Origin of the sequence: Streptomyces polygonati, assembly GCF_042650325.1 — a bacterium.
Lineage (GTDB): Bacteria > Actinomycetota > Actinomycetes > Streptomycetales > Streptomycetaceae > Actinacidiphila > Actinacidiphila polygonati.
The window spans coordinates 35,023-262,952 of record NZ_JBHSBB010000027.1 but is presented as its reverse complement, the minus strand read 5'-3'; the positions used below and the strand labels follow the sequence as shown (position 1 = coordinate 262,952).

171 protein-coding genes, 7 tRNA genes and 2 pseudogenes are annotated in these 227,930 nt (G+C 71.8%); 70 read left to right on the top strand and 110 right to left on the bottom strand.

The features are described 5' to 3' along the window. Window positions 1-127 precede the first annotated feature (127 nt). The gene (locus ACFO3J_RS29595) at window positions 128-2,665 is read right to left on the bottom strand and encodes a beta-glucosidase family protein (RefSeq protein ID WP_386435786.1); all 2,538 of its coding nucleotides are present in this window, start codon (window positions 2,663-2,665) and stop codon (window positions 128-130) included. 185 nt (window positions 2,666-2,850) lie between these two features. Here ACFO3J_RS29595 and ACFO3J_RS29590 point away from each other — a divergent pair, with 185 nt between their 5' ends. Continuing rightward, window positions 2,851-3,456, top strand: a complete 606-nt coding sequence (locus tag ACFO3J_RS29590) for a TetR/AcrR family transcriptional regulator (protein WP_386435783.1) — start codon at window positions 2,851-2,853, stop codon at window positions 3,454-3,456. Between the two features lie 57 nt (window positions 3,457-3,513). On the opposite strand, the gene ACFO3J_RS29585 is transcribed toward ACFO3J_RS29590, so the two are convergent. Both ACFO3J_RS29585 and ACFO3J_RS29580 read right to left on the bottom strand, forming a co-directional pair. Further along, window positions 3,514-3,942 (bottom strand): organic hydroperoxide resistance protein, encoded by a 429-nt coding sequence (locus ACFO3J_RS29585; protein WP_386435780.1) that lies wholly within the window; start codon window positions 3,940-3,942, stop codon window positions 3,514-3,516. A 79-nt stretch (window positions 3,943-4,021) separates the two neighbouring features. After that, window positions 4,022-5,029: an NADP-dependent oxidoreductase gene (locus ACFO3J_RS29580; RefSeq protein WP_386435778.1), complete on the bottom strand. Its 1,008-nt coding sequence runs from the start codon at window positions 5,027-5,029 to the stop codon at window positions 4,022-4,024. A 109-nt stretch (window positions 5,030-5,138) separates the two neighbouring features. Here ACFO3J_RS29580 and ACFO3J_RS29575 point away from each other — a divergent pair, with 109 nt between their 5' ends. Next, the gene (locus ACFO3J_RS29575) at window positions 5,139-5,570 is read left to right on the top strand and encodes a MarR family winged helix-turn-helix transcriptional regulator (RefSeq protein ID WP_386435775.1); all 432 of its coding nucleotides are present in this window, start codon (window positions 5,139-5,141) and stop codon (window positions 5,568-5,570) included. Between the two features lie 27 nt (window positions 5,571-5,597). On the opposite strand, the gene ACFO3J_RS29570 is transcribed toward ACFO3J_RS29575, so the two are convergent. Next, window positions 5,598-6,311 (bottom strand): SCO2400 family protein, encoded by a 714-nt coding sequence (locus tag ACFO3J_RS29570; protein WP_386435772.1) that lies wholly within the window; start codon window positions 6,309-6,311, stop codon window positions 5,598-5,600. A 226-nt stretch (window positions 6,312-6,537) separates the two neighbouring features. On the opposite strand from ACFO3J_RS29570, the gene efeU reads away from it, so the two are divergent. The 4 genes from efeU to ACFO3J_RS29550 all read left to right on the top strand — a co-directional run bounded on the left by efeU (window position 6,538) and on the right by ACFO3J_RS29550 (window position 11,388). Then, window positions 6,538-7,410: an iron uptake transporter permease EfeU gene (gene efeU, locus ACFO3J_RS29565; protein ID WP_386435770.1), complete on the top strand. Its 873-nt coding sequence runs from the start codon at window positions 6,538-6,540 to the stop codon at window positions 7,408-7,410. 72 nt (window positions 7,411-7,482) lie between these two features. After that, window positions 7,483-8,703, top strand: coding sequence for an iron uptake system protein EfeO (gene efeO / locus ACFO3J_RS29560; protein ID WP_386435767.1), 1,221 nt, complete (start codon window positions 7,483-7,485; stop codon window positions 8,701-8,703). 86 nt (window positions 8,704-8,789) lie between these two features. Then, window positions 8,790-10,091, top strand: a complete 1,302-nt coding sequence (efeB, locus tag ACFO3J_RS29555; RefSeq protein WP_386435764.1) for an iron uptake transporter deferrochelatase/peroxidase subunit — start codon at window positions 8,790-8,792, stop codon at window positions 10,089-10,091. Window positions 10,092-10,218: 127 nt separating this feature from the next. Next, complete coding sequence (locus ACFO3J_RS29550) at window positions 10,219-11,388, top strand: sialidase family protein (protein WP_386435762.1); 1,170 nt, start codon at window positions 10,219-10,221, stop codon at window positions 11,386-11,388. Window positions 11,389-11,450: 62 nt separating this feature from the next. On the opposite strand, the gene ACFO3J_RS29545 is transcribed toward ACFO3J_RS29550, so the two are convergent. The 4 genes from ACFO3J_RS29545 to ACFO3J_RS29530 form a co-directional block, all read right to left on the bottom strand. After that, window positions 11,451-11,624, bottom strand: a complete 174-nt coding sequence (locus ACFO3J_RS29545) for a hypothetical protein (RefSeq protein ID WP_386435759.1) — start codon at window positions 11,622-11,624, stop codon at window positions 11,451-11,453. A 213-nt stretch (window positions 11,625-11,837) separates the two neighbouring features. Further along, a tRNA-Ile gene (locus ACFO3J_RS29540) sits at window positions 11,838-11,911 on the bottom strand. A gap of 154 nt (window positions 11,912-12,065) precedes the next feature. Further along, window positions 12,066-12,138, bottom strand: a tRNA-Asn gene (locus ACFO3J_RS29535). 5 nt (window positions 12,139-12,143) lie between these two features. Then, a tRNA-Asn gene (locus ACFO3J_RS29530) sits at window positions 12,144-12,216 on the bottom strand. A gap of 177 nt (window positions 12,217-12,393) precedes the next feature. Between ACFO3J_RS29530 and ACFO3J_RS29525 the strand changes: the two genes are divergently transcribed. The 5 genes from ACFO3J_RS29525 (at window position 12,394) to ACFO3J_RS29505 (ending at window position 19,238) form a co-directional block, all read left to right on the top strand. Beyond that, window positions 12,394-12,687: a YtxH domain-containing protein gene (locus ACFO3J_RS29525; protein WP_386435757.1), complete on the top strand. Its 294-nt coding sequence runs from the start codon at window positions 12,394-12,396 to the stop codon at window positions 12,685-12,687. A gap of 125 nt (window positions 12,688-12,812) precedes the next feature. Then, window positions 12,813-14,258: an FGGY family carbohydrate kinase gene (locus tag ACFO3J_RS29520; RefSeq protein ID WP_386435754.1), complete on the top strand. Its 1,446-nt coding sequence runs from the start codon at window positions 12,813-12,815 to the stop codon at window positions 14,256-14,258. A gap of 201 nt (window positions 14,259-14,459) precedes the next feature. After that, a complete protein-coding gene (locus ACFO3J_RS29515) occupies window positions 14,460-16,196 on the top strand; it encodes an ABC transporter ATP-binding protein (RefSeq protein WP_386435751.1) in 1,737 nt (578 codons plus the stop codon). Between the two features lie 47 nt (window positions 16,197-16,243). Then, window positions 16,244-18,160: an ABC transporter ATP-binding protein gene (locus tag ACFO3J_RS29510; protein ID WP_386435817.1), complete on the top strand. Its 1,917-nt coding sequence runs from the start codon at window positions 16,244-16,246 to the stop codon at window positions 18,158-18,160. 130 nt (window positions 18,161-18,290) lie between these two features. Next, window positions 18,291-19,238, top strand: a complete 948-nt coding sequence (locus ACFO3J_RS29505; protein ID WP_386435748.1) for a DUF3048 domain-containing protein — start codon at window positions 18,291-18,293, stop codon at window positions 19,236-19,238. Window positions 19,239-19,273: 35 nt separating this feature from the next. Here the strand turns inward: ACFO3J_RS29505 and ACFO3J_RS29500 are convergent, their stop codons facing one another. Then, window positions 19,274-20,491, bottom strand: coding sequence for an RNA polymerase sigma factor (locus tag ACFO3J_RS29500; RefSeq protein WP_386435745.1), 1,218 nt, complete (start codon window positions 20,489-20,491; stop codon window positions 19,274-19,276). 239 nt (window positions 20,492-20,730) lie between these two features. Continuing rightward, window positions 20,731-22,653 (bottom strand): DNA primase, encoded by a 1,923-nt coding sequence (gene dnaG / locus ACFO3J_RS29495; RefSeq protein ID WP_386435742.1) that lies wholly within the window; start codon window positions 22,651-22,653, stop codon window positions 20,731-20,733. Between the two features lie 175 nt (window positions 22,654-22,828). Between dnaG and ACFO3J_RS29490 the strand changes: the two genes are divergently transcribed. Beyond that, complete coding sequence (locus ACFO3J_RS29490; RefSeq protein WP_386435739.1) at window positions 22,829-24,748, top strand: glycoside hydrolase family 9 protein; 1,920 nt, start codon at window positions 22,829-22,831, stop codon at window positions 24,746-24,748. A gap of 70 nt (window positions 24,749-24,818) precedes the next feature. On the opposite strand, the gene ACFO3J_RS29485 is transcribed toward ACFO3J_RS29490, so the two are convergent. From ACFO3J_RS29485 to ACFO3J_RS29475, 3 genes are all read right to left on the bottom strand, one after another. Then, complete coding sequence (locus ACFO3J_RS29485; protein ID WP_386435737.1) at window positions 24,819-25,289, bottom strand: GNAT family N-acetyltransferase; 471 nt, start codon at window positions 25,287-25,289, stop codon at window positions 24,819-24,821. A gap of 35 nt (window positions 25,290-25,324) precedes the next feature. Further along, window positions 25,325-26,581: an NAD(P)/FAD-dependent oxidoreductase gene (locus ACFO3J_RS29480; RefSeq protein WP_386435734.1), complete on the bottom strand. Its 1,257-nt coding sequence runs from the start codon at window positions 26,579-26,581 to the stop codon at window positions 25,325-25,327. Window positions 26,582-26,859: 278 nt separating this feature from the next. Further along, window positions 26,860-28,221, bottom strand: coding sequence for a deoxyguanosinetriphosphate triphosphohydrolase (locus tag ACFO3J_RS29475; protein ID WP_386435731.1), 1,362 nt, complete (start codon window positions 28,219-28,221; stop codon window positions 26,860-26,862). Window positions 28,222-29,162: 941 nt separating this feature from the next. Here ACFO3J_RS29475 and ACFO3J_RS29470 point away from each other — a divergent pair. The 4 genes from ACFO3J_RS29470 to ACFO3J_RS29455 all read left to right on the top strand — a co-directional run bounded on the left by ACFO3J_RS29470 (window position 29,163) and on the right by ACFO3J_RS29455 (window position 32,010). Next, on the top strand, window positions 29,163-29,882 hold the full coding sequence (locus ACFO3J_RS29470) for a SanA/YdcF family protein (protein WP_386435814.1): 720 nt from the start codon (window positions 29,163-29,165) through the stop codon (window positions 29,880-29,882). 84 nt (window positions 29,883-29,966) lie between these two features. Then, window positions 29,967-30,614 carry a GntR family transcriptional regulator gene (locus tag ACFO3J_RS29465; RefSeq protein ID WP_386435728.1) on the top strand — a complete coding sequence of 216 codons (648 nt, stop codon included), beginning with the start codon at window positions 29,967-29,969 and terminating at the stop codon, window positions 30,612-30,614. A gap of 3 nt (window positions 30,615-30,617) precedes the next feature. Further along, complete coding sequence (locus ACFO3J_RS29460) at window positions 30,618-31,100, top strand: OsmC family protein (RefSeq protein ID WP_386435725.1); 483 nt, start codon at window positions 30,618-30,620, stop codon at window positions 31,098-31,100. Window positions 31,101-31,287: 187 nt separating this feature from the next. Continuing rightward, complete coding sequence (locus ACFO3J_RS29455) at window positions 31,288-32,010, top strand: DUF4230 domain-containing protein (RefSeq protein ID WP_386435722.1); 723 nt, start codon at window positions 31,288-31,290, stop codon at window positions 32,008-32,010. Between the two features lie 146 nt (window positions 32,011-32,156). Here the strand turns inward: ACFO3J_RS29455 and ppdK are convergent, their stop codons facing one another. Together ppdK and dusB are read right to left on the bottom strand one after the other, a co-directional pair. Further along, window positions 32,157-34,865: a pyruvate, phosphate dikinase gene (ppdK, locus tag ACFO3J_RS29450; RefSeq protein ID WP_386435719.1), complete on the bottom strand. Its 2,709-nt coding sequence runs from the start codon at window positions 34,863-34,865 to the stop codon at window positions 32,157-32,159. Between the two features lie 526 nt (window positions 34,866-35,391). Next, entirely contained in the window at window positions 35,392-36,558 is a 1,167-nt protein-coding gene (gene dusB / locus ACFO3J_RS29445) for a tRNA dihydrouridine synthase DusB (protein WP_386435716.1), read from the bottom strand. A 241-nt stretch (window positions 36,559-36,799) separates the two neighbouring features. Here dusB and ACFO3J_RS29440 point away from each other — a divergent pair, with 241 nt between their 5' ends. After that, window positions 36,800-38,218, top strand: a complete 1,419-nt coding sequence (locus tag ACFO3J_RS29440; protein ID WP_386435713.1) for a DHA2 family efflux MFS transporter permease subunit — start codon at window positions 36,800-36,802, stop codon at window positions 38,216-38,218. After that, window positions 38,215-38,694: a MarR family winged helix-turn-helix transcriptional regulator gene (locus tag ACFO3J_RS29435; RefSeq protein WP_386435710.1), complete on the top strand. Its 480-nt coding sequence runs from the start codon at window positions 38,215-38,217 to the stop codon at window positions 38,692-38,694. The genes ACFO3J_RS29440 and ACFO3J_RS29435 overlap by 4 nt, the downstream gene beginning before the upstream one ends. 40 nt (window positions 38,695-38,734) lie before the next feature. Here the strand turns inward: ACFO3J_RS29435 and ACFO3J_RS29430 are convergent, their stop codons facing one another. Continuing rightward, complete coding sequence (locus ACFO3J_RS29430; protein ID WP_386435707.1) at window positions 38,735-39,685, bottom strand: helix-turn-helix transcriptional regulator; 951 nt, start codon at window positions 39,683-39,685, stop codon at window positions 38,735-38,737. 113 nt (window positions 39,686-39,798) lie between these two features. Between ACFO3J_RS29430 and ACFO3J_RS29425 the strand changes: the two genes are divergently transcribed. From ACFO3J_RS29425 to ACFO3J_RS29410, 4 genes are all read left to right on the top strand, one after another. Further along, complete coding sequence (locus tag ACFO3J_RS29425) at window positions 39,799-41,313, top strand: MFS transporter (protein ID WP_386435811.1); 1,515 nt, start codon at window positions 39,799-39,801, stop codon at window positions 41,311-41,313. 156 nt (window positions 41,314-41,469) lie between these two features. After that, window positions 41,470-42,471 carry an aldo/keto reductase gene (locus ACFO3J_RS29420; protein WP_386435704.1) on the top strand — a complete coding sequence of 334 codons (1,002 nt, stop codon included), beginning with the start codon at window positions 41,470-41,472 and terminating at the stop codon, window positions 42,469-42,471. 240 nt (window positions 42,472-42,711) lie between these two features. Further along, complete coding sequence (locus ACFO3J_RS29415; RefSeq protein WP_386435701.1) at window positions 42,712-43,389, top strand: TetR/AcrR family transcriptional regulator; 678 nt, start codon at window positions 42,712-42,714, stop codon at window positions 43,387-43,389. Window positions 43,390-43,531: 142 nt separating this feature from the next. Then, window positions 43,532-44,113 carry a hypothetical protein gene (locus tag ACFO3J_RS29410; protein ID WP_386435698.1) on the top strand — a complete coding sequence of 194 codons (582 nt, stop codon included), beginning with the start codon at window positions 43,532-43,534 and terminating at the stop codon, window positions 44,111-44,113. A gap of 17 nt (window positions 44,114-44,130) precedes the next feature. Here the strand turns inward: ACFO3J_RS29410 and ACFO3J_RS29405 are convergent, their stop codons facing one another. Then, entirely contained in the window at window positions 44,131-45,513 is a 1,383-nt protein-coding gene (locus ACFO3J_RS29405; RefSeq protein WP_386435695.1) for a glycine--tRNA ligase, read from the bottom strand. A 300-nt stretch (window positions 45,514-45,813) separates the two neighbouring features. On the opposite strand from ACFO3J_RS29405, the gene ACFO3J_RS29400 reads away from it, so the two are divergent. Continuing rightward, on the top strand, window positions 45,814-46,281 hold the full coding sequence (locus ACFO3J_RS29400; RefSeq protein ID WP_386435692.1) for a Fur family transcriptional regulator: 468 nt from the start codon (window positions 45,814-45,816) through the stop codon (window positions 46,279-46,281). Here ACFO3J_RS29400 and ACFO3J_RS29395 read toward each other — a convergent pair. The 4 genes and pseudogenes from ACFO3J_RS29395 to leuA form a co-directional block, all read right to left on the bottom strand. Next, window positions 46,271-47,092 carry an isoprenyl transferase gene (locus tag ACFO3J_RS29395; RefSeq protein ID WP_386435689.1) on the bottom strand — a complete coding sequence of 274 codons (822 nt, stop codon included), beginning with the start codon at window positions 47,090-47,092 and terminating at the stop codon, window positions 46,271-46,273. The two genes, ACFO3J_RS29400 and ACFO3J_RS29395, sit on opposite strands and share 11 nt — an antisense overlap. A gap of 219 nt (window positions 47,093-47,311) precedes the next feature. Beyond that, window positions 47,312-48,055, bottom strand: a pseudogene (gene recO, locus ACFO3J_RS29390) (DNA repair protein RecO); the annotation flags it as partial. A gap of 99 nt (window positions 48,056-48,154) precedes the next feature. Continuing rightward, complete coding sequence (locus ACFO3J_RS29385) at window positions 48,155-48,862, bottom strand: TerB family tellurite resistance protein (protein ID WP_386435686.1); 708 nt, start codon at window positions 48,860-48,862, stop codon at window positions 48,155-48,157. A 422-nt stretch (window positions 48,863-49,284) separates the two neighbouring features. Further along, a complete protein-coding gene (gene leuA / locus ACFO3J_RS29380) occupies window positions 49,285-51,048 on the bottom strand; it encodes a 2-isopropylmalate synthase (RefSeq protein WP_386435683.1) in 1,764 nt (587 codons plus the stop codon). Window positions 51,049-51,354: 306 nt separating this feature from the next. Here leuA and ACFO3J_RS29375 point away from each other — a divergent pair, with 306 nt between their 5' ends. Both ACFO3J_RS29375 and ACFO3J_RS29370 read left to right on the top strand, forming a co-directional pair. Continuing rightward, a complete protein-coding gene (locus ACFO3J_RS29375; RefSeq protein WP_386435680.1) occupies window positions 51,355-52,467 on the top strand; it encodes a M4 family metallopeptidase in 1,113 nt (370 codons plus the stop codon). Between the two features lie 34 nt (window positions 52,468-52,501). After that, window positions 52,502-52,765: a protealysin inhibitor emfourin gene (locus tag ACFO3J_RS29370; RefSeq protein WP_386435677.1), complete on the top strand. Its 264-nt coding sequence runs from the start codon at window positions 52,502-52,504 to the stop codon at window positions 52,763-52,765. Between the two features lie 27 nt (window positions 52,766-52,792). On the opposite strand, the gene ACFO3J_RS29365 is transcribed toward ACFO3J_RS29370, so the two are convergent. From ACFO3J_RS29365 to ACFO3J_RS29350, 4 genes are read right to left on the bottom strand one after another with little or no spacing between them, the layout of a single operon-like run. Then, window positions 52,793-54,922: a DEAD/DEAH box helicase gene (locus ACFO3J_RS29365; protein ID WP_386435674.1), complete on the bottom strand. Its 2,130-nt coding sequence runs from the start codon at window positions 54,920-54,922 to the stop codon at window positions 52,793-52,795. Beyond that, window positions 54,919-56,250, bottom strand: a complete 1,332-nt coding sequence (gene brxD / locus ACFO3J_RS29360) for a BREX system ATP-binding protein BrxD (RefSeq protein ID WP_386435671.1) — start codon at window positions 56,248-56,250, stop codon at window positions 54,919-54,921. Before brxD ends, ACFO3J_RS29365 begins: the two co-directional genes overlap by 4 nt. Then, window positions 56,247-58,973, bottom strand: a complete 2,727-nt coding sequence (gene pglZ / locus ACFO3J_RS29355) for a BREX-2 system phosphatase PglZ (protein WP_386435668.1) — start codon at window positions 58,971-58,973, stop codon at window positions 56,247-56,249. The genes brxD and pglZ overlap by 4 nt, the downstream gene beginning before the upstream one ends. After that, window positions 58,973-62,929: a PglY protein gene (locus ACFO3J_RS29350; RefSeq protein WP_386435665.1), complete on the bottom strand. Its 3,957-nt coding sequence runs from the start codon at window positions 62,927-62,929 to the stop codon at window positions 58,973-58,975. The genes pglZ and ACFO3J_RS29350 overlap by 1 nt, the downstream gene beginning before the upstream one ends. A gap of 238 nt (window positions 62,930-63,167) precedes the next feature. Between ACFO3J_RS29350 and ACFO3J_RS29345 the strand changes: the two genes are divergently transcribed. The 4 genes from ACFO3J_RS29345 to ACFO3J_RS29330 all read left to right on the top strand — a co-directional run bounded on the left by ACFO3J_RS29345 (window position 63,168) and on the right by ACFO3J_RS29330 (window position 67,788). Beyond that, entirely contained in the window at window positions 63,168-63,437 is a 270-nt protein-coding gene (locus ACFO3J_RS29345; protein WP_386435662.1) for a hypothetical protein, read from the top strand. Then, window positions 63,430-64,062 (top strand): DUF6879 family protein, encoded by a 633-nt coding sequence (locus ACFO3J_RS29340; RefSeq protein WP_386435659.1) that lies wholly within the window; start codon window positions 63,430-63,432, stop codon window positions 64,060-64,062. Before ACFO3J_RS29345 ends, ACFO3J_RS29340 begins: the two co-directional genes overlap by 8 nt. A gap of 94 nt (window positions 64,063-64,156) precedes the next feature. Continuing rightward, complete coding sequence (locus tag ACFO3J_RS29335) at window positions 64,157-66,487, top strand: ATP-binding protein (RefSeq protein ID WP_386435656.1); 2,331 nt, start codon at window positions 64,157-64,159, stop codon at window positions 66,485-66,487. Between the two features lie 113 nt (window positions 66,488-66,600). Next, the gene (locus ACFO3J_RS29330; RefSeq protein WP_386435653.1) at window positions 66,601-67,788 is read left to right on the top strand and encodes a 4-hydroxybenzoate 3-monooxygenase; all 1,188 of its coding nucleotides are present in this window, start codon (window positions 66,601-66,603) and stop codon (window positions 67,786-67,788) included. A gap of 45 nt (window positions 67,789-67,833) precedes the next feature. On the opposite strand, the pseudogene ACFO3J_RS29325 reads toward ACFO3J_RS29330, so the two are convergent. Continuing rightward, window positions 67,834-68,097, bottom strand: a pseudogene (locus ACFO3J_RS29325) (ATP-binding protein); the annotation flags it as partial. 289 nt (window positions 68,098-68,386) lie between these two features. Between ACFO3J_RS29325 and ACFO3J_RS29320 the strand changes: the two are divergent. Together ACFO3J_RS29320 and ACFO3J_RS29315 are read left to right on the top strand one after the other, a co-directional pair. After that, the gene (locus ACFO3J_RS29320) at window positions 68,387-69,241 is read left to right on the top strand and encodes a helix-turn-helix domain-containing protein (protein ID WP_386435650.1); all 855 of its coding nucleotides are present in this window, start codon (window positions 68,387-68,389) and stop codon (window positions 69,239-69,241) included. Beyond that, window positions 69,238-69,447 (top strand): DUF397 domain-containing protein, encoded by a 210-nt coding sequence (locus tag ACFO3J_RS29315; protein ID WP_386435648.1) that lies wholly within the window; start codon window positions 69,238-69,240, stop codon window positions 69,445-69,447. Before ACFO3J_RS29320 ends, ACFO3J_RS29315 begins: the two co-directional genes overlap by 4 nt. A gap of 48 nt (window positions 69,448-69,495) precedes the next feature. Here the strand turns inward: ACFO3J_RS29315 and pglX are convergent, their stop codons facing one another. Together pglX and ACFO3J_RS29305 are read right to left on the bottom strand one after the other, a co-directional pair. Beyond that, window positions 69,496-73,203 carry a BREX-2 system adenine-specific DNA-methyltransferase PglX gene (gene pglX, locus ACFO3J_RS29310; RefSeq protein WP_386435645.1) on the bottom strand — a complete coding sequence of 1,236 codons (3,708 nt, stop codon included), beginning with the start codon at window positions 73,201-73,203 and terminating at the stop codon, window positions 69,496-69,498. A 166-nt stretch (window positions 73,204-73,369) separates the two neighbouring features. Further along, a complete protein-coding gene (locus tag ACFO3J_RS29305; protein WP_386435642.1) occupies window positions 73,370-74,275 on the bottom strand; it encodes an AraC family transcriptional regulator in 906 nt (301 codons plus the stop codon). A gap of 155 nt (window positions 74,276-74,430) precedes the next feature. Between ACFO3J_RS29305 and ACFO3J_RS29300 the strand changes: the two genes are divergently transcribed. Both ACFO3J_RS29300 and ACFO3J_RS29295 read left to right on the top strand, forming a co-directional pair. Next, window positions 74,431-74,736, top strand: coding sequence for a putative quinol monooxygenase (locus ACFO3J_RS29300; RefSeq protein ID WP_386435639.1), 306 nt, complete (start codon window positions 74,431-74,433; stop codon window positions 74,734-74,736). A 65-nt stretch (window positions 74,737-74,801) separates the two neighbouring features. Next, on the top strand, window positions 74,802-75,824 hold the full coding sequence (locus tag ACFO3J_RS29295) for an alpha/beta hydrolase (RefSeq protein WP_386435637.1): 1,023 nt from the start codon (window positions 74,802-74,804) through the stop codon (window positions 75,822-75,824). A 96-nt stretch (window positions 75,825-75,920) separates the two neighbouring features. Here the strand turns inward: ACFO3J_RS29295 and pglW are convergent, their stop codons facing one another. Then, on the bottom strand, window positions 75,921-80,327 hold the full coding sequence (gene pglW / locus ACFO3J_RS29290) for a BREX system serine/threonine kinase PglW (RefSeq protein ID WP_386435633.1): 4,407 nt from the start codon (window positions 80,325-80,327) through the stop codon (window positions 75,921-75,923). Between the two features lie 406 nt (window positions 80,328-80,733). Between pglW and ACFO3J_RS29285 the strand changes: the two genes are divergently transcribed. Further along, window positions 80,734-80,994: a hypothetical protein gene (locus ACFO3J_RS29285; protein WP_386435630.1), complete on the top strand. Its 261-nt coding sequence runs from the start codon at window positions 80,734-80,736 to the stop codon at window positions 80,992-80,994. A gap of 232 nt (window positions 80,995-81,226) precedes the next feature. Then, window positions 81,227-83,095, top strand: coding sequence for a DNA/RNA helicase domain-containing protein (locus tag ACFO3J_RS29280; RefSeq protein ID WP_386435627.1), 1,869 nt, complete (start codon window positions 81,227-81,229; stop codon window positions 83,093-83,095). A gap of 85 nt (window positions 83,096-83,180) precedes the next feature. On the opposite strand, the gene ACFO3J_RS29275 is transcribed toward ACFO3J_RS29280, so the two are convergent. Beyond that, on the bottom strand, window positions 83,181-84,638 hold the full coding sequence (locus ACFO3J_RS29275) for an MFS transporter (RefSeq protein WP_386435624.1): 1,458 nt from the start codon (window positions 84,636-84,638) through the stop codon (window positions 83,181-83,183). 207 nt (window positions 84,639-84,845) lie between these two features. Between ACFO3J_RS29275 and ACFO3J_RS29270 the strand changes: the two genes are divergently transcribed. Continuing rightward, window positions 84,846-85,916 carry an Lrp/AsnC family transcriptional regulator gene (locus tag ACFO3J_RS29270; protein ID WP_386435621.1) on the top strand — a complete coding sequence of 357 codons (1,071 nt, stop codon included), beginning with the start codon at window positions 84,846-84,848 and terminating at the stop codon, window positions 85,914-85,916. Between the two features lie 144 nt (window positions 85,917-86,060). On the opposite strand, the gene ACFO3J_RS29265 is transcribed toward ACFO3J_RS29270, so the two are convergent. The 3 genes from ACFO3J_RS29265 to era form a co-directional block, all read right to left on the bottom strand. After that, the gene (locus ACFO3J_RS29265; RefSeq protein WP_386435618.1) at window positions 86,061-87,650 is read right to left on the bottom strand and encodes a phospholipase C; all 1,590 of its coding nucleotides are present in this window, start codon (window positions 87,648-87,650) and stop codon (window positions 86,061-86,063) included. A gap of 28 nt (window positions 87,651-87,678) precedes the next feature. Continuing rightward, window positions 87,679-90,882: an NHL domain-containing protein gene (locus tag ACFO3J_RS29260; RefSeq protein ID WP_386435615.1), complete on the bottom strand. Its 3,204-nt coding sequence runs from the start codon at window positions 90,880-90,882 to the stop codon at window positions 87,679-87,681. 107 nt (window positions 90,883-90,989) lie between these two features. After that, window positions 90,990-91,961: a GTPase Era gene (gene era, locus ACFO3J_RS29255; protein WP_386435612.1), complete on the bottom strand. Its 972-nt coding sequence runs from the start codon at window positions 91,959-91,961 to the stop codon at window positions 90,990-90,992. Between the two features lie 242 nt (window positions 91,962-92,203). Between era and ACFO3J_RS29250 the strand changes: the two genes are divergently transcribed. Both ACFO3J_RS29250 and ACFO3J_RS29245 read left to right on the top strand, forming a co-directional pair. Further along, window positions 92,204-93,598: an ammonium transporter gene (locus ACFO3J_RS29250; protein WP_386435610.1), complete on the top strand. Its 1,395-nt coding sequence runs from the start codon at window positions 92,204-92,206 to the stop codon at window positions 93,596-93,598. Further along, window positions 93,595-93,933 (top strand): P-II family nitrogen regulator, encoded by a 339-nt coding sequence (locus ACFO3J_RS29245; protein WP_386435607.1) that lies wholly within the window; start codon window positions 93,595-93,597, stop codon window positions 93,931-93,933. Before ACFO3J_RS29250 ends, ACFO3J_RS29245 begins: the two co-directional genes overlap by 4 nt. Before the next feature lie 30 nt (window positions 93,934-93,963). Here the strand turns inward: ACFO3J_RS29245 and ACFO3J_RS29240 are convergent, their stop codons facing one another. The 5 genes from ACFO3J_RS29240 to ACFO3J_RS29220 all read right to left on the bottom strand — a co-directional run bounded on the left by ACFO3J_RS29240 (window position 93,964) and on the right by ACFO3J_RS29220 (window position 98,684). Further along, complete coding sequence (locus ACFO3J_RS29240; protein ID WP_386435604.1) at window positions 93,964-94,350, bottom strand: cytidine deaminase; 387 nt, start codon at window positions 94,348-94,350, stop codon at window positions 93,964-93,966. Between the two features lie 114 nt (window positions 94,351-94,464). Further along, a complete protein-coding gene (locus ACFO3J_RS29235; RefSeq protein WP_386435601.1) occupies window positions 94,465-95,751 on the bottom strand; it encodes a hemolysin family protein in 1,287 nt (428 codons plus the stop codon). Between the two features lie 21 nt (window positions 95,752-95,772). Next, the gene (ybeY, locus tag ACFO3J_RS29230; RefSeq protein WP_386435598.1) at window positions 95,773-96,267 is read right to left on the bottom strand and encodes an rRNA maturation RNase YbeY; all 495 of its coding nucleotides are present in this window, start codon (window positions 96,265-96,267) and stop codon (window positions 95,773-95,775) included. 14 nt (window positions 96,268-96,281) lie between these two features. Further along, window positions 96,282-97,355, bottom strand: coding sequence for a PhoH family protein (locus ACFO3J_RS29225; protein WP_386435595.1), 1,074 nt, complete (start codon window positions 97,353-97,355; stop codon window positions 96,282-96,284). Window positions 97,356-97,577: 222 nt separating this feature from the next. After that, window positions 97,578-98,684: a carbohydrate kinase family protein gene (locus ACFO3J_RS29220; RefSeq protein WP_386435592.1), complete on the bottom strand. Its 1,107-nt coding sequence runs from the start codon at window positions 98,682-98,684 to the stop codon at window positions 97,578-97,580. A 153-nt stretch (window positions 98,685-98,837) separates the two neighbouring features. Here ACFO3J_RS29220 and ACFO3J_RS29215 point away from each other — a divergent pair, with 153 nt between their 5' ends. After that, window positions 98,838-100,196, top strand: coding sequence for a family 4 glycosyl hydrolase (locus ACFO3J_RS29215; RefSeq protein ID WP_386435590.1), 1,359 nt, complete (start codon window positions 98,838-98,840; stop codon window positions 100,194-100,196). 141 nt (window positions 100,197-100,337) lie between these two features. Beyond that, on the top strand, window positions 100,338-101,153 hold the full coding sequence (locus tag ACFO3J_RS29210; protein ID WP_386435587.1) for an HAD family acid phosphatase: 816 nt from the start codon (window positions 100,338-100,340) through the stop codon (window positions 101,151-101,153). 17 nt (window positions 101,154-101,170) lie between these two features. Here the strand turns inward: ACFO3J_RS29210 and ACFO3J_RS29205 are convergent, their stop codons facing one another. The 3 genes from ACFO3J_RS29205 to ACFO3J_RS29195 form a co-directional block, all read right to left on the bottom strand. Beyond that, window positions 101,171-102,073 (bottom strand): ribonuclease Z, encoded by a 903-nt coding sequence (locus ACFO3J_RS29205; protein ID WP_386435584.1) that lies wholly within the window; start codon window positions 102,071-102,073, stop codon window positions 101,171-101,173. A gap of 57 nt (window positions 102,074-102,130) precedes the next feature. After that, on the bottom strand, window positions 102,131-102,490 hold the full coding sequence (locus tag ACFO3J_RS29200) for a histidine triad nucleotide-binding protein (RefSeq protein WP_386435581.1): 360 nt from the start codon (window positions 102,488-102,490) through the stop codon (window positions 102,131-102,133). A gap of 484 nt (window positions 102,491-102,974) precedes the next feature. Further along, window positions 102,975-106,277, bottom strand: a complete 3,303-nt coding sequence (locus tag ACFO3J_RS29195; protein WP_386435808.1) for a S41 family peptidase — start codon at window positions 106,275-106,277, stop codon at window positions 102,975-102,977. A gap of 527 nt (window positions 106,278-106,804) precedes the next feature. On the opposite strand from ACFO3J_RS29195, the gene ACFO3J_RS29190 reads away from it, so the two are divergent. Beyond that, complete coding sequence (locus ACFO3J_RS29190) at window positions 106,805-107,740, top strand: GNAT family N-acetyltransferase (RefSeq protein ID WP_386435578.1); 936 nt, start codon at window positions 106,805-106,807, stop codon at window positions 107,738-107,740. A gap of 29 nt (window positions 107,741-107,769) precedes the next feature. On the opposite strand, the gene ACFO3J_RS29185 is transcribed toward ACFO3J_RS29190, so the two are convergent. Beyond that, window positions 107,770-108,360 (bottom strand): pyridoxamine 5'-phosphate oxidase family protein, encoded by a 591-nt coding sequence (locus ACFO3J_RS29185; RefSeq protein ID WP_386435575.1) that lies wholly within the window; start codon window positions 108,358-108,360, stop codon window positions 107,770-107,772. A 200-nt stretch (window positions 108,361-108,560) separates the two neighbouring features. Beyond that, complete coding sequence (locus tag ACFO3J_RS29180) at window positions 108,561-109,658, bottom strand: DUF1996 domain-containing protein (RefSeq protein WP_386435572.1); 1,098 nt, start codon at window positions 109,656-109,658, stop codon at window positions 108,561-108,563. Window positions 109,659-109,968: 310 nt separating this feature from the next. On the opposite strand from ACFO3J_RS29180, the gene ACFO3J_RS29175 reads away from it, so the two are divergent. The 4 genes from ACFO3J_RS29175 to ACFO3J_RS29160 all read left to right on the top strand — a co-directional run bounded on the left by ACFO3J_RS29175 (window position 109,969) and on the right by ACFO3J_RS29160 (window position 114,029). Next, complete coding sequence (locus tag ACFO3J_RS29175) at window positions 109,969-111,498, top strand: hypothetical protein (RefSeq protein WP_386435569.1); 1,530 nt, start codon at window positions 109,969-109,971, stop codon at window positions 111,496-111,498. Between the two features lie 138 nt (window positions 111,499-111,636). Next, window positions 111,637-112,635 (top strand): DUF1996 domain-containing protein, encoded by a 999-nt coding sequence (locus ACFO3J_RS29170; RefSeq protein WP_386435806.1) that lies wholly within the window; start codon window positions 111,637-111,639, stop codon window positions 112,633-112,635. Window positions 112,636-112,719: 84 nt separating this feature from the next. Further along, complete coding sequence (locus ACFO3J_RS29165; protein WP_386435566.1) at window positions 112,720-113,301, top strand: sigma-70 family RNA polymerase sigma factor; 582 nt, start codon at window positions 112,720-112,722, stop codon at window positions 113,299-113,301. Next, a complete protein-coding gene (locus ACFO3J_RS29160; protein WP_386435563.1) occupies window positions 113,298-114,029 on the top strand; it encodes an anti-sigma factor family protein in 732 nt (243 codons plus the stop codon). Before ACFO3J_RS29165 ends, ACFO3J_RS29160 begins: the two co-directional genes overlap by 4 nt. A gap of 137 nt (window positions 114,030-114,166) precedes the next feature. On the opposite strand, the gene ACFO3J_RS29155 is transcribed toward ACFO3J_RS29160, so the two are convergent. The 4 genes from ACFO3J_RS29155 to hrcA all read right to left on the bottom strand — a co-directional run bounded on the left by ACFO3J_RS29155 (window position 114,167) and on the right by hrcA (window position 118,262). Next, window positions 114,167-114,910 carry a 16S rRNA (uracil(1498)-N(3))-methyltransferase gene (locus ACFO3J_RS29155; protein ID WP_386435560.1) on the bottom strand — a complete coding sequence of 248 codons (744 nt, stop codon included), beginning with the start codon at window positions 114,908-114,910 and terminating at the stop codon, window positions 114,167-114,169. After that, window positions 114,907-115,971, bottom strand: a complete 1,065-nt coding sequence (locus ACFO3J_RS29150; RefSeq protein ID WP_386435557.1) for a nitronate monooxygenase — start codon at window positions 115,969-115,971, stop codon at window positions 114,907-114,909. The genes ACFO3J_RS29155 and ACFO3J_RS29150 overlap by 4 nt, the downstream gene beginning before the upstream one ends. Before the next feature lie 137 nt (window positions 115,972-116,108). Beyond that, window positions 116,109-117,245 carry a molecular chaperone DnaJ gene (dnaJ, locus tag ACFO3J_RS29145; RefSeq protein ID WP_386435554.1) on the bottom strand — a complete coding sequence of 379 codons (1,137 nt, stop codon included), beginning with the start codon at window positions 117,243-117,245 and terminating at the stop codon, window positions 116,109-116,111. After that, a complete protein-coding gene (hrcA, locus tag ACFO3J_RS29140; protein ID WP_386435551.1) occupies window positions 117,246-118,262 on the bottom strand; it encodes a heat-inducible transcriptional repressor HrcA in 1,017 nt (338 codons plus the stop codon). Window positions 118,263-118,582: 320 nt separating this feature from the next. On the opposite strand from hrcA, the gene ACFO3J_RS29135 reads away from it, so the two are divergent. After that, the gene (locus tag ACFO3J_RS29135) at window positions 118,583-119,368 is read left to right on the top strand and encodes an MBL fold metallo-hydrolase (protein WP_386435548.1); all 786 of its coding nucleotides are present in this window, start codon (window positions 118,583-118,585) and stop codon (window positions 119,366-119,368) included. A 28-nt stretch (window positions 119,369-119,396) separates the two neighbouring features. On the opposite strand, the gene ACFO3J_RS29130 is transcribed toward ACFO3J_RS29135, so the two are convergent. Then, window positions 119,397-120,539 carry a PP2C family protein-serine/threonine phosphatase gene (locus ACFO3J_RS29130; protein WP_386435545.1) on the bottom strand — a complete coding sequence of 381 codons (1,143 nt, stop codon included), beginning with the start codon at window positions 120,537-120,539 and terminating at the stop codon, window positions 119,397-119,399. Window positions 120,540-120,724: 185 nt separating this feature from the next. Between ACFO3J_RS29130 and ACFO3J_RS29125 the strand changes: the two genes are divergently transcribed. Further along, window positions 120,725-121,552 carry a DUF3097 domain-containing protein gene (locus tag ACFO3J_RS29125; protein WP_386435542.1) on the top strand — a complete coding sequence of 276 codons (828 nt, stop codon included), beginning with the start codon at window positions 120,725-120,727 and terminating at the stop codon, window positions 121,550-121,552. A 618-nt stretch (window positions 121,553-122,170) separates the two neighbouring features. Here the strand turns inward: ACFO3J_RS29125 and hemW are convergent. The 4 genes from hemW to lepA all read right to left on the bottom strand — a co-directional run bounded on the left by hemW (window position 122,171) and on the right by lepA (window position 129,436). Further along, window positions 122,171-123,403, bottom strand: a complete 1,233-nt coding sequence (gene hemW / locus ACFO3J_RS29120) for a radical SAM family heme chaperone HemW (protein ID WP_386435539.1) — start codon at window positions 123,401-123,403, stop codon at window positions 122,171-122,173. A 66-nt stretch (window positions 123,404-123,469) separates the two neighbouring features. Continuing rightward, entirely contained in the window at window positions 123,470-125,263 is a 1,794-nt protein-coding gene (locus tag ACFO3J_RS29115) for a SpoIIE family protein phosphatase (protein ID WP_386435537.1), read from the bottom strand. A gap of 204 nt (window positions 125,264-125,467) precedes the next feature. Beyond that, window positions 125,468-127,348: an AMP-dependent synthetase/ligase gene (locus ACFO3J_RS29110; RefSeq protein ID WP_386435534.1), complete on the bottom strand. Its 1,881-nt coding sequence runs from the start codon at window positions 127,346-127,348 to the stop codon at window positions 125,468-125,470. Between the two features lie 216 nt (window positions 127,349-127,564). After that, window positions 127,565-129,436 (bottom strand): translation elongation factor 4, encoded by a 1,872-nt coding sequence (lepA, locus tag ACFO3J_RS29105; protein WP_386435532.1) that lies wholly within the window; start codon window positions 129,434-129,436, stop codon window positions 127,565-127,567. A gap of 224 nt (window positions 129,437-129,660) precedes the next feature. On the opposite strand from lepA, the gene rpsT reads away from it, so the two are divergent. Next, window positions 129,661-129,927 carry a 30S ribosomal protein S20 gene (rpsT, locus tag ACFO3J_RS29100; protein WP_093737168.1) on the top strand — a complete coding sequence of 89 codons (267 nt, stop codon included), beginning with the start codon at window positions 129,661-129,663 and terminating at the stop codon, window positions 129,925-129,927. Window positions 129,928-130,201: 274 nt separating this feature from the next. Here rpsT and holA read toward each other — a convergent pair whose 3' ends face one another. Next, window positions 130,202-131,188, bottom strand: coding sequence for a DNA polymerase III subunit delta (gene holA / locus ACFO3J_RS29095; RefSeq protein WP_386435529.1), 987 nt, complete (start codon window positions 131,186-131,188; stop codon window positions 130,202-130,204). Between the two features lie 82 nt (window positions 131,189-131,270). Between holA and ACFO3J_RS29090 the strand changes: the two genes are divergently transcribed. Then, window positions 131,271-131,513, top strand: a complete 243-nt coding sequence (locus tag ACFO3J_RS29090) for a hypothetical protein (RefSeq protein WP_386435526.1) — start codon at window positions 131,271-131,273, stop codon at window positions 131,511-131,513. A 1-nt stretch (window position 131,514) separates the two neighbouring features. On the opposite strand, the gene ACFO3J_RS29085 is transcribed toward ACFO3J_RS29090, so the two are convergent. The 9 genes from ACFO3J_RS29085 to ACFO3J_RS29045 all read right to left on the bottom strand — a co-directional run bounded on the left by ACFO3J_RS29085 (window position 131,515) and on the right by ACFO3J_RS29045 (window position 144,994). After that, window positions 131,515-132,828 carry an MFS transporter gene (locus ACFO3J_RS29085; RefSeq protein ID WP_386435523.1) on the bottom strand — a complete coding sequence of 438 codons (1,314 nt, stop codon included), beginning with the start codon at window positions 132,826-132,828 and terminating at the stop codon, window positions 131,515-131,517. After that, the gene (locus ACFO3J_RS29080; protein ID WP_386435521.1) at window positions 132,825-133,475 is read right to left on the bottom strand and encodes a helix-turn-helix domain-containing protein; all 651 of its coding nucleotides are present in this window, start codon (window positions 133,473-133,475) and stop codon (window positions 132,825-132,827) included. Before ACFO3J_RS29080 ends, ACFO3J_RS29085 begins: the two co-directional genes overlap by 4 nt. Window positions 133,476-133,533: 58 nt before the next feature. Then, window positions 133,534-136,017 (bottom strand): ComEC/Rec2 family competence protein, encoded by a 2,484-nt coding sequence (locus ACFO3J_RS29075; RefSeq protein WP_386435518.1) that lies wholly within the window; start codon window positions 136,015-136,017, stop codon window positions 133,534-133,536. Further along, a complete protein-coding gene (locus tag ACFO3J_RS29070; RefSeq protein ID WP_386435515.1) occupies window positions 136,014-136,988 on the bottom strand; it encodes a helix-hairpin-helix domain-containing protein in 975 nt (324 codons plus the stop codon). The genes ACFO3J_RS29075 and ACFO3J_RS29070 overlap by 4 nt, the downstream gene beginning before the upstream one ends. A 175-nt stretch (window positions 136,989-137,163) precedes the next feature. Beyond that, complete coding sequence (locus tag ACFO3J_RS29065) at window positions 137,164-138,009, bottom strand: DegV family protein (RefSeq protein WP_386435513.1); 846 nt, start codon at window positions 138,007-138,009, stop codon at window positions 137,164-137,166. An 83-nt stretch (window positions 138,010-138,092) separates the two neighbouring features. Beyond that, window positions 138,093-138,695, bottom strand: coding sequence for a hypothetical protein (locus tag ACFO3J_RS29060; RefSeq protein WP_386435511.1), 603 nt, complete (start codon window positions 138,693-138,695; stop codon window positions 138,093-138,095). A gap of 170 nt (window positions 138,696-138,865) precedes the next feature. Then, window positions 138,866-141,757 carry a leucine--tRNA ligase gene (leuS, locus tag ACFO3J_RS29055; RefSeq protein ID WP_386435510.1) on the bottom strand — a complete coding sequence of 964 codons (2,892 nt, stop codon included), beginning with the start codon at window positions 141,755-141,757 and terminating at the stop codon, window positions 138,866-138,868. A 362-nt stretch (window positions 141,758-142,119) separates the two neighbouring features. Next, window positions 142,120-144,063, bottom strand: coding sequence for a S53 family peptidase (locus ACFO3J_RS29050; protein WP_386435507.1), 1,944 nt, complete (start codon window positions 144,061-144,063; stop codon window positions 142,120-142,122). Window positions 144,064-144,346: 283 nt separating this feature from the next. Beyond that, window positions 144,347-144,994, bottom strand: coding sequence for an FMN-dependent NADH-azoreductase (locus tag ACFO3J_RS29045; protein ID WP_386435504.1), 648 nt, complete (start codon window positions 144,992-144,994; stop codon window positions 144,347-144,349). Between the two features lie 86 nt (window positions 144,995-145,080). On the opposite strand from ACFO3J_RS29045, the gene ACFO3J_RS29040 reads away from it, so the two are divergent. The 3 genes from ACFO3J_RS29040 to ACFO3J_RS29030 all read left to right on the top strand — a co-directional run bounded on the left by ACFO3J_RS29040 (window position 145,081) and on the right by ACFO3J_RS29030 (window position 146,790). Next, on the top strand, window positions 145,081-145,551 hold the full coding sequence (locus tag ACFO3J_RS29040) for a MarR family winged helix-turn-helix transcriptional regulator (RefSeq protein ID WP_386435501.1): 471 nt from the start codon (window positions 145,081-145,083) through the stop codon (window positions 145,549-145,551). Window positions 145,552-145,746: 195 nt separating this feature from the next. Next, on the top strand, window positions 145,747-145,893 hold the full coding sequence (locus ACFO3J_RS29035) for a hypothetical protein (RefSeq protein WP_386435498.1): 147 nt from the start codon (window positions 145,747-145,749) through the stop codon (window positions 145,891-145,893). A 57-nt stretch (window positions 145,894-145,950) separates the two neighbouring features. Further along, the gene (locus ACFO3J_RS29030) at window positions 145,951-146,790 is read left to right on the top strand and encodes an alpha/beta hydrolase (RefSeq protein WP_386435495.1); all 840 of its coding nucleotides are present in this window, start codon (window positions 145,951-145,953) and stop codon (window positions 146,788-146,790) included. Here ACFO3J_RS29030 and ACFO3J_RS29025 read toward each other — a convergent pair. Next, window positions 146,776-148,377: an XRE family transcriptional regulator gene (locus tag ACFO3J_RS29025; RefSeq protein WP_386435493.1), complete on the bottom strand. Its 1,602-nt coding sequence runs from the start codon at window positions 148,375-148,377 to the stop codon at window positions 146,776-146,778. The two genes, ACFO3J_RS29030 and ACFO3J_RS29025, sit on opposite strands and share 15 nt — an antisense overlap. A 180-nt stretch (window positions 148,378-148,557) precedes the next feature. On the opposite strand from ACFO3J_RS29025, the gene ACFO3J_RS29020 reads away from it, so the two are divergent. Continuing rightward, a complete protein-coding gene (locus ACFO3J_RS29020; RefSeq protein WP_386435490.1) occupies window positions 148,558-148,914 on the top strand; it encodes a hypothetical protein in 357 nt (118 codons plus the stop codon). Next, complete coding sequence (locus tag ACFO3J_RS29015; RefSeq protein ID WP_386435487.1) at window positions 148,904-149,311, top strand: ATP-binding protein; 408 nt, start codon at window positions 148,904-148,906, stop codon at window positions 149,309-149,311. The genes ACFO3J_RS29020 and ACFO3J_RS29015 overlap by 11 nt, the downstream gene beginning before the upstream one ends. A gap of 300 nt (window positions 149,312-149,611) precedes the next feature. Here the strand turns inward: ACFO3J_RS29015 and ACFO3J_RS29010 are convergent. Beyond that, window positions 149,612-149,684, bottom strand: a tRNA-Ala gene (locus ACFO3J_RS29010). 229 nt (window positions 149,685-149,913) lie between these two features. Here ACFO3J_RS29010 and ACFO3J_RS29005 point away from each other — a divergent pair. Beyond that, on the top strand, window positions 149,914-150,984 hold the full coding sequence (locus ACFO3J_RS29005) for an alkene reductase (protein ID WP_386435484.1): 1,071 nt from the start codon (window positions 149,914-149,916) through the stop codon (window positions 150,982-150,984). A 54-nt stretch (window positions 150,985-151,038) separates the two neighbouring features. On the opposite strand, the gene ACFO3J_RS29000 is transcribed toward ACFO3J_RS29005, so the two are convergent. Continuing rightward, complete coding sequence (locus ACFO3J_RS29000; RefSeq protein ID WP_386435481.1) at window positions 151,039-152,568, bottom strand: MFS transporter; 1,530 nt, start codon at window positions 152,566-152,568, stop codon at window positions 151,039-151,041. Between the two features lie 101 nt (window positions 152,569-152,669). On the opposite strand from ACFO3J_RS29000, the gene ACFO3J_RS28995 reads away from it, so the two are divergent. Then, window positions 152,670-153,584, top strand: a complete 915-nt coding sequence (locus tag ACFO3J_RS28995) for a helix-turn-helix transcriptional regulator (RefSeq protein ID WP_386435478.1) — start codon at window positions 152,670-152,672, stop codon at window positions 153,582-153,584. Window positions 153,585-153,994: 410 nt separating this feature from the next. On the opposite strand, the gene ACFO3J_RS28990 is transcribed toward ACFO3J_RS28995, so the two are convergent. The 6 genes from ACFO3J_RS28990 to ACFO3J_RS28965 all read right to left on the bottom strand — a co-directional run bounded on the left by ACFO3J_RS28990 (window position 153,995) and on the right by ACFO3J_RS28965 (window position 158,059). Next, window positions 153,995-154,067, bottom strand: a tRNA-Ala gene (locus ACFO3J_RS28990). A gap of 147 nt (window positions 154,068-154,214) precedes the next feature. After that, the gene (locus ACFO3J_RS28985) at window positions 154,215-154,868 is read right to left on the bottom strand and encodes a histidine phosphatase family protein (protein ID WP_386435803.1); all 654 of its coding nucleotides are present in this window, start codon (window positions 154,866-154,868) and stop codon (window positions 154,215-154,217) included. Between the two features lies 1 nt (window position 154,869). Continuing rightward, entirely contained in the window at window positions 154,870-155,301 is a 432-nt protein-coding gene (gene rsfS / locus ACFO3J_RS28980) for a ribosome silencing factor (protein ID WP_386435475.1), read from the bottom strand. 98 nt (window positions 155,302-155,399) lie between these two features. Continuing rightward, a complete protein-coding gene (locus tag ACFO3J_RS28975) occupies window positions 155,400-157,277 on the bottom strand; it encodes an LCP family protein (RefSeq protein WP_386435472.1) in 1,878 nt (625 codons plus the stop codon). Window positions 157,278-157,305: 28 nt separating this feature from the next. After that, window positions 157,306-157,908, bottom strand: a complete 603-nt coding sequence (gene nadD, locus ACFO3J_RS28970; RefSeq protein ID WP_386435469.1) for a nicotinate-nucleotide adenylyltransferase — start codon at window positions 157,906-157,908, stop codon at window positions 157,306-157,308. A 1-nt stretch (window position 157,909) separates the two neighbouring features. Further along, entirely contained in the window at window positions 157,910-158,059 is a 150-nt protein-coding gene (locus ACFO3J_RS28965) for a hypothetical protein (protein WP_386435467.1), read from the bottom strand. A gap of 149 nt (window positions 158,060-158,208) precedes the next feature. Here ACFO3J_RS28965 and ACFO3J_RS28960 point away from each other — a divergent pair, with 149 nt between their 5' ends. Beyond that, window positions 158,209-159,426, top strand: coding sequence for a M48 family metallopeptidase (locus ACFO3J_RS28960; RefSeq protein WP_386435464.1), 1,218 nt, complete (start codon window positions 158,209-158,211; stop codon window positions 159,424-159,426). Here ACFO3J_RS28960 and ACFO3J_RS28955 read toward each other — a convergent pair. From ACFO3J_RS28955 to proB, 5 genes are all read right to left on the bottom strand, one after another. Beyond that, on the bottom strand, window positions 159,338-160,456 hold the full coding sequence (locus tag ACFO3J_RS28955) for an SCO2583 family membrane protein (RefSeq protein ID WP_386435461.1): 1,119 nt from the start codon (window positions 160,454-160,456) through the stop codon (window positions 159,338-159,340). The two genes, ACFO3J_RS28960 and ACFO3J_RS28955, sit on opposite strands and share 89 nt — an antisense overlap. Window positions 160,457-160,520: 64 nt before the next feature. Next, a complete protein-coding gene (locus tag ACFO3J_RS28950; RefSeq protein WP_386435458.1) occupies window positions 160,521-160,931 on the bottom strand; it encodes an SCO2583/SCO2584 N-terminal domain-containing protein in 411 nt (136 codons plus the stop codon). Between the two features lie 96 nt (window positions 160,932-161,027). After that, window positions 161,028-162,314, bottom strand: a complete 1,287-nt coding sequence (locus ACFO3J_RS28945; RefSeq protein WP_386435456.1) for a glutamate-5-semialdehyde dehydrogenase — start codon at window positions 162,312-162,314, stop codon at window positions 161,028-161,030. Between the two features lie 117 nt (window positions 162,315-162,431). Further along, a complete protein-coding gene (locus tag ACFO3J_RS28940) occupies window positions 162,432-162,848 on the bottom strand; it encodes a hypothetical protein (protein WP_386435801.1) in 417 nt (138 codons plus the stop codon). Window positions 162,849-163,088: 240 nt separating this feature from the next. Beyond that, window positions 163,089-164,189, bottom strand: coding sequence for a glutamate 5-kinase (gene proB / locus ACFO3J_RS28935; protein WP_386435798.1), 1,101 nt, complete (start codon window positions 164,187-164,189; stop codon window positions 163,089-163,091). A 676-nt stretch (window positions 164,190-164,865) separates the two neighbouring features. Here proB and galU point away from each other — a divergent pair. Next, window positions 164,866-165,774, top strand: coding sequence for a UTP--glucose-1-phosphate uridylyltransferase GalU (galU, locus tag ACFO3J_RS28930; protein WP_386435453.1), 909 nt, complete (start codon window positions 164,866-164,868; stop codon window positions 165,772-165,774). Between the two features lie 45 nt (window positions 165,775-165,819). Here galU and galE read toward each other — a convergent pair whose 3' ends face one another. Further along, on the bottom strand, window positions 165,820-166,785 hold the full coding sequence (gene galE, locus ACFO3J_RS28925; protein ID WP_386435450.1) for a UDP-glucose 4-epimerase GalE: 966 nt from the start codon (window positions 166,783-166,785) through the stop codon (window positions 165,820-165,822). Window positions 166,786-166,955: 170 nt separating this feature from the next. On the opposite strand from galE, the gene ACFO3J_RS28920 reads away from it, so the two are divergent. Both ACFO3J_RS28920 and ACFO3J_RS28915 read left to right on the top strand, forming a co-directional pair. Then, window positions 166,956-169,853: a bifunctional glycosyltransferase/CDP-glycerol:glycerophosphate glycerophosphotransferase gene (locus ACFO3J_RS28920; protein WP_386435447.1), complete on the top strand. Its 2,898-nt coding sequence runs from the start codon at window positions 166,956-166,958 to the stop codon at window positions 169,851-169,853. Then, window positions 169,850-171,016 (top strand): glycosyltransferase family 4 protein, encoded by a 1,167-nt coding sequence (locus tag ACFO3J_RS28915; RefSeq protein WP_386435444.1) that lies wholly within the window; start codon window positions 169,850-169,852, stop codon window positions 171,014-171,016. The genes ACFO3J_RS28920 and ACFO3J_RS28915 overlap by 4 nt, the downstream gene beginning before the upstream one ends. A 39-nt stretch (window positions 171,017-171,055) precedes the next feature. Here ACFO3J_RS28915 and ACFO3J_RS28910 read toward each other — a convergent pair whose 3' ends face one another. From ACFO3J_RS28910 to ACFO3J_RS28870, 9 genes are all read right to left on the bottom strand, one after another. After that, entirely contained in the window at window positions 171,056-172,237 is a 1,182-nt protein-coding gene (locus ACFO3J_RS28910; protein ID WP_386435441.1) for an acyltransferase family protein, read from the bottom strand. A gap of 244 nt (window positions 172,238-172,481) precedes the next feature. Beyond that, the gene (locus tag ACFO3J_RS28905) at window positions 172,482-174,065 is read right to left on the bottom strand and encodes a glycosyltransferase (RefSeq protein WP_386435439.1); all 1,584 of its coding nucleotides are present in this window, start codon (window positions 174,063-174,065) and stop codon (window positions 172,482-172,484) included. A gap of 417 nt (window positions 174,066-174,482) precedes the next feature. Further along, a complete protein-coding gene (gene obgE / locus ACFO3J_RS28900; protein ID WP_386435437.1) occupies window positions 174,483-175,925 on the bottom strand; it encodes a GTPase ObgE in 1,443 nt (480 codons plus the stop codon). Between the two features lie 155 nt (window positions 175,926-176,080). Further along, entirely contained in the window at window positions 176,081-176,335 is a 255-nt protein-coding gene (gene rpmA / locus ACFO3J_RS28895; protein ID WP_093742750.1) for a 50S ribosomal protein L27, read from the bottom strand. 14 nt (window positions 176,336-176,349) lie between these two features. Continuing rightward, window positions 176,350-176,673, bottom strand: coding sequence for a 50S ribosomal protein L21 (gene rplU / locus ACFO3J_RS28890; protein WP_386435434.1), 324 nt, complete (start codon window positions 176,671-176,673; stop codon window positions 176,350-176,352). A gap of 268 nt (window positions 176,674-176,941) precedes the next feature. Beyond that, complete coding sequence (locus ACFO3J_RS28885) at window positions 176,942-181,639, bottom strand: Rne/Rng family ribonuclease (protein WP_386435431.1); 4,698 nt, start codon at window positions 181,637-181,639, stop codon at window positions 176,942-176,944. Between the two features lie 216 nt (window positions 181,640-181,855). Beyond that, the gene (locus ACFO3J_RS28880) at window positions 181,856-182,692 is read right to left on the bottom strand and encodes a TIGR03936 family radical SAM-associated protein (RefSeq protein WP_386435429.1); all 837 of its coding nucleotides are present in this window, start codon (window positions 182,690-182,692) and stop codon (window positions 181,856-181,858) included. Window positions 182,693-183,183: 491 nt separating this feature from the next. Next, window positions 183,184-183,726, bottom strand: coding sequence for a GNAT family N-acetyltransferase (locus ACFO3J_RS28875; protein ID WP_386435426.1), 543 nt, complete (start codon window positions 183,724-183,726; stop codon window positions 183,184-183,186). Window positions 183,727-183,799: 73 nt separating this feature from the next. Further along, window positions 183,800-185,254 (bottom strand): APC family permease, encoded by a 1,455-nt coding sequence (locus ACFO3J_RS28870; RefSeq protein ID WP_386435423.1) that lies wholly within the window; start codon window positions 185,252-185,254, stop codon window positions 183,800-183,802. A gap of 184 nt (window positions 185,255-185,438) precedes the next feature. Between ACFO3J_RS28870 and ACFO3J_RS28865 the strand changes: the two genes are divergently transcribed. Further along, a complete protein-coding gene (locus ACFO3J_RS28865; RefSeq protein ID WP_386435420.1) occupies window positions 185,439-186,638 on the top strand; it encodes an ROK family protein in 1,200 nt (399 codons plus the stop codon). 40 nt (window positions 186,639-186,678) lie between these two features. On the opposite strand, the gene ACFO3J_RS28860 is transcribed toward ACFO3J_RS28865, so the two are convergent. From ACFO3J_RS28860 to ACFO3J_RS28780, 17 genes are all read right to left on the bottom strand, one after another. Next, window positions 186,679-188,868 (bottom strand): acyltransferase family protein, encoded by a 2,190-nt coding sequence (locus ACFO3J_RS28860; protein WP_386435418.1) that lies wholly within the window; start codon window positions 188,866-188,868, stop codon window positions 186,679-186,681. A gap of 119 nt (window positions 188,869-188,987) precedes the next feature. After that, window positions 188,988-190,934: a TIGR03960 family B12-binding radical SAM protein gene (locus tag ACFO3J_RS28855; RefSeq protein ID WP_386435795.1), complete on the bottom strand. Its 1,947-nt coding sequence runs from the start codon at window positions 190,932-190,934 to the stop codon at window positions 188,988-188,990. A 129-nt stretch (window positions 190,935-191,063) separates the two neighbouring features. Further along, window positions 191,064-192,635 carry a CYTH and CHAD domain-containing protein gene (locus ACFO3J_RS28850; RefSeq protein WP_386435415.1) on the bottom strand — a complete coding sequence of 524 codons (1,572 nt, stop codon included), beginning with the start codon at window positions 192,633-192,635 and terminating at the stop codon, window positions 191,064-191,066. Between the two features lie 326 nt (window positions 192,636-192,961). Then, window positions 192,962-194,158 (bottom strand): rod shape-determining protein RodA, encoded by a 1,197-nt coding sequence (rodA, locus tag ACFO3J_RS28845; protein ID WP_386435412.1) that lies wholly within the window; start codon window positions 194,156-194,158, stop codon window positions 192,962-192,964. Continuing rightward, complete coding sequence (mrdA, locus tag ACFO3J_RS28840) at window positions 194,155-196,404, bottom strand: penicillin-binding protein 2 (protein ID WP_386435410.1); 2,250 nt, start codon at window positions 196,402-196,404, stop codon at window positions 194,155-194,157. The genes rodA and mrdA overlap by 4 nt, the downstream gene beginning before the upstream one ends. Further along, complete coding sequence (mreD, locus tag ACFO3J_RS28835) at window positions 196,401-197,066, bottom strand: rod shape-determining protein MreD (protein WP_386435407.1); 666 nt, start codon at window positions 197,064-197,066, stop codon at window positions 196,401-196,403. Before mreD ends, mrdA begins: the two co-directional genes overlap by 4 nt. A 3-nt stretch (window positions 197,067-197,069) precedes the next feature. Continuing rightward, on the bottom strand, window positions 197,070-198,164 hold the full coding sequence (mreC, locus tag ACFO3J_RS28830) for a rod shape-determining protein MreC (RefSeq protein ID WP_386435404.1): 1,095 nt from the start codon (window positions 198,162-198,164) through the stop codon (window positions 197,070-197,072). A gap of 293 nt (window positions 198,165-198,457) precedes the next feature. Further along, on the bottom strand, window positions 198,458-199,483 hold the full coding sequence (locus tag ACFO3J_RS28825; protein ID WP_386435792.1) for a rod shape-determining protein: 1,026 nt from the start codon (window positions 199,481-199,483) through the stop codon (window positions 198,458-198,460). A 215-nt stretch (window positions 199,484-199,698) separates the two neighbouring features. Beyond that, window positions 199,699-200,112, bottom strand: coding sequence for a nucleoside-diphosphate kinase (ndk, locus tag ACFO3J_RS28820; protein WP_386435402.1), 414 nt, complete (start codon window positions 200,110-200,112; stop codon window positions 199,699-199,701). 53 nt (window positions 200,113-200,165) lie between these two features. Next, window positions 200,166-200,501: a DUF4233 domain-containing protein gene (locus ACFO3J_RS28815; protein WP_386435399.1), complete on the bottom strand. Its 336-nt coding sequence runs from the start codon at window positions 200,499-200,501 to the stop codon at window positions 200,166-200,168. A gap of 13 nt (window positions 200,502-200,514) precedes the next feature. Next, complete coding sequence (folC, locus tag ACFO3J_RS28810; RefSeq protein ID WP_386435397.1) at window positions 200,515-202,116, bottom strand: bifunctional tetrahydrofolate synthase/dihydrofolate synthase; 1,602 nt, start codon at window positions 202,114-202,116, stop codon at window positions 200,515-200,517. Between the two features lie 63 nt (window positions 202,117-202,179). Continuing rightward, window positions 202,180-204,807, bottom strand: a complete 2,628-nt coding sequence (locus tag ACFO3J_RS28805; protein WP_386435394.1) for a valine--tRNA ligase — start codon at window positions 204,805-204,807, stop codon at window positions 202,180-202,182. Window positions 204,808-204,949: 142 nt separating this feature from the next. Then, window positions 204,950-206,233, bottom strand: a complete 1,284-nt coding sequence (gene clpX, locus ACFO3J_RS28800; RefSeq protein WP_093742311.1) for an ATP-dependent Clp protease ATP-binding subunit ClpX — start codon at window positions 206,231-206,233, stop codon at window positions 204,950-204,952. A 199-nt stretch (window positions 206,234-206,432) separates the two neighbouring features. Beyond that, window positions 206,433-207,116, bottom strand: a complete 684-nt coding sequence (locus tag ACFO3J_RS28795) for an ATP-dependent Clp protease proteolytic subunit (RefSeq protein WP_386435391.1) — start codon at window positions 207,114-207,116, stop codon at window positions 206,433-206,435. Between the two features lie 117 nt (window positions 207,117-207,233). Further along, a complete protein-coding gene (locus tag ACFO3J_RS28790; protein ID WP_386435388.1) occupies window positions 207,234-207,863 on the bottom strand; it encodes an ATP-dependent Clp protease proteolytic subunit in 630 nt (209 codons plus the stop codon). A gap of 422 nt (window positions 207,864-208,285) precedes the next feature. After that, on the bottom strand, window positions 208,286-209,707 hold the full coding sequence (tig, locus tag ACFO3J_RS28785) for a trigger factor (RefSeq protein WP_386435385.1): 1,422 nt from the start codon (window positions 209,705-209,707) through the stop codon (window positions 208,286-208,288). A gap of 175 nt (window positions 209,708-209,882) precedes the next feature. After that, a tRNA-Pro gene (locus ACFO3J_RS28780) sits at window positions 209,883-209,959 on the bottom strand. A gap of 110 nt (window positions 209,960-210,069) precedes the next feature. Here ACFO3J_RS28780 and ACFO3J_RS28775 point away from each other — a divergent pair. Continuing rightward, a tRNA-Gly gene (locus ACFO3J_RS28775) sits at window positions 210,070-210,140 on the top strand. A gap of 157 nt (window positions 210,141-210,297) precedes the next feature. Beyond that, window positions 210,298-210,510, top strand: coding sequence for a hypothetical protein (locus ACFO3J_RS28770; protein ID WP_386435383.1), 213 nt, complete (start codon window positions 210,298-210,300; stop codon window positions 210,508-210,510). A 34-nt stretch (window positions 210,511-210,544) separates the two neighbouring features. Here the strand turns inward: ACFO3J_RS28770 and ACFO3J_RS28765 are convergent, their stop codons facing one another. After that, window positions 210,545-210,997 (bottom strand): Lrp/AsnC family transcriptional regulator, encoded by a 453-nt coding sequence (locus ACFO3J_RS28765; RefSeq protein ID WP_386435380.1) that lies wholly within the window; start codon window positions 210,995-210,997, stop codon window positions 210,545-210,547. Window positions 210,998-211,121: 124 nt separating this feature from the next. On the opposite strand from ACFO3J_RS28765, the gene ACFO3J_RS28760 reads away from it, so the two are divergent. After that, entirely contained in the window at window positions 211,122-212,153 is a 1,032-nt protein-coding gene (locus ACFO3J_RS28760) for an asparaginase (RefSeq protein WP_386435377.1), read from the top strand. Here the strand turns inward: ACFO3J_RS28760 and ACFO3J_RS28755 are convergent. Further along, window positions 212,118-212,312 (bottom strand): hypothetical protein, encoded by a 195-nt coding sequence (locus tag ACFO3J_RS28755; protein WP_386435374.1) that lies wholly within the window; start codon window positions 212,310-212,312, stop codon window positions 212,118-212,120. The genes ACFO3J_RS28760 and ACFO3J_RS28755 overlap by 36 nt on opposite strands. A gap of 154 nt (window positions 212,313-212,466) precedes the next feature. Then, on the bottom strand, window positions 212,467-213,609 hold the full coding sequence (locus ACFO3J_RS28750) for a PP2C family protein-serine/threonine phosphatase (protein WP_386435371.1): 1,143 nt from the start codon (window positions 213,607-213,609) through the stop codon (window positions 212,467-212,469). A gap of 129 nt (window positions 213,610-213,738) precedes the next feature. Here ACFO3J_RS28750 and ACFO3J_RS28745 point away from each other — a divergent pair, with 129 nt between their 5' ends. Then, a complete protein-coding gene (locus ACFO3J_RS28745) occupies window positions 213,739-214,968 on the top strand; it encodes a GNAT family N-acetyltransferase (RefSeq protein WP_386435368.1) in 1,230 nt (409 codons plus the stop codon). A gap of 77 nt (window positions 214,969-215,045) precedes the next feature. Here the strand turns inward: ACFO3J_RS28745 and ACFO3J_RS28740 are convergent, their stop codons facing one another. From ACFO3J_RS28740 to ACFO3J_RS28725, 4 genes are all read right to left on the bottom strand, one after another. Beyond that, on the bottom strand, window positions 215,046-215,876 hold the full coding sequence (locus ACFO3J_RS28740) for an Fpg/Nei family DNA glycosylase (RefSeq protein ID WP_386435366.1): 831 nt from the start codon (window positions 215,874-215,876) through the stop codon (window positions 215,046-215,048). A gap of 8 nt (window positions 215,877-215,884) precedes the next feature. Then, entirely contained in the window at window positions 215,885-216,373 is a 489-nt protein-coding gene (locus ACFO3J_RS28735; RefSeq protein ID WP_386435364.1) for a ribose-5-phosphate isomerase, read from the bottom strand. A 187-nt stretch (window positions 216,374-216,560) separates the two neighbouring features. Further along, window positions 216,561-216,947 carry a VOC family protein gene (locus tag ACFO3J_RS28730; protein WP_386435361.1) on the bottom strand — a complete coding sequence of 129 codons (387 nt, stop codon included), beginning with the start codon at window positions 216,945-216,947 and terminating at the stop codon, window positions 216,561-216,563. Between the two features lie 14 nt (window positions 216,948-216,961). Then, complete coding sequence (locus ACFO3J_RS28725) at window positions 216,962-217,621, bottom strand: mycothiol-dependent nitroreductase Rv2466c family protein (RefSeq protein ID WP_386435358.1); 660 nt, start codon at window positions 217,619-217,621, stop codon at window positions 216,962-216,964. Between the two features lie 219 nt (window positions 217,622-217,840). Between ACFO3J_RS28725 and pepN the strand changes: the two genes are divergently transcribed. From pepN to ACFO3J_RS28700, 5 genes are all read left to right on the top strand, one after another. Further along, on the top strand, window positions 217,841-220,435 hold the full coding sequence (pepN, locus tag ACFO3J_RS28720; protein WP_386435355.1) for an aminopeptidase N: 2,595 nt from the start codon (window positions 217,841-217,843) through the stop codon (window positions 220,433-220,435). Window positions 220,436-220,659: 224 nt separating this feature from the next. Then, window positions 220,660-221,676: a hypothetical protein gene (locus ACFO3J_RS28715; protein ID WP_386435352.1), complete on the top strand. Its 1,017-nt coding sequence runs from the start codon at window positions 220,660-220,662 to the stop codon at window positions 221,674-221,676. A gap of 217 nt (window positions 221,677-221,893) precedes the next feature. After that, window positions 221,894-225,217 (top strand): S8 family serine peptidase, encoded by a 3,324-nt coding sequence (locus tag ACFO3J_RS28710; protein WP_386435349.1) that lies wholly within the window; start codon window positions 221,894-221,896, stop codon window positions 225,215-225,217. 208 nt (window positions 225,218-225,425) lie between these two features. Beyond that, window positions 225,426-227,486, top strand: coding sequence for a 4-alpha-glucanotransferase (malQ, locus tag ACFO3J_RS28705; RefSeq protein ID WP_386435346.1), 2,061 nt, complete (start codon window positions 225,426-225,428; stop codon window positions 227,484-227,486). A gap of 80 nt (window positions 227,487-227,566) precedes the next feature. After that, window positions 227,567-227,812, top strand: a complete 246-nt coding sequence (locus ACFO3J_RS28700) for a hypothetical protein (protein ID WP_386435344.1) — start codon at window positions 227,567-227,569, stop codon at window positions 227,810-227,812. Window positions 227,813-227,930 lie beyond the last annotated feature (118 nt).

The window sequence follows — 227,930 nt, the reverse complement described above, 5'->3', positions numbered from 1 at the left end:
CCAGGGGCGCGAGGAACCGCGCGACCAACCCACGACCACCCGCACCCCACCACCGCACAGCACCCCCCCAGGGGCGCGAGGAACTGCGCAGGAACCCGGAGGCAGCAGCCGGGCGGGGGAAGGGGCCTTACGGAACCAGCGGAGCGGAAATGCGGGGGTCGGCCGAAGAGTGTCCCGCCGTCAAGGTGAAAGGGCCCGGGAGGAGGTGCCAGGAGGAGGTCGCGGGGTCCCAGGCCTCCGCCACCCTGCGGGGGATGGGGATGACGACCTCGCGGCGGCCGCCGGGCGGCGCGGTGACGGCGCCGAAGGCCGCGAGCCAGCGGGCCGGGCGCTCAGCAGCCGAGGCGCCGGCGGAGGCGGAGGCGGAGGCAGAGCCAGAGGCCGAGGCCGAGGCATCAGCGAGGTAGAGCTGGACCACCTCGCGGCCCGGGCGCGAGCCCGCGTTGCGGAGGATGACGCGGGCCGTCGCGAGGATGCCCTCCTCCGCGTCGACGGGGTCGCCGTGGTCGACGGACAGCCCCTCGTACTCCCAGCGCGTATAACCGAGCCCGTGCCCGAAGGGATAGGCGGGCGCCGGGCCCGGGCGCCGGTCCCACCCGCGGTAGCCGATGAACAGGCCCTCGTCGTAGGCGAGTACCCCCTCCGTCGGGGTGACCCGGCTGACCGGCGCGTCCGCGAGCAGGGCCGGCCAGGTGGTGGGGAGGCGACCGCCGGGTTCCGCCGCGCCGAGCAGCACGTCGGCGAGCGCCGCGCCCGCCTCCTGCCCGGGGAACCACGCCAGCAGGACCGCCGCCACCTCCTCCCGCCAGGGCAGCTCCACCGGGGACCCGGCGTTGACGACGACCACCGTTCGCGGGTTGACCGCGGCGACCCGGGCGACGAGTTCGTCCTGGCGGCCCGGCAGCCGCAGATCCGTACGGTCGAAGCCCTCGGACTCGACGCGCTCGGTGGTGGCCACCACCACGATCGCGGTGTGCGCGCCGCGCGCCGCCTCGACCGCCTCCGCCAGCAACTCCTCCGGGTCCCGCTCGGGTTCGCCGTGCAGCAGCGAGAACCCGACGGCCTCCACGGGGAGTTCGGCGGCCTTGGGCGGCACGCTGAGCAGGCTCACCTCGACCTGCTGCCCGGCGATCAGCTCCACCGTGCCGCGTTCGAGCGGCCGGCCGAAGAACTCCTCGAAGGGATCGCTGTGTTCGTCGTGCTGCGGGCCCTCGTAGAGCACCCGTCCGGCCACGGTCAGCCGGAAGACGCCGGTCCCGCGCGTGCCGAAGCGGTGCGCGCCGCTCACCCGGGGGGTGAACGTCCCCCGGATCTCCACCGTGTGCAGCCGGTCGTAGCTGACGCCGGGCGGCAGGTCGCCCAGCCACTGCACCCGCCCATTGGGCATGAACTCACCGCCCAGTTCACCCCCTTCGACATCCCGGGCGACCGCCCGCAGGGCGAACCCGGCACCCGCCGGCGCGAGTTCCGCACCGGGGTCGGCGCCGGGCGCGTACCGCAGCGGCGCCCCGGCGGGCAGCGCCCTGCGCAGACCGTCGAGCGGCGAGACCACATGGTCGGGGAAGACCTCCGCCGAACCGCCGCCGAGGATCCGGGCGTCCCGGGCCGCCGCGCCGATCAGCGCGATCCCGCCCGCGCGGGCCGCGGCGTCCAGCGGCAGCACCGGCCCCTCGTTGCGGAGCAGCACACACCCGCGCACCGCGATCTCCCGCGCCAGCGCGTCGCCGTCCACCCCGGGCGGCCGGTCGGCGACCGCGACCGCGGCGGGGGCGCCGGAGAGCAGCCCGGCGCGGGCGGCGAGCCGCAGCACACGCCGCACCGCCTCGTCCACCAGGCTCTCCGCCACCTCCCCCGACCGGACCGCGTCCGCGAGCGCCGTGCCGTAGACCGTCCGCGGTCCCGGCATGGCGATGTCGAGGCCGCCGCGGATCGCCGCGCCGGTGGAGCGGGCGGCCAGCCAGTCGGAGACCACGACCCCGTCGAAGCCCCATTCGCCGCGCAGCACGCCGTTGATCAGCGCGTCGTGCTCGGTCATCGGGACGCCGTTGACCGTGTTGTAGGCGGCCATCACGCCCCATGGGCGGGCGCCGGTGACGATGGCCTCGAAGGGGGCCAGGTACAGCTCGCGCAGGGCGCGTTCACCGATGCGGTTGTCGACGGTGAAGCGCTCGGTCTCCGCGTCGTTGCCCACGAAGTGCTTGACGGTGACGCCGACCCCGCCGTCCTGCACCCCGAGGACGTACGCGGTGCCGATCACACCGGTGAGATACGGGTCCTCGCTGTACGCCTCGAAGTGCCGGCCGCCGAGCGGGCCCCGGTGCAGATTGACGGTCGGGGCGAGCAGGACGTGCACGCCTTTGCTGTTGGCCTCCTGGGCCAATAACCGGCCTGCCCGGCGGGCGAGTCCGGGGTCCCAGGAGGCGGCCAGCGCGGTGGGGCTCGGCAGGGCGACAGACGGGTCGTCGGCGGTCCAGCGCCGGCCGCGTACCCCTATCGGGCCGTCGGACATCACCAGCGAGCCCAGCCCGATCCTGCCGAGCGCGGGCAGCGTCCACATGTCCTGCCCGGCCAGCAGCCGTGTCTTGGCGGTCAGATCGAGCTTGCCGAGCGCGCTCTCGACGGTCCGCTCCCGCTCGGCGTCGGCGCCCTTCGCGTACGGCGTCATGTCCTGTCCCCTCGTGACCCCTCGTGACCCGTCCGGTGTGATCCTTCCGGGCTGCCATCCTGCTGGCGGCGGCACCCGCCCGCTTGTCCTCCAGTAGGCATAGTTACCATTCCGCAATCTTGTAGGCTCGGGCCGGAGGCCGGCGCTCACCACTGCCGCCTCGGAGCGGGAAAGGGGGCGGGGGCATGCCAAGGACACGAGCCGACCGCGGGGAACGGCGCGCCGAGATCATCCAGGCCGCGACGGAGGTGATCGCCGAACGCGGCTACCGGGGCGCGACATTGGCCGGGGTCGCGGAGCGGGTGGGACTGACCCAACAGGGTCTCATGCATCATTTCCCCACCAAGGAGGCCCTGCTGGTGGCCGTCCTGGAAGCCCGCGACCAGTGGGACATGGCGTCCGCCGCGCTGCACGGACACGCCTGGCCGCTGGAGATCATCGCCAACCTCGTGGAGTACAACGCCACTCGGCCCGGCATCGTCCAGGCGTTCACCGTGCTGGTCGGCGACAGTGTGACCGAGGACCACCCGGCCCAGGAGTACTTCCGCGCCCGCTACGCCTACGTCCGCGACGGCGGCGCCGAGGCGCTCCGCGCGGAGTACGGCGACCGCCTGCCGGGCGGCCTCACCGCGGAGCGCGCCGCGACGCTGCTGGCGGCCGTCATGGACGGTCTCCAGGTGCAGTGGCTGCTGGACCCCGAAGCGGTGGACATGCCGGCCGCCTTCCGCGACTTCCTCGCCCTGCTGGCCCCGATGCCCTGCCAGGAAAAGGCAGTCGCGGCGGACGAGTGAGGGGGCGCGGCCCGGCACCCGCCGGCCCGCGCCCTCTCCACCGCTGGGAACGGGCGCTCAGACGACGGTGAGCTGCACCGCGATGTTGCCCCGGGTGGCGTTCGAGTAGGGGCAGACCTCGTGCGCCTTCTCCGCCAGCTCCTTGGCCGTCGCGTCGTCCACGTTCGGTATGGAGACCGCGAGCTCGACGGTGAGGCCGAAGCCGCCGGCCTCCGTCTTGCCGAGGCCGACCTTCGCGGTCACCCGCGACCCGGAGACATCCGCCTTGGCCTGCCGGGCCACCACGCCGAGCGCGCTCTGGAAACACGCGCTGTAGCCCGCCGCGAACAGCTGCTCGGGGTTGGTGCCGGCCCCGCTGCCGCCCATCTCCTTCGGCGGGTTGACCACCACGTCGAGCTTGCCGTCGTCACTGGAGACCCGGCCGTCCCGGCCGTTCTCCGCGGTGGCGACAGCGGTGTACATCACGTCTACGGACTGGATGGTCATGAGCGGCTCTCCTGATCGTTCGAGCAGTACATCTGGTGCTTCGGGTCATACGGCCATACGGCCATACGCCGCGCTTCGCTCACTCCGGGAGGGCGACGAGCATCTTCCCGGTATTGGCACCGCGCAGCAGTCCGAGAAACGCGTCGGCGGTGTTCTCGATTCCCGTCACCACCGTCTCGCGGTGCCCCAGCTTCCCCTCGGCCAGCCAGCCGCCCACCTCGCGGACGAACTCCGGCCTGAGGTCCTGGTGGTCGCCGACCAGGAAACCGCGCAGGCTGAGCCGCTTGCCGACGAGCAGTCCCAGATTGCGCGGCCCCGGCTCCGGGCCGGTCGCGTTGTAGCCGGCTATCGACCCGCACGCCGCGACCCGGCCGTGCACCCGCAGGGACGCGATCGCGGCCTCCAGATGGTCACCGCCCACGTTGTCGAAGTAGACGTCGATGCCGTCCGGGGCCGCTTCCCGCAGTTGCTCGGCCACCGGCGCCTTCTTGTAGTTGAAGGCGGCGTCGAAGCCGTACTCCTCCGTCAGCAGCGCCACCTTCTCGTCCGTGCCGGCGCTGCCGATCACCCTCGCGGCGCCCTTGAGCCTGGCCGTCTGCCCGGCCAGGCTGCCGACCGCGCCGGCCGCGCCGGAGACGAAGACCGTGTCGCCCGCGCTGAATTCGGCTATCCGCAGCAGGCCGACGTACGCGGTCAGCCCCGGCATGCCGAGCGCGCCCAGATACAGCGACAGCGGCGCCGCGTCCGGGTCGACCTTGACGCTCTGGGCGGCCTCCACCAGCGCGTACTCCCGCCAGCCGAGCATGTGCAGCACATGGTCGCCGACCTCGAACCCCTCGGCGCCGGAGGCCACCACCCGGCCGACGGCGCCGCCGGTCATCGCTTCGTTCAGCACGAAGGGCGGGCTGTACGACTTCACGTCGTTCATCCGGCCGCGCATGTACGGGTCGACCGAGACGAATAAGTTGCGGACCAGGATCTGTCCCGGGCCGGGATCGGCGATCTCGGTCTCGACCAGGGCGAAGTCCTCGGGGACCGGCCACCCCTGCGGGCGGGCCACCAGGTGCCATTCGCGGCTCTTCGGCATACGGGCGCGCTCCTTCCGCCACAGCTTGACCATGGCAAAGGTTCAGATGATGAATTAACCATGGCCTTTGATGTTTCATGTTGTCAAGCAACCAGGTAGCCTGAGGCGTATGAACAGCCGCATGGACCCTCTGACCGCCGAGGTCGTCGACCTGATCGGCACCGTGGTGGCGCGCTACTACCAGGAGTACGACGCCGCGGCCGCCGTCCACCGGCTGACCGGCGCGCAGGCCCGGGTGCTCGCGCTGCTGTCCACCGGGCCGATGCCGATGCGGCAGATCGCCCATCGGCTCAAGTGCGAGCCGTCGAATGTGACCGGGATCGTGGACCGGCTGGAGGCCCAGGGTCTCGCCGAGCGCCTCGCCGACCCGGCCGACCGGCGCGTCAAACTCGGCGCGGCCACCGCGGCGGGCCGCGAGACGGCGGCCGATCTGCGCGACTCGCTGGATTTCGCCCGCGAACCGCTCGCCGGACTGTCGGTCGTGGAGCGCACGATGCTGCGGGATCTGCTCCAGCGGATGCTGGGGCCGGAGGAGGACTGAAGCCCCCGCCAGGGGGTCAACTGGGCCTTACGAGCAGAACCACAGCACCTTTTTGCAGGTCGGCGAGGCCGAGGGCTGCACGGTGGGCGACGTGGTCTGCGTCGGGGTCGGGGTGGTCGGCCGCCGGGTGGGCGTGTGCGTCGGCTCGGCGGTGGTCGGTTCGACGGTCGCCGCGGTGGTGCGCGGCGGCGCCACGGGGGTGGTGGGGGCCGGCGCCGAGGGTGAGGCCGGCTCGGAGGTGGACGCCGACGGGGAGGCGGACGTGGAGTGGCCCTTGCCGTCCGGGGTGGCCGGGAAGAGGCCGGCGTCGTCCGTCGCGGGCGTGCCGGACGTCGAGCTGGGCGGCGGCGGCAGGTCGCGCACCCCGGAGCCGGGGTTCGGGCCGGCGCCGGAGCCCCCGCCGAGCGCGGCCAGCGAGAACATCGTGAGCGCCCCGATGACGGCCACCGCGCCGACACCGTAGACCGCGGCCCGCTGCCGTCCGCCGCGCCGCGACCGCCCCTGGGGCGGCGGCTCCGACCCGGGCCCGGACTCGGGCCACCCGGACCCGGCTTCCTCCCCGGACGCCTCCTCGACGGACGCCACCAGGGGCAGTTCCGCGGTGTCGGCGGCCGAGGGAGTGTTTCCGGCCGCGGCGTCGCCGACGACCGGGGACGTCGCGGTCCGGTCCGCGACCGTCCCGCAACCGGGGCAGGAATATGCGCCGTTGAGGTGGCGCCGGCACGTGTGGCAGTAATCCATGGCGGATGGACCCTATGGGACCGCTGAGGCGCGAGGGAACCCTCGTCAGCCGCCCAAGGTAAAGAGATCGTCAAATCCGCAGGACTTTCGGTACTTTGCCACCCTCTTCGTCCGGTTTGTACGCGCAGGCGGCTTGACGCGCCACCGGGCTCCGCGACTTTAATAAGGGTGACCTAACCAAGGACAGGCTCAGCTAATCTGCCGATCCGGTACCAGAAGGGCCCTCATGCTTCCCACGTTCGTCATCGGGCTCCGCGAGGGTCTGGAGGCAGCCCTGATCGTCGGCATCATCGCCTCCTTCCTCGGTCAGCAGGGCCGCCGGGACGCGCTGAAGAAGGTCTGGCTCGGGGTCGGCCTCGCGGTCGCGATCTGCGTCGTCGTCGCCGTCGCGCTGCAGGTCTACTCCAGCGACCTGCCGCAGCGGCAGCAGGAGCAGCTGGAGACGGTCGTCGGCGCGATCGCCGTGGTGATGGTCAGCTACATGGTGCTGTGGATGCGCCGCCACTCCCGCGACCTGCGCAAGGACCTGGAGGGCATGGCAGGCCGCGCGCTGTCCGACGGCTCGGCCTCGGCGCTGGTGATGATGGCCTTCCTGGCGGTGCTGCGCGAGGGCTTCGAGACCTCGGTCTTCCTGCTGGCCACCTTCAACGAGAGCAGCAACCCGGCCTACGGCGGCACCGGCGCCGCGCTGGGCATCCTGCTCGCGGCCGGCATCGGCTACGGCATCTACCGCGGCGGCGTCCGGCTCAATCTGTCCCGCTTCTTCCGGATCACCGGCGTCGTCCTGGTCCTGGTCGCGGCCGGGCTGGTGGCCACCGCGTTCATGACCGCGGTCGAGGGCGGCTGGCTGAATCAGGGCTCGCAGGCGTTCGACCTGTCCTGGCTGGTCCGCCCTGGCACCCCGACCTCCTCGGTGGTCACCGGGGTGCTCGGCATCCAGCCGTATCCGACCTGGCTGATGGTCTGGGGCTGGCTGGTGTACGCCGTCCCGATGACGGCCGTCGTGCTGTGGCCGGCCCGGCGCCGTACCCCTCCGAAGGCCGCGCCCGCACCGGGCACCGCGCCGGACACCGGGGCGAACGCCGCCCAGGCGGGCTGACCGCCCCCGCCGTAAGGACGTCCGCCGGGCCCGCCCCTCCCCTCCCCTTTTCTCCCCTTTTTCCCGCCCCCCGTGGCCACCGCCCCGGGACTCACCCAGGAGCTGACCGTGAACCCGCTTGCCCACCACCGCCGTGTCCTGGCCTGCGCCGCCACCGTGCTGTCCGCGGGCCTGCTCCTGAGCGCCTGCGGCGGCGGCAAGGGCGGCGACTCCAAGGACTCCGCCGCGGCGACCGCCAAGAACGCGGACGCCAAGTCCTCGACCGTCACCATCACCATCACCGACAAGGACTGCGCGCCGAGCCCGGCCACCGTCCCGGCCGGCGCGGTGAAGTTCGTCGTCACCAACAAGGACTCCTCCAAGGTCACCGAGGCGGAGCTGCTCGACGGCGGCAAGATGCTCGGCGAGAAGGAGAACCTCACCCCGGGCCTGTCCGGTGACTTCTCGCTGACCCTGGGCGCGGGCAAGTTCCAGGTCTACTGCCCGGGCGCGGACACCGACAAGACGGCCTTCACCGTCACCGGTTCCACCGCGCACAGCTGGAAGGACGACCCGGCGCTGGTCGCCGCCACCAAGAGCTACGCCGCCTGGATCGACAGCGAGGTCAAGCAGGAGGTCACCGCCACCGACGCGTTCACCGCGGCGGTCAAGGCCGGCCAGACCGACCAAGCGAAGCTGCTCTACGGCAAGGCCCGGGTCTACTACGAGCGCATCGAGCCCACCGCCGAGATCTGGGGCGACCTGGACGGCCGGATCGACGGCCGCGCCGACGACGCGCCCAGCCCGGACCAGTTCACCGGCTTCCACCGCATCGAGCAGGCGCTGTGGCAGACCAAGTCGCTGACCGGCATGGACAAGATCGCCGACCAGCTCAGCACGGACACCCACGACCTCTACAGCAAGGTCCAGACCGTCGAGTACCAGCCCGCCGAGATCGCCAACGGCGCCACCGACCTGGTCAACGAGATCCAGTCCTCCAAGATCACCGGCGAGGAGGAGCGCTACTCGCACATCGACCTGCTGGACTTCGAGGGCAATCTGGCCGGCGCCAACGAGGCGGTCACCGTGCTGCTGCCGGTCCTGAAGCAGAAGGACCCGGCCCTGGTCGCCACCCTCGCCGAGCGCTACCAGCAGACGGCCGCGGCGCTGGCCGCGTACGTCTCCAAGCCGGGCTACGAGCAGACGGGTTACGTGGACTACAGCAAGGTCACCGACACCCAGCGCCGGGCCCTGTCGCAGACGGTGAACGCCTACGCCGAGGCCGTCTCCAAGATCGCCGCCCAGATCGCCTGAGCGTCCCGGGCGACCGCGTTCCCCGCGATCCCGGCGCCCGCCTCCCCGGCGGCCGTGTACCCCACCCCGAGAGAGATCCCCCGACCGTGAATGAGACTCCGGACATCACCCCCGAGCCCCGCGACCCCGAGCCCGCGCCGGCCGTCAGCCGCCGCCGGCTCCTCGGTGCGGTGGGCGCCGGAGCAGCCGTGGCCGGCGCCGCCCTCGGGGCGGGCGGCGCCGTACTGGCCACCCGGGACGACAACGGCGGCGGCGCCGCCGCCAACCCGGCGGCCACCACCGTCCCCTTCCGCGCGGCGCACCAGGCGGGCATCGCCACCCCGTCCCAGGACCGGCTGTGCTTCGCGACCTTCGACGTCGCCTCGACGGCGAGCCGCGCCGACCTGGCGGAGCTGCTGAAGACCTGGACGGCGGCGGCCGAGGCGATGACCGCCGGAAAGCCGGTCCCCGGGGACGTGGGCGACCTCAACGCGCCGCCCGACGACACCGGTGAGGCGGTGGGCCTGGCCCCCGGCCGGCTGACCATCACCATCGGCTACGGCCCCTCGCTCTTCGACGACCGCTTCGGGCTGGCCGCCCGCCGCCCCTCCCTGCTCAAGCGGCTCCCCCAGCTGCCCGGCGAGGACCTGGACCCGGCGAACTCCGACGGCGACCTGTGCGTCCAGGCCTGCGCGGACGACCCCCAGGTGGCCTTCCACGCGATCCGCAACCTGCGGCGGCTCGGCTTCGGCACCGTCCTGCCGCGCTGGATGGAGCTGGGCTTCGGCCGTACGTCCTCCACCACCCCGCAGCAGGCCACCCCGCGCAACCTGATGGGTTTCAAGGACGGCACCCGCAACATCGACGCCACCGACGGCTCCATGATGGGCGAGCACGTCTGGATCGGCGACGACGAGCCGCAGCGCTGGGCGCGCGGCGGCTCGTACCTGGTCAGCCGCAAGATCCAGATGCGGCTCGAACAGTGGGACCGCGACCGGCTCGGCGACCAGCAGGACGTCTTCGGCCGCCTCAAGTCCAGCGGCGCCCCGATGACCGGTCAGCGGGAGTTCGACACCCCGGACTTCGGCGCGAAGGACAGCGCCGGGCAGTACGTCATCCCGGCCACCGCGCACATCCGGCTGGCCGCCCCCGAGAACAACAACGGACTGCGCATCCTGCGCCGCGGCTACTCCTACACCGACGGCATCAATCCGGAGACCGGCGACCTGATGGGCGGCCTGTTCTTCGTCGCGTTCATGAAGAGCCCGGACCGCTTCATCACCCTGCAGCGGGTGCTGGGGCAGCACGACGCCCTCAAGGAGTACATCCAGCACATCGCCAGCGGCCTGTTCGTGGCCCCGCCGGGGCTGTCCGCCGGGCAGGACTGGGGGGGCCAGCTCTTCGGCTGAGCCCTTCGATCAGGCCCTTCGGTCAGGCTCTTCCGTTGGGCCGAACACCCGGGCGCCCGATCACTCGATCCGGTCCGGTTCGCACGGTCCGCGCGTGGCGTCGCCCCGGTGAAGGCATCGCTTGGGAATGCCACCACGTATCGGTATCGCCCTGCTCGCCGCCGTCTGCCTGCTCAGCACAGCGCCCTTCGCCGCCGCCCGGTCGGCCGCCGCGCCGGCCGCCTGCGCGACCACGCTGTGGACCTCCGGTACGGACGGCTTCCGGTCGTACCGGATCCCGGCCGTCGTCACGGTGCGCGGCACCCTGGTGGCCTTCGCGGAAGCGCGCAAAAACGGTTCAGCGGACAACGGCGACATCTCGGTGGTAGAGCGCCGCTCGACCGACGGCGGCTGCACCTGGACGCCCCAGCGGGTGGTGGCCGCCGACGGGCAGGAGACCGTCGGCAATCCCACACCGGTGGTCGCCGCGGACGGCACGCTGGTGCTGCTGACCAACCGGCAGGCCGGTCGGTTCGACCTGGGACAGATCGAGGACGGCGAGGTCTCAGCGGCCGACGGCCGCCGCGCGTTCGTCCAGATCTCCGCCGACGCCGGGGCCACCTGGTCCGCGCGGCGGGAGATCACCGCCTCGGTCAAGAGACCGGGCTGGCTGTGGTTCGCCACCGGTCCCGGCCACGGCCTGACCCTCACCCGGGGCCGGGCCGCGGGACGCCTGGTGGTGGCCGCCAATCACTCTGAGCCGGGACGGCGTTCTGGCGTGGACCTGCTGCTGTCCGACGACGACGGCCGCAGCTGGCGGATCGGCGCCTCGGAGGACTACAACGACGACCTCGTCAAGCCCAGCGAGGCCAGCGCCGCCCAACTGCCCGACGGCCGCATCTTCCTGTCCGCCCGCAACAACGGCGGCTCCACCGGCCTGAACCGCGTCTACGCCTACTCCTCGACCGACGGCCGCGGCTACGACGGTCTGCCGCGCCCGCTGGCCGACCTCACCGGCCCCTCCGTCGAGGGCAGCGTCCTCCAGGACCCGGGCATCCCCGCCGGCGTCAGCTGCGCCCCGCTCCTCTACACCGGCCCGCAGGACCCGACCGCCCGCCGCCACCTCGCCCTCCGCCGCTCCGACGACGGCGGCCTCTCCTGGCACCCCGTCACCGACCTCACCTCCCCGACCGCGCCCGCCGCCTACTCCGACCTGACCAAGATCACCCGCACCAGCCTCGGCGTCGCCTACGAAACCGGCACGTCCAGCCCCTACGAACGCATCGACTGGCGCACCGTCCCCCTCACCTGCCCCTGACCCGGGTCGAGGGTGCTGGGCTCCGTGGCCGGACACCGTCACCCACGACGGCCGGCGGAGGTTCAGCGCCTGGAGCGCCGGCCGGAGCCGAAGCGGCGGAGGGCCAGGTAGACCATGTCCGCGACGAACACCACGATGCCGATGATCAGCAGATAGAACAGCCCGTGGGCGATGATGCCGATGAGGAAGAGCGCGAGCGCGACGAGGACGACCAGCATCAGAAGATAAAGGATCATGGCGCGGATGCCTCCTCGGGACGGACAGCCATCGCCCGGCAAGCAGGTGGCCCGTCTGCTCTCCAGCGTCCGCCCAACCACGGACCTCTGCCACTTTTCGGCAGCGCGGGGCGCGGCCGGCAGATGATCACTCGAAAGAGTCGGCAGCACCAGGTTTGGGCGGCCACGCCACCCGCGCGCTGCGGAGCGCGGCGGTCCCGCGTCGGGACAGGGTGGGGCGGGTGGGACTCGAACCCACGACCGACGGATTATGAGTCCGCTGCTCTAACCGGCTGAGCTACCGCCCCGTACGGCGCGCCGTGCGCTCCGTCTGCCGCAGCATAGCCGCTCATACGATCTGTCGCCCTCGCGGGTTACAGAGACGTGATCAGGTGGACGGGCGGGGGCGGGCGCGGTTCGTGGGGGCATGAAAAAGGACCCCGGCGGGGTCCTGATCCTGCGCTCCCCCGACTGGACTCGAACCAGTAACCTGCCGGTTAACAGCCGGCTGCTCTGCCAATTGAGCTACAGGGGATCGAGCTCCCCCGACTGGACTCGAACCAGTAACCTGCCGGTTAACAGCCGGCTGCTCTGCCAATTGAGCTACAGGGGATCGCTCTGCTTGCACCGAATGCACCCGCCGAAGTCTCCCCGGCAGGCGCGTGCCCGGTGCGACACATACATTAGCGCAAGTGGAGGGGTGCTCCGCCAACCACTTGTGCGGGGTTGCCGCCCGGACGCACGGGGTAGGCGCCGAAGCAGTCCGACAGGGACGAAGAAGGGTGGAGCCATGGTCCGGCTGACGTTCATCACAGGAGCCCTCGTCGGGTACGTGCTCGGCGCACGGGCCGGGCGCGAGCGGTACGAGCAGTTGCTCAAGGGCGCGCAGCGGATCGCGCAGAACCCCGCCGTGCGCAACACCGCGGAGAGCGCCATGCACCAGGGCCGCAGCGCCGCCGCCAAGGCCGCGGACTCGGTGACGGCGAAGTTCGGCGACCGGATGCCGGACGCGCTGGCCGGCCGGGTCCGGGCGATGGGGAACGGAAACGCGCCGGACGAGAACTGGGGCACCTCCAACACCTGACCGCTGGTCCGCGAGCGCCGACCCGAGGGCTCCAGCCGCGCGACCGCAGGCCGGACGCCCTCGTCGCCGTGACTGAGATCGATCTGTGAGGCACAAGGCGCCCGAGGTGCGGCATCATCAGCGGCATGGGCAAAGTGGCCGGCATAGACAGTTCCACCGCAGGCACCACGGTCGTCGTCTGCGACAGCGACACCGGGGAGGTGCTCCGCGAAGGGCACGCACCGCATCCGATCGGGGAAGGCGAGAAGCCGACCGAGATCGACCCGCAGGCGTGGCTGCTGTCGCTGGGTGAGGCCGCCAAGAACGGTCTGCTGGAAGGCGTGCAGGCGATCGGGATCTCCGGGCAGCAGCACGGGCTGCTGGCGCTGGACGCCGGCGGGGTGACCGTACGCCCGGCCCTGCTGCGCGGTGACAAGCGGGCGCAGGCACAGGCCGCGGACCTGGCGGACGAGCTGGGCGGGGCCGGCGGCTGGATGGAGGCGGTCGGCTCGGTGCCGCAGGCCTCCTACCCGGTGGCGAAGCTGCGCTGGCTGGCCCAGCACGAGCCGGCCACCGCCAAGCGGACCGCCGAGGTGCTGCTCCCGCACGACTGGCTGGTCTGGCAGCTGCTGGGCCGGCCGGCCCGCCGGACCACCGACCGGGGCGACGCCTCGGGCACCGGCTACTGGTCGGCGGCCACCGGCGAGTACCGCACCGACCTGGTCGAGCGGGCCTTCGGCCACCCGGTCGCGCTGCCCGACGTCCTGGCCCCGGCCGAGCCCGCCGGGCAGACCCCGGAGGGCCTGCTGATCTCGGCCGGCACCGGTGACACCATGGCCGCCGCCCTGGGCCTGGGTCTCGGCCCGGGGGACGCGGTGGTCTCGCTGGGCGCCGGCGGCACCGTGTTCGCGGTGCACCAGGAGGCGCTGAAGGACCCCACCGGTACGGTGATCGCCTTCGCCGACGCCACTGGCCGCCATCTGCCGCTGATGCACGTACGCAACGCCGTACGCACCCTGCGCGCCACCGCCGAGCTGCTCGGCACCGACCTGGCCGGGCTGTCCGAGCTGGCACTGCGCTCCACCCCGGGTGCGTACGGGCTGGTGCTGCTGCCCTATCTGGAGGGCGAGCGGACCCCGGACCTGCCGCACACCGCCGGCACCCTGTCCGGGCTGCGGCGGGACTCGATGAAGCCGGAGCACCTGGCGCGGGCCGCCTTCGAGGGCATGCTGTGCGGGCTGGCCGACGCGGTGGACGTGCTGCGCGACAAGGGCGTGCCGGTGCACCGGGTGTTCCTGCTGGGCGCCGCCGCCGAGCTGCCGGCCGTACAGGCGATCGCCCCGGCGCTGCTGGGCGCGCTGGTGGTCGTACCGCCGGCCGCCGAGTACGCGGCGATCGGCGCCGCCCGGCAGGCGGCGTGGTCGCTGGGGGCGGTGCTGGGCTCGCAGTCGCAGAGCGAGCCGCCGCAGTGGACGCGGGACGGCGCCCGGCTGCTGGACCCGGGCGACGACGCGGCGGTCGGCTCGGCGGTGCGGCAGCAGTTCACCGCCGTGCGCGAGCACACCCACCCGGGAGCCTTCGCCTCGCTCTGACGGCTCGATTATTCCCATGCGTCCGCCGTTCGTCGGAAGATAGGGTTGCCCGCCGGTGTCCTGGACGGGCCGGCCCGCCGCTCCCACCCGTCGGGTCGGCGCGGCGCGTCAACCTTCGGCGCCCCGCGGGCGTCCTGTCCGTCAAAAAGCAAGATGCGACCTCATGAACAGCCGTCCCGAGGTATCCCGAGGTATTGAGTTGTGCTGATCCGACTCCTGCGGTCCCACCTGGGGCCGTACAAGCGCCCCATCGGGCTCCTGGTGCTGCTCCAGCTGGTGCAGACCATAGCCACCCTCTACCTGCCGACCCTCAACGCGGACATCATCGACAACGGCGTCGTCAAGGGTGATACCGGCTACATCGTGAGCCTGGGCGGCGTCATGCTCGGGGTGACCGTCGTGCAGGTGTGCTGCGCGATCGGCGCGGTCTTCTTCGGCGCCAGGACGGCCATGGCGGTCGGCCGGGACATCCGCGCCTCCGTCTTCGACCGGGTGCAGACCTTCTCCGCCCGTGAGGTCGGCCAGTTCGGGGCGCCCTCACTGATCACCCGTACCACCAACGACGTCCAGCAGGTCCAGATGCTGGTGCTGATGACCTTCACGCTGATGGTCTCGGCGCCGATCATGTGCGTCGGCGGCATCGTGCTGGCGCTCGGCCAGGATGTGCCGCTGTCCTCGCTGCTGCTGGTGGTGGTGCCGGTGCTGGGCATCGCGGTGAGCCTGATCATCCGCAAGATGCGCCCGCTGTTCCGCAGCATGCAGACCCGGGTGGACACGGTGAACCGGGTGCTGCGCGAGCAGATCACCGGCATCCGGGTGATCCGGGCCTTCGTCAAGGACGACTACGAGCAGCGCCGCTTCGGCGCGGCCAACGACGAGCTGACCGCCGTGTCGCTGGCCACCGGCCGGCTGATGGCGCTGATGTTCCCGGTCGTGATGGCGATCGTGAACCTCTCCAGCGTGGCGGTGCTGTGGTTCGGCGCGCACCGGATCAACAGCGGCGGGATGCAGATCGGCGCGCTGACCGCGTTCCTCAGCTATCTGATGCAGATCCTGATGTCGGTCATGATGGCCACCTTCATGTTCATGATGGTGCCCCGGGCCGAGGTCAGCGCCGAGCGCATCGAGGAGGTGCTCGGCACCGAATCCAGCGTGGTGCTCCCGGCCAACCCGATCACGGTGCTGCGGCAGCACGGCGAGCTGGAGCTCTTCGACGTCGAGTTCGCGTATCCGGGCGCCGAGGTCGCGGTGCTGCGCGGTATCGACATGGTGGCGCACCCCGGCCAGATCACCGCGGTGATCGGCTCCACCGGCAGCGGCAAGTCCACGCTGCTGGGACTGATCCCCCGGCTGTACGACGCCACCGGCGGGCGGGTGCTGGTGGACGGCGAGGACGTGGCCGAGCTGGACGCGAAGCTGCTGTCCGAGACGGTGGGCCTGGTGCCGCAGAAGCCCTACCTCTTCTCCGGCACGGTCGCCACCAATCTCCGCTACGGCAAGCCGGACGCGACCGACGAGGAGCTCTGGCACGCGCTGGAGGTGGCGCAGGCCAAGGACTTCGTGACGAAGCTGGAGGGCGGTCTGGAGGCACCGGTCGCCCAGGGCGGCACCAATCTGTCCGGCGGCCAGCGGCAGCGGCTCGCCATCGCCCGGGTGCTGGTACGGCGGCCGGAGATCTATCTGTTCGACGACTCCTTCTCCGCGCTGGACTACGCCACCGACGCGGCGCTGCGCCGGGCGCTGGCGGCCGAGACCTCGGACGCCACGGTGGTGATCGTCGCCCAGCGGGTGTCCACCATCCGTGAGGCGGACCGGATCATCGTGCTGGACGAGGGCCAGGTGGTCGGCACCGGCACCCACGGGGAACTGATGGAGAGCAACGAGACCTACCGGGAGATCGTGTTGTCCCAGCTGACGGAGCAGGAGGCCGCGGCGTGAGCGACGACGGCGCGCAGAAACCGGAGGTGCGGCGCCCGCCGCGGCCGATGGGCGGCCCGGCCCGCTTCATGAGCGCGGGGCCGGTCGAGCGGTCGATGGACTTCCAGGGGTCGCTGAAGCGGCTGGTCCGCATGATGCGCCCGGACCGCGGCTGGCTGTGGGTGATGCTGGCGCTGGGCACGACGAGCGTCGCGCTCGCGGTGACCGGGCCGCGCATCCTGGGCCACGCCACCGACCTGATCTTCGCCGGGGTGATCGGCCGGCAGACCAGGGGCGGCACCAAGGCGCAGGCCCTGGAGACGCTGCGGGCGCACGGCCAGGGCAAGGTCGCCGACGTGCTGTCCGGTATCGACTTCACGCCCGGCAAGGGCATGGACTTCCACGCGATCGGCGCGGTGCTGCTGCTGGCGCTGGGGGTGTATCTGGTCGCGGCGGTGCTGAGCGTGCTCCAGATGCGCACCGCCACCAAGGTCATCAACCGGGCGGTGTACCGGCTGCGGGCCGACGTGGAGCAGAAGCTGTCCCGGCTGCCGCTGTCGTACTTCGACCAGCAGCCGCGCGGCGAGGTGCTCAGCCGGGCCACCAACGACATCGACAACGTCGGCCAGACGATGCAGCAGACGATGGGCCAGCTGATCAACTCGCTGCTGACCATCGTCGGCGTGCTGGCGATGATGTTCTGGATCTCCTGGCTGCTGGCGCTGGTCGCCCTGGTGACCGTGCCGGTGACGATGCTGGTGGCCACCCGGGTCGGCAAGCGCGCCCAGCCGGAGTTCGTGCGGCAGTGGAAGACCACCGGGAAGCTCAACGCGCACATCGAGGAGATGTACACCGGCCACGCGCTGGTGAAGGTCTTCGGCCGGGCGAAGGAGTCCGCGGAGATCTTCGAGCGGGAGAACGAGGCGCTGTTCGCGTCCGGTTTCCGGGCGCAGTTCATCTCCGGCACCATCCAGCCGATGATGATGTTCATCGGCAATCTGAACTACGTGCTGGTGGCGGTGATCGGCGGTCTGCGGGTGGCGTCGGGCACGCTGTCCATCGGCGATGTGCAGGCCTTCGTGCAGTACTCGCGGCAGTTCAGCCAGCCGCTCACCCAGGTGGCGAGCATGGCGAACCTGATCCAGTCGGGTGTCGCCTCGGCCGAGCGGGTCTTCGAACTCCTCGACGCCGAGGAGCAGTCGGACGAGCCGCTCACCCCTGCCCGCCCGGCCGAGCTGCACGGCAGGGTCGCGCTGGAGGAGGTGGCCTTCCGCTACGTCGCCGACCGGCCGCTCATCGAGAACCTGTCGCTGAAGGTCGAGCCCGGCCACACGGTGGCCATCGTCGGCCCGACCGGCGCCGGCAAGACCACGCTGGTCAATCTGCTGATGCGGTTCTACGAGGTCTCCGGCGGGCGGATCACCCTGGACGGCACGGACGTCTCGTCGATGTCCCGGGAGGAGCTGCGGTCCTCGATCGGCATGGTGCTCCAGGACACCTGGCTGTTCGGCGGCAGCATCGCGGAGAACATCGGGTACGGCAGCGAGGGCGCCACCCGCGAGCAGATCGAGGCGGCGGCCCGGGCGGCGCACGCGGACCGCTTCATCCGCACCCTGCCCGAGGGCTACGACACGGTGATCGACGACGAGGGCTCCGGGGTCAGCGCGGGCGAGAAGCAGCTGATCACCATCGCCCGGGCGTTCCTGTCCGACCCGGTGATACTCGTGCTGGACGAGGCGACCAGCTCGGTCGACACCCGTACCGAGGTGCTGATCCAGCGGGCGATGGCCAAGCTCAGCCACGGCCGGACCAGCTTCGTCATCGCGCACCGGCTGTCCACCATCCGCGACGCCGACGTCATCCTGGTGATGGAGTCCGGGTCGATCGTGGAGCAGGGCACCCATGACGAGCTGCTCGCGGCGCGGGGGGCGTACGCCCGTCTGTACGCGGCGCAGTTCGCGCAGGCGGTGGCGGAGGTGGACTGACCGGCGGCGCGACACCGGCGCTTCGGTCCTGACCCGCACGCTCCTCGGCGGAGGACATCCCGCCCGGGCGGGTTCACCATGGGGTGAGGGCGAACGACACGCCGACGCGCCCAGGACCCGGGGAGCAGCGATGAGGACACGGCACGCGGTGGGTGCGGGGATCGCGGGGGCGCTCGCCGTGGGTCTGACCGCCGGGTGCGGCGGTGGCGGCGGCCCGGCCGGCACCGCCACACCGAGGCCCACCCCGAGCGCCGCCAGCTCCGGCTCGTCCCGCTCCCTGCTCACCGGCGAGCCGGGGACGGCCGGGCGGGTGATCGCGGTGAAGATCGACAATGTGCAGGCGGCCCGTCCGCAGACCGGCCTCAACGACGCTGACCTCGTCTACGGCATCGAGGTCGAAGGCGGACTGTCCCGGCTGATGGCCATCCTGGACAGCGACCACCTGCCGCCCGTCATCGGGCCGGTCCGCAGCGCCCGCGAAACGGATCTCCAGCTACTGGCCGACTACAACCGGCCGGTACTCGCCTTCTCCGGCGCCCAGAGCGAGTTGCTGCCGGTGCTCAAGAAGAGCACGGGCCTCGTCGCCAGGACCGGGACCAAGGACTTCTTCCGCAACCCGGACCGGCCCGCCCCGCACAACGAGTATCTGCGCCCCAAGGGCCTGGCCGGGTCCGGCGGGGTGGCCAAGGACATCGGGCTGCGCTTCGCCGCGAAGACCCCGGCGGGCGGCACCCCGGCGACCACCACCTCGGCGTCGATGCCCGCCGCCCGCTTCACCTTCCGCTGGAACGGTTCGCGGTACACGATCGCCATGGACGGCACGCGGTCGCCCTGGACAGCCGACAATGTGATCATCCAGCGGGTCACCGTCAAGGAGTCCCGCTTCCACAGCCGTACCGGCTTCGTGCCCTTCTCCGCGACCGTCGGCCAGGGTTCGGCCGTGGTGCTCCGCGACGGCCGCTCCTACGCGGTGCGGTGGAGCCGCCCCAGCGAGACCTCCGGGACGACCTACCGGCTGGGCGGCGCGACGCTGCCGCTGCGTCCGGGCCGGACCTGGATCATCCTGGAGCCCGCCTGAGCCGCCCGGACCCCGCTGAACCCCGCCGACCCGCTTCAGTCGAGGTAGCCGCGCAGCTGGTCGGCGAAGGCGTGGTCGCGCAGTTTGCCCAGCGTCTTGGACTCGATCTGCCGGATGCGTTCCCGGGTGACGCCGAAGATCTGCCCGATCTCCTCCAGCGTGCGCGGACGGCCGTCGGCGAGTCCGTAGCGCAGCTGGACCACCTTGCGTTCGCGCTCGCCGAGGGTGGACAGCACCGCCTCCAGGTGTTCGCGCAGCAGCAGGAAGGCGGCGGACTCCACGGGTGAGGCGGCGTCGCCGTCCTCGATGAGGTCGCCGAGCGCGACGTCGTCCTCCTCCCCGACGGGGGCGTGCAGCGACACCGGCTCCTGGGCCAGCCGCAGCACCTCGCTGACCCGTTCCCCGGTCAGGCCCAGCTGGACGGCGACCTCTTCGGTGCTGGGCTCGTAACCGCGCTCCTGGAGCAGCCGGCGCTGCACCCGCACCACCCGGTTGATCAGCTCGACCACGTGGACCGGGACGCGGATCGTACGGGCCTGGTCGGCCAGCGCGCGGGACATCGCCTGGCGGATCCACCAGGTCGCATAGGTGGAGAACTTGTAGCCGCGGGCGTAGTCGAACTTCTCGACCGCGCGGATCAGGCCGAGATTGCCCTCCTGCACCAGGTCGAGCATCGTCAGGCCACGGCCCACGTAGCGCTTGCCCACCGACACGACCAGCCGGAGATTCGCCTCGATCAGCCGCCGCTTGGCCATCCGGCCGAGCACCACCAGGCGGTCGAGGTCGACCGCGAGCTGGGAGTCCAGGTCCGGGAAGGCGGCGAGCTTCTCCTCGGCGAACAGCCCGGCCTCGACCCGGCAGGCCAGCTCGACCTCCTCCTCGGCGCTGAGCAGCGGGATCCGCCCGATCTCCCGCAGATACTGGCGGAACAGGTCGGCGGAGGGGCCGGCCGTATCGGCGCGCAGCGGTCTGACGCGGGGGGCGGGGACGAGGATGCCGGGCACGACGGGCTCGTCGTCCACGGGCGGCGGCTGAGGCGAGGGCTCCATGGCGACCACCTCGGTTACGGCGGGCAACGGCGGGAATTCAACCTGGAGCTGGATCTGGCTACGGGTCTGCACGGATGCGACCTCCGCGGTGAGCGCGTCGTTGGGCTCGGAGACGGGCTGGGGCCGGGCCGTTCTCGTGCTTCCGGCGTTCTTTCCGGTGCGGCCGGGCCCCCGGACGCCGTCACCCAGTGTGGCGCACGACACACCTCCGCTACGAGGGTCGTGCGTACCCTTTTTCACGCCACGTCACCACGCGCGTCCGTGCGGTGACGCCGCCGGCCGATGTACGCGCCCGGCATGGGGGCGCACGGTGGCGGCGGACGGGGCAGTGGGGGCCCACCGGGTCACACGCGCCCGCGCGGAAGCGAACAGGGCGCGAACACCACCGCGGACACGACCGCGAACGCGCCGCGTCACCGCCCTGCCGGGTGGGCCCTACCGCCTCACAGGCCGGCCGCGCCCTGGAGCCGCAGCCGCTGACCGTACTGCTGGAGGGCCCACAGCTCGTCGCGTACGGCGATCGCCTCGGGGGCGTCCGCGCGTACGTCCTGGGCCGCCAACCGGGCCAGGGCGGCCTGCATTTCGGCGGCGCGGCGCTCCACCGCGTTCATCCGGACCCGGACCAGCACCTCGCCGGCGTAGATCTCCGGCACCTTGTGCATCACCGGCTCCACCGCCAGCTCCGTCACCATCATCCGCACGGTGTCGTCCGGGGCGGTGTCCCTGACCCGGACCAGATAGTCGTCACCGGCCTGCTCCACCCCGCCGGCCTCGGCGATCACCCGGCGCACCGCGGCATAGGGCGCCCCGGTGAACTCGTCCTCGCCGTAGGCGTCGAAGGCCGGGGAGACCAGCTGCGGATACTGCAGCGCCAGCTTCAGCAGTTCGCGCTCCACCCGGTGGGCGGGGCTGCGCAGATCGAGCCGGGGGCCGCGCGGGCCGGCCGGGGCGGCGGCGCGGGCGTCGGGCGGCGGGCCGTAGCCGGGGCGGACCGGGCGGCCCTGGTCGGGGGCCTGGCCGGCCGCGCGGGCCCGGGACATCGCCCGCACCCGGCGGATGATCGACTGCTCCTCGGCCTGGGTGCCGATGCCCGCCATACCGATCAGCCGGATCGCGTAACGGTCCCGCAGGGACTGGTTCTTGATCGCGGCCACCACCGGGACCGCCGCGTCCACCGCCGCCACCCGGCCCTCGTCGGTGTCCAGGTTGTAGCGCGCGACGATCGAGCGCAGCGCGAAGGCGAACAGCGGGGTCCGCCCGTCGATCAGCCGCTGCACCGCCGCGTCGCCGTCCGCCAGCCGCAGCTCGCAGGGGTCCATGCCGCCCGGGGTGATGGCGATCGACGTCTCGGCGGCGAACTTCTGGTCGTCCTCGAAAGCGCGCAGCGCCGCTTTCTGGCCCGCCTCGTCACCGTCGAAGGTGAAGACCACCTCGGCCAGCGCGTTGTCCATCAGCAGCCGCCGCAGGATCTTGATGTGGTCGCCGCCGAACGCCGTGCCGCAGGTGGCGATCGCGGTCGTCACGCCGGCCAGATGGCAGGCCATCACATCGGTGTAGCCCTCCACGACCACCGCCCGGCCGGTCCTGGCGATCTCCTTCTTCGCCAGGTCGATCCCGTACAGCACCTGGGACTTGCGGTAGAGCGGTGTGTCCGGGGTGTTCAGATACTTCGGGCCCTGGTCGTCGTCGCGCAGCTTGCGCGCGCCGAAGCCGATCACCTCGCCGGTGATGTCGCGGATCGGCCAGATCAGCCGCCCCCGGAAGCGGTCGATCGCCCCGCCGCGGCGGCTCTCCGAGGCCAGCCCGGACACGATCAGCTCCTTGTCCGAAAAGCCCTTCCCGCGCAGCAGCCGGACCAGGTGGTCCCAGCCGGCCGGCGCGTATCCCACCCCGAAGTGCTCGGCCGCCGCCTGGTCGAAGCCGCGCTCGGCCAGGAACCTCCGCCCGATCTCCGCCTCGGGCGAGCCCAGTTGCTCCACGTAGAACAGCGCCGCCGCCCGGTGCGCCTCGACCAGCCGGATCCGCTCGCCCTGCTGCTGGCGCCCGGGGCCGTGGCCGCCCTCCTCGTAGCGCAGCGTGATCCCGGCCTGTCCGGCCAGCCGCTCCACCGCTTCGGCGAAGGTCAGATGATCGACCTTCATCACGAAGGCGAGGGTGTCGCCGCCTTCGCCGCAGCCGAAGCAGTGGTACAGGCCCTTGGAGGGACTGACCTGGAAGGAGGGGGACTTCTCGTCGTGGAAGGGGCACAGCCCCTTGAGATTGCCGCCGCCGGCCGGTTTGAGCTGGAGGTACTCGGAGACGATCCCGTCGATGGGGACGGCGTCGCGTACCGCCTTCACGTCGTCGTCTCTGATCCGGCCGGCCACGTGCGAAGTCTACGGCCCTGGTGGGACAGCCCGGCTCGGGCCGGAGCCGGCGTGGGCCGGGTTCGGTCCCGGCCAGGTCGGGACGGACGGACGCATTGACGGTGGGGCGGGCTGGGGGCTAGCTTCGCGATTCGTTAGGAACCTTTCCTAATTTTGGGGCGAGGAGACGCAGCGCATGCCGTTCCGTCGTGGGCACAGGACCAGAGCCGCCGTGACCGGGCTGACCGCCGCCGCTCTGCTGGCGGCGCTGTCGCTGACCGGCGGGGCGGAAGCCGCGCAGGCCGCCACCGGTGGGCTGGTGCGGGTCAATCAGGTCGGATACGCGGCCGGCGGGGCCAAGGAGGCGTTCCTGCTGGCGAAGTCGGCCGTCTCCGGGGCGAAGTGGCGGCTGGTGGACAGCAAGGGCAGGGCCGTCGCGTCCGGGCGGACGAAGGCGAGCCTGGGGCCGTGGAACGACGCCTACCCGGCGGTCTATCTGATCGACTTCAGCTCGGTGCGGGCCGGCGGCCGCTATCACCTGGTGGTCGACGGCGCCGCCGACAGTGCCTCGCCCGCCTTCACCATCGGCGCCGCCTCCGCCGTCTTCAAGGCGCCGGCCGCCGACGCCACCGCCTTCTTCCAGGCGCAGCGCGACGGCGCCGACACCATCCCGGGACAGCTGAAGCGCGGACCCTCGCACCTGAACGACGCCGAGGCCTCGGTCTACGCCTGGCCGGCCTTCACCGACCCCGACAGCGACACCGTCAAGGCCGCGCCCAAGAAGATCGGCGGCCCGGTGGATGTCTCCGGCGGCTGGTTCGACGCGGGCGACTATCTGAAGTTCACCGAGACCACCTCCTACGCCGTGGCGGCCCTCCAGATCGCCGCGCTGCGGACCGGCGCGGGCCCGAAATCCGCGCTGGGCGCCGAGGCGCAGCACGGTCTGGACTGGCTGGACAAGATGTGGGACGGCAGGACCAGGACGCTCTACATCCAGGTGGGTCTGGGCTCGGGCACGTCCAGCGGCAGCGTGGTCGGCGACCACGACGTATGGCGGCTGCCGGAGCAGGACGACAGCGACCCGGCGGACCCCTTCCTGAAGAACCGCCCGGTCTTCCGGGCCGCCGCCCCCGGCTCCCTGATCAGCCCCAACCAGGCCGGCCGCCTCGCCGCCGACTTCGCGCTCGCCGCCCAGCGCTATGCCGCCACCGGCCGCCCCGCCGACCGCACCAGGGCCCGCGGCTATCTGGCGACGGCCGCGCAGATCTACGGCCTGGCCGACACCCACCCCGGCCAGTTGGTGACCACCGTCCCGTACGGCTACTACCCGGAGACCAGCTGGCAGGACGACCTCGCCCTCGGCGGCGCCGAACTCGCGCTGGCCGCCCAGCAGTTGCACGACCCCCGCGGCTCGGCCTGGCTGCGGCAGGCCGCCGTCTGGGCGAAGGGCCACCAGAGCGAGGCGGACGCGGACACCCTCAACATGTACGACACCAGCGCGCTCGCCGACCTCGATCTGGCCCGCGCGGAGCAGGCGGCCGGCCGGCCGAAGGGCCTGGCCGCGACGTACGGCCAGTTGGTCGGCTATGTGAAGGGCCAGCTCAGCACCGGGCAGGCGCGGGCGGCGGCCGACCCCTTCCACGCGGGCGGGGTCTACGACGACTTCGACGCGGACTCGCACACCCTCGGGCTCGCGGCGACCGTGCGGCTGTACCGGTCGGTGACCGGCGACACCTCCTACGACCGGTTCGCTTCGCAGCAACTCGGCTGGCTGCTCGGCGCGAACGCCTGGGGCACGTCCTTCATGGTCGGCGAGGGCTCGACCTTCCCGGAGTGCACCGCGGGTGAACTCGGCAATCTGGCGGGCAGCCTGAACGGCGCCCGGCCGCTGGAGGTGGGCGCGATCGTCAACGGCCCCAACGGCTCGGAGCAGTTCGAGGACGGCCTCGGCGACTACCTGGACGGTATGCGCCCGTGCCCGGCCGCCGGTGACCCGTTCAGCGCCTTCACCGGGCACGGCAGTACGTACACCGACGACGTACGGTCCTGGCAGAGCTCGGAGCCCGCGCTGGACATGGACGCGTCGGGACTGCTGGCGTTCTCGCTGTCGCGGTAGCGGGCGGGGCCACCGGTGGGGGGAGCGGGCCCGTGCTTCGGGGGGCGGGCCCGCTCCTGATCGACAGGCCTTAGCGGTCGAGGTCCTTGGTGACGAAGATGTAGTGCGGCCCGCTCGGCTGGATGGTGAACTCCTCACCGATCGCGGTGAAGCCCAGGTGCTCGTAGAAGCCGGTCGCGGACGTGCGGCCGTTGCACCAGCCGAGTTCGGCGCCCCGGGCGGCCGCCTCGCGCAGGCCGGCGTTCAGCGCGGCGGCGCCGTAGCCCTGGCCGCGGACCTCGGGCGCGCTGCCCATGCCGCGGAAGCGGTAGGCGGGGGCGGTCTCGCCCGGCAGCGGGTCGGGGAAGAAGGTCACACAGCCCTTGACGAGCGGACCGTCGCCGGAGCCGTCGGCGGCACCCGAGTCGTCGTACACCGCTATGTGGAAGACGTCGGGGTGCGAGTCCTCCGGATAGACGGCGGTCTCGCGCGGCATCCCGGTCCGGAGCACCGCCCAGCGCAGGGCGAAGATCTCCTCGACGGGTACGACAGCGGTACGCATGACGGGTGTCCTTCCTGGTCAGTCCAGGCGAAAGGCTACCCGAGCGTGCTGAGCGGGACCGCGGGGTCGGCCAGTGCGTCGGGGTCCACCGGGCGGCCGGACCGGATCAGGTGCTGGATGGCCTCGGTGACGTCCCACACATTGACGTTCATCCCGGCCAGCACCCGGCCCTCGCGCAGCCAGAAGGCGATGAACTGCCGCTTGCCGACATCGCCGCGGCACACCACCTGGTCGTAGCTGCCGGGGGCGGCGTGCCCGGAGAACTCCAGGCCCAGGTCGTACTGGTCGGAGAAGAAGTACGGGATCCGGTCGTACGACACCTCCCGGCCGAGCATGGCGCGGGCGGCGGCCGGGCCGCCGTTCAGCGCGTTCGCCCAGTGCTCGACCCGGAGCCGCTGCCCGAGCAGCGGGTGATCGGCGGCGGCCACGTCACCGGCCGCGAAGATGTCGGGGTCGGAGGTGCGCAGCGAGGCGTCCACCGCGATGCCGCCCAGCGGCGGGTCGGCCATGGTGAGGCCGGAGGACTCGGCGAGCGCGGTGCGCGGGGCGGCGCCGATCGCGGCGAGCACGTCGTGGGCCGGGTGCTCCTCGCCGTCGTCGGTGATCGCGGCCAGCACCATGCCGTCCTGGCCGGTGATCTCGGTGAGCCGGCGGCCGAACTGGAAGCGGACGCCGTGCTCGGCGTGCAGATCGGTGAAGACGGCGCCGAGTTCGGGACCGAGCACGGAGTGCAGCGGGGTCGGCGCGGGTTCGATGATGGTCACCTCGGCGCCGTAACCGCGGGCCGCGGCGGCCACCTCCAGGCCGATCCAGCCGGCGCCGGCGATCACCAGGTGGCCGTTCTCCCGGCCGAGGCTGGCCAGGACGTTCTTCAGCCGGTCGGCGTGCGCCAGGCGGCGCAGGTGGTGCACGCCGGCCAGGTCGGTGCCGGGGATGTCGAGGCGGCGCGGCTCGGAACCGGTGGTGAGCAGCAGCTTGTCGTAGTGCAGATTGGTGCCGTCGCCGAGCGTCACCGTGCGGTCGGCGCGGTGCAGCCCCACCACCGGCTGGCCCAGGTGCAGCTCGATGTCGTGCTCGGCGTACCAGGGGGCCTGCTGCACGAAGGCGGAGTCGCGGTCCGCGCCGCCGGTCAGATACCCCTTGGACAGGGGTGGGCGTTCATAGGGGTGGTCGCGCTCGTCGCCGATCAGTATCACCCGGCCGGTGAATCCCTCGGAACGGAGCGTCTCCGCGGCCTTCGCCCCGGCTAGCCCCGCTCCGACGATCACGAAGGTCTGGTGTGCGTCCACCACTGTGCGCCTCCCCTGCCCGTCATGTGCCCGGTCGTTCCTCATACGCGAGCGTCCCGCACGTCAGGGCCGTCCGGAAGAGTGCCGCGCCGGTCCGTTCCCGCGCCGTTCATATGCCGCCCGCGCGCCCGCCACTTCGGCGGGCCCGTCCGGCGGCCGGCCCGGACCCCGGCAATGATCATCGCACTCCCGGCTGTGCGCCGCCTACCGGAACGACAGGGCCGGGGGGACGGGGCATCCCGGGGCGTCCGGAACCGCCGGTTTCGCCGGGTCCGCGCTGATCAGCCGCTGGTCGCGGGGCGGGTCAGGCGGGCGTGCAGGGCGGTGGCGGCCGCGTCCGTCAGCGAGGCGATCTGGTCTACGACGGCGCGGCGGCGGCCGCGGTCGTCGGGCGCGGCCTCGAACAGCGCGCGGAACTGCGGGTCGAGTCCCTCCGGTCCGCGCGCCAGCAGAGTGTGGGCCAGCTCACCGATGACGACACGCTGCTCGGCGCGGCGCCGGGCCTGGGCGGGGCGCTGCATCACGTACCGGTCGGCCACCGCCTTGAGCACCGCGCACTCGAGCCGCTGCTCGCGCGGTACGACCAGCTCGGCGCCGTAGCGGGTGAGCCGGGCGGTGCCGTGGCGCTCGCGGGTGGCGCCCTCGGCGGCCAGGCAGAAGCGGCCGATGAGTTGTGAGGCCGCGTCCTTGAGCCGCGCCTGGTCGAGCGCGCTGCCGTCGTAGCGCCGCGGCCACCACGGCTGGGCCAGCAGCCGGTCGAGCGCCTCGGCCAGCTCGGCCGGATCGGTGCCGGCCGGGGCGTAGCGGTCGGCGGCGCAGCCGAAAACCTCGGCGCGCTCGGGCGGGGACAGCAGGGCCCGCGCTTCGATGTGGCCCGCTTGCAGGCCGTCCTCCACGTCGTGCGCCGAGTAGGCGACGTCGTCGGCCCAGTCCATGACCTGTGCCTCGAAGCAGCGCCGCCCGTCGGGCGCGCCCTGCCGCAGCCAGGCGAAGACCGGCAGGTCGTCCTCGTAGACCCCGAACTTGGGGCTGCCGGGCGTGGTGGGGTGACCGCCGCGCGGCCAGGGGTACTTGGTGGCCGCGTCCAGGGCGGCCCGGGTCAGATTCAGCCCGACGCTGACCAGGCCCGCCTCGCCCGCTCCCCCGTCGGGCGAGGCCACGAACTTCTTGGGCTCGATCCGGGTCAGCAGCCGCAGGCTCTGCGCGTTGCCCTCGAACCCGCCGCAGTCGGCGGCGAATTCGGCCAGCACCAGCTCGCCGTTGTGGCCGAAGGGCGGGTGGCCGAGGTCGTGCGCCAGGCACGCGGTCTCCACCAGGTCCGGATCGCAGCCGAGCGCCGCGCCGAGCTCGCGGCCGACCTGGGCGCACTCCAGCGAGTGCGTCAGCCGGGTGCGCGGGCTGGTGTCGGTGGCCGCCGCGCCGCTCCCTCCCGGGTCGACGACCTGCGTCTTCCCGGCGAGCCTGCGCAGCGCCGCCGAGTGCAGCACCCGGGCCCGGTCGCGCTGGAAGGCGGTACGGCCGGGCCGCTTGTCCGGTTCGGGGACGTAGCGCTCCAGATCCGCCGCGCCGTACGGGCCGTAGCGCTCGTACGGGCCGGGGTGCGCGGTGGCCGGAGCGCCGGGGGGACGGTCGTTCACTTCCATGGCTTGACGGTAACCGGCGGCGGGGGGGCGGGTGGCGACGCGTGGGGGCGGGGCGGCCTTGTAGCGGGAGAACGCGCAGGTGAGCGGGGGTCTGGCGGCTGGCGGCGGGGCGTTGTCAGTGGTGTCTTCTAGTGTGATCCACATCGCAAACAGAACGCACGAGCGAATGCGTGCGTGCGTTCGGGCTGCGGTGGCGTCGGCGGAGGGCCGGCGCGGGGTCGGGAGGGGCGGGTCATGGGCTGGATCGAGCCGACTGACGGAACGGACGGATGGCACGGGTCGAACGGATCGGACGGATACGCCTGGGTGCGAAGGGAGACGCGGGTGGCCGGGCGGGCGCCGGCGGAGCGGCCGGGCGGGCGGCGGGGCGGCTCGGGAGTGCGGCGGCCGACCGGGGCGGGCGGAAAGGCGCCGTCGGCGACGCAGCGGTGCGAGGGGGCGCCGAGCGGCTTCTCCGACAACTGGATGCCGAAGGTCCGCCCTTGGGCGCCGGCCGCCGTGTTCGGGGCCGCCTTCCGGGGAGGCCGGACGCCGACCGGGGCGGGCGGTCGGCGTCCAAGGCGGCCGTACGCGGCGGGCGGGCGCCGCATACCGGCCCGGGCGGGTGCGGGCGGACGGGGTTCGGAGGGCTCCTTCCGGCGCTGCCGCTGACCGCGGGCGTCACTTGGGCCGGGTGACCCACGCCGAGCGGGGGGAACGGACGGGGGCGTCCGGGCGGATCGGGCCCCTCGACCTGCTGCCGGGGCCGGCAAGGGCGCGCGCCGCGGAGGGGGCGGCGCGCGCCCGCACGGCCCCGGCGGCAGGTCAAGGGGGCGCTTGATGCCAGGGCGTTGGGGAGGTCCGGCGCCGGGCCCGACCGGCGCCGCTGGAACCGCCGGGCGGCGATTCCGCGTCGAGCAAGGCGAACCATGATCGGGGACATGATCAGGGAGGGGAACGCCATGCGCTTGCTCGACCGGGCCGCCCGGGTGCGCCGCCATGTCGGACGGCTCCGGCTGCCCAGGACCCGGCGTGGCCGGCGGCGCCTGGTGCAAGCGGCCGTCGCCGTCTGCGTGGTCGCGCTGCTGCCGGCGACCTGGCTGCGGCTCAGCGTGGACGACCGGGTGCGGTCGGAGGCGGACGTACCGGGTGAGCCGGTGGCGGTGGTGTTCGGGGCCGGGCTGTGGAACGGGCAGCCCTCGCCGTATCTGGCGCACCGGCTGGACGCCGCGGCCCGGCTCTACGCCGCGGGCAAGGTCCGGGTGGTGCTGGTGACCGGTGACAACAGCCGGGTGTCGTACGACGAGCCGGGCGCCATGCGCACCTATCTGGCCGCCCACGGGGTGCCGCGGGCCAAGGTGGTGCTGGACTACGCCGGGTTCGACACCTGGGACTCGTGCGACCGGGCGAAGCGGGTGTTCGGCGTGGACCGGGCGGTGCTGGTCAGCCAGGACTTCCACATCCGGCGGGCGCTGGCGCTGTGCGCCGCCGCGGGCATCGACGCGTACGGCGTCGGTGTGGACGAGCCGCACGACGCGACCTGGCTGGCGGGCGGCGCACGGGAGTTGCTGGCGGCGGACAAGGCCGCGCTGGACGCGCTGGTCAAGCCGAACCCGCACTTCCTCGGCCCGCACGAGGACGGTGTGGCCCGCGCGCTCGGCCGGCCGCCGACGGTCCACTGACCGGCCGCTGACCGGTCGCGACCGCACGGCTCCGGCCTTTGTATGCAGTGCATCCACTGCATACAAAGATGCTAATCTACCCGGATGCAGCAGACCGACTCGGCCCGTACGCGCCTGCGGGACCTGATACTCGACGGCGCCTACGCCCCGGGTGAGCGCCTCACCGAGACCGAGGTGGCGGAGTCGCTGACGATGAGCCGCACCCCGGTACGCGAGGCGTTCCGCTCGCTGGCCGCCGACGGTCTGGTGCGGTCGTCCGGGCGCGGGGTGCAGGTGGTGGCCCTGGACGGCGCCGCGCTGCGGCATGCCTACGAGGTGCGGGGCGCGCTGGAGGCGCTCACCGCCGAACTCGCCGCCCGGCGCCAGGCCGAGGGCCGGATCGCGCCCGCCGAACTGGCCGCGCTGGCCGAGGAGGCGGACCGTACGGAGGCGGCCACCCTGGCCGGTCGCTTCGCCGAGGCGGTCGGCCACAACCGGCGGTTCCACCGGCGGATCGCCGAACTGGCCGCCAATCCGGTGGCGCTGGCGACGCTGGACCGGCTCTGGGACCAGATCGTGGTGTCCACCCGGGCCTCGCTCGACCCGCCGCACCGGCCCGCGCGGGTGAACGCCCAGCACCGGGAGTTGCTGACCGCGATCACCGAAGGGCGCCCGGCCCGGGCCGCGTCGGCGGCCCGGCTGCATGTGGCGGACACCTGCGGCGACCTTCCCCCCGCTCCGGAAAGGATCTGAGCCATGCCGTCAGCCCGGCAGCACGCCTACGAGACCGAGGTCGTCTGGACCGGCAACCTCGGTACGGGCACGAGTTCCTACCGCTCCTACGGCCGCGACCACACGGCGTCGGCGGCCGGGCTGCCGACGATCCTCGGGTCGGCCGACCGCACCTTCCACGGCGACCCCCGGCGGTGGAATCCCGAGCTGCTGCTGCTGGCGGCGCTCTCGCAGTGCCACCTGCTCTCGTATCTGCATGTGTGCGCGGTCAACGGCGTCGTGGTGACCGGCTACACCGACCGGGCGGCCGGCACGATGCGGGAGACCGGCGACGGCGGCGGCCGCTTCACCGAGGTCGTACTGCGGCCCCGGGTGGAGGTGGCGTCGGCGGAGATGGCCGAAAAGGCGCGCTCCCTGCACGGCGAGGCGAACCGGCTGTGCTTCATCGCCGGCTCGGTCAACTTCCCGGTCCGGCACGAGCCGACGGTGACCGTCGCCGGCTCCTGAGGACGATCTCCGTGCCACTCCCATGACGCCGCACCGACCCTTGGGCGGCGACTCGGCTACGGGCGGGTCACATCTGTCACCCGCAGGTCACGGGCACCCAACTGATCTGCTACATCATGTCTCCTGGGGCGGGTTATGGCCATGACATCGCCCTCGATGGGTAGTTGAGCTGGCAAGGAGGTGTGTCATGGAGACGCAGCAGATCGCGGTGACCCGTACACCGTGGTGGGCGAAGATCGTCATCGGAGTGGTGGTCGTAGGAGTGCTGTTCTTTCTGCTCGGCAGGGCCAATCTGCTGCCGGGCATCCCCAATCCGTTCGCCGAGAAGACCACGGACCGCAGTGGGCCGGTGCTGCTGAAGTCCATCCAGGACATGAACCGCTTCGAGGGCGCCAGCGGCAACTTCGAGGTGGTGGTGGACGTGGACAAGGACGCCAAGTTCCTGCCGGACGTGGTGCGCGGCAAGCGCACCCTGTACGTCGGGGCGGGCAGCGTCAACGCGTATGTCGACCTCGGTTCGATCGGTGACAACGCGGTGACCGTCTCGGACGACCGCAAGACCGCGGCGATACGGCTGCCGCACGCGGCCCTGGAGCGGACTTCGCTCGACCCCAGTCATTCCTATGTCGTCTCGCAGCAGCGCGGCCTCTTCGACCGGATCGGTGACTTCTTCGGCAGCAACCCCGGCAATATGCAGCAGATGAACATCCTGGCCGCCCAGAAGATCCAGACCGCGGCCCAGCAGACCGAGCTGACCACCCGGGCGGAGACCAACACCCGGTCCATGCTCCAGCAGATGCTGACCTCGCTGGGCTTCACCAAGGTCACCGTCACCTTCGGCTCCCCGTCGACGGCCACCCCGACCCCGTCGGCCACCGCCACCCCCTCCTCCTCCCCCACGGCGTCGTAACGCCAGCAGGAAAGAACCGGGGGCGGCGCCTCCGCACGAAGCGCCGCCCCCGGCGGGTGGGACGGGTCCGGGGGCCGGGCGGTGAGGGTTGGGCCCCCAGGGCAGGGGCCGCCGCCGGCCGGGCCGGACCCGGCCCGGTCAGGGGGTCATCGGGCCGCCGCCGCCCGGCCCGCTTCGAGGCGGGCGACCGGGATCCGGAACGGCGAGCAGGACACGTAGTCCAGGCCCGCCGCGTGGAAGAAGTGCACGGATTCGGGGTCGCCGCCGTGCTCACCGCAGACACCGACCTTGAGGCCGGGCCGGGTGGCCCGGCCGGCCTCGGTGGCGGAGCGGACCAGCGCGCCGACGCCGTCGCGGTCGATGGTCTCGAACGGGGAGACGCCGAAGATGCCCTTCTCCAGATAGGCGGTGAAGAAGGAGGCCTCCACGTCGTCACGGGAGAAGCCCCACACCGTCTGGGTCAGGTCGTTCGTGCCGAAGGAGAAGAACTCCGCGCACTCGGCGATCTGACCGGCGGTCAGGGCGGCCCGGGGCAGCTCGATCATGGTGCCGATGGCCAGCTTCAGGGACGTACCCGTGGCCTCCTCGACCTCGGCGATCACCCGGTCCGCCTCCTCGCGGACGATCTCCAGCTCCTGGACGGTGCCGACCAGCGGGATCATGATCTCGGGCCGCGGGTCGCCCTTCACCGAACGGCGGTGGGCCGCGGCCTCGGCGATCGCCCGTACCTGCATGGCGAACAGCCCCGGGATGACCAGCCCGAGCCGCACGCCGCGCAGCCCCAGCATCGGGTTGGACTCGTGCAGCTTGTGCACCGCCTGGAGCAGCCGCAGATCGTTCTCGTTGGCGTCCTTGCGGGCTTCGGCCAGCGCCACCCGGACCGACAGCTCGGTGATGTCCGGCAGGAATTCGTGCAGCGGCGGGTCCAGCAGCCGTACGGTGACCGGCAGTCCGTCCATCGCTTCGAACAGCTCGATGAAGTCGGCCTTCTGCAGCGGCAGCAGCGCCCCGAGGGCCCCGTCCCGCTCGGCGTCGGTGTCCGCGAGGATCAGCCGCTCGACCAGCTCCCGCCGCTCGCCGAGGAACATGTGCTCGGTCCGGCACAGTCCGATGCCCTGGGCCCCGAACCGCCGGGCCCGCGAGGCGTCCTGGGCGTTGTCGGCGTTGGCCCGCACCCGCAGCCGGCGCACCCGGTCGGCGTACGCCATGACCCGGTGCACCGCCCGGACCAGCTCGTCGGCCTCCTCGGCGCCGGCGTGCAGCCGGCCCTCGAAGTACTCGACCACCGGGGACGGTACGACCGGCACCTCGCCGAGGTAGACCTTGCCGGTGGAGCCGTCGATCGAGATCAGGTCGCCCTCCTCTATCACCACGCCCCCGGGCGCGGTCAGACAGCGCCGCTTGGTGTCGACCTCCAGTTCCTCCGCCCCGCACACGCAGGTCTTGCCCATACCGCGGGCCACGACCGCCGCGTGCGAGGTCTTGCCGCCGCGGGAGGTCAGGATGCCCTGGGCGGCGATCATGCCGTCGAGGTCGTCGGGGTTGGTCTCGCGGCGGATCAGGATGACCTTTTCGCCGGAGCGCGACCACTTGACCGCGGTGTACGAGTCGAAGACCGCCTTGCCCACCGCCGCGCCCGGTGACGCCGCGATGCCCCAGCCGATCCGCCGCACCTGCGGGCTGTCCGCGACCGAGCTCTCGAACTGCGGGAACATCAGCTGGGCGAGCTGGGCGCCGTTGACCCGCCGGAGGGCTTCGGCCTCGTCGATCAGCCCCTGGTCGACGAGCTGGGTGGCGATCCGGAAGGCCGCCGCCGCGGTCCTCTTGCCGACCCGGGTCTGGAGCATCCACAGGTGCCCGCGCTCGATGGTGAACTCGATGTCGCACAGGTCCTTGTAGTGCGTCTCCAGCGTCTCCATGATCGTCATCAGCCGGTCGTACGACGTCTTGTCGATCGTCTCCAGCTCGGCCAGCGGGACGGTGTTGCGGATGCCGGCCACCACGTCCTCGCCCTGGGCGTTCTGCAAGTAGTCGCCGTAGACGCCCTGGTGGCCGCTGGCCGGGTCGCGGGTGAAGGCGACACCGGTGCCGGAGTCGGGGCCGAGGTTGCCGAAAACCATCGAGCAGACGCTGACGGCGGTGCCGAGGTCGCCGGGGATACGCTCCTGGCGGCGGTAGAGCTTGGCGCGGTCGGTGTTCCAGGACTCGAAGACCGCCCGGACGGCGAGATCCATCTGCTCGCGCGGCTCCTGCGGGAACTCCCGCCCGGCCTCCTTGATCACGATCGATTTGAAGTCATCGACGAGTCGCCGCAGGTCGGCGGCTTCCAGACCGAGGTCACTGTCGGCGCCCTTGGCCCGCTTGGCCTCGTCCAGCGCCTGCTCGAACAGCTCGCCGTCCACGCCCAGTACGGTCTTGCCGAACATCTGCAGCAGGCGGCGGTAGGAGTCCCAGGCGAACCGCTCGTCGCCGAGCTGGGCGGCCAGGCCGGCCACCGAGGCGTCGGACAGACCGATGTTGAGGACGGTGTCCATCATGCCGGGCATGGAGAACTTGGCGCCCGAACGGACCGACACCAGCAGCGGGTTGTCGGGCTGGCCGAGCTTCTTGCCCATCCGCTCCTCCAGCGCGTCGAGGTGCGCACTCACCTCGTCGCGCAGCCCGGCGGGCTCGGTGCCGGACTCCAGATAGACCCGGCAGGCCTCGGTGGTGATGGTGAAGCCCGGCGGGACGGGCAGCCCGAGGTTGGTCATCTCGGCGAGGTTCGCACCTTTCCCGCCGAGCAGGTCCTTGAGGTCTTTGTTGCCCTCAGTGAAGTCGTAGACGAACTTCGGTTGTTTCTCTGCTGCCGACACGTAGTCCTCGACTCCTCGCGATCGTCACGGCCGGGTTGCGGCCGGCATGCCCTGACGGCGGGGAGCGTACCCATCTCGAAGGCGCTGAAGTGCGTCCATCACCCCGACACACGGGTGTTACCGCCCGTCTGCCGACAGATCGAATGCGCATGCCCAGCCACCGCTGGTTCGCCTTTCGTTCATGACTCGAACGGACGACCCCGGAGAGCGAAGCGCGGCGCGAGGTTCGTACACGGAGGGTGATGATCGGGGTGGCGGGGTGGAGACAAGGGACTGGCACTGAGTGCCGTTCATTCGAGAGGTGCCGCGCTCTTCTGTGCGCTCAGTTGAGCGCGACAAGCATCAAACGTGGCGTGAATCACGCGGGCCGGGGAGAGTGCGGCTCCTGCTCCTGGCGTAGTCCGTCTACGTCAGTACGGCCGGCGACCGGCTCGCCGTAGGGCCCCGCGGGGGGCACGGAGCCGGTCCCGCGTGCGGCTCAACCACCGGAAGGCTCAACCACCGGAAGGCCCGCCCACCGGAGGGCTCAACCGCCGGAGGTGTCCGTCTCCGCGTCCTCGCTCAGCGCGGCGCAGTCGTACGGGTCGTCGAGCCAGCCGTCCGGGAGGACCACCCGCTTGCCCGGCGCGGTACGGCCGCGCGGGCCGTCGGCGTGCGCGGGCCAGGACTGGTCGTGGTCCAAAGCCCCCAGATGCTCGTCCAGCTCGGCCAGCGAGGAGGCGGTGGCCAGGGCGCGGCGCAGCTCGGAGCCGACCGAGAAGCCCTTGGTGTACCACGGGACATGCTTGCGGAAGTCGATCACGCCGCGCGCCTCGTCGCCGATCCAGCGGCCGAGCAGCTCGGCGTGCCGCCGCATCACGACCGCGACCTGCCCGAAGTCCGGGGCGGCCGGGGTCCGGTCGCCGCCGGGCTCGAAGGCCGCCACCAGATCGCCGAACAGCCACGGCCGGCCCAGGCAGCCGCGCCCGACCACCACCCCGTCGCAGCCGGTCTCCCGCATCATCCGCAGCGCGTCCTCGGCGCACCAGATGTCGCCGTTGCCCAGCACCGGGATCTCCGGGACGTGCTCCTTCAGCCGGGCGATGGCATCCCAGTCGGCGGTGCCGCCGTAGTGCTGGGCGGCGGTGCGGCCGTGCAGCGCCACCGCCGCGACGCCCTCCTCGACCGCGATCCGGCCGGCGTCGAGATACGTCAGATGATCGTCGTCGATGCCCTTGCGCATCTTGATGGTGACCGGGAGGTCACCGGCGTTCCCGACCGCCTCGCGCAGGATGGCGCGCAGCAGATTGCGCTTGAAGGGCAGCGCGGAGCCGCCCCCCTTGCGGGTCACCTTCGGCACCGGACACCCGAAGTTGAGGTCGATGTGGTCGGCCAGATCCTCGTCCACGATCATCCGGACCGCCTTGCCGACGGTGACCGGATCGACGCCGTAGAGCTGGATCGAGCGGGGGGTCTCGGTGGCGTCGAAGTGGATGAGCTGCATGGTCTTCTCATTGCGCTCGACCAGTGCCCGGGTGGTGATCATCTCGCTGACGAACAGGCCCTTGCCGCCGCTGAACTCCCGGCACAGGGTGCGGAAGGGCGCGTTGGTGATGCCCGCCATCGGGGCGAGCACGACCGGCGGCCACACGGTGTGCGGGCCGATCGAAAGGGCGCCCGGCGCGGGCGGGGCCAAAGTGGCGTCAGCGGTCATGGGCCCCATTGTCCCGCACACCGGGAGCGGCCCGCCGAGCGGTGGCGGCGACCCTGTGGACAACCCGGGGACGACCCGGCTGACGACCCGGCGGACGACCGCCCGACGACCCGCTGCACAGCCCGCACCGCCGGCTCCAGGGAGAGTTCACGCCGGGGCAATCCCGCCCCCACCGAGGGTCCGAGAAATTACTTGTACGATAAAAACGATTTCACTCGTACAACCATGGGAGCCACCACGTATGCCTGAGCTGACGCGTCGACGTCGCCTGCTCATCCTGGCAATCTGCTGCATGAGCCTGCTGATCGTCAGCCTGGACAACACCATCCTGAACGTGGCGCTCCCCTCCATGCAGAAGGACTTCCACGCGAGCGTCTCCGGCCTCCAGTGGACGATCGACGCGTATCTGCTGGTCCTGGCCTCGCTGCTGCTGCTCTCCGGCTCCACCGCGGACCGGATCGGGCGCAAGCGGATCTTCCAGACCGGGCTGGCGCTGTTCACCGCCGGGTCCGTGCTGTGCAGCCTGGCGCCGAGCCTCGGCTGGCTGATCGTCTTCCGGATGGTGCAGGCCGTCGGCGGTTCGATGCTCAACCCGGTGGCGATGTCGATCATCACCAACACCTTCTCCGAGCCCCGTGAGCGCGCCCGCGCGATCGGCGTCTGGGGCGGGGTCATCGGCATCAGCATGGCGGCCGGGCCGATCGTCGGCGGCGCGCTGGTGCAATCGGTCGGCTGGCGGTCGATCTTCTGGATCAATCTGCCGGTGGGCCTGGTCGCGCTGGTGCTCACCGCCCGCTTCGTCCCCGAATCCCGGGCCCAGCGCGCCCGTCGGGTCGATCCGGTGGGGCAGTCGCTGGTGATGGTCCTGCTCGGCACCCTCACCTACGGGATCATCGAGGGGTCGGACGCCGGCTGGGCGTCCCCGCTGATCATCGGCTGCTTCACGGTGGCGGCGCTGTCGGTGGCGGGCCTGGCCGCGTACGAGAAGCGGCGGGCCGACCCGCTGATCGACACCCGGTTCTTCCGCAGCGCGCCCTTCAGCGGGGCGACCGTGATAGCGGTCAGCGCCTTCGCCGCGCTCGGCGGCTTCCTCTTCCTCAACACCCTCTACCTCCAGGAGCAGCGGGGCATGTCGGCGCTGGACGCCGGGCTCCACATGCTGCCGATGGCGCTGATGACACTGGTCTTCGCGCCGGTGTCCGGCCGGCTGGTCGCCAACCGCGGGGCGCGTATCCCGCTGGTGATCGCCGGCACCGGGATGACCGCCGCCGGCATCCTCTTCGCGGCCTTCGACGCCCAGACCTCGGACACCCGGCTCTTCATCACCTATGTGATCTTCGGGATCGGCTTCGGCTTCGTCAACGCGCCCATCACCAACACGGCGGTGTCCGGCATGCCGCGCGCCCAGGCAGGAGTGGCCGCGGCTGTGGCCTCCACCAGCCGCCAGGTCGGCCAGTCCCTCGGCGTCGCGGTGCTCGGCGCCGCCCTCGCGGCCGGCCTGCACGCCGGCGCCTGGTGGATCATCGCGGGCTGCGGCGCGTCCGTCCTGGTCTTCGGCCTCCTCACCACCGGCCGCTGGGCCCGCGGCACCGCCGAACGCACGGCCGGCCTGCTGACCCCCGAGGTCGAGGACGCCCGGATCGCGGTGAGCACATCATGACGGCGGGAGCGGCGGGCTCGGCGGATACGACAGACACGGCGGCGGACGCCGCCGCGGCCGAGCGGGTCTGGCGGAATCTGCGGGAGCTGGTCCTGGACCGCAACGAGCGCCGCAAGGAGACCGCCGAGGCGCTCGGCATGAGCTTCTTCCGGGTGAAGGCGCTGCGCAGGATCGCGGCGGCCCCGGCCCGGCTGAGCGAACTGGCGGCCGAACTGGGGTCCGACCGCCCCTATCTGACCCTGGTGGTGGACGATCTGGAGCGGCGCGGGCTGGCCGAGCGCCGCCAGCACCCCACCGACCGGCGCTGCAAGATCGTCTCGGTCACCCCGGAAGGGCTGGCGGCGGCCACCCGGGCCGACGCCATCCTCGGCACCCCGCCGAGCGCCCTGCTGGACCTGCCGGCCGCCGACCTGGCGGCCCTCGACCGGATCACGGCGGCGCTCTCGGCGCTGTCCCCGCCCTCGGCGCTGAGCTGACGTGAGGTGAGGCGCGGCCGGCTCCCGGACCCTCGGCCCCTCAGACCGCGACCGGCGCCTGCTCCGCGAGGATGCGCGCGTGGAGCCGGTGCAGCCGCTCGCGGGTGGCGGCGTCGGCCGGCGTGTAGGTGGTGACCCGCGGGCCCGCCTGCGGGCCGAGCCAGAGATGGGTGAAGTCGAAGGTGAGCGGGCCGACATCGGGGTTGAGGAAGCGCTTGACATGGCCCTCGGGCTGGAGGACCTCATGCCGCTCCCAGACCTCGCAGAACTCCGGGGAAGCCTGCTGGAGCCGCTTGAGCAGGGCCTTCCAGGGGGCCTCGCCGATGTGCTGGCCCATCGAGACGCGGAACTTCGCGGCCATCAGCCGGACGTTCAGCTCGCGGTCCAACATCCGCTCCTTCCAGCACGGGTCGGTGAAGCACAGCCACATGAGGTTGCGGTTCTCGACCGGCATCGCGTCGAGGTCGCTGACCAGCCGGCCGTACGTACGGTTGTAGGCGACGATGTCGTACCGGCTGTTGAAGACCGCGGCGGGCAGCGGCTCCAGCTGGTCGATCATGACGCGCACCGCGGGCGACATCCCGGGGCAGTCCAGCAGCGGGTGCGGATCGGGCGCGCCCGCCAGGGTGAAGAGGTGGCGGCGCTCCTCCCGGTCCAGCATCAGCGCGCGGGCGATGGCGTCGGCCACCTGCCCGGAGACCTGGATCTCCCGGGCCTGCTCCAGCCACGTGTACCAGGTCACACCCACCGCGGCGAGCTGCGCGACCTCCTCGCGGCGCAGTCCGGGGGTACGCCGCCGGCGGCCCGGCGGCATCCCGACCTGCTCGGGCGAGATGCGTTCGCGGCGGTTGCGCAGGAAGGACGCCAGCTCGCGGCGGCGGCTCTCGGACGCGTCCCCGGCGCCGGGGTCCGGACGGGGGGCGCTGATCCCGGCGGTCCCGGGAGTCCCGGAGGTCCCGGCATGCCCGGCGGTGGAGAGCGAGGTGTCCATATTCCCAGAGTGCCCTATCCGGCAACCGGTTGCCAGGTGCTCCGTATACCTGGATAAACGCTCTCTGGTACCCCCTTGAGATGGGGTACATGGTTGACCCCGTGACCGACCGAATGGAACACACCCTGCCTTCCCGGGCCGAAGTGCTGCCGCGCGTGACCCGCATCGGCGCACCGGGCCCGACCGAACCGTCCCCCGCCACCTCCTCCGGCCCGGCCGGGGCGTCCTCCGGGTCCAAGGCCTCCGCTCCGGCTCTCAGCACGCTCGGTCTGCTCACCGTGCTGCTCGGCGCGGCCCTGCCGATGGTGGACTTCTTCATCGTCAACGTCGCCCTGCCCACCATCGACCGCGATCTGGACGCCGGCCCCGCGGTGCTGGAGATGGTGGTCGCGGGCTACGGCGTCGCGTACGCCGTCCTGCTCGTCCTCGGTGGCCGCCTCGGCGACATGTTCGGCCGCCGCAATCTCTTCCTGTGGGGTCTGGCGGCCTTCGCCGTCACCTCGCTGGCCTGCGGCATCGCCCCCAGCGCCTGGACGCTGGTCGGCGCCCGGGTGGCCCAGGGCGCGGCCTCCGCGCTGCTGCTCCCGCAGGTGCTGGCCACCATCCAGTCCGCCACCTCCGGCAGCAGCCGGGGCAAGGCGCTCAGCTACTACGGCGCCACGGCCGGCATATCGAGCGTGGTCGGCCAGGTGCTGGGCGGCGTACTGGTCTCCGCGAACATCGCGGGCAGCGGCTGGCGTGCCATCTTCCTGGTGAACGTGCCGATCGCCGCGCTCGCCTTGGTGCTGGCGCTGCGTTCGGTCCCGGAGACCCGCTCGCCGCGTCCCGCCAGGATCGACCGGTCCGGCACGGTGCTGCTCGGTGTGACGCTGATCGCGCTGCTGCTGCCGCTGACCGAGGGCCGGGCGGCCGGCTGGCCGCTGTGGTCGTGGGTGCTGCTGGCGCTGTCGCCGTTCGGCGCCGCCGCCTTCATCGCGGTGGAGCGGCACGGCGAGCGCACCGGCGGCTCCCCGCTGCTGCCACCGTCCCTGGTCCGCATCCACAGCGTCCGCAGCGGACTGCTGCTGATCCTGCCCTTCTGCATGGGCTTCGGCGGCTTCATGTTCGTGCTGGCGGTGGCCATGCAGGACGGGCTGCACTTCGGCCCGCTGGCGGCCGGCGGCGCGCTGGTCCCGCTGTGCGCGGCGTTCTTCATCGCCTCGCTGCTGGGCCCGCGGGCGGTGGCCCGCTACGGCCGCAGGACGGTGACCTGGGGTTCGCTGATCCAGGGTGCCGGCCTGCTGGTGCTCGCCGGGACCTTCGGGTGGGGCTGGCCGCACATCGGCATCTGGGCGCTGGCGCCGAGCATGGCGCTGGCCGGTTTCGGGCAGGGCTTCGTGCTGCCGGTGGTCTTCCGGATCGTGCTCAGCGAGGTGCCCCCGGCGCAGGCCGGGGTGGGCGGCGGCGCGATGGCCACCACCCAGCAGGCCAGCCTGGCGCTGGGCGTGGCCACGCTCGGCACGCTCTTCCTGACGCTGTCCACATCGGTGGGCATCCGCGACGCCCTGGTCTGGACGCTGCTCGCCCAGCTGGTGACGGTGGCGGCCACGGTGGCGCTGAGCGTACGACTGCCGCGGGCGCTGGTCTGACGGCCGGCCCGAGCGGCCCGGTGCCGCCGTCGGTGGCGGTCACCTGACATACATGGACTGACAGATATTGAAATCTGTCAGTCCATGTGGCACGTTGGGACCACCGACCCGGGGGCGACCGCCCGCGGGTCCACCGCGATCCGAGGAGACACCCTCTTGCGCACCCGTACTCTCGGCAGCACCGGTCCCGCCGTCTCGTCCATCGGCCTCGGCTGCATGGGCATGTCCGCGCTCTACGGAACGACCGACGACGCCGAGTCCACCGCCACGATCCACGCCGCCCTCGACGCGGGCGTCAACCTGCTGGACACCGGCGACTACTACGCCATGGGCCTGAACGAACTGCTGATCCGCGACGCGCTGCGCGCCCGCCCCGGCAGCCGCGAACAGGCCGTGATCAGCGTCAAGTTCGGCGCCCTGCGGGACGCCGCCGGGGGCTGGGCCGGCTACGACGGCCGTCCGGCCGCGGTGAAGAACTTCCTCGCCTACTCGCTCAACCGGCTCGGCACCGACCATGTCGACATATACCGGCTCGGCCGCGTCGACCCGGCGGTGCCGATCGAGGAGACCGTCGGCGCGATCGCCGAGGAGGTCCAGGCCGGCCGGGTACGGCACATCGGTCTGTCCGAGGTCGGCGCGGACACCCTGCGGCGGGCCGCCTCGGTGGCGCCCATCTGCGACCTGCAGATCGAGTACAGCCTGTTCTCACGCGGCATAGAGGACGAGATCCTGCCCACCGCCCGCGAGCTGGGCATCGGCGTGACCGCGTACGGGGTACTGTCCCGCGGCCTGCTCAGCGGTCACTGGACCAGGGACCGCACCCCGGAGGCCGGCGACTTCCGCAGCCTCGCGCCGCGCTTCGGCGCCGGCAACCTCGACCGTAATCTCGACCTGGTCGACGCGCTGCGCGAGGTCGCCACGAGCAAGGGCGTCACGGTCGCGCAGGCCGCCATCGCCTGGGTGCTGTCGCGCGGCGAGGACATCGTGCCGCTGGTCGGCGCCCGCACCCGGGAGCGGCTGGCGGAGTCGCTGGGCGCCGGGGAGCTGGCACTGGAGGCGGCCGACCTGGTCGCGATCGAGCAGGCCGTACCCGCCAAGGCGGTGGCGGGCGAGCGCTATGCCGCCCGCCAGATGCTCGACCTCGACAGCGAGCGCTGACCGCGCTCCCGACCGCGGGTGCGTCGTGGCCGATCGCGCAGTTCCCCGCGCCCCTTCGGGGCCCGGCCAAGTCCCGTCGGGGGCACGGTTCTTCTCCCGGGCGGAGGACGTCCGGCCAGGGGCGCGGGGAACTGCGCGACCCGGGCCCGTAGAGTCCTGCCGTCCGCCCCACCCGTACCGCCCATACCGCTCGGACCGCTCAGACCGGTCAGCCCGCTCACACCGAGAGGCCGCACCCCCATGGCGCCGGAGATCCTCACCCCCGAACGCATCCTCGAAGCCACCGAGGACGTCCTGCGACGCTACGGCCCGGCGAAGGCGACCGTGGTGGACGTGGCCCGGGCGCTCGGGGTCAGCCACGGCAGCGTCTACCGGCACTTCCCGACCAAGGTGGCGCTGCGCGAGGCGGTGACACAGCGCTGGCTGGAGCGGGCGCACGCCGACCTCGAGCGGATCGCGGCCGCCCCGGGCCCCGCGCCGCTGCGGCTAGTCGCCTGGCTGGACGGGCTGGTCGCCGCCAAGCGCGGCAAAGCCGGCCGGGACCCGGAGCTGTTCGCCACCTATACGGTGCTGGCCGGCGAGAACAGCGGGCTGGTCGCGCGGCACATCGAGGAGATGGTCGGGCACATCGCCCGGATCATCGCGGACGGGGTGGCCAGCGCCGAGTTCGTCCTCCCGGGCGGGGCGCCCGCCGACACCCCCGCCGGCCACCCGGCGAACGACCCGGCCGGCGACCCCGGCGACCTCCCCGCCGCCGTCCGCACCGCCGCCCGCGCGGTGTGGGACGCCACCTGCCGCTTCCACGACCCGGTGTACGCCCCCGAATGGGCCGGCCCGCACAGCGATACGGCCTACACGGCGGTCCGCGCCCTGCTGCTGGCCGGTCTGACCGGTCCGACCGGCCAGCAGGGCGGCTGACCGCCGTGCGGCCGACGGCGGTTCCCGGCCGGTTCCTCGTTCCCGACCTTGCCGGGGCACCCCGTGGGCAGGCTTACGGAAGGGTTTCGGGGTTTCCCGGCGTTGTGCCTGACGCGGGGGCCGAGCGGAGGGAGACACAGCGATGTCCGTGAGCGAGCGGTCGGTGGCCGGTGCGCAGGTCACCGGGCTGCCCACGCCCCGCGCGACGCCCTCCGACGTCCCGGACGCCGCGGCCGCCGGAAGCCCGGCCCGCTCGGCGGCCCCTCCGCTGTCCGCCGGCCCGGCGCGCGCCCCTCGGCAGTGGCCCGGTTACGCGCTGATCGGCTGCGGAGTCGCGCTCATCCCCTGGCTGATCGTGCTGGCCACCGGCCTTCATCCGATCGAGAGGGTGCCGCACTGGACGACCGCGTGGGTCGGCCTCGACACGATGGAGTCCCTCGGCCTGATGGCCACCGGGCTGCTCACCGTGCGCCGCAGTCCGCTGCGGTCGGCCGCCGCCGGGGCCACGGGCATGCTGCTCGTCGTCGACGCCTGGTTCGATGTCACGACCGCTTCGGGCCCCGACTTCCGTACCGCCCTGCTGATGGCCATCGCGGCGGAACTGCCGCTCGCCGTGGTCTGCGCCACCCTCGCGATCAGGAGCTTCCCGGCCGCGGCGCGGGCGGGACTGCTGGACGCCGACCGGTCGCCCCGTCCTCAGCCGCCGGACGGCTCCGGCGGCTGAGGACGGGAGACGGCAGGTCAGCAGCCGAGCAGGCGACCGCCGAGATACGCCTCGACCTGGTCCAGCGACACGCGCTCCTGCTTCATCGTGTCCCGCTCGCGTACCGTCACCGCGTTGTCCTCCAGCGTGTCGAAGTCGACCGTGACGCAGAAGGGCGTACCGATCTCGTCCTGGCGGCGGTAGCGGCGGCCGATCGCGCCCGCGTCGTCGAACTCGATGTTCCAGTTCTTGCGCAGGGCGGTGGCCAGGCCCTTCGCCTTCGGGGACAGCTCGGGGTTGCGGGACAGCGGCAGCACGGCGACCTTGACCGGGGCCAGCCGCGGGTCGAGCCGCATGACCGTGCGCTTCTCCATCGCGCCCTTGGCGTTGGGCGCCTCGTCCTCGTTGTACGCGTCGAGCATGAAGGCGAGCATGGCGCGGTTGACGCCGGCGGCCGGCTCGATCACGTACGGGAACCAGCGCTCACCCGCCTCCTGGTCGAAGTACGACAGGTCCTGGCCGGACGCCTTGGCGTGCGAGGACAGGTCGAAGTCGGTGCGGTTGGCGACACCCTCCAGCTCGCTGAACTCCTGGCCGCCGAAGTTGAAGCGGTACTCGATGTCGGCGGTGCGCTTGGAGTAGTGGGAGAGCTTCTCCTTCGGGTGGTCGAACCAGCGGATGTTCTCCTCCCGCAGGCCCAGGCCGGTGTACCAGTTCCAGCGCTCCTGCATCCAGTACTCGTGCCACTTCTCGTCCTCGCCCGGCTTGACGAAGAACTCCATCTCCATCTGCTCGAACTCACGCGTACGGAAGATGAAGTTACCGGGCGTGATCTCGTTGCGGAACGACTTGCCCATCTGGGCGATGCCGAACGGCGGCTTCTTCCGCGAAGTGGTCTGCACCTGGGCAAAGTTCACAAAAATACCCTGCGCGGTCTCGGGCCGCAGATACGCCACCGAGCCGGCATCCTGGGTCGGGCCGAGGTGCGTCTGGAGCATGCCGGAGAACTGCTTGGGCTCGGTGAAGGCGCCCTTGGTGCCGCAGTGCGGGCAATTGATGTCGGCCAGGCCGTTGGCCGGCGGCTTGCCGTGCTTCGCCTCGTAGGCCTCCTCCAGGTGGTCGGCGCGGTAGCGCTTGTGGCAGGAGGTGCACTCGGTCAGCGGGTCGGAGAAGGTGGCGACGTGACCGGAGGCGACCCACACCTCGGGGGCGAGGATCACGGACGAGTCGATTCCCACCACGTCGTCACGCGAAATCACCATGGCGCGCCACCACTGGCGCTTGATGTTCTCCTTGAGCTCCACGCCCAGCGGTCCGTAGTCCCAGGCGGCCTTGGAGCCGCCGTAAATCTCACTGCTGGGGAATACGAAGCCACGGCGCTTGCTCAGGCTGACGATGGTGTCGATCTTGTCGGCGGCCACGGTGCTCTCTTCAGTACGACGAAGCGGTCAGTTGTCCCAGATTACCGGCGGGTGCGGGGCGCATATCAAATCCGTTCCGCGACCTGCAAGAACGTACGCTGCGGGTCGGGCCCGCTTCGGACGGTAATTGACAACCGTTTCCACTATAGTTGAAAATGACTGTCGACAACGTATGACTCCGGGTGATACCGGGCCATACCGGGTGGTACGCGATACGGGTCCGTGCGCCGCGCGGACTGGCACAATGGGGTCCACCCGGCCCAGCGGCATCGACCCAGCAGCATCGAGAAGGAGACACCGGTGAGCACCGCCAAGCATCCCGTGCGCGGCCGTTCGACCCGGCAGCGGGCCGCCGTTTCGGCCGCACTCGAAGAGGTCGAGGAGTTCCGCAGCGCCCAGGACCTGCACGACCTGCTGAAGCACCGCGGCGACTCGGTCGGCCTGACCACCGTCTACCGCACCCTCCAGTCCCTCGCCGACGCCGGTGAGGTCGATGTCCTGCGCACCGGCGACGGCGAATCGGTCTACCGCCGCTGCTCCGGCGGTGGCCACCACCATCACCTGGTCTGCCGGATGTGCGGCAAGGCCGTCGAGGTGGAGGGCCCCGCCGTCGAGAAATGGGCCGACGCGATCGCCATGGAACACGGCTATGTGGACGTGGCCCACACGATGGAGATCTTCGGTACGTGCGCGGAGTGCGCGCAGCGGGAGCCGGCCGGAGTGGTCGGATCGTCGGCGACGGGCGGCGCGACGGTGGTCAGCCCTTGAGGAGCTGCTCCTCGTTGGGGATCGCGCCGCCGAAGCGGCGGTCCCGGGAGGCGTACTCCATGCAGGCCCGCCACAGGTCCCGGCGGTCGAAGTCCGGCCAGAGCACGTCCTGGAACACCATCTCCGCGTAACTGCTCTGCCACAGCAGGTAGTTGGAGGTGCGCTGCTCGCCGCTGGGGCGCAGGAAGAGATCGACGTCCGGCATGTCCGGGTAGTACATGTACTTCGCGAAGGTCTTCTCGTTGACCTTGTTCGGGTCGAGCTTGCCGGCCGCCACATCGCGGGCCAGCGCCTGGGCGGCGTCGGCGATCTCGGCCCGACCGCCGTAGTTGACGCAGAAGTACAGCGTCATGGCGTCGTTGCCGACCGTCTGCTCCTGGGCGATCTGGAGCTCCTGGACGACCGACTTCCACATCTTCGGCATCCGGCCCACCCAGCGGATGCGGATGCCCAGTTCGTCCATCTCGTCGCGGCGGCGGCGGATGACATCGCGGTTGAAGTTCATCAGGAAGCGCACCTCGTCCGGCGAGCGCTTCCAGTTCTCGGTGGAGAAGGCGTAGAGCGACAGGTTCTTGACGCCGATCTCCAGGCAGCCCTTGAGGACGTCCAGGACGACGCCCTCGCCGACCCGGTGCCCCTCGGTGCGGGGCAGGCCGCGCTCCTTGGCCCAGCGGCCGTTGCCGTCCATCACGACGGCGACGTGCTGGGGGACGAGTTCGGCTTGGAGCTTCGGGGCCCGGGCGCCCGACGGATGCGGGTCCGGGGTCCGGTACGAGGTTCGGTTTCGGGCCAGAATCCCGCGACGTGCCATGGTCGTACTTCTCCTGACGGCTATTCCTGAGGTGTTCCTGACGGTGTTCCCGAAGCGTTCCGGAGGCATTCCTTCGGCGTTCCGGACGGCCCGCTCGGCCCGTCCCTCCACGCTACCCCGCCCGGTGCGGCCGGCTCACGGCTCGGTGGTGCCGCGCAGCGCCGTTTCCCGCGCCGCCGCGGCTGCCCCCGCCGTCCCGGCCGGCGGCGTGTCCGGCAGGCGCTCGACAAAGCGCAGCGACCGCAGGCCGCGTTCCAGATGCCACTGGAGGTAGGCCGCGACCAGGCCGCTGCCCTCACGGCAGTGACGCGGCTCACAGGCGTCCGCGGTCTCCCAGTCGCCGCCCAGCAGCGCGCCGAGCAGTTCCAGTGACTCCCGGGAGGGGACGACGCTTCCGGGCACCCGGCAGTCGCCGCAGACGACTCCGCCGGCGCCGATCGAGAAGAACCGGTTCGGGCCGGTCATACCGCACTTGGCGCAGTCGTCGAAGCTGGGCGCGTAGCCGTTGACCGCCAGCGAGCGCAGCAGGAAGGCGTCCAGCACCAGCCGCGGCTCGTGGTCGCCGGCCGCGAGGGTGCGCAGCGCGCCGACCAGCAGCAGATACTGCTGGACGGCTGGTTCGCCCTCGTGGTCGGTGAAGCGTTCCGCCGTCTCCAGCATCGCGGTGCCCGCGGTGTAGCGGTCGTAGTCGGTGACGATGGCCCCGCCGTAGGGCGCGATGGTCTCGCCCTGGGTGCACAGCGGCAGCCCGCGGCCGATCAGCTCCCCGCCGCGGGCGAAGAACTGCACGTCGACATGGCTGAACGGCTCCAGCCGCGCGCCGAACTTGGACTTCGTGCGCCGCACCCCCCGGGCCACCGCCCGCACCCGGCCGTGCCGCCGGGTCAGCAGCGTGATGATCCGGTCCGCCTCGCCCAGCTTCTGGGTGCGCAGCACGATGCCGTCGTCGCGGAACAGACTCATGGGCGCCATTCTCCCGTACGGCGGCACGGCCGGTGGCCGGCACCCGCCCGGCCGGCCGGGACGAGGAAGCTCAGCGGACGACGGAGACGGCGGAGCCGCTCAGGAAGGGGTCGCCGCGGCGGCGGTCAGCAGCCGGTCGATGTCGTCGGTGTGCAGCGACAGACATCGCCCCACGGCCTCCAGCACCTCCCGCTCGGCGGGCAGATAGGGACCGTCGGCCAGCGCGATGTGGGCGCCCTCCAGCAGCACCCGCTCCCGGCCCTGGATGAGCAGATGGTCGGCCAGCGGCTCCAGCGCCTCGTGCAGTTCGATGGACAGCCAGCTGCCGCAGCCGTCGACGGCCTCGGCGAAGGAGTCGGGGCCGAGCTCCTCCGAGCGGCGGAAGCGGCCCTCGTCGGCGACGATCGCGGCGAGCAGGCCGAGCAGCTGGTCCTCGGTGCAGTCGGTGAAGCCGGCCGCGCGCACCGCGCCGACCGCCGCCTCCCGGGCCGGCCGCCCGGCGGCGCCGCCCGCGGTGAGCACGGCGAGCGCGATGGTGTGCACCGCGTCCCGCAGCATCGCGGAGAAGCGGGTGGTGGTCGGGGTCAGCAGCACCTCGGCGCCGAACTGCCGGTGGCAGGCGGTGCATTCGATGACGGTGCCGGCCGGGCCGCGGGCGAGCAGCGGGACATTGAGCACGGTCAGCCTGCGCGTGCCGGTTCTGCGGTGGTAGGCACGGTCCCCGCCGCAGTCGGGGCAGAAGAACTCGCCGTCGTCCTCGGTGTGCCAGGCGGTGCGCACACCCCAGATATACAGCCCCAGCTTCATCACGCTGCACCCTCCGGCCGTGTTCGTTCCGGTACGCGACCCTGCCGGCCCGAACGCGCACGAAGACGCCCCGGCAACGGTGCCGTACAGCCGTGATGTTAGCCACAGTGACGAGGCGCAGTCAGTACCGCGTACGGGGGCAATTCACCTCGCTCTCGTCCGGGAGTGCCGCGGAAGTCGCCCGGCCGTGCTCAGGAAGCGACGAAATGCGGTCGTTCCCGCCACCGCCACGGCCACCGCCGGCCGACCGGCGGACCCCGGCCCGGCGGTCGCGGGAGCGGCGGGCGGAGCGGCCGGGGGCGGTCGACCGACACGGCCGCGGCCGTCCGGGTGAGGACGGCCGCGGCCGTGTCCGCGACGCCGGGAGGCCGCGAGGAGTGCGGCGGGAGGCGCCGCGTCGAGCGACGCGGCAGCGAGTGTGATCAGCGGCCCGCGCGGTTGACGGCGGAGACCACGGCCAGCAGCGAGGCGCGGGTGGTGTTGGGGTCGATGCCGATGCCCCACAGCACCTTGCCGTCGATCGCGCACTCGATGTACGAGGCGGCCTGGGCGCTGGCGCCCTCGCTCAGCGTGTGCTCGGTGTAGTCCAGCAGCCGCGCGTCGATGCCGACCGAGGACAGGGCGTCGAAGAAGGCGGAGATCGGGCCGTTGCCGACACCGTGCAGTACCGTCTCGGCGCCGTCCAGTACGGCCTCGACGGTCAGCGCGTCCGTACCGTCGCTGGAGCTGGACGCCTGGGCGGAGCGCAGCGTGACCCGGCCCCACGCGTTGTCGGGGGTGGGCAGGTACTCGTCCCGGAACACCGACCAGATCTGCGCCGGGGTGACCTCGCCGCCCTCGGTGTCGGTCTTGGCCTGGATGATCCGGGAGAACTCGATCTGCATCCGGCGCGGCAGGTCCAGCTTGTGCTCGTTCTTCAGCACATAGGCGACGCCGCCCTTGCCGGACTGCGAGTTGACCCGGATCACCGCTTCGTAGGAGCGGCCGACGTCCTTGGGGTCGATGGGCAGATACGGCACCGCCCACTCGATCTCGTCCACCGTCCGACCCTGGGCGGCGGCGTCGGCCTCCATGGCCTCGAAGCCCTTCTTGATGGCGTCCTGGTGGGAGCCGGAGAAGGACGTGTAGACCAGGTCGCCGGCGTACGGGTGGCGCGGGTGGATCTCCATCTGGTTGCAGTACTCGGCGGTGCGGCGGATCTCGTCGATCTGCGAGAAGTCGATCTGCGGGTCGATGCCCTGGCTGAACAGATTCATCCCCAGGGTGACCAGGTCGACGTTGCCGGTGCGCTCGCCCTGCCCGAACAAGCAGCCCTCGATGCGGTCCGCGCCCGCCATCAGGGCCAGTTCGGCGGCGGCCACCGCCGTGCCGCGGTCGTTGTGCGGGTGCACTGACAGGCAGACGTACTCGCGGCGGGACAGGTTGCGGGACATCCACTCGAAGCGGTCGGCGTGCGTGGAGGGGGTGGAACGCTCCACCGTGGCGGGCAGGTTGAGGATGATCTCGCGGCCCTCCTCGGGCTGCCAGACGTCCATCACGCCCTCGCAGACCTCCAGCGCGAAGTCCAGCTCGGTGTCGGTGAAGATCTCCGGGCTGTACTGGTAGCCGAACGCCGTCTCGTCGCCCAGCAGTTTGTCGGCGTACTCCATCACCAGCCGGGTGCCGTCCACCGCGATCTGCTTGACCTGGTCGCGGCTGCCGCGGAAGACCACCCGGCGGAAGACGGGCGCGGTCGCGTTGTACAGGTGGACGGTGGCCTTGTGCGCGCCGATCAGCGATTCGACGGTCCGCTCGATCAGTTCCTCGCGGGCCTGGGTCAGGACGGAGATCGTCACGTCCTCGGGGACCGCGCCCTGCTCGATGATGGAGCGGACGAACTCGAAGTCGGTCTGCCCGGAGGACGGGAAGCCGACCTCGATCTCCTTGTAGCCCATGCGGACCAGCAGGTCGAACATCTCGCGCTTGCGGGCCGGCGACATGGGGTCGATCAGCGCCTGATTGCCGTCGCGCAGGTCGGTGGACAGCCAGCGGGGGGCCTTGGTGACACGGGCGTCGGGCCAGCTGCGGCCCGGGATGTCCACCTGCTCGTAGCGGCCGTACTTGTGGACCGGCATCGCGGTGGGGCGCTGGGTGACGGTCGCCGCGGTGATGGGGGTGGCGCGGCCGACACGGTTCTGGATGGTCATGGGGGCTCTGGCTCCTCGGAGGTCCGCTCTGGGGCGGCCGACGACGGCTGGGACAACGCCGGAACTCCGCGGGGAGGGGGTCGGCCTACGACTACAGGCCCTCGCCGCGGCAGCTAAGGAGAAGCAGCCCGAAACGCATGATGGGACGACCATAGCCGAGGCCGGCGGGATCACGTAGCCGGACGGGCACTCTCTCAGTATGCAAGATGCACCGTTGTGTCCAGTGAAATCGTGATCCTTCCCTCTTTCTCGTTAACTGTCAGCATCATCTACGACAGAGCGTGCGGGGTATGTCACATTGCGTGCATGGGAGTTTTCTGCACGATCGTGCCGCCGCATATCCTTGACCAGCTCGCCCGGACGGGTGATTCGGCCGTGTCCGACCCGGCCCGCCGCACCCTGGAGCACGACGCGCGCGAGCGCACCAGGCGCCGCCTGACCACGGTGATCGGCGCGGCCGGGCAGCCGGACGCCGAGCGCGAGGAGTCCTCCGATCAGCCCTCCGACCAGCCGCGGCGGACGATCGACGACGCCAGGCACAAGGACAGCCTGCCGGGGAAGAAGGTGCGCACGGAGGGTGACAAACCCTCGAAGGACGAGAGCGTCAACCGGGCGTACGACGGGCTGGGCGCGACTTTCGAGACCTATCTCAAGGCGTACGGCCGCCACTCGATCGACGGCAAGGACCTGCCGCTGGTGGCCAGCGTCCACTACCTCCAGGGCTACAACAACGCCTTCTGGAACGGCGAGCAGATGGTCTTCGGGGACGGGGACGGAAAGATCTTCCTGGACTTCACCATCCCGGTGGACGTCATCGGCCACGAGTTGACGCACGGCGTCACGCAGTACACCGCGAACCTCGACTACTACGGCCAGTCCGGGGCGCTCAACGAGTCGGTGTCCGACGTCTTCGGCAGCCTCATCAAGCAGTACGCCCTCGGGCAGAGCGCCGACCAGGCCGACTGGCTGATCGGGGCGGGCCTGCTCGCACCCGGTGTGAACGGGCAGGCGCTGCGCTCGATGAAGGAGCCCGGCACGGCGTACGACGACGACCGGCTCGGCAAGGACCCGCAGCCCGCCACCATGGCCGGCTATGTGAAGGGCTCGCAGGACAACGGCGGGGTGCACATCAACTCCGGCATCCCCAACCACGCCTTCTATCTGCTGGCCACCGCGCTGGGCGGCAAGGCCTGGGAGCAGGCGGGCCTGATCTGGTACGACACCCTGACCGGTGGGTCGCTGTCGGCAGACGCCCAGTTCGCCGACTTCGCCGCGGTGACCGCCGCGTCCGCCAAGGCCCGCTACGGTGAGGGCTCCCAGTACAACGCGGTGCTGGACGCCTGGAAGGCGGTCGGCGTCACCCCGGCCCCCGCCGCGGGACTCCCCCGCCAGCAGCCGTCCCAGCCCCAGGACGCGTAGCCCTCCCCGGGGCCGCCGGACACGAGGAGCCACAGTGCGGATCGAAGTCGTCCGAACCGGCGGTTTCGCCGGCATCCCCCGCACCGCCACCCTCGACACCGCCACCCACCCCGACGGCCCCCACCTGGCCGCCCTGGCGGACAAGATCCTCGCCGCCCCCTCGTCCCGCCACCCCACCGTCCCCGACGGCTTCACCTACACCATCACCGCCGGCCCCCACACCATCCGCTGCGCGGACCCTCACCTGACCCCCGCCCAAAGGGAGTTGATCGAGGCGGCGCTGGGTGAGGGGGCGTGAGCGCCGGGGATCGCTGACGACCGCCGATCAGGGGCCGACGGGGCTGACGAATCGCACCGGCTGTTCCAGCACGGCCGCAGCACCCTCCAGATCGGCGAGCCGCGCCGCCAGCGTCGCCTCGGCCAGCCGCGGGGGCAGCGCCGTGCTGAACTTCAACCCCTTGAGAGCCTGTTCATGTACGGCCGGAAGGCAGAGATGCTGCGCCGCGTGGGCCGTGGTCTGCTTCCACAGCTGAGGCGTCAGATCGGAACCCAGCCGCACCCAGCAGGCGTTGGGACGCTGCGCCGGGTCGGCCAGCCCGCCGAGGGTCGCCGTCAAGGTCGCGTTGGCCCGGTGCCCGGCCCAGGTCCACCAGCGCACGTCCCCGTCCGTGTGACGCACGATGAGCGTCCCAGCGGGATGCACGTATTCCGCGAAGCGCTCACGGGCCTCCGCCAGGCAGCTGCTCGCCCGACCGGTCAGCCGGACCTGCGGGTCGGCGCCGAGGAGTACGTCACGGGCCGCGCGGGTGAGGGCGTAGGAGGTGAAGGCCAGCCCCACCCCTCCCCACTTGGCCTTTCCGCCTCCGTCCACCGGCTCCACGAAGCAGCGGCGCCGGTGCCAGTCGATGTACGTGACCTGCCAGCTGCGGCCTGCCAGCAGCAGGCGGCGCGGGCCCGGTACATCCTCGGTCAGCAAGGTGGGATCGGTCTTCCCGATCTCGGCGAGGCCGTTGAGCACGGTGAATTCCGGTGCGGCGGTGAACACCGCGGTGAGGTTCATGAAGTGGCGGTGCCCGAAGCGCCGTTCCGCCTCGGAGCCGATGAACAGCATGTCCCCGTCCCGGTCGAGATACCCCTGGTCGACCAGGTGCCGCACGATGGGCTCGGCGGACTGCCCGAAGGGACCGAAGCCGGCCCACCACTCCTGCCACAGCCGGTCACCGACCTGGTGCTCCTGCAGGCAGAGCGCCAGGATCTGCTGGGCGACGATATGCCGTGGCTCCGGGGGCGCGACCACGGGCTCGACCCAGCCGCGCGACCACTGCTCCAGCATGGCCGCCGCGGCCAGCAGCCCGTCCTCGGTCAACGCGAGAAACAGGCAGTTGCGCAGCGTGCCCGAGCGGCGACCGGTGCGGCCGAGCCGCTGCAGGAAAGAAGCGACCGTGCCGGGGGCGTCGAGCTGAATGACCCGGTCGAGATCGCCCACGTCGATGCCGAGTTCGAGGGTGCTGGTCGAGACGATGACGCAGTCGCGCGCGTCGGCGAACGCCTCCTCCGCCCTGCGGCGCTCGTCCACGGAGAGCGACGCGTGGGACAGGAAGGTCGTGACGCCCTTGGCGCGCAGTTTCTCGCCGAGTTCCTCCACCAGCCGCCGGGACTCGCAGAACACCAGTCGTTTCTCGCCCCGGTGCAGAGCCGCGATCACCGTGGCCGCGTTCTCCACCGAGCCCACGTAGTCGAGCTGGATGTCCCCCGGCGGCCGGGCCGGGGCGGGGGAGACGGCCTGAGCGTCGTCCAGATGCGGCGCCACGACGCGGCCCGGGCGCTTGCCCGCGCCTGAGCCCTGGAGCCACTGCAGGAGTTCCTCCGGATTGCCGACGGTCGCCGACAGCCCGACGCGCTGCAACGGACGCCCGACGACCCGCTGAAGGCGCTCAAGGACGGCCAGTAGATGCCACCCCCGGTCGTCGCCAGCGAAGGCGTGCACTTCGTCCACGACGATCGCGCGCAGTCCCGCGAAGAACGCACGGTGATCGACATTGGCACTGACCAGCATCGCTTCCAGCGACTCGGGTGTCGTCAGCAGCACGTCCGGCCGGCCCGTGAGGATCTTCTTGCGCCCGGTGGCCTGCACATCCCCGTGCCAGAGTGCGGCGCGTCGCCCAAGCCAGTCGGTGTACGTCCCCAGTCGCGGCAGCAGGTTGTTGAGCAGCGCCTTGAGCGGGCACACATAGAGCACCGAGGTGCCGGTCCAACGGTCGGCGGACATTTTGGACAGCAGGGGGAAGATCGCCGCCTCGGTCTTGCCGCCCGCGGTGGGCGCCAGCAGCAGGGCGTCGTCCCCCGCGAGCAGCGGCTCTGTCGCCGCTTCCTGCAAGGGACGGAGCCCGGGCCATCCCAGCGTATTGACGATGTGGTGGACGAGTACGGGATCGAGGTCGTCGGCGCCGCTCACGGGAGGTCCAGCTCGATACCGTCGGCGCCGGCGGCGGCGTTGCGCTCGACTTCGTTGAGCTCCGCCCTGGACACGGTGAGCGCGTAGTGCAGGCGGGGGTCGAACTCGTCGTGCTCGTCCACCCGGTCCAGGACGTCGGCGACGAGTTTGCGGAGGAACAGCCGCGGCGCCACGCCGACCTTCCCGCCCAGGCCGCCGGTGACGGCTGTCGCGAGTTCGGCGAGGTAGGCGTCATCGACCCGTTCGGCGACGCGTGCGGGGTGGTGGGCGGCGCCCGCGTACAAGTCCCTTACGTTCCGGCCGAGTTCGCCGAGCTGCGGCAGGTCGAAGCCGGGCAGGCGCAGTTGGACGGCGCGGGGGGAGTCGAAGCGTGCCTCGGTGGTGAAGTCGGTGGCAAGGCGCTGGGCGAGCGGTGGGAGTCGCTGGGCACCCTGCTGACCGTCGTAGAAGGCGGGAGTGCCGGTGATGACCAGGAACAGGCCGGGGAAGCGGCCCGCGTCGATCTCGTCGAGGAGTTGCCGCAGGGCGTTGAGCGCCTTCTCGCGGACATCGCCGCGGACACGCTGCAGTGTCTCGATCTCATCGAGAACGAGCAGCAGCCCAGGATGTCCGCAGTCGCGCAGGACGGTCAGCAGACCCTGGAGAAAACCCAGCGCGGCGAAGTGGTCGAGTTCACCGCGCACTCCGGCATTGCGCCGCGCGGCGGCGGCCACCGACTTCTGGCCGCCCAGCCAGGCGATGAGTGCCTCGGCGACGGCGCTGTCGCCCGCGGCCACCGCACGCCGGTAGCCGCGAAGCGCGGCGGAGAACGCCGGGGTGGTGCGGGAGACTTCGGCAAGGCGGCGTTCCATCAGTTCGTCAACCGCCCCGGCCAGCGCCTGGGTGTCCTCCTCGTCGATCCGGCCCGCGTCGAGGGCTTCCTCCTCCAGCGCGTAGAACCAGGAATCCACCACCGCGCGCAGGGCGCTGGGCTGGTGGGTCGCGGTGGTGAGCCGTTCGGTCAGCCGGCGGTAGACGGTCTCCAGCTTGTGCAAGGGGGTCTCGGTCTCCGAGATCTGCACTTCCGCGGTGGCGAGGCCTGCTCGCTTGGCACGTTCGGCCAGCCAGCGGGCGAAGAAGGTCTTGCCCGATCCGTATTCGCCGCGGATGGCGTGGAACGCTGCGCCGCCCCCGGCCACGGTGGCGATGTCGTCGTCCAGCGCCGGCTCGAAGCGTCCCAGGCCGACCGCGAACAGGTCGAGTCCGGCCTGGGGTACCGTGCCGCGCCTGAGCGCGTCCACAACTTCGCGGCGGCGTGCCGGGCTCACGATCGGCTGACGGGCCGTCATGTCCGGGGTCCTTCCAGCTGGAACTGCGTACGGAGCAGCCGGACATCGAGTTTCACGGTGTGCCCGGAGTCGATGAAGGCGAGTACGGGGTAGCCCTCGACGTTCAGCAGCCGCTGCATGGTGGCGATGAAGCCGTCGATGTTGCGTTTGACACGGCCGGTGGCGGAGATCGCCGCGGCCAGCGCCGCGGGCGACATGGTCTCCCCCGCTTCGGCCAGCGCGTCGATGACCTCGGCCACGACCTTGGCTTCGGGTGCGCGGCGCACGTACTCCTTCTGCGCGGAGTACACACTGCTGGACACGACCGAGGAGCCGAGGCTCACCGGTGCGACGGCGACCTCGGTCTCGGCGAAGAGCCCCTCACCCGCCGGCCTGGGCCGCCTGCGAGCGGGTTTGGCTCTGTTCTCGTCGGCCGTGCCGGGCATTTCCTCGTCCCGGGCCTTCGGTGCCGCCCACCACGAAGGGGTGGCCTTCTCGCGCGGCAGGACCTGCCAGTCCTTCGGCATACCGTCCGGGCTCGGCAGCAGCACCAGCAGCGGCACCGTGACTTCGGCCAGCGAGGCTCCTCCGTGGTATCCCGCCTTGCGGGGTGTGTAGCGGATGTCCTCCCGCCAGGGGACGACGATCGTTCCGCCGCCTTCGAGCACGCGGGGACCGCTGAGTTCGATCTCGCCCTCCTCCGGGATGCCGGTGCGCCACCGTGCGGACTCCGCGCCACCCGACTTGCTGGCCCCATGGGTTCCGCGTTCGAGGACATGGCCGTGGTCGGCGACGAGGAGCACGGGGCGACCGTATGCCTTGGCGGCGGCGAGCAGTTCGCGCAGAAAGGTGATGTCCGCCGTCCGCCACTGGGTGCGTTCGCCCTGCTGCCCGTGGTCGAGGGCGTCATCGATGGTGTTGAGGACGGCGCCGACCACCGCGTCCGAGGCGAGGGCGGCGGCCAGTTCCTCACTGAGGCGCTGCCCCGAAGGACCCTCTATGGACGCCTTGTGGAACAGCGCGCCGGTCTGCCGCCGCTGCTGCCAGAAGTCGGCGAAGCCCGCCGCCTCAGTCGACTGCCCACCTGTCAGAGCACGGCCGGTGAGCAGTGAGGCGCGGCTGATACGGGTCACGGACGGCAGCATGGAGACGGCGGCGAGCCGCTGGAGCTGTTCTCCGGACTCGGGCCGGGGCACCGCTTCGATCCAGCCGTCGCGCTCCGCTTCCTCACCGATCTGCACGGCCGCGGCACTGCTCATGCCGTCGAGCAGCAGCACCAGCGGGGACGCTTCGCGATCACAGAGCGGGGCGGCGACTTCGGCGAGTACGTTCTCCACCAGCAGGCAGCCGCCCGGGTTCCCACCGGCGGCGGTACGCGTCCAGCCGGCCAGCCGGCGGGCGAACTGCTCGTCGATCCCGTCCCGTCGTGCCCGCCCCGCGTCGTACAGATCCCGATAGGCACGGTCGATGACCGGGTCTCCTGCCGGGTCACCTGTCCACAGCGCGTTGAGCGCCCGGTCCACCCAGCCCCACTCGGCCAGGTGCGTACGGACCCCGTAGGCGACCGATTCCACGGGGGCCGGCGGGGTCACCAGCCACCGGGCGATCCGTACGGCCATCTCGGCGACGTCGATGCGGTGACGGTAGAGCCCGGCCAGGGCATGCCCTTCGAGGTCGTTGAGGGTGCCTTCCGCGCGTACCGCGGAATGTGTCAGCTCCTGTGCCACAGCGCGCAGTTGCGCGTCAAAACTGGACTGCAGGAAGCGGCTCGTGCGCAGCGCGTCGGTGAGCCCGGCGTCGAGGGCCAGCAGGTCGGCCCGCTCGATGACCGCGTTGACCCGGTGCCGGGCCTCGTCATTGTGCCGGGCTTCGCCGATCCAGCGGGTGAGGGTGCCGGCCACGGCATCGCTGAAGGCCAGTACATCGGCTCTGCGCACCTGCCCGAACAGCCCGCCGACGGCGAGTACGGTGTCGGGCCCGGTCGCGGGATCGGCCATGGCGGCGCCGAGCAGGCCACGGGCCATGGCGTCGGCCCCGCGGCCTGTCTCGACCAGGGACATGAGCACCGGTACGGCCGCGCCCGAGGTCTCGCCGAGCCAGTGGGCCAGCTCGCCGCGCTCGTGGGCGTCGAGTTCCGAGAAGCGGGCGGGACCGGCCGGGGTGCGCGACCAGGCGAGCATCGCGTCCGCGTCGATGGCGACCTCGGCCGTTCCCTCGCCGGGGCGGGCCAGGCCGAGCCGCGCGACCAGCAGCGCCCGCACGGCCGCGTCCCGGGTGAGGACGGAGCCGGTGCGCTGCCAGCCGCCGTGCGGTTCGGCGTCCAGCAGCGCTTCCAGCAGCCACGTTTCGCGGTACATCCGGGGATCGAGTTCCCGGGCGCCGAAACGCTGCTTGACGATCTCCGCGTTCTCCACCGTCAGGGTGCGCCGCTTGACCGCGTGCCCCTTGACGTCCCAGCCGAGATGTTCGTCGCCGATGCCGCTGGTCACCACGAGCACGTCGCCGTCACGCGAAGCGTCACCGCGGTGCCGCTGCCAGGCGTCCACGATGCCGAGCACCGAGGTCTGGTTGCTGACGTGGACGCGTCGCGGTTCGTCACCGAGCCTGACCGTGAAGGTTTCCGCGGCACTGGCCGGATAGTGGCCGTGGACCAGCATGAGGCGGCGATCGCGCAGTCCGGACGCGTACGTCTCCAGCAGCGCCTCGATGGTGAGCCGGTTGACCGGTGGCGGAGCCGTCGCCATCAGCGGTCCATGTCGTTGTCTGCCGCGAAGCCGTTGGTCAGTGGCTCCTTCGTCGCCGAACGGCCCTCGGTGGACACGGGCCGCCAGGCGATCTCGATCGGAACCCCGGGGTGCGCTTCGACGTAGGCACGGATCTCGTCCTGGACGTCGGCGACGGCCGCTGCCAGTGCGGCTTCCACCCGGGTGGGCTGCTGGGTGTCCAGGACATGGGGAGCACTCGGTCCGGCGGCGGGCCGCGCCGTCCGGTCCGGGGCGGCGGGAGCATCCGGGTCGGGCCCGAGCGGTACGGGCGGTCCCGAAGGCACGACCGGGTTGCCGTGCCGCGTGAGGCTGATGTCCTCCGGCCCCTGCTGCCCTTGCTGTCCCTGCTGGCGCTGCTGGGGCAGGGGCTGGGCGACGCTCGCCAGCCGGGCGGCTTCGGTGACCAGGGCCACGGACTGGTCCGCGAGGCTGCTGAGCACCGGCACGAGCGATCTGGCCTGCTCGTGATGGTTGGCGGCCTCCCGCAGGGAGGCCACCAGCCGCTCGGCCCGGTCTCCCACTCCGTCCTGGCGGTCGACGAAGCTGCGGACGCTCTTCAGCAGAGCCCAGTTGGTGGTGTCCAGGGCCCCCAGCACTTCGGGTGCCTGCTTGATCGCGGCGGCCAGTTCCTGGTCGGTGACGTCGTAGGAGACTGTCGCCAGCTCCTTGACCAGGGCGGTCCCGTCCTTGGCGCGGGTCATCCGGGCCAGCAGGTCGGCCGCGCAGCGCGTCGAACGCATCCGGTCCGCGTCCGCTCCGGTCAGCTCCAGGTCCTCGGCGTGCTTCTCCAGGGATCTGCGCACTCCGGCCACGGCCTGCTGGTGCTCGTCCACGACGCGACGCACCCCGGCTTCCAGCGCGGCGACGTTCCGGGCGAAGAGGGCCGGCTGCGCGGAGGCTCCGAAGATCGCACCGGCCCGGGTCCTGGCGGTGGCGAACTCGTCCTCGGACGGCAGATCCACCTCCCGCAGCCCGTAGCCGGCGCCGATCCGCTCCAGTTCGGGCGCCGGGACGGGGGTGGTCTGGAAGACCCAGGTCCGGTCGTCGAGCAGCGCGTAGGTGGCGATGATCAGGCTGGTGATGTTCTTGTCCAGGCCGGTGTAGCCGAGTTCCACGATCCAGCGCCTGATGTCCTCGACGGCGAGTTCGGGTCCGGCCTTGGCCTCGGCCGCCTTCTGGTTGATCTTCAGCCGCCAGTCGTTGAGCAGATTCAGCGGCCCGTCGTGTACTTCGCCGAGGCCGAGCGGGTGGACCACCTTCTTGACGACCGGCAGGTGGTGCCGGTCGACGACGACGCGCCGCGAGCCGTCCTTCATCGCCTCGGTGATCCACTCCAGCGCCGTCTTCAGCTCGCGGGTGGTGACGGCTTTGCGGCTCAGCGCGGGATCGAAGTCGGGATGCTTCGGGTAGAGCGCGGCGAACAGGCCGTCGGCGAGTGCGAACAGATTCTGCTCGAAGCTCAGCCCGGCCTGCGGCTTGGGGCGGGAGTAGGCGGGTTCCAGCGACAGCACATGCTCGTTGTCGGGCACTTCGGCGCCGACATTGCCGCCGTCGGGCTTGCTGATGCCGTACAACTGCCCGAGCACCGCCGACAGCTGCGAGGTCAGATTGTCGCTCTGCGCCTTGAGCTGGTTCCTGATCTGGACCCGCTCGTCGGCGGACTTGGTCGGGGTGAGGTCGGTGAGCCGATCGCGTTCCAGCAGGTAGTTGATCTTCAGCAGGCGGCCGAGCTGGTTCTTCTTCTGGTCGGAGAAGAAGTGGGGCAGCCACACCACGGTCGGCTCGTACTTCCCGGCCTGCTTCAGCGCGTCGATACGGTGCACGTCGTCGCTGGGATAGCCCTGCTCGGCGAAGGGGTAGTCCAGCACGAAGCGGATGTTGCCCTCGGTCTGCGGCGAGAACTGCTCGTCGGGCACGGTCATGCCGCCCAGCAGGCTGACATTGCCGAAGACGAACTCGGCGGTCCGCTTGGTGCCGCGCCAGACGATCTCCCGCTCGCTGACGAACGCCTCGGCGTCGCCGATGCCGAGCGCCTTCCACAGCTGGTCCTTCACCCACAGCCGCCGTTTGCCCGAGCTCTCCTCGCCGCCCACCGCGTCCAGCAGCGGCTCGATGTCGAGATCGGACAGGTGCAGGTGGAACACCGGGTCGGCGTCCCCCTCACTGCGCAGCTCGCCGAATTCGCCCTGGAGCTCCTTGAGCCGCTTGGCCGCCAGCGAGCCGGCCGAACCCAGCCGTACCTTGATCGACCCGTGGTTGAGGGCGGCCAGCCGCTCACCGGTCAGCCGCGCCAGCGCGGGAACGTTCGGTGCCAGAGCGGCCAGCAGCAGCGTCTTGACCAGCCGCTCGTCGCCCTTGAAGCGTGGGTCGTCGCTGCTGCCGTACTTGGCGAGGAGGTGGTTCACCACCCGGGCGTGGAAGCGCTTGGCCGTCTCGGCTTCCTTCCGCAGCCGGGCGGTGAACGCCTCGCCCGTGCCGTCGAGGATGACGTCCCACAGATCGCCGAGCGGGACGAGTTCGCCCAGCCGCAGATCGTCGCGGCGGCGCCGCAGCGTCTCCTCCACGAGCTTCAGGCCGGTCCGCTCGCGCTGCAGCGCGCCCGCCAGTTCCACCAGCACGTTGAGGAAGGCCGGGGAGAGCGGATACACATCCCGGAAGTCCTCCCAGGTGGCCTCGGTACGCCCGCTGGCGTCGAGCAGCACCTGCCGGACCTCGTCCGTGGACGACTCGACGGCGGCGAACGCCGAGGCGCGGGCCGCCTCCATCCCGGCCTTCGGAGCGAGCACGCGGTGCTTGATGATCTCGATGAGGTTGCTGTCCTCGAGGTCGACCACGTCGATACGTCCGGCGAGGTAATGGACCTGCTGCTCCAGGTTCTTCACCTCCGCGCCGGCCACGTCGGAGCCGATGAGCTGCGACAGGTCCCGCTGCCTGGAGATGAACGAGATGACGGGCACCGGCCGGTCGCTGTCGCCGGACTCGATCAGCTTGACCAGCTTCTGCACCTGGTCGCGGACGAAGTCCTGCTCACCCATGTGGGCCTGCAGCCACAGGATCAGCTCGTCCAGGAAGAGCACGATCCCGTCGTAGCCCAGGCTCTGGGCGTGCCGGGAGATGACAGCGAGGCCGTTCTCCAGTGGTACGAAGGCGTCCTTGTCCCCCCGCGCACCGGTGGCGTACGCGGACATGGGGCCGGACAGCAGCGCGGAGACGAGCGCCTCCCGGTGCCGGTCGCCGGCGGGAGCGGCGAAGGCCCGGTCGAGGTCGGCGGGTGTCCAGGAACCGGGAGCGGTGCCCTGCGTTCCCAGGCCGGTGGTGTCCAGGTCGTCCTCGTCGCCGGCCGAAGCCGCGGCACCGCCCGGTCCCACGGCCACGCCTCCGCCGACCAGCCACCGTGCGAACTCGGCGTCGTCGCCCAGGAATTCCCGCTGTTTGCGGGCGTCGGCGATGGCGGCGTCGGCCCGGTAGACGGCGGGTGTCGGCTGGTCCGGATGCAGCTTGCGAACGGTGGCGACATACCCGCCGAGCAGCGCCGAATCCAGGTCCGCCGCTCCGATCAGGTGATACGGAACCATCAGGAATCTGCTCCGCCGCAGCCAGTCGTCGTGCTGGGCGATGACCTCCTGCAGCCGGGGCTTCGCCCGGGCCGCCGGATGGTTGTTGAGCACCGCGTGCAGCACGGTCAGGAAGTGGCTCTTACCGGCGCCGAAGGAACCGTGCAGATAGGCGGCGTGCGAGCTGCCGGTCCGTACGGCGGCGCCGACCAGACCGAGCGCGCGGGTGAACGCGGTCTGCAACTGATCCGTGACGACGTACTCCGCCACCCGCTCGTCGGTCTCGGTGAAACCGCCCGAGAGTTCCACCTTGAAGTCGCCGGCATGGACGTCTTCCTTGATGTCGATGACATCCCGCAGGAAGAGTTCGCTGGTGGGCATCGGCGGCTCGCGTTCTCCGAGACAGGGTGTGCTGGCAGGCACGCGCAAGCTGAACACGCGCGCAATCATTTATCTTGCCAGCTCCCGTCACTCTTCTGCCCGGAATACTCCCTTCCGCGATCTGTCCGGCCCGATCGGCCCCCCTGGACGGACCTGACCGGTATTTCCCGCCTCCGCCCCCGTACTCCAGGTATCCTTGGAGCAACGATCTGTGATGTCGCGGACGACGGGGGCAGCCATGATCCACGCCTGGGAGGCCGACCCGGCGGCGTTATTCGCCCGCCGGCTGGGAAAGTCGGCGAAGGAGCTGGGCGTCTCCGACGACGAGGACAAGTGCCCGGACCTCTGGCAGCTCGACAACGGCGACATCGCCGTCATCGGCCGCGATCTCACCGCCGACTACAGCCCTCGCCTGCCGGACGGCGTATCGCTCGGCCCGGGCGAGCGGCTGGTCGTGATCCCGGGCAGCATGCTCAGTGCCGCCAAGGGGGATATTCCGGATGCTTGACCTCCGCCCCCCTGCACTGCCCGCGGAACACGGCGAGCGGCTCAGCGACGACGATTACAGCCGCGATTTCCGGGCCCGCCGTTCGGCGATCCGCGACGGCGAGTCGTGGAAACTCGAACGTCTGCAGCACTTCGAGGAAGTGGGCAGCCCCAGCCGGGACGCGCTGGCCCGCGGTGACTGGGAGGAATCCCTCCGGCTCATGGAGGGTCGACACGAGGCCTTGCGTGAGGCCGCGCTGAAGGACGAGCGGCACAACTCACCGTTCCACCGCGTGCGCGTGGTCCAGGAACCGCTGACACCCTATGTGCAGTGGGAGTTGCACTCGTTGCGGCAGCGCGCGCGGTGCGGACACCGGATCCGGGTCCTCGCGGCCGAAGCAGTGGCCGCTTCCGAGACCGGCGGGCTGCTGCCGGAACTCGTTGTTCTCGACAACCGCACGCTCTACCGGGTCCTGTACGACCGCACCGGCGTGGCCGAGGGAGCCGTCCGCTACACCGACCCGGCCATCGTCACACCGTGGGTGGCGTATCTGCGGGACGCCTGGGCGGCCGGAGAGGACGTGCTGTCCTATTTCGACCGCGTGGTGGCCCACCTCCCGCCGCCCGTGACCAGCACGGCGGAGTAGAGCGATCAGCACCCCCAGCAGAGACGACGGCCGGCCCGGAGACTCGCACAACGACCTCTCGGGATCGTCCGGCAATGTCGTGCAGGCGGGGAACGTGCGTGGGGACATCCACTTCCACCACACCCCCGCGCCGGACCGGAGCGGCCCGACCCCTCGGCAACTCCCCGCCGATGTCCGCTCCTTCGTCAACCGCACAAACGAACTACGCCAGTTGGACGCCGTCCTCACCGGCCAGGACGGGGACCAGCTCGTCGTCTCGGTGCACGTGGTGGCCGGCACCGCGGGCGCGGGCAAGACATCGCTCGTCCTGCACTGGGCCCACCAGGTCAAGGACCGCTTCCCCGACGGCCAGCTCTTCGTCAATCTGCGCGGGTACGATCCCGGCGAGCCGGTCACCGCTCTGCAGGCCCTGCGGCACTTCCTGCGTGCGTTCGGCGTGCCCGCCGCCGACATACCGCAGGACGTGGACACGGCCGCCGCCCTCTACCGGTCGGTCATCGCCGAGCGGCGCGTACTCATCCTCCTCGACAACGCCGCTGCCGTCAGCCAGGTCCGTCCCCTGCTCCCCGGCAGCGGCGGCAGCCTCGTCCTGGTGACCAGCCGCAACCGTCTGGCGAGCCTGGCCGTCCGCGACGGAGCGCGCAGGCTGACTCTGGGCACGCTCCCCGAGGCCGAAGCGGTGGCCTTGCTCCGAGCCGTCACGAGCGGCTACCGGCCCGAGGACGACCAGGACAAGCTCATCGAGCTGGCCGGGCTGTGCGCCCGCCTGCCGCTCGCCCTCAGGATCGCCGCCGAACGCGCCGCCAGCCACCCCCACATGCGGCTGGACGACCTCATCGCCGATCTGCGGGACGAGTCCGCGCTCTGGAACGCGCTGAGCACAGGGGACGACGAGGAGGCCGACGCGGTCCGCACGGTCTTCGCCTGGTCCTACCGCGCGCTTCCCGAGCAGGCCGCGCGGCTCTTCCGGCTGCTCGGCCTGCACCCGGGGCCGGAGTTCGGTCTCCACGCGGCGGCCGCGCTCGCCGATCTGGCGGTCCCCCGCACCCGGCAACTCCTCGACGATCTCGTCGGCGCCCATCTCCTCGAGCAGACCGCCCCTGACCGATACCAGTTCCACGACCTGCTCCGCGCCTATGCCACCGATCAGGCACAGACAGAAGAAGCCCCGGAACAGCGCACGACAGCACTGCGCCGCGTCCTGGCCTGGTATCAGCAGACCGCCGACGCCGCCCAGACCTGGCTCAAACCCGGGGAGCAGCGTGTGGTGTTCGACGCTCCGGCAACGGCCTCACCGCCGCTGGCCTTCGCCGACTACAACGCGGCGGTCGATTGGTCGGAACGCGAACACCGTTCGTTCCCCCACCTGGTGCGCGCCGCCACTGCCGCCGGGCTCGATGAGCCGGCCGCTCGGCTCGCCGAGATCCTGTGGAACGCGCTGGCGCCGTCAGCGTCCTATCTGGACTGGCTCGGCATGGGTCGTGCGGGCCTGGAAGCCGCAGAGCGGTCGGACGACAAGCGCGCACAGATCCGGCTGCTGACCTGCCTCGGCAGCGCCTACCGTGCGGTCGGCCGCCTCGGTGAGGGCCTGGACAGCCTCGACCGGGCGCTGGCGCTCGCCCGAGCGACGGGCAGGCGTCTGGAGGAGGCCCGCGCGCTGAATCTGATCGGTCTGATCCACCTCGTCACCCGGCAACTCGACTCCGCCGCAGACTATTTTGCCCAAGCCGAACCCGTCTTCCGCGAACAGGACCATGCCCGCCTGGCGGCCACGGCCCGGTCGAACCTCGCCAACACGTATCTGGACGCGGGGCGGCTGCCCGAGGCGGCAGCCGCTGTCGAACAGGCACTGGCAGCCCACCGTGCGCTGGACAATCGGAGAGGCGAGGGCAACGCCCTGTGCCTGATGGCCACGGTGTTCCTCGAACAGGGTGAGACGGAAGACGCCCGTCGGGCGATCGACTCGGCCCTCGACATCGCGCTCGGCCTCCGCAGCCACCGCCTCGAAGGTTTCTGGCTCCTCACCCTCGGAGACGTCCAGCAGGCCGCCGGCGAGTCCACCGACGCGCTGATCTCGTACCAGCGATCGGCGATGCTCCACCGCCGTCTCGGTGACCGCAGCCGGGAGGCGCTGGCCTGGCGCGGCGTCGGGCAGACGTACGCACGGCTCGGCAGGTTGGAGGAGGCGGCAGACTTCCACCGCAGCGCTGTCGCCGTCCACGACGCGCTCGGTGACGCCTGGCAGCGGGCGTTGGAGCTGGATTGCCTGGCAACCGCGATGCACCCGGAGGACCCCGCGACAGCGCGCGTGCACTGGGCGGAGGCGCTGGCCTGTCTGGCGCCTTTCGCTGACGCGCGCGCGGCGGAGATACGCGGTCGGGTGGAAGCGCTGCTGAGCGGGCCGGGTCACGAACCGGGGAGGTGACCCGGGCGCGGCGCGAGGTGGCACGGACCCGGGCGCCGACCGACGCACCCTGGCCGCCACCCCGCCGTTGCCGTAGCGTGCTGCCGCCAAGGAGGCCAGCGGAGGGAACCGACGTGACGCAGCCGGTACGGGAGTCCGCCCGGGTGGTCGTGGTGGGGGCCGGGCCGGCCGGCCTGACCGTGGCGACCCTGCTCCAGGGCATGGGGATCGCGTGCACCGTGCTGGAACGCCGCAGCCGCGCCCATGTGCAGCAGCGGCAGCGGGCCGGCATCGTCGAGACCCGCGCGGTGCGCATGTTCCAGGAGTACGGACTGGCCGACCGCGTCCTCGGCGGCGCCCCGTCCGACGGCGTGCTGGAGTTCCGGGTGGAGGGCGAGCGCCGTCTGCTGCGGACCGACGAAGGCGTCGACGGCCCGGCCCCGGTGCTCTGCCCGCAGCAGGTGCTGGTGGGGAACCTCATCGATACGTTCCTCGACGGTGGCGGCGACCTGCGCTTCGAGGCGTCCGAGGTGTCGCTGGCAGGGCTGGCCGGGCCGCGTCCGGCCGTCAGCTACCGGGATCCGTCCGGAACCGCCTACGAGATCGGCTGCGATGTCGTCGCGGGGTGCGACGGGGACCGCGGGGTCAGCCGGGCCAGCGTGCCCGAAAACGAGCTGACGGCCTACCCGTTCGACCACGGCATCGCCTGGCTGACCGTGCTCGCCGACGTACCGCCACCGCGGCACCCGCTGCTGGCGGTGAGCGGCAGCGGCTACGCCGCCCACTTCGCCCGCGGCCCGCGGACCAGCCGCTTCTACCTCCAGTGCCCGCCCGGCGCCCGGACGGAGAACTGGCCCGACGACCGCGTGTGGGAGCAGTTACGGGTCCGGCTCGGCGACGAGGAACTGGTGGCGGGGCCGATCACCGAGAGGGAGGTCTTCCCGCTGCGGAGTGTCGTCTACGAACCCATGAGCTACGGACGGCTGTATCTGGTCGGCGACGCCGCCCATGTGGTGTCCCCGATGGGCGGCAAGGGCATGAATCTCGCCCTGCACGACGCCGAGGTGTTCGCCCGCGCCGTACGGGACTTCGCCGACCACGGGGACACCGCCGCTCTGGACGCGTACTCGGACACCTGCCTACGCCGGACCTGGAACTACCAGGAGTTCTCCCGCTGGATGACCGAGATGCTGCACGACGGCGGCGACGACTCCCGGACCGGCCCCTTCCGCCACCGACTGGCGCAAGCCCGCCTCGATCGCCTGTTCGCCTCCCCCACCGCCGCGGCCGGCTTCGCCGAACTCATGGCCGGACTCGCCTGAGGGGGCCGGAGCTGCGGGCACCGGGATCTCGGACCAAACGGTCTTGCCCACCGAACGCGGTGTGACGCCCCACGCCCGGGACAGCGCCTGGACGAGCAGTAGTCCGCGACCGGCCTCGGCGTTCGCCTCCGGCGGTGCGATGTCCCCGGGGGCGGGAGGGCGGCGTTCGGTGCGGGTGTCGCTGACCTCGATCCGGAGCGTCCCGCCGGCGAGGAGGAGCCGCAGTTCGAAGTCCCGGCCCGGCACGCGGCCGTGCGTGACCGCGTTGGCGGCCAACTCGGCGACGACCGTCGCCACCGTTTCGGACACGTCGCTGTCGTAGGGCACCCCCCAGCTCACCAAACAGCCCACCGCGAGCTTTCGTGCGAGCTGGGCGCCGAGCCGTGTGGCGGGGAACCGGCGGGAGAAGTCGCTGCTCCGAGTGGAGATTTCACTATTCACAGGACAGAGCCTGGGCGAGCCTGCCTAGGCTGAAAAGTAGCGATGCCAGGACGGAGCGTGACCTGTCCGGCTGCCCCGGCGGCGTGTCCGGGTTGCCGGGCGTGGCGGCCCGTCCCCACGCGCAGTTGGGATGGGCAACACGTCGGAGGTGGCGAGAATGACGACCGCAGCGGGCCAGGCGACGAATGATCCGGAGGAACTGGACTGGGAGGAGGGCGCGGACGACATCCTCAAGACGGTCGGCAGGCAGGTCAAGCTCTGGCGCGAACGAGCCGGGTTGAAACAGGTGGAACTCGGCCAGGCCATCGGTTACAGCGAGGAGCAGGTCTCCTCGGTCGAGCGGGGGCGCCGCGCGCCGAAACCGGAGTTCCTCGACGGGGCGGACGAAGTGCTGGGCGCGGGCGGGATCCTGGCGGCGTTCAAGGAGGACGTCGAGCGAGCTCGGTACCCGAAGAAGGTCCGGGACCTGGCGAAGCTGGAGGCGGACGCGGTGGAGTTGGGCGCGTACGCGAACTCCGTGGTGCACGGGCTCCTCCAGACAGAGGACTACGCCCGAACGCTGTTCCAGATGCGCACGCCGGTGATGGAGGAGGAGACGATCGAACGGTACGTCGCCGCTCGCGTCGCACGTCAGGAGATCTTCAACCGCTGGCCCGCGCCTATCCTGAGCTTCGTCCAGGAGGAAGTGACTTTGCGTCGGCCGGTGGGCGGCAAGGTAGTTCTGCGCCACCAACTCGAACGTCTCATCGAGGTAAGCCAGTTCCGCAACGTGTCGATCCAGGTGATGCCCACGGATCGGGAGGAACACGTGGGGCTCGGCGGCTCGTTCCAACTGCTGGATCCCAGGACCGGTGTGAAGGCCGCCCATGCTGAGGTGCAGCACTTCAGTCGGGTGGTCACCGACCGAAAAGATGTCCGCATCCTCGAAGCGAGGTATGGGACCATCCGGGCGCAGGCTCTCACTCCGCGGGAGTCGTTGGCGTTCATCAAGAAAGTCCTGGGAGAGACATGACTACCAAGCCCTCTGCCGACAATGCCACCAGGCTGGAGTGGTTCAAGAGCAGTTACAGCACTGGCGAAGGTCCAGAGTGCATCGAGGTGGCTGCCTCCCCCGGCGTGGTCCACGTCCGCGACTCCAAAGACGTGGAGGGCTCCCAACTCGCCTTCAGCCCCGCCGAGTGGTCCGCCTTCCTCTCGTACGCGGCCGACCTCAGCTGACCCCGCCGGTGGCGGCACCCGCTCGCGCGGGGCCGCCACCACACTCAGCTACTCGGCCTCCACCAAGGTCGGCTGGGCCGCAGCCTGCTTCGGCACGGCCGCCTTCCGCCCCCGCGTCTTCTTCTCGGGCCGCCATGCCCGCAGGTCCGCCTCACTCACCTGATGCTTGGCGCGCAGCTCTTCGAAGTACGCCTGGTACTCGTCGGCCGGCACGCCTTCCCATTCGGCGTCGTACTCCCCGTGCCACTGCCGCACCCACGGCATGACCTCCAGGACCCCGGCCAGCAACGGTGCGATCCGCTCCGTCCCCCAACCGCCCTGCTTCGTCCGGTCATCAATCACATTGAACAGCGCCTGCGCCTGATCCTTGTGATCCCACCCGGCCCACCCGAGGAGGAGGGTGGTGTCTCCGTCAGGGCTCGCATCCGGATAGGAGATGAAGCGCTCCTTGGGCACGTCCAGCTTCCCGCGCTGGGACCAGTAGGACGCCTTCTGAAAGTCGGCGGGCTTGTACTTCGGCGGCACGGCGATGTCGAGCCGCTTCCCCGTCCGATCCTCCTCCCGCTGCAACTCCCATACCTGCTCCCACTGCTGCCGGTTCCGCAGGCCGGTGTCCTTGTACCGCATGGCAGCGAGGTACGGCACGTGCTCGTCGGCTACGACCTCGGCGAGCACGGCGGCGAGGGGCGCGTCGGGCTTGCCCATATGGTCGGCGGCGTAGAGCTGAGCGACGGAGTTGAAGTCGACATCATCCCGGAGAGCATCAGCCAGTTGGCCAACGGTCAGCGTCCGAGGCTGCTTCATCCCATCCCGAAGCCCAAACCATAGATCGGCCGCCTCGGCCCGATCCAACAGCCATGTCCGTAGGGCTGCCTTCTCCTTCTTCTCCCAAGGCTCGGCAGACCAGCGCCGCTTGCACTCCGGGCGCTCGATCAGGGCGATGTCCTTGCGCCTCTCGATGATGTCGATCCGCGCCTGCACGATCTCCCGGTACCAGTCCGGCCACTGCGACGGAATCTCAGTGACGGGGGTCGACCCGTGTCGAACGAACCAAGAGGTGTTGATCTGCCCCTTCAGTGCCTTTCGTGCGAGCACGATCTCAAAGGCACGCTCTCCGAGCTTGATTTCGGGGATGGAGTCTGTCTTCGGAGATGGCACGGTGACAAGCCCTGTCTCCGACTCGCTAAGCAAGCCGTACAGACCGTAGACCTGCCAATCCATCTCCTCTTGCAGAGCGATCATGCGGTGCCGTGTTCTATAGTGCTCAATTCCTGCGGCCCTGAAGGCAGCTTGAGTCGGCAGGCTCTCTACGGATAGCGCTGACGGTTCGAGCGCTGCCGTCTCTTGCGCGAGCAAGTCGAGTACTCGTGCCAGGTCGAGTGGGAAGCGTTCCGGCAGCGGGAACTCCTGCAACTTGGTGCCGGTGAACTCGTAACGCTCTTCCCACTCTTCGTCCTGCAGCCCACGCCCTAGGCCGCTGCCGCCCTTCCCTTGGCTTACCTGCTTCAGCCAGAAACAAGCCGTCGAAGAGTTGAGCACGCCTAGCAGTTCTAGATGCTCATCCTCGCTGGCCGCCTCCGGCAGCTTGATCACTGGTGCGGAACGGTTAAAAACCTTCCCACCTCGGTCCAGTACAAAGTGATTGTGCGTCGATACAAACGCAAAGGCGATCGACAGCGGTGTCCGAAGTTTTCCTGGGTAGAGTTCCTGCCATTCATGCCACGCCATTCCCCGATCAACCATCGGGACGCCAAATCGTTTTCGTTGTGAAATTGCAGCACGATAGGCCACCAGGATGGCTTGAGTAGTACCAACCATTGAGAGCGACAAAGTCTCAAAGTCGTCTCCGTAAACCCAAATTGCCTCAAGAGTATTAGCTACCGAATAATCACGAATCGCCTCTCCTGTGATCATCGGTCGCGTTCGGTCCACTCCAAGTCGCCTCGCCGCGCCATTCGTCGGCAGGAGATAGAGGTCATCCTCGCCGGTCACTGAAGTGATACCCGCCGAGACAGCGACTTGGCTCAACTTTGAGGCCGTGTCCCGTTCAATGCCAGCAGACAACTGCCCTGCACCTCCCCCGCTGACCGACCAGGGATGGGCTGCGAAGCCTTCAGCCGGAGCATCTTCGATCGACACCCAATCAGACTCGCTTCCCGGCCTGCCCGACTGTTCAATGATCGCCCGCCAGACGACACCTTCCGCAGCAACCTCCGGCTGCGAGGGCTCCCCACGCACGCCCAGCACCGCCCGCAGTGTCCGCTCCGGATTGGGCACCCGGTTTCGCCCGATCAGGATCACCGTCGGCGTACCATGCCCCGGGATATAAGCCCCCGACGTATCAATTACGTGCGACAGCTCGACCTGCAACCGGAAGAAGTTCTCGATCAGCTTCTTACCGAACTCCCGCTTCATGAAGGAGTTCGCGGTGATCTGACCGACGTAGCCACCACCGCCCGCGCTGCCGCCCGCACCCTTCAGCGCCAGCATGAACAACCGCTGAGCGAAGGGCACCGACAGCGCGTACTTACCCGCACAAGCGTCGTACACGCGGTAGTTCTCGTTCTCCTGCTTGTCCTTCACGGTGATGTAGGGCGGGTTACCGACCACAACGTGGTATGACCCGGGCCCCAGCAGGTCCACTCGCTCGACGTAGTCCTCGACGTCCTCGGTCGCGTACCGGAAAGCCTCGCCCTCGCCATTCTCCTCCGCGAAAAGCATGCCCAGGTCCGTCTGCGATCCGGCGCCCCAGCGCCCATGCAGCAGCGAATCCCCCACTGCCACGTTGATGGGAAAACTCGGCGCCCCCGCCAACGTCCGCGCCCCGGCAGCCCGCATCGCCGCCACCAACAACCGAAACCGCGCAATACTCGCCGCAAAGGGATTCTTGTCGCACCCGTGCACCGAGTCCAGCGCCCGCCGGATAATCGTCCACTCATCCGTCGCGGGCTCGGCCACCCGCCACTTCTCCACCAACCTGGCGAAGATCCCCAGCAGAAAGTGCCCCGACCCGCACGCCGGGTCGATCGTCCGGAAGCCCCCCTCCGGCGCCAGCCCGAACTCCTCGATCGCGGGCTCCAGCGTCAGATCGAGGATGAACTCCTCCACGAACTCCGGCGTCTGGAGCAGCGCGTACGTCTTCCGGGCGTGCTCACTGAGGTCCTGGTAGAGGTCACCCAAAAACCGCGTGTCCCACTCCGGGTCCGTGAAGTCGTAGACGATCTCGCCATCCGCACTCCGCCGCCGCCAGAAGCTCAGCAACTCCGTCGCGGCCTCGTAGCCCGGGGTAAGCCCCCACAGCGGGTTGTGCCGCTCGTCGAAGAGACCGGCCGCCGTCTCGTTCGAAGCGGCGAGATGCTTGAACGCGGACTCGAGCCAGTCACGGTTGTTGTTCTGCGGGTTCACCCGGAAGTACGCCTCGTGCCGCTCCTCCGCGTCGCGCAACCGCTCCCCCGGGCCAGCCAGGAAGGGCTCCTCGATGAGGCGGTTGTCCTCGCAGAAGCGGACGAAGACGCAGCCCAGCACCCACGCTGCCGCCGCCTGCGTCACCCGGTCGTCCCGCCAGGTCTCGTACGTGGCCGCCGTGCGGCTGCCCTCGCGCGCCCGGGTGTACTCGGACCGCAGCCGGACGCGGAACTCCTCCACTGAGTCGCTGCGTTCCCGGACGTCGTCCTCCAGAATCTTGACCTGCTTCTTCAGGTCCTTGAGCAGCCCCACCCGGTCCACGCCCGCACCCGCACCCGCAACATTCGTCACTCTGCGTATCCCTCTCGCGCCCCATGGCCCCCACGAACGTGCCAAAACTGGAGGCTTCGACCACATCCTGCCAGCCCGGCCGCCGGACGGACCGCGACAGTGCGATCACCATCGCCCGCAGCCGGGGCGACTCCCGCCACCGGGCCGAGAACGGAGAAGACCGCCCTCACACCAGGGCCGGCGCCGGGCTGAGCGTTGAGCCGCGCAGCCGGGCGGCGTCCTGGCTGGGTGGGGCGCCGAACTGGCGGCGGTATTCACGGCTGAACTGCGACGGGCTGTCGTAGCCGACGCGGAGGCCGACGCCGGTGACGTCGTTCGGATGGGTGGCGAGCAGCAGGCGGGCCTCCTGCAGCCGGATCTGCTTCTGGAACTGGATCGGGCTCATCGCGGTGACCGCCTGGAAGTTGCGGTAGAAGGCGGACACGCTCATGCCGGACAGCTGTGCCACGTCCTCGACGCGGAACGACTGCGTGTAGTGGTCGCGGATCCAGCGGACCGCCCGGGCGATATGGCTGAGACTGCTGTCGGCGAGACCGAGTTGGCGGACGGCCGCGCCCTGCTCACCGGCGATGAGCCGCCAGAGGATCTCCCGCTTGATCAGCGGTGCGAGCACCGCCATGTCGCGTGGCCGGTCGAGCAGGCGCAGCAGCCGGATCACCGCGCCGACGAACTCGGCCGGCGCTTCGCTGACGGCCATGCCGGACGGCGCGCCGCCGCCCACGGGCGGGAGGTCGCCGGGAGCGGCCTGGAGCAGCAGCTCGGCGATGGTGGCCGGAGCCAGGATCAGGCCGAAGCCGAGGGCGGGCCGCTCGGGACCGGCCTCGGTGAAGTGGCCGGTGATCGGCAGGTCGACCGAGGCGACGAGGTACTGCCCCGCGCGGTACTCATACACGCGGTCGCCGAGCGCGATCCGCTTCGCGCCCTGCGCGATCAGCGCCAGCACCGATCCGGACATCGCGGGTGACGGCGGACTCGGCTGCTCGACCTTGGAGATCAGGACCCCGTCGATGGCGGTGGTCATATCGGGTCGGGCATGGCGGGTGATCAGGCTCCGCAGCTCGTCAAGGTCCATGACCCGATTGAAGCACCAACCGATCCTCGCCACAACGAGACGATCAGGCAAGAGGCCAGGAGGATCATTCTAACGTTTCCGCAGGTGGTGATGTTTTCATGGGGTTGTCGATATCCCAGGAGCGCACAGCCGCTCCACGAATGAGGAGATACCCCATGGCCGTCCGCCACGGTTTCCACGCCACCGTGACCGCCCGGCCCGGAAAGGCCGACGAGCTGGTCGCCTTCCTGCTCGACGCGCCGTCCCTGTCGAACGAGGACTGCGTCGTCTTCCTGGTCAGCCGCTCGGCCGGCAACCCGGACATCGTGCACGTCACCGAGGGCTGGACCAGCCAGGAGGCCCACGCCGGCTTCTTCGCCACCGAGGGGGCGCAGGCTCTCGTCGCAAAGCTGCAGCCGCTGCTGGCCGGTGAGTCGGAGTACGTCGACGCGGTGCCTGTCGGCGGCAAGGCCGCCTTCTGAGAACCCGGCCGCCCGACCCCCAACTCGCCCCAGCTCCGACTCCAGCGACCGTGAAGGAACCCACCATGGCACCGACCCGACCCGGCATCGACCCCGAACTGCGCGCGCTGCTCGCCGACCTGCCGCTCATGTCCGAACTCACCCCCGAGGTGCTCGCCCAGTTGCGGCAGCTCCCCCCGACCCCGGTCGAGGCCCTCCTCGACGGCCGCGCCGCCGACCACCGGGAGCTGACCGTCACCACTCCGGACGGCACGCGCCTCCCGCTGTCCGTCTTCAGCCCCGCCGGACCGGACCGCCCCACGGCGGCGCCCTGCGTCTACTGGCTGCACGGCGGCGGCATGATCATGGGAGACCGCTTCTCGCAGATCGACATCCCGCTCGCCTGGCTCGACCAGCTCGGCGCCGTCGTGGTCTCCGTCGAGTACCGGCTGGCGCCCGAGGCCAGGGGCACGGCACTCGTCGACGACTGCTACCACGGCCTGCGCTGGGTCGCCGAACACGCCGCCGAGCTGGGCATCGATCCCACCCGTATCGTCGTCGCCGGGCCCAGCGCCGGAGGCGGCCTCGCCGCCGGCGTCACCTTGATGGCCCGCGACCGCCGCACTCCCGCGATCGCGGCCCAGGTGCTGATCGGCCCCATGCTGGACCACCGCGACATCAGCACGTCGAGCCGGCAGTACGACGGCGGGGAAGGCGTCTGGACCCGCGAGATGAACGCGTTCGCATGGCGATCCCTCCTCGGCGAGCCGGCCGACGGGGACGTGCCCGGCTATGTCTCACCCGCGGTGGCCGACGACCTCTCCGGCCTGCCGACCACCTATATCGACGCCGGTACGGCCGAGGTCTTCCGCGACGAGGACGTCGAGTACGCCACCCGGATCTGGGCGGCCGGCGGCCAGGCCGAACTGCACGTCTGGGCAGGGGGCTTCCACGGATTCGACGCGCTCTTCCCGCAGGCCCAGGTCTCGGCCGCGGCACGCCGGACGCGCGACGCGTGGCTGGCCCGGGTGCTGAGTCCGGCTTCCGGCGCATCGGCACCGGCACCGTCCTCCGCCGTCCCGGGGCGGGATCACCCGTCGACCCGTTGACCGGGCGAGCGACTCGCCTCCTCCGTCGACGCCTTGCCCCGGCACGGGCAGCCGGATACCGGGATTCGGCACGCCCTCCGGGGCCGCGGGACGACTTCAGGCCGCCGAGCCCAGCACGTCCACGAACTTGCTGTCCAGGTGCAGCCGTTCGCCGTCCCCGCCGATGCACTCCACCGTCCGCCCGTCCAGATTCGGCACCTGGCTGCGGGTCTCGACCGGGGTCAGCAGCCAGAGGCCATGCGGATCCTGGGCCGGGCGACGGGCCGCGGCCTGGAGGCGTACCAGGAGATCGCGTCCGCCCTCGTCCCAGTAGCGGGCGAGCAGGCCGGCGTCGTGCAGGAAGAGCACCGTGCGGGGCGCGGCGGCGCGATCCAGCAGTTCGGCCTCGACCCGCTCCCACACCGCCCGCGCGTAGGTGGCCAGACCTGGGGAGATCTGCCCGGTGGCGGTGAAGCGCGCGTCGATGCCGAGCACCTTCTCCCACGGCTGGTTCCGCTCACGGGCCAACGCGCGGAAGGCGGTGAGAAACGTGGCGCCCAGATCGACCCGCTCGACCGGATAAGCGGTGGCGACCGACTCGGCGACGCCGGGCAGTCGGATGCCGTGCACCGTCAGGGCGAGGAAGCCGCCGCGCCGGACGGCGGCGTCGAGCTTGGTGCGCAGCATGGCGTGCGGGTCCTCGGTGGGGGAACCGGGTCCGGCCGGGGCACCGAGGAGACTGGTCGGGGCCATCGACGTCCAGGAAGCGGCGGGAGCTTCCACCGCCGGAGGGAAGAACTTCCCCTCCCCATGGTCGTATTCGAGGGCGAACCGGGCCTCGCGCAGTGCCTCTTCCTGCTCGACGTAGGTGGGCTCGGCTCCGGGCTGGAGCAGTGCGAGGTCCGGGAAGCGGGCACGGAGGCGGCTGTTGAGCTCTTGCGGGGTGACGCCGTTCTTACGGCTGACTCCGGTGGCGGCCTGGGAGACACGCAGGGCACGGTCCAGTGGGAGGTCACGCGGGTACAGCTCAAGACGCGGGCTGGCCTCGGCGGTCGGCGCCACGGCGGCCGCCAGGCCCACGAGGCGGGTGTCGGCCAGAGGCGCGAGCCCCTCCGGTGCCACCACGGCCCGCAGCTCGCGGACGATGGCCGCCCGACCCGGCAACTGCTCCTCGTGCGCGAGGCGTTCGGCCTCTTTCCCCAAAGCTGCCGCGTAGTTGGCCAGTTCGGTGGTGCTCGGATCGTCCGTGCCGGGCAGGGACTCGGCGGCGACGAGGACCGTTTCGTCCCGCCGGTGCCAGGCCAGGCGAGGTTCGTCGCCGGGACCCTCCTCGGCTCCCCAGGTCTCGGCCTCGACCGCGGCGCGGACGACGGCCAGTGCCTTGGCGAGGATCCGCTGCTCGCTGTCGTGGTCGGCGCCGTGCCGTATCCGCAGCTCCACGGCGAGTTCGCGGGCGGTCATCACCCGGCCGTTGGCCTCCAGGATCTCGACCAGGGTCGTACGCACCCCGCCGAGCCAGTCCATCGCGTGCCATTCGGCGATGGCGAGCCGGTGGTGCCGGGAGACCGGCGGCTGATTGATGCCGATGCGCTCGGCGACATGCTTCTGCACCGGCCACGGTCCGAGGGGCGGCAGCCCGCCGTCCTCCGGTGGCAGACCGAGTGTCAACCGGACCACGTCGGAGCGGTGGGAGCCCTTGCGCCCTGCGGCGGGGGTCAGCCGCCCGGCCATCTCGTCGATGGACAACGGTTTGACCGCCACCGCCGCCCCCCGGCCGGACTCGGCACCCTGTACCGCTGTCTCCTCGGCCGGCGCGGCGGGCGCCGCGGTCTGGCGGAGGGTGGCCGCCCACTGCTTGCGCCGTCGGTTCAGTTCCTTGCGCACGAGCGCACCGGCACCGCGCGCCTTGGTGATGATGTACGGCTGGATGTCCAGCAGATCGGCGATGGTCGTGGCGCCCAGACCGTTCGCGACCGAGACGGCGCGCGGGCTGAGGCCTGCCGCATCCAGTGGTGTGGTGGCGGTCGCTGCCGCCGCGGCGGCTTCCCGTACCGCGTCCAGCGAGTCGGCGACCGCGTCCACGGTCTCGGGCGTGGTGACGGGCAGCCCGGCGTCCGCGGTACGGAAGACCTCGTACCAGGCGTCCCGCATCTGCCGCAGGGTGTCGAAGCGGTGCTCGGTGTCGCGGTGCAGGGCCCGGTGGAAGAAGGCCGCCAGGCCGTCGCGGAGGGCCGAGTCGAACAGCTCGGTGGCGATGGAGAGTTCGGCCCGCTCGCTGGCCACCGGATCGGTCTGCCCGTCGCCCCACAGCGGCTTCTCGCCGGACGCCATCTCATGGAGCGTGACGGCGGCGGCGTAGCGCTCGGCGTGGTCGTCGTAGTGGGCGCGGCGTACCGAACCGAGGAAGGGGTCGAGATAGCCCCGGGTGCCCGCTGTGACGTCACGGTCGGACGCGTCCGCGAGGGAGAAGTCGAACAGCATCAGCTGCCAGGTGCGGTCCTCCCGGCGGTAGAGACCGAGATTGTCCGGCTTGATGTCGCGGTGCCGCACGCCCTTGGCGGCGAGCTGGTCCAGTGCGGTGAAGAGGTCGCTGCCGTAGCGCTCCAGCTCGTGGTAGCTGAGCTTTCCCTCGCCCCGCAGCCGGGCGCCCAAGGTCCGTTCGCCGGCGAATTCCAGCATCAGGAGGGTGCGACCGCCCAGTTCGCACGGGCCGTCCTTGAGCTGGATGACGGTGCCGCCACCGACCTGCTCCAGGGCCCGGGCCTCGGCGCGGAGTCTCTCCGCCTTCTCCTGGTCGAGGGCGACCTTGAAGACCCGCTCCTGGATGGATGTATCGCCGTCCTCGTCCTCCACGAGCCGCTCGACCAGCAGTGCTCGGGCGGTGGCTCCCGTGCCGAGCACCCTGCGGACGACCCATTCACTGTCCAGCGACTGGCCGGGCAGCGCGGTGAGGGGGTCCAGCACGGGGACGGCGGCCGGCTCGGGGGCGGCGTTCTCCTCCTCGGCCTCGTCCAGGAGGTCGATGAAGCGGTCGACGGTGCCGAGACGGTCGTCGGGTTCCGACCGGGTGGCCTGGAAGATCAGCCGGTCGAGTTCCTCGGACACGCCGTCCGCGACCGCGATCAGGCGCAGTCCCGCGTCGGTGCCGAGCCGTTCGCGCAGGGCGCTGCGCTGGGCGGCCGGCGGCTCGCCGGTGAGGATCAGGTAGGAGACCGCTCCGAGGCCGAAGACGTCGAGGTCGATGGGATCGGCGTACGGCTGCTCGTACTCGGGCGCGAGATAGACCTGGGCGGAGTCCTCGATCAGGGCGCCGTCGATCGCCTCATTGCCGAGCGAGCGCAGCAGGGTCGCGTTGGTGTCGAAGTCGCGGGCCGCGGTCTGCCAGTCGGTGATGCGCAGTTCGGGCCGGGAGCCGTCGGGGCGGCTGGAGACGTACACCGAACGGGCGGCCAGGGCGCGGTGGAACAGCGAGCGGTTGTGCGCGTACCGCACGGCCTCGGCCAGTTGGCGTACCAGGTCCAGACGCATCTCGGGGGTCAGACGTCCGCCGTGCGTGGCGAGATACTGGTCGAGGCGGAGGTCGGTCTCGCGGTGCCGGAAGAGGATCGCCGGTCCCGCGAGGTGGTCGCGGATCTCCACGGCGGCCGCGATACCGCGGTGGTTGATGCCCTGCAGTACCTGGTACTCGCGCCGGGCGGCTCGGGTGGTCGCCTTCTTGGCCATCTCGGTGGGCTGCTGGCCCACCAGGTAGATGCGTACCCGGCCTTCCTCGTGGGCCAGTCCGTCGACGCGCTTGGCCAGCCGGTCCTCCCAGGACTGCCCGATGTCGAGCGGGTGCGGCTGCATACGCCAGGCGTCGCCGAACTTCAGGTGGGCGGTCGTCTGCTGGATGCCGATCGTCTTGAGCAGTTGGGGCAGTTCGCGCTGGGAGAAGTCCGGGGTGATGCGTCGGTCGGGCCGCTCGGGCGGCAGGCCCAGGAAGTCCTGCCAGATCCGGGGCAGCCCGCTGGCTCCGTCATCACGGCCGAAGACCCGCAGCTGCTGGACCGCGTCGAGGTGGCTGACGAGCCCCGGCGCGGAGAGAAAGACAGCGGGTTCGATCCGCGGCAGCGGGTGGCGGATGCCGATCTGCCGTGCGGCCCATTGGAGTTGGGACTTGAGGTCCTTGGACTTGGCGTCGTTGAAGTGCAGCGGGTTGGTGATGGTCCGCGTCCGGTCGGGGCCGTGGAAGTTCCAGGTCGAACCGCGGTTCTCCAGCCGCCCGGGATGGCTTTTGATCTCGACGAGGTAGAGCCCGGCGGGCACCGCGATGAGCAGATCGCACTCGTTGATCCGCCCGGACTGCGCGGTGAAGGAGAAGGTCGCCCAGGCCCGGTACGGCTCTGCTGTCGGCATCAGGCCGCGCACGTGGTCGAGAGCGTCCTGCTCCCAGGGGTACGGGGAGGGGCGTTCCTGGTTCCACTGGTCCTGCGGCCTGCGCGGCGGCCCGGGCTTGGGTGCCGGCCGCCCTCCTACTGCCGTCACAGCCGACCTCCGCGCTGTCCATCGCCTTGCGGCGCGCCCCCCACGTACAGCGACGACCCTATCGCGGGGAGGGGACCGGACGTAGGGAACCGGGTCAATAGCCGCGACCATTATCCCTATCCGCAGCAAATCCCACTTGTCCTACCGCAGTTGGGTGCGTAGGCTTTCCGCGATCTCGGCATCGCCGGGCTTCCGGGAACACCCTGGACAAGCCCCCCGCCTACCCTCGGAGTGCATCCGTGCCTTCTTGTCTTTCCAGCGGTCATCCGGCGCGACCAATCCGCCTCTTCCGACCGTCGTCCCGCGCGCAGCAGCCCGGCACAAGGGGCCACGCCACGACGCGCTCACCCCGCGTCAGCCCCTTTTCTGCCTGATCCCCTCCTCACCCGACCGTTGTGGCCGGCGTATGGGGAAACGTTTCACCACCTCGTGCGCGGTGCAGCCGTCCGAAGGGTTCGCTGTGCTCTCCGCTCCACTTCTTGTCCTCTCGGTGTGCGCCGCCGGGACCATCGAGGCGATCTGCCGCGCGATCATCTGCGTCACGCTCGGCAGGATCGCGGCTGCAGCCCTCCATGACAGCCGATCCGTGGACCGCTCGAAGATCATTCACGAGCTGACCGCCATGTCGCGCCGCCTCCATCGCCCGTGGTGGCGGCGGAGACAGTAGCCGCCCTGACCCGGGCGGGGCGCGCCTGGTGACAGTGGCCGCCCCGCCCCAAAAGGCGAAGAACTCAACGAAGGGCAGAGTTAGAGTTGATACCGATATCCGCGCGGCCCGCCGGGCTTCCGCTCCTGATGGGCGCCGCCCCCGCAGGATGCGAAGGACACGCCCCCACCCGCTCCCGCTGTTCAGCGCTGCCTGGGGGCCGTCCTTGTTGATCCGTAAATCCGCCGCTTCGATGGCCGCCGAAATGCACTCCGGGGCGCTCGACTTCCACCTCCAGGACCGCTTCAGCTTTGTACACGGCCATCAGCCCAACCGCGGCGAAGTACGTTCCTGGCAGCACTCCATCCCGGCCTTGATGTCGGCGCTGATCGAGGCGGGTCTTGACGACGTCGAGGTGATGCTCGAATACACCCTGCCGCTCAGCAGCAAGCGCGCCGACGCGGTCATCGCCGGAGTCCACCCCGAGACGGGTGAGCCGTCCTATGTGATTGTCGAGCTCAAGCAGTGGGCCGAGGCGTATCCGGACGAAGAGGCTCCGAATCTCTGCCGGGTACCGGCGATGCCGGGCGGTGCGAAACTCAACCCGATCGAGCAGGTGCGCGGATACTGCGATTATTTCGCGCGGTTCAACGGGGCCCTGGACGGTTACGAGCACCGGATCGGCGGCGTGGCGTATCTGCACAACGCGACACAGTTCGGTGCCGGTGCGCTGGACGCCGCCGGGCAGAGCCCGCTAGGCCGCTTCTTCACCGGGGACGAGCGTGGGAAGTTCATCGCCTACCTGCAGGAGCGCCTCGCCCCGAAGCCCGGGGCCCGCGCGGCCGATGAGTTCCAGGCGGGCCGCATCAAGCCGTCCACTCAGCTCATCGCGGTCGCCGCGAAGGAAGTCCGTGAACGGGAGCAGTTCCAGCTTCTCGCCGAACAGCAGCTCGCCTATGAGCTGGTGCTGAAATCCGTCCGCGACTCCCGGCGGGGGAACAGCAAGGAAGTCATCGTCGTGACCGGCGGGCCGGGCAGCGGGAAGAGCGTCATCGCGCTGTCCCTGCTCGGCGAGCTCTACCGCCAGGGGCGCTCCGCTCTGCACGCCACTGGATCCCAGTCCTTCACCACGACCATGCGGAAGGTGGCGGGAGCTCGGAAGCGTGAGGTCCAGGATCTCTTCAAGTACTTCAACAGCTTCATGACCGCTGAACCCAACGACCTCGACGTGCTGATCTGCGACGAGGCTCACCGCATGCGCGAGACCTCGGCCAACCGTTACACCCCGGCCGCCAACCGTACTGGCAGAGCGCAGGTGGACGAACTGATCGACGCAGCCCGAGTGCCGGTCTTCCTGCTGGACCAGCACCAGGTCGTACGCCCGGGAGAGATGGGAACGGTCGATGAGATCCGGGACGCGGCTGCGGCCAAGGGGCTGGCCTGCCAAGTGGTTGAGCTCGACGGCCAGTTCCGCTGCGGCGGCAGTGACGCCTACGTGCACTGGGTCGAACGGCTGCTGGGGCTGGCGGTCGGAGGTCCGGTGGAGTGGGTGCCGGACAAACTGATGTGCCTCGAAGTGGTTGACTCTCCCCAGGAGTTGGAGGCCTTCCTGGCCAAGAAGCAGGAGGACGGCTACGGCGCACGCATGTCGGCCGGCTTCTGCTGGCGCTGGTCGGACGCCCAGCCCGGTGAGCCGCTGCCCACGGACGTGCAGATCGGCGACTGGGCCCGGCCCTGGAACCTGAAGGGTGAACGCTCCGTGATGGGCGCCCCACCGTCGGCAATGTGGGCGACCGACCCGGCAGGCTTCGGCCAGGTCGGGTGCATCTATACGGCCCAGGGCTTCGAGTACGACTGGAGCGGCGTGATCCTCGGCCCGGATCTGGTGTGGCGCGACGACCATTGGGTCATCGACCGGACCGCTTCCAAGGACCCGGCGCTCATCAAGAAGTCCGTCGCCGCCTCCCACGTCGAGCGCCTGATCCGCAACACCTACAAGGTGCTGCTGACCCGCGGAATGATCGGCACCGTCATCTACTCCACGGACGCGGAGACGCGGGAGAAGCTGCGCAGCCTGCTTCCGGCGGCCCCGGCATACGCGACAGCTGACGGCGGTCGCTGACCCGGGTGGCATCCGGTCCGCCCCCTGGCCCTGCCCCGCACGGGCTCGGGCCAGGGGGCTTCACCGTGCTGCGACCCCAGCAGGGTCAGCGGGTGACCGGCTCCTCCGCCGAAGCGGAGGCCGAAGGGGCTCCGGCCTCACCCGCGGACACCTCAGAGGCCGGTCGGCGCCGGAGGAGGGTCAGGATGAGGATGGCGCCCAGCAGGGCCGCTGCCGCCGCGAGGATCGAGATGCGGTCGATGCCGGCCGCGTAGGCCGTGTGGAGGGGGGCGCCGGAGGAGGTGAGGGTGCGCAGGCGGGCGGTGAAGACCGCGCCGAAGAGGGCGATGCCGAGGGTCATGCCGAGTTGGCGGAAGGTGTTGACGGCGCCGCCGGCCATGCCGGCCCGGGCGGGCGGGACGGAGTCGATCGCGGCGGAGACCAGCACCGGGGTGCTGAGGCCCACGCCGACGCCGATGACCGCGAGGCCGGCGAAGAGGGAGGCCTGGCCGGAGCCGGGGTGGACGGTCGCCCACAGCAGGAGCGAGCCGAGCGAGATGAGCAGCAGGCCGGCGCCGATCGGCACCCGGGGCGGGAAGCGGTGCATGTGGCGCCCGACGACCGCCGCGACCACGAAAGCCGTGCCGGCCATCGGCATCAGCGCCAGGCCGCCGCCGACCGGGCTGAGTCCGAGGACGTTCTGGAGCCACAGGGAGACGAAGACCAGTCCGCTGAAGGCCGCCATCTGGTAGAGCAGCGCGCCGGTCAGCAGGCCCGCGAAGGACGGCCGCCGCAGCAGCGCGAGGTCCAGCATGGGGTTGGCGCTGCGGGCCTCGACGGCCACGAAACCGGCCGCCGACAGCGCCGCGACCACGAACGCGGCGATCGTCAGCCCGTCGCCCCAGCCGTGTTCACCGCCGCGGATCAGCGCGTAGGTCAGCGCCGCCGCGGCCAGCGTGAAGGTGGCGGCGCCGGGCAGGTCCAACCGGGCACCGCCGCGACCGCCGCCGCCCTGCCGGGCCGGCAGCACCCGCAGGGTGAGCGCCACCGCGACCACCGCGATCGGCAGGTTCACCAGGAAGATCGCCTGCCAGCCGAACCCTTCGGTGAGCACCCCGCCGACGATCGGACCGGCCGCGGCGGCGGCGCCGTTGACCGCGCCCCACACGCCGAAGGCGACGCCGCGGTCCCGGCCCTGATAGGTCGCGGACACCAGCGCCGCCGAGGTGGCGAACATCGCGGCGCCGCCCGCGCCCTGCACCGCCCGCGCGGTGATCAGCACCGCCGCGTCGGGCGACAGCGCGCAGGCCAGCGAGGCGAGCGCGAAGACGACGAGCCCGGCCGCGTACAGCCGCCGGTGGCCGAAGAGGTCGGCGAGCGAACCGGTGACCATGAGCAGCGCGGCGAGCGCGAGGGCGTAGACGTCGATCACCCATTGCAGGGAGGCGAAGGACGCGTTGAGGTCGTCCGCCATCCGCGGCAGGGCGACGTTCACGATGGTGACGTCGACCAGCAGGATGAAGGCGCCCAGGCATATCGCCACGAGGGGCAGCCATTTACGCATGGGTGGGAACTCCGTTCGGGCACGTGGGACGAGGCGCCTGCCGGGTACGGGTGAGGCGCTCCAGGGGACATCGGCGCTGAGCGTCCGGTGGGCTGTGCGTCCGGGGCTGGCGACTCCACCATCCGGCACCGCCCGGGTGACCTCGCAGCCGTGGCGGCCCGCACGGCGGAATCCGACATCATCTAGCCTGAGCGGATGGAATCCGACATGGGATCCGAGACGGGGTCCGACAGGGAAACCGGCAGGGAGACCGACAAGGCGTGGAGTCCGCTGGACGGACTCGACGCGCTCGATCAGCGCGTCGTGCAGGCCCTGCAGATCGACGGCCGGGCCGCGTTCAGCCGGATCGGCGCGGTGCTGGGCGTCTCCGACCAGACGGTGGCGCGCCGTTTCGGACGGCTGCGGTCGCGGGGGGCGCTGCGGGTGCTCGGCCTGGTCGATCCGCTGCGGGTCGGGCTGACGCCGTGGTTCGTGCGGGTGCGGTGCGCGCCGGACGCGGCCGCGTCGGTGGGTGAGGCACTGGCGCGGCGGGCCGACACCCGGTGGGTGAGCCTGATCTCCGGCGGCACCGAGATCTTCTGCCTGGCGCAGGCCGCCGCCCCCGGTCAGGACGAGGCACTGCTGCTGCAGAAGCTGCCGCGGACCCCGCGGGTGGTGCAGGTGACCGCGCACGCGATGCTGCATGTCTTCTTCGGGCAGGATCTGAGCCCGGTGAGCCGGCTCGGCCCGCTGCGCCCCGAGGAGATCGAGGCGCTGACCCCGCAGGACGCGCCGCAGGACCGGGTGGCGGAGGCGACCGACCCCTTCCCGCTGGGGGCCGGGGACCAGCGGCTGCTGGAACTGCTGGCGGCCGACGGCCGCACTCCCGCGGCGGAACTGGCCGCGGCGGTGGGCTGGTCGCAGACGACGGTGCGGCGCCGGTTGTCGGAACTGCGGTCGTCCGGCGCGTTGTACTACGACCTGGACTTCGAAGAGGGCTCGCTGCGCAAGGACCTCCGGTCCGCCCTGTGGCTGGAGGTGGAGCCGGCCCGGCTCGCCGAGGTGGGCGCGGCGCTCGCCGAGCACCGGGAAGTCGCCTTCGCCTGCGCCACCACCGGCACGGCGAACATCTACGCGGCGGTCAACTGCTACGGCCCCGGCGCCCTTTACCGCTACCTCACCGGCCCGGTGGCCGCCCTCCCGGGCATCCGCCGCACCGAGACGGCCCCGATCCACCGAGTCCTGAAGGGTCCGGGCCCCTATCCGGCCCCGGCCAAACACACACCCCCGCGGGCCTGAGCGCCCGGACCCATCGACAACGCCGCAGGGCCACAGCGCCGAAGGACGGCAGCGCCGCGGGGCCGCCCGCCGGTGGCGGACGGCCCCGCGACAACACGCGCTCCCCGGGTGAGGGGCGCGCTCAGGTGGCAGCCACCCGCAGGGTCAGCCGTGGTGGCCGTGCCCGTGGTCGCGCTCCTGCTTCGGCACGCTCTGCGTCGCGCCGGGGCGGGACGGCATGGGCTGCGCCGCGGCCGAGGTCTGGGCGGCCAGGTTGGCCGCCGCGGTGCTGGCCTCGAACTGGGGGTTGGCCGGGGCCGGCTTGCTGTCGTGCAGGCGCAGGGCTCCGGTGAAGTCGCCGAAGGTCCGGCGCCGCCAGGTGCTGATCGGCGAGAAGTTGACCGGTCCGTGGCCGGACAGGCCGCCGGCGGCGGTGAGCGCCTCGATGAAGCGCAGTCCCGAGGTGTGGTCGGAGACCTCGGAGAAGATCCGGCCGCCCACTGTCCACGGGGACACGATGATGCACGGCACCCGGAACCCGGCGCCGACCGGCAGGCCGCCGCCCGGGGTGGCCTTCGGCGAGGCCACCTGCACGAACTCCTCCGGGTACTTGCGGGGGTCCGGAACGGGCGGCGGGACGTGGTCGAAGAACCCGTCGTTCTCGTCGTAGTTGAGCACGAACACGGTCGAGTTCCACAGCTCCTCGTTGGAGGCGAGCGCCTCCAGCTTGGACGCGAGGTACTGCGCGCCGGCCGCCGGGAGGTTCGGCGGGTGCTCGTCGGCCTCGCTCGGCATGTAGAGCCAGGAGACATCGGGGAGGACGCCGTTGGCGCAGTCCTCCTCGAATCCAAACGCCGGGTCGGCCGCCGGGGTGGGGCTGACCGGGTTGCCGACCCGGCCGGGCGTGCCGTCGCCGAACAGCGTGCCGCCGCTCATCACCGAGTTGTACAGGGCGGGCGGCAGCGTCGTCCGGTCCTGGAAGTTCGCGAACCAGGCGAAGACGTTGAAGCCGCTGGTCGCGCCGGAGAAGTACGTCTTGACGCTGTAGCCGGCGTCGTACAGGATCTCCGCCGCCGACGGGTAGGACAGCGGGTTCGGCGTCACGGTCTCCAGCACCGGCCCGCCGTGCTTGCCCTGCGGGTCGTTGGTGCCGGACATCCACACCAGCCGGTTCGGGTCCGTCGGGCCCAGGACCGAGCAGTGGTAGTTGTCCAGCAGGGTGAAGGACTCGGCGAGCGCCCAGTGGAAGGGGATGTCCTCCCGGGTGTAGTAGCCCATCGTGTAGCTGCCGTTGACCTCGCCGTCCGAGGCGAGGTGGGTGGACAGCCAGCCGTCCATCGCGCCCTGGTTCCAGGAGGCGTGCTGGTCGCGCCAGTCGTGGGACAGCGACGGGACCGCGGCGGCGCCGGTGCTGATGGTGGACATGTGGAACGGTTCGAGGTAGCCGTCGGGGTTGGCCGGGTCGGGCTGCTGGAAGACCGAGTTGCCGTTCGGCAGCTTGACGGCCGTCCGGTCGCTGAAGCCGCGGGCGCCGGGGAAGGTGCCGAAATAGTGGTCGAAGGACCGGTTCTCCATCATCACGTACACGACGTGCTTGATCTGGGAGAGGCCGCCCTTGGCGGGGCCTGCAGTGGCGGCCCGGGCGAGGTTCTCCGGCAGCAGGCCGGCCAGGCCGGCGGCGCCGGCCAGCGCGGCCGCGCTGCTGACGAACCGGCGGCGGGACAGACCCGAGCGGGTCGAAGCGGTGTCGCTCATCGTCTCTCTTCTTCGTCTCGTGGCCGGGTCAGGACTTGGTGGGGGCCGACGGGCCCGCCGCGTCGCCGGACCGGGCGACACCGAGCACCTGCGCGACAGCGCTGTTGCGCGTGTCGGCGATGTACAGGAGGTGGGTGGACGGGTCGACGGCGATCGCGATCGGGGTGTTGAGCTTCGAGGCGGACGGCGCCGCGCCGCTGCTCTCCCCGCCCGCCGCGGCCGAGGAGTTCACCACGGTGGTGATGATCCCGGCCGGGGTGATCTGGCGGATCGCGTTGTTGTAGGTGTCGGCGACGAAGAGGTCTCCTGCGCTGTCCAGGGCGACCCCCTGCGGGTCGTTGAGCCGCGCCGAGGTGGCCGGGCCGCCGTCGCCGGAGAAGCCGCCGAGGCCGTCGTGGGCCTGGTCGGCGGCGTAGTCGCCGGCCACGGTGGTGATGGTCCCGGTCCGCGCGTCCACCCGGCGGATCACGTTGTTGGCCGAGTCCGCGATGTACAGATCGCCCTTCACGTCCAGCGCCAGTCCGGTCGGCTGGTTCAGCAGCGCCCGCGAGGCCGGCTTCCCGTCGCCGGCGTAGCCGGGCCTGCCGGCGCCGATCACCTTGACGACGGCGCCCCTGGCGGACACCTCGACCACCCGGTTGTTCTGGGTGTCGGCGATGAAGACGTTCCCGGCCGGGTCGACGGCCAGCGCCGTGGGCCGGTCGAGCTGGAAGGCCAGGGCCTTCGAGGACTGCCTGCCGCCGGCGACGCCGCTGCCCGCGAACCGCTGGATCACGCCGTTCGGGGTGACCTCGCGGACCACGTTGTCGCCGCTGTCCGCGATGAAGAGGTCGCCGTCGGCGTCGACCGCGGTGCCGGCGGGCTGGTACATCGTCGCCGCGTCGGCCTTGCCGTGGTCGCCTTTCTCACCGTAGCCCTCCAGGGAGCCGGCCACGATCGAGGTCTCGCCGTTCTCCAGCTTCGCCACGACGTTGTCACCGGTGTTCGACACGTAGACGGAACCGGTGTCGACGCTCTTCAGCTCCGTCCGCATGCTGAAGACGGTGTTCGGCGCGTGCGCGGACCCGCCGGCGACGGCGACGGACACGCCGGCCGGACGGTACAGCGCGCCGGGCACGGCGTTGGGCACGACGGCCCCGCTGCCCGGGTCCACATGGGTGCCCGTGACGTCGCCCACCGACGAATACGGCATCGTCTGCAGGATCGGCCCGGCCGGCACCGCCGCCGACCCGATCGTCAGGTCGAGGTTGTCGGCCGCTCCGTCGCTGTTGGCGCCGCTGCTGACGCCGACCGTGGCGAGCGTGATGACGATCTTCCGCGTACCGGCCGGCACCGTGCCGTACCAGGCCTGGTGGATGAGGCTGGAGACGCTGCCGCGCTGGGCGGGGGTGACCGGGCCGATGACCCCGGAGCCGAGGGCGGTGCCCTGAGCGTCCTGGAACCTCGCGGTGACGGTCGCGTAGTCGCTCTGGGTCGCGTAGCCGCCGAGGTCCCCGGAGAGCTCGAAGGGCTGGCCGCCGGCGTCGAGCGAGCCGGCGTCGATGGTCTGCGTGCCCGTGGTGGTGATGCCCGGGATCGAGACGGTGCTGGGGTTGGTGCCGCCGTAGAAGTCCCGGCTGCCGGTCACCCCGGGGTAGGTCGACGCGCGCGACTCCTGCGTGCCGTCCGGCGGGTTCAGCGGGGAGGCGCTGGTCCAGCAGTCCGCGACGGTCTGGTCGTCGTCGAGCGGGGCGCCGAGCGCGGTTGCCGCGGTGTAGTCCTCGGCGCCCGGGTTGGCGATCAGATTGGCGTTCAGCGCCGGGGTGACCTGGTCGGCGGCCGGGCAGGCGGCGGTGTAGCTCTGGCCGGCCGACTTCTGGCCGATCGTCAGGTTCAGGTCGTCGGCGGTGCCGTCGCTGTTGGCGCCGCTGCTGACGGCCGCCGTGATGATCGTGACGAGGATCTTCTTCGTGCCCGCCGGGATCGTGCCGTAGGTGCCGTCCGGGAGCAGTTCGGAGGTGTTGCCGCGCTGGGCCGTGGTGGCCGGGCCGATGCCGGCCGCGCCCAGGCTCGCGCCGCTGGCGTCCTCGAAGGTGGCGACGACCTGGGCGAAGTCGCTCTGCGTCGAGTAGCCGCCCACCTCACCGGTCAGCTTGAACGGCTGGCTGTCGGCCTTCAGCGAGCTGACGTCGATGAGCTGGGTGCCGGTGGTGACGACGCCGGCCACCTGGACGGTGCTGGGGTTGGTGCCGCCGTAGAAGACGCGGCTGCCGATCGCACCGGGGTAGGCCGACGTACGCGATTCCTGCGTGCCGTCGGGTGCGGCCAGCGGGGAGCCGCTGGTCCAGCAGTCGGCGACGGTCTGGTCGTCGCCCGCGGGCGCGCCGAGCGCGGTGGCCGCGGTGTAGTCCTCGGCGCCCGGGTTGGCGATCAGGTTGGTGTTCAGCGCCGGGGTGACCTGGTCGGCGGCCGGGCAGGGCGCCGAGTAGCTCTGGCCGGTTCCGCCGGCGGCGATCGTCAGGTTCAGGTTGTCGGCGCGGCCGTCGATGCCGTAGCCGGAGCTGACGCCGGTCGAGGCGACCGTGACCAGGATCTTCTCGGTGCCGGCCGGGACGGTGCCGACAGCCGCCTCCGGGACGAGGGCGGTGACGCTGCCGCGCTGGGCGGCGTTGACCGGGGCGAGGGCCGCGGAGCCGATGGTGGCGCCCTGGGCGTCCTCGAACGCGGCGGTGACGGTCGCGTAGTCGGCCTGGGTGGTGTAGCCGCCGATGGCGCCGGTCAGGGTGAAGGACTTGCCGCCGGCGTCCAGCGAGCTGACGTCGATCATCTGGGTGGCGGTGGTGGTGACGCCCACGATCGAGATCTGCGGGGAGTCGTAGTCGTAGCCGCCGTAGAAGGCGCGGCTGCCGGTCTGACCGGGAACCCCCGAGGCGGCGGCCGACTCCAGGACAGCGCCCGGGGCGTTCATCGGGGAGGACGCGTCCCAGCAGCCGGGGACGTACTGCGGGTCGTCGCCGCTCACACCGAGCGCGGTGACCGCGGTGTAGTCCTCGGCGCCGGGGTTCTCGATCAGATTGGCGTTCAGGGCCGGGGTGACCTGGTCGGCGGCCGGGCAGTCGGCGGTGTACCGCTGCCCGGTGCTGGCCGAGGCGGCGGCCCCGCCCATGACGTCGGCTCCCGCGAGGCCGAGAGCTGTCGCCATCGCGGCGATGGCCGCGACGGCTCTCCAGCGGGCCTTCAGATAAGGAATCATGCCGCCCATTGATGTAGGGGGCAACAGATTCCGGGAGACCCCGCCCTGTCCTTACGGCGACCCGCGTATGAACACTCGTCAAGCGCGCGGCAGGACCGGCCCGCCGGTCAGAACCCCAGCTTCCGCAACTGCTTGGGATCCCGCTGCCAGTCCTTCGCCACCTTCACATGCAGGTCCAGGAACACCGGCGTGCCGAGCAGCGCCTCGATCTGGTGCCGGGACTTCGTGCCGACCTCCTTCAGGCGGGCGCCCTTGGGGCCGATGATGATGCCCTTCTGGCTGGGGCGCTCGATGTAGAGGTTGGCGTGGATGTCGAGCAGGGGGCGATCGGCGGGGCGGCCCTCGCGGGGGATCATCTCCTCGACCACCACCGCGATGGAGTGCGGGAGTTCGTCGCGTACGCCTTCCAGCGCGGCCTCGCGGATCAGCTCGGCCACCATCACCTGCTCGGGCTCGTCGGTGAGGTCGCCCTCGGGGTAGAGCAGCGGGCCCTGCGGCAGCAGCGGGATCAGCAGGTCGGCCAGCAGGCTGACCTGGTCGCCGCCGACCGCCGAGACCGGCACGATCTGGGCCCATTCCAGGCCCAGTTCCCGGCCGATCCGGTCGACCGCGATCAGCTGGGCGGCGAGCTGCTGGGAGTCGACGAGGTCGGTCTTGGTGACGATCGCCACCTTCGGCGTCTTCTTGATCCCGGCCAGCTCGCGGGCGATGTACGTGTCGCCGGGGCCGAGCTTCTGATCGGCGGGCAGGCAGAAGCCGATCACGTCGACCTCGGCCCAGGTGGTGCGCACCACGTCGTTCAGACGCTCGCCGAGCAGGGTGCGGGGTTTGTGCAGCCCAGGGGTGTCGACCAGGATCAGCTGGGCGTCCGGCCGGTGCACGATGCCGCGCACGCTGTGCCGGGTGGTCTGCGGCCGGCTGGAGGTGATCGCCACCTTCTGGCCGACGAGAGCGTTCGTGAGGGTGGACTTGCCGGCGTTGGGACGGCCGACGAAGCAGGCGAAGCCGGACCGGTGGGGGACCTCGGCAGCGGTATCGGGGGTGTCGGCAGCAGGGGTACGAGCGCTCATGCCCCCCATTCTCCCCGATGCGCGACGGCCGCGCGGACGCCGGAGCGGCCAGCCGGGCCGGCCGGCCGCCCACCGCCCCGCCCATCGCGCCGGCCCGGCTCCCCCGCTCCCGCCGCCCCGCCGTACACCCTGTGAGCGTTCGGTAACACTCGCGCAACATGAAACACGGCCGAAACACGTACGCCCACGTCCCGTAACGCGTACGCCCGACGCTCATGAACAGCCGCCGACCGACCGAAGGGACCCACCTCGTGCCGCTCCTGTCCGCCGGACCGCCGGCCATCGAAGCGGGCCGGGCCGCCGGGGCGGTCCACGCCGTCCATGCCGCCGCCACCATCGACACCGGCGACACCGCGTGGCTGCTCGCCGCGACCGCGCTCGTGCTGCTGATGACCCCGGGGCTCGCGCTCTTCTACGGCGGTATGGTCCGCAGCAAGAGCGTGCTCAACATGCTGATGATGAGCTTCGTGTCGATCGCGCTGGTCACGGTCGTCTGGCTGACCGCCGGCTACACCCTGGCCTTCGGTCCGGACGCGGGCGGCCTCGGCCTGATCGGGAACGTCGACCACCTCGGCATGCACGGCATCGGGCCGACCGCGGTCACCGGACACGTACCGACGCTGCTCTTCGCCACCTTCCAGCTCACCTTCGCGATCATCACCGCCGCCCTGATCAGCGGCGCGGTCGCCGACCGGGCCCGCTTCGGGGCGTGGGTGGCCTTCGTGCTGGTGTGGACGCTGGCCGTATACGTCCCGGTGGCGCACTGGGTGTTCGGCGCCGGCGGCTGGATCACCGGGCGGCTGCACGCGCTGGACTTCGCGGGCGGCACGGTGGTCGAGGTGTGCTCGGGCGCCTCCGGGCTGGCGCTGGCCGTGGTGCTGGGACCGCGCCTCGGCTTCCGCCGGGACTCGATGCGGCCGCACAACCTCCCGCTGGTGCTGCTCGGCGCCGGACTGCTGTGGTTCGGCTGGTTCGGCTTCAACGCGGGCTCCGCGCTGGGGGCCGACGGGCTGGCCGCCGCCGCCTTCCTCAACACCCAGGCGGCGGGCTGCGCGGGCCTGCTGGGCTGGCTGATGGTGGAGAAGCGCCGGGACGGCCACGCGACGACGCTGGGCGCGGCCTCCGGTTCGATCGCCGGCCTGGTGGCGATCACCCCGGCGTGCGGCAGTGTCGACCTGCCGGGCGCGGTGGTCGTCGGGCTGGCGGCGGGCGTGCTGTGCTCGTACGCGGTGAGCTGGAAGTTCCGCTGGGGCGTGGACGATTCGCTGGACGTGGTCGGCGTGCACCTGATGGGCGGCGTCGTCGGCACCCTGCTGATCGGACTGTTCGCCACCGCCACCATGACCGGCGGCCCCGAGGGCCTGTTCTACGGCGGCGGGCTCGGCCAGTTGGGACGGCAGGCGGTCGCGGTGCTGGCGGTCGGGGCGTACGCCTTCTCCGTCACCTACGGCATCGGGCGGGCCATCGAGCGCGTGATGGGCTTCCGGGCGACCGAGGAGGAGGAACGTACCGGCCTCGATCTGACCGTGCACGCCGAGACCGCCTACGATCACGGCGTACTGACGCACGGCATGTCGGGCGGAGCCGCACTCACGGGCGCCGCCCGCAGCACCTCGCACGCCCAGGACAGGAGCCCACTGGCATGAAGCTGGTCACCGCCGTCATCAAACCCCACAAGCTGGACGACGTGAAGACGGCGCTGCACGAGATGGGCGTACAGGGACTGACCGTCACCGAGGCGAGCGGCTACGGGCGCCAGCGCGGTCACACCGAGGTCTACCGCGGCGCCGAGTACCGGGTGGACCTGGTGCCCAAGGCCAGGATCGAGGTGCTGGTCGAGGACGCGGACGCGGACACCGTGATCGAGACGGTGGTCTCGGCGGCCAGGACCGGCAAGATCGGCGACGGCAAGGTGTGGGCGGTGCCGGTGGACGCGGTGGTGCGCGTCAGGACCGGCGAGCGCGGCCCCGACGCGCTGTAGCCCGGTCCGGGCCGGAGGCCGGCCGGCGGGTCAGGGACCCGCGGTCACCGTGGTGCGTACCTCGGCGTCCGGGCCGGCCAGGATCACCGGGGTGTCCGGGCCGCCCAAGTCCCTTACGGCGGCCAGGTCCTGGTCGGCGGGCCGCTCGGCGGCGGTGACCACCGCCGCCGCCTCCAGCGACGTCGCGCCGCTGGCCACCGCCATCGCGACGGCGGTCCGCAGCGCGCTCAGCGTGAGGGACGGAAGCGACACCGAGCCGGCCACATACGTACGGCCGGTCTCGTCGCGTACGGCGGCCCCCTCGGCCACGGCGTTGCGGGCGCGGGCCGACCGGGCCAGCGTGATGAGCTTGCGGTCTTCGGGGTCGAGGGCGGGGACGGCCTGCGGCGGCTGCGATTCGGTCATGACGGCGATCATAGGACCCGGGCGGCGGCCGGTTGCGGGCCCGACGGCCGCTCGGGGCCGGTGACGACCCGCGGCGCCGTCGTGGCCGCTCGCGCGGTTCCCCGCGCCCCTGTCCTCGGCGAGGGGTCAGTCGTCGCCGAGGATGGGCTCTACGAGGACCGTGCCGATGCGGTTGCGGCGGCCCTCCTGGGTTTCGGCGGTCAGGCGGAGGGCGGTCGTGTCGCGTTCACCCGAGGCGTCCTCGGGCAGGGGTACGACCGTGGTGGCGCCCGGGATCGGGACCCGGCCGAGGGACTTGGCGAGGAGACCGCCGACGGTCTCGACGTCGTCGTCGTCGAGCAGCGCCCCGTACAGCTCCCCGAGGTCGCCGATGTCGAGCCGGGCGGTCACCCGGTAGCGGCCGTCGCCGAGTTCCTCCACCGGCGGGGTCTCGCGGTCGTACTCGTCGGTGATCTCGCCGACGATCTCCTCCAGGATGTCCTCGATGGTGACGATCCCGGCGGTGCCGCCGTACTCGTCCACCACCACCGCGACATGGTTGCGCTGCTGCTGCATCTCCCGCAGCAGATCCCCCGCGTTCTTGGTGTCGGGCACGAACGCGGCCGGGCGGATCAGCGAGGTGATGGGGTCGTTCTCGGCGTCGTGGTTGATGTGCACCCGGCGGGCGAGATCCTTGAGGTAGACGAAGCCGACCACGTCGTCCTCGCTCTCCCCGGTCACCGGAATGCGCGAGAAACCGCTTCTGAGCGCGAGCGTCATCGCCTGGCGGACCGTCTTGTACCGCTCGATCATCACCAGTTCGGTGCGCGGCACCATCACCTCGCGCACGATGGTGTCGCCGAGCTCGAAGACCGAGTGCACCATCCGGCGCTCGTCGTCCTCGATCAGCGACTCCGACTCGGCCAGGTCCACCAGCGCCCGCAGCTCCGCCTCACTCGCGAACGGGCCGCGTTTGAAGCCCTTCCCGGGGGTCAGGACGTTGCCGAGCAGGATCAGCAGCCCGGGGATCGGGCCCATCACCCGGGCCAGCGGCAGCAGGACGTACGAGGCTGCGGTCGCGGTGTTGAGCGGGTGCTGGCGGCCGATGGTGCGCGGTGAGACGCCGACCGCCACGTACGACACCAGCACCATCACGCCGATCGCCACCAGCAGCACCTGCCAGGTGCGGTCGAAGCCCCGGTCGCAGACGACGGTGATCAGGACGGCGGCGGCAGTCTCGCAGGCCACCCTGACCAGCAGCGCCACGTTGAGATAGCGGGTCGGGTCGGAGGCGACGGCGAGCAGGTTGGCGGCGCCGCGGCGGCCGGAGCGCAGCGCGTCCTCGGCCCGGAAGCGGGAGATCCGGGCCAGGCCGGTCTCCGCGCAGGCGGCGAACCAGGCGACGATGACCAGCAGTACGGCGGAGACGATCATGATGTGAGGGTGCCGTCGCCGTCAGTGGGTGGTCGGAGCGGGCGATTCGCCCTCGACGCCGCGCTCGGCCCGCCAGTCGTCCAGGATCGACTTCTGCAGGCCGAACATCTCGGCCTTCTCGTCCGCTTCCCCGTGGTCGTAGCCGAGCAGGTGCAGGACGCCGTGGACGGTGAGGAGTTGGAGCTCCTCGTCCATGGAGTGCTTGGTCGGCGCCTCCTCGCCCTGCTGCTTGGCGACTTCGGGGCACAGCACGATGTCGCCGAGCAGGCCCTGCGAGGGCTCCTCGTCCTCCTTGCCGGGACGCAGTTCGTCCATCGGGAAGGACATGACGTCGGTGGGCCCCGGCAGGTCCAGCCACTGCAGGTGGAGTTGCTCCATGGCGGCCGCGTCCACCGCGATCACCGACAGTTCGGAGAGGGGGTGGATGCGCATGCGCTGGAGGGCGTAGCGGGCGGCGTCGAGGACCGCCCGCTCGTCGATCTCCCAGCCGGACTCGTTGTTGACGTCGATCGCCATGATGGTGAGGTCGGTTACTTTCTCTTGGGCCTGGAGCCGCCGCCGTTCCCGGCGCCGCTCTTGCCGGCCGCGTTTTCCTCGGCCTGGGCGTTGTCGTACGCCTCGTAGGCGTCCACGATGCGTCCGACCAGCTTATGACGGACCACGTCGGCGCTGGTGAGCCGGGAGAAGTGCACGTCCTCGACGTCGGTGAGGATGTCCTGGACCTGGCGCAGTCCGCTCTTGGTGCCGCTGGGCAGGTCGACCTGGGTGACGTCGCCGGTGACGACGATCTTGGAGTCGAAGCCGAGCCGGGTCAGGAACATCTTCATCTGCTCGGCGCTGGTGTTCTGCGCCTCGTCCAGGATGATGAAGGCGTCGTTGAGCGTACGGCCCCGCATGTACGCCAGCGGGGCGACCTCTATGGTGCCGGCCGCCATCAGGCGCGGGATCGAGTCCGGGTCGAGCATGTCGTGCAGCGCGTCGTAGAGCGGCCGCAGGTAGGGGTCGATCTTCTCGTACAGGGTGCCGGGCAGGAAGCCGAGCCGCTCGCCGGCCTCGACCGCCGGACGGGTCAGGATGATCCGGCTGACCTGCTTGGACTGCAGGGCCTGGACCGCCTTGGCCATCGCCAGATAGGTCTTGCCGGTGCCGGCCGGGCCGATGCCGAAGACGATGGTGTGGGTGTCGATCGCGTCGACGTACCGCTTCTGGTTGAGCGTCTTGGGCCGGATCGTGCGGCCGCGGCTGGACAGGATGTTCTGGGTGAGCACCTGCGCCGGGGTCTCGGGACCCGCGGAGCCGTCGGAGCGCAGCATGGCGATGGAGCGCTCCACGGCGTCCTCGGACAGGGGCTGGCCGGTGCGCAGCACCAGCATCATCTCGTCGAAGATCCGCTGGACCAGCTCGACCTCTGGGGCGTCGCCGACCACGCTGACCTCATTGCCGCGGACATGGATGTCCACGGTCGGAAACTCCCGCTCGATCACCCGGAGCAGGGCGTCCCCCGAGCCCAGAACGGTCACCATGGGGTGCGTAGCCGGTACGACGAAGTGGGCCCGCGCCTGCTTCGGCGGCTGCGGCTGCTGCTTGGTCGGTGTCTGAGTCATGGGCCGGCGCTAGGGCCTGCTCATCCCGCTTTCTGCTAATCGGCGAACCCGGAAACCTCCGGGGTTCCAGCCTACGACGTGGCCCCCGCCTGGGCCGAGGGGTTTAGCCCTTGTGCCTGACGCCCGGCGGCAGCGGACCGGGGGCGGGGACGCTCGCCACCGGGGGCCGGGGCGCTCGCTCCTCCTTCCGCCGGGTCGGGCGCACCCCGGAGGGGGCGCGGCTCAGGCCGGGCGGAAGCCGATGGTGGGGACCGCGCGGCGCAGGGGCCAGGGGCGGGTGGCGGTGGGGAGGAGGGCTTCGAGGAAGGCGTAGCGGCACAGGGCCTCGCGGTTGCCGACGGCGTCGCCCGCGTAGGCCTTGACCTGCTGCCACCAGCTGGCGATCTCGATCCAGCCGGGGGCGGACAGGGAGCCGCCGAATTCCTGGACGGACAGGGCCGCGCAGAGGGAGGCGAAGGCGAGGCGGTCGGGGAGCGGCCAGCCGGCCAGGGTGCCGGTGACGAAGCCGGCCACGAAGACGTCACCCGCGCCGGTCGGGTCCAGCGCCTCGACCAGCAGCGCCGGCACCTCCGCGGTCTCGCCGGTCGAGGAGTCCACCGCGCAGGCGCCCTGCGAGCCGAGGGTGACGACCGCGAGCGGTACGTGTTCGGCGAGCTTGCGGGCGGCTTCGCGGGGGGTGGCCGCCCGGGTGTACCGCATGGCCTCCTCCGCGTTGGGCAGAAACGCGGCGCAGTGCCGCAGCCCGTCGAGGTCGGCGGGGTCCCAGCGCCCGGTCTCGTCCCAGCCGACGTCGGCGAAGATCTGCGTACCGGAGGCGGCCGCCTCCGCGATCCAGTCGTGCTCGGCGGACCCGCCCGCGCGCCGCCCGAGCGCGGCCACCGCGGCCCGGGCGGGCGGCGGGCAGGTCGGCACCGCCTCCTCGGGCGGCGGCGCCTGGTGCCCGTGGCTGACCATGGTCCGCTCGTCCTCGTAGGCCATGGACACGGTGACCGGCGAGTGCCAGCCGGGGATGCGGCGGGACGGCGTGAGGTCGATGCCCTCGCCGCTGTGCAGGCAGTCCCAGCAGTAGTCGCCGTACATGTCGTCGCCGAAGGCCGCCGCGAGCGTGGTGCGCAGGCCGAGCCTGGCCAGCGCGGTGGCCATGTTGGCGATGCCGCCGGGGCTGGAGCCCATGCCGCGGGCCCACGACTCGGTGCCGCGGACCGGCGCGCTGTCCAGGCCGGTGAAGATGATGTCGAGGAACACGGTGCCGGTCAGGTAGACGTCGGCCGCCGGGTCCCCGGGAGTGCGCAGTGCGCCGAGCGGGTCGAGAACGGGCTGGTCGTCCATGCTTCACACTGTGCACGATGAGAGGGCGGCCGCGTAGGACAACGGCGCGCGACGTACGACGGCCCACCGCCCCCACCCCGGCGCCCCACACCAGCGCCCGGCGTACGACCAGCGCGTATGCCCGGCCCGTACGACCTGAGGACGGACCCACCGATGAGGCTGACGATTCTGGGCGGCGGGGGCTTCCGCGTCCCGCTGGTCTACCGCGCGCTGCTCGGCGACCCGACGGTGACCGAGGTCGTGCTGTACGACACGGACGCGCGGCGGCTGCGGGTGGTGGGCGCGGTGCTGGACGCGCTGCGGGGCGGGGCTTCGGGGCTTACGGGACCTTCGGGGGCGGCCGGAGGTCCGCCGGCCGCCCCCGAAGCCCCGGCCGTACGCCTCGCCTCCGACCTGGACGACGCCCTGCGCGGCGCTGACTTCGTCTTCTCGGCGATCCGGGTCGGCGGTACGGCCGGCCGGGTGCGGGACGAGCGGCTGCCGCTGGCCGAAGGCGTGCTCGGGCAGGAGACAGTCGGCGCGGGCGGGGTGCTCTACGGGCTGCGGACGCTGCCGGTCGCGATCGCGGTGGCCGAACGGATCAAGGCGGTGGCGCCCGGCGCCTGGGTGATCAACTTCACCAACCCGGCGGGCATGGTCACCGAGGCGATGTCGCGGGTGCTGGGCCCGCGGGTGATCGGCATCTGCGACTCCCCGGTGGGCCTGGTCCGCCGGGCGGCCCGCGCGGCCGGCGCCGACCCGGACGCGCCCGGCTTCGGCTACGACTACGTGGGCCTCAACCACGCCGGCTGGCTGCGCCGGCTCACCCTCGACGGCCGGGAGCTGCTGCCGGGCCTGCTCGCGGACCCGGTGGCGCTGGCCGGCTTCGAGGAGGGCCGGCTGTTCGGCGCGCGCTGGCTGGCCGCGCTCGGCTCGCTGCCCAACGAGTATCTGCACTACTACTACTTCCGCCGCGAGTCGCTCGACGCGGTCCGCTCGGCGCCGGCCACCCGGGGCGCGTTCCTCGACCGCCAGCAGTCCGCGTTCTTCGCGGCGGCGGACGCGGCGCCGGCCGACGCGTACGCGCTGTGGGACGCCACCCGGCGCGAGCGCGAGGAGACCTACATGGCCGAGAACCGCGCGGCCACCGGCGGCTGGGAACGCGACCCGCACGACCTGGACGGCGGTGGCTACGACCGGGTCGCGCTGGCCCTGATGCGGGCGATCGCCCGTGACGAGCGGACCGTGCTGATTCTCAATGTGCCGGGCGGCGGGGCGGTTTCCTTCCTCGACCCGGCCGCGGTCGTCGAAGTGCCGTGCGAGGTGGGCGCGTTCGGGGCCCGGCCACTGCCGGTGGCGCCGCCGGACGAGCACCAGGCGGGCCTGATGCTCACGCTCAAGTCGGTGGAGCGCGCGGCGATCGAGGCGGCGGCCACCGGCTCGCGCACGGCCGCGCTGCGCGCGCTCGCGCTGCACCCGCTGGTGGACTCCGCGGCGGTCGCGGACCGGATCCTGACCGCGTCTCATAAGTGAACACACTCTGAACTGCGGCTTAACACAGGGGAAACGGCGACGCGCGCGCCGACCGGTCACCACGCGCGTAGACACTCCTTGACCTGCTCGGATGCCAGGGTCTAGATTCCGCCGCACCAACGAGCTTGAAGGAGCACCGCCATGCCCCGTGCCCGTGCCCGTCTGTCCGCCCGCCGCGCCCTCGCGGTGACCGCCGCCGCGGCCACCCTCGGCGCCACCTTCTACGGCGTCGGCGCCGCGAGCGCCGCCAACTCCGCGCCGCGCAGCGACAAGGAGATCCCCAACCTCACGGATGTCGTCAGCGAGATCAAGGCGTACTACGGCGACACGGTGGACGCCTCGGGCGAGCATCAGGCCTCGCCGGCGGGCAACTACGCCCGGCAGGTGGCCGGGATCGAGGCCAAGGCGGAGTCGGCGCTGGCCCGCGCGACCGACCGGCATTCCGGGCACGGCGCCCACGGCACGCACGCCGCGAAGCCCGCGATCGTCCTCGATGTCGACGACACCAGCCTGCTCACCTACAACTACGAGCTGGAGGTCGGCTTCAACTACACGCCGGCCAGCAACCAGGCATATCTGGACACCAAGAACATGCCGCCGGTCTTCGGCATGGACACCCTCGCCAACTGGGCGTCCGCGCACGGCATCACGGTCTTCTGGATCACCGGCCGCGCCGAGTCCCAGCGCGCCGACACCGCGCGCAATCTGACCGCCGTCGGCTACCGGGCCACCCCCGACACCACCCACCTCTACCTGAAGAACACCGCCTCCCCGCCCGCGTACCTGCCCTGCGGCGCGACCTGCACGACCATCGAGTACAAGTCGGGCACCCGGGCGCACATCGAGTCCCTCGGCTACGACATCGTGGGCAACTTCGGGGACCAGTACAGCGATCTGTCCGGCGGTCACGCCGACAGGTCCTTCAAGCTGCCGAACCCGATGTACTACCTGCCGTAGGGCGGGCCGGGGAGGCGTCAGCGGCGTTTGGGCACTGGCACGCGCATCAGATCCTGGGCGACGGTGAGTTCACCGGTGAAGCCGGCCGCGCGGGCCTGCCGCTCGAAGGCTTCGGGCTGCTCGGAGTAGCGCTGGGAGAAGTGCGTCAGGACGAGATGGCGCACGCCCGCGTCCCGGGCCACCACCGCCGCCTGACCGGCCGTCAAGTGCCCGTAGTCGGCGGCCAGTCGGGCGTCCTCGTCCAGGAAGGTGGACTCGATGACCAGCAGGTCGCAGCCGGCCGCGAGCACGGGTACGGCCGGGCAGAGCCGGGTGTCCATGATGAAGGCGAAGCTCTGGCCGGGGCGCGGCTCGCTGACCTCGGCCAACGCCACGCCGTACAGGGCGCCTTCGCGCTGGAGGCGGCCGATGTCGGGTCCGCTGACGCCGTGGGCGGCCAGCCGGTCCGGGAGCAGGCGGCGGCCGTCGGGTTCGGTCAGCCGGTAGCCGTAGGACTCCACCGGGTGCGAGAGACGGGCCGCGGTCAGCGTGAAGGCGGGGGTGGTGGCGAGCGGTCCGTCGCCGGTGACCGGCTCCTCCCGCAGGTCGGCGGTCTCGTGGTAGGCGGTGGCGTACCGGAGCCGGTCGAAGAAGGGGCGGCCGCTCGCCGGGTAGTGGGCGGTGATCGGGTGCGGCACCCGGTCCAGATTGATCCGCTGGATCACCCCGGCCAGGCCCAGCGAGTGGTCGCCGTGGAAGTGCGTGACGCAGATCCGGGTCAGGTCGTGCACGGAGACCCCGGCGTGCAGCATCTGCCGCTGGCTGCCCTCGCCGGGGTCGAACAGGATGCCCTCGCTGTCCCAGCGCAGCACGTAGCCGTTCTGATTGCGCTGCCGGGTCGGCACCTGGCTGACGGTGCCGAGGACGACGAGTTCACGCACGAGCGGGCTCCGTACGACGTGGGGCGCGGATCAGGTACGGCTCGGATCGTACGGCGCTCAGACGACCAGTCGCTGGAGGTCCTTGCCGCCGAGTACGTGGGCGTGCGCGTGGAACACGGTCTGCCCGGCGCCCGGCCCCGAATTGAAGATCACCCGGTAGCCCGACTCGGCCACCTTCTCCTGCGACGCCACTTCCCCCGCTTCGCGCAGCACGTCCGCCGCCGCCCCGGGATCCCCAGCGGCGAGCGCCGCCCCGTCCCGGTAGTGCACCCGCGGAATCACCAGCACATGCGTCGGCGCCTGCGGATTGATGTCCCGGAACGCGACGGTCGTATCCGTCTCCCGCACGATGGTCGCCGGAATCTCCCCCGCGACGATCTTGCAGAACAAACAGTCGGCCTGCGGCTCTCCACTCATGACGCCGACCCTCCCCTCTCATCGCCTTCAGAACCCCGCATGCTACCGGGCTACCGCCCGGCGCCACGGTCAACAGCGGGGGCCGCCCGCCCCCAACCCGGCCCGCCCCGGTCCGACGGCACCACGGCCGCGCACAGCCGGCCAACGCGCAGGCCACCACCGTGGCGGGGCTGCGCGCGCCGGCCCGCAGCCAAACCGTTCCGCCCCCGGACGCGTACGAAGCCCGCCGGGCCGGCGTAGCCCGTGGCCCGAGCGGGGATACGTTGCCGCCGCCTGGCGGGCCCTCAGGCCGAGCGGCAACGCCGCCGACACGACCGGGCGCCAGGCGAACCCAGTGCCGCTGGACTCAGGGCCCGGGCCCTCCCCCAGCCGGCGGGCTTACCGCCACCCCGGCGGAGCGGCGGCGCCGCAGGCGGAGTGCGAGGTCCAGGGGGCCGCGGCCCCCTGGACCTCGGTGGCGGCGCCCCCCGAAGCCGGCGCAGCGTCAGTGTTGGGGGGCGGGCAGTTGCGGTGGGGTTTTTGCCGGGTGGGTGTCCAAGGCGGTGAGTGCCAGGGTGATGGCGGTGTCGAGTTGGGGGTCGCGGGCGGCGGCCCAGTCCTGAGGGGTGTGGAGGACCTCGATGTCGGGGTCGACGCCGTGGTTTTCGACGGTCCAGCCGTAACCCTCCAGCCAGAAGGCGTACTTCGGCTGGGTGATGCCGGTGCCGTCGACGAGGTGGTAGCGGCTGTCGATGCCGATGACGCCGCCCCAGGTGCGGGTGCCGACGACGGGGCCGATGTCGAGTGCCTTGATCGCCGCGTTCACGATGTCGCCGTCGGAGCCGGAGAACTCGTTGGCGATGACGATCACCGGGCCGCGCGGCGCGTCCAGGGGATAGCTGAAGGGGTGGGCGCCGCGGGGGATGTCCCAGCCGACGATGCGGCGGGCCAGCTTCTCGACCACGAGTTGGGAGGTGTGGCCGCCACGGTTCTCCCGGACGTCCACCACCAGGCCCTCGCGGGCCACTTCGACCCGGAGGTCGCGGTGGAGTTCGGCCCAGCCGCTGCTGACCATGTCCGGGACGTGCAGATAGCCGAGGCGGCCGGCGGACGCCTCGTGGACGTGGGCGCGGCGGCCGGCCACCCAGTCGTGGTAGCGCAGCGGCTCCTCGTCGGCGAGCGGCACGGCGACCACGTGCCGCACGGCGCCGCCCGCAGCCGGCGCGACCGTCAGCTCCACCGGCTTGCCCGCCGTGCCGACCAGCAGCGGCCCGGGCCCGGCCAGCGGGTCCACCGGGTGGCCGTCCACCGCGAGCAGCAGATCGCCCGCGCGGATCGCGACCCCCGGCGCGGCCAGCGGCGAGCGCGCGTGCGGGTCGGAGGACTCGCCGGGCAGCACCCGGTCGATCCGCCAACCGCCCTCCTCCGTACGGGAGATGTCCGCCCCGAGCAGTCCCTGCCGCTGCAGCGGATCGCGATACGCCCCGGCCGGCGACACATACGCGTGCGACGTGCGCAGCTCACCGTGCAGCTCCCACAGCACGTCCACCAGGTCGTCGTGGGTGGCCACCGCGTCCAGCAGCGGCCGGTAGCGCTCGCCGGCCGCCTCCCAGTCCAGGCCGTTCATGTCCGCGCGCCAGAAGTTGTCCCGCATCAGGCGGTGCGTCTCGTCGTACATCTGCCGCCACTCGTCGGCGGGGCGGACGGTGACCCGGATACGGGACAGGTCGACGGTCACCGAACTGTCCGAGTCGTCATCGGCCTTGCTGTCGGCGGGCGCGATCCGCAGCCGGCTGCCGTTGGTGATCAGCACCTTGCCGCCGTCGCCGCTGACCGCGAAGTCGTCCGCGTCGTCGGCGATCTCCTCGATGCGCAGCTGCGCCAGGTCGTACCGCTCCAGCGGGGTGTTCGGCGGATGCGCCTCGGGCCCGGCCAGCGCCGAGCCGAGCACGCCGACCAGCGGGTGGCGCAGCCACAGCACACCGCCCTTGGCGGCGGACAGCCCGGAGTAGCGGCCGGCCTCGACCGGGAAGGGGACGATCCGGTCGGCCAGCCCCTCCGCGTCCACCTTGGTCGCGGGGACCCGCGGCCGGTCGCCCTTGCCCTTGCCGTCGTTGTCCCCCTCCGCGTCCCCGTCGCCCCCGGAGCCGGAGCCGGAGCCCGATCCCGAGTCGGAGCCGGGGGCGCCCCCCTCCTTGCCCGCGTCGTCGTCGCCCTCGTCGTCGTACGGCCGGCCGTGCCGCTGCGGCCCGAAGGGGGAAGGCGTGGTGGCGGCCAGCGTCATCAGGTACGGGCGGCAGGCGTTGGGGAAGGACAGGTCGAAGACGTGGGAGTCGTAGACCGGGTCGAAGGCCCGCTCGGACAGGAACGCCAAGTGCCGCCCGTCGGTGGTGAAAGCGGGCGCGAAGTCGTTGAAGCGCAGCGGTGTCGCGTCCACCACGGCGAGGTCGGCGGTCGAGGCGAGCTTGATCTGCCGCAGCGAGCCGGGCCCGGGGTGCGACCAGGCCAGCCAGCACGAGTCGGGTGAGAAGGCCAGGTCGGTGGCGTCGCCGGCCTCGCCGGCGGTCACTTCGCGCACCTCGCCGGTCTGCGTCTCCACCAGCAGCACCCGGCCGTCGTGGGAGGCGACCGCGATGTGGTGGCCGTCCGGTGAGACCTCCATCTCGTGCACCCGGCCGAGCCGTCCGGCGGCCAGGCGGCGCGGCCGGGCGTCCGCCGGCAGGCCGGTGGCCGGGGCGACTTCGAGGGAGTCGTCACCCTGGGCGTCGGTGACCCACACCACTTGCTGGTCGCCCTCGCCGCCGGGCGCGAACACCCGGGGGTGCCGGGTCCGTACGCCCGGCGTGGCGGCCAGGACCCGGGCGGGGCCGCCGCGGTGGGTGATCCAGTGGGTGGTGCCGCGGATCTCGACGGCGCTGCCGCGGCCGGTGTGGTCCGGCCGGGCCTCGCCCAAGTGGTGGGCGGCGCGCACCGGGTGGGGCTGGAGGTCGGCGCGCTGTCCGCCGAGGCGGACGCGCAGCTCGCGCGCCTCGGCCGCCGCCGGGTCGTCCGGGTCGTCCGAGCCGTCCGACGTGTCGAGGCCGGGCAGCAGCTGGAGCCGGCCCGCCGCCGCGTAGGCGACCCGGGTCCCGTCGGTGGCGGCGTGGCGCGCGTAGAACCCGCCGAGCGGGCTGTGCCGCCGCAGGTCGGAGCCGTCGGGCAGGCTGGAGTAGACCGCGCCCTGGCCCTCGTGGTCACTGAGGAAGGCGATGCGGTCGCCGACGAACATCGGGCACTCGATGTTGCCGTCCAACTCGGTGTGCACCCGGTGGAATTCGCCGCCACCGTCCGGGTCCAGCCACAACTTCCCGGCGGTGCCGCCCCGGTAGCCCTTCCAGTACGCGGCCTCCCGGCCCATCGTCGCCGACTGGAGCAGCACCGCGCCGCCGGGCCCGAAGGCCAGGTCGCCCAGCGGCCCGTACGGCAGGGTGCGGGCCGGGCCGCCGTCCAGCGGCACCACCCGGGCCCAACTGCGGCGCAAGGTCGCCTGGCCGTCGGTGGTGATCACCACCAGCTCCCCGTCGGGGGTCCAGCCCCGCACCGACGTACGGCCGTTGCCCCAGTAGGTCAGCCGCCGCGAAGGCCCGCCGTCGAGCGGCGCCACATGCACCTCGGGGGCGCCGTCCCGCGCCGAGGCCCAGGCGACCAGCTCGCCGTCGGGCGAGATCCTGGGCCGTCCGACCGGCATGTTGTCCGCGCTGACCCGCCAGGCGCGCCCGCCGTCCAGCGGCGCGACCCACACGTCGTCCTCGGCGGTGAAGGCGATCAACTCACCGAAGGGGTGCGGGTTCCGGAGGTAGGAGCCCTGGGCCGGCCGCTGTACCGGGCGCGGCGCGGCCGGCGCGGACGTGGCGGCCGACTTCGCAGCGGACTTCTGCGCGGACTTCGCGGCGGATTTCGCCGCCGGCTTCGGCGCGGACTTCGCGGCGGACCTCGGCCCGGACTTCTGCGCGGACCGGGCCTTCTTGGCGGCGGGCGCCGAAGACTTCTCGGCCGCGGATTTCTCTGCCGCGGGCTGCTGCTCCGGCTGCGTCTGGGGTGTCGGATGAGTCACTCCGCCACCCTAACCAGGATCAACTCCCCATCGGGGTGGGGATGTCGCACTTCGCTGCCCCGCACACGGATTTACGCACATCCTGCTCGTCCCGCGCGGCCGTTCGGCGCAGCGCGCCTCGACCCGCCCGGTGGACGACCGCGGCCGCACGCGTCCCCCCGCGGCCGGGGGACCCGGGAGGGCGAGCCGCGCCGGAAGGAGCGGGTCGACAGAGCGAGCCGGCAGGCCGCAGGGTGTCCCCCATGAGCGATCCCTTCCCACGACCCGTGCCGCGTCTGCCCCATCGCTGTTCGAGCCGGCCGGCGACCACGGACGACGCCGCGGCCATCCATGGCCTGGTCGCCGCCTGCGAGCGCGAACTGCTCGGCCGGGCCGAGACCCCGCTCGACGCCGTCACCGCGTTCCTCAGCCTGCCCGGCCTGGATCTCTCCGCCGACACGCTCCTTGTCCACGGCCCCGACCAGGAGCTGGTCGGCCGGGCGTCGGTGAAAGGCGGCACCCGCGGCGAGGTCGACATCCACCCCGGCCACCGGGGCCGGGGCATCGGCACCGCGCTTCTCGACTGGACCGAGGCGCGGGCCCGGCAGGTGGGCAGCACCCGGCTGTCCCAGGTGGCCCTGGAGACCGACACGGGCGCGGTCACGCTGCTGCGGTCGCACGCGTACGAGCCGTTCGTCACCAATTGGCTGCTGGAGATCGCACTGCCCACTGGGCCGGGGGCCCGCCAGGTGCCGACGGGCATCTCCGTACGGCCGTTCCGGTCCGGGGACGAGGCCGCGGCCTACGAACTGGTCGAGGACGCCTTCGCCCAGTGGCAGCCGCGGCGCAAGTCCTTCGACGAGTGGGCGCGGCTCACCGTCGAGCGCCCGGCCTTCGCGCCGGCCCTCTCACCGGTGGCGTTCGCCGGCGACCGGATGGTCGGCGTCCTGCTGGCCCTGGACGTGCCGGGCGCCGGCGAGGGGCTCATCGACCAGCTCGCGGTCCGGCTCGACCACCGCAACCGGGGCATCGCCCACCTGCTGCTGGACGAGAGCTTCCGCGCCTTCCACCGGCGGGGGCACCGGACCTGCACCTTGTGGACCCACTCCGAGACCGGCGCGCTGTCGCTCTACGAACGGATGGGCATGACGGTCCGGCGCAGTTCCGTCGTCCTCGGAAAGAACCTCGGCGCGGTGTGACGGCCCCGCCCCCGGCGGTCAGAACGCGGTCAGGACGCGGGCAGCGGCGGCAGCGGGAGCGGAAGTCCCGGCAGTCCGTCGATGCTGCTCGCGATGTGCTCCTTCTTCCGGAAGTACGCGTCGAGCGACTCATCGGTCTCCCGGGCGAAGCGCGACTTGTGCACCGGGCGGTCCTCGTCGTAGGTCATGAAGGGGACGGCGTAGCCGCAGCTGTCCCGGACCAGGTCGGCGGTCACCACGATGATCGCCCGCAGTCCGTGCGGGGTCGGGTCGATCCCCGGGAAGTGCTCGATCAGTGCGGCCCAGCGCGGATCGTCCCGGAAGACCGGCTCCCCGCGTCCGTGCACCCGCACGATATTGGGCGGCCCCTCGAAGGCGCACCACATCAGGGTGATCCGCCCGTTCTCCCGCAGGTGGGCGATCGTCTCGGCGTTGCTCCCGGCGAAGTCGAGGTAGGCCACGGTCAGCTCGTCGATGACCGCGAACGACCCGGCCAGGCCTTTGGGCGAGAGATTGACGGTGCCGTCGCCGTCCAGCGGCGCCGTCGCGGTGAAGAAGATGTGCTGCGCCTCGATGAAGGCGCGAAGCCTGCCGTCGATCCGTTCATACACCTTTCCCATGCGTCACATTATGAGCGAGCGACGGGTCCGTACCCGGGTGCGGGGGCGACCGGTTCCGGACTTTCCCCGCCCCGGCCGTTCCTCGGCCGATCCCCGGGCCGATCCCCGGTCGGTTCCCCGACCGATCCGGCGCCGAGGGGGGAGAGCGCTCTCCCGGAGGGCCCGGCACGACCCTCCGGAAGAGCGCTCACCGCACAGGATCAGTGGATCAGGTGGTAGTTCGAGTCGAGCACCGCGCCCTTGCCGGGCTGCGACTGGTCGTAGCCGTGGTCGTCGCACTGGAGCCCGCCGTTGATGCAGTGCGTGACCATGGCGGCCTGGGTGGCGTTGTCCCAGTCCGCGAAGAAGTCGTAGTGGAAGGAGAAGCCGGCGCCGCTGGCCAGACTGACCGCCGACATATTGCCGTTGACCGGCCACGCCATCTTGAACTCGATCATCGGCAGGGCCACCGGGTGGTCGGCCGGGCAGACGTTCGCGTTGGCGCCACCGGCCACCGGGTAGGCCATGTGGCTCTTGTGGTCCGGAGTGTCCAGGTGGATGCCGTCCCAGCAACTCGGAGCCTGCAGGCGCAGGTTGAGCTGGGTGTCAGGGGTGTTCGGACAGGTGGGCGGGAAGTTGTAGTTCTTGTAGCTGTTGCCGCACTCCCACCCTTCCACCGTGCCCTTGAGGTTCTTGAACTCGTCCTGGGTCTGGGTGGGGCTGCCGACCACGAAGCGCAGGCCCTTGGGGAAGGGGCGGACACTGGTGTAGTCGTTGATCGCCGACTTGTAGTAGATCGTCTGCGGGCCCAGCGGCAGGATCTTCTGGGTGCCGTTGAACAGACTCGGCATCCAGTAGGCCGACTTGTCGCCGGGAGCCAGGCACGTAGTCCCGCTCGCCGCTTCCAGGGAGGCGGTGACGGAGTTGGCGTTGGTGCTCACATTGCCCATGAAGGTGTGGTCGTGCGACTTGCCCGGCTGCCCGGGGTAGACGATCGGGTCGTCCGGCGCGGTGTGCGTGGGGGCGCACCTCGCCTGGAACTCGTGGAAGTACGCGTGCGGCGGCTCGTACGTGGAGGGCGTGACGCCGGTGACCGGCGGGTTCGCCATGATGTAGCCGTCCCCGTCCGGGTCGTCCCCGGAGGTCTGGGTGGACGCGGGCATGGACATCGCCATCGTCATCGCCTGCTGGTGTCCGGCGGACGAGGCCGCGACAGCCGTGCCGGCCGAGGCGTTCGCCGTCAGCGCGGCTCCGCCGCCGACGGCGAACAAGGCCAGGGCGATGAGCAGTCCTGGGCCCCTTCGTAATCTACGTGCCATGAAGTCCTCCTGCGTGGGGGGTGGAGGGATCGCGTCAGCCCGTCGGCGGGCAGCGGTGACCTCGCCGGAAAACCGACGGGAGAGCGCTCTCCCGCTCAGGATGTTCCGCCTCAGCCGGTGGTGTGTCAACAGCTGGTGAAGTGAAGGAAAACGCTTGCACCGGGCCTCGGCCACCGCGGGCCGCACGACACGGATCCGCCCCGTTACGCCCGCGACCGCCCCGTGACAGCCTCGTGACACCGTCACCGCGGCTTCCCGGCCGGGCAACAGCTCGCGGTGGCGGGCTCCTTCGTTGAACGGTGCCGCAGGGGTGGCCGTGTACCTGGCCGAGCGGCTGGCCACCACGGTCGCCGCACCGCGTACACCGGAGGAAGAACTCATGAACCGCACGCAGCTGGCCGGATTCGCCGCCCTCGTCGCAGCGGGGGCGATGATGTTGACGGCCTGCGGGTCGGACACCGCCAAGACGCCCGCCGCGCCCGCCGCGAGTGTGACCGCCACTGCCAAGTCCCCCTCGACCACGGCCAGTACGGTGAGCTTCACCAGTGGGACGGCGAAGGCCAACAACGCCCCCGCGAACACCGGGGACTTCTTCCCGGGGCCGAGCAGCAGCCCGGCGGCGATGAAATGGGTGCAGCTGACGGCCGGTTCGGCCGGGGCGCTGAACCCGGTGGTGGTCAACGGCGCCGGTTTCACCCTCTACCGCTTCGACAAGGACACCGCCAGCCCGTCGAAGTCCAACTGCGACGGCGACTGCGCGACCACCTGGCCGCCCGTGCTGGTCCAGCCCGGTGCGAAGATCTTCGTGGACGGTGTGGACAAGTCGAAGATCGGCGTGGTGCGGCGCGACGACGGCAACCTCCAGGTGACGATCGGCGGCTGGCCGGTCTACAAGTTCGCCAAGGACACCGCGCCCGGCCAGACCAACGGCGAGGGCGTCGGCGGCACCTGGTTCGGCGTGACCCCCGACGCCGGCAGGGCGATGCCCTCCCCGCAGGGCACCGACGCCAAGACCGGGCTCGACTACGCCACCGGGACGGCGAAGCAGCACAACGCACCGCCCAACACCGGCGACAACTACCAGGGCCCCCGCACCGACGCGGCGGCGATGAAGTGGGTGCAGCTGACGGCCGGTTCGGCGGGCGGCCTGAATCCGATCGTGCACGACGGCGCCGGCTTCACCCTCTACCGCTTCGACAAGGACACCGCCGACCCGTCGAAGTCCAACTGCGACGGCGACTGCGCCAAGACCTGGCCGCCCGTGCTGGTGCACCCGGGGTCGAGGATCTTCGTCAACGGTGTGCCGGTCGCCGAGGTCGGTGTCGTGCGGCGCGACGACGGCAGCCGTCAGGTGACGATCGGCGGCTGGCCGGTCTACCGCTTCAGCAAGGACACCGCTCCCGGCCAGACCAACGGTGAAGGCGTCGGTGGTACGTGGTTCGCGGTCTCCCCGAAGGGCCGGAAGGTGCTGCCCCCGGTGAGCACCGACAACGGCACGGCGCCCGCCGCGCCCACGACCGGCGCCGCGCCCACGACCAGCGCTGCCCCCACTGCCAGCGCCGGCGCCGGCGGCTCCGTGACGCTCGGCAACGGCAGCGTCATCCTGGACAGCGGCAAGAACCTCACCGAGCCCAACGGATCGGTGGGCGCCTCCGGTCCCGGCTGCCAGACCCTCACCCAGCCCTTCACCGCCCTGTCGCTCCAGCTGTCCGGCGGCCCGGTCAAGATCTGGACCGGCCCCGACTGCACCGGCACTTCGGCCGTGGTGACCGCCGACGTCAACGACCTGACCGCGATCGGCTTCACCCGGCCCATCGCCTCCGTCCGCTTCGGCGGCTGACCCGGCCGGCCCGGCTGAATCAGCTGACCCGGCCCGACCCGGCCGACCCACCGCACCCGGCCGAGCAACCCCCGCAACCCCGCGTCGGCCCACCGGAGTCCCGGTGGGCCGATACCGTGTGCAACCCTCAACCATGTGATGAAACGCCTCGGGGCCGGGCCGGCCGCCCTCTCGCTCACCGCTTTCGCCGTCGCGACCCTGACCGTCGCCGTACTGCTGATCGCGGGCACGAGCACCCGGCCCGCCCACGCCGCGTCCCCGCCGACCGGCCCGTTTCCCACCGACTTCACCCCCATCGGCGATGTGGCGCCCGCCCCCGCCACCGCCCCGCTGCCCGGCGCCTCCACCGGTACGTACCACGAGGACTGCGGGCGCGACGCGGAGAACCACCGCAACGCCGACAACCTGGTGGTCTCCCCCGGTCTGGCGAACGGCGCGCACCACACCCACGATTACGTCGGGAACCTGTCCACCACCGCGTTCTCGACCGACGCGGGGCTGGCCGCGGCGGCGACCACCTGCCGGAACGGCGACCGGTCGACGTACTTCTGGCCCGTGCTGCGCCGCCAGGACCAGCCGGGCACCGACCCGCACGCGGTGGGCGGCGGCCATGACGGCAATCTCGGGCGCATCCTGCCGCCCGCGTCGGTGACGATCGAGTTCCAGGGCAATCCGGCCAGCGATGTCGTCGCCATGCCGAGGTTTCTGCGGATGATCACCGGTGACCCGGTGGCGGCGACGGCGGGGCTGGCCCAGGCGCGTGCCCAGTGGGGCTGCGCCGGGTTCGCCGGCCGGCACACCATGCTGTATCCGGTCTGCCCGAGCGGCCACCGGCTCACTCGCACCTTCGACTTCCCGAGCTGCTGGAACGGCCTGGGCACCGACAGCGAGAACCACCGCACCCATGTCCTCTTCCCGGACGCCGACGGCGGCTGCCCGCCGGGGACCTTCCCGGTGCCGCGGCTGCGGGTGGTGGTGTCCTACGACGTGGCCCCGGGCACGCCCATCGCGGTGGACGCCTTCCCCGAGCAGAAGCACAGCCCGGTCACGGACCACGCGGGTTTCGTGGACGTGATGACCGACGGGCAGATGGCCTCGGTGGTGCGCTGCCTCAACACGGGGCGGCGCTGTAAGTGACCGGCCGGTATAAAACGGGATGAACCAAACCGTCCCCGATTCCGTGTCGCATTCGACGCGGTCGCACGTGGACGGAGTGTATGGATGGCGATACTGCGGTCTCGTGGATCCCGGACTCGGCAGAGCACGAGTGACGAGTTCTTGATCCGCGCGCTGTACGAGGAACACGGCAAGGCGCTCCTGGCCTACGCGACCCGGCTGACGGGGGACCGGCAGGCCGCCGAGGACGTGGTCCAGGAGACATTGATCAGGGCATGGCGACATCCGGAGGTGATGGCGAACGGCGAGGGGTCGGTCCGTGGTTGGCTGCTGACCGTGACCCGCAACATCGTCACGGACCGCTACCGGGCCAAGGCCGCCCGCCCCAAGGAGGTCGCGGAGTCGGAGACGGCGGCGGCGTCGGCCGGCTCGGTCCAGCGGGACCACGCCGACGCGGTGGTGGACTCGATGGTGCTCGCGGAGGCGCTCGACCGGCTCTCCCCCGAGCACCGCGACGTGCTGGTGGAGATCTACTACCGGGGACACACCGCCGCGGAGGCGGCCGGGCGGCTGGGCATCGCCGAGGGAACGGTCAAGTCCAGGGCCCACTACGCGCTCAAGTCGCTGCGCGCGCTGTACGCCAGGAGATCGGACAGCAACGCCAGCCTTCAGGAGGTGGCCGCGTGAGTGAGTCGCATCGCCATGAGGAACTGCTCGGCGCCTATGTCCTGGGGTTGCTCGATCCGCGCGAGACGGCGGAGATCGACGAGCACACGGCGAGCTGCGACCAGTGCCGCGCCGAACTGGCCGAACTGCGCCGGGCGGAACTCCTGCTGGGCGGACTGCCGGCCGAGGCGTTCGAGGACGGGCCGCCGGAGGGCGGGGAGTTGCTGCTCCAACGCACGCTGCGGCAGTCCCGCGACGAACGGGCGAGTACCCGGCTGCGCTGGTCATCGGCGGTGGGCGCGGCGGTGGCCGCCTCGGCAGCGCTGGTCTTCCTCGGCGGCTATCTGATGGGGGACGACGGCTCGGGAACGGAAGCGACCGGCCCGGTCACCATCCCCACGGTCACCGCCGCCGCCCCGACCGCCACACCCGTGCCGGGGGTGCGGGTGGCCTCGGCCACCGACCCGGCCACCCACGCGCGGATGACCGTACGGCTCACCCCTGCCGCCGCCTGGGTCCGCGTCAACGCGGCGGTCAGCGGCATCCCGGCGGGTGAACGCTGCCGCCTGGTGGTCGTCGCGCGCGACGGCTCCCGGCGGACGGCCGGCGGCTGGACGGTCGGCGACGACGGGACGGGCGCGGGCAAGGGCGCCGACCTGGACGGCTCGGCGGCGGTCCGGCCGGACCAGGTGGCGTCGGTGCTGGTGCAGAACGAGCAGGGCAAGACGTATGTCACCGTGCCGGTGTGACCGGACCCGATCCGCACCGGACCGGGCTGGGCCGGGCCGGGCCGGGCCGGGCCGGGCCGGGCCGGATCAGACGCGAACGACCCGGACCGGACGCGAACGACCCGGGATCGCCCGTGCCCCGACCCGCACCGGCCGCCCTACGCCCAGCGCCCGGTGCGGGTCAGCAGCAGCGCCGCCGCGGCGACGCCGGCCGTGGACGTACGCAGCACGGTGGGGCCCAGCCGGTACGGCGGGGCGCCCGCCTGCGCGAAGGCGGTCAGTTCCTCCGGGGAGACCCCGCCCTCCGGGCCGACCACCAGCACCACCGATCCGGCTGTCGGCAATTCGGCCGTGGCCAGCGCGGTGGAACCCTCCTCGTGCAGGACCCCGGCGAAGTCCGCGGTCGCCAGCAGGGATGCGAGCTGACGGGTCGTCAGCATCTCGGCCACCTCGGGGAAGCGCAGCCGCCGGGACTGCTTGGCCGCCTCCCTGGCCGTGGAACGCCATTTGGCCAGGGACTTGGCGCCGCGCTCGCCCCGCCACTGGGTGACGCAACGGGCCGCGGCCCAGGGGACGATGACGTCGACGCCCACCTCCGTCATGGTCTCGACGGCGAGTTCACCCCGGTCGCCCTTCGGCAGCGCCTGGACGACGGTGAGCCGGGGGGAGGGCGCGGGCTCGTCGCGGATCGCGTGGACCTCGACGTTCAGCACGTCCTTGCCGACGACGCCATCCACCACTCCGTACGCCCCCCGCCCGGCGCCGTCGGTGAGCACGATCTCCTCACCGGGCTGCAATCGCCGCACCGACACCGCGTGCCTCCCTTCCGGGCCGTCCAGGGTCAGGCGGGCGGAGGAGCCGTCGAGCAGGGCGGGTTCGACGAGGAAGACCGGGGCGGTCATGCGTGGGTCTCCTGGGCGGCGCGGAGTTCGGCGACGAGGGTTTCGACGAGCGCCCCGGCGGACAGTTCGCGGGCCAGCCGGTGGCCCTGGCCCGCCCACAGAGCCATCCCCTGCGGGTCGCCGGCCGCGACCGCCGCCTGGCGCAGCGGTGAGGTGAGGTGGTGGATCTGCGGGTAGCCGGGCGGCGTGTACGGGCCGTGCTCGCGCATGAAGCGGTTGAGCAGGCCGCGGGCCGGGCGGCCGGAGAAGGCGCGGGTCAGCTCGGTGCGGCTGAACACCGGGTCGGTGACGGCCCGTTTGTGCAGGATGTTGGCGCCGGACTCCGGACAGACGAGGAAGGCGGTGCCCAGGGCCGCGGCGTCGGCCCCGGCCGCGAGCACCGCGGCGATCTGGCCGCCGCGCATCAGCCCGCCCGCGGCGATCATCGGCAGCCGTACGACCTCGCGGACCTGCGGTATCAGCGAGAGCAGGCCGATCCCGGCGCCGTCGAGCTGCGGGTCGTCGCGGTGGGTGCCCTGATGGCCGCCGGCCTCCACGCCCTGGACGCAGAGCGCGTCGGCGCCCGCCCGCTGGGCGGCGAGCGCCTCGGTGGGCGAGGTGACGGTGACGACCGTGTACGTACCGGCCTTGGCGAACGCCTCGCAGACCGAGCGCTCGGGGCAGCCGAAGGTGAAGCTGACCAGTGGCACCGGGTCCTCCAGCAGCACCGCGACCTTGGCGTCGTAGGCGTCGTCGCCACCGGTGTCGGGGTCGCCCAGCGCGGTGGCGTACCAGGCGGCCTCGCCGGCCAGCTGCTCCGCGTACACCGCGACGGCGGACGGGTCGACGGTGCCGGGCTGGGGCATGAACAGATTCACCCCGAAGGGCTGCGAGGTCAGGTCCCGCAGCTGACGGATCTCCTGGTACATCGCCTCGGACGTCTTGTAGCCGGCGGCCAGGAACCCGAGCCCGCCGGCCGCCCCGACCGCCGCGGCCAGCTGCGGATTCGAGGCGCCGCCGGCCATCGGGGCTTGCACGATCGGGTGAGCCGAGAAGGAGGAGAGATCGGTGAGCGCGCCCATGCGTTCATCGTGCCACCCCGCTGCCCCCGCCCCGCCCCCACCCCGGGCCCGCACCGGACGCCGGGGTGGCCGGGGCAGCCGCCGCTACCGGCGCTCCCCCGGCCCTGGGCCGCCCCTGGTGGGGATGTGCGGGCGGGTCAGCGCCCGTTGAACGCGTCCTTGAGGCGGGAGAAGAGGCCCTGCTGGCCCGGGGCGAACTGGCCGGTGGGGCGTTCCTCGCCGCGGAGCTTGGCGAGGCGGCGCATCAGCTCTTCCTGATCGGCGTCGAGCTTGTGCGGGGTGATGACCTCGACATGGACGACGAGGTCGCCGCGGCCGCCGCCGCGCAGGTGGGTGATGCCGCGCTGGTGGAGCGGGATGGACTGGCCGGACTGGGTGCCGGGCCTGATGTCGATCTCCTCCATACCGTCGAGCGTCTCCAACGGGCACTTGGTGCCGAGTGAGGCCGCCGTCATCGGGAGGGTGACCGTGCAGTGCAGGTCGTCGCCGCGGCGCTGGAAGACCGGGTGCGGGACCTCGCGGATCTCCACGTAGAGGTCACCGGCCGGGCCTCCGCCGGGGCCGACCTCCCCCTCGCCGGCCAGCTGGATCCGGGTGCCGTTGTCGACGCCGGCCGGGATCTTCACCGTCAGGGTGCGGCGGGAGCGGACCCGGCCGTCGCCGGCGCACTCGGGGCAGGGGGTGGGCACGACCGTGCCGAAGCCCTGGCACTGCGGGCACGGCCGCGAGGTCATCACCTGGCCGAGGAAGGACCGGGTGACCTGGGACACCTCGCCGCGACCGCGGCACATGTCGCAGGTCTGCGCCGACGTACCCGGCGCGGCCCCCTCGCCGTTGCAGGTGCCGCAGGTGACCGCGGTGTCCACCTGGATGTCCTTGGTGGTGCCGAACGCGGCCTCGTCCAGCTCGATCTCCAGCCGGATCATCGCGTCCTGGCCGCGCCGGGTGCGCGAGCGCGGGCCGCGCTGCTGCGACTGCCCGAAGAAGGCGTCCATGATGTCGCTGAAGTTGCCGAAGCCGGCCCCGAAGCCGGCCCCGCCCGCGCCACCGCCGGCGGCGGACAGCGGATCACCGCCGAGGTCGTAGACCTGTTTCTTCTGCGGATCGGAGAGCACCTCGTAGGCCGCGTTGATCTCCTTGAACCGCTCCTGCGTCTTCGGGTCCGGATTGACGTCCGGGTGCAGTTCGCGGGCGAGCCGGCGGAATGCCTTCTTGATCTCGTCAGGTCCTGCGTCACGGCGCACGCCGAGAACGGCGTAGTAGTCGGTGGCCACTTACGACTCCGCCAGGATCTGTCCGACGTAACGTGCCACTGCGCGTACCGCTCCCATCGTTCCGGGGTAGTCCATGCGGGTCGGTCCGACCACGCCGAGTTTGGCGACTGCCTCGTCGCCCGAACCGTAGCCGACCGCCACCACGGAGGTGGAATTGAGGCCCTCGTGAAAGTTCTCATGCCCGATGCGGACCGTCATCGTCGAGTCCGCGGTTTCGCCGAGCAGTTTCAGGAGCACCATCTGCTCCTCCAGTGCTTCCAGGACCGGACGGATCGTCAGCGGGAAGTCATGATTGAACCTGGTCAGGTTCGCCGCGCCGCCGAGCATGATGCGCTCCTCCTTGTCCTCGACCAGGGTTTCCAGGAGGGTGGCGAGCACACCGGAGACCGCCGGGCGGTCGTCCGGGTCGAAGCTTTCCGGCAGGTCCTGGACCAGCGGCGGCACATCGGCGAACCGGCGGCCGACGACCCGGCTGTTGAGCCGGGCCCGCAGATCCGCCAGTACGGTCTCGCCGACCGGGGCGGCGCAGTCGATCAGCCGCTGCTCGACCCGTCCGGTGTCGGTGATCAGCACCAGCATGAGGCGGGCGGGCGCGAGTGACAGCAGCTCCACGTGCCGGACCGAGGAGCGGACCAGCGACGGATACTGCACGACCGCGACCTGCCGGGTGAGCTGGGCCAGCAGCCGCACCGTCCGCGCCACCACGTCGTCGAGGTCGACCGCGCCGCCCAGGAAGTTCTGGATCGCGCGGCGCTCGGCGCCGGACAGCGGCTTGACACCGGCCAGTTTGTCGACGAAGAGCCGGTAGCCCTTGTCGGTGGGGATACGGCCGGCGCTGGTGTGCGGCTGGGCGATGTAGCCCTCGTCCTCCAGGACGGCCATGTCGTTGCGGACGGTGGCGGGCGACACGCCGAGCTGGTGGCGCTCGGTCAGCGCCTTGGACCCGACCGGCTCCTCGGTGCCGACATAGTCCTGAACGATGGCACGCAGCACTTCGAGTCTGCGTTCGCTCAGCATCGCGCACCTCCCAACCGTGGGCCCCGAGCCGTCTGGCCTGGCACTCGTCCATTTCGAGTGCCAGCTTTCCCGCAGCAAGTGTACGGCGCGGCGGCAAGGGCTCGGCAAGACCGCTTCCGATCCGGCTCGTGATCGTTCGCGGGCGACCCCGGCGCCGGCCGCCGTGCGCGGTCCGACGAGCCGTCCCCTCGCGCTCCGGGGTGGCGCGCGAGGGGCTGCGGGGGCGCTGGTGGCGCCCAGGGGCGGGCGCGGCGTGACGGGGGCGGAGAGGGCGCCACCAGGGCGCGCGTACCCGCGGTCACGGGGATAGCGTCGCCCCTGTGGAATCTGTGGAGAGTGCGGGGGAGCCGGGCGCCGGGAGTTCGGTGTGGGAGCATCTGGCTCCCGGGGTGGCCCGCCGGCGGCTGCCGTACCTCGATGTGACGGTCGGCCTCGTCGTCGGCGCGGACGGTGTGCTGCTGGTCGACACCGGCTCCACGCTGGAGGCCGGCGAGGAGCTGCGGCGGCAGGTGGCGGCGCTGACCGGCCGCGAGGTCACCCACGTCGTGCTCACCCACGGACACTTCGACCATGTCTTCGGCACGGCGGCGTTCCCCGGCGCCGCGGTGTACGGCGAGGCGTCGCTGGACGGCTATCTGCGGCGCGAGCGGGAGGCGATGCGCGAGACGGCGGTGGAGCTCGGCACCGACCCGCTGGAGGCCGCCCGGGCGGCCTCGGCGCTGGTCCACCCGGACCGGCCGGTGCTCGGCGAACTCGGCCTCGACCTCGGTGAGCGGCCGGTACGGCTGGTGCATCCCGGCCGCGGCCACACCGGTCACGACCTGGTGGTGGTCGTACCGGGCGCCACCGCCAGCGACCCGGCGGTGGTCTTCTGCGGCGACCTGGTGGAGGAGTCCGGGGAGCCGCAGGCCGGCGAGGACGCGGTGCCGGCCGCCTGGGCGGCCACGGTGGACGCGCTGCTGGCCCTGGGCGGGGAGACCGCCCGCTACGTACCGGGCCACGGCGCGGTGGTGGACGCGCGCTTCCTGCGGGCCCAGCGGGACGCCCTGGCCGAGCGCTTCGCGGAGCCGGAGCCGGACCCGGACCCCGGGCCGCCGGCCGGCTGACCTCCGGGCGCCGGCTCTCCGCCGCCGGTCACCGCGCCCTCGCGCGGATCTCGCGCTGCACGGCGACCACCGCCATGTCGTCCTCCAGCGGGCCCGCCACGTGGGCCAGCAGATCGCCGGTCATCGCTTTGAGCAGCGGTCCCGGCCGGTCGCCGCCCCAGGTGACGGCGCGGGCCAGCAGCGGATAGAAGGCGCCGCTGGGATCCCGGGCCTCCGTGACGCCGTCGGTGTAGAGGATCAGCCGGTCGCCGGGCGCGAAGGGGAAGGTACTGACGGCGTAGGCGCTCTCGCCCATTCTGCCCAGCGTGCCCAGCCCGAGGGGTGGCGCGGGCTCCGGCACGTTCAGGAGGGTGGCGTCGCCCCGGTGCAGCAGGAGCGGGGAGGGGTGCCCGCAGTTGATCACGTGCGCGCAGGGTTCGTCGTCCGGGATCTCGATGATCGCCGCCGTCACGAAGCGCTCCCCGGTGTCGGTCTGCGACGGCCCCTCCGGCAGCTCGGTCAGGCTCCAGCGGAATCCCTCCTCCAGCGACGCGACCAGTTGCGGCAGCGGTCCCTGGCGGTGGGCCTCGGCCCGGAAAGCGCCCAGCACGCTCTCGGTGTCCCCGATCGAGGACAGGCCGTGCCCGCGTACGTCGCCGATCAGCAGCCGGGTGGCGTGGGCGGTGCGGGCCACCGCGTACATGTCGCCGCCGACCCGGGTCCCGAGGTCGGCGGCCATGTACTCGGACGCGATGGACAGCGGCCCGGCCCGCGGGGGCAGCGCGCGCAGTACGACGCCCTGGGCGGTGTCCGAGGCCAGCCGCAGTCGCTCCAGTTCGCGCTCCCGTTTCTCGCGCAGATGGCTGAAGAGGATCAGCAGGACGGAGAGCACGATCAGGGACACGAGTTCCACGATGACGTTCTCGGTGGACAGCACATGCCGCTCGCCGCTCGCGACGAGGATCGACGCCACCGACAGGAGGGCGGCCACGAATCCGCGGCGCGGGCCGCCGAAGGCGGAGACGAGCGCGACCGGTACGACCAGGACGTGGGCGAGGTGGATGTCGTGCGGCAGGAAGGCGTCCGCGATCGGCACGCCCACGATCACCACGGCCGATCCGGCCAGCAGTCCCCAGCCGCCCTTGACCCCGGTGGGCTCCTCCATGGCCGCGAGGCGGGAACGCAGGCCCATGGGCGTTCCTCCCTTCCGGCGGGGCGGGGACAAAAGGCACATTCAGTGTCTCCCCTGAGCGAAGGCCAGGGAAATGGACAGGGTGGGGGCGGGACGGGTCCCGTTCGCACCCGGGCCGGGTCCGAGCCGGACCGCGGTCGCGTCCCGGCGGCCGGCGGGCGGACCGCGTGGCTACGATCTCCCCCATGCGCAGCAGGAGTTACGACGGCGATCTGACCCCACCGTGGAAGAAGACGGCGCCGCCGCCCGAGGTGGCCGCGGACCGGGACCTGGTGGTCGAGGAGGCGGGTACGGGCTTCTGCGGGGCGGTGGTGCGCGTGGAGAAGACCGCGGAGGGCCTCACGGTGACCCTGGAGGACCGCTTCGGCAAGCTGCGCGTCTTCCCGATGACCCCGGGCGCCTTCCTCGTCGACGGCAAGGCCGTCACCCTGGTCCGCCCGTCCGCGACGCCCGCCCCGCGCGGCCCCCTGCTGTCCGCCTCCGGCTCCATCGCGGTCCGCGGCGCCAAGGCCCGGGTGGCCCGGGCGGGCCGGATCTACGTGGAGGGCCGCCACGACGCCGAGCTGGTGGAACGCGTCTGGGGCCACGACCTGCGGGTCGAAGGCGTCGTCGTCGAATACCTGGAGGGCGTGGACGACCTCCCCGCCATCGTCGCCGCCTTCTCCTCCACCCCCGACGCCCGCCTCGGCGTCCTGGTGGACCACCTCGTCCCGGGCTCCAAGGAGTCCCGCATCGCCGCGTCCGTCACCGGCCCGGATGTGCTGGTCGTCGGCCACCCCTACATCGACGTCTGGGAGGCGGTCAAGCCGTCCTCCGTCGGCATCCCCTCCTGGCCCCGTGTCCCCCGCGGCCAGGACTGGAAGACCGGCGTCTGCCAAGCCCTCGGCTGGACCGACCTCACCACCGGCGAGGCCTGGCAGCACATCCTCTCCACCGTCACCACCTACCGCGACCTCCAGCCGGAACTCCTGGGCGCGGTGGAACGCCTGATCGATTTCGTCACGGTTCCCTAGCGGGGCTTTCAGCGGGCGGCGGCCCACCCGGGTGCCCTTCCGCGCACAAGGCCCACCGGCCTGACCCGATCCGCGCGGAAGAATCTGAAGGCCGAAGCCGATCCCGCGCCCCCGCGGCCGGACCCAGAACCGGCCACGGCGCCGCACACCGACCCGACCGACCCCGGAGCCCTTCCGGGCACGAGGCCCACCGGCCTCCCCCCGGGGGCGCGGAAGAATCCGGAGCCGCATCCGGCGGCGCACCGCCCGCAGGCGGTCGGCGGGGCCGACCTCAGCGCCGAACGAGCCACCCCGACACGGCCCGCCCGGAAACCCTTCCGCGCACAAGGCCCACGAGCCTGACCCGATCCGCGCGGAAGAATCTGAAGGCCGAAGCCGACCGTGCCCCCGCAGGTGGGCCGCTGCCGCATTTCCTTCCGCGCCTCTGGGGGCTGGCCGGTGGGCCTTGTGCGCGGAAGGGCCTCGGGGTCGGCCGTGTCGAGGCCGGTGTGCGGCGCCGTGGCCGGTTCTGGGGCTCGCGTGGCCGCGGTCCGGGGTGGCCGGGTGCCGCTCGTAAGGGGCCGGGAGTCGGCGGCGGGGGCGGAGGGGTGGGCGGGTGGGTGGGGAAAAGGCCCCGGCTCAGTCGACCAGGTCGCGGACCACCGCGTCGGCCAGGAGGCGGCCCCGCAGGGTCAGGACGGCTCGGCCCTCGCGGTAAGGGGCGGGCTCCAGGAGACCGTCACTTACCGCGCGAGCGGCGGCGCGGGCGCCGTCAGGGGCCAGGAGGTCGAGGGGGCAGCCCGCCGAGAGGCGGAGTTCGAGGAGGATGCGCTCGACGCGGCGGTCCTCGGCGGTGAGGATCTCGCGCCCGGCGCCCGGGCTGCGGCCCTCCGTCAGGGCCTGGGCGTAGGCACCCGGGTGCTTGGCGTTCCACCAGCGGACGCCGCCGACGTGGCTGTGGGCGCCGGGGCCCGCGCCCCACCAGTCCGCCCCGGTCCAGTACAGCTCGTTGTGGGTGCAGCGCCCCTCGGGGGACGTGGCCCAGTTGGAGACCTCGTACCAGGAGAAGCCGGCCGCCGCGAGCCGCTCGTCGGCGATGAGGTAGCGGTCCGCGTGCACGTCGTCGTCGGTCATCGGCACCTCCCCGCGCCGGATGCGCCGGGCCAGCTGCGTACCTTCCTCGACGATCAGCGCGTAGGCGGACACATGGTCGGGCCCGGCGCCGATCGCCGCGTCCAGCGAGGCCCGCCAGTCGTCGTCGGTCTCCCCCGGGGTGCCGTAGATCAGGTCGAGGTTGACATGGTCGAAGCCGGCCGCGCGGGCCTCGGCGACGCATGCCTCGGGCCGGCCCGGCGTGTGCGTACGGTCCAGGACGCGCAGGACGTGCTGCCGGGCGCTCTGCATGCCGAAGGACACCCGGTTGAAGCCGCCGGCCCGCAGGGCCGCGAGGTAGGCCGGGTCCACCGACTCCGGGTTCGCCTCCGTGGTGACCTCGGCCCCGTGCGCCAGCCCGAACTCCTCGCGGATCGCGCCCAGCGCCCGTACGAGATCGGCGGCGGGCAGCAGTGTGGGCGTACCGCCGCCGACGAAGACCGTCTCCACCGGGCGCGGGTCGTCGCCCAGCACCTTGCGGGCCAGCCGGATCTCCTCGATCAGCGCGTCCGCGTAGTTGTCCCGGGAGGCCAGCGCGCCACCGGAGCCGCGCAGTTCGCTCGCGGTGTAGGTGTTGAAGTCGCAGTAGCCGCAGCGGCTGGCGCAGTAGGGCACATGCAGGTAGAAGCCGAGCGGCCGGCCGGCGGCCCCGTCCAGCGCGTGCGGGGGCAGGGCGCCGTCGGCGGGTACGGGTTCACCGTCGGGGAGTACGGAAGGCATCCTCCCAGTATCCGGCACGTCCGACAGCGGCCGGACGGACCGGGGCCGTCCCCGGCCGGGGACGGCTCACTCCGCCTGGAGCACCAGCAGCGCCAGATCGTCGCCCGGGGGCGCCGTGTCGTAGTCGTACACCGCCTGCCGGATCCGCGCGGCGACACCCGCCGCGCCCAGCCCCGCGCAACCGCGCAGCGCCACCGCCAGCCCGTCGTCGTCATCGAACTGCCGGTGCCCGCGGCGGCGCTCGGTCACGCCGTCGGTGACGCAGAGCAGGGTGTCACCGGGGGCCAGGTCGAAGGACTCGCTGCGGTAGCGGGCGTCGTCGGAGATGCCGAGCAGCATCTGCGGGGTGGCGACCGGGCGCACCACGCCGTTCGGCCCGAGGACCAGCGGGAGCGGGTGGCCCGCCGAGGCGAGGGTGCAGCGGGCACCGTGTCCGGGCGCGTAGGGGAGGATCTCGCCGTACAGCAGGGACAGGAAGCGGGCCTGGCCGCCCTCCCAGGCGGCGGTCTCGCCGATCAGCGCGGTGGCGGCCTCGTCGGCGAGCGCCTTGTTGAGGCGGTCGAGCACGTCGGAGACGCCGTAGCCCTCGCGGGCCAGCAGTCGCAGCACGGGGCGGGCGATGCCGGTCAGCGAGGCCGCTTCGGGGCCGCTGCCGCAGACGTCGCCGAGCGCGAAGCACCAGCGGCCGTCGCCGGCCGGGAAGAGGTCGTAGAAGTCGCCGCCGACCCAGTCACCGGCCATCGGCTCGTAGACCACGGCGTGCTCGACGCCGGGGATCCGGCCGGTGGCGGGCGGCAGCAGACCGCGCTGCAGCACCGTACTGATCATGGCCTGGCGGGCATACTGCCGGGCGGTGCTCATCGCCAGGGCGACGCGGCGGGCGAAGTCCTCGATCAGGCCGGTGGCCTCGTCGGGCAGGCCGAGCGGTCCGGTGCGGCCGAGCAGCAGGGTGCCGTGGCAGCGGCCGGTGGCGATCAGCGGCAGGGCCAGCGCGCCGCCCTGGTCGAAGAGCGTGTCGGACACCGCGGGCCAGGGCAGCGGCTGGGCGCCGGCCCGGACGGCGGGGACGGGCGGCGTCTTCTCCAGTACGGCCCGCAATGGGTCGATCCGGTGCTCGGCGCTGTGCCACACCCGCGACAGCCGGGGCGCGGCGCCGACCGGATAGAGCCAGACCGCGCACCAGTCGGCGAGCCGCGGTACGACCAGCTGCGTCGCCAGCGAGGCCACGTGGTCCTCGTCGAGCTGCCCGGCCAGCAGGTCGGAGGCCTCGGCGAGGAAGGTGAGGCTGCCGCGGCTGATCCAGTCCGCGTCCGGCCGCCGGGGCGCTTCGGGCGGCGCGCTCGGGGCCAGCAGCGGCTGGTCCTGGTCCGCGGTGACGGTGACCGGCTCGGACCCCTCGGTCGCGGTGAGGTCCAGGCGGCACCAGACGGTCTTGCGGTCGCGGTGGTAGGTCACGCCCCAGGTGTCGGACAGCGCGGCGACCAGGTGCAGGCCCCGGCCGCCCTCCCGGCTGTCCGAGGGCTGCTCGGTGCTGCCGCGCAGCACCCGGCCGGGGTGGCGGTCGGCGACCTCGATGATCAGGCCCGGTGGCGGCGCCGATTCGGTGTCCAGACGGCAGACGATGTCCACCGCGGTGCCGGCGTGCACCACGGCGTTGGTCACCAGCTCGCTCATCAGCAGGGTGGCGTCATCGAGTACGCGGTCGCCGAAGCCGGCGCCGTCCGGCAGGCCCTGGCCCGCCCAATCGGCGAGCGTCGCCCGGAGGAATCGCCGCGCCGCGCCGGCGGCCAGCTCATCGCCCGGCACACTGGCCCGCCGCGCGCTTCCCTCGGGGCGACCCTGGGGTGGAATCAGCCTCACACCGCACAGCGTGACACCCCGCGCCCCCTCGGGTGCGCACAGTCACTCCGTTTCCCTCGTGAGAGCACGCTTTACGCCAACCTCCCGCGCGAGGCCCGGCGAAGGGCTACCATCGCGCCTCCGCGCGCCCCTCAGGGCGGACCACGGGCTTCCGGGGGTGTCCGGGGGGCCGCCCGCGCTCGCGGGCAGGGCCGCCCGAACGGGCTACACCTCCACCGCGCCCATGTACATCTCCTCGATCAGCGGGGCGAACTCCCGCTCCACCGCCGGGCGCTTCAGCTTGAGGCTGGGGGTGAGGTCGCCGTGCTCGATGTCGAGGTCGCGCGGGAGGATGCGGAACTCCCTGATCTGCTGCCAGCGTTGGGCGCCCTCGTTGACGCGCCGGAGGTAGTCGTCCATCAGGGCGCGGACCTCCGGGCCGGCGACGAGGTCCGCGTAGGACCGGTCGCCCAGTTCGTTCTCGGCGGCCCAGCCGAGGATGGCCGGCTCGTCCAGCGCCAGCAGCGCCGTACAGAAGTTGCGGCCGCCGCCGATGACCAGCACATTGCTGACGTACGGGCAGACCGCCTTGAACTGGCCCTCGATCGCGGTCGGCGAGATGTACTTGCCGGTCGAGGTCTTGATCAGGTCCTTCTTGCGGTCGGTGATCGTCAGGAAGCCGTCCGCGGACAGCTCGCCGATATCACCGGTGTGGAACCACCCGTCGGGCTCCAGCACTTCCGCCGTCTTCTCCGGCAGCCCGTGGTAGCCGAGCATGATGCTCGGGCCGCGCAGCATGATCTCGCCGTCCTCGGCGATGCGCACTTCCAGGCCGGGGAACGCCTTGCCGACCGTACCCGTTCGGTACGCCTCGGGGTTGACGAAGCTGGCCGCGCTGGACTCGGTGAGCCCGTAGCCCTCCAGGATGTGGATGCCGGCCCCGGCGAAGAAGTAGCCGATCTGGGTGGGGAGCGCGGCGGAGCCGGAGACGCAGGCCCGCAGCCGGCCGCCGAACGCCTCGCGCAGCTTGGCGTAGACGAGCCGGTCGGCGATGGCGTGCTGGGTGCGCAGGCGCAGCGGCGCGGTGGGCACACCGGTCAGCCGCATGCTGTTCTGCGTCGCCTCGGCGTACTCGCGGGCCACCCCGGCGGCCCACAGGAAGATCTTGTACTTGGTGGGGCCGCCCTCGCGGGCCCTGGCGGCCACGCCGTTGTAGACCTTCTCGAAGATGCGGGGCACCGCGGCCATGTAGGTGGGCCGCACCACCGGCAGATTCTCCACGATCTTGTCGACCCGGCCGTCCACGACGGTGATGTGCCCGACCGCGATGTGCGCGGCGGTGAGCACCTTGCCGAAGACATGGGCGAGCGGCAGCCAGAGGTACTGCACGTCGTTCTCGTCGAGCAGCCCGATCGCCTGGATCGCGCGGGCCATGTAGGACCAGGCGTCGTGCGAGAGGCGTACGCCCTTGGGGCGGCCGGTGGTGCCGGAGGTGTAGATCAGCGTGGCCAGCTGCTCCTTGGTGACCGCGGCGATCGCGCCGGTCACCGTGTCCGGGTGCTGCTCCAGATAGGCGGCGCCGCGCTTCTCCAGGTCGCTGAGGGACAGCACCCAGCCGTCGCCTTCGGCGTCGGTGGCACCCGCCGGGTCGAAGACCACGACATGGGCGAGTTCGGGCAGTTGGGCGCGCTGCTCACGGGCCTTGGCGAGCTGGCCCGCGTCCTCGGCGAACAGGACCCGGCTGCCGGAGTCGGCCAGGATGAAGGCGGTCTCGTCGGCGTTGGTGCTGGGGTAGACGGTGGTGGTCGCGGCGCCCGCGCACAGGACGGCGAGGTCGGCGAGGATCCAGTCGACACTGGTGTTGGCGGCGATCGCCACCCGCTCCTCGGGGCGGACGCCGAGGTCCATCAGGCCGGCCGCGATGGCGAAGACCCGGGTGGACGCCTGCGCCCAGCTGAGCGACTGCCACGCGTCCGGCCCGCCGCCGGACTCCGACGGCACCGGATGGCGGTAGGCCTCGGCGTCCGGTGTCGCGGCGACGCGTTCCAGGAAGAGCGTGGCCACGGAGGGCGGCCGGTTCTCGAGCAACGTCTGTGTGTCGGTCACGACAACCTCCGGGGCACGCGCGGCGTTCTTAACTCACCAGTAACTATCCGTCGGAACAGAGTAGAGGGCCGACGCCCGGTGCGTAAGAGGGCGCGACCGGGCGGGTCGCGACCTGCGGGGAGGGGGGATGGGGGTGGTCCCGGCGAGATCTCCGGGCGGGCGCGGAGCGGCGGCGGAAGGGCTCCCGCACGAAAGCCCGCGCGGACCGCCGGAGGGCTACTTCTTCGCCTTGGACTCGCCCTCGGAGTCGGTCGACAGTACCGCGATGAACGCCTCCTGCGGCACTTCCACGTTGCCGACCATCTTCATCCGCTTCTTGCCCTCCTTCTGCTTCTCCAGCAGCTTGCGCTTGCGCGAGATGTCACCGCCGTAGCACTTGGCGAGGACGTCCTTGCGGATGGCGCGGACCGTCTCGCGGGCGATCACCCGGGCGCCGATGGCGGCCTGGATGGGCACCTCGAAGTTCTGCCGCGGGATCAGCTCGCGCAGCTTGCCGACCAGCCGGACACCGTACGCGTACGCCTTGTCCTTGTGGGTGATCGCGGAGAAGGCGTCCACCTTGTCGCCGTGCAGCAGGATGTCGACCTTCACCAGGTCGGCGCTCTGCTCGCCGGTGGGCTCGTAGTCCAGCGAGGCGTAGCCGCGGGTCTTGGACTTCAGGTTGTCGAAGAAGTCGAAGACGATCTCGGCGAGCGGCAGGGTGTAGCGGATCTCCACCCGGTCCTCGGAGAGGTAGTCCATGCCCAGCAGCGAGCCGCGCCGGTTCTGGCAGAGCTCCATGATCGCGCCGATGAACTCGGTCGGCGCCAGCACTGTCGCCCTTACCACCGGCTCATAGACCTCGGCCAGCTTGCCTTCCGGGAATTCACTCGGATTGGTGACGACGTGCTCCTTGCCGTCCTCCATCACCACCCGGTAGACGACGTTGGGCGCGGTGGCGATCAGGTCGAGGCCGAATTCGCGCTCCAGGCGCTCGCGGACCACGTCCAGGTGCAGCAGGCCGAGGAAGCCGACCCGGAAGCCGAAGCCGAGGGCGGCGGAGGTCTCCGGTTCGTAGACCAGCGCCGCGTCGTTGAGCTGGAGCTTGTCCAGCGCCTCGCGCAGCTCCGGGTAGTCCGAGCCGTCCAGCGGATACAGGCCGGAGAAGACCATCGGCCGGGGGTCCTTGTAACCGCCCAGCGCCTCGGTCGCGCCCTTGTTCAAGGTGGTGATGGTGTCACCGACCTTGGACTGCCGGACGTCCTTCACCCCGGTGATCAGATAACCGACCTCGCCGACGCCCAGCCCGTCGGCCGGCAGCATCTCCGGGGAGTTGGTGCCGATCTCCAGCAGCTCGTGGGTGGCGCCGGTGGACATCATCTTGATCCGCTCGCGCTTGGTGAGCTGCCCGTCGATGACGCGGACATAGGTGACCACGCCCCGGTAGGAGTCGTACACCGAGTCGAAGATCATCGCGCGGGCGGGCGCGTCGGCGCCGCCGACCGGGGCCGGCACGTCGCGCACCACCCGGTCCAGCAGCGCGTCCACGCCGACGCCGGTCTTGGCCGAGACCCGGAGCACGTCCGAGGGGTCGCAGCCGATGAGGTTGGCCAGCTCCTCGGCGAACTTCTCCGGCTGGGCGGCCGGCAGGTCGATCTTGTTGAGCACCGGGATGATGGTGAGGTCGTTCTCCATCGCCAGGTAGAGGTTGGCCAGGGTCTGCGCCTCGATGCCCTGGGCCGCGTCGACCAGCAGGACCGTGCCCTCGCAGGCGGCCAGCGAGCGGGACACCTCGTAGGTGAAGTCCACGTGGCCCGGTGTGTCGATCATGTTCAGGATGTGGGTGCGGCCCGTCTCCTCACCGGCGGTCGGCGCCCAGGGCAGCCGCACCGCCTGCGACTTGATGGTGATGCCCCGCTCCCGCTCGATGTCCATCCGGTCGAGGTACTGGGCGCGCATCTGCCGCACGTCGACGACGCCGGTGAGCTGCAGCATCCGGTCGGCCAGGGTGGACTTGCCGTGGTCGATGTGGGCGATGATGCAGAAGTTACGGAGCAGCGCCGGGTCGGTACGGCTCGGCTCCGGCACGTGGGAAGGGGTCGCGGGCACGCAGGGTCCAGTTTCTTGAGACTCTTGAGGACTTCATGAGACGCGTTACGTTGTCCCCCATAGTCCCACGGTTGGGGCCCGGCTTCGGTTTGGGAGCGCGGCCCGGCTGCTGGTAGCCTGGGGCGCTGTGCCTCGTGCCCTCTACCCGAGGCCGCACCCCGTGGAGACATCGCGGGGGATCTCCTGTGTAGACACTGTAGATACGAACCTGAGAAGGCTCTTTCGTGGCGAACATCAAGTCCCAGATCAAGCGCAACAAGACCAACGAGAAGGCGCGCCTGCGCAACAAGGCCGTCAAGTCCGAGCTGAAGACCGCGATCCGTCGCACCCGGGAGGCCGTGGCCGCCGGTGACGCCGAGAAGGCCACCGCCGCCGCCCGTCTGGCCGCCAAGAAGCTGGACAAGGCCGTCAGCAAGGGTGTCATCCACAAGAACCAGGCGGCCAACAAGAAGTCGTCGCTGGCCCTGTCGGTCACCGCGCTCCAGGCCTGATCGGATCCCTTCCTGGTACGTCCACGGCACCGCCGGAAACCGGAATCAGCGGCCCCTCTACCGCCCGGACCGGCATCGCCGGGGCCGACCGCGCCGCACGCGGACGTTCGCCACGTGGCTGCGGCGCGACCACAGGATCCGCTCGACCTTCCACCGCCCGCCCGGGAACATCCGGGCGGGCGGTCGGCTTTCCCGGGGGCTCCTCGTGCGGGAGCCGGGCGGCGCGGGCCGAGGCCGGGCTGGGGCTGGGCTGAGCTGGGCGCTTCGGTGCTGGTCAGGCGCGGGCGCGGGAGGCCTGGGCGATGATGACCACGGCCTTCTCCAGGGCGTAGGCGGGGTCCGCGCTGCCGCCCTTGACGGCCGCGTCCGCCTCGGCCACCGCCCGCAGCGCCACCGAGACGCCGTCCGCCGTCCAGCCGCGGAGCTGCTGCCGGACCCGGTCGATCTTCCACGGCGGCATACCGAGGTCCCGGGCGAGCTGGCCGGGATTGGCGCCGCGCGGGGCGGAGGCGAGCTTGCCGATGGCCCGCACCCCCGAGGCCAGCGCGAAGGTGATGCCGGGCAGCGGCTGGCCCACCGACAGGGCCCAGCGCAGCCGCTCCAGCGCTTCCGCGGCCCGGCCGGTGACGGCGAGGTCGGCCACCTCGAAGCCGGTGGCCTCGGCGCGTCCCGTGTAGTAGCGGGCGACCACCGCCACATCGATCGTGCCGTCCACATCGGCGGTCAACTGGGCGCAAGCACTGGCGAGTTCCCGCAGATCGCTGCCGATGGCGTCCACCAGCGCCTGGCTCGCCTCGGGGGTGGCGGACCTGCCGAGGGTGCGGAACTCGCCGCGCACGAAGGCCAGCCGGTCGGCCGGTTTGGTCATCTTGGGGCAGGCCACCTCCCGGGCGCCGGCCTTGCGGGCGGCGTCCAGCAGCGCCTTGCCCTTGGCGCCCCCGGCGTGCAGCAGCACCAGGGTGATCTCTTCGACGGGCGCGGCAAGATACGCCTTGATGTCCTTGACGGTGTCCGCCGAGACGTCCTGCGCGTTGCGCACCACGATGACCTTGCGCTCGGCGAACAGGGACGGGCTGGTCAGCGCCGCCAGAGTGCCGGGCTGCAGCGCCTCGGGGGCGAGATCGCGCACATCGGTGTCGGAGTCGGCGGCGCGGGCCGCCGTCACCACCTCCCGCACGGCGCGGTCGAGCAGCAGATCCTCCTGGCCCACGGCGAGGGTGAGCGGAGCGAGCAGGTCGTCTGGAGCGGTCTTTCTGGCCATGAGACGCCCAGCATGCCACGGGGGTCGGACAGCGCGGGCCCGGGGCAGGCGGTCGGGGCCACCGGTCGGGGACAATGCCGTGGTGAGCGACCTACGACATGTCCTGGTGCTTCCCGACCGCGATACGGCCGAGGCGGTCGCCAAACTGCTGGCCGCCGGTTTCCCGCTGCCCGAGGAACCCCGGCTGGTCCGCGACGCGCTGTCCGGTGAGGACGACGCCGAGGACGCCCAGTGGCTGCTGGTCCTGGAGGACCCGGCCGCCGTCCTCGACCCCGCGGCCCTGGACGCGCTGGCCGCCGACCACGAGGGCTGGCTGGAGCGGTGAGCTAGACCGCTTCGGCCCGCTGGGGGCGCTCCAGGGGGCTGGGCTCCGGGTCCGGTGCCTTGGCGGGGAGCTCGCGCATCCGGGGGACGGGCGAGGGCAGCAGCCACAGCACACCGAGGACACCGCCGACGGCGGCCGTCCACAAGGTGGGGCGCAGACCGATGGCGCCGCCGAGCACGCCGCCGGCCAGGGCGCCGAGCGGGCGCATGCCGTAGTTGACCGTGCGCCAGGCCCCCGAGACACGGGAGCGCAGCGCGTTGGGTATGAGGGCCGCCTGCAGCGAGCCGCTGGCGATGTCCAGCAGCATCAGGCCGAAGCCGGACAGGAACTCGGCGGCGAAGAAGGCGGCGAGCACCAGCGGCTCGGGTCCGCCGGCCAGCGGCACCAGCACGAGCGGCGCGGGGAAGCCGAGACAGCCGAGCAGCACGGTCGGGCCGACCCCGATCGTCCGGACGATCCGCCCGGTGACCACCGCGCCGAGGATCCCGCCGACGGCGCCCGCGCCGACCACCACGCCCAGCGTCCCGGCGCTCAAGCCGAGTTGGTCGACGGCGTAGAGCACGACGAGCGTGTGGAAGACAAAGTTGAAGAAGTTGACGGTGGCCGCGGCGGCGACCAGCGCCCGCAGCGGGCGGGAGCCGGCGATGAAGCGCAGCCCGGCCGAGAAGTGCCCCTTGTGCCGCGCGGCGGCGGGCGGCTCCACCGGCGCGGTCCGGGCCAGCAGCCCGGCCGAGAAGAGATAGGAGGCCGCGTCGGCGAGCAGGGCGAAGGGCGCGGCGAGCAGTTGCACCAGCAGGCCGCCGGCGCTCGGTCCGGCCACGAAGGAGAAGGCACTGCTGCCGTTGGTGAGCGACTTGCCCGCCACATACTGCTCGGGCTCGACCAGGCAGACGAACAGCGTCGCGTCGCAGACGTCGAAGACCACCGCGAAGACGCCGACCGCGAAGGCCACCAGATACAGCTGGAGCAGGGTGAGCCCGCCGAAGGCGTAGCCGACCGGGATCGAGGCCATCAGCCCGGCCCGGACGAGGTCGGCGACGATCATCACCTGCCGGCGGCGCCCCCTGCGGTCCGCCCAGGCGCCGGCGGGCAGCGAGAACAGCAGCGCCGGCAGCAGCCCGGCCATGGACAGCCAGCCCATCTGCGCCGCGTCTGCGTGCAGGACCAGCACCGCGGCGAGCGGGATCGCCAGGAAGGTCACCTGGTCGCCGAACTGGGAAACCGTCTGCGCCGTCCAGTAGCGGCGGAACTGCCGCTCGCGCAGCAGCGGCGGGGTGCGGCCGGCCAGCGCGCGCAGGACGCCGGCGCTCCTCACGGCTCTTCCCCGGGCCGCGCCGCCGGGGCGGGCTCCCGGGCGGACCCAGGGGCGGGCTCGGGGCCGGATTCCGGTGCGACATAGGCGACTTGGAGGTAGGGGACCCGGCGGGCCCCCTCCGGCCGGCGGGCCGGGTCGAGATTGCGGACCGCGTACTCGGCGACCAGGGCGTCGATCCGCGCGCCGAGATCGGTCAGCTCCCCCGGGGTGAGATAGAGGGTCGTGTCGGTGAACCGCTCGGCCTCCCGCCACTCCCGGGACAGCCGGTGGTGTGCCTCCCACGCCTGGGTCATCCGGTGGAAGTAGTTCTCGGCGACGGCCAGGGTCAGCGCCTCGGCCGCGGCGGTGACCGCGGGGTCGTCGGAGTAGTTCGGCCAGTCGGTGGCGTCGGCGGTGGCCCGCCAGGGCTTCTCCCGGCCCGGACCGCCCGGGTCCTCCTCCTCGACCAGCCCGTACTTGGCCAGCATCCGCAGGTGGTACGAGCAGCTGGCGACCGACTCCCCGGTCAGCTCGGCGGCGCGGGTGGCCGTGCAGGGGCCCTCCCGGCGCAGCAGCCCGACCAGCGTCATCCGGGTGGGGTGGGCGTAGGCGCGCAGGGCCCGGGGGTCGGTGAGGTCGACCTTCCGCCGCATGGGTTTCTCCGTCATGATCCTAAAGCTATCTTTAGATAGAGGTGCTTACAAGGGTTTCTTTATCAAGCTTCCTTTAGCCACCCGGTCCCGGATCCCTCCGCTCCCCCGCCAGGGTCGTCCGCAGCCCCGCCGGGCCGTCGCCGCTCACCGCGATCGGCCCGTCCCGGTCGGTCCGCAGCACCACGGCGCCCAGCCCGCGCAGCGCCGCGACCGTCCTGGCCGCCGGGTGACCGTAGCGGTTCCCCGCCCCCACGCTGATCAGCGCCAGCCTCGGCCGCACCCGGGCGAACAGCGCCGGGTCCTGATACGCCGATCCGTGGTGCGCCACCTTCAGCACGTCCACCCTCGGCAGATCGGGCACCGTCTCCAGCAACTCCCGCTGGGTGTCCGGCTCCAGATCCCCCATCAGCAGCAGTGTCAGCCCGGCGTCGTGCACCAGCAGTGCCACGCTGGCGTCATTGGGGTCGTCGGCCGGCAGCGCGGCGGCCTCCGGGGGCGGCCACAGCACCCGCCACTCCAGCGGGCCGAGGCTCCGCCGCTCCCCCACCGCCGCCCGCACGATCGGCACCCGGGCGGCGGTCGCCTCCCGCCGCACCCGGGCGGCCTGCGCGGCGGGCTCGGCCAGCACCGTCGTCTCGATCGCCCCCACCCGCCGGCCGTGCAGCACCCCGGGCAGGCCGTCCACGTGGTCGGCGTGGAAGTGGGTGAGGATCAGCAGCGGGACGGTGGTGACCCGCAGATCGCGCAGGCACCGGTCCACCTTGGCCGGATCGGGGCCGGCGTCCACCACCAGCGCGGCGCCCGGTCCGGCGGACAGCGCGAGCGCGTCGCCCTGCCCGACATCGCACATCGCGAACCGCCAGTCCGCCGGCGGCCATCGCGCGACCAGCCTCGGCAGCGGCACCGGGCGCAGCACGGCGAACAGCAGCAGCAGCGCGCAGGCCGCGGCCGGCCAGGGACTCCGGAGCAGCCGCCTGCCGCACACCGCCGCCGCGACCGTGACCAGGGCGAGCAGGGCGGCGCCGGGCCCGCCTCCCGGCCAGGCGATCTCGGCGCCCGGCAGTGCGGCGCCGTGCCGGGCGACCGCCGCGATCCACCGGGCCGGCCAGCCCGCCAGCCAGGCCAGGGCATGCCCGGCCGGCGGCGCCAGCGGTTGGGCCAGCAGCGCGGCGAACCCCACCACTGTGGCCGCGCCCACCGCCGGTTCGGCCAGCAGATTGCACGGCACCCCGACCAGGCTCAGCCGCGCCGACAGCAGCACGATCACCGGCCCGCACACCGCCTGCGCCGCCGCTGCCGCCGCCAGCCCGTCCGCCAGCCGCCCCGGCACCCCCCGGGCCCGCAGCGCCGCGCCCCAGCGCGGGCCCAGCGTCAGCAGCGCGGCGGTGGCCAGCACCGACAGCGTGAATCCGTACGACCGCGCCAGCCCGGGCTCGTACAGCACCAGCAGCAGTACGGAGGCGGCCAGCGCGGGCAGCAGTGACCTGCGGCGGCCGGTGCCGATGGCCAGCAGCGTGATCAGACCGCAGGCGGCGGCCCGCAGCACGCTCGGGGACGGGCGGCACAGCAGGGTGAAGCCCAGGGTGAGGGCGGCGCCCGCGCAGGCCGTCCAGCGCAGCGACAGGCCCAAGGAGGCGGCAAGACCCCGGCGTTCGACTCTGATCGCCTGGCCCGGGGCGCCGATCAGGAGGATCAGTACGAAAGTGAGGTTGGCGCCCGAGACAGCCGTCACATGGGCCAGGTCGGTGATCCGGAAGGCGTCCGCCAGGCCGGGGTCGAGCGCGGAGGTGTCGCCGACGACCAGACCCGGCAGCAGTTCGCGGGCGTCCTTCGGCAGCGGCGCCGCGGCCTCGCGCAGACCGGCCCGCAGGTGCGCCGCGACGCGTTGGGCCCTGCTCGGTGGGCCGGTGATCCTCGGCGGACCCGCCGCCCGCAGCACGGCGGCGACATCGTCGTCCCGCTCGCCCGGTGGGGCGAACCGCGCGGTGACGGTGATCCGGGTGGACGGGATCAGCCGCAGCCAGGCCCGTGCGTCGTGTCCGGCCAGCAGGACCACCGGGGTCCGCACCCGGCTCGTGCCGACCCGCTCGGCCGTCCCGCGCACCACCACGGTCCGGACCGGCCCCGCCCCGGCCTGGAAGGGATCACCGTCCACCCGTACGGTCACCGACGCGAAGGCCCCGGCTCTCGCCAAGCCCGGCACCGGCCCCCGGGTCAGATCCGCCCGGCCCAGCGCGGCCACCCCCGCCGCCGCGGCGCCGCACAGCACCGTGGCCAGCACGGCCAGCCGCACCCCGGGCCTGCGCCACATCACCAGGGAGGCGACCACCAGTCCGCCCGCCACCAAGGCCACAGCCCAAGCAGTGGCCCCGACCGCGGCTGCCGCCCACGCGGCCAGCGCGGGCCCCACCAACCGCAGATCCACCGGCCCTTCCTGCCGCGGATTCGACGCCCCCAACGGCGAGGCCGCCGCCGCGTGCACGGCCGCGCGTTCGCCTCGCGCGGGCCGGCGCTCCTCCAGCGGAGCCCTTTCCTCGGTGCTCGTCCGGTGGTTCATGGGTGGACCAGCGGCTGGAGGGTGGCGTATTTGCGCGGGCCGATGCCCGGGATCTGGCGGAGCTGCCCGGGGGAGGTGAAACCGCCGTGCTGGGTGCGGAAGGCCAGGATGTGCTGGGCGAGGACGGGACCGACGCCGGGGAGGGCGTCGAGTTGGGCGGCGGTCGCGGAGTTCAGGCTGAGCGGAGCGGCCGGGCCGGCGCCGGCCTGCTCCCCCGCTGAGGCGGCGGTCGCGGCCGGAGCCGGGGTGACGCCGACCAGGACCTGCTCGCCGTCGGTCAGCGGGCGGGCGAGATTGAGCGGGGTGGTGTCGGTGCCCGGGAGGGGTCCGCCGGCGGCGGCCAGCGCGTCGGCGACGCGCGAGCCCTTGGGGAGACGGCGTAAGCCGGGCTTCGCCACCTTGCCGGCGATGTCGACGGTGACCTTCGGAGCCGCGGTCGGGGGCCTGACCGCCGGGGTGGGCAGGGAAGCGGCGACCGGTGGCGGGACCCGGACCGTGCGGGGACGGCCCACCCAGTAGTGGTGGAGGGCGAGCCCGCACGCCACGGCGAGGACCACGGCCAGCGCCAGCACCGTCCTGAACTCCAGCCCGCATCGGACGAACAGCCACTGCCTCAGCCGCCCGACCCGGCCGACCGGAAAAACCCGCACACCGGGCACCGGCATCGCGGGGACCTCCGGCACCCCGTGACCGGCCGGCACCCCAGGCGCCCCGCGCGCCCCCGGCACCCCCGGATCAGCCCGCGCCGCGCTCTCCCGCTCCGCGCCGCCGAAGAGCGCCCCCGCCCGCTCCCGCAGCCGCGCGGCGGCCTCCGCCTTGCCGAGCGGCCGCACGGCGTCCAGCCCGGGCAGCCCGCGCGGCCCGGCCACCGACCCGGCCGGCCCGCTCAGCCCTTCCGGCTCGGCCGGCCTGTCCGGTCTCCCCGGCCTGTCCGACCTGTCCGACCTGTCCAACGAGTTCAAAGAGTTCATGCACTCGATGCTGGACCGATCCACCCGCCAAAAACGATCACCGCTGAAATCTGTGGACAACCGCCCCATTGTGGATAACTCGCCCACCCCCACGGGTGAACGCACCCCGCCCCCACCGGACCGGCCCCCGCCATCCCGCCCCGCCGTCCCTCCCCGCCGCGCCCCGCCGCACCTCTCAGTGGGGCGAGATCACCACGCCCAGCAGCCCCGGCCCCGCGTGCGCCCCGATCACCGCGCCCACCTCGCTCACCACCAGCTCGCCCAGTCCCGGCACGCGATCCCGCAGCTTGTCCGCCAGCACCGCCGCCCGCTCCCCCGCCGCCAGATGGTGCACCGCGAGGTCCACCCGCCGGGTGCCCGCCTGGCCGACCACGATCTCCTCCAGGCGGCTGATCGCCTTGGAAGCGGTGCGGACCTTCTCCATCAGCTCGATCCGGCCGTCCGCCAGCCGGAGCAGCGGCTTCACCGCCAGCGCCGACCCGAAGAGCGCCTGGGCGGCGCCGATCCGGCCGCCCCGCCGCAGATAGTCGAGGGTGTCCACGTAGAAGTAGGCCGAGGTGTCCGCCGCCCGCTTCTCGGCCGCCGCCACCACCTCGTCGGCCGGGCAGCCCGCCTCCGCCGCCCGGGCCGCCGCCAGCACGGTGAAGCCCAGCGCCATCGCGACCATCCCGGTGTCCACCACCCGAACCGGCACCGGCGCCTCTTTCGCGGCCACGAGCGCGGCGTCGTACGTACCGGAGAAGTCCGCCGACAGGTGCAGGGAGACGATCGAGTCGGCGCCGGCCGCCGCGGCGGCCTGGTAGGCGGCGGCGAATTCGGCCGGGCTGGGGCGCGACGTGGTGACGGGGTGGCGCCGTTGCAGGGCGCGCGCGACCGCCGGGGCCGAGATCTCGGTGCCCTCCTCAAAGGCTTCGTCTCCGATGACCACCGTGAGGGGCACGACCGAGATGCCGTGCCGGGTCAGCGCCTCCAGTGCCAGGTAGGCCGTGGAATCCGTGACGATGGCGACAAGCGGGGACATGAGCGGGAGGTTACCCGGGCGGGCGTCAAGGTGACAGTTCGGGCTCCGCGTCCGCGTGCCCCGCCGGCCGCCGGGGTCGCGGACTAACGGGCGCCCTCACCCGGCCGCCCGGACAGGCCGAGCCCCTTCGTCCCCGGTTCCACCGGCGTCCAGTGCCGCAGCGCTCCCGCCTCCAGGTGGACATCGCGGGTCAGCGCCGACAGCTCGTCGTCGGCGAACCGCCGGGCGCGGTCCTGGGCGGCCCAGCGCAAGGCGTCCGCCGAGTCGATGATGCTGCGGGCACGCGCGGTGAGATCGGGGAGGCGGTGGGTGATCCTGCCCCGGTCGGGCTCCTGCTCCAGCAGCTGGAGCTCGCCGTCCAGCGCGCCCGCGTGGTCGCTGAGGCGGTCGAGGAGGGCGGAGGCCTCGGCCAGCGAGGCGTCGTCGCCGCGGCCGGCCTCCAGCGCGCGGAAGGTGCTGTCGAAGGAGGCGCGCAGACCCAGCCGGAGCCGCACCAGCTCACCGGCGGGGCCCGGCACGGTATAGCGGCGGGCCTTCAGCCGGGTGTCCACCATGACCCGGCGGGCCTGCGCGCGGCCGCGTCTGACGCCCCGCTTCACCGTCCGTACGGCCGACACCGTCGCCACCACGACCACGGTCATGAACACCAGGAAGAGCACCAGCACGATGACGCCTGCGGTCTCCACGGGCAACCTCCACTCCGGGCATGGCAGCAGGCCCTGACGCGGGCCTTCCTCCACGGTAACCGCACGGGGCAGACCCGCGGGCCCGTACGACCCCCGAATCTGCCCCGGCCCGACCCCCGTGCGACCCCGGGCCCGACCAGGGAGCGCCCCCGGTGCGGCCCTGCCTCTCCTCACACCACGATGTTGACCAGCTTCGGTGCCCGCACGATGACCTTCCGCACCGCGGCGCCGCCCAGCGCGGCCACCACCGCGGGGTCGGCCAGCGCCGCCGCCTCCAGATCCGCGTCGGAGATCGTGGGGGCCACCTCCAGCCGCGCCTTGACCTTCCCCTTGACCTGGACCACGCAGGTCACCGACTCGTCCCGCGCCAGCGCCGGGTCCGCGACCGGGAAGGCGTGGTGGGCCAGCGACCCGGAGTGGCCCAGCCTGGTCCACAGCTCTTCGGCGATGTGCGGCGCCAGCGGCGCGATCAGCAGCACCAGCGGCTCGGCGACCGAGCGCGGCACCGCGCCCGCGACGGTACGCGTCAGGTGGTTGTTCAGTTCGGTGATCTTGGCGATCGCGGTGTTGAAGCGCAGGTCGGCCAGGTCGCCGTTCACACCGTCGATGGTCTTGTGCAGGGCGCGCAGCGTCTGCTCGTCGGGCTCGGTGTCCACGACGGTGACCTCGCCGGTCGCCTCGTCGACGACATTGCGCCACAGCCGCTGCAGCAGGCGGTACTGCCCGACGACCGCCCGGGTGTCCCAGGGCCGGGACACGTCCAGCGGGCCCATCGCCATCTCGTACAGCCGCAGCGTGTCGGCGCCGTACTCCGCGCAGATCTCGTCGGGCGTGACCGCGTTCTTCAGCGACTTGCCCATCTTGCCCTGTACCCGGGTGACGACCTCGCCGGTGCCGCCGGGGGGCGTGTGGATGTACTGGCCGCCGCTCTCGACGACCTCGGCGGCCGGCACCGGGATGCCGCGGGCGTCGCGGTAGACGAACGCCTGGATCATGCCCTGGTTGTACAGCTTGTGGAAGGGCTCGAAGGAGGAGATGTGCCCCAGGTCGTACAGCACCTTGTGCCAGAAGCGCGCGTACAGCAGGTGCAGTACGGCGTGTTCGGCCCCGCCGACGTACAGGTCGACGCCGCCGGCCGGCTGCCCGGCGCGCGGGCCCATCCAGTACTCCTCCGCTTCCGGGGAGACCAGCTGCTCGCTGTTGAAGGGGTCCAGGTAGCGCAGCTCGTACCAGCAGGAACCTGCCCAGTTGGGCATGGTGTTGGTCTCGCGGCGGTAGCGGCGCGGGCCGTCGCCCAGGTCCAGCTCGACGGTCACCCAGTCCTCGTTGCGGGACAGCGGGGTCTCCGGGGAGGTGTTCGCGTCGTCCGGGTCGAAGGTGCGGGGGCTGTAGTCCTCGACCTCGGGCAGTTCGACGGGCAGCATCGAGTCGGGCAGCGCGTGGGCGGTCCCCTCCTCGTCGTAGACGATCGGGAAGGGCTCGCCCCAGTACCGCTGGCGGCTGAACAGCCAGTCGCGCAGGCGGTAGTTGACGGTGCCCTCGCCGATACCGCGCTCGTTCAGCCATTCGGTGACGGCGGCCTTGGCCTCGACCACGCCCAGGCCGTCCAGGGAGATCGCGTCGTTGGCCGAGTTGACGATCTTCCCGTCGTACGAGGCGAAGGCGTCGTCCCAGCTCGCCGGGTCGGTGCCGCGGCCGTCGGTCGGCTCCACCACGCAGCGCATCGGCAGTTCGAAGGCGCGGGCGAAGGCGAAGTCGCGGGTGTCGTGGGCGGGGACGGCCATGATCGCGCCGGTGCCGTAGCCCATCAGCACATAGTCGGCGACGAAGACCGGGACGGGCTCGCCGCTGACCGGGTTGGCGGCGAAGGCGCCGGTGAAGACACCGGTCTTGTCCTTGGCCTCGGCCTGCCGCTCGACATCGGACTTGGCGGCGGCCTGCTTGCGGTAGGCGGTGACGGCCTCGGCGGGGGTGGCGTGTCCGCCGGTCCACACGTCGTGGGTGCCTTCGGGCCAGGCGGCCGGGACGATGGCGTCCACCAGCTCGTGTTCCGGGGCCAGCACCATGTAGGTGGCGCCGAACAGGGTGTCCTGGCGGGTGGTGAAGACGGTGATCGCGTGTTCGCCGTCACCGCCGTGCACCGGGAAGTCCACCCGGGCGCCTTCGCTGCGCCCGATCCAGTTCCGCTGCTGCAGCTTGATCGCCTCGGGCCAGTCCAGCACGTCCAGGTCGGTCAGCAGCCGGTCGGCGTACGCGGTGATCCGCATCCGCCACTGGCGCAGATTCGCCTTGAAGACCGGGAAGTTGCCGCGCTCGGAGCGGCCGTCGGCGGTGACCTCCTCGTTGGCCAGTACGGTGCCCAGGCCCGGGCTCCAGTTGACCGGCGACTGGGCCTCGTAGGCCAGCCGGTAGCCGCTCAGTACGTCGGCCCGCTCGCGGCCGGTCAGCTCGGACCACGGCCGGCCACCGGGGACCTGGCGTACGCCGTCCTCGAACTGGCGGACCAGCTCCTCGATCGGGCGGGCGCGGTCGGCCTCGGTGTCGTACCACGAGTTGAAGATCCGCAGGAAGATCCACTGCGTCCAGCGGTAGTACTCGGGGTCGATGGTGGCGAAGGAGCGGCGCCGGTCGTGGCCCAGGCCCAGCCGGCGCAGCTGCGCCTTCATCGTGACGATGTTGGCCTCGGTGGAGACCCGCGGGTGGGTGCCGGTCTGCACGGCGTACTGCTCGGCGGGCAGGCCGAAGGCGTCGAAGCCCAGCGTGTGCAGCACGTTGTGGCCGGTCATCCGCTGGTGGCGGGCGTGCACATCGGTGGCGATGTAGCCCAGCGGGTGGCCGACGTGCAGGCCCGCGCCCGAGGGGTACGGGAACATGTCCATGATGAACTTCTTGGGCCGCGCGGCCAGCTCGGGCTCCCCGTCCAGCTCACCGCTGGGGTTGGGGGCGGCGAAGGTGCCGTGCTCGTCCCAGTGGTCCTGCCAGCGCCGCTCGATCTCCGCGGCCAGCTCGGCCGTGTAGCGGTGGGGCGCAGCCGTCTCGGCGGTCGGGGTGGTGTCGCTCATCGTCCTCGGTACTCCATCGATGTCGTGACGGCGGCGCCGCCGGTGGGCCGTCCGGAGAAACAAAAAAGCCCCTCGCGCAGGAGGGGCGCCGCACTGACATGTTTCGCGGTCAGCGCGGCTCGCTAAGCAGGAGGCTCACGGCTCGCATGCTGCCAGGCTACCGCAGCGGCCACGGGGCCCGCACCGAGGTTCCCCGCCCGCGCGGGGGGCTGCGCGGGCGCGGGGCCGCCCGGTCCCGCGGCCCGTGAACGGCCGAGTCCGGCCACCGGGTGTCCCGGTGGCCGGACTCATGGCCGGACCCTTGCTGCTCGCTCAGCCGCGCGCCGTCCGTACGCCGCGCGCGGTCCGGCGGGTGGTCGCTGTCACCAGCGGCCGAACCCGCTGACGTAGTGGCTGGTGGGCGTACCCACGCCGGTGACGTCGTCGTAGCCGCGGGTGGCGGCGAGCGAGGCGTCATGGCCGAGCACCCGGAGCGAGGTGACCGTGCCGTCAGCGGCGTTCTCGCTGTTGACGAAGTCCACGCGGGCGTCGGCCAGGGTGACCTTCGGGCCGAACGGGGTGTCCGTCACGTCGTGGTAGGCCGACGTGCCGTACTCGGAGTAGATCAGCGGGTTGGCGAAGCCGATCGAGCGGCCGTGGCGGGCCTGCTCGGCGAGCGCCTGGACGCCGGCGATCACCGGTGAGGCGAGCGAGGTGCCGCCGATCCGGTACTCGCCGTACTTGACCGACCCGTCGGAGAACGTCTGGGTCTGGCCGACGAGGAAGCCGGTGGTCGGGTCGGCGACGGCGGCGATGTCGGGCTCGACACGCTGCTTGACGGTGCCGCCGTTGGCGAGGGCGAGCGCGTTGGGGACGATGCCGCGCTGGTAGGCCGGCTGCGCGTAGAGCTGGCTGGTGCCACCGCCGGCCCCTGAGGTGTAGACCGGGGTCGTCCAGCTCTTGCCGTCAGCGGAAAGGGTGCCCTTCTGGGTGCCCCAGCCGGTCTCGAACTCGTACTCGTTGTGCCGGCCGACACCCAGCGAGGTGCCGCCGACGGACGTGGCCCACGGCGAGTTTCCGGGGGTGTCGACCTGCTTCGTGCCGGAGGAGGCGACGTTGTCGCCGTTGTCGCCGGAGGAGAAGTAGAAGCCGATGCCCTCGGCCGCGCCCAGCTTGAAGACCTGGTCGTACTCCGCGGCGACGTCCGGGGTCTCGTTCTCCTCGATGTCGCCCCAGGAGTTGGAGACGATGTCGGCGAGGTGGTGGTCGACGACCGTGGAGAGCGCGTCCAGCAGATCGTCGTCGTTGCAGGAGGCGCCGCCGACGTAGACGATGCCCGCGTCCGGCGCGACCGCGTGGACGGCCTCGACGTCGAGGGTCTCCTCGCCGTACCAGCCGGCCGCGTCGCAGTCCTCGGTGCTGTTGTAGTCGCTCGGCAGCACCTGGGTCAGCTGGCCGCTCTTGTACTTCTGGTCGCCGTGCAGCTTCGCGTACTGGGCGGCGTCCTGAGCGATCGTCGGCGACGCGTAGGCGTCGGTGAGCGCCACCTTCACGCCCTTGCCGGTGTACGGGCCCGCGCCGTAGGCCGCCCGCAGCTGGTCGCCGGTGTAGCCCTTGATCACGTAGGGCGGGTGCTCGCCGAAGGCCTTGGGAAGCTTCGGGTCCACATTGGAACCGTAGGAGGACGAGAAGGGCCCGGAGTTGGCGAACGCGGCCTCCGGGGGAGGCAGCACGTCGTCGTGGGTCGACTTCTTGGGCGCGTTGTCCAGGCCGCTGACGGTCAGCACGGCACCCCGGAGCGAGGCCGGCGCGGAGGCCGTGGTCGCGGGGGCGTGGTAAGTGTGGCCGTTCCTGGTGTAGTTGTGCAGCTGCGTGCCGAAGGTCTTCTCGGCGGCCGCGACATCACCGGTGGCGGTCAGGTAGTGCTGGTTGGAGCCCGTCACCTTAAGGCCCGCGGAGTTCAGCCAGTCGGTGACCGCGGATATCTGGGCCTGGGTGGCGCCGAAGCGCGACTGGGCCTGGGCCGGCGTCAGATACTTGCCGTAGGAAGCCGAGTTCGGGTCCGAGACGGCCGTCGCGTAGGCGGTCAGTCCGGCCGCGTCCCTGCCCGCGAGGTAGACCCGGACGGTCACCTGGCCGGCGTCGGCGGTGGCGCCCTTGTCCGAACCGGTCGTGGCCCAGGCCGGCTTGGTGCCGCTGAGCAGTTGTCGTCCGGCCGCCTGGTCGGCGGTGGCGGACTGCGCGCCGAGTACGAGGGCACCGGCGACCAGGGGCAGCACTGCGGCCGCCACCAGTCCTGCGCGGGCTCTCTTGCGCTCAAATCTCATGAAACCCCCATGCGAAGCGAGTTGCAGCATGATGCGGTGTCGCCGCTGTTGCCGCTATGCGTACGGCTGGTCCCGCAGAGCGATACTCTTTCGCTGATCAGTTCATGTCAGGGGCATGTTTTCCCCAAGAGCAGGTCAAGGAACGTTAGCCTCCGGCACTTTTGAGCGCGCGTCAGCCGCCTCCCGGCGCCCGACGCTAGCAGCGCTCCGGCCACCCCGACAGACCGCCGAGGGCGGGCAGGGATGGCCGGAGCGGTGGGGCCGCGGGCGCGACGGGGGCCGGTCAGACCGCCGGGGCAGCCGCCGGCCAGAGGGCGTCCACGGCGCTTTCCGTCGCGGCCAGGCTCTGCTCGGCCAGCGGGATGAGTCCGGCCATGGCCGGGTTCGTCTTGGCGAGGGTCAGTTCGGTGGTGATGAAGCGCGGCTCCAGACCGGTCATGAACAGGCCGTGCGGAAGCCAGGCCTCCGCGTGGTCCCATCCCTCACGCGGCGTACCGGCGCCGTAGCCGCCGCCCCGGGTGGCGATGACGATCAGATCGCGGCCGCCGAGCAGTCCCGTCTGATTCTCGGGGTCGTAGGCGAGTCCGGGCGCGATGAGGTGGTCGATCCACGTCTTCACGCTGCTGGGCGCCCCGAAGTTGTACAGCGGCAGCCCGAGCAGCACGACATCGGCCTCCTTCACCTCGCCGACCAGCTCTTCGGTCAGCGCCCAGGACGCGGCCTGGGCCGGAGTGTGCTGGTCACGCGGGGCGACGCGGGCCAGGCCGCCGTCGTCGTCCAGGTGCGGCAGCGGGTTCTTCCCCAGGTCGCGGTAGGTCACGGTGCCACCGGGGTGGGCCGCGCGCCAGACGTCCGCGGCGCGGGCGGTGAGCCTGCGGCTGACGGACCGGTCGCCCTGGATGCTCGAGTCGATGTGCAGCAGATGGGACATATCGTTAGCCCTTCACAGTTAGTTTGTGTAGCACCAACCATATATAACACACCGATGATCTGGGCCGTGGCGGGTAGGCTGATGGAATGGACCACCGCCCTGTCCTCCCCGTCCTCAACCAGCCGGTTCACCTGTCCGGCGCGCTGCTGGAATTCCTGGCGCGCCGCATCCGGCTGCGCTCGGAGTCACTGCTGGCGCCGCTGGGCCTGCGGCCCCGGCATTTCGTGGCCATGACCGTGCTGCGGGAGCGCGGCGGCAGTGCTCAGCAAGCTCTGGCCAAGACTCTGGACATGGACGGGACGAACATCGTCGGGCTGCTGAACGATCTGGAGGCCGAGGGCCTGATCGAGCGCAGGCGCTCGCCGGAGGACCGCCGGCGGCACATCGTCGAACTCACCGAGTCGGGAATCGAGCGGCTCGCCAGGGCCGAGTTCGCCATCGCCGCGGCCGAGGACGAGGTGCTGGGAGCGCTGGAGCCCGACCAGCGGGAGGCGCTCTACTCGATGCTCCAGCAGGCGCTCAACGGGGAGGCGTGCCGGGCGGAGGAGTCCTGCTGACCGCCCGCAGGGGCGCGGAACCGGTTTCCGGTCCGCGGGAGCGGGGCCCGGCGCGGCGCGGCCCGGCGGCGAGGATGCCGGTTCGGGCAGCCGTCATATTCGGGGCCCGCGTCCGCGATCGCCGGGAACGCCCTCGGCGAGAGCCAGGAGTCTCTTGCCCACGACAGCGACCCGCACTGGACGTTCGTCGGGCAGGTGGAGCGCGGCCGGCGCAACCTGCCGCCGCACAACATCCTGAAGCTGGCCGAGATCCTGGGAGTCGATCCGGGTGAGCTGGTGCGCGGGCTTCGTCCGCCCGCAGGCCAAGCGGACAGAACGAGCAGTGGCGTCCCTGATCGGTAGCGCCTGCTCGACTTGGCTACCTGTCCGCCGCTGGGCGCCCCCATTACGCTTGCCGCCATGCCCTCCGACATCGTGACCATCCGCAGCCTCGACGGTCTGCGCCTGGCGGCAACGCTCGTCACACCGCGGGATCGTGCGAAAAGCGCGGTGGTACTCGTCCACGGCGGCGGTGTCACACGGGAGGAGGGCGGATTCTTCGCTCGCCTGGCGGACGGTCTCGCCGACGCTGGCGTGGCCTCTCTCCGTTTCGACCTTCGCGGACACGGTGAGAGCGAGGGTCGCCAGGAGGAACTGACGCTCGCAACCATCCTCAACGATATTCGCGTCGCCGTGTCGTACGCACGCGAAGCCACCACGGCGCAGGACATCACGCTGCTTGCTGCGAGCTTCACCGGTGGCGTCTCGGTCTACTACGCCGCGCACCGGCCGTCGGAAATCACGCGCCTGGTGCTGTTCAACCCGCAGCTCAACTACAAATGGCGGACCATCGACAGCCGGCCGTACTGGGTGGACGAGTCCATCACCGAAGAAGCCGCCCAGGAGCTCAACGAGTCCGGCGGGATTCGGTTCACGCCCACGCTGCGACATGGTCGGCCCTTGCTCAACGAGGCCTTCTGGTTCCCGACACAGGAGGCGATCGGTCAGGTACAAGCGCCGACGCTCATCGTCCACGGTGACGCCGACACGCTTGTTCCCGTCGAGTCGTCACGCGAAGCCGTGCCTCGCTTTCGTGCTCCGGTCGGCCTCGTCGAGGTTCCAGGGTCGCAGCACGGCTTCGCCGTACACGACGATCCCCAGTACCTCGACCCGAAGAGCCAGGAGTACCAGGCGTTCGTCATTCAGACCGTGGCCGCTTGGCTGACCGCGGAACCGGCGTCAACGTCAGGCGACGTGTAGGGCTTCGCGGAACTCACGCACGGCGGGACGGCTGCGCCACCGCGCAAGTGATTGCAGTACCTCACCGAGAACCTGCACGGTGCGCTGCGACCTCATTGCATGGGCTACGCCAGCCGACCGCCGACCGACGTTGGCGGCCTCGTCCGGTTCACCGCTGAGCGCCAAGGCAGCCGCTCGCCGTGCGTTGAAGAAGCCGCCATCTCGAACCGAAAGGCCGCCGGCTGCGATGACCTCGCCGAACAACTCAGCCGCCATGCCGGACTTGCCCGCTTCCGTCAGAGTGACGGCGTTACGGAGCAGGAGCGTGCTTTCCGTGAAGTACGCCCCCAGTTCGTGATGATCGTCCGTGGCAAGGCCGAGCAGAGCTTGGGCATCGTCAAGCTTCCGTCGAACGCTGACGAGCGGTTCGCCGAGCATGGCGGCCCCGAGAGCTGCTTGTTGCGTCACCTCGGCCTGTACCCGGCGCGGAAGCTGCCAGCGCGCGTTCGCAGCCGCCTCGGCCAGCGTGAACAGTCGTGCGGCATCCCGTTCGTCATAGGCCATCTGTGACTTTCTGAGGAGCAAATAGCCTTGCATGGCAGGGTCGTCAGCCTCTTGCGCCCACTCCATCGCGCGGTCGTACCAGAACCCGGCCATGTCCGGCCGGTGGATGTCGCGGTAGAGCCATCCGGCGAACTCCGCACCGTCGGCACCGACCGACAGCAGTTCGCGGCGCACGTTCGCAGATACGTCTCGGGCGCTTTGCTCAATCGCGCCGAGCATCCCGAGCACCAGCGGCAGCGCGCGCTTCGGCCCAAGTGTTCCGTCGTCCTGCTTGTAGGACGCGAGTTGCGTGCGGAAGCGCGTTACGGGAGGGCCATCCGCCTGTCGGCGTGCGTCGGTAAGGGCTGAGGCAACTTGCTGAAGATCAGCCAGGCTCAGACCCGGCAGTGCAGCAGCGGCGAAGCCGCCCATGAGTACGGATCGGCGGTTGAGGGAAGTCATCGCGTCTTGCTCCATGGCGCTGGTGGGGTCGCCCGCGTCGCCGGCCCGAACCGACTGCTCGAGCAAGCTGCCAAACCCACTGATCGCCAGGGCGTGCGCGTTCACTGGAACGAACACGGGCCGACCGTTGACTACCACCGGCAAGAGCGCGTCGCCTGGAGACTGCGTTGTCGCTGCCGCTGGCGGTGCTTCGGCGGCTTCCGCTGACTTCTCGCTTGGCAGCTTGAACCACATTAGGTAGCCCGGGATCCGCAGGCTATGCGCCCAGCGCATGAGCTTGCCGAGGTCCTGCGGTGCGGTGCTGGCGCTCTCGATCCGGCTGAGCTGTGCCTGGGTGAGCCCCAGCCACCCGGCGAGCGTCTCCTGCGATACGACCCGGCCGTGCCACGAATGGACGCGGTACGCGTAGAACACCTGGCCCATGTGCCAGCCGGCCAGAGCCTCGCGCAGCCGGTCGTCCCGCCAGAACTCAGGTGGTACCTCCGGCGGTTGGGCAACGGCCGTGGCCTCCCGCCGGCGCAGGCAGGAAGCGCATAACGCGCCCCGGTTGTCGCGGGCCAGCCGCGTACCGCACGAGCAGTACTGAACCTGTTGTTGTGCCATTCCGTACCCCAAGGCCGCCATGCGCCAGTGCCAAAGGCCAAGCCTACGGACAGTAGCCGGGTGGTACCCGGGTGTCCATGCGTCCCCCGCATATCCACTCATGCGGCCGCGCCATGACGCCCAGCCGGTACTTCCGCCCACGCTCCTTATGGCTCATCCCCCAGGTGCAGGAGCGACAGCGTGACAACAGCCGCAACGCGACCACGCCTTTACGGCTACTTCCGTGTCCTCGACGGCATGGACGATGAAGCCGTTCAGCGGGCCCGCCAGGCGCTCGCCGATTTCGCCGAGCAGGGCGGGTTCGAGCTGGTGGATATCTATGAGGACAGCGGGCCGGGCCAACGCTTGCAGGTCTGGCTCGACATGGTGGAGTCCTGCCGATCGGAAGACGTACCGGCCGTGGTGGCGCTCAGCCTGGACGCCTTCCACCCCACGCCCGAGCTGGCGACGTTCATGCGCGAAGAACTGGCGGAGAAAATCAAAGGCACGGTCTTCATCGCCACCTTGACCCCCGGGACGGCCGACCATGATGGCTGAAGCGATGGTCAGCACACTGGACTTGGCTGCTCGCGCCGAGGCAACCCCGTGGGCACGGCACCACGTGCGCGACGTACTCAGTGCATGGCAAGTAGCCGACGAACAGATCGACATCACCGAGCTGGCCGTCTGCGAACTGGTCTCCAACGCTGTGCGACACGTTGCCGCAGATACACCCGAAGCACGCGTCACGCTGACGCTTCGGCATGACAACACCCAACTCATCGCCGAGGTCGCCGACCCCGACAACCGACCGCCCCTCGTCCCCGCCCAAGCGTCCGACGAGGCTGAGAGCGGCCGGGGCTTGCTCATCCTGGAGGCCATCTCCAAGGAGTGGGACTACTACCTGCTGCCCGCTGGTGGAAAGGTCGTGTGGTGCACGATCGCGTTGAGGTGACAGAGGCTCCGAAAGCGCCGCCGATCCACAAGCGACGACATCCGCTACGACCGCACCACGAACCCGCAGCCGTCACGTGGGCACGCGAGCACCACGAGCAGCAGCAACGGCGAGCCCCGAAGGACCTCTCCGGGGGCCAAGGCGCCCCCGTCGGGCCGCAGGCGCCGCCAAGGACCACCAGTCCGCCCCGACACGAAAACAGCACCCTCCCCCCGGAGGGAAGGGTGCTGCTTGGGATCTGGCCCTGGCCGCCCGCTGGGTGGCCGCTGGAAGGACAAGGGCTCCAGCGGTATTTCTATGTGGAGCTACGGGGAATTGAACCCCGGACCTCTTGCATGCCATGCAAGCGCTCTACCAACTGAGCTACAGCCCCGCGTGTGTCCCGGGTTGTGGCCCGGCGACTTGGGGTACTTTACACGGCCTCCGGGGTGGTGAGGCAAATCGGATGCGGGGGCGCGAGCTCGGGGTTCCCGGGGACGCCCCGCGGGTCCGGGGGCGGCGGGGGAGTTCATGAAACCTCAACAATCGGGGGCCGGTTGCCGGGTTACGGTGGGCGCGGCCGACCGCTCGGGGCCGGCCGGACGCTGAGCCTGGAGGGCGCTGTGACCACCGCGTTCGACCCCATCGACCTGGCGGGCCTGCGCCTGGCCAACCGGATCGTCATGGCACCGATGACCCGCAGCCGGGCGTACGGGCCGGGGTCGAGCCCCACCGAGGCCGTCGTCGCGTACTACGCGCAGCGTGCCTCGGCCGGACTGATCATCACCGAGGGCACCCAGCCCTCCCCCGCCGGGCAGGGCTATCCGGACACCCCCGGGCTGCACAGCGAGGAGCAGATCGCGGCCTGGCGCCGGGTCACCGACGCCGTGCACTCGGCCGGCGGCCGGATCTTCGTCCAGCTGATGCACACCGGCCGCATCGGTCACCCTTCCGTGTCGGCGCACGGGCTGGTCCCGGTCAGCGCCTCCGCCGTGGCACCCAAGGGCCGGATCTACACCGCGGCGGGCCCCATGGAGTACGTGGTCCCCCGCGCCCTGGACGAGGACGGCATCCAGCGGACCATCGCCGACCATGTGTCCGCCGCCCGCAACGCGGTCCGGGCCGGCTTCGACGGGGTGGAGGTGCACGGGGCCAACGGCTATCTCGTCCACCAGTTCCTGGCGCCCAACTCCAATCTGCGCACCGACGCCTGGGGCGGCGGCCACGAGGGCCGGATCCGGTTCGCGGTGGAACTGGTCCGCGCCGTGGCCGACGCGATCGGCGCCCACCGTACGGGCTTGCGGATATCCCCCGGCAACCCGCTCGGGGACATCGACGAGCCCGAACCCGGTCCGACGTATCTGGCCCTGCTGCGCGCCCTGGAGCCGATCGGCCCGGCCTATCTGCACCTGACGGAGAGCGCCGACCGCGCGCTCACCCTGGAGCTGCGCAAGCGCTTCGGCGGGGCGCTGATCCTCAACGCCCGTACCGAGGGCCGGCCCTCGGGGCCCGAGGAGCTGACCCTGATCGAGGACGGCACCGCCGACATGCTCTCCTACGGCGCCCTCTTCCTCGCCAACCCCGACCTGCCGCGCAGACTCCGGTCCGGCGGCCCGTTCAACGCCCCGGACCGGGCGACCTTCTACGGCGGCGACGAGCGCGGCTACACCGACTACCCGGTGCTGGAGGCGTAGGCGCCCGGGAGCCGCGTAGGCCCCCGGGCGCCCCGCCCCACGACGTGGCGCGCCTCAGCTCGCCGTCCGGCGCCGCATCCCGGCGATCCCGGCCGCTCCGGCCGCCAGCGCGCCGGCCAGCGAGACGCACACCAGCGCCACCGACGTCACGGTGAAGGCGTGCACCGACGGGTGCGGGCCCGGCAGCGCCAGCCGGTTCAGGAACAGCGTGCCGAGGGTCGCCACGCCGATCAGCTGGCCCAGCTGCGTCACCGTCGCCAGCAGTCCGCTGGCGTCGGCGGCGTCCTGGGGCGCGACCTTCGACAGCGCCAGCGTGAAGGTCGGGCTGAAGGCCAGCCCGAGCCCCAGGCCGAGGCTCAGCAGGGTGACGTAGAGCCATCCGCCGCCGTCACCGCCGCCGCGCAGCGCCAGCGCGAGCCCGGTCAGCGAGACGGCGGAGATCAGCAGGCCCGCCACCGCCAGCCAGGGGCGCCACGCCACCGGCAGCCGCCGCCAGGTGAGGCCGATCCCGCCGAAGGTGATCGCGCAGACCGCGAAGGTCAGCCCGGTGTGCAGCGCGCTGAAGCCGAGCCCGGACTGGAGGTGCAGCGCCACCGCGAACAGGAAGCCGGCGTTGATCGCCATGGACAGCATGATCACGGTGATCGCCCGGGCGATCCCCGGCGCCCGCAGCACCCGGCCGGACACCAGCGGCGCTCCGCCGCGGCGGGCGACGCGGGCCTCCACCACCATGAAGAGCGCGAAGAACAGCACGCTCAGGGCCAGGCACACCCAGCCCCACACGGGCCAGCCCTCCTCCTGCCCGAGCACCAGCGGGACGGTGAACAGCGTGACGGCGGCGGCCAGCAGGATCAGGCCCGGCAGGTCCAGGCCGCGCCGCCGCTCGGGAGCGGTGCGCGCGTCGCGGGGCAGCACCCGCGGCGCGACCACCAGCATCAGCAGTCCGATCGGCACATTGACCAGGAAGACCGGCCGCCAGCCGGAGCCGAACAGGTCGGCGCTGACCAGCACCCCGCCCAGCGACTGGCCGAGGGCCGCGCCCGAGGCCACCACCGCCGAGTAGACGCTCATCGCCCGGGTGCGCGCCTCACCGGTGAAGTTGAGCTGGAGCAGGCTCAGCACCTGCGGGATCATCAGCGCGGAACCGGTGCCCTGCACGAACCGGAAGCCGATCAGCTCGCCGGTGCTCTGCGCGAGACCGCAGGCCAGCGAGGAGACGGTGAAGAGCGCGAGCCCGGCCATGAACAGCCGCCGGTGGCCCAGCAGGTCGCCCAGCCGCGCGCCGGTGATCAGCAGCACCGCGTAGGCGATGGTGTAGCCGGCGATCACCAGTTGCAGTCCGGCGCCGGAGGCGTGCAGATCGGTGCGGATGGTGGGGGCGGCGACATTGACGATGAAGACGTCGAGCAGGGCCATGAACTGGCCCATCAGGATCGTCCAGAGCAGCAGCCCGGATCTCGCTCCCGGCCGGTCGGCGCGGGCGCCCGGGTCGGAGCCCGGTAGCGGGCGGGCGGAAGAGGAGACGGCGGAGACGGAGGCCGTGGCCACGGCGGACGGTCCGCCGCCGGGTATGTGATCGCTCATGCAATGAGCTTGCGGCCATTCCGGTACCGGTAACGAGAGTCCACTGATCCTGGTACTGAGAGCACCTGGCTGTGGTGGCCGCCGCCCCTGAGGATGGAAGCATGGCACAGCCACCTTCTCCTCGCCGCACCGAGCTCGCCGCCTTCCTCCGCAGCCGCCGGGCCCGGATCAGCCCGGAGGATGTCGGCATGCCGCCGGGCTTCCGGCGGCGCACCCCCGGGCTGCGCCGCGAGGAGGTCGCGCAGCTCGCCGGGGTCGGTGTCACCTGGTACACCTGGCTGGAGCAGGGCCGCCCCATCAACGCCAGCGTGCAGGTGCTGGACGCGGTGGCCCGGGTGCTGCAACTCGACGTCACCGAGCGCGAGCACCTCTACCGGCTGGCCGGCATTCCGTACGTCCGCGGGCCGGTCTCCGACGAGGAGGCCCTCGGCACGGAGGTGCTGCGGGTCCTGGAGGCCCTCGACCCGCTGCCGGCCGGCGTCTACAACGCGCGCTACGACGTGGTCGCGTCGAACTCCACCTACCGGGCGCTGTGGCCGATGACCTCGCTGGTGGAGCGCCCGCAGCGCAATGTGCTCTACAAGATGTTCACGGTGCCGCAGTGCTGCTCGACCTTCGTCAACAGCGAGGAGGAACTGCCGTGGATGGTGGCGCAACTGCGCAGGACCTACGGCCACCACGTGGGCGAGCCCGCCTGGGAGACGTTCATCGCCCGGCTGATCGCCGAGAGTCCGCGATTCGCGCAGCTGTGGGCGAACGGTGATGTGGCCGCGCCCGGCCGCCGGGTGAAGGTCTTCCGGCACTCGGCTGTCGGGATCGTGAACCTGACCTCGATCTCGCTGAGCATCGACGGGATGACCGAGCATCGGATCGTGACGTACACCCCGGTCGGGGAGGAGGACCGCCGGCAGATCGAGCGGCTGCGGGCGCTGGAGGACCCGATGATCGGCTGCCCGGTCCACGGCCGCCCGCTCTCCGCCGTGATCGCCGCCGGCAAGGTCCCGCTCCCCGGGTGAGCGAGCGCCCCCGGCCGGCCCCGGGACGGCCCCCACCAGCCCTCCGGCCCAGCCCGGCCGGCCACGAAGGGGCTGCGGGTGGCGAAGCCCCCGCCACGCGAGGCGAAGCCGAGCAGAAAGGAGAGGGCGAGACCTGTCCGCGTTTTCCGCCGCTAGCCCCTCCGGCCCAGCCCGGCCGGCCACGAAGGGGGTGCGGGTGGCGAAGCCCCCGCCCCGCGAGGCGAAGCCGAGCAGAAACGACGAAGGCGAGACGGTCCGCGCTTTCCGCCGCTAGCCCCTCCGGCCCAGCCCGGCCAGCCAGGACGGGGGTGCGGGTGGCGAAGCCCCCGCCCCGCGAGGCGAAGCCGAGCAGAAAGGAGAGGGCGAGACCTGTCCGCGTTTTTTGCGGACAGGTCTCGCCCTCTCGCCCGTGGAGCTACGGGGAATTGAACCCCGGACCTCTTGCATGCCATGCAAGCGCTCTACCAACTGAGCTACAGCCCCGTGACCGCCCGGTTGTCGCGGCGACGAGAAGAAGCATAGCCGGTGAGCGCACCGGAAACGAAATCACTTCCGGCGGGCGAACGGCACGGCACGGGCGGCGGCCGACCGCCCCGGCGTGCCGTCCCGCGCGCCGCGCCGCGTGCCGTCCTACGTGTCGTCGCCGAGCACGGGTTCCGGCAGGCTGCCGGCGTTGTGCTCGTTGAGGCGCCAGCCCCGGGAGCCCTCGCCCAGCACCGACCAGCAGCAGTTGGACAGGCCGCCGAGGGATTCCCAGCTGACCGGGTCGAGGCCCAGCAGCCGGCCGATGGTGGTGCGGATGGTGCCGCCGTGGCTGACCACGACCAGCACTCCGCCGTCGGGCAACTCCTCGGCCGCGCCGAGGACGACGGGCGCGGCGCGGTCGGCGACCTCGGTCTCCAGCTCGCCGCCGCCGCGACGGACCGGCTCACCGCGCTTCCAGGCCGCGTACTGATCGCCGTACCGCCCGACGATCTCGGTATGGGTCAGGCCCTGCCAGAGACCGGCATAGGTCTCGCGCAGGCCCTCGTAGCGGGAGACGGGCACGCCGGTGAGCGCGGAGAGCTCGGCGGCGGTGTCCGCGGCCCGTCGCAGGTCGGAGGAGATGATCGCGTCGGGCTTCACCGCGGCCAGCAGCCGGGCCGCGTGCCGCGCCTGGGCCACGCCGGTCTCGGTCAGGTCGATGTCGGTGTTGCCCTGGAAGCGCTCTTCCAGATTCCAGGCGGTCTGGCCGTGCCGCCACAACACGATCCGGCGGCCCCGGCCGCCCTTACTGCCGTTCAGCTCAGGCTCCTTCGTCCTCGGCGGCGGAGTCGGCCCTGACGTGGGCCGCACCCTTGCCGCGGGTGGCGACGGCTTCCTCGGGCAGCCCGATCTCCGGGCAGTCCTTCCACAGCCGCTCCAGCGCGTAGTAGACCCGCTCCTCGGAATGCTGCACGTGGACCACTATGTCGATGTAGTCCAGCAGCACCCAGCGGCCCTCGCGCTCGCCCTCGCGCCGCACCGGCTTGACGTCGAGCTCCTTGAACAGGGTCTCCTCGATGCCGTCCACGATGGCCTTGACCTGCCGGTCGTTCGGAGCGGAGGCGACCAGGAAGGCGTCGGTGATGGAGAGCACGTCGCTGACGTCGTAGGCGACGATGTCGTGCGCGAGCTTGTCGGCCGCCGCCTGGGCGGCGGTGCGGGTCAGCTCGATGGAGCGGTCAGTGGCGGTCACAGAAGCGGCTTTCCGGTCGGGGGCTCGTCGGTCAAGGGTCTCATGACCGTCTGACAACCCCCGACCGTTTCCGATCACGCCGGGTGCGTCGGCCGGCGTCAGTCGGGCGAGGGCACCTTGTAGTCCTTGCCGAGGACCACCGTGATGTCCGCGTTGGAGGGCACGGTCCCCTTCTTCACCTCGCTGGCGGGCAGTCCCAGCGTGGCGGCCACGTCCTTGGCCGCGGCGAGCCGGACCGGGTCGGAGTAGAGCACCTGGGACAGCGTCCGGGTGGCGGGCGCCTTGCCGCCGGACACATAGACGTACGTACCGCCGTTGACGATCGCCGCCTGGGCGATGTCGGCCGCCCTGGGGTTCCCGGTGGCGTCCTCGATCTCGACCCGGGCCTGCGCCGTACCCGCGCCGCCCTGCTTGACGCTGCCGCCGAGCACGTCCTTGACCACGCTGTCGGTGGCCTGGGCGCTGAGCGTGCCGTCCTTCTGCACCGCCAGCATCGCGGTGTCGTAGGCGCCGGTCTTGGCGAGTTCGGCCAGACCGGCGAGCGAGGCGCCGAGCTGCTTGTCGTTGAGCGACGGGTCCAGGATCTGGGCCAGTCCCTGGACGGTCCTGGTGGCGCCGGCCGCGTCGCTGGGCATCTTCTTCAGCACCGCCTGCATGACCTGGCCGAAGCGGGCGAGCTGGTCGCTCTGCGATTCGCCGGGTGCCTTGTACGTGGCGTAGATGACGGCAGCCTGGCCGGTCAGCTCCTGCTGGGGGCCCTTGGGGATCAGGGTCGTCCCGCTGGCCTTGCCGGTGCCCTTCACCACGGTGTTGGTGTCCACCAGGATGTCGCCGAGCGAGTCGACCAGCAGTTCCAGATACGGCGAGTCGAGCCGCCAGCTGCCCTTGATGTCGGTGCCGAGCAGCGTGTTGAGCGCGTCCCTGGTGGGGCCCACCCCGTTCGCGACGGACTTGTCCAGGGTGGTCGTGGTGCCGTCGTCCTGGCTGACCTGGAGGGTGTTGGGGACCAGCACGGTGGTGCCGCGGCCCTTGCTGGCGTTGTCCACGAGCAGCGCGGTGGAGCTGGGTCCGCCGTCGACCGGGAGCATATGGACGACGATCACATCGCGCTTCTGGCTGCCGCCGGAGGCGACCGGACCGGTCTTGTCCTTGTTCAGGCCGGGGATCTTGCCCTCGTACCACAGGTAACCGCCGGCGCCGAGCAGGGCCAGCACCACCAGCAGGACGAGGCCGCGGCGACGGTTGGTGCTGCGCCGCTTGGCCTCCTCGCGGCGCTCGGTGCGGGACTCGGAGAACTTCAGCCAGTCGATGACGTCCTCGGACTCCTCCGACTCCTCGTCGACGAAGGCGAACTGCTCGGTGTGGTAGCTCGGGGCCGGCTCGTCCTCGGCCTCGCGCGCCGGCCCGGTGTCCGGCACGGCCTGCTGCTGGCCGGTGTCATGGGCGGGCTGCCGGCCGGTGTCGTAGACGGGCTGCTGGCCCGTGTCGTAAACCGGCTGCCGGCCGGTGTCGTATATCGGCTGCTGACCGGTGCCGTAGAGGGGCGCCTGCTGGCCCGTGTCGTAAACGGGCTGCTGGCCGGTCTGGTAGAGCGACTGCTGGCCCGTGTCGTAGACGGGCGCGTGCTGGCCGGTGTCGTACGCCTGGGGGCCCTGGGGCTGCTGCGGCTGCTCGTAGTACGACTGCTGCGGCTGCTGCGGGATCCAGCCCGGGGGCTGGCCGCCGTGCTGGGCCCCCTGCTGGCCGCCCTGCTGCTGGCCGCCGTACGGCTGCGCGGGGTCGGCGTAGTACGGATCGCCGTACGGCTGCTGCTGGGGGGGATTCTGCGGCGGCGGTGCCTGCTGCGGCTGAAGGGGCCTGCCGTACGCGTCGTAACCGTACTGCTGCTGCTGGTAGTAGGGCTCCTGCGCGTAAGGGTCACTCTCGTTGTCGGGACCGCCCTCGGCATACTGCCAACGGGGGTTTGCGTCGTTCACGAGGAACCCCTTCGTGTGTTTTTACGCGCTACCCGGTCGCGTCCCGGTAGAGCGCGCGTTTGTCGATGTAGCGCACCACACCGTCCGGAACCAAGTACCAGACCGGATCCCCCTTGGCCACCCGCAACCGGCAGTCGGTGGACGAGATCGCCAGCGCGGGGACCTCCACCAATGACGCCCCGCCCTCCGGGAAGCCGGGGTCGGACAGCGTATGCCCCGGACGTGTCACCCCGATGAAGTGCGCCAGGGAGATCAGTTCCTCGGCATCGCGCCAGGAGAAGATCTGCGACAGGGCGTCGGCGCCGGTGATGAAGAAGAGGTCCGCCGCCGGGTGCTCCGTACGCAGGTCCCGCAGGGTGTCGATGGTGTATGTACGGCCCGCCCGGTCGATGTCGCTGCGGCTGACCGAGAACTGCGGGTTGGAGGCGGTGGCGATCACCGTCATCAGATAGCGGTCCTCGGCGGCCGAGACCTTGCGGTCTTCCTTCTGCCAGGGCTGCCCGGTGGGTACGAACACCACCTCGTCGAGGTGGAAGAGGCTGGCGACCTCGCTCGCGGCCACCAGGTGCCCGTGGTGGATGGGGTCGAACGTACCGCCCATCACACCGATGCGCTGCTTTCCGGCGGCCATGTTAGTCGCGGTTGAAGCGGGTGACGATCCACAGCAGGAACAGCAGGGCGCCGAGCGCGCCGAAACCGGTGGCGAACGGGCTCAGACTGGCGTGGCGACCGCCGCCGGACTCGGCGAGCGTGGTCAGGGCGGAAGCTGCGAGGGGTGACATGGTCAGCGGGACCCTTTGCTTGCTCGGGGACGGCGGCAGGACTTCGGTAGGGCTCTGGGCACATGGTACGGGCGGGCTCGGGGGAACTTCGCGCAGGCTCCGCGCGTCCAGCACTATGAACCGGTGGGCTAGCAGGGGGTTGGGCCAGTATGTCCGAACCGAACGACGCGAACGGGTCGAACGGACCGCAGGACGGATCGCGGGACGCCTCGAAAGACGGCCCGGAGGACGCTCCGCGGGACGCGTCAGGACCCGCGCCGGAGCCGCCGGGTGAGCGGGTCAGCACCGAGAAGGCGCCGGCCCGCAACCGCCGCCGCTTCCCGGACATATCGTCGCGGGCCTATGAGCATCCCGCCGACCGCTCGGCGCTGGTCGCGCTCCGCAAACTGAGCGGATTCGACACCGTCTTCAAGGCGTTGAGCGGACTGCTGCCCGAGCGGAGTCTGCGGCTGCTGTTCCTGTCGGACTCGGTCCGGGTCAGCGACGAGCAGTTCGGGCATCTCAACGCGATGCTGCGGGACGCCTGTTACATCCTGGACCTGGAGAAGTCCCCGCTGCTGTACGTCAGTCAGAATCCGGTGCCGAACGCGATGTGCATCGGCATGGACGAGCCGATCATCGTCCTGACCACCGGTCTGGTGGAGCTGCTGGACGAGGAGGAGATGCGGGCGGTCATCGGCCACGAGGTGGGGCACGCGCTGTCCGGCCATTCGGTGTACCGCACGATCCTGCTGTTCCTGACCAGCCTGGCGCTGCGGGTGGCGTGGATCCCGCTGGGCAATCTGGCGGTGCTGGCGCTGGTCACCGCGCTGCGCGAGTGGTTCCGCAAGTCGGAGCTGTCCGCCGACCGGGCCGGGCTGCTGGTCGGCCAGGACGTACGGGCCTCGATGCGCGGCCTGATGAAGCTGGCCGGCGGCAATCACCTGCACGAGATGAATGTGGACGCCTTCTTGAAGCAGGCCGACGAGTACGAGGCGGCCGGCGACCTGCGCGACTCGGTGCTGAAGATCATGAACGTGCTGCCGCGCAGCCATCCCTTCACCACCGTCCGGGCCGCCGAGCTGCGCGCGTGGTCGGCTTCCCGCGACTTCCAGCGGCTGATGGACGGCCACTACCCGCGGCGCACCGAGGACAAGGACGCCTCGGTCGGCGACTCCTTCCGGGAGTCCGCGCAGCACTACGCCGACACGGTGAAGCAGAGCAAGGACCCGCTGATGGGCCTGATACGCGACCTGTCGAGCGGGGCCGGGGACCTGGGCGGCAGGCTGCGCGACCGGTTCACCGGGACGGGCGCGCGGCCGCCGGGCTCAGGGGACGCGTCGGACTCGTCTGACGGGTCGACGGAGGACCGGCCACCGGAGAGCTGAGCGGCACGCACACCGCGCCCACCGGCCGGCCGTGGTCGTACGGATCGGCCGCGACGGCTTGGGCCGGCGCGGTGTCGCCGGCCAGGATCGGGCGGAAGCCCTGCGCCGGGACGCTGCACGGCAGCGGCCCGGCCGCCACATCGGCTTCGACGACCTCGATGCGGTGCCGCTCCAGGTCCTGGTGGTCGAAGCGGAAGCGCAGCTGCCGCCGTACGGTGAACAGCGACGCGACGCCGGCCGCCGAATGGGGGCCGCGCAGCGCGTAGACGAAGGTGTGGTCGGAGCTGACCTCCAGCAGGCTGTGGCTGGTCTCGGTGGCGTCGAGGGTGCCCTGCACCCGGGTGGCGCCGACCAGGGTGATGCGGGCCGCCGGGTCGAAGCGCACCAGCCAGCCGGTGGAGTTGTGCAGGCTGTCCTCGGACGGCCGGGTCAGGCTGGCGTCGAACTGCGCCAGCTGCCCGGGGTCGAGCAGGTCGCGCACCTTGCGCACGTCGCCGCCGGTCACCGCGTCCTGGTCGAGTCCGGAGTCGTCCAGATACTCCCGGGCGATGGCGTAGGCCTGCTGGACCTCGCTGCGGGCGAAGCCGCCGACGGCGTGCAGCGGCGGCAGCACGAGCCCCTGGACGCCGATCTTGTAGTTGGCGGCGGTGCCGCCGGCGAAGGGCGCGGCGGCGGACACCGCGGGCACCCGGCCCACCGGCACCAGCGGGATCATGGTCACCCGCAGCTGCTCGCCCAGGCCGGGCGCGACGGCCCGGTAGGGGTGGCGTACGCCCATGTAGACGGCGAAGCCGAAGGCCAGCACGATCAGCAGGATCAGGGCCGTCACCTGCCGGGCCAGGCCGCGCGGCAGCACATGCCGGATCCGGACCGCCCGGGCCGACCCGTCCAGCCGTTCCTGGGCGGAGAGCTCCTGGATGCGGGCAGCCCGCACGAACGATTCGTCGAAGACGACGGACCGGTACTCGTCCTCGCCTCCTCCCGGGGCACCGTCGGGGGCGCCCTCGGGAGGGTCTGCAGACCCGCTCATATCACCAGGTTAAGTCGGTGAGCAGGGGAAGAAGCTCCCCGGTGCCGGTCAACTTGACACCGGCTCAGCGCAAAGGAGTGGTGAGGACCGGCTGGAGGCGCTGGGTGCCGACCGGAAGGCTGGAGGGCGGCGGCGCGGTGGGCTGCCGGGCGCTGCCCGCGCCGCGGTAGACGGCGGCGAAGGCGAGGGCGACCACCCCGACGCCCATCACCACCGCCAGCGCCCAGGCGACCGGACGATGCCAGCGGGTACTGCTGCCGCGGTACGGATGGCCGGCCGCGTAGAGGTCGTCGGCGGACAGCGCCGCGCCGTTCTCCGGCGCGGCGGCGGGCCGGCCGCGGTGCCGCCCGGGCGGCGGCGCCGGGCGCTCGGCGACGGCCAGCAGCCGTTCCCGGGCCGTGGGCTCATGGAAGAGGGCGGACCGTACGAAATCTTCGTCGAGGACTAGGGAGGCGAACTCGTCATCGTCCGGCATCTGTTCAGGGTAATGCGGGAGTCGGCCCTTTGGGCAGGGGAATCCGTGCTGTCTGTGGACGGACTGTGGGCCGTACGGGTACGCGTGGGGCGGGGGTCAGCGGATGTGACCGTCGCCGGTCACGATGTACTTGGTCGAGGTCAGTTCGGGCAGTCCCATGGGCCCGCGGGCGTGCAGTTTCTGGGTGGAGATGCCGATCTCGGCGCCGAAGCCGAACTGGCCGCCGTCGGTGAAGCGGGTGGAGGCGTTGACCATCACCGCCGCGGCGTCGACCAGCTGGGTGAAACGCCGGGCGGCGGGTTGCGAGCCGGTGACGATGGCCTCGGTGTGTCCCGAGGACCACAGCCGGATGTGCTCGACCGCCGACTCCAGGGAGTCCACCACGCCGGCCGCGATGTCGTAGGACAGGTACTCGGTCTCCCAGTCCTCGGCGGTGGCCGGGACGACGGTGGCCTTGCTGCCGGACGACTCGGCGACGGCCAGCACCCGGGGGTCGCCGTGCACGGTGACACCGGCCTCGGCCAGCGCGTCCAGGGCGCGGGGCAGGAAACGGTCGGCGACGGCGCGATGCACCAGCAGGGTCTCGGCGGCGTTGCAGACGCTGGGCCGCTGGGCCTTGGAGTTGACCAGGATGTCCACGGCCATGTCGAGGTCGGCGTCGGCGTCCACGTACACATGGCAGTTCCCGGTGCCGGTCTCGATCACCGGCACGGTGGAGCCCTCCACCACGGTACGGATCAGGGCGGCGCCGCCGCGCGGGATCAGCACGTCCACCATGCCGCGGGCGCGCATCAGCTCGTTGACGGAGTCGCGGCTCTCACCGGGGACGAGCTGGACGGCGTCGGCGGGCAGTCCGGCGCCGCCCACCGCGTCGCGCAGCACCGTGATCAGGGCGGTGTTGGAGGCGTAGGCGGAGGAGGAGCCGCGCAGCAGCACCGCGTTGCCGGACTTCAGGCACAGGGCGGCGGCGTCCACGGTGACATTGGGGCGGGCCTCGTAGATGATGCCGACCACGCCGAGCGGCACTCTGACCTGCCGCAGGTCCAGGCCGTTCGGCAGGGTGGAGCCGCGCAGCACCTCGCCGACCGGGTCGGGCAGCGAGGCGACATGGCGTACGTCGGCGGCGATGGCGGCGATCCGCTCCCGGGTGAGGGTGAGCCGGTCGATGATCGCCTCGCTCGTGCCGGCCGCGCGGGCCTTGGCCACGTCCTCGGCGTTGGCGGCGACGACCTCCTGGGTGCGTACGACCAGCGCGTCCGCGATGGCCAGCAGCGCGTCGTCCTTCGGCGCCCGGGGCAGCGGTGCGAGGTCGGCGGCGGCGGCGCGGGCCCGGTAGGCCGCGAGCATCACGGGCGACTTGGGCAGCGGCGAGGGCAGCGTCATGGGTGCAGCCTAGTGGGCCCGTGAAGGCCGGCGGGCCCGGACGGCGCAGGGCCGCCGGGCCGCTCGGAGCCCCGGGATGTCAGCCGGCCCCGGGCCGGAACCCGGGGCGCCGCGGCGTCAGAAAGGGTGGACGCCGATCGGTACCGCGGGCGGCGGGCCGTAGCCCTCGGCGAGGCGCTGGTGGTACGTGCCCCGGTCGATGACTTCCAGGCCGACCGTCTCCCACGGCGGCAGGCCCGCGGTGGCGCGGTGCTCGCCCCACAGCCGCAGCGCGATGGCCGCCGCGTCGTGCAGGTCGCGGGCCTCCTCCCAGTACCGGATCTCGGCGTGGTCGGTGGCGTAGCGGCTGGTGAGCAGGAAGGGGTGGTCGTTGGCGAGCTGTTCCAGACCCCGCCGGACCTCGGACAGCGGGGTGCGCGGTCCTGAGACGTTGAGAGTGATGTGCCACAGCCGGGAGGTCGGGGTCTCCTCCTCCTGCCGGGTCTGCTGCCCGCTGTCGGTATCGCTGTCGGTGTCGGTGTCGGTGTGGGTGATCTCGTCGTCGGTCGCGGCGCTGTCCACGGTGTCGACGCTGACCAGTGCGCGTTCCGTCGAACCCCTGGACAACGGCCCCGGGCGCCCTCGTTTCACCGGCGGCCTCCCTGTGGGTGATGTTCCCCGGCTCCGGCCGCGACTGCCGGTGCGGCCGTTCCTGGGCATCGGGTCTTCATCAAGTTGAGCAGGCTCCGGCAGGCGGCGGGGCCGTTTTGGACAAGAAGCAGGTCAGCGGCACGTTCAGGCACGCAGCAGGACCAGATCGTCACGGTGCACGACCTCCCGCTCGTAGGCGGGGCCGAGTTCCCTGGCCAGGTCCCGGGTGGAGCGGCCGAGCAGCCGGGGCAGCTCGCGGGCGTCGAAGTTGACCAGGCCGCGGGCGACCGCCCGGCCGGACTCGTCCAGCAGGTCGACCGGGTCGCCGGCCACGAACTCGCCCTCGACGCCGGTCAGGCCGGCCGGCAGCAGCGAGCCGCCGCGCTCGGTGACGGCGCGGACCGCCCCGGCGTCCAGCCGCAGCGTCCCGCGCGGGGTGGAGGCGTGCGCGAGCCACAGCAGCCGGTCGGCGGAGCGCTTGCCGGTGCGGTGGAAGTAGGTGCCGGTGGGCCGGCCGGCCAGCGCGTCGGCGGCGTGCACGGCGGAGGTGAGCACCACCGGGACGCCGGCGCCGGTCGCGATGGCGGCGGCCTCCACCTTGGTGACCATCCCGCCGGTGCCGACGCCGGCCTTGCCGGCGCTGCCGATGGAGACGCCTTCGAGGTCGCCGGGCCCGGTGACCTCGTCGATCCGGCTGGTGCCGGGGGTCCGCGGATCGCCGTCGTACAGGCCGTCCACGTCGGACAGCAGGACGAGCAGGTCGGCGTGCACGAGGTGGGCGACGAGGGCGGCGAGCCGGTCGTTGTCGCCGAAGCGGATCTCGTCGGTGGCCACGGTGTCGTTCTCGTTGACGACCGGCAGCGCGCCCATCGAGAGCAGCTGGTCCAGGGTGCGGTACGCGTTGCGGTAGTGGGCGCGGCGGGCGACGTCGTCGGAGGTGAGCAGCACCTGGCCGACGCGGATGCCGTAGCGGGCGAAGGAGGCGGTGTAGCGGGCGACCAGCAGGCCCTGGCCGACGCTGGCGGCGGCCTGCTGGCGGGCGAGGTCGCGGGGGCGCTCGGCCAGGCCCAGCGGGGCGAGGCCGGCGGCGATGGCCCCGGAGGAGACCAGGACGACCTCGCGCTGCTCGCGCGCCTTGGCCAGCACGTCGACCAGGGCGTCCACCCGGTCGGCGTCCAGCCCGCCGGCGGCGGTGGTCAGCGAGGAGGAGCCGACCTTGACCACGACCCTGCGGGCCTCCACCACGTCCTGCCGCGCCGCCGCTGTCACTGACCCGTTCCTCAAAGCCGTCGGGAAAACCCGCAGCGCAATCTACGCGAAGCCCTGCGGGCCGCGCTGACCGGTCCACTCCCCGGGCACCGCCCGGGTCCGGGCCCCGCGCCCCTTGGCCCGGGCGAACCGGCCGGGCAGCCCCGCGGGCCCCGGCTCCCCGCACCCCGGACCGCCCGACCAGCCCCGCCGCGGCTGTATCCGGACCGTCCGCCCGGTGGGGGCCGCTCGCGCGGTTCCCCGCGCCCCTTGGCCCCAGTGAACCGACCGGGCAGCCCCACTGAGCCCGGACCCGGACCGTCCCGCCGTCGTGGCCGCTCGCGCAGTTCCCCGCGCCCCTTTCGGGGCCCCTTCCGCCGGCTCCCGGGCGGACCTGTGCCCCGCAGGGGCGCGGGGAACTGCGCGACAAGCCACAACGGCGCTCACGACGGGCACAAACCGCAACCCGGCCGAACCCGGCCCGAAAAGGGGCGCGGGGAACCGCGCGACAAGGCATGACGGTGCTTGCGTCGGGCGCGGACCGCGAGCCACCACCCGGCGCCGTCCCCGAAGGGGCCGTCACCCGGGTGGGGGAATTCGCTGACCCGTGCGGGAGCACGGTAGCGTCCAGGCGACCGCCAGCTCCCCGTTCTTCCGCCCCGCGAGGATTCCCATGTCGCCACATGCGCACCCCGTAACCAAGGCCGTCATCCCCGCGGCGGGTCTGGGGACCCGGTTCCTGCCGGCGACGAAGGCGACGCCGAAGGAAATGCTGCCGGTGGTGGACAAGCCGGCCATCCAGTACGTGGTGGAGGAGGCGGTGGCCGCCGGGCTGTCGGACGTACTGATGATCACCGGGCGGAACAAGCGCCCGCTGGAGGACCACTTCGACCGCAACTACGAGTTGGAGGAGGCACTGACCCGCAAGGGTGACGCCTCCCGGCTGGCGCGGGTGCGGGAGTCCAGCGATCTGGCCACCATGCACTACGTACGGCAGGGCGCCCCGCAGGGCCTGGGCCACGCGGTGCTCTGCGCGGAACCGCACGTCGGCGACCAGCCGTTCGCCGTGCTGCTGGGCGACGACCTGATCGACCCGCGCGACCCGCTGCTCGCCCGGATGATCGCGGTGCAGGGGCAGTACGGCGGCAGTGTCGTGGCGCTGATGGAGGTCGACCCCGCGCAGATTCACCTGTACGGGTCGGCGGCGATATCCCCCACCTCGGACGACGACGTGGTGCGGGTGACAGGCCTGGTGGAGAAGCCGGACGCCGCGGCGGCGCCCTCCTCCCTCGCGGTGATCGGCCGCTATGTGCTGGACCCGGCGGTGTTCGAGGTGCTGCGCAAGACCGGTCCCGGCCGGGGCGGCGAGATCCAGCTGACCGACGCGCTGCGGGTGCTGGCGGAGCGGGACGACGAGGGCGGACCGGTGCACGGCGTGGTGTTCACCGGCCGCCGCTACGACACCGGCGACCGGGGCGACTATCTGCGGGCGATCGTCCGCCTGGCGTCCGAACGCGAGGACCTGGGCCCGGACTTCCGCAGCTGGCTGCGCACCTACGTCAGCGAGGAGATGCAGGACTGAGGCGCTGCCCGGAGCACCGCGATCCGGCAAGGCCCGGCGCGGCGCCTAGTGCCGGTGGCGCCAGCCCTCCCACGCCGAGGCGACCATCTCCTCCAGGTCGTAGCGCGCGCTCCAGCCCAGCTCGTCGCCGATCAGCTCGGCGGAGGCCACTACGCGGGCCGGGTCGCCGGGGCGCCGGGCGACCATCTCGGGGGTGATGTCCAGCCGGCCGGTGACCTTGCGGATCATCTCGATCACCTCGGCCACCGAGACGCCCTCGCCGCGGCCGATGTTGAGGGTGAGCCGCGCCGACGGGTCGACGACCAGCCGGCGGGCGGCGGCCAGATGGGCGGAGGCCACGTCCGAGACGTGGATGTAGTCGCGGACGCAGGTGCCGTCCGGGGTCGGATAGTCGTCGCCGAAGACCAGCGGAGCCTGCCCGGCCTCGATGCGTTCGAAGACCATCGGGATCAGATTGAAGGCACCGGGGTCGCCCAGTTCGGGGGTGGCGGCGCCGGCCACGTTGAAGTAGCGCAGCGCGGCCGTGGCCATGCCGTACGCCCGGCCGGCCGCGTCGACCAGCCACTCGCCGGCCAGCTTGGTCTCGCCGTAGGGGCTCATCGGCAGGCGGGGGGTCCGCTCGGTGACCAGCTCGACGTCCGGCATGCCGTAGACCGACGCGGACGAGGAGAACAGGAAGCGCTCGACACCGGTGGCGTGGGACGCCTCCAGTACGGTCCGCAGGCCCTCGACGTTCTCCCGGTAGTAGTGGAGCGGGCGCTCCACCGACTCGCCGACCTGCTTCTTCGCGGCGATGTGCAGCACCCCGGTGATCTCGTGGCGGCGCATCACCGCGGTGACGAACGGCAGATCGAGCACCGTCCCCCGTTCCAGCGGTACGCCGTCGGGCAGCCGGGCAGGGTCCCCGGTGGACAGGTCGTCGAGCACGACGACCCGCTCGGCCGCGCCGACCAGCTCCTTCGCCACGTGTGAACCGATGTATCCCGCACCGCCGGTGATCAACCACGTCATGTCCGTCATGGTACCCAGCGCCGGAGGTGTTCCTTTCCTCTCCGGTTCCCTCGCACAGGACCGAACTTTTGAACGAAGCGTGACGGGACACTGAACAGTTGGTGACGTGCGTGGGATAGGATATGAAACTGCCGAAGACCGTGATTCCGACCAGAGGTGGCTGTTCAAGAATGACCAACGCGGCTGAGGAGATGCCCGGGACCACACCGGACATCAGCGTTGTCGTTATCGTGTACAACGACTCCGCGCGGCTGCCGACGGCTGTGCAGTCCGTTCTCGACCAGTCGCTGCGCAATATCGAGGTCATCATCGCCGACGACTGCTCGACGGATGATTCCTATGAGGTCGCCGAGCGGCTGCGGGCGGCCGATCCCGGCCGGGTGCGCGCGATCCGCCTGCCGGAGAACAGCGGCGGCTGCGGAGAACCCCGCAACCAGGGCATCAGGGCGGCGCGCGGGCGCTACGTGATGTTCCTGGACAGCGACGACATCCTGGAACGGCACGCCTGCCGCAATATGCTGGACGCGGCGGACCGCACCGGATCGGACCTCGTGTCGGGCAAGTGCGTACGGGTCCATGTCGACAACCGCAACAACAAGCGCGTCGAATGGTACCCGTGGCTGTACCGCGGCACCCGCACGATCGAGAGCATCGCGGAGTTGCCCGACCTCTTCGTCTTCGACACCCTTTCCACCAACAAGTGCTACCGCCGGGAATTCCTGATCGAGAACGGTCTCACCTTTCCTCGTGGAATTCATTACGAAGATCTGCTCTTCTCCGCGCAGGCCTATCTGGCGGCCGACCGCATCACTCTGATTCCGCAGACGGTCTACTACTGGAATGTGGTGGAGAAGACCGCGGCGAAATCCATCAGCAATCGGCGCCATGAGATCAACAACTTCGCGGACCGGCTGGAGATCCACCGCCGGGTGGACGCGGTCCTGAAGCGCCGCGGTCTGGACGAGCTGCGGCTGCACAAGGACGTCAAGTTCCTGAAGCACGACCTGGTGCTCTATCTGCGTGATCTGCCCTTCCTGGACGACGGCTACCGGCACCGCTTCGCCGAGATGGCCAACAGCTACACCCGGGACTTCCCGCACCAGGCCTTCGACGCGCTGGACCCGATCCACGCGATCTGCGCCTATCTGCTGCTCCAGGAGGACTGGCCGAATCTGATGCCGGCCATCGACACCCTGATCAACCGCAGGAAGGTGTCCTCGCCGCTGACCGAGCGGGACGGCCGGATCTACTGGTGCGCCGACCATCTTGAGGACCCGGCCGCCCGGGCCATACTGGATGTCACCGAACACGGCTACCACAGCATCCCGTTCGGCTCCCTGTCGCTGCGCGACGAGCTGACCGGCTACCGCGAGGACGCCTCGGGCGTGGTGCTGGACGGCCGGGTGGTCAATCCACTCGGCATCGTCGGGCCGACCGCGAAGCTGAGCGCCGAGCTGGAGTTCAAGGCCCGCCGCCGCAGTCTGCGCAGCTACCGGGTGCCGGTGCCGGAGCTGCGGCACGAGGGCGAGTTCATCAGCTGGCACGCCGAGGTGCCGCTGCGCAGGATGCTGCGCCCGCTGGGCGTCCTGGACGAGGTGTGGGACGTCCGGCTGCGGCTGACCGCCGACGGCAGGACGAGCACGGGCAAGATCACCGCGGGCAACACCGACCTGGAGGACGCCGGCGCGATCGTGGTGCGCCCGCTGCTCACCCGGGCCACCGCCGACCGCCTCAAGCCCGAGGTCTCCGCCAAGGGCCATCTGGCCTTCGTGCTCTCCCAGCACAGCAGGACCGCCCAGGTCGGCCGCGCGCTGCTGGACCGCAATCTGCAGGGCCCGCCGGCCCGCGCCGCCAAGTCGGCGCTGCGCAGGGCCCGCAACGCGCGCCGCCGCCTGGACTCCGGACCGGTCAAGATCCGGGGCTATCACCGGATGCTGCGGCTGCTCCCGGTCCGCAAGGGCACGGTCGTCTTCGAGAGCCACCTCGGCAAGCAGTACAGCGACAGCCCCCGGGCGATCTTCGAGGAGCTGCGCCGCCGCGGCGCCCCGGTGCACGCCATCTGGTCGCACGACGGCAAGACCCCCACCACGAACTTCCCCGAGGGCGTGGAGCTGGTCGAGCGCTGGTCGTGGCGGTATCTGCGGGCGCTGGCCCAGGCGGAGTTCTGGATCGACAACCAGGGCTACCCGCTGAAGCTCACCAAGCGGCCGGAGACCACCTACATCCAGACCTGGCACGGCTCGGCGCTGAAACGGATGGGCTTCGACGAGCCGAAGTACCGGATCATGTCCGAGGGCGACCAGCACGACTACCAGCGGGCGCTGGACCGCTTCGACCACTTCGTGGTCCGCTCCGAGCACGATGTGCGCACCCTGGCCCGCGCCTACCGACTGCCGCAGGACAAGCTGCTGCGCAGCGGCTATCCGCGCAACGACGCGCTGGTGCGCGGCAGGGACGCGGCCGAGCCGCCGCCCGAAGCGCGGGAGCTGGCCGAGGAGTTGAAGCTGCGGCCCGGGCTCCCGGTGGTGCTGTACGCGCCGACCTTCCGGGCCGCCGCCGACGGCAAGGTGCAGGCGTTCGAGGCGCCCTTCGACGTCGAGGCGTTCGCCGACCGGTTCGGGGACGACTTCACGCTGCTGGTGCGCTCGCACTATCTGAACAAGGTGACGCTGCCGCCGTCGGTGGCCGGCCGGCTGATCGACGTCACCGCGGTGCCCGACATCACCCCGCTGCTGCTGCTGGCCGACGCGCTGGTCACCGACTATTCCTCGGTGATGTTCGACTACGCGCTGCTGGGCCGGCCGATCGTCTTCTACGCCTACGACTGGGACGCGTACGCGCACGACATCCGCGGTACGTACTTCAACCTGCTGGAGGAGGCTCCCGGGCCGGTGGCGCGGACCCAGGAGGAGCTCTTCGCCACGCTGTCCGACCTCGACGCGGTGCGGGACAAGTACGGCGACCAGATCGGGGATTTCGTGGCCAGATACGGCGAGTACGACCGCGGCGACGCGGCGGCCCGGATCGCCGACCGCTTCTTCGGCCCGGCAGGGGGGACCACCCGATGACACAGCCCGTGGCGCGGCCCGCCGCCCGCGACATCCTCTTCGTCGCCAACGAGGTCAACGAACTCGGCGGGGTGGCCCGCTGGCAGGCCCAGATGGCCGGGCTGTTCGCGGCCCGCGGCCACCGGGTGACCGTGATCGGCATCGCGCCGCCGGAGGTCCCGATGGATCTGGGCGCCGACGCGCCGTTCGAGGCGGTGACCCTCTACGACGTCCGCCCGCCGGCCCGCTGGCGGCCGAAGTCGCTGCTGGCACGGGCCAATCCGGGCGCCCGCCGTCAGGAGTCGGCCCGGGAGAAGGGCGTTCGGCGCGCCACCGGGAGACTGTCCGAGCTGTTCCGGGCGGCCGGCCCCGGCGCGGTGATCATCGTCACCCAGGTGTGGGCGATGGAGTGGGTGGCGCTGGCGGACACCGCGGGGCACCCGGTGATCGGGATGAGCCACGAGTCCTACGAGTACTCACGGCAGTCCTCGCGCTTCCAGCGGGTGGAGAGGTACTACCGGGACGTGGACCGACTGGTGCTGCTGACCCAGGAGGACGCCGACCTGTGGGCGGGCCGCGGTCTGAACAACGTCGGCTCGATGCCGAACCCGCTGCCGATGATGCCCGAGGTGCCCTCGCCGCGCACCGAGAAGGTGGTGGCCAGCGTGGGCCGGCTCAGCCACCAGAAGGGCATCGACATGCTGCTCGACGCGTGGGCGGAGGCGGCCCCGCGGGTGCCCGGCTGGCGGCTGCGGATCACCGGCGCCGGCGAGCTGGAGGGCTCGCTGAAGCGGCAGTGCGCGGAACTCGGCCTGGACGACTCGGTGGAGTGGGCCGGGCAGACCGCCGACGTACCGGGGGCGCTGCGCGCCGCCTCGGTGTTCGTGCAGTCCTCCCGGGGGGAGGGCTTCCCGCTGGCGCTGCTGGAGGCGATGGCCTGCGGCCTGCCGTGCGTGGCCTTCGACTGCGCGCCGGGTGTGCACGAGATCATCGAGGACGGCGTGGACGGTCTGCTGGCCCGTCCCGGCAACACCTCCGAGCTGGCCCGCCAGCTGGTCCGGCTGATGAACGACGGCGAGGAGCGCGACCGGATGGGCGAGCTGGCCCGGCGCAGCGTCCAGCGCTACACCCCGGAGTCCATCGCGCGGCGCTGGGAGGACCTCTTCGCCTTCCTGGAGCGGTGAGGGCGGCGGTCGGGCGGGCCCGGCGTCCCGAGCCGGCGGCTAGCGGTTGGCCGGCTCGGGCAGCGGGTCCGCTTCGGAGCGGGGCGCGGGGAGCGACGCGGCGCCGGGCTCCGGCGCGGGTGGCAGCCACCGCTTCGGGGTGTGGCGGCGCATCCACCGCTCGGCCGGTTCCTCGACCCAGCGGAACATCAGCCAGGCCAGGACATTGGCGACCGCGCCCACCGCGAGCAGGGCGAACACCGCCCAGTCGTTGTCGGGCAGCCGGCCCCAGGAGTAGGTGGCGATCCGGCTGAGCGAGTGGTGGATCAGGTAGAAGCAGTACGACCAGGCGCCGAGCAGGACCAGCGGCCGGGTGTTGAGCACGCCGCGCAGCCCGCGGACCTCGCGCTGCACGAACGCCAGGATGATCAGCACCGACAGGATCGCGATGGCCTGCCGCTCGGTGTAGTCGATCTGCCGCGCCGCGCCGGGCGAGAACCGGGGCCGGCCCTGGTAGTAGAAGCCGACGTAGGCGGCCAGCAGCAGTACCGGGACCACCGGCCGCAGCGGCAGCCGCCAGCCGCGCCGGACGGCCAGCGCCACGGTCATGCCCAGCAGGAACTCCGGCAGGTAGACCAGCGGCAGCCGCATGATCCAGCTCGCCATGGCCGGGGTGGCGTGGGCGGCGGCGATCCAGTTGGTCAGCCACATCCCGGCCAGGCCGGCCACCGTGGCCACCGCCATCCAGCGGGTGCGGCAGCGCTGCGCGAGGCGCCCCAGCAGCGGGAAGAGCAGATAGAAGAGCAGCTCGACGCTGAGTGTCCAGGTGACCTCGTTGCCCGGCAGTGTCGGATAGACGTGCGGGAACCAGGTCTGGACGAGGAAGACCGACAGGATCAGGCTCGGCCAGTCGATGGTCAGGTGGGCCATGACGTAGTACGAGTAGATCGCCAGCGGCAGGGCGACCAGGTGGGCGGGCCAGATGCGGCCGATCCTCCGCCAGTAGAAGACACCCGGGTGCTCCCGCGGCTTGAAGACCCACATCATCAGGAAGCCGGAGAGCACGAAGAAGAAGGTGACGCCCTGCCCGCCGATCATCGAGTACGGGAAGATCGTCGGCACCCGGCCGAAGCCGGTCTGCTGGCCCGTTCCGGTGAAGTGGAAGGTGAAGACCGCGAAGGCGGCGAAGAAGCGCAGGCTGGTCAGCGAGTCCAGGCGCTTGGGAAGGGACGCCGGTGCCACCTCTGACCGTATGCCTGGTATCGCCATGGTTACGCAGTCAACCTTTTCGTAGCGTGACGGTCGGCGGAGTGCGATCGTCCGATGAACGGTAGGCCAACGCGGCCCCAACGGTCCAGAATGGGCCCCTTTGCTCTCCATATGCTGTGAAAGCGGGCAAATCCCGGGCGGAATCCCCCGGGATGCTCAGGGGAAGGCCAGCGGAACGCCAGCAGAAGGGAAAGGCCAGGGAAAGGCCAGCGGAAGGTCAGTGCCCCAGCATCCGCCGCAGCCGGCCGCCGGCCACCCGGCGCGCGCCCTGCACACCGTCGGCGACCCGCAGGATCAGCGCGCGGCCCGTGGTGATGTGCGTCTGCACCAGCAGCACCTGCCCGGTGGGCCGGACCACCGCGCCGCGCCTGGCCTCCTGGCCGTCGGCCGCCCGGACCTCGACCGGGGTGCGCTCGTCGGTCCCGGCGTAGCGGATCTCGGCGCGTACGTGCCAGATCGCCAGCCGGCCGCTGCGGGCGAGGTCGCCGGTGTTCAGCCGCAGCGCCGCCGTCCAGCCGTCCCCTTCCCGCACCAGCGGTGCCTCCACCGCGATGGCGGGCGTCGGACCGCCCCGCTCGGTCAGCTCCACCCGCAGCGCCACCGGGTGCAACGCGCCGAGCCGCCCGTACAGCTCGTGGACGCGCAGATCGAGCCGGGTGTGGGTGCCGGTGTGCACCCGGGCGTCGACCGTGACCGGCAGCCGCGACGTCCCCAGCTCGGCCAGCTCCGGCGGCGCGACCGTGCCGTACGGCGGGATCAGCCGCGGCGGGCGGGCGGCCAGCTCCACCAGCCGGCCGATCCCGGCCACCCCCGGCTCCGGCTGGTCGGCGCCGGGCGCGGTCAGCGCGCGCACCGTCCAGCGGGCGGGCACCGAGGCCAGGGCCACGCCCTCGCGGTCGAAGCCGCCCACGTAGTCGCGGGTGGCCCGCCACCACTGGCTGACATAGGCCGCGGAACGCTGCGGCAGCTCCCTGATGTACATGGGCAGGTCGTAGTCCAGGAACTTCGCCTGCGCCGCCTCGGCCAGGCTGTAGGCGCCCGCGTCCTGGAGGGTGTCCACCACGCCGCGGTGCGCGGCCACCCGGTGCCGCCAGTTGGAGATGTCGGCCCGGCGCAGCGAGATGGACAGCCGCACCGCCTGCCGTCTGACATTCCAGATGTAGACCGGCGCGTCGGTGAGGACGATCCGCGGCCGGGCCGCCCAGAGCCGGGCGACAAAGACGAAGTCCTCGTAGTGGAAGGCGCCGTCGGGGAAGGTCAGCTGGCGCTCGCGGAGGAAGGCGGTGCGGTAGAGCTTGTTGACCGACAGGGTGTCCCAGAGCAGTTCGGGATGCTCGGCGATGCCCTGCAGGACGCTGCCGGGCAGGGTGGCGCCGGCCGCCTTGTCGTAGATCTCCGGCGCCCAGACGGTCTCCCGGCCGCCGGGCAGCTCGCGGCGGACCGCCTTGCCGGCCACCACGTCCGCGCGGTGCTGCTCGGCGAGCGGCAGCAGGGCGTCGACGGTGCCGGGCGGCATGATGTCGTCGCTGTCGAGGAAGAGCAGATACGGGAAGGCGGCGGCGCCGATGCCGTCGTTGCGCGGGGTGCCGCAGCCGCCGCTGTTGGTGATGCGCGGCAGCAGCCGTACCCGGGGATCGTCGGCGAGCAGCGGGGCCAGCACGTGAGCGGTGTCGTCGGTGGAGCAGTCGTCGACGACGATGACCTCGCCGATCGCGTCGCCCTGGGCGAGGGCCGATGCGACGGCCGCGGTGACATGTTCGGCGTCGTTGTAGGTGATCACGACGACGCTGACGCGTGCCATCAAGGACCCTCGCTTCTGATCGGCTTTCAGGCACCCAAGCGTAGTATTTGCCGGTTTCGGTCGCTCACACCGGGGTTAACTCGCACGAGGGCGGGTTGGGACGATTTGCTGAACTTTCGCTGACCGGACCGTGCGCGGTCCGGCCACCGCGCGGGCCGTCCGCCGTCGACGAGAGCGCGTGCGGTCGGTGAGGGCGACCGTACGCCGCGTGTTCGCCCACGGGCCCGGAAAGTGATCTCGCGCGTCTGTCGATCGTAGTGCCCCGCCCCCGCGGAGAGGCGGTGATCGCACTGTTCGCCGCGCGGATCAGGCAGTGCCCGGGCACCGGTCGCGCCGACGGCGGCGAAAGCCGGACGGGCCCGCCGCGCGGGCCTTCCGGCCCGGCGCGACGAGCCCGCCACTCCCCCTGAGCGTCTGCTACTTGAAGGGGTCGAACCCGCGGTACTCCGCCAGGGACTCGTCGTGCGCCGCCTGCTTGTCCCGCCGGCGCATGGCGGCCGCACGCGGTGCGTCGAAGCGGTGGTCCTCGCCGCGGCGGCCGAGCATCTCGGCGCCGGCCGCGAGCGAGGGCTCCCAGTCGAAGACGACCGCGTCGTCCTCGGGGCCGATGGCGACGCCGTCGCCGGCGCGGGCGCCAGCCTTGAGCAGCGCGTCCTCGACGCCGAGGCGGGCCAGCCGGTCGGCGAGGTATCCGACGGCCTCGTCATTGGAGAAGTCGGTCTGGCGGATCCAGCGTTCGGGCTTCTCACCGCGGACGCGGTACAGATCGTCGCCCTCGTGCTCGACAGTGAAGCCGGCGTCGTCCACGGCCTGCGGGCGGATGACGACCCGGGTCGACTCCTGGACGGGCTGGGCGGCGCGGGTCTCGGCGACGATCTTCGCCAGCGCGAAGGACAGCTCCTTCAGTCCCGCGTGCGAGACCGCGGACACCTCGAAGACATCGTAGCCCCGCGCCTCCAGGTCGGGCTTGATCATCTCGGCGAGGTCCAGGCCGTCGGGCACATCGACCTTGTTGAGCACGATCAGCCGCGGCCGGTCCTCCAGCCCGGCGCCGTACGCCCGCAGTTCCGCCTCGATGACGTCGAGGTCGGTCAGCGGGTCGCGCTCGGACTCCAGCGTCGCGGTGTCCAGTACGTGCACCAGCACCGAGCAGCGCTCCACGTGCCGCAGGAACTCCAGGCCCAGGCCGCGCCCCTCGCTCGCGCCGGGGATCAGACCGGGCACGTCCGCGATGGTGTAGACGGTCGAGCCGGCGTTCACCACGCCGAGGTTGGGCACCAGGGTGGTGAACGGGTAGTCGGCGATCTTCGGCTTGGCCGCCGACAGCACCGAGATCAGCGAGGACTTGCCGGCGCTCGGGTAGCCCACCAGCGCCACATCGGCGACCGTCTTGAGCTCCAGCACCACATCCTGCGCCTGCCCCGGCACACCGAGCAGCGCGAAGCCGGGCGCCTTGCGCCGCGCCGAGGCCAGCGCCGCGTTGCCCAGCCCGCCGCGCCCGCCCTGTCCGGCGACATACGTCGTGCCCTGGCCGACCAGGTCCGCCAGCACATTGCCCCGCGCGTCCAGCACCACGGTGCCGTCCGGAACGGGCAGCACCAGGTCCGTACCGTCCTTGCCGGAGCGGTTGCCGCCCTCGCCGGGTTTGCCGTTGGTGGCCTTGCGGTGCGGACTGTGGTGGTACTCCAGCAGGGTGGTGACAGCCTGGTCGACCACCAGGATCACGTCACCGCCCCGGCCTCCGTTGCCGCCGTCGGGGCCGCCCAGCGGCTTGAACTTCTCCCGGTGCACGGAGGCGCAGCCGTGGCCCCCGCTACCCGCGGCGACATGCAGCTCGACGCGGTCCACGAAGGTGGTCATGGTTGCTTCCTCCAGATACATACGGGATGGTGCCGGATCACGCCCATCGTGCCGAGTTCGCACGGTGTAACACACCGAGGGCGGCCCCGCTTCCCGTTGCCAGGATGCGGGGTCCGCCCTCGGAGGTGGTGCTGTGTCGCTCTACGGCGCCTGGATCAGGCGGCCGGAACGATGTTCACGACGCGGCGACCGCGCTTCGTGCCGAACTCGACCGCACCCGCGGCGAGGGCGAAAAGCGTGTCGTCCTTGCCGATGCCGACGCCGGAACCCGGGTGGAAGTGGGTCCCGCGCTGACGCACGATGATCTCGCCCGCGTTGACGACCTGACCGCCGAAGCGCTTCACGCCGAGCATCTGGGCATTGGAGTCGCGACCGTTCCGAGTGGACGATGCGCCCTTCTTGTGTGCCATGTCTCCTCAGTCCCTTACTTCGTCGCGCCGGCGGGGATGCCGGTGATCTTCAGCGCCGTGTACTGCTGGCGGTGGCCCTGACGGCGCCGGTAACCGGTCTTGTTCTTGTAGCGCAGGATGTCGATCTTGACGCCCTTGTGGTGGTCCACAATCTCGGCCTCGACCTTGATCCCGGCCAGCACCCACGGGTCGCTGGTGACGGCGTCGCCGTCCACGACGAGCAGCGTCGAGAGCTCGACCGCGTCACCGACCTTGCCGGTGGGAATCTTGTCAACCTCGACGATGTCGCCGATGGCCACCTTGTGCTGGCGGCCACCACTACGCACGATCGCGTACACGCGGAACTCACTCTCTCGCTCGGTTCGGGCCCCTGATGCCAGCCGTCCCGATACCGCGAGGGGGGCCTCTTCCGGCTGCCGCGGGGGCCGCCGGGAGGAATGTGCTCAGGGGAAAAGGCGCAGAAACGCCGAAGGTCAAGACTACGGAGTGCCCTCGGCCGGGTCAAATTCACCCGGGTTCCCGGGGTTCGGGGGTTCCGGCTTCTCCGGGCCCCGCGTCGCCGCGGGCGGATGGGGGCGGTCCGCTCCCCCACCCGCCCGCCTTCGGCTACTCCCCGGCGGACGACGGAGAAGAGGCGGACGACGAGGAGGACGAGGAAGACGAGGAAGGCGCCTTCTTCGTCGTGGTCTTCTTCGCCGTCGTCGTCTTCTTGGCGGCCGCCTTCTTGGTGGCCACCTTCTTCGCGGTCTTCTTCGCCGCCGCCTTGCGCGGCGCCCGCTTCTTGGGCTCGGCGGCCTCCGCGGACTCGCCGGCCCCGGCCGACGCCGCGTCGCCCTCGGCCTGACGCTCCACCGCGGCCGGCGGGGCGGTGACGACCACCGTCGCGGCGTCCTCGTCCGTACCCGCGGCGCCGGCCGGAGCCGTCGCCTTGCGGGTGGCCCGGCGGCGGGTACGGGCCGGGGGCTCGGCGGAGACCTCGGGCTCGGGCTGCGCCACCGGCTCGGCCTGCGCCTCGGGGGCGACGACCGTCACCGGCTCCGGGGACACGACCACGATCGCCGCGTCCTGCGCCGAGGCCGGTGAACCGGCCGGGGCGGTCGCCTTGCGGGTGGCCCGGCGCCGGGTACGCGTCGGGGGCTCGGTGGAGACCTCCGGCACCTCCGCCGCGGTCACCTCGGCGTCCGGCTCGACCTCCGGCTCGCTGACCGGTACGACGACCACGGCCGGCTCCGGCTCGCGGTCGGCGGCCGGCGGCGCGCCCGCCGGAGCGGTGGCCTTGCGGGAGCCCCGGCGCCGGCTGCGGCCCCGGGGGCCGGCCGCTGCCGCCGCCTCGGCGGCGCTGCCGAACCACTCCTCCTCCGGGTCGCCCACCGCGGGCACCAGGTCGGACTCGCCGACCTCGATCGGCTCCAACTCGGGCAGCTCGTCGGCCTCTTCGGTGCCCTCGACACCTTCAGCGCCCTCGGCTTCGAGTTCCGCCTCGGCCTCCGCGCCCAGCAGGTGCTCGTGCTCGTGCGCCTCGTCCGCGCCGGTGCCGGTCCCGCGCCCGCCGCGCCGCTTGCGCTTGCCGCCGCCACCGACGGTCGTCGCCTGGTCCATGTGGACGATGACGCCGCGGCCGTTGCAGTGCACGCAGGTCTCGGAGAACGCCTCCAGCAGGCCCTGGCCGACCCGCTTGCGGGTCATCTGCACCAGCCCGAGCGAGGTGACCTCGGCCACCTGGTGCTTGGTCCGGTCCCGGCCCAGGCACTCCAGCAGCCGGCGCATCACCAGGTCGCGGTTGGACTCCAGCACCATGTCGATGAAGTCGATCACCACGATGCCGCCGAGGTCCCGCAGCCGCAGCTGCCGGACGATCTCCTCGGCCGCCTCCAGGTTGTTGCGGGTGACGGTCTCCTCCAGGTTGCCGCCCTGGCCGGTGAACTTGCCGGTGTTGACGTCGACCACGACCATGGCCTCGGTCTTGTCGATCACCAGCGAACCGCCGGACGGCAGCCACACCTTGCGGTCCAGCGCCTTGAGCAGCTGCTCGTCGATGCGGAAGGTCGCGAAGACGTCGGCCTCCGACGTCCAGCGCGAGAGCCGGTCGACCAGGTCGGGCGCGACATGCGAGACGTAGTCGTGGATCGTCGCCCACGCCTCGTCACCGCTGACGATGACCTTGGTGAAGTCCTCGTTGAAGATGTCCCGGACCACCCGCACGGTCATGTCGGGCTCGCCGTAGAGCAGCGTGGGCGAGTTCGCGCTGCCGCCGCCCTTGGCCTTCTTCTGGATCTCTTCCCACTGGCCCTGCAGCCGCTCGACATCGCGGCGCAGCTCGTCCTCGCTGGCGCCCTCGGCGGCGGTGCGCACGATGACGCCCGCGTCCTCGGGGACGATCTTCTTCAGGATCGTCTTCAGCCGGGCCCGCTCGGTGTCGGGCAGCTTGCGGCTGATGCCGGTCATCGAGCCCTCGGGCACGTAGACCAGATAGCGGCCGGGCAGCGAGACCTGGCTGGTCAGGCGGGCGCCCTTGTGACCGATCGGGTCCTTGGTGACCTGCACCAGCACCGACTGGCCGGACTTGAGCGCGGACTCGATACGCCGCGGGCCGCCGGAGTGGCCCAGCGCCTCGAAGTTGACCTCACCGGCGTACAGCACCGCGTTGCGGCCCTTGCCGATGTCGACGAACGCGGCCTCCATGGACGGCAGCACGTTCTGGACCTTGCCCAGGTAGACGTTGCCGACGTAGGAGGTCGCCTGCTCCTTGTTGACGTAGTGCTCCACGAGGACGTCGTCCTCCAGCACGCCGATCTGCGTCCGGTCGCCGTTCTGCCGGACCACCATGACGCGCTCGACGGCCTCGCGGCGGGCCAGGAACTCGGCCTCGGTGATGATCGGCACCCGGCGGCGGCCCTGCTCGCGGCCCTCGCGGCGGCGCTGCTTCTTGGCCTCCAGGCGGGTGGAGCCCTTGATGGACTGCACCTCGTCGGCGCCGGTACCGCCTTCGTAGCGCTGGCGCGGCTCACGCACCTTCACGACGGTGCGCTCCGGGTCGTCGGCGATACCGCCGCCGTCCTCCGCGGCCGCGTCCGAGCCACGACGGCGACGACGGCGACGACGGCGGCTGGAGCTGGAACCGCCCTGCTCGTCGTCCCGCTCCTCGCCGGCCTCGTCCTGCTCCTCGTCGGCCTGCTCGTCCTCGTCCTCGACGGCTCCGGTGGCGGCCGTCTCGTCGTCCTGGTCCTGCTCGTGCTCGGCGGAGTCACCGCGGCGACGGCGGCGGCCACCGCGGCGGCGGCGCCGCGACGGGCGCTCCTCGCCGTCGGCCTCGGCCTCTTCCTCCGGCTCGCCCTCGGCGTCCTCCACCTCGGGCTCGTCGGCGACGGTCGTCACCTCGGCGACCGGCTCGCCCGCACCGCCGCGGCGGCGACGGCGACGGCGCGGGGTCCGGCCCTCGGGCTCCTCCTCGGGCTCGTCCTCGGCGGTGTCCTCCGCCTCTTCGACGACCTCGGCCTGCGGGGCCAGGACCACCACACCGGGGGCCTGGAAGACCGGCGGCTGGAAGACGGCCACCGCGGGCCGTGCGGCACGCCGCCGGCCGCGTCCGCGCGACTCCTCGTCCTCGGGGGCGCGCACCTCGATCGTGATGGAGCCGAGGTCCACGCCGAAGGCCTCCGCCACGGCGGCGGCGGCCTCGGCGGCGGCGTCCTCGACGGTCTCGCCGTAGCCGCGGATCTCGTAGGCGTCCTCGACCTCGACGCCCCATCCGTCGCCGTCGCGGAACGCCTTGCCGGCGTACGAGCTGGCGATGTCGGTGTCCCCGCTCCGTCCGGCGTCCTGGGCGCGCTCGTCGGCCTGGTCCTGGGGGGCGAGGGCTCCGGGCCGCAGCCTGCGCGAGCCCTCCCCGGCGGAGAAGGTCGGAACCGTGTTGGGCTTCTGGCCGCGCCGCCGGTTGCGGCCGCCGGTGTCGCCCTCGGCGGCGGCGTTGCGGCCGCCGGCGGTCCGGCCGGTCGGGGGCTGTGCCTGGTGCGGTGTCTGGGGCTGTGCCCGCGCCGGTGCCTTCGCCGGGGCGGCGGGCGCGGCCGGCGGTGTGCTCTCGGCGGCGGGGGCCGCGGCCGGGGCCGCTTCCTTGCGGGTGGCACGGCGGCGGGCGCGGGGCGGGGCCGCGTCTGCGGTCCCGGTCTCGGCGGCGGTTTCCGCGGCGGGCTCGGCGGCCACGGGCTCGGCGGCCGCCGCTGAGCGGTCCTCGGTCACGGCCTCGGCGGGCGCACCGGCCGGGGCGGTCGCCTTGCGGGTGGCACGGCGGCGGGCGCGGGGCGGGGCGGCCTCTTCCGTGACGGCCGCGCTGTCGGCTTCGGCGGCCGGGGTGGCGGCCTCGGCGGGCGTGGCGACCACCGTCTCGGCGGGGGTGGCGGCCTCGGCGGGCGCACCGGCCGGGGCGGTCGCCTTGCGCGTGGCACGGCGGCGGGGACGGGCGGGGGCGGCGTCGGCGGCGGCCTCGGGCGTCTCGGCGGGCGTTTCCGCCGGGGGCTGGGCGGCCGCGGTGTCCTCGGCGGCGGGCGCCTCGGCAGGCGCGGCCGACTGGCGCGTCGCCCGGCGCCGGGCGCGGGTGGGTGCGGCGGGCTCCGGGGTGCCGACCTGCTCGGCGGCGGACCCTTCGGCGGGTTCGGCGACCGGGGTGCTCTCGGCCTCGGCGGGCGCGGCCGCCGGAGCGGTGGCCTTACGGGTCGCACGGCGGCGGGGCTGGGCCGGAGCCGCTTCCTCGGTGCTCCCGCCGGTCTCGGCGGCGCCACTGTCGGCGGCGGTCCCGGCGTCCGCGGCGGTGGTTCCGGCGTCCGCGGCGGTGGTTCCGGCGTCCGCGGCGGTGGTTCCGGCGTCCGCGGCGGCGGTCTTGCGGGTGGCGCGGCGCCGGGCACGCGGGGCTTCCTCGGCGGCGGCCTCCGCGCTCTCGGCGGGCGCGGCGGCTTCGGCCTCGGGCTGCGCGGCGGAGGCCGCGGTCTTACGGGTCCGGCGGGTGCGCGCCGGAGCCGGCTCCGGCGCTTCGGCGGCGCCGTCGATGACGGCGGCCTCGGCCGCGGTGGCGGCGCTCTTCCGGGTGGCGCGGCGGCGCGGCGCGGCGGGGGCCGCGTCGGAGGCGTCCGTACCGCTCTCGGTGGCCGCGCTCTCGGCGGCGGCTGCCGTGTCCTCGCCCACCGGGGGTCCGGCGGGGCGGGAGGCGGCGCGACGGCGGCGGCGCGGGGCCGCCGACTCGTCGGCGGGGGTTGTCGGGTCCGGGTTCGTACCGGACGTACCGGGCGTAGTGGGATCGGTCTGTTCGGGCATTCGGGCATTGCTCCCGTCATGCTCCCGGGCGCCGCGTCCTGTTCGGGGCCGGCGGCCGCTTGGATCGCGGGGCCGGCCTCCGGGGCGCGGGCGCCGCACGGGAGCTGCTGTGTCGCTCATCGGCCCACCCGCAGGGGGCCGACGAAAGTCTCATGTGGTCTACGGCGCCGGACCCGGGTGGCTCCCTGGTGCGTCGGCGACGCGTCGACGCCGTACTTACGCGGAACCGGCCGGTACCGCCACAGCGTCGCGATCTGGCGCGAGCGGGTCGGTGACCGTACCGGACCCCTCATCGAGCGGTCCCTGCGCCAGCCTGGTCACCGCTGCGGGGACCGGCGGCGCGAGGTCGGCCGTCGACTGGAGGCCGGAGAGTACGTCGTCGGGCCGTACGGCAGGTGTCAGATGCCGTACAACCAGCCGCAGTATCGCACAGGCACCGTGCTGCGGCCTATCGGCACCCTCTTGGGCCGCGTTCGTGTTCGCGCTTGTCCTGGTGTGCTGGTCGTTCGAGTCGTTCACGTCATGCGGGTGGTGCGGGGCGTTCGGGTCGGCGGCGTCCGTGTCCACCACCTCGAGCCGCGTGACGGCGGCCCGACAGTCGAACGTACGGACGCCGTTCTTCGTGCCGCGCTGTACTTCCACGGTCTCCGCGGCGAGGAAGACGGCGACCGCCCGCCGGGCCTCCTCAGGTGTCACGCCGTCCAGCCGCAGCTGCCAGACGGATGCCTCAAGTCGTTCGGCCAGGCCGGAGGTGTGCGCCTCGACCGCGTCGATGATGTCGAGCCCGGTGGGCAGCGACTCGTCGAGCAGCAGCCGCAGCTGCTCCGGGTCACGGGTCCGGGCCAGCCCGATCTCCAGATACTCCGCCTCGCTGCCGACCCCGGTGGGGGCGGCGTTCGCGTAGGACACCTTGGGGTGCGGGGTGAAGCCGGCCGAGTACGCCATCGGCACCTCGGCGCGGCGCAGCGCCCGCTCGAAAGCGCGCTGGAAGTCGCGGTGGCTGGTGAACCGGAGGCGGCCGCGCTTGGTGTAGCGCAGGCGGATGCGCTGCACCGTGGGTGCCGGCGGCGGGCCTTCGGGCTGTCGCTTGCCCAGTGTCGTTCAGTCCCTCGTTGTCTTCGTGAACCCGGTCTTCATGAACCCGGTCTTCGTATGCCTGCTCTTCGTATGCCTGGTCTGCCTGCGGTTGTCCGCGGTACGACCACCCGCGCGCACCTGTGTGCGTCCGCGTGCCGTCTACCCACGTGACCGCGTGTACCAACATGACTGCGTGTGCCTGCGTTGCGTTCCCGGGCGCGCGCCGGTCACCCGCGCGCTCGGTGTCGGGCGGCCTCGGAGGGCCGCGAGTTTCAGGTACGGGACGGCACCGGCCCGCCGGGCCGGCTCGTCCCTTCACACCCAAGGTTACGCCGCGTGGCCCCACACGCATGCCGCCCGCCCGCCGCCCTGTGGACAACCGCCGGCCGCGCCCGGCGCGAGGGAGCGGCCGGGGGGCCGGGACCAGCCGGAAGCGCGGCGGAGACAGCGCGAGGGCGGCGCGGCATCTACGGCGCGGTCGGCACCCAGTAGCGCAGCTTCCCGCCCCGGGTGTCCTCGTAGACGCCGCCGCAGGCCTCGATCACCTTGCGGGAGGCGACATTGGTGGTGTCGCAGGTGATCAGCGCCTCGTCGATGCCCAGCGCGGCGGTGGGGGCCAAGGCGGCGCGCAGCATCGCGGTGGCGTGGCCGCGGCGGCGGGCCGAGGGCCGCATGTCGTAGCCGATGTGGCCGCCGTACTCGCGCAGGAAGTCGTTGAGGCGGTGCCGGATCGCGATCCGGCCGAGCATCTCGTCGCCCTCGGCCCACCACAGGTTGGTGCACGGCACCCGCCCGTCGGTCCGCGGCCGGTCCGGGTCCCCGTCGGCGAGCAGCGCGGCCACGTACTCCGCGAAGACCGCCGGGTCCTGCCAGCGGTGCGACCACAGCCGCAGGTCGCGGCCGACCATCGATTCGTCCGCCACGTCGCCCCGCCCCTCGGCGGTGAACTCGGCCATTACGGCCAGGAAGGAGGCGTGGACGCGGACATCGGGTGCGATGAGCTGCGGCATCGCCTCAGTCTGCCGGACCGCCGCCGGGCGGGGCCAACGGATTACCACTACCGTCCGCGGCCCCGCCCGGAGTTCAGACCGCGACCGGCTCGGCGTCCGGGTCGGCCCCGGTCAGATACTCCTCGGAGATCTCCTTGGGGCCGAACGGCCACACCTTCTCGTAGTTCGACCAGAGCGCGAACGCGACCACGCCCAGCACGACCCACAGCAGTGACCACTCGATCGGGTGACGGCCGGGTGAATTCTTGTCCGCGTAGCCGTAGATGACGATCCAGCCGATCAGCGCGACGATCCCCGGCACCGGATACAGCCACATCCGGTAGGGCCTGCGCAGCCCCGGCTGGCGGCGGCGCAGCACCCCGACGGCGAGGATCTGGGCCAGTGCCTGCACGATCACCATCACCGTGGTCAGCAGCTGGATCAGCGTCTGCAGGTCGGTGTGCCGCCCGATCAGGAAGCCGGCCGCGGTGATCACGCCCATCGCGGCCAGCCCCCAGACCGGGAAGCGGTGCCGCGGGTGCAGCCGGCCGAAGGGCCGGAAGAAGACACGTTCGCGCGCCGCGTCGAAGGGCACCCGGGAGCCGCCGAGCAGCCCGGTGAAGACGGAGGCGAAGGCCGTGATCAGGATGAGTACGGTCACCGTGTCGGCGGCGCCCTTGCCCCAGGTCTTCTCCAGCACGGCGGAGGCGACGGAGCTGGCGGCGATGTCGTGCGGGTCGGTCATCCGGTGCCAGTCGATGACGCCGAGGGTGCCGATCTGCAGCATCAGGTAGATCGCCATGATGCCGAGGATCGAGTAGATGATCGAGCGCGGCAGCACCCGGCCCGGCTGCTTGATCTCGGCGCCCATGTAGGCGGTGGTGTTGTAGCCGAGGTAGTCGTAGATACCGATGGTCAGACCGCCGGCGAAGCCGGTCCAGAAGTGGCTGGTGGTCAGCGCGAAGGCGTGCGCGGGATAGGTGAAGGCCAGGTGCCCGGAGAAGTCGGTGGCGGCCGCGACGATCACCAGCAGCACCGAGAGGATCATCACCGCCCACATCACGGCGGTGATCCTCGCTATGTGCTCGATGCCGCGCCACAGCAGCCCGATCACGACGGCGATGACGGCCAGTCCGATCAGATCCCCGGTGGTCCGCCCCATGTGCGGGGCGAGATAGCCGAGGTACTGCACGAAGCCGACCACTCCGGTGGACATGATCAGCGGGATGAACAGCATCGCCGTCCAGACGAACAGAAACGGCATCAGCTTGCCGCTGCGGTACTGGAAGGCCTGCCGCAGATAGACGTAGCTGCCGCCGCTGCCGGGCATGGCGGCGCCGAGTTCGGCCCACACCAGGCCGTCGGCGAGGGCGAGCAGCGCGCCGGCGACGAAGCCGATGACGGCCTGCGGGCCGCCGAACGCGCCCACCATCAGCGGGATGGTGACGAAGGGTCCGATGCCGCACATCTGGCTCATGTTGATGGCGGTGGCCTGGAACAGGCCGATCCGGCGGACGAAGCCGCCGGCGGGCGGTGAGCTTCCGGACATGGGGGCTCCCTGGGCGAGTAGGGGTTCTCCGGTGGTCGTGCGGTCGCGGACCCGGGGTGCCTGCCCGGGATCGAGGCGTTCAAGTTAAGTTCCCTTACTAACGAGGTCAAGGGGTACGGCTCCGGACGTGGTCAAGAGCCACCGCCTCGGTCCGCCCGGGTCCCGAATGCGTGAGAATGCCTTCATGACCAGCAGCGACCGCGGCTCCGAGCGACCTCCTGCGGAGCAGCCCCCCGCGCCCCGGGAGCAGCCCTGGAATCAGCAGCGGCTGCGCAGCTCCAATGAACGCCTGCTGCTGGAGCGGCTCCGGGCCGCCCCCGCGTCCCGGGCCCAACTCGCCCGCGAGACCGGCCTGTCCAAGCCCACCGTGTCCAGCGCGCTGGCCGCGCTGGAAGCGGCCGGCCTGGTCCGCGAGGCCGGCCACCACACCCCCGAGCGCGGTCGCGCCGCCGTGCTCTACTCCCCCGACCCGTCCGCCGGTCACGCCCTCGGTGTCGACATCGGCCGCGGCTGGCTGCGGGTCGCGCTGGCCGATCTCGACGGTGCGATCGTGGCGCGCAGCGACGTACGCAACCGGGCGCGGACGTCCGGCGCGATGGCCGACCTGGTGGTGGCCACGGCCCACGGCGTCGTCGCGGACGCCGGGGTGACCGCGTCGCAGGTGGCGCACGCGGTGGTCGGCACGCCGGGCGTCTACGATCCGGCCGCCCGCCGGGTCCGCTACGCCCTGCACCTGCCCGGCTGGGGCCGGGCCGGCCTCTTCGACCGGATGCGCGACGAACTCGGCGTCCCGCTCGCCGTGCACAACGACGCCAACCTCGCCGCCCTCGGCGAGTACACCTTCGGCATCGGCGCCGGCAGCCGGCTCTTCGTCTACGTGATGATCGGCACCGGCCTCGGCATGGGCATCGTCGCCGACGGCCGCCCCTTCACCGGCGCGGGCGGCGCGGCCGGCGAGATCGGCTTCCTGCCCTGGCCCGGGCGCGAACCCGGCACGCTGGAGGACGCGGTGTCCGCCGAGGCGGTGGTCCGCGCCGCCCGCGCGCTGGGGATGACGGGGCCGCTGACCGCCAAGTCCGTCTTCGCCTCGGCCCGGGCCGGCGCCCCCGCGGCGGTGGCCGCCGTCCGCCAGGAGGGCGAGCGCCTGGCCCACACCGTCGCGGCCGTCGCGGCCGTCCTCGACCCCGACCTCGTCGTGCTGGGCGGCGGTGTCGGCCACAGCGCCGACCTGCTGCTGGAGACGGTCACCGAGACCTTGCGCCGGCTGACTCCGCTGCGCCCGCGCATCACGTCCAGCGCGCTGGGCGAGGACGCCGTCCTGCTGGGCGCCGTCGCCACGGCGCTGACCACGGCCCGCGACGTGGTGTTCGCCCAGCGGGGGTAGCAGGGACGCCCCGGCCCGCCCGGCCGAGCAGCGGGCGTGGTCAGGACACCGGGTGCCCGGTGAGATCCGGGCCGAACAGCTCGGTCAGCCGCTGGGACAGTAGCGGGGCGAGCAGTTTCGCGTAGGCGGTACTCAGGTGGCTGCTGTCGCGGTAGACGAAGGTGTCGCCCACCACGACCGGGCAGATCCCGGCCGGGCTGCACAGCCATGGTTCCGGGTCGAGCAGGGTCGCGCCGGTGCGGGCCGCCGCCGTGCGGATCTCGGTGCGCCGGGCGGGCGACTGGATCGCCTCCGCGACGCGCGACGTGCACACCGCCAGGTCCAGCGGATGGGCCGCCGCGCAGTCCACCGCGTCGTTCTTCGGCCAGGGCGTGTCCAGTACCGCCAGCACCCGGGCGCCGCTGGGACGGAGCGCCTGGAATGTCCGGGTGAATCCGTCGGTCCACTGCGCCTGCTGGTCCTTCGCGGGGTGCGCCAGCTGCGCCACGTCCGAGGAGGCGGCGAACACCAGCGCGGGACGCATCGCGACGATCCGTTCCACCGCCTTGGCCCGCCACTGGTCACAGGACGCGTACGGCTTCGTCTCGTGGACGGTGGTGATCCGGGCGACCTTGCAGGAGGACTTGGTCATCACCACCAGCTTCCAGTGCCGTTGCCTGGCGAGCGGGTCGAGCGCCGGGAACCACTGGGCGGCGTGCGAGTCCCCGAACAGCACGACGGTCCTGCCGCCGTGCGGGTCGCCGAAGACGCAGGGCGGCTGCGCGGTGCTCGTATAGGCGACCTGGCAGCCCTCCCGGTACAGCGCGGACAGTTCGCCCTTGACGTCGGTGATCTTCGGCGACATGTTCACCGGCAGGCTGTCGTTGGGCGCCGCCAGCAGCCGCGACAGCGTCACCTGCGGGTCGGCCGCTTCCATCACCGCGCCCCGCAGCGCCGGGGCCGCCGCGCCCACGCCGATCTGCGGCGGGAAGGCGGCCGCGATCAGCGCCGCCGCGGTCGCGAACGCGGAGAGCCCGGCCCCCAGGGCCAGCGCCCGCCAGGGCCGCCCGCGGAAGACGCCGTTGAACCGCACCGGATTCTCCACCAGGCGCAGCGTCAGCCAGGCCAGCGCGAGCCCGACCGCGCAGCAGGCCAGGTTGAACCAGACGGTCGGCCTGTGGTGGAACGCCTCCGGCAGGATCACCAGCAGCGGCCAGTGCCACAGATACCAGCCGTACGAGACGCCGCCGACCCAGGTGACCGGCCGCGGCGACAGCACCAGACCGGCGCCGTAGCGCACGGGCGCGCAGCCGCCGGCCAGCACGAGGCCGGCGCCAGCCACCGGCAGCAGCGCCCAGTACCCGGGAAAGGCCGTGCCGTTGTCGAGCCACAGCGCCGCCCCGACCAGCGTGCCGAGGCCGGTCCAGGTCATCGCCGCCGCGACCGGGCGCGGCAGCCGCTCCAGCCGGGACACCGACATCCCGAGCAGCGCGCCGACGCCCAGTTCCCAGAAGCGGGCGTGCGAACCGAAGTACGCCCAGGAGACCGAGGTGCCGGTGAGCGTCACATTGAAGACGAACGACACCGCGCACAGCGCGACGAGCGGCACCGTGAGCAGCACGGCGCGCCGTCGCGCCGAGGCGCCGGCCAGGCTCCCGGTCACCTTCCAGGTGACGAGCAGCAGCAGCGGCCAGATCAGATAGAACTGCTCCTCCACCGCGAGCGACCAGAAGTGCTGGAACGGCGACGGTGGGCTGTCCGCGTTCAGGTAATTGGTGCCGGCCCCGGCCAGCCGCAGGTTCACCACGTAGAAGGTGCTGCTGAGCGCGTCCCCCACGTACTCGGAGAAGCGCACCCGCGACAGGTACAGCCAGGCGCCGCCGAGCGTGGCGACCACGACGATGGTCGAGGCCGGCAGCAGCCGCAGCGCCCGGCGGGCGTAGAACTTCCGGATGGACAGCCGCCCGTCGGCGGACAGTTCGCGCAGCAGCAGCGAGGTGATGAGGAAGCCCGATATGACGAAGAAGACGTCGACGCCTATGTAGCCGCCCTGCACATGCGGCACTCCGGCGTGCGACAGCACCACCATTGTCACGGCGAGCGCGCGCAGCCCCTGGATGTCCAGCCGCAGCGGCGCCTTAGCCGCTCGCCCGCCCACGGCGGCGACCGCCGCGCCGGGTTCCTGGGGCGCTTCGGGCATGCCCTCCGCCGCCCGCGCGGGGCCGGCGGGCGCGGGGCTGACTGCGTCCACGGGTTCTCCTCGGTCGGCTGCCGCCCTCGGCGGCCGGTCCCTCGCCTTGCGGATGGGCCTCGCCGTCGCCGGCGTCGCCTGTGAGACGTCCGGCGCGGCGCAACGGTTGCCCCCGCCGGTCAGGAGGCCGCCGGGGTCCCCGCGTTGACCACCGTCAGCGGCAGCAGCTTCTTGCCCGTCGGGCCCACCTGGATGTCGAGGTCCAGTTGGGGGCAGACGCCGCAGTCGAAGCAGGGGGTCCAGCGGCAGTCCTCGACCTCGGTCTCGTCCAGGGCGTCCTGCCAGTCGGCCCAGAGCCAGTCCTTGTCGAGGCCGGAGTCGAGGTGGTCCCAGGGCAGGACTTCCTCGGCGGTGCGCTCGCGGGTGGTGTACCACGCGAGGTCGAGGCCGAAGGCGGGCAGGGCGGCTTCGCAGGAGCGGAGCCAGCGGTCGTAGGAGAAGTGCTCGCGCCAGCCGTCGAAGCGGCCGCCGTCCTCGTAGACCGCGCGGATCACCGCGCCGACCCGGCGGTCGCCCCGGGAGAGCAGGCCCTCGATGATGCCGGGCTTGCCGTCGTGGTAGCGGAAGCCGATGTTGCGGCCGTACTTCTTGTCGCCGCGGATGGCGTCGCGCAGCTTCTCCAGCCGGGCGTCGGTCTCCTCGACGCCGAGTTGGGGCGCCCACTGGAAGGGGGTGTGCGGCTTGGGGACGAAGCCGCCGATGGAGACGGTGCAGCGGATGTCGTTCTGGCCGGTGACCTCGCGGCCCTTGGCGATGACGCGCTTGGCCATCTCCGCGATCTGCAGCACGTCCTCGTCGGTCTCGGTGGGGAGCCCGCACATGAAGTAGAGCTTGACCTGACGCCAGCCGTTGCCGTAGGCGGTGGCGACGGTCCGGATCAGGTCCTCCTCGGAGACCATCTTGTTGATGACCTTGCGGATGCGCTCGGAGCCGCCTTCGGGAGCGAAGGTGAGGCCGGAGCGGCGGCCGTTGCGGGTCAGTTCGTTGGCGAGGTCGATGTTGAAGGCGTCGACCCGGGTGGAGGGCAGGGACAGGCCGATCTTGTCCGCCTCGTAGCGATCGGCGAGGCCCTTGGCGATGTCGGCGATCTCGCTGTGGTCGGCGGAGGACAGCGACAGCAGGCCGACCTCCTCGAAGCCGGTCGCCTTCAGGCCGGCTTCGACCATCTCGCCGATGCCGGTGATGGACCGCTCGCGCACCGGGCGGGTGATCATGCCGGCCTGGCAGAAGCGGCAGCCGCGGGTGCAGCCGCGGAAGATCTCCACGGACATGCGCTCGTGCACGGTCTCGGCCAGCGGTACGAGCGGCTGCTTGGGGTACGGCCACTCGTCCAGGTCCATCACGGTGTGCTTCGAGACCCGCCACGGCACGCCCGAGCGGTTGGGCACGACCCGCGAGATGCGGCCGTCGGCCAGATACTCCACGTCGTAGAAGCGCGGGACGTACACCCCGCCGGTCCTGGCCAGCCGCAGCAGCAGTTCGTCCCGCCCGCCGGGGCGGCCCTCGGCCTTCCAGGCCCGCACGAGCTGGGTGATCGTCAGTACGGCCTGCTCGCCGTCGCCGATCACGGCCGCGTCGATGAAGTCGGCGATCGGCTCGGGGTTGAAGGCGGCGTGGCCGCCGGCCAGCACGATCGGGTCGTCCGCGGTGCGGTCCGCGGCGTTCAGCGGGATGCCGGCCAGGTCAAGGGCGGTCAGCATGTTGGTGTAGCCGAGCTCGGTGGAGAAGCTGAGCCCGAAGACGTCGAACGCGCGGACCGGCCGGTGGCCGTCCACCGTGAACTGCGGCACGTCGTGCTCGCGCATCAGCGCTTCCAGGTCCGGCCAGACGCTGTAGGTGCGCTCGGCGAGCACGCCCCGCTGTTCGTTGAGCACCTCGTACAGGATCATGACGCCCTGGTTGGGCAGCCCCACTTCGTACGCGTCCGGGTACATCAGCGCCCAGCGGACGTCGGTGCTGTCCCACTCCTTGACGGTTGAGTTCAGCTCCCCGCCCACGTACTGGATCGGCTTCTGGACGTGCGGGAGCAGCGCTTCCAGGCGCGGGAAGACCGACTCGACAGGCATCTCGGCGACTTTCATCAGCGGACGGTGGACCCCGCGCCCGGCCCGACCGGGCCCCGGGGAAGGGTGACCCTCAAGACTACCCGAGCGGAGGAGGCCTCCGTCCGGGCCGTCCACAGCCGCGGGCCGGTCTCAGACCGGCTGGTCCGCCTCCCGCCACGCGGCCGGGAGATCGGCCTCGACACCGGCGGCCAGTTCGCGTTCGCGGCGGATCATCGCGTCGTACGGCGCCGGGTCCTCGCCGGCCGCCACCGCGTCGGCGCGCAGCGGGACCAGGGCGGTCCGGCAGAGGTAGCCGTCCTGGTGCTCGCCGAGGAGCTGCTGGATGCCCTTCAGCCGGGAGGTGTGGGCGGCGGCGCGCTTGCCGAGGACTGCGGTGGCGGCCTCGCTGGAGTAGCGGGCGCGTTTGGCGTCCTTGCGGGCGTCGTGCAGGGCGGTGTCGCGGTCGTCGCCGGCCGGCATGGCCAGCGCGGTCTCGACGGCGGCGCGCAGCCGCGCGTGGTCCCGGCGTACGGTCGCGGCGGCGGAGGTCCCGGCGGGGGCGTCGGCGGCCGGTCGCAGGAACGGGGGTGCGGCCAGCAGGGCTTCCATGCCGTCGAGCAGGGCGAAGTAGCGGGCGCCGTCGAGCTCGCGGACCAGGGCGGCGTGGGCCGAGGAGGCGCTTCCCGCGGTGGCGGCCTCTGTTGAGGGCTCGCCCTCGCCCCGCGCGCGCAGGCGGCGCCGCAGTGCCTCGCCGGTCAGCGCGGGGTCGAGTTCGGCCAGGCGCCGGGCCAGGCGTTCGGCGAGGACCTCCCGGTCGCGTTCCAGGCCGAGGGCGCCGGCCAGCCACTTCAGCTCCCCGCCGAGAGGGTCGGTGACCCGGCGGTCCAGCTCGCGGCCGAAGCTCTTCAGGGCGCTGCGGGCCCGCCGGGTGGCCACCCGCATCCGGTGCACGGCGTCCTCCTCGGCGCGGCGCACGGCGGGGTCGAGGGCCAGCAGAGCGGTCAGCTGCTCGTACAGGTATCCGGTGGCGGTCTGCCCGGCCGTCTCCGGTACAGCCGGGGGCCCGGGCAGCGGCGGCACCAGGCGGTCGCCGAGGGCATGCGCGAGTTTGGAGGGGGAGGAGGAGCGGCGCATGCCGGCGGCGAGCAGGCGTTCCTCCACGGCGTCCAGCAAGTCCGCGCCGCCCTCGGCCAGTTCGACCTCGGTCTCGGTCCAGGCCGGGCCCGGGGTCCAGGAGGGCTCTTCCGACCGCGGTTCGGACGGCTCGGCGAGATCCGCCGCCACCTCGTCGTGGGCGATCTCGGCGAGGGTCCGCCCCTCGTCGTCCAGCAGCAGCGTCCGCCGCCGGGTCGTGCGCAGGCGTACGACGGGCGCGAGCGGGTGGCCGCGGACGATCGCGGCGACCTCGGTCCGCAACTCCTCGGGCGGCTCGCCGGTGGCCTCGCCGGTGGCCGAGCCGAGCGGGGCGTGCACCTCGGTGCGGGTGTCCGCCTGCGCGGTGGGGAGCTTCAGGTGCCAGCCGGCGTCCTGACCGCCGGTACGCCGCCGCAGTGTCGTCCGGTGCGCGACGAGGGCGAGCCCGGCGGTGTCGTAGTAGACCGCGTCCAGCCGATCGGCCGCCGGCCGGCGCACCTCGGCGACCCCGGCGAGCCCATCCGCCTCGAACCCGGACTGCCCGCTGGCCTCGTACTTACGTTCGGTCTCTGCCACCCGTTCGCCCATGCTTGGACGGTATGCCCCGCTGCCCACCCCGGCAATGTCTCGTGCCGAGCGCTACCGGAACGGCCCCGCCCCGGACCGCGGCCCGCCCCCACCTCCCCGCGCGGTTCCCCGCGCCTCTGAAACGACCCCGCCGTGACACTTACGGCCATCCCCAAACCGCGCGCCGTCCGTGGCTGGCCGCGCAGTTCCCCGCGCCCCTGACGGGGCGCACCTCACCCCGCAGGCATCGCCCCGCAGGGGCGCGAGGAACTGCGCGAACAACCACAACGCACCCGCACCCGGAAACGGGCCGGTGCGGGTCCGATTCGGCTGGGCTCAGCGCAGCGTCATGCTGACATCGCCCGCTTCATCTTCACCGACTCCAGCAGCCCTATGGCAATGAAATTCGCGAACATCGACGAGCCGCCGTAGGAGACGAACGGCAAGGGGATGCCGGCCACCGGCATGATCCCGAGGGTCATGCCGATGTTCTCGAAGGACTGGAAGGAGAACCACGCCACCACGCCCGCCGCCACGATCGTGCCGTAGAGGTCGGTGGCGTTGCGGGCGATCGAGCAGGCGCGCCAGAGGATGACGCCGATGAGGGTGACGATGAGGAGCGCGCCGACGAAGCCGAGTTCCTCGCCGGCCACGGAGAAGACGAAGTCGGTCTGCTGCTCGGGGACGAACTGGCCGGTGGTCTGGCTGCCGTGGAAGAGGCCCTTGCCCAGCAGGCCGCCGGAGCCGATGGCGATCCGGGCCTGGCTGGTGTTGTAGCCGACACCTGCCGGGTCGAGCGCCGGGTTGGCGAAGGCCGCGAAGCGGTCGATCTGGTACTTGTCGAGGATGCCGAGCTTCCAGACCAGGAGCGCGCCGACGAAACCCGTGCCGATCAGGCCGAACACCCAGCGGGCGGACGCGCCGGAGGCCAGCAGGATGCCGAGCACGATCGCGGCCAGCACCATCACCGAGCCGAGGTCCGGCATCAGCATGATGATCGCGACCGGGGCACCGGCCAGCGCCAGCGACTGGAGCACCGTGCGGTGGCCGGGATGCAGCTTGTCGCCCGCGTCGACCTGCGCGGACAGCACCATGGCCATGCCGATGATGATCGCGACCTTGACGAACTCCGACGGCTGGAGCGAGAAGCCGCCGCCGATCACGATCCAGGAGTGGGCGCCGTTGATGGTGGAGCCCAGCGGGCTGAGCACCGCCAGGATGCCGAGGATCGACAGGACGTAGAAGAAGGGCACGATCGTCCGCATGCGGTGGTGCCCTATGGCCATCGCGCCGATGGCCAGACCGAAGCCGATGCCGGCGTTCATCACATGGCGGATCAGGAAGTAGTACTGGTCGCCATGGGTGAGGTTGGTCCGGTTCCGGGTGGCCGAGTAGACCAGCATGGTGCCGATCGCGCACAGCAGCAGCGTGGCGAAGAGCAGCACCCAGTCCATCCGCCGGACCACCGAGTCGCGGGCGAAGAGCTTGCCGAGGGCGGACTTCTCCGGGCTGAACCGGGGGACGGTATACGTATGGGCGCTCATGACCAGGACTTCCTGCCGTACAGCAGCCGCTCGGTGCGCGTCGGGGTGAGGGCGGCCAGCGCCGATCCGGTGTCGTCCGCGGTGCGCGGGCCGTCGCCGGAGGTCAGCACCGGGCCGAGGTCGCCGGGGCCCGAGGGGCCGACGACGTAGGACGCCGGGGCGACGACCACGCCGTCCGGGGAGATCTTCGGCAGCGAGGTGACCGGCTTGGGCATGATGCCCTTCTTCGGGTCGACCGCGGTGCTGTCCTTCTGGATGCCGTACATCGCCTCGTAGATCCGGCGGACCGCCGTACCGGAGCCGCCGGAACCCGTACCGGCCTGCGAGATCGTCATCACGATCGTGTAGTCCTTGGTGTACGTGGTCAGCCAGGAGGTGGTCTGCTTGCCGGTGACCTCCGCGGTACCGGTCTTGGCGTGCAGGGTGATCTTGTCCTGCGGCCAGTTGAGGAACTTCCAGTTGGCGGTACCACCGGTGACCACGCCCGCGGTGGCCTCGTCGATGTACTTCAGGGTGTTCTGGCTGTCGGGCAGCTTGCCGACCACCTTGGGCTTGATCGGGGTGACGGTCTTGCCGTCGGGGCTCACCACCGCCTTCCCTATGGTCGGCTGGTAGAGCGTGCCGCCGTTGGCGAGGGCCGCGTAGGCGCGGGCCATCTGGATCGGGGTGACGAGCGTGTCGCCCTGGCCGATCGCGTAGTTGACGGAGTCACCGGCCCGCAGCATGTAGCCGTCGGTGCAGTTCTCCCGGGCGATGTTGGTGGCCAGGTCGTGCTTCTTACTGGTCTTCTTCAGCTTGCACCAGTAGTCCTTGTTGGCGTCGTAGTAGTCCTGCTTCCACTGCCGGTCCGGGATACGGCCGGTGACCTCGCCGGGCAGGTCCACATCGGTCTTGGCGCCGAGACCGAACTGGTGGGCGGTCTTGTAGAACCAGTCGTTGGGGTGCTTGGGCGAGTAACCGCCGTCCTTCTGCCACTCCTTGTACGCGATGCCGTAGAAGACGGTGTCGCAGGAGACCTCCAGCGCCCGGCCGAGCGAGATGTCGCCGAAGCTCTCGTTCTCGAAGTTCTTGAAGACCTGGTCGCCGATCTTCATCGACGAGGTGCAGGGATAGCCGCCGTTGATGTCGTAGCCGGCGTTGACGGCGGCCGAGGTGGACACCACCTTGAAGGTGGAGCCGGGGGCCGACTGGCCCTGGATCGCCCGGTTGAGCAGCGGGTAGTTGGACTTGACCGCGGTCAGGTTCTGGTAGTCCTTGGCCGAGATGCCGCCGACCCAGGAGTTGGGGTCGTAGGTCGGCGCGCTGGCCATCGCGATGATCTGCCCGGTGTGGTTGTCCATCACCACGGCCGCGCCCGAGTCGGCCTTGTAGTTCTCGTGGGTGATCGGGTCGAAGGTCCGGCGGGCTTCCTGCATCGCCGCGTTGAGCTGCTTCTCGGTGACCGCCTGGACCTTGGCGTCGATGCTGGTGACCAGGGTGTCGCCGGGGGTGGCCGGGGTGTCGCCGGCCTTGCCGATGACCCGGCCGAGGTTGTCCACCTCGTAGCGGGTGACACCGGCCTTGCCGCGCAGCTCGGGGTCGTAGCTGCTCTCCAGGCCGGAGCGGCCGATCTGGTCGGACCGCAGCAGCGGCGTGGCGGTCTTCTCGGAGGCGGTCAGCTCGGCGTCGGTGACCGGCGAGAGGTAGCCGAGCACCTGGGCGGTGTTGGCCTTGTACGGGGCCGGGTAGCGGCGCACCGCGGTGGGTTCGGCGGTGATGCCGGGGAAGTCCTCGCGGCGCTCCATGATCTGCAGGGCCTGCTGGGTGGTGGCCGCGTCGGTGATCGGGATCGGCTGGTAGGGCGAGCCGTTCCAGCAGGGCTGCGGGGTCTTGGCGTCGCACAGCCGGACCTTGTCCTGCACCTCCTGCGCCTTCATCCCGAGTACGCCGGCCAGCCGGGCCAGTACGGCCTTGCCGTCGTCGGACTGCTTGAGCAGGTCGGTACGGCTGGCCGAGACCACCAGCCGGGTCTCGTTGTCGGCCAGCGGCACACCGTGGTCGTCGAGGATCGCGCCGCGCACGGCGGGGGTGACCACCTGCTGGATGTGGTTGTTGGCGGCCTTCTGGTCGTACTCCTGGCCGTTGCGGATCTGCAAATACCACAGCCGGCCGCCGAGGGTGAACAGCAGCGACAGGGTGAGGACTTGCAGGATGACCAGGCGGATGGTGACCCGCGTGGTCCGACCGGTGTCCGGGATATTGCTCATGGCTGGCGACGCGCTCCCCTGGCCGGCGAGTTGAACCTGACCATCTTGCCCGCCCGCCCGAACAGGCCGCGCTGCGGGGCCAGTCCGGTTCTGGCGGTTCTCATCCGGCCGCGGCTGCCGCCCACCCCGCCGAAGCCGGAGGTGTCGTCGGCCAGCGGATCGTGGTCGAAGCGGCGGGCCAGCGCCATCACCACCGGCACCACGAAGGGCGCCAGCAGCAGGTCGTAGAGCGTGGCGGTGAACACCAGCTTGGCCAGCCCGACATGGGCGCCGGCCTGGTCCCCGACGAGGCTGCCGACGCCGGCGTAGAGCAGGGTGGTGCCGATGGCGGCGCCGACGACGACCATCATCGGGCCGGCCGCGGTGCGCGGCTGGCCGCTCTCGGGTTTGACCAGGCCGGCCAGGTAGCCGATCACGCACAGCACCAGGGCGTAGCGCCCCACGGCGTGGTCGGCGGGCGGCGCGATGTCGGCGAGCAGCCCGGCGAAGAAGCCGATCAGGCAGCCGCCGACATGGCCGTAGGCGAGGGCCAGACCGAGCACGGTCAGCAGCAGCAGGTCGGGTACGGCCCCGGGCAGATGCAGCCGGGCCAGCACGCTGACCTGGGCGACCATGGCGATGGCCACCAGAAGGGTGGAAAGCACGATCCGTTTGGCGCGCATGGGTCAGCCCCCGCTGGTGTTCGTCGGGGTGGGTTGATCGCCCAGGGTGATGTTGTAGTCCTGGACGGTGGCGGTGGGGGTGGCGCCCGGGAGGTCGCCCGGCACGTCCCCGGGCTGCTCCGCCGGATTGTCGGTGCCGTTCCCCGTGTCGCCCGTGTCGCCGGTGCCGGTCGTGCCGTCCGTGCCGGTCGCCGTACCGCTCGGCTTGGGCTTGGGCTTCGGTTTGGCCGGCGGGGCCGGGCGGGTCGGCAGCACGCTGTCGCGCGGGTCGGTGCGCGGGCCCACCACGACGACGCCCACGATGTCCAGTTTGGTGAAGCCGACGAAGGGCTGGACCTGCACGGTCTTGGTGAGGTTGCCCGCCGACGGGTCGACGCCCACGATCCTGCCGACCGGCACACCCGCCACGAAGGGCTTGCCCCCGGTGGAGCCGAAGGTGACCAGCCGGTCGCCGTCGTGCACGTTGGCGCTGGCGTTGAGCAGTTGGACCCGCATCGGGCGGTTGCCCTCGCCGGTGGCGAAGCCGAGCTCCATGGACCTCTCCAGCCGGGTGCCGACGGTGAAGTCCGGGTCGTTGGCGAGCAGCACGGTGGCGGTGGACGGGCCCACGGTGGTGACCCGGCCGACCAGACCGTCGCCGTTGATGACGGTCATGTCGCGGGCGATGCCGTCCCTGCTGCCCGCGTCGATGGTGACCGTCCAGGAAAAGCCCTGGGCGGCTCCTATCGCGATGACCTGCGCGCCCTTGATGGTGTACTGGCCGGCGCCGGCGGTCTTGAGCATCTTGTCGAGTTCGGCGGCGCGGTTGCGGGTGATGTCCTTGCTGCCCAACTGCTCCTTGAGCGCGGCGTTCTCACGCTTGAGCCGGTTGATGGTGCTGCTGCGGCCGCCCGAGTCCCGTACCGCGTCTATGGCGTTGCCCACCGGGTCGACGGCTCCGGCCACGCTGTTCTCCACCGGGCCGAAGACGGACTGCGCCACCTGCCGCGGCCGGTCCAGCGGTGAGTTCTCACCGCCGCGGATGTCCACGGTGATCAGCGCGAACGCCACCACCACCAGCAGTACCAGCAGCAGCCGGCTCTCCTTTGTGTCCCTCACGGGCGCCAGTCCGTGCCTTCCTCATCGGACCCGCCGCCGCTAAGGGCGCGGCCGGTCGGAACTAGTGTGCGGGGTATGGCCGGTGAGCGGTGCGCACCCGCGGCGGCCGGTCCGGCGGGGTCGTCTGCGAGCAGTCGTCTGCGATGTTGTTCGGGGTGTTCTTCGGGGTGTTCTTCGGGGTGCTGTTCAGGTTGCTGTCCGGGTGCCGCCCGCTCAGTGCGGTCTGCGGTTTTCCGCTGGTTATGAGCGGGTTATCCGCGGGGTGTTATCTGCACGACGTCACCTACGAGGGGTCATCTGCGGGGCGCGGCGTCGAGGACCTGCTGGAGCGCCTCGAATTCCTCGACGCACTTGCCGGCGCCCAGCGCCACGCAGTCCAGCGGCGATTCCGCGATATGGATCGGCATGCCCGTCTCGAATCGCAGTCGCTCGTCGAGGCCGCGCAGCAGCGCGCCGCCGCCGGCCAGCACGATGCCGCGGTCCATGATGTCGCCGGACAGCTCCGGCGGGCACTTGTCCAGGGTGGTCTTGACTGCGTCCACGATCGCGTTGACCGGTTCCTCGATGGCCTTGCGGACCTCGCCGGCCGAGATGACCACGGTCTTGGGCAGCCCGCTGACCAGGTCGCGGCCGCGGATCTCGGTGTGCTCCTCCTGCTCCGGCTTGGAGTCGAAGGCGGAACCGATGGTCAGCTTGATCTGCTCGGCGGTGCGCTCTCCGAGCAGCAGGCTGTACTCCTTCTTGATGTGCTGGATGATCGCGTTGTCCAGCTCGTCGCCGGCCACCCGGATGGACTGGGCGGTGACGATGCCGCCGAGGCTGATCACCGCGACCTCGGTGGTGCCGCCGCCGATGTCCACCACCATGTTGCCGGTCGCCTCGTGCACCGGGAGTCCGGCGCCGATCGCGGCCGCCATCGGCTCCTCGATGATGTGCACGGTACGGGCGCCGGCCTGGGTGGCGGCCTCGATGACGGCACGGCGCTCCACGCCCGTGATGCCGGAAGGCACGCACACCACGACCCGCGGGCGGACCATGTAGCGGCGGCGGTGGATCTTGAGGATGAAGTAGCGCAGCATGCGCTCGGTGATCTCGAAGTCGGCGATGACGCCGTCCTTCAGCGGCCGGACCGCGACGATGTTGCCCGGCGTGCGTCCGATCATCTTCTTCGCCTCGGAACCGACGGCGAGGATTCCCCCGGTGTTGGTGTTGACCGCGACCACCGACGGCTCGTTCAGGACGATCCCGCGGCCCCTGACGTACACCAGCGTGTTGGCGGTCCCGAGGTCGACAGCCATATCACGGCCGATGAACGACATGTTGTTCGCCATGTGGATACGTCTGGCCTTCCCGAGCTTGAACGGAGATTCCATCGTAGTCGCGCCCGACCGGACGCGGGATCGGGGCTGTGACGTCATCGAGGGTTCCGACGTCATTGTCATCAGAACACACAGCGGACCTCGGTAATGGTGACGCCGTGTCGGAATGAATGGTTCCCGATCGCCCCCGGCATATGTCCGCCCGGGGCGGGTGGTTAGGCCAGACCGGGGAAGAACAGCTTGATCTCGCGCTCCGCGGACTCCTCCGAGTCCGAGGCGTGCACCAGATTCTCCCGCACGATCGTGCCGAAGTCCCCCCGAATGGTCCCCGGGGCCGCCGCGATCGGGTCGGTCGGGCCGGCCAGTTCGCGTACGCCCGCCACCACCCGCTCGCCCTCGATCACCAGCGCCACGGAAGGACCTGACGCCATGAAGTCCATCAGCGGCTCGTAGAACGGGCGGCCGACGTGTTCGGCGTAGTGCTGCTCCAAGGTGCCCCGGTCCGGGGTACGGAGTTCGAGCGCGGTGATCGTCCAGCCGGCCTTCTGCTCGAACCGGGTCACGATCGTACCGATCAGACCGCGGCGAACGGCGTCCGGTTTGAGAAGGACGAGGGTGCGCTGGGACACGGTTCGGCTCCTGATGCGTATGACACGTGCGGGTGTACGGACGAGCCTAGCCGTCAGGCCGCGGGGGCCGTATGGCGGGACCTGATCTCGTCGATCTTGCGGCCGTAGTGGATCGACGCCCACCACAGGGCCGCGAAGACCACCCCGAGGATGAACATCGTACCGACCACGAAACCGCTGGCGATCAGGCCGATCTGCAGCGCCCAGCCGACCGCCAGCGCGCCGGGCCGCTTGAGCGCCCCGCACAGCAGCACGCACATCGCCATGGCGATGCCGCACACCGTCCACACGGCGCCCTGCGAGAGGTCGGGGTGTTTCATCGCGACCAGCCCGGCGAAGCCGATGACGAAGAACTCGCCGATCAGCGTGCTCGAACACAGCGTCCGCATGGCCCGGTCCCTCTCACTTGCGGCCCAGCAGCAGCCGGGCCTCTCCCACGGTGACCACCGATCCGGTGACCAGCACCCCGGCCCCGGCGTACTCGCCCTCCTCCTCGGCGAGGGTGATGGCCGCCTCCAGCGCGTCGTCCAGCCGCGGCTCGACCTGCACCCGGTCGTCGCCGAACACCTCGACGGCCACCGCGGCCAGCGCGTCCACGTCCATCGAGCGCGAGGTCGAGTTGCTGGTGACGACCACCTCGGAGAAGACGGGCTCGAAGGCCTCCAGCAGCCCGCGTACATCCTTGTCGGCGCTCGGGGCGACCACACCCACCAGATGGGTGAACGCGAAGACCTCGCCGATGGCCGCGGCCGCGGCCCGCGCGCCGCCCGGGTTGTGCGCGGCGTCCAGCACCACGGTGGGGCTGCGGCGGACCACTTCGAGCCGGCCCGGCGAGGTGACCGCGGCGAACGCGGCCCGCACGGTGTCCGGGTCGAGGGTGCGCTCGTGGACGCGCCCGATACCGAAGAACGCCTCGACGGCGGCGAGCGCGAGCGCGGCGTTGTGCGCCTGGTGTTCGCCGTGCAGCGGCAGGAAGACCTGTTCGTACTCGCCGCCGAGGCCGCGCAGGGTCAGCAGCTGCCCGCCGACGGCGACCTCGCGGTGCACCACGCCGAATTCGACGCCCGCCCGGACCACGGTCGCCTCGACCTCGGCCGCCCGCGCCAGCAGCACCTTCGCGGCGTCGGCGGGCTGCTGCGCGAAGACGGCGGTGGCGTCCTTCTTGACGATGCCGGCCTTCTCCACCGCGATCTCGCCGGTGGTGGCGCCGAGCCGGTCGGTGTGGTCCAGCGAGATCGGGGTGACGACCGCGACCTGGCCGTCCAGCACATTGGTGGCGTCCCAGGTGCCGCCCAGCCCGACTTCCACCACGGCCACGTCCACCGGCGCGTCGGCGAAGGCCGCGTAGGCCATCCCGGTGAGCACCTCGAAGAAGGACAGCCGGTGCGGCTGGCCGCCGTCGATCAGGCCGACGTACGGCTGGAGGTCGCGGTAGGTCTCGATGAAGCGCTCGGCGCTGATCGGGGTGCCGTCCAGGGTGATCCGCTCGGTGACGGACTGGACGTGCGGGCTGGTGTAGCGGCCGGTGCGCAGCTCGAAGGCGAGCAGCAGCCGCTCGATCATCCGGGCGGTGCTGGTCTTGCCGTTGGTGCCGGTGATGTGGATCGCCGGGTAGGTGCGCTGCGGATCACCGAGGATGTCCATCAGCGCGGTGATCCGGTCCAGCGACGGATCGATCTTCGTCTCGGGCCAGCGGCCGAGCAGTTCCTCCTCGACCGCGCGCAGCTGCCGGTCGAGCTCCGGGTCGACCGGGCGGGACGGCACGTCGTCCTCGGGGGCGGGCGGGGTGATCTGGGCGCGCAGGGTGCGGCTGCCGGCCTCGATGAGGGCAAGGTCGGCGTCGCGGAGCGGCCCGCCGGCCGGGTTGTCGGCGCCGTCCTCGGCGGAGTCGTCGCCGGAGTTTTCAGCGGGGTCGTCGGCGGGGGCGTCGGCGCTGGAACCGCCGGTCGGGTCGTCCGGGAAGTCGTCGTCGTACGGCCCGTCGCCCGGGAGGTTCTCGCTCACACAGCGCAGTCTACGGAACGGGCCCGGACCGAAAGGTCCGGGCCCGTCCGCCGCTCGGCGGGATCATGCCTCCGGGAGCGCCGCGAGCTGCGCGGTGATCCGGGCGATGTCCGCCTCGGACGCCGCCAGCCGGCCGCGGATTCCGGCCACCACGCTGTCCGGCGCCTTGGCAAGGAACGCGTCGTTGCCGAGTTTCCGGCCGGCCTGCTCCTTCTCCTTCTCCGCCAGGCCCAGGTCCTTGGCGAGCCGCTTGCGCTCGGCGGCCACGTCGATGGTGCCGGACAGGTCGAGCGCGACGGTGATTCCGGCCACCGGCAGCGTGGCGGTCGGGTGGAAGCCCTCGCCGGCCGGCTGGAGCCGCAGCAGCTGCCGGATGGCGTCCTCGTGCGGCGCCAGCGCGGTGGCGTCGAGGGTCAGCAGCGCCGGGACCCGCTGGCCGGGCTGGAGGCCCTGGTCGGAGCGGAACCGGCGGACCTCGGTGACCACCCGCTGGACCTCGGCGATCTCCGCCTCGGCCGCCGCGTCCCGGAATCCGCTGTCCCGCGGCCAGTCCGCGATCACCAGCGACTCCCCGCCGGTGAGCGTCGTCCACAGCGTCTCGGTGACGAACGGCACCACCGGGTGCAGCAGCCGCAGCATCACGTCCAGCACCTCGCCGAGCACCCGCCCGGAGACCCTGGCCGCGTCGCCGCCCTTGAAGAAGGTGGTCTTGGACAGCTCCACGTACCAGTCGAAGACCTCGTCCCAGGCGAAGTGGTAGAGCCCGTCGCTGAGTTTGGCGAACTGGAAGTCCTCGTAGTTGGCGTCCACCTCCGCCACCACGGTGTTCAGCCGGGACAGGATCCACCGGTCGGCCGCCGACAGCTCCTCGGGGGCCGGCAGCGGGCCCTCGATGCTGGCGCCGTTCATCAGCGCGAAGCGGGTGGCGTTCCAGATCTTGTTGGCGAAGTTGCGGGACGCCTTGACCCAGTCCTCGCCGATCGGCACGTCCGCGCCCGGGTTGGCGCCCGAGGCCAGGGTGAAGCGCACCGCGTCGGAGCCGTAGGCGTTCATCCAGTCCAGCGGGTCCACCGAGTTGGGGTTGGACTTGGACATCTTCTTGCCGTGCTCGTCACGGACCAGGCCGGTGAGCGCGATGGTGTGGAAGGGCGCCACGCCGTCCATCGCGTACAGGCCGAACATCATCATCCGGGCCACCCAGAAGAAGATGATGTCGTGGCCGGTGAGCAGCACATCGGTCGGATAGAACTTCTCCAGGTCGGGGGTCCGCTCCGGCCAGCCCAGGGTGGAGAAGGGCCACAGCCCGGAGGAGAACCAGGTGTCCAGGACGTCGGAGTCCTGGGTCCAGCCCTCACCTGGAATGGGGTCGTCGGGCCCGACGCAGATCGTCTCGCCGTCCGGGCCGTACCAGACCGGGATGCGGTGACCCCACCACAACTGGCGGGAGATGCACCAGTCGTGCATGTTGTCGACCCAGTCGAAGTACCGCTTGGACATCTCCGGCGGGTGGATGGCGACCCGGCCGTCGCGGACCGCGTCGCCCGCGGCCTTGGCCAGCGGGCCGACCTTGACCCACCACTGGAGCGACAGCCGCGGCTCGATGGTGGTCTTGCAGCGTGAGCAGTGGCCGACCGAGTGGACGTACGGCCGCTTCTCCGCGACGATCCGGCCCTGCTCGCGCAGGCTCCCGACGATCGCCGAGCGCGCCTCGAAGCGGTCCAGGCCCTGGAACGGTCCGTGCACGGTGATGATGCCGCGCTCGTCCATCACCGTGATGGACTCCAGGCCGTGCCGCTGGCCGATCGCGAAGTCGTTGGGGTCGTGCGCCGGGGTGACCTTGACCGCGCCGGTGCCGAACTCCGGGTCGACATGGGTGTCGGCGACCACCGGGATCGTCCGGTCGGTGAGCGGCAGCTTGATCCGCTTGCCGACCAGGTGCTTGTAGCGCTCGTCGTCCGGGTGGACGGCGACGGCGGTGTCACCGAGCATCGTCTCGGCGCGGGTGGTGGCCACCACGACCGTGTCGTCGCCCTCGCCGTACAGCAGCGAGACCAGTTCGCCGTCGTCGTCCTGGTATTCCACCTCGATGTCGGAGATGGCGGTCAGACAGCGCGGACACCAGTTGATGATCCGCTCGGCGCGGTAGATCAGCTCGTCGTCGTAGAGCTTCTTGAAGATGGTCATGACGGCCCGGGACAGGCCCTCGTCCATGGTGAAGCGTTCCCTCGACCAGTCGACGCCGTCGCCGAGGCGGCGCATCTGGCCCAGGATCCGGCCGCCGTACTCTTCCTTCCACTGCCAGACCCGCTCGACGAACGCCTCCCGGCCGATGTCCTGGCGGGACTTGCCCTCGGTGCCGAGCTGCTGCTCGACCTTGTTCTGGGTGGCGATGCCGGCGTGGTCCATGCCGGGCAGCCACAGCGACTCGTAGCCCTGCATCCGCCGGCGGCGGGTGAGGGCGTCCATCAGGGTGTGCTGGAAGGCGTGGCCGAGGTGGAGCGTCCCGGTGACGTTCGGCGGCGGGATGACGATGGTGTACGGCGGCTTCCCGCTCTTCGCGTCGGCCTCGAAGTACCCCCGCCGCACCCAGCGCTCGTACAGCGCCCCCTCTACCTCGGCCGGCGCGTACTGGGTCGGCAGTTCGGGGTTGCTGTTCGGCCCGCTGTCGGGGCGCTGAGTGTTGTCGGTCACGAGGCCGATTCTACGGGGGCGGGCCGCGGTGTTACGAATCAGTTGCCCGGGGTGGGGGCGGCAGCGCGGAGCGCCCGGTCCGCCGGGGACCGGGCGCTCCTTTCGCAGGTGTCCGGGTGGCCGGGTCCGGGCCTCAGGAGGGTCAGGCGCTCTTCTGCTCGCCCTTGCCGACGATCCGCGGCTCGCGCGGCACCAGAGTCGGGTTGACGTTGGAGTGCACGACGTCGGCGGTGACCACGACCCGGGCCACGTCCTTGCGGGACGGCACCTCGTACATCACCGACATCAGCACCTCCTCCATGATCGCGCGCAGACCGCGGGCACCGGTCTGCCGCAGGATCGCCTGGTCGGCGATGGCCTCCAGCGCCCCGCGCTCGAACTCCAGTTCCACACCGTCGAGTTCGAAGAGCTTCTGATACTGCTTCACCAGTGCGTTGCGCGGCTCGACCAGGATCTGCAGCAGCGCCTCACGGTCCAGGTTGTGGACGTTGGTGATGACGGGCAGCCGGCCGATGAACTCGGGGATCATGCCGAACTTCACCAGGTCCTCGGGCATGATCTCGGAGAACTGGTCGGCCATGTTCAGCTCGCGCTTGGAGCGGATGGTGGCGCCGAAGCCGATGCCCTTGGCGCCCGCCCTGGCCTCGATGATCTTCTCCAGGCCCGAGAAGGCACCGCCCACGATGAACAGCACGTTGGTGGTGTCGATCTGGATGAACTCCTGGTGCGGGTGCTTGCGTCCGCCCTGCGGCGGCACGGAGGCGGTGGTGCCCTCCAGGATCTTCAGCAGCGCCTGCTGCACGCCCTCGCCGGACACATCGCGGGTGATCGACGGGTTCTCGCTCTTGCGGGCGACCTTGTCGATCTCGTCGATGTAGATGATCCCGGTCTCGGCCTTCTTGACGTCGTAGTCGGCCGCCTGGATCAGCTTCAGCAGGATGTTCTCGACATCCTCGCCCACGTAGCCCGCCTCGGTGAGCGCGGTGGCGTCGGCGATGGCGAACGGCACGTTCAGCATCCGGGCCAGGGTCTGGGCCAGCAGCGTCTTGCCGGAGCCGGTGGGGCCCAGCAGCAGGATGTTGGACTTGGCGAGCTCGATGGCGTCGTCGTGTCCCGGGCGGCCGTTCTCACCGGCCTGGACCCGCTTGTAGTGGTTGTAGACCGCGACCGAGAGGGCCTTCTTCGCCGGCTCCTGGCCGACGACGTAGCTCTCCAGGAACTCGTAGATCTCCCGCGGCTTGGGCAGGTCCTCCCAGCGCACCTCGGAGGACTCGGCGAGTTCCTCCTCGATGATCTCGTTGCAGAGGTCGATGCACTCGTCGCAGATGTACACACCCGGGCCTGCGATGAGCTTCTTCACCTGCTTCTGGCTCTTTCCGCAGAATGAGCACTTCAGCAGGTCTCCACCGTCACCGATGCGTGCCACGAGGTGTTTCCCCTTCGCCTGGGATCCGCCGACCTTCAACGGAGCCTGGTGCTTCTCTCATCGACGGTACCTTGCCGCGCCCCTCGTGTGGGCCCCCCTTGGACGTACTCGCTTTCCGAGTCCAAGGAGGGCCGACCACGAGGGTGGGCCGTGGTGCCGTCAGTCGCCGTCCGTCAGGCGTTCACGCCGGGCGGATACATCAGACGCTGACGGAGGTCTTGCGGGTCGACACGATCTGGTCGATCAGACCGTAGGTCAGTGCCTCATCAGCGGTGAGGATCTTGTCACGCTCGATGTCCTCGCGGATCTCCTCGATCGGCGTGGTGGAGTGCTTGGCGAGCATCTCCTCCAGCTGCTGCCGCATCCGGATGATCTCGTTCGCGGCGATCTCCAGGTCGGACACCTGACCGCGACCGGTCTCACTGTACGGCTGGTGGATGAGCACCCGCGCATTGGGGAGCGCCATCCGCTTGCCGGGGCTGCCGGCCGCGAGCAGCACGGCCGCGGCGGAGGCCGCCTGGCCCATGCAGACCGTCTGGATGTCGGGCTTCACGAACTGCATGGTGTCGTAGATGGCGGTCAGCGCGGTGAAGGAACCACCGGGGCTGTTGATGTAGACCGAGATGTCGCGGTCGGGGTCCATCGACTCCAGGCACAGCAGCTGCGCCATGACGTCGTTGGCGGAGGCGTCGTCGATCTGCACGCCGAGGAAGATGACGCGCTCCTCGAAGAGCTTGGCGTACGGGTCGTACTCGCGCACGCCCTGCGAGGTGCGCTCGACGAAGCGCGGGATGACATAACGGGCCTCGGCGCCGAACAGACCGGGCCGCTCGGCCGCGGTGCGCTCGTACAGGCCACTACCGGGGAAGTTCAAGGGATTCACGTCCACCGTCCTGGTGATGAAAAGCTTCGAGGGATCTGCGGGGCTCGGGCCCGGAGCACGGGCGCGGGCGGATGCGCGGGCGCCGCCCCGGGCCTTGGCACGGGCGCGGGCAGGGGCTCAGGATCCCGAGCCGCCGGCGCCGGTGCCGCCGCCGCCGGGGACAAGCGCGGCGGAGAGCATCACGCCGTCCAGCAGGCCGTATTCCTGGGCCTCCTCGGCGGAGAACCAGCGGTCGCGGTCGGAGTCCCTGGTGATCTGCTCGAAGCTCTGGCCGGAGTGCTGGGCGATCAGCTCGGCCATCCGGCGCTTGGTGTGCAGCAGCTGCTCGGCCTGGATCTTGATGTCGGTCGCGGAGCCGCCGAGCCCCGCGGAGGGCTGGTGCATCAGGATGCGGGTGTTCGGCAGCGCGAACCGCTTGCCGGGGGTGCCCGCGGTGAGCAGGAACTGCCCCATCGAGGCGGCCATGCCCATGGCGATCGTGACCACGTCGTTCGCGATGAACTGCATGGTGTCGTAGATGGCCATACCGGCGGTCACCGAGCCGCCGGGGCTGTTGATGTACAGGTAGATGTCCTTCTCCGGCTCCGCGGCCAGGAGAAGCAGCTGCGCGGTGATCTTGTTGGCGATGTCGTCGTCGACCGCCTGGCCGAGGAAGATGATTCGCTCGCCGAGCAGTCGGTTGTAGACCTGGTCGCCGAGGCCACCGAAAGTCGGCTCGCCGGCGGCGGAAGGCATCAGAGTCGTCACGTATCCACCTGCTCGTTTGTCGGACGGCGGAGCTGCCGCCACAGGGTTTTCGTCGGAGCGTCTGCGTCAGGACGGTGGGCCGCTGTCCCGGCGTCGGCCGGTGCTGCACCCCTGCCCTCCTACTAACGGACCCTAACGCGCAGGTGGGGCCCAGCAATCCCCTACGCGGGACTGTTCGCTGTGAGCGCAGGTGCGAGCGGGGGTGCGGGCACGGGGCCCGGCGGGACGCGGCGGGGCCCGTCGGACGGGTGGCGGGCGGGTCACGGGCTGGTCGCGACCGGGGCGGGAAGAAGAGCGGGGGCCCGAACGCGGTACGGCGTTCGGGCCCCTGCTGGCGGCTCTGCTCACGGCTGTACGGCCCCGGCCGGCCGGGGGGACCCTGCTGGGCCGCTGGGCCGGCTGCGGACCGGTGGGGCCCCGGGTCAGGCCTTGGCGGACTCGTCCTCGGCGTCGGCGGTCTCGACCGCGCTCTCCGCGTCGGCGTCCGCCTCGGCGGCCCCGGTCCCGGCGCCCTCTTCGCCGTCTTCGTCCTCTTCGTCGTCGAGGTCGACCGGCTCACCGTTGGTGTCGGTGACCTTGGCGGCCTCCACGACCACGGCCAGCGCCTTGCCGCGGGCGACCTCGCCGACCAGGATCGGCACCTGGCCGCCTTCGACCACGGCCTGGGCGAACTGGTCCGGGGTCATGCCCGAGGTGCCGGCCCGGCGCACGAGGTGCTCGGTGAGCTCCTCCTGGTTGACCGACAGCTTCTCCTTGTTGACCAGCTCGTCGAGGATGAACTGGGTCTTGATGCCCTTGACCGCCTGCGCTTCGAGCTCCGCGTCGTACTCCTCGCGGGTCTTGCCCTCGGCCTCCAGGTACGTCTCCCAGGTCAGCCCGGTCTGCGGGAACTGGTGGTGCTCCAGGTTGTGGGTGCGGGTGCCGATCTCGTCCTTGAGGAGCTTCTCCGGGATCGGGACCTCGATCAGCTCGATCAGGGCGTCCAGCACCTTCTCCTGGGCCTGGGTGGCCTGGTCGTACGACTTCATCCGCTCCAGGCGCTTGCGGCTGTCCGCACGGAGCTCTTCGAGGGTGTCGAACTCGGACGCCAGCTGGGCGAAGTCGTCGTCCAGCGCGGGCAGTTCGCGCTCCTGGACATCGGAGACGTCCACCTTGACGGAGGCCTGGCTGCCGGAGGCGGTGCCGCCCTTGAGCTCGGAGGTGAAGGTGGCGGAGCCGCCCTTCTCCAGGCCGATGACGGCCTCGTCGATGCCGTCGAGGAGCTGGCCCGAGCCGATGGTGTAGCTGACACCGGTGGCGAGGCCGTCCTCCAGCACATCGCCGTCGACACTGGCCTCCAGGTCGACCACGACGACGTCGCCGTCGGCCGCGGCGCGCTCGACCGGGGTGGTGGAGGCGAAGCGGTCGCGCAGCTGCTCCAGCGACTTGTCGACGTCCTCGTCCGAGACCTCCACGGCGTCCACCACGACCTCGATACCGGAGTAGTCCGGGATCTCGATGACCGGGCGGATGTCCACCTCGGCGGTGAACTTGAGCTCGTCGCCGTCGTTGAACTCGGTGATGTCGACGTCGGGCTGGCCGAGGACATTCAGCTCACCCTCGTTGACCGCGTCCGTGTAGAACTTGGGCAGCGCGTCGTTGATGGCCTCTTCGAGGACCGCGCCACGGCCGAACCGCTGGTCGATGACGCGCGCAGGGATCTTGCCCTTGCGGAAGCCCGGCACCGTGACCTGCTGGTTGATCTTTTTGTACGCCGCGTCGAGGCTGGGCTTGAGCTCCTCGAAGGGCACCTCGACAGTGAGTCGAACCCGGGTCGGGTTCAGAGTCTCGACGGCGCTCTTCACGGTTGGGTCTCCTTGGGGGCTTTACGTTGATGGGGGCGATTCGCTGTGCGCGGAAGATGCGCCCGTCCGGTCGCCGATGGCCCATCCTACCGGTTACCACAAACCTCCCGGAGGGGGTCGTAACCGCAGCCTCCGGAGGCCGCGGCCCACTGCCTCCGGCCCGCCGCGGAACTGCTGGTCGGGGTGGCCGGATTCGAACCGACGGCCTTCCGCTCCCAAAGCGGACGCGCTACCAAGCTGCGCCACACCCCGCTGGTGCGACACGTAGAGTACATGCCTCCGTACCCTTGGACAGCCGGTATTCCCCCGCCGCCGCGCCGGTTCGACCGTCTCCGGTGCGATGTGCCAGAATCACTGGTGCCGCGGGCGTAGCTCAATGGTAGAGCCCTAGTCTTCCAAACTAGCTACGCGGGTTCGATTCCCGTCGCCCGCTCCGCACGGCTACGGCCCAGGCCGCGGGAGGTTTCCGCGGCCTGGGCCGTACTCGTTTCCGCTCCCGGCGCGCCCGCGCGTGCCCCCCCATGTGCCGCTGCCTGCGGGAACGCGCGCGGCGGTACGCTGAGCCGCGGGGCAGGCAGGGGTGGGGGCGTATGGATGAGCTGGTGGGGGCCCTTATTCGCGGGGTCTTCTGGGTGGTCGGCCAAATCCTCAAGGGCGTCCTGGAGTTGGTCGTCTCGGATGCCGTGGAGAAGGCGCTGAAGTCGGCCTGGCGCAGGTTCGCCGGGCGGTGGGTCCGGCTGGCCCGGCGCTCCCGGCGCAAGGGCCAACTGCCCGGCGGTGTCTCCCTGTCGAAGGACCGCTGACCGCGCGACAGCCGCTGGGCACCGCGCGGATGTCTCAGCCGACCGGGATGCCGTCGGGCGATTTGATGCGCTTCATGATCATCTGCGAGTTGACGTCGGTGACGCCCGGGAGGGCGATGAGGCGGTCGGTCCAGAAGCGTTCGTAGGCGTCGGAGTCGGCCACCGCGATGCGCAGCAGGCTGCCCGGGGCCCCGTAGAGGCGGTAGGCCTCGACGACGTCGGGGATGGTCCGGAGGCGCTCCTCGAAGGCGGCGACCGAGGCGCGGTCGCGGCGGACCTCGACGGAGGCGAAGACCTCGAAGCCGCGGCCGACGGCGGCCGGATCGACCACCGCGCGGTAGCTGCGGATCACCCCGTCGTCCTCCAGCTGGCGGACCCGGCGCAGGCACGGGGACGGGGTGAGGCCGACACGCTGGGCGAGTTCCTGGTTGGTGAGCCGGCCGTCGGCCTGGAGTTCACGCAAGATACTTCTGTCGATGGCGTCCATGAAGGCATTTACTAGCACGATTCGCCGAGATACCGGCTGGTATTCGCAATCATATGGCAGGTCTACGCGCATATCATTGTGCTGGCGGCTACTGCCCACCATCACCCTTGGAGGCGAAGGCATCGTGCGACACGTCGTGGTCATCAGCACCGGAGGCACCATAGCCAGCAGGTGGCAGGGCGACGGGTACGCGGCCGAGGCGGACGGGCGGGAAGTGCTGGCCGCCGGGGCGGTGCCGGAGGGCGTGGACGTGTCGGTGGTTGACCTGTTCACGGTGAACAGCTCCCAGCTGACCACCGACCACCAGCTGCGGCTGCTGCACACCGTGCACGAGACGCTGGCCGACCCGTCGGTGGACGGTGTGGTCGTCACCCACGGCACGGACACCCTGGAGGAGTCGGCCTTCCTGCTGGACCTCTTCCACGGCGACCGGCGCCCGGTGGTCCTCACCGGGGCCCAGAAGCCGCTGGACGCCGAGGACGGGGACGCGGCGGGCAATCTCTACGACGCGCTGCTCACCGCCGCCACCGGCCGGGACATCGGCGTCGTGATCGTCTTCGCCGGCCAGGTCTTCGCGGCCCGCGGCACGGTCAAGAAGCACACGGTGGACGCGCACGCCTTCGGCGACCCGGACGGACTGCCGCTGGGCCGGGTCGAGTTCGGCCGGGTGACCTGGGGCCGGCGGCGCCCGCGCGCCGAGGCGCTGCCGCTGCCCGCGCCCGGCGGGACCCCTCCCCGGGTGGACATCGTGATGCACCACAGCGACGGTGACACCGTCCTGCTGGACGCCTCGCTGGCGGCCGGTGCCAGAGGCGTGGTCGTGGTCGGCACCGGGGCGGGCAACGCCAACCCCCGGGTGGCCGACGCGGTCGCCAAAGCGACCGACGGCGGAGTGCTGGTCACGGTCAGCACCCGGGTGGCGGCCGGCGCGGTGGCCCCCCTCTACACCGGGGGCGGCGCGGTGGACCTGGTGGCGGCGGGCGCGCTGCTGGCCGGGACACTGCGCCCCGGCCAGGCGAGGATCGCGATCCTGGCCGCGCTGCTGGCCGGCGGCGGCCCGGAAGCCGCCGAGAGCACCCTGCGCCGCATCCTGGACAGCACCCCTCAGGCGCTGCCCCCGTCAGAGCTTTATCTGGTTGAGCGTGTCGGCAAGTGAGGTCAGGAAGCGGTTGACGGACGGGGCCATGTTCGTCGAGGCGATGAAGAACCCGAAGAGCGCGGCCACGATCGCCGGGCCCACCTTGATCGACTTGCTCCTGATCATCACGACCAGGACGATCGCCAGCAGCAGCACCGCGGACAGGGAGATAACCACAGCGGATCACTTCCTCTTTCGGTAATTCCTCGCCGGACGTGCCGGTCCGGGGAACCGCGCCGCGCATGCCGCCGCCCCCGCCCCGCCCGTTCCCATGGTGCCATCAGCCACCCGCACCGGGGATCTGTCCGGCCCATAGTCCCATTCCCTGGGGCTAATCCCGGCACACCACGAGCAACGCCCGGTCGTCGTTCACGTCCTTGGCGACCGCTTCGATCAACCGCCAGGCGGAGCCGTGGAATCCGGTGGCCACGAAGCGGTCCGCCTCGCCGATCAGCCGGTCCATTCCTTCGGTGATGTCCCGGTCCGGGGCCTCCACCAGGCCGTCGGTGAACAGCAGAAGAACATCGCCGGCCCGCAACGTCCCCTTGACGCCGTGGAATTCGGCGCCCGCGTAGACCCCCAGCAGCGGGCCCTCGGCGGCCTTCTCCTCCCAGCGCCCGGTACCGGCGTGGAGTTGGACCCCGGGCAGGTGACCGGCCGACAGCAACTCGTAGTCGCCGCTCTCCAGGTCCAGCACGAGATGCACCGAAGTGGCGAAGCCCTCCTCCCAGTTCTGCCGCAGCAGATAGCCGTTGGCGGCGGTGAGGAAGGCGTGCGGGGGCAGCGAGCCGAGCAGGCCGCCGAAGGCTCCCGACAGCAGCAGCGAGCGGGAGGCGGCGTCCATGCCCTTGCCGGAGACGTCGGTGAGCACCGCCTCCAGTATCCGGCCGTCGGAGGTGCGGGTGGCCACCACGAAGTCACCGGAGAAGGACTGGCCGCCGGCCGGCCGCAGCGCCATCTCGGCGTGCCAGCCGCTCGGCAGCCGCGGCAGCCTGCTCTGCACCCGGATGCGTTCGCGCAGGTCGAACAGCATGGTGTGGCCGCGCCGCCAGGGCACGCCGACCCGGGCCCGGAACTGGGCGATGATCAGACCGGCGAGCGCCACCGCGGTGACCACCAGCACGGTGCCCGGTGTGACCCGTGCCGGGCCCTCCCGGTACGGGCCGAGCACGGCCGACTCGGCGATCAGCGCGATCGCCGAGGCCGCGTAGACCAGCAGCAGGCTGGAGGGGCGCAGCAGCAGGCCGCCGGCCAGTATCGGCAGCACCAGCGCGCTGGGCGGGCACCACACAGGGGTCCAGACGGTGGCGAGGGCCAGCGCCGGGATGGTGAGGACGAGCACCGACAGGCCCGTCCAGTCCGAGGCGTCGCCGCGGAAGTAGTCCACGGCGGACTTGCGCACGGCGAGCCGGGCCCGGTGCAGGCCTCTGCTGTACCGGAACCGCAAATCTTCCCTTGCCGAACGCTTTGCCATGTTGCGGTGACCCTACCGAGCGATGGGCCGTCCGTGGAGGCCGGGTGACCTGTGAGATGAGCCGCGAGGTGCGGAAACGGTGGCGGAAATACGTTCGCCGCCGACTGCCGGGCCTGGTAGGCAGGTGATATGACGATCGAACTGCGAGGCTTGGCGCCGGACCAGTGGGGCCTGATGCACGACCGGCTGGAACGGGCGTTCGGCGGCCCGGGCGACGCGCCGGAGGAACGTGACCACTGGCACACGGTGACCGAGTACGACCGGACGCTGACCGCCTGGGACGGGCCGGAGATGGTCGGCACCGCGGGCGCCTTCTCCTTCCGGATGACGCTGCCCGGCGGGGCGCCGCTCGCCGTGCCCGGCGTGACGATGGTGAGCGTCCAGCCGACGCACCGCCGCCGCGGGCTGCTCACCTCGATGATGCGCCGGCAGCTGGACGAATTCCGGGACCGGGCCGAGCCGGTGGCGGTGCTGACCGCCTCCGAGCCGGCGATCTACGGCCGGTTCGGCTACGGCGTCGGCACCAAGCAGCTGCACGGCACCATCGACACCACCCGGGTCTCCTTCGCCCGGCCCGCCGGCACCGAGCGGATACGGTTCCGGCTGGTCTCCGCCGCGGCCGGCCTGACGGCGTGCGAGGCGGTGTACGCGCGGCTGGTCCCCGGCCGCCCCGGACTGCTGGCCCGGCAGCCCGGCTGGGAGACCCGGCCCGTGCTGGATCCGCCGAGCGGGCGGAACGGCGCCGGACCGCTGCACTGCCTGCTCGCCGAAGTGGACGGTGAGCTACGGGGTTACGCGCGCTACGCGGTGACCGGCGAGTGGAACTACGGCGGCGCCGACGAGACGGTCCGGCTGCGCGATGTCGAGGCGCTCGATCCGGTGACCTATGCCGCGCTGTGGGACTTCCTCGCCTCGATCGACCTCACCTCGAAGATCCACTTCACCAACCGGCCGGCCGACGACCCGGTGCAGCACCTGGTGTCCGACATCCGCCGCTGCCTGCTCGGCTTCCGCGACGGCATGCACGTACGGCTGGTCGATGTCGGCGCGGCGCTGGCGGCGCGCGCCTACAGCGCCCCGGTGGACGTGGTGCTGGATGTCGAGGACGCCTTCTGCCCCTGGAACGCCGGGCGTTGGCGGCTGACCGGCGACGCCAAGGGGGCGGTCTGCGAGCGCACCTCGGACGCGGCGGAACTCAGCCTGTCGGTCAAGGAGTTGGGCGCCGCCTATCTCGGCGGCTTCGGGCTGGCGGCGATGGCCGGGGCGGGCCTGGTGCGGGAGTCGAGGCCGGGCGCCCTCGCCGAGACCTCGGCGGCGTTCCGCACCGACCCCGAGCCCTGGCTGCCGCACGGCTTCTAGAGCGGCTCCGGGGGGCTCCGGGCGGCTCCGTCCGGCTTTCCGGCGGCGGTCCGGGCGGGCGGGGCCCGCGAGGGCCTCTACCGCCCGCCGCCGGCGTCCTTCGCGGGCTGGCAGGTGGGGCACCAGAAGAGGTTGCGGGCCCCCAGCGGCTCGGTACGCACCTGCGTGCCGCAGACCAGGCACGGCATGGCGGTCCGCCGGTAGACGTACACCTCGCCGCCGTGGTCGTCCTGGCGCGGCGGGCGGCCCATGGCCTCGGGGGTGTGCTCGGGCCGTACGGTGTCGATCCGGTTGGTACGCACCCCCTCGCGCATCAGCGCCACCAGATCGGCCCACATCGCGTCCCACACCGGCCGGGGCAGTTCCCGGCCCGGCAGATACGGGTCCACACCGTGCCGAAACAGCACCTCGGCGCGGTAGACGTTGCCGACGCCCGCGATGATCTTCTGGTCCAGCAGCAGCGCGGCGACCGGGACCCGGGAGCGGGAGATCCGGGCCCAGACCCGGTCCGGGTCGTCGGCCGGGCGCAGCGGGTCGGGGCCGAGGCGGTCGTGGATCGCCTGCTTCTCCGGGTCGACCAGCAGTTCGCAGGCGGCCGGGCCCCGCAGGTCCGCGTAGTGCTCGGGGGACGCCAGCCGCAGCCGTACGGTCGCGGTGGGCGGCGGCGCGGGGCCGTCGCCGAAGTCGAGCCTCCCGATCAGGCCGAGGTGGATGTGCACCCAGCCGAGGGGTGCGAAGCCGAGGAAGAGGTGCTTGCCGTGTGCCTCGGCGGAGTCCATGACCAGGCCGTCGAGGAGCGCCGCGCCGTCGGAGAACTTGCCCTGCGGGCTGCTGGCGCTGACCGCCAGGCCGCCGAAGCGCTGTTCGTGGTCGGCGGCCAGCCGGTGGATCGTGTGGCCTTCGGGCATGCCCGGGATCAGCCCTGGCGGGGCTGGCCGGCCGGCAGCGGCGGCAGGTCGCCGGTCGCCTCGTAGGCCGCGAGCATGTCGATACGGCGCTGGTGGCGCTCTTCGTGCGAGTACGGGGTGGCGAGGAAGAGCTCGATGAACTTCATCGCGTCCTCGGTCGGGTGCATCCGGGCGCCGATGCTCAGCACATTGGCGTCGTTGTGCTCGCGGGCGAGCGCGGCGGTCTGCTCGCTCCAGGCGAGCGCGGCGCGCACGCCCTTGACCTTGTTGGCGGCGATCTGCTCGCCGTTGCCGGAGCCGCCGATCACGATGCCGAGGGTGCCGGGGTCGGCGGCGGTGCGGGTCGCCGCGCGCAGGCAGTAAGGGGGGTAGTCGTCCACCGCGTCGTAGACGTGCGGGCCGCAGTCGACAGGGTCGTGGCCGGCGGCGGTGAGCCACTCCACGAGGTGGTTCTTCAGTTCGAAACCGGCGTGGTCGGAGCCGAGGTAGACGCGCATGCGATGAGTCTGGCACGCGGGGTGGGTCGGCGCAGGCCGGGGGTGGACGCCGTCCGGGGTTCCCTCGTCCTCGAGCGACGGACCGGCCGGATTCGCCGGGCCTCGGCTTCCTCCGCCCGCCCTCAGGCGCCGGACCGGCTGGAAACCCCGGACCCGGGCGGCTGCTGGGGCCGCCCGGGCCGTCGGACTACGCCGGCTGGATGAGGTCCCAGCGGTTGCCGTAGAGGTCGTGGAAGACGACGACGGCTCCGTAGGGCTCGTAGCGGGGCTCCTCCTCGAAGGTGACGCCGGCCGCGACCATGTGCTTGTAGTCGCGGTCGAAGTCGTCGGTGGTGAGGAAGAGGGCGACGCGCCCGCCGGTCTGGTCGCCGACGCGGGCGGCCTGCTCCGGGGTGGTGGCGCGGGCGAGCAGCAGGGCGGTCTCGGCCGCGCCGGGCGGGGAGACGACGACCCAGCGGCTGCCGTCCTCGCGGAGGGTGTCCTCACGGAGCCGGAAGCCGAGGGCGTCGCGGTAGTAGGCGATGGCCTCGTCGTAGTCGCGGACGACGAGGGCCACCAGGCCGAGGTGTGGCATGGAAAGGGACGCTCTCAGTCGAAGCTGGGGCCGGCCGTGCGGCTGCGCTTGATCTCGTAGAAGCCCGGGACCGAGGCCACCAGCAGGGTGCCGTCCCAGAGGTTGGCGGCCTGCTCGCCGCGCGGGGTGGGGGTGACGACCGGGCCGAAGAAGGCGACCTGCTCGCCGTCGGCGCCGGGGACGGCGATGACGGGGGTGCCGACGTCCTGGCCGACCTTGTCGATGCCCTCCTTGTGGGAGGCGCGCAGCTCGGCGTCGTAGGTGTCGGTGTCCGCGTAGTCGGCCAGGTCGGCGGGCAGGCCGACCTCTTGCAGGGCGGCGACGATCGTCTCGCGCGTCCTGGGCAGGGCCTGGTTGTGGAAGCGGGTGCCGAGCGCGGTGTAGAGCTCGCCGATGTGCTCGTCGCCGTGCAGCTGCTGGGCGGCGATCACCACGCGGACCGGGCCCCAGGCGTCGCGGAGGAAGGTGGCGTAGCTCTCGGGGAGCTCGTCGAGCTTGTCCTCGTTGAGCACCGCGAGGCTCATCACGTGCCAGCGCACCTCGACCGGGCGGACCTTCTCGACCTCCAGCATCCAGCGGGAGGTCATCCACGCCCAGGGGCACAACGGGTCGAACCAGAAGTCGGCCGGGGTCTTGGCGGCTTCGGTGGCGCTCTCGGGGACAGTCGTGGTCACTGCGTGCTCCTCGTATGACGGCCCTGCTGGGGACAACGATCCACCAGCGGACAACGGGCACCGGCGCGCGTGCATTCCCCGAAGCCGGGGATCCGGGCCCCATGGGAGGATGCGGAACGTCCAGCGTGTGCCTATACCCGATATACGCAGTTTTCACCCCGTTCACCGTTTCTGCACTATTTCTGCACCTTTCCCAGGGGATGACCGAAGGAGTTGCCCGTGCCCGGCGAGAACCTGAGCCGTGAGGAGGCCCGTGAGCGGGCCGCCGCCTTGTCCGTCGAGCGCTACGACGTCGCGCTGGACGTGCGGTCCGCGGTGGAGCCGTCCGCGGCGGGCGGGCCGCGCACCTTCCGGTCGACGACGGTGATCGACTTCCGCTGCGGGCAGCCGGGGGCGTCCTCCTTCGCCGACCTGATCGCGCCGGAGGTGATCTCGGCCCGGCTCAACGGCCGCGAACTCGATCCCGCGGTGGTCTTCGACGGCTCCCGGATCGCCCTGGACGGGCTGGCCGAGCGCAACACGCTGGTGGTCGACGCGCGTTGCGCGTACAGCAGGACCGGTGAGGGGCTGCACCGCTTCGAGGACCCGGAGGACGGCGAGGTCTACCTCTACACGCAGTACGAGCCGGCCGACGCCCGCCGGGTCTTCGCCAACTTCGAACAGCCCGACCTGAAGGCGCCGTTCACCTTCCAGGTCACCGCGCCCGAGGGCTGGACCGTGGTGAGCAACAGCGCCCGGGAGGGCGAGCCGGAGCCGGCCGACGGCGGCGGTGCCACCTCGCGGTTCCTGCCCACCCAGCCGATCTCCACATACATCACCGCGGTGGTGGCCGGCCCCTACCACGTGGAGACGGACCACTACGCGCGGGCGCTGGACGAGAAGACGGTGCTCGACATCCCGCTGAGCGCGCTGTGCCGCCGGTCGCTGGCGCGGCACTTCGACGCGGACGAGATCTTCACGGTGACCAAGCAGGGGCTGGACTTCTTCCACGACCACTTCGACTACCCGTACCCGTTCGGGAAGTACGACCAGGCCTTCGTGCCGGAGTACAACCTGGGCGCGATGGAGAACCCCGGATGCGTCACCTTCCGGGAGGAGTTCGTCTTCCGCGGCAAGGTGACCCGGGCGTCGTACGAGCACCGGGCGAACGTGGTGCTGCACGAGATGACGCACATGTGGTTCGGCGACCTGGTGACGATGCGCTGGTGGGACGACCTGTGGCTGAAGGAGTCCTTCGCCGACTTCATGGGCTCCTTCTCCCAGGTCGAGGCGACGGAGTACACCGAGGGGTGGATCACCTTCGCCAACCGCCGCAAGGCGTGGGCCTACCGGGCGGACCAGCGGCCTTCCACCCACCCGGTGGTGGCCGACATCCGCGATCTGGAGGACGCGAAGCTCAACTTCGACGGGATCACGTACTCCAAGGGCGCCTCGGTGCTGAAGCAGCTGGTCGCCTATGTCGGGCGGGACGCGTTCCTGGAGGCGGCGCGGCGCTACTTCAAGCGGCACGCGTACGGGAACACCACGCTGGCCGACCTGCTCTCGGTGCTCGGTGAGACCTCGGGCCGCGACATGACGCTGTGGTCGCGGGCGTGGCTGGAGACCGCGGGGGTCAACTCGCTGACCCCGCAGGTGGTCTACGACGCCGAGGGACGGATCACCGAGCTGTCGGTCGTCCAGACGGCGGACGAGGCGTATCCGGAGCTGCGCCCGCACCGGGTGGCGGTGGGCCTGTACCGGCACGAGACCGGCGGCGGTCTGGAGCGCTACGCGCGGGCCGAGGTCGATGTGGCCGGGCCGACGACGGTGGTCGCGGAGCTGGCCGGGCAGCAGCGCCCCGACCTGGTGCTGGTCAACGACGAGGACCTGACCTACTGCAAGATCCGCTTCGACGAGGAGTCGCTGGACACGCTGCGGGCGCGGCTGGGCGAGGTGAGCGATCCGCTGGCGCGGGCGCTGCTCTGGTCGGCGGTGTGGAACATGACCCGGGACGGGCTGATGCCGGCCCGGGACTATCTGGACCTGGTGCTGCGGTTCGCCGGGCGGGAGAGCGACATCGGGGTGCTCCAGTCGCTGCACCAGCAGGCGGGTTCCGCGCTGACCCACTATGTGGCGCCCGACGCGCGGGAGCCGGCCGCGCGGGCGCAGGCGGAGGGCGCGCTGCGGGAGCTGCGGCTGGCCGAGCCGGGCAGCGGGCACCAGCTGGCGTGGGCGCGGTTCTTCGCGGCGGTGGCCACCTCGGCGGCCGATCTCCAGCTGCTCCAGGGGCTGTTGGACGGTACGGCGAAGGTCGACGGGCTCGATGTGGACCAGGAGCTGCGCTGGACGTTCCTGGCGACGCTGACCGAGCACGGCCTGGCGGACGCGGCGGCGATCGCCGCCGAGCGGGCCAGGGACGACACGGCCTCCGGCCACCGGCACGAGGTCCGGTGCCTGGCGGCGCGGCCTTCGGCCGGGGTCAAGGCCGCCGCCTGGGCCGCGGTGGTGGAATCCGACGCGCTGTCCAACGCCCTGGTCGAGGCGACCATCGCCGGCTTCGCCCAGCCGCACGCGCGCGACCTCGTCGCCCCTTACGTGGAGCCGTACTTCGCCGCGATCGAGGAGCTGTGGGCGTCCCGCTCGATCGAGATCGGCATGAGCGTGGTGCGCGGCCTCTACCCCGCCCTGCGCGACAGCGAGGAGACCCTGGCGGCCACCGACGCCTGGCTGACCGGCCATGAGTCCGCGGCCCCGGCCCTGCGCCGGCTGGTGCTGGAGGCCCGCGACGACCTGGCCAGGGCACTGCGCGCCCAGGCGTGCGACGCGGGCCGCTGACACCGGTCCGCCCGGCCCCGATCCCCCTCGGGCGCCGTCTCCCCCGGGAGGCGGCGCCCGCGCCGGGCGGATACGCCGCTGGTCGGCGGTGTGGCCTCACCCTTACGGGGGAAGGACCGTCATCGGCATCCGAACAGATGGACTTTAGCCCGGGGATGTCCCGGTTTGTCGACGGCCGTGTAACAGCGGTTAGGCACCCGGCCGGGCCCGGGAACGACCAGCCCATGAACGCGAACCGGCGGACCTCGGACCCGCAGACCTCGAACCCCCTTCGTACCCCGGACGGCCTCGGCGCCCCCGCCCACGGCGTGCTGACGGAACGTCAGCTGCGCGCGCTCGGCGTGACACCCGCGGTGCTCGCCGAGCGCAGCCGGGCGGGCGGACCGTGGCGGCAGCTGCTGCCGCACGTGTACCTGCTGCGTCCGGGGGCGCCGAGCGCGGAGGAGCGGGTGCGGGCGGCGCTGCTGTACGCCGGGCGGGGCCGCGGCGCGGCCGGCCCGGACGCGGTGGTGACCGGGCCGGCCGCGCTGGCGCTGCACCGCTTCGAGACGATGCCGGCTCCCGCCGCGACGCGGGTGATCGACGTCCTGGTGCCGTACCAGCGGCGGCTGCGGGACGCCGGCGACGTGCGGATCCACCGGGTACGCGAACTGCCGCGCCCGCAGGAGGTCGGCGGGCTGCCGTGCGCGTCCGTACCGCGCGCGCTGGCCGACACGCTCGGCGGTCTGGACGACGCGGAGACCGCGCGCCGGCTGCTGACCGAGGCGGTGCGCCGCGGCCACTGCGACCCGGCGGCGGTGCTGCGCGAGCTGTCCGGCGCCGGGCTGCTCGAACGGCCGCACGTGGCCGCCGCGTTGCCCGCCCTGCGGGAGGCGGGGCGGAAGACCGCGGAGCAGCGGCTGTACACGATGGTGCGGCACGGGCGGCTGCCCGACCCGGTGTGGAACGCCGAACTGCGGCTGCCCGGCGCACCGCCGCTGGGCGCGGTGGACGCCTACTGGCCGGAGCACGCGGTGGCCCTGGTGATCGACGACCGCACCGGCACGGCGGACGACGAGGCGCGGTGGGCGCGCGGAGCGTCCCTCCGCGAGCGGCTGGAGGCGCTGGGCGTCACCGTGGTGGGTCCGACCCCGGCGGGGCTGCGCGACGCCCTCGACGACCAGGCGACGATCGTCAGAACGGCCCTCGTCGCCTCGGCCGACCGCACCCCGGCCGCCTACATGGTGGTCACACCGCGCTGAGCACAAGCGCTCACGGGCTGTTCACGCCACCCGCACAACCCGCGGCCGTTCCACCCCTGTTGCTCCGCAGTCGTCCAGGTTTGCGATTGGCGGGTTTACGTCATCGCCGGACCATAACCAGGTCAACTCTCCCCAAAGGGCAGCCCATTCCATCAGTGTGAGCGGTCGTACGACTCCGCACTCCGAACAGACCTCCATTGTGCGAACAGGGATGCCCATGCCTTTCGATCACATATCCGCGAAGAGACACGCGGCCCGCATAGCGCTGGCCGCGGGCCTGGTCGCCGCACTGTCGGCCGCCGGGCCCGCTCTCGCGGTCGCCGACCCGGCGCCCTCCTCCCCGTCACCGTCCACCGCGGCCGCCCCGGCCGGGGACGCCACCGGCAAGGACGCGTCCGACAAGCTCGGTTCGGCGGACGCCTCGCTGCTGGCGAAGGCGAAGTCGGACGGTGACAAGAGCGTCACCTTCATGATCGCCACCACACCCGGCGACACCGCCTCCGTCACCGCGAAGCTGCACGCGCAGGGGGCCAGCGTCGGCCAGACCTACGACAAGGTCGGCTACGTACGGGCCACCGTGCCCACCGCCAAGGCGGACGCGGCGATCAACGCGGCACAGAAGCTTCCCCAGGTACTCGCGATCGACCTCAAGCAGGAGATCGCGCTGGACGACCCGACCCCGGCGGCGGACACCACCACCTCGGCGGCCCGGCACGGCAAGCCCGCGAAGACGTACCCCGGTCCCGACAAGCACACCCCGGCGAAGAACCCCTACCAGCCGGCGTTCGAGACCGGCGCGGTCGACTTCGTGAAGGACCACCCGACCCAGGACGGCCGCGGCGTCACCATCGGCATCCTGGACGCGGGCGTGGACGTCGGTCACCCGGCGCTGCAGAAGACCACCACCGGTGAGCGCAAGATCGTCGACTGGGTCACCTCGACCGACCCGATCCTGGACGGCGACGCCACGTGGCGGCCGATGGTCACCGCGGCGACCGGCCCGTCCTTCACCGCGTCGGGCCGCACCTGGACCGCGCCGGCCGGCTCGTACCTGTTCAGCACCTTCGCCGAGGCCGCCACCAAGGGCGGCGACGAGGCCGGTGACCTGAACCGGGACGGCGACACCACCGACGTGTGGGGCCTGCTCTACGACCCGGCGGCCGGCACCGTGCGGGTGGACCTGAACAACAACGGCGACTTCACCGACGACACCGCGATGAAGCCGTACAAGGACGGCTTCCAGATCGGGCACTTCGGGACGGACGACCCGAAGACCGCGATCTCCGAGTCGGTGCCGTTCACCGTCGAGATCCGCAAGAACGTGCCCATGGACCCCTACGGCGGGACCTGGGTCGGCAAGACCGCGGACTTCGTGAACATCGGCGTGGTGGAGTCCGAGCACGGCACCCACGTGGCCGGCATCACCGCCGCCAACGGGCTGTTCGGCGGCGCGATGGACGGCGCCGCGCCCGGCGCGAAGATCGTCTCCTCCCGGGCCTGCACCTGGACCGGCGGCTGCACCAACACCGCGCTCACCGAGGGCATGATCGACCTGGTCGTCAACCGGCACGTGGACGTGGTCAACATGTCCATCGGCGGCCTGGCCGCCCTCAACGACGGCGCCAGCGCCCGCGACCAGCTCTACAAGGACCTGATCGACACCTACGGCGTCCAGCTGGTGATCTCCGCGGGCAACGACGGCCCCGGCGTCAACACCATCGGCGACCCCGGACTGGCCGACCACGTGCTGAGCGTCGGCGCCTCGATCTCCAAGGAGACCTGGGCCTCCAACTACGGCTCGGTCATGAGCGTGCCGTACGGCATGCTGCCCTTCTCCTCGCGCGGCCCGCGTGAGGACGGCGGACTGGCCCCGGTCATCACCGCCCCCGGCGCGTCCATCAACGCCATCCCGACCTGGGAGCCGGGCGCCCCGGTCGCCGAGGCCGGCTACAGCCTGCCGCCCGGCTACGCCATGCTCCAGGGCACCTCGATGGCCTCCCCGCAGGCCACCGGCGCCACGGCGCTGCTGCTGTCCGCGGCCAAGGCCCACCACCTGACGGTGAGCCCGGCCCAGCTGCGGACCGCGATCACCAGCACCGCCAAGAACATCAGCGGCACCCAGACCATCGAGGAGGGCGCCGGACTCATCGCCGTCGGCCCGGCCTGGGACCTGCTCAAGCGCGGCGTCTCGGCGGACACCTACACCGTCAAGGCGCCGGTCAGCACGGTGCTGTCCGGCTTCCTGGCCACCCCGGGCTTCGGCACCGGCGTCTACGACCGCGAGGGCGGCCTGAAGGCCGGTCAGCGGCGTACGTACGACGTCACCGTGACCCGTACCAGCGGCTCGGCCCACGCCACCCCGCAGCGGCTGAGCTGGGCGCACAACGACGGCACCTTCAAGGTCGCCGACCCGCTGGTGCTGCTGCCGCTCGACAAGCCGGTCACCGTGCGGGTGATCGCCGAGCCGCGTGCGGCCGGGGCGCACAGCGCGCTGCTGAACGTCGACGATCCGCTGACCCGCGGCGTCGACACGCAGATCGCCGCCACGGTCGTCGTCTCCACCCCGCTGGCGGGCCCGTCCTACACGCAGACCCGCTCGGGCAGCATCGGCCGGGACCTCACCACGTCGTACTTCGTCACGGTGCCGGCCGGCGCGACCTCGCTGGAGGTCGCGATGGACGGGCTGAAGCCGGGCAGCCAGACCCGCTTCGAGACCATGCACCCCTACGGTGTGCCGCAGGACTCGACGCAGACCCCCGACTGCTACCCGAACTACGACAACCCGGCGAACACCTGCCGGCCGGACCTGCGGTCGTACTCCGACCCGATGCCCGGCGTGTGGGAGATCGAGGTCGAGGCGCGCCGCACCTCGCCGCTGCTGGACAACCCCTACAAGCTCACCGTCTCGGTGCTCGGCGCGGCCTTCGACCCGGCGACGCAGACCATCGACGAGGCCAAGGTCGGTACGCCGACCGCCGCCACCTGGAAGGTCACCAACGGCTTCGCCCCGATCCAGGGCAAGCTGAAGGGCGGACCGCTGGGCTCGGCGCTCGCCACGACCCCGACCATCGCCGAGGGCGGGGTGCAGACCACCGAGCTGACGCTCGGCGCGGGCGTCTCCCGGCTCGACGTCTCCATCGGCTCGCCGTCGGACACTGCGGCGGACCTCGACCTGTACGTGTATTTGGACGGTGTCCTCGTCGGCCAGTCCGCGGACGGCGACGCGGAGGAGTCGGTCAGCCTGACCGACCCGGCGGCCGGTACGTACACCTTCGAGGTGGACGGCTACTCGGTGCCCTCCGGCTCCACCACCTACTCCTACGAGGACGTCTACTTCGCGGACAGCCTCGGCCAGGTCTCGGTGGACGACGCCGCGACGGTGAACCTGCCGCACGGCGCGTCCGCGCAGGTCTCGGCGTCGGTGGTGGCGTCCTCGGCGGCGCCGGCCGGACGGCAGTTCTTCGGTGAGGTGCAGTTGCTGAACGCCCGCGGCACGGTGGCGGGCAAGGGCAGTGTGATCATCACGAAGACGGTGTCCTGACCGGACGGGTCCTCATGACCTGAGGCGGGGCGGTGGGCCATCTCGGCCCCCGCCCCGCCTCGCCGTTCACCCGCCCCGCCGTTTCCCGCCCGGGGCGGGCCGTCTCCCGGACGGGTGGCCGAAGGGGGCGGGTGGGGACACCCCCACCCGGGGTAGGGGGAGGATGGTCGAAGTAAGGCTTACGCATTGTTCTGCGGACGGAGACTCGATGGACCGGGTGCGCCTGGCTGCCCTGTACGGCGTGGACGTGAGCTACCGGCCGGCTCCGGGAACGGAAGTGGCCGTACCCGAGGACACGGTGGTGGCCGTGCTGGCCGCGCTGGGGGTGGACGCCAGCACCGAACGGGCGGTGGGCGACGCCCTGGAGGCGTACGAACAGCGGCAGGCGCAGAGGCTGCTGCCGCCCTGCACGGTGATCCGGTCGGGCGAACCGCTGCCCCGCCTCCCCGAGGGCACCCGGCTGAACGGCGTGCCGCTGGCCGAAGGGGCCACCGCTCCGGTCGCGCCGGGACGCTACGCGCTGCGGGTGGAGACGGAGGACGGCCGCAGGGCCCGCGGCGACCTGGTGGTGGCGCCGCGGCGGCTGGCAGGCCCGGCGGGACGGGCGTACGGATTCATGGCGCAGCTGTACTCCACGCTGTCGTCCCGCTCCTGGGGCATGGGCGACCTCGGCGACCTGGCCGATCTCGCCTCCTGGTCCGGGCGGAGCCTGGGCGCCGGCTTCCTGCAGATCAATCCGCTGCACGCGGCCGTGGCCGGCCACCCGACGGACCCCTCGCCGTACCGCCCGTCCTCCCGCCGCTTCCCCGACCCGGTGTACCTGCGGATCGAGGACGTACCGGAGTACGGCTACCTGTCCCCCGAGGCCCGCGAGCAGGCCGAGCCGCTGCTGCGCGAGGCCGCCGCGCTGCGCGACAGCGTCCTGCACGAAGACGCGCTGATCGACCGGGACGCGGTGTGGGCGCTGAAGGCGCAGGCGCTGGAGCTGCTGCGCCAGGTGCCGCTGAGCCCGGGCCGGCGGGCCGCGTACGCCGACTTCCTGGCCGGGCAGGGCCAGGCACTGGACGACCACGCCACCTGGTCCACGCTGGCCGAACTGCACGGCACCGACTGGCACTCCTGGCCGGCCGGCCTGCGCGACCCGCGTTCGGTGCAGGTGGCCAGGGCCCGCGGTGAGCACCTGGACCGGGTGGACTTCCACTGCTGGCTGAGCTGGCTGACCGACAACCAGCTCGAAACGGCCCAGCGGGCCGCGAAGACCGCCGGGATGCCGATCGGGATCGTGCACGACCTGGCGGTGGGCGTGCACCCCTCCGGCTCCGACGCCTGGTCGATGCAGCACGTCCTGGCCGCCGGCATGTCGGTCGGGGCGCCGCCGGACGCCTTCAACTCCCGCGGCCAGGACTGGGGTCTGCCGCCGTGGCGCCCGGACGCGCTGGCCGCCGCCGGCTACGCGCCCTACCGCGACCTGATCTCCCGGATGCTGCGGCACGCCGGCGGCCTGCGGATGGACCATGTGATGGGCCTGTTCCGGCTGTGGTGGGTGCCGCAGGGCCGGCCGCCGACGGAGGGCACCTATGTCCGCTACGACGCCGGGGCGATGCTGGGCCTGCTGGCGCTGGAGGCGCACGAGGCCGGCGCGGTGGTGATCGGTGAGGATCTGGGCACGGTGGAGCCCGGCGTCCGCGAGGAGCTGACCGACCGGGGCATCCTCGGCACGTCGGTGCTGTGGTTCGAACGCAATTACCAGGACAAGGACGGCCGGCCCGGCGACCGGCGTCCGCTGCCGCCGGCCGCCTGGCGGGAGTCCTGCCTGGCCACGGCCACCACCCACGACCTGCCGAGCACCGCGGCCCGGCTGACCGGCGAGCATGTGGAGCTGCGGCACCGGCTGGGCCTGCTGACCCGGCCGCTGGCCGAGGAGGAGGCGGCCGACGCCACCGAGCTCGCCGAGTGGATCACCCAGCTGAGCCGGCTCGGCATGCTGCCGGAGGGCGCGGCCGACGAGGAAGCCGTGGTCAAGGCAGTGCACCGCTTCCTGGCCCGGACCCCGGCCCGGATGGTCGGCGTGTGGCTGCCGGACGGGGTGGGCGACCGCCGGCCGCAGAATCTGCCGGGCACCTCCACGGAGTACCCCAACTGGAGACTGCCGCTGGCCGGGCCGGACGGCACCCCGATGACCCTGGAGGAACTGGCCGCCTCGCCCAGGATGCACGCGCTCGCGGACGAGGTCCGGCGGACCCTGGCGGACGCGGCACGGCGCGGCTGAGCCCGGTCCGGTCCGGGCGGCGCGCCCGCAAAGCACCCCCCGGGCGCGCGCCCGGGGGCAGCGGTCACTACATTGAGCGCGTGGACAAGAAGCTCAACAAGAAGGCCGTGCGCGTCGGATTCGTCACCGCCGCCACGACAGTGCTGCTGCTCATCGCCTCCCCCGCGTTCGCGGTGGTCAGGGACGACGGCGACGACCCGGGTTCGGGTCTGAACGTGCTGCAGACACTCGGCCTGTTCGTCGCGACCCCGCTGGTGCTCTTCGGCATCATCGCGGGCCTGGTCATTCTGTCCGACCGGCCCCGCAAGCAGCAGCAGGACAGCTGACGGCGCCGCGCGCGTAAGCCCCCGTCCCCCGTCCAGGGGTGGCCGGGGGCTCAGTGCTGCCCTCGGCTCCGCCGGGCCCGGGTGCGGCCGGGGTACGTCCGCGGGCCCCCCCGCGCAC

Excerpts from the sequence above, each read along its gene's own strand:
- obgE (WP_386435437.1), bottom strand. The coding sequence starts at position 175,925 with ATGACCACCTTCGTGGACCGCGTCGAGCTGCATGTCGCCGCGGGTAGC.
- ACFO3J_RS29150 (WP_386435557.1), bottom strand. The coding sequence starts at position 115,971 with ATGGGCGCGCTCACCGATCTCTCCTCCTTCTCGGCTCACCCGATCGTG.
- ACFO3J_RS28875 (WP_386435426.1), bottom strand. The coding sequence starts at position 183,726 with ATGCCGCAGCTCATCGCACCCGATGTCCGCGTCCACGCCTCCTTCCTG.
- ACFO3J_RS28770 (WP_386435383.1), top strand. The coding sequence starts at position 210,298 with ATGGATGAGCTGGTGGGGGCCCTTATTCGCGGGGTCTTCTGGGTGGTC.
- ACFO3J_RS29485 (WP_386435737.1), bottom strand. The coding sequence starts at position 25,289 with ATGCGTACCGCTGTCGTACCCGTCGAGGAGATCTTCGCCCTGCGCTGG.
- ACFO3J_RS29265 (WP_386435618.1), bottom strand. The coding sequence starts at position 87,650 with ATGAGCGACACCGCTTCGACCCGCTCGGGTCTGTCCCGCCGCCGGTTC.
- ACFO3J_RS29415 (WP_386435701.1), top strand. The coding sequence starts at position 42,712 with ATGGCGCCGGAGATCCTCACCCCCGAACGCATCCTCGAAGCCACCGAG.
- ACFO3J_RS29170 (WP_386435806.1), top strand. The coding sequence starts at position 111,637 with ATGAAACGCCTCGGGGCCGGGCCGGCCGCCCTCTCGCTCACCGCTTTC.
- ACFO3J_RS29030 (WP_386435495.1), top strand. The coding sequence starts at position 145,951 with ATGCCCTCCGACATCGTGACCATCCGCAGCCTCGACGGTCTGCGCCTG.
- ACFO3J_RS28945 (WP_386435456.1), bottom strand. The coding sequence starts at position 162,314 with ATGACGCTGCCCTCGCCGCTGCCCAAGTCGCCCGTGATGCTCGCGGCC.
- ACFO3J_RS29430 (WP_386435707.1), bottom strand. The coding sequence starts at position 39,685 with ATGGACACCTCGCTCTCCACCGCCGGGCATGCCGGGACCTCCGGGACT.
- ACFO3J_RS29235 (WP_386435601.1), bottom strand. The coding sequence starts at position 95,751 with ATGATCGTCTCCGCCGTACTGCTGGTCATCGTCGCCTGGTTCGCCGCC.
- ACFO3J_RS28965 (WP_386435467.1), bottom strand. The coding sequence starts at position 158,059 with ATGTCACCCCTCGCAGCTTCCGCCCTGACCACGCTCGCCGAGTCCGGC.
- rodA (WP_386435412.1), bottom strand. The coding sequence starts at position 194,158 with ATGAGCGCCCATACGTATACCGTCCCCCGGTTCAGCCCGGAGAAGTCC.
- ACFO3J_RS29080 (WP_386435521.1), bottom strand. The coding sequence starts at position 133,475 with ATGACGGAGAAACCCATGCGGCGGAAGGTCGACCTCACCGACCCCCGG.
- ACFO3J_RS29220 (WP_386435592.1), bottom strand. The coding sequence starts at position 98,684 with ATGGACGACCAGCCCGTTCTCGACCCGCTCGGCGCACTGCGCACTCCC.
- mreD (WP_386435407.1), bottom strand. The coding sequence starts at position 197,066 with ATGCGCGCCAAACGGATCGTGCTTTCCACCCTTCTGGTGGCCATCGCC.
- ACFO3J_RS29525 (WP_386435757.1), top strand. The coding sequence starts at position 12,394 with ATGGTCCGGCTGACGTTCATCACAGGAGCCCTCGTCGGGTACGTGCTC.
- ACFO3J_RS29130 (WP_386435545.1), bottom strand. The coding sequence starts at position 120,539 with ATGGGCCTGCGTTCCCGCCTCGCGGCCATGGAGGAGCCCACCGGGGTC.
- ACFO3J_RS29240 (WP_386435604.1), bottom strand. The coding sequence starts at position 94,350 with ATGATCGCCGTCATGACCGAATCGCAGCCGCCGCAGGCCGTCCCCGCC.
- ACFO3J_RS28730 (WP_386435361.1), bottom strand. The coding sequence starts at position 216,947 with ATGCCACACCTCGGCCTGGTGGCCCTCGTCGTCCGCGACTACGACGAG.
- ACFO3J_RS29015 (WP_386435487.1), top strand. The coding sequence starts at position 148,904 with ATGATGGCTGAAGCGATGGTCAGCACACTGGACTTGGCTGCTCGCGCC.
- ACFO3J_RS29510 (WP_386435817.1), top strand. The coding sequence starts at position 16,244 with ATGGGCGGCCCGGCCCGCTTCATGAGCGCGGGGCCGGTCGAGCGGTCG.
- ACFO3J_RS28915 (WP_386435444.1), top strand. The coding sequence starts at position 169,850 with ATGACACAGCCCGTGGCGCGGCCCGCCGCCCGCGACATCCTCTTCGTC.
- ACFO3J_RS29210 (WP_386435587.1), top strand. The coding sequence starts at position 100,338 with ATGCCCCGTGCCCGTGCCCGTCTGTCCGCCCGCCGCGCCCTCGCGGTG.
- ACFO3J_RS29350 (WP_386435665.1), bottom strand. The coding sequence starts at position 62,929 with ATGCCCACCAGCGAACTCTTCCTGCGGGATGTCATCGACATCAAGGAA.
- ACFO3J_RS29320 (WP_386435650.1), top strand. The coding sequence starts at position 68,387 with ATGACGACCGCAGCGGGCCAGGCGACGAATGATCCGGAGGAACTGGAC.
- galU (WP_386435453.1), top strand. The coding sequence starts at position 164,866 with ATGTCGCCACATGCGCACCCCGTAACCAAGGCCGTCATCCCCGCGGCG.
- ACFO3J_RS29590 (WP_386435783.1), top strand. The coding sequence starts at position 2,851 with ATGCCAAGGACACGAGCCGACCGCGGGGAACGGCGCGCCGAGATCATC.
- ACFO3J_RS28905 (WP_386435439.1), bottom strand. The coding sequence starts at position 174,065 with ATGGCACGCGTCAGCGTCGTCGTGATCACCTACAACGACGCCGAACAT.
- ACFO3J_RS29520 (WP_386435754.1), top strand. The coding sequence starts at position 12,813 with ATGGGCAAAGTGGCCGGCATAGACAGTTCCACCGCAGGCACCACGGTC.
- ACFO3J_RS29270 (WP_386435621.1), top strand. The coding sequence starts at position 84,846 with ATGGGATCCGAGACGGGGTCCGACAGGGAAACCGGCAGGGAGACCGAC.
- ACFO3J_RS29570 (WP_386435772.1), bottom strand. The coding sequence starts at position 6,311 with ATGGATTACTGCCACACGTGCCGGCGCCACCTCAACGGCGCATATTCC.
- ACFO3J_RS29075 (WP_386435518.1), bottom strand. The coding sequence starts at position 136,017 with ATGAACCACCGGACGAGCACCGAGGAAAGGGCTCCGCTGGAGGAGCGC.
- ACFO3J_RS29190 (WP_386435578.1), top strand. The coding sequence starts at position 106,805 with ATGAGCGATCCCTTCCCACGACCCGTGCCGCGTCTGCCCCATCGCTGT.
- ACFO3J_RS28960 (WP_386435464.1), top strand. The coding sequence starts at position 158,209 with ATGTCCGAACCGAACGACGCGAACGGGTCGAACGGACCGCAGGACGGA.
- ACFO3J_RS29000 (WP_386435481.1), bottom strand. The coding sequence starts at position 152,568 with ATGAGCGATCACATACCCGGCGGCGGACCGTCCGCCGTGGCCACGGCC.
- ACFO3J_RS29125 (WP_386435542.1), top strand. The coding sequence starts at position 120,725 with ATGCGCAGCAGGAGTTACGACGGCGATCTGACCCCACCGTGGAAGAAG.
- ACFO3J_RS29045 (WP_386435504.1), bottom strand. The coding sequence starts at position 144,994 with ATGTCCCATCTGCTGCACATCGACTCGAGCATCCAGGGCGACCGGTCC.
- ACFO3J_RS29375 (WP_386435680.1), top strand. The coding sequence starts at position 51,355 with ATGGGAGTTTTCTGCACGATCGTGCCGCCGCATATCCTTGACCAGCTC.
- ACFO3J_RS29225 (WP_386435595.1), bottom strand. The coding sequence starts at position 97,355 with ATGACTCAGACACCGACCAAGCAGCAGCCGCAGCCGCCGAAGCAGGCG.
- ACFO3J_RS29585 (WP_386435780.1), bottom strand. The coding sequence starts at position 3,942 with ATGACCATCCAGTCCGTAGACGTGATGTACACCGCTGTCGCCACCGCG.
- ACFO3J_RS28920 (WP_386435447.1), top strand. The coding sequence starts at position 166,956 with ATGACCAACGCGGCTGAGGAGATGCCCGGGACCACACCGGACATCAGC.
- ACFO3J_RS29550 (WP_386435762.1), top strand. The coding sequence starts at position 10,219 with ATGCCACCACGTATCGGTATCGCCCTGCTCGCCGCCGTCTGCCTGCTC.
- dusB (WP_386435716.1), bottom strand. The coding sequence starts at position 36,558 with ATGACCGCTGACGCCACTTTGGCCCCGCCCGCGCCGGGCGCCCTTTCG.
- nadD (WP_386435469.1), bottom strand. The coding sequence starts at position 157,908 with ATGGCCGCCGGAAAGCAGCGCATCGGTGTGATGGGCGGTACGTTCGAC.
- ACFO3J_RS28850 (WP_386435415.1), bottom strand. The coding sequence starts at position 192,635 with ATGGGCGAACGGGTGGCAGAGACCGAACGTAAGTACGAGGCCAGCGGG.
- ACFO3J_RS29440 (WP_386435713.1), top strand. The coding sequence starts at position 36,800 with ATGCCTGAGCTGACGCGTCGACGTCGCCTGCTCATCCTGGCAATCTGC.
- ACFO3J_RS29345 (WP_386435662.1), top strand. The coding sequence starts at position 63,168 with ATGATCCACGCCTGGGAGGCCGACCCGGCGGCGTTATTCGCCCGCCGG.
- ACFO3J_RS28815 (WP_386435399.1), bottom strand. The coding sequence starts at position 200,501 with ATGCGGACGCTGTGTTCGAGCACGCTGATCGGCGAGTTCTTCGTCATC.
- holA (WP_386435529.1), bottom strand. The coding sequence starts at position 131,188 with ATGGCCAGAAAGACCGCTCCAGACGACCTGCTCGCTCCGCTCACCCTC.
- pglZ (WP_386435668.1), bottom strand. The coding sequence starts at position 58,973 with ATGGCGACGGCTCCGCCACCGGTCAACCGGCTCACCATCGAGGCGCTG.
- ACFO3J_RS29475 (WP_386435731.1), bottom strand. The coding sequence starts at position 28,221 with ATGGAAGTGAACGACCGTCCCCCCGGCGCTCCGGCCACCGCGCACCCC.
- ACFO3J_RS28950 (WP_386435458.1), bottom strand. The coding sequence starts at position 160,931 with ATGCCGGACGATGACGAGTTCGCCTCCCTAGTCCTCGACGAAGATTTC.
- ACFO3J_RS29215 (WP_386435590.1), top strand. The coding sequence starts at position 98,838 with ATGAGGCTGACGATTCTGGGCGGCGGGGGCTTCCGCGTCCCGCTGGTC.
- ACFO3J_RS29280 (WP_386435627.1), top strand. The coding sequence starts at position 81,227 with ATGGCCGCCGAAATGCACTCCGGGGCGCTCGACTTCCACCTCCAGGAC.
- ACFO3J_RS29410 (WP_386435698.1), top strand. The coding sequence starts at position 43,532 with ATGTCCGTGAGCGAGCGGTCGGTGGCCGGTGCGCAGGTCACCGGGCTG.
- ACFO3J_RS29575 (WP_386435775.1), top strand. The coding sequence starts at position 5,139 with ATGAACAGCCGCATGGACCCTCTGACCGCCGAGGTCGTCGACCTGATC.
- era (WP_386435612.1), bottom strand. The coding sequence starts at position 91,961 with ATGGGGGGCATGAGCGCTCGTACCCCTGCTGCCGACACCCCCGATACC.
- ACFO3J_RS28735 (WP_386435364.1), bottom strand. The coding sequence starts at position 216,373 with ATGCGCGTCTACCTCGGCTCCGACCACGCCGGTTTCGAACTGAAGAAC.
- ACFO3J_RS28745 (WP_386435368.1), top strand. The coding sequence starts at position 213,739 with ATGACGATCGAACTGCGAGGCTTGGCGCCGGACCAGTGGGGCCTGATG.
- ACFO3J_RS29490 (WP_386435739.1), top strand. The coding sequence starts at position 22,829 with ATGCCGTTCCGTCGTGGGCACAGGACCAGAGCCGCCGTGACCGGGCTG.
- ACFO3J_RS28825 (WP_386435792.1), bottom strand. The coding sequence starts at position 199,483 with ATGTCGTTCATCGGCCGTGATATGGCTGTCGACCTCGGGACCGCCAAC.
- ACFO3J_RS28955 (WP_386435461.1), bottom strand. The coding sequence starts at position 160,456 with ATGAGCGGGTCTGCAGACCCTCCCGAGGGCGCCCCCGACGGTGCCCCG.
- efeU (WP_386435770.1), top strand. The coding sequence starts at position 6,538 with ATGCTTCCCACGTTCGTCATCGGGCTCCGCGAGGGTCTGGAGGCAGCC.
- ACFO3J_RS29245 (WP_386435607.1), top strand. The coding sequence starts at position 93,595 with ATGAAGCTGGTCACCGCCGTCATCAAACCCCACAAGCTGGACGACGTG.
- mrdA (WP_386435410.1), bottom strand. The coding sequence starts at position 196,404 with ATGAGCAATATCCCGGACACCGGTCGGACCACGCGGGTCACCATCCGC.
- rpmA (WP_093742750.1), bottom strand. The coding sequence starts at position 176,335 with ATGGCACACAAGAAGGGCGCATCGTCCACTCGGAACGGTCGCGACTCC.
- ACFO3J_RS28710 (WP_386435349.1), top strand. The coding sequence starts at position 221,894 with ATGCCTTTCGATCACATATCCGCGAAGAGACACGCGGCCCGCATAGCG.
- ACFO3J_RS29180 (WP_386435572.1), bottom strand. The coding sequence starts at position 109,658 with ATGGCACGTAGATTACGAAGGGGCCCAGGACTGCTCATCGCCCTGGCC.
- leuA (WP_386435683.1), bottom strand. The coding sequence starts at position 51,048 with ATGACCATCCAGAACCGTGTCGGCCGCGCCACCCCCATCACCGCGGCG.
- ACFO3J_RS29300 (WP_386435639.1), top strand. The coding sequence starts at position 74,431 with ATGGCCGTCCGCCACGGTTTCCACGCCACCGTGACCGCCCGGCCCGGA.
- ACFO3J_RS29185 (WP_386435575.1), bottom strand. The coding sequence starts at position 108,360 with ATGGGAAAGGTGTATGAACGGATCGACGGCAGGCTTCGCGCCTTCATC.
- galE (WP_386435450.1), bottom strand. The coding sequence starts at position 166,785 with ATGACGTGGTTGATCACCGGCGGTGCGGGATACATCGGTTCACACGTG.
- ACFO3J_RS29340 (WP_386435659.1), top strand. The coding sequence starts at position 63,430 with ATGCTTGACCTCCGCCCCCCTGCACTGCCCGCGGAACACGGCGAGCGG.
- ACFO3J_RS28870 (WP_386435423.1), bottom strand. The coding sequence starts at position 185,254 with ATGTCCGGAAGCTCACCGCCCGCCGGCGGCTTCGTCCGCCGGATCGGC.
- ACFO3J_RS29580 (WP_386435778.1), bottom strand. The coding sequence starts at position 5,029 with ATGCCGAAGAGCCGCGAATGGCACCTGGTGGCCCGCCCGCAGGGGTGG.
- ACFO3J_RS29595 (WP_386435786.1), bottom strand. The coding sequence starts at position 2,665 with ATGACGCCGTACGCGAAGGGCGCCGACGCCGAGCGGGAGCGGACCGTC.
- ACFO3J_RS28715 (WP_386435352.1), top strand. The coding sequence starts at position 220,660 with ATGAACGCGAACCGGCGGACCTCGGACCCGCAGACCTCGAACCCCCTT.
- ACFO3J_RS29260 (WP_386435615.1), bottom strand. The coding sequence starts at position 90,882 with ATGATTCCTTATCTGAAGGCCCGCTGGAGAGCCGTCGCGGCCATCGCC.
- ACFO3J_RS29305 (WP_386435642.1), bottom strand. The coding sequence starts at position 74,275 with ATGGACCTTGACGAGCTGCGGAGCCTGATCACCCGCCATGCCCGACCC.
- ACFO3J_RS29285 (WP_386435630.1), top strand. The coding sequence starts at position 80,734 with ATGGGGAAACGTTTCACCACCTCGTGCGCGGTGCAGCCGTCCGAAGGG.
- brxD (WP_386435671.1), bottom strand. The coding sequence starts at position 56,250 with ATGACGGCCCGTCAGCCGATCGTGAGCCCGGCACGCCGCCGCGAAGTT.
- ACFO3J_RS29295 (WP_386435637.1), top strand. The coding sequence starts at position 74,802 with ATGGCACCGACCCGACCCGGCATCGACCCCGAACTGCGCGCGCTGCTC.
- hemW (WP_386435539.1), bottom strand. The coding sequence starts at position 123,403 with ATGCCTTCCGTACTCCCCGACGGTGAACCCGTACCCGCCGACGGCGCC.
- ACFO3J_RS29465 (WP_386435728.1), top strand. The coding sequence starts at position 29,967 with ATGCAGCAGACCGACTCGGCCCGTACGCGCCTGCGGGACCTGATACTC.
- ACFO3J_RS28750 (WP_386435371.1), bottom strand. The coding sequence starts at position 213,609 with ATGGCAAAGCGTTCGGCAAGGGAAGATTTGCGGTTCCGGTACAGCAGA.
- ACFO3J_RS29385 (WP_386435686.1), bottom strand. The coding sequence starts at position 48,862 with ATGAAGCTGGGGCTGTATATCTGGGGTGTGCGCACCGCCTGGCACACC.
- ACFO3J_RS28855 (WP_386435795.1), bottom strand. The coding sequence starts at position 190,934 with ATGCCTGTCGAGTCGGTCTTCCCGCGCCTGGAAGCGCTGCTCCCGCAC.
- ACFO3J_RS29275 (WP_386435624.1), bottom strand. The coding sequence starts at position 84,638 with ATGCGTAAATGGCTGCCCCTCGTGGCGATATGCCTGGGCGCCTTCATC.
- ACFO3J_RS29315 (WP_386435648.1), top strand. The coding sequence starts at position 69,238 with ATGACTACCAAGCCCTCTGCCGACAATGCCACCAGGCTGGAGTGGTTC.
- malQ (WP_386435346.1), top strand. The coding sequence starts at position 225,426 with ATGGACCGGGTGCGCCTGGCTGCCCTGTACGGCGTGGACGTGAGCTAC.
- ACFO3J_RS29545 (WP_386435759.1), bottom strand. The coding sequence starts at position 11,624 with ATGATCCTTTATCTTCTGATGCTGGTCGTCCTCGTCGCGCTCGCGCTC.
- ACFO3J_RS29395 (WP_386435689.1), bottom strand. The coding sequence starts at position 47,092 with ATGGCACGTCGCGGGATTCTGGCCCGAAACCGAACCTCGTACCGGACC.
- ACFO3J_RS29455 (WP_386435722.1), top strand. The coding sequence starts at position 31,288 with ATGGAGACGCAGCAGATCGCGGTGACCCGTACACCGTGGTGGGCGAAG.
- ACFO3J_RS29425 (WP_386435811.1), top strand. The coding sequence starts at position 39,799 with ATGGAACACACCCTGCCTTCCCGGGCCGAAGTGCTGCCGCGCGTGACC.
- ACFO3J_RS28885 (WP_386435431.1), bottom strand. The coding sequence starts at position 181,639 with ATGCCCGAACAGACCGATCCCACTACGCCCGGTACGTCCGGTACGAAC.
- ACFO3J_RS28995 (WP_386435478.1), top strand. The coding sequence starts at position 152,670 with ATGGCACAGCCACCTTCTCCTCGCCGCACCGAGCTCGCCGCCTTCCTC.
- ACFO3J_RS28765 (WP_386435380.1), bottom strand. The coding sequence starts at position 210,997 with ATGGACGCCATCGACAGAAGTATCTTGCGTGAACTCCAGGCCGACGGC.
- ACFO3J_RS29070 (WP_386435515.1), bottom strand. The coding sequence starts at position 136,988 with ATGAACTCTTTGAACTCGTTGGACAGGTCGGACAGGTCGGACAGGCCG.
- ACFO3J_RS29165 (WP_386435566.1), top strand. The coding sequence starts at position 112,720 with ATGGCGATACTGCGGTCTCGTGGATCCCGGACTCGGCAGAGCACGAGT.
- ACFO3J_RS29155 (WP_386435560.1), bottom strand. The coding sequence starts at position 114,910 with ATGACCGCCCCGGTCTTCCTCGTCGAACCCGCCCTGCTCGACGGCTCC.
- ACFO3J_RS29065 (WP_386435513.1), bottom strand. The coding sequence starts at position 138,009 with ATGTCCCCGCTTGTCGCCATCGTCACGGATTCCACGGCCTACCTGGCA.
- ybeY (WP_386435598.1), bottom strand. The coding sequence starts at position 96,267 with ATGGCGATCGACGTCAACAACGAGTCCGGCTGGGAGATCGACGAGCGG.
- ACFO3J_RS29025 (WP_386435493.1), bottom strand. The coding sequence starts at position 148,377 with ATGGCACAACAACAGGTTCAGTACTGCTCGTGCGGTACGCGGCTGGCC.
- ACFO3J_RS29460 (WP_386435725.1), top strand. The coding sequence starts at position 30,618 with ATGCCGTCAGCCCGGCAGCACGCCTACGAGACCGAGGTCGTCTGGACC.
- ACFO3J_RS28740 (WP_386435366.1), bottom strand. The coding sequence starts at position 215,876 with ATGCCCGAAGGCCACACGATCCACCGGCTGGCCGCCGACCACGAACAG.
- hrcA (WP_386435551.1), bottom strand. The coding sequence starts at position 118,262 with ATGCTGAGCGAACGCAGACTCGAAGTGCTGCGTGCCATCGTTCAGGAC.
- ACFO3J_RS29050 (WP_386435507.1), bottom strand. The coding sequence starts at position 144,063 with ATGAGATTTGAGCGCAAGAGAGCCCGCGCAGGACTGGTGGCGGCCGCA.
- ACFO3J_RS29470 (WP_386435814.1), top strand. The coding sequence starts at position 29,163 with ATGCGCTTGCTCGACCGGGCCGCCCGGGTGCGCCGCCATGTCGGACGG.
- ACFO3J_RS29200 (WP_386435581.1), bottom strand. The coding sequence starts at position 102,490 with ATGAGTGGAGAGCCGCAGGCCGACTGTTTGTTCTGCAAGATCGTCGCG.
- ACFO3J_RS29040 (WP_386435501.1), top strand. The coding sequence starts at position 145,081 with ATGGACCACCGCCCTGTCCTCCCCGTCCTCAACCAGCCGGTTCACCTG.
- ACFO3J_RS28865 (WP_386435420.1), top strand. The coding sequence starts at position 185,439 with ATGACCAGCAGCGACCGCGGCTCCGAGCGACCTCCTGCGGAGCAGCCC.
- ACFO3J_RS29505 (WP_386435748.1), top strand. The coding sequence starts at position 18,291 with ATGAGGACACGGCACGCGGTGGGTGCGGGGATCGCGGGGGCGCTCGCC.
- ACFO3J_RS29435 (WP_386435710.1), top strand. The coding sequence starts at position 38,215 with ATGACGGCGGGAGCGGCGGGCTCGGCGGATACGACAGACACGGCGGCG.
- leuS (WP_386435510.1), bottom strand. The coding sequence starts at position 141,757 with ATGAGCGACACCACCCCGACCGCCGAGACGGCTGCGCCCCACCGCTAC.